The following is a 221130-nucleotide window of genomic DNA, read 5'->3' on the forward strand; positions in this document are numbered from 1 at the left end:
TCCTGGTCGGCCATGTGGCCGGCGAGCCCGTGCAGGTCCTTGCCCAGCCGCTCCTCGATCCAGCCGCGCCACAGGCTGACCGCGTGCTCGGCGGCGGGGGGCGGGGCGGCGCCGGTCATCGCCTCGCGGGCGATCAGGCGCAGCACCTCGGGGAGGGGAACCTGCTCGCGCTCCTCCAGCCGCTCGAAGCCCTGCTTGTGGTAGCGCTCGTCCAGCGCCGCCTCCAGGTTAGCGGCCACGCCGGGCATGTGGCTGGCGCCCAGCGCCTCGCATCGGGCCTGCTCCAGCGCGTCGTAGGCGGCGCGGGCGCTGTCGCCCAGCGGCATGCGCTGGAGATGGACGGCGTTGTCGTGGAAGCGCAGCCGCAGCGACACGGCGTCCGCCGCGCCGCGCAGCGTCGCGACGTCGTGGGGGTTGAGGTCGCGCGCCGGGGTGGGGATGCGCACGCGCAGGCCGGCGACGCCGGGCGGCTCGGTGGAGAAGCCCACCTGCACGTCGGCCCGGCGGGAGAGGGCCCGCACCGCGGCGGCGGTGGAGCGCTTGAAGGCCTCGACGGGGTTTTCACGGTCGGTCATGGCGGGCTGTCAGCTCAAAATCTGGAATTCCGGCAGCCGGGCTGCCTTGCGGTCGAACGTCAGCGTGGTGGCGCAGCCGGCGTTCCGGTTGCGGAGGCCGAGCAAAGCGTCGGAAAAGTCGAAGCCTTGCCGGTGCAGGGCCGAGGCGGCCCGCGCGGCGGTTTCGCTTTCCACCCGGATGTCCGCGTTGTCGAGGATGAGGTCCAGGATGCGCGCGATGGTCTCACGGTCCCGGCGCATGACGCCTTCCAGGACCCAGACGAACTCGCGCAGGACGATGTCGCCGACGAAGCAAACCTCACCATCGGCGACCAGGGCGCGAACGGCGGTCCGCGCCTTGGCGGCTTGGTCCGGATCGTCCTCCACCACCAGCCGAAGCAGGACGTTGGTGTCCAATCCGATCACGACGTCCGGTCCTGTGGTCCGGCGTGCCGTTCCGCCATGCGCCGGCGGATCGCGTCGTCCATTTCTTCCTGGGACAGGGCTCGCGTGAACGTGCCCCCGCTGCCGATGAGATCGTCCAGACTGTGGGGGCGGGGTCTGACCAGGACGGTGCGGTCGTCGCGCAGGATCAGCTCGACGTGGTCGCCGGGCTTCACGCCCAGCCGCTCGCGCAGATCCTGCGGCAATGCCAATTCCCTGTTCGGTCCGACCTCGATGTACCCCATTGCCGGCCTTTCCCTCGGCTCCGCCCCCCGTCACACCAGGTTGGCCTGGACCCCCGTCTCCGGCAGCTCGGTGCCGAAGCAGCGCTGGTAGTATTCGGCGACGGTCGGCCGCTCCACCTCGTCGCACTTGTTCAGGAAGGTGATCCGGAACGCGAAGGCGATGTCGTTGAAGATGTTGGCGTTCTGCGCCCAGGTGATGACCGTGCGCGGGCTCATCACGGTGGAGATGTCGCCGTTGATGAAGCCGGCGCGGGTCAGGTCGGCCAGACGCACCATCGACGCCACGGTCTTGCGGCCGGCCTCGCTGTCGTATTCCGGCACCTTGGAGGCGACGATCTTCACCTCGGCGTCCACCGGCAGGTAGTTCAGCGTCGCCACGATGTTCCAGCGGTCCATCTGGCCCTGGTTGATCTGCTGCGTGCCGTGGTAGAGACCGGTGGTGTCGCCCAGGCCGACGGTGTTCGCCGTGGCGAACAGGCGGAAGGCCGGGTGCGGGCGGATGACGCGGTTCTGGTCGAGCAGGGTCAGCTTGCCTTCCACCTCCAGCACGCGCTGGATCACGAACATCACGTCGGGACGGCCCGCGTCATACTCGTCGAAGACCAGCGCGCAGGCGTGCTGCAGCGCCCAGGGCAGGATGCCTTCGCGGTATTCCGTCACCTGGACGCCGTCGCGCAGGACGATGGCGTCCTTGCCCATCAGGTCGATGCGGCTGATGTGGCTGTCCAGGTTGATGCGGATGCAGGGCCAGTTCAGGCGCGCGGCCACCTGTTCGATGTGGGTGGACTTGCCGGTCCCGTGATAGCCCTGGACCATGACGCGGCGGTTGTAGGCGAAGCCAGCCAGGATCGCGAGCGTCGTGTCGCGGTCGAAGCGGTAGGCTTCGTCGATGTCCGGCACATGCTCCGTGCGCTGGCTGAAGGCCGGCACCTGCATGTCGCTGTCGATGCCGAACACTTGACGCACCGACAGGGTGATGTCGGGAACGTGATCGAACAGGGCCGAGCTGGCCTGGGTGGCTCCTTGAGAAGGCATGGGAGGTTCTTATCGTTCCAACGTGTCTGTTGTCGGGGCCGCCCGGCCAATCTGGTCCGGCCAACCGTCGGGGTTACGCACCATAGCAGGCTTTCAGCGTGTTGTAGGCCTGATTGATCTCCTTCAACTTTTCTTCGGCCGCCTTGTCTCCGCCGTTGGCGTCGGGATGGTGGATTTTCACCAGCTCGCGGTAGCGCGCCTTGATGCGCGGGAAATCCACCGGCGGGGCGAGGTCGAGGACGACCAGCGCCTCCTCCTCCGCGCTGCGGGCGGCCTGGCGGCGCTGCTTGCTCTCCTCGGACTGGTCCTTGCCGGCCTCGCGCCCGAACTCGAAGCTGAAGCCGTGCATCGCGCGGTCGCGCAGGAACTTCTCCTGCACCCCCCAGAAACCGAGCGGCCAGCTCGGCCTCTGCCAGGTGGTGTCGCGGCGGACCTCGGCCTCGATCTGCTCGGGCTTCATGCCGGCGTAATAGTCCCAGGCGCGGTTGTATTCGCGCACATGGTCCAGGCAGAACCAGTAATAGTCGTTGAGCTGCCGGCGGCTCTTCGGCGCCCGGTACGCGCCCTCGCCGGCACAGCCCGGATGATCGCAGGCGCGCACGGCGGTGCGCGGCTGGTCATAACGGCTGAAGTCGTAGCGGGTGCGTGGCTTGCTCATGTGCGAAGTATGGGAAGAGGCATCCTTTCTGGCAAGCGCACGCAAGGGGGCGGTGCCGAACTGCGGAAAATGGCCGGTCTGCGGCATTGGCGGCTTGACGGGAGCGGTGCCGCGCCGTCACCTCAATCCCAAACCCGACCCAGCCCAAACCGAGCGAGGACTCCCATGGAATACGCCACCCGCATGCGCCGGAAGCTGACCGACGCGCTGGCCCCCGAACGGCTCGACATCCAGGACGATTCCGGCCGCCATGCCGGCCATGGCGGCGCCCACCCGGAGGGCGAGACGCATTTCCACATCACCATCGTCTCCGCCGCCTTCGCCGGAAAGTCGCGCGTGGAGCGCCAGCGGCTGGTCTATGGCCTGCTGGCCCAAGAAATGGCGGAGCGTGTTCACGCCCTCGGCCTGACCACGCTGACCCCCGAAGAGGCTCGTTGACAGCAACGCCGACAAGAACGCCCAGCCGCCGCCCGTGCAGCAAGGGAAAAGCGCCACCTGCAAATGCATACATACGCATGCAACTACTAGAGGTTCTTTTCCATCTTCAAACATAATTGGAGTGCTGCCACGGTTGCAATTCTCGCTGTATTTAGTAGAGTGCAGCGCATGCAACCAATCAATGCGCCGTGGGCGATGCACTTTTCGCGCGTCGTCCGGCGGGTTCGTGGAGAGGGCGGCGTATGGCGAAGCGCGGGCCGAAGAAGCGGTTAACAGTCAATCCCAACGCGTGTGTGGAACCGCTGAAGAGCATGAACATCATGATTGCCGGGCGCCGCACGAGCATGCGTCTGGAGCCGACCATGTGGGACGCTCTGGAGGACATCGCCCGCCGCGAAGGCCTGACGGTCAACGGCCTCTGCACTCTGATCAAGGACCGGCTGGACGAGCAGATCCGGCGGCGAGGCCCGAGCGGGGACAATGCGGAGGTCACCCTGACCTCGGCGGTGCGCGTCTTCATCGCGGCCTATTTCCGCCGGGCCTGCACCGAGGACGGCCACGTCAAGGCGGGGCATGGCGGGGGCGATCCCTTCGTCGGCACGCCCTTCGACCTGCCGCCGCTGGACGAGATGGACCATCCGGAGAGCGGGGCCGTAACCACGGCGCCCGCCCTGCCGCTGGCGACGAAGCCGGTCGCGCCCAGCGAGAATTTGCGGTCCGCGTTGGACGCGTGACGGCTTGACCGTTCCGATTCGGGAAAAGAAAAGAGGCACGCCCATGGGGCGTGCCCTTTGCGATTGTCCTGAATGTTGCGTCCGGTGCGGGCGGAGACCGGTCGGCCCGGACCGATGCCCCCGCTGATTTCCCGGCCGAGTGGACCGCTGCCGTATCAGTCCGCGGCGTCGCGAGGACGGTCGCCGGTGTAGTGGTCCGGCCAGTTCTTCCGGACAACCTCGCCGTTGCTGTCGAAGATGTGACAGGTGTTGAGCAGCACCGGGCGCTTGGTGCGCAGCATGTCTTCCTTGCTGCCCGCCTCGCCGCCGCTGGACGCCCGGGCTTTCTCGGCCTGCTCGCGCGCCAGGATGGGGTAGATGGTCTGGAAGGCGGTGGTGGCCATCGGCCCCAGAAGCTCCACCAAATGCGTGCAGCCCTGGATGCCGCCCAGCCGCTCCTTCACCGAGCGGGTCCAGCCCGGCCCGATCTTCAGCCCGACCAGCCGCTGGAAATTGGGAGTGACGGAGCCGCAGGTGCGGTAGGGGCTCTTCTCCGTCACCGCCTCGACCGCGTGAACGGTCAGGTCGTTGTCCACCGTCAGGCGAATCCACATCCCGTGCACCGGGTCGCCGGGCAGGATCTGGCCGCGCTGCTCGGTGTGGAAGGCGTAGCTCTTCACATCGGTCAGATGGCCCTCGACGTCCCACAACCCGTCGGTCCGCCGATACCCCCGGCAAGTGACTTCCCGGGTGTGGATCGGTTCGCGTGCGGCGGGTTCGGACAGCGGCATGGGACTCTCTGACGTTCGGCCTAGTTCGGACGGCCTGATTGTTGGGGCGTACCCGGGAATATCGGTGGGGCCAGCGTTCAGGTCAAGCCGGCTTCGCCGCATTGCAGCATTACGCGCCCCGGTGTTACGGGGGAGCGCTGGCGGAGTAGTTCGACCCGAAGATGAAGGCTTCGCGATCGCGGATCTCGTCCTCCAGATGGGCGCGGACCACGGCGAACAGGTCGCGGATGGAAACGATTCCCATCACCGTGCCGTCCGACTCGCCGTCCGCGGTGACCGGCAGGTGGCGGTAGTGGTGGCGCTCCATCAGCTCCAGCGCTTCATAGGCGTGGGCGTCCGGCCCCAGCGTGTCGGGGGAGGCGGTCATGACCTCGGCGAGCCGGGTGGCCGCCGGGTCACGGCCCACCGCGACGACACGGGCCGCGAGGTCGCGCTCGGTGAAGATGCCCTTGAGGGACCGGCCCCCCTTCGGCCGGTCCTGCGTGACCAGAAGGGCGGCGACGCGGCGCTCCGCCATCAGAAGGGCGGCGTCCTGGACGCTGGCCTCCGGCGGCAGGCAAACCAACTGCTGGTCCTTGATGACATCGGGGATGAGCTTGCGGTTCGGCATGTCCATTCTCCCTTTTTGGGGCGGCTTTCCATCGCATCTTGGACGCGAATCGGAACTGTCGTGAACTCTGACAGTTTGCTGCCCCAACGGTCAAGGGATTATGGTGCACCGCATTAGCGTGCGACGGCATCCTCCAGTAGCGCCCGGACCACCGCCGGATCGACGTCGCGCTGGGTGAAGGCGTCGCCCAGCGCGCGCACCAGAACGAAGGTGATGCGCCCGTCCTTGACCTTCTTGTCCTTGGCCATGGACAGGATCAGCCCGTCGACGTCCCACTCCACGCCGGGCACGTCGGTGGGGCGGACCGGCAGGCCGACGCGGGTCAGATGGGCGCGCGCCTTCTCCGCGTCCGCCGCCGGGCACAGCCCCAGCCGCACCGACAGGTCGAAGGCCAGAACCATGCCGATCGACACCGCCTCGCCGTGCAGCAGGCGGGAGCCGAAGCCGGTCGCCGCCTCCAGCGCGTGGCCGAAGGTGTGACCGAGATTCAGCAGGGCGCGGTCGCCGCTCTCCCGCTCGTCCACCCCGACGATGGCGGCCTTGGCCCGGCAGCTTTCCGTGACGGCGTGGCGGCGGGCGTCGCTGTCGCCGGCGACCACCCGCTCGCCGTTCTCCTCCAGCCAGGCGAAGAATCCGGGCAGGCGGATCAGCCCGTACTTCACCACCTCGGCGTAGCCGGCCAGCACCTCGCGCCGCGGCAGGGTGTCCAGCGTGGCGGTGTCGGCGATGACCAGACGCGGCTGGTGGAAGGCGCCGATCAGGTTCTTGCCGTGCGGGCTGTTGATGCCGGTCTTGCCGCCGACGGAGCTGTCCACCTGGCTCAGCAGCGTGGTCGGCACCTGGATGAAGTCGATGCCGCGCAGCGCCGAGGCGGCGGCGAAGCCGGTGATGTCGCCGATCACCCCGCCGCCGAGCGCCAGCAGGACCGCCGACCGCTCGATGCCGCGCGCCAGGACGGCGTCCATCAGCCGTTCGAAATGGGCGATGTCCTTGGTCTTCTCTCCCGCCGGCAGGACGATGGCCTGGGTCGGCTCGATGCCGGCCTCGCGCAGCGTGCGCTCCAGCGTCGGGAGATGCCGCGGGGCGACGTTCTCGTCGGTGACGACGATGGGCGCCTTGCCCTTGGTGATCGCGGCGATGCGTGGCCCGGCGCCGCCGAGCACCCGGTCGCCGACCAGGATGTCGTAGCTGCGCGGGCCGAGGTCGAGGCGGACGGTGTCTGTGACGGTTTCGGTCATGGCGGGATCAGGGCTTGTCGTGGTGGTGCGCCGGATGGCGCTGATGATGGTGGTGGTGCGAGGCGTGGGGCAGGGTGATGCCGAAATGCGCCTCCAGCGCCTCGATCACCTGCTCGACGGTCGCCTCCGGCGGGCGCTCGTCGCTGATCACCGTCAGCTCGGCCTCGGCATAGACCGGGTAGCGGGCGGTCATCAGCCGGCTCAGGATCTCCTTGGGATCGCCGGCGTTCAGCAGCGGGCGGTGGGTGCGCCGTGCCGTGCGGGCGAGCAGCACGTCCAGCTCGGCGCGCAGCCAGATCGACACCCCGTGGGCGCGGATGGCCGCCCGCGTCTCCGGGTCCATGAAGGCGCCGCCGCCGGTCGCCAGGATGTGCACCGGCTGCTCGGTCAGCAGCCGGGTGATGATCCGCCGCTCCACCGAGCGGAACACCGCCTCGCCGTCGCGGGCGAAGATTTCCGCGATGGAGCAGCCCGCGGCCGTTTCGATCTCCGTGTCGGCGTCGACGAAGGGCAGGTGCAGCCTTGCGGCCAGCCGCCGTCCGATCGCGCTCTTCCCGGCGCCCATCAGGCCGACCAGCACCACCGTCCTCGGAAGGGTCTTGGACGGGTCCGGCGGCTGTCCCTGCGGTGATGGGCGGGCGGTCATGGTGCTGTGGACTTTCCTGATGCGGTTCCGGCCTGATGCGGTTCCGGAGGGCGGGTGTTCGATTCGGTCGCAGGGGCCTCCGCATGTTGCGCAGCGGCGCCCCCGTGGCTAAAGTGGTACGTCCTGCGTGCATCGGCCATCGGGCCAGCGGTGCGGACGGTGTGCGATGATTAGCATGAAAGCGCACCCTTGTCCCAAGCCGCACGGACGCAGACCGTGATACAGCGCCGCCGTTCCTTCCACAGAAACACGACTCCGATCGCCATGAGCCGGGTTATTTCCGTTCTTTTCGTCCTGTTCCTCTTCGTCATCGGGGGTGGCATGGCCTTCCTTGCCTCCTGGGACATGCCGGCACCGTCCAAGACGGTGGAAAAGGTCATTCCGGATGAGCGGTTCCCCCGCTGACGCCGGGGACGCCGCCGGGCGCCGCCGCCGGTTCGCCGCTCCGCCACGGGGCGGAAGAACCGGGGCCGGCGCCGTTTCCATGTTTGCCGCCGCTTCACTGGTGTTGGCTCTGTCCGGTGCCCTGATGGGAGCGGCGACGCCGGCGCTTGCCCAGGCCGTGCCCTCCGGGCCGCCGATCCGCCTGTTTCCGCCGCCGGAAACGATGGCCGTGCCCGATGTTGGGGCCGGTGCCGGACGGGTCCTGGACGATCCGCTGGCCTCGCCGGGACCGTCCGCCGCGCCGCTGCCCTTGATTCCATCCGACCGCGCGCCGTCCTTCGACGTGGTGCCCACCGTGGCGCCGCCCTCGGCCATCGCGGTGGAGACGCTGGGGCCGCTGGACCCGGACGGCGCCGGACCTCTGTCGGGAGCCGCCGGGCTGGGCGGCGACCCCTGGCGCGGCATTCCGCGCGCCGAGGTGCTGGCCCTGCTGCCGGAACTGCCCACCCTCACCCCGTCGCCCGCCGTGAAGGAGCTGCAGCGCCGCCTGCTGCTCAGCCGCGGCTCGCCCGCCGCTGCTCCGGGCGAGCCCGAGCCGGCGCGCCGCTTCGGCGCGCTGCGGGTGGAAAAGCTGGCGGCCATGGGCGACCCGCGCGGCGGCGCCGACCTCGCCGCGCTGCTGCCCGAGGCGATGGCGGCCGACGAGGCCGCCGCGCGCGCCCTGACCGATGCGGAACTGCTCGCCGGCCCGCTGGACTGCGCCGCCGCGACGGAGCGCGCCCGTCCCTTCTCCAGCCCCTATTGGCAGCGGGTGGAGCTGTTCTGCCGCCTGCGCGCCGGGCGGATCGGCGGGGGGATGCCGACGGAGACCGGGGCCGCCCCGGCGGGCGACGACCTCGCCTTCGACATGCTGCGCGAGCAGCCGGGCGGCGACCCCGATTTCCTGCGGGTGGCCGAGGCGATGGCCGGCGGCCCGGCGCCGCGGCTGCGCAGCCTGAAGGACCCCAGCCCGCTGACCCTGGCCGCCTTGCGGGCGCTCCAGGCCGGGCTGCCGCCGGACGTGCTGTCCCTGACCGACCCGGCCCGTCTGGCCGCGGTGGCGTCCAACAATGGCACCGATCCGGCGACCCGCGTGACCGCGGCGGAGCGCGCCGCCGTCGCCCTGTTTCTCGATTCCCGGCGGCTGGCGGAGGCGTACCGCGCCGCGCCGGCCAAGGGTGACGAGCTTCTGCGGCTGAAGGACGCCGCGGCGCGCGACCGCACGGCCCGCACCCGCGCGCTGGTGCAGCAGGCCATGCTCGCCGCCATGGGCGGCGGGCGGCGGGTGGAACTGGCCGGGCTGGCGCTGGAGCTTCTCGACCCGCCGATGCTGGCCGGGCCGGTGGGGGCGGTGGTGGCCGACATGCTCGACACCCTCTCGCCGACTCCGGACGCCGCCGCCCTGGCCCCCGCCGCGGCGCGGCTCTGCTTCGCGCTGGATCGGGCCGACACGGGCAAGCGCTGGTACGATCTCGCCCTGCGCAGCCGCCCCACGGCGGAGGTGGCGCGGCTGTGGCCGCTCGCCGTCATCGCGCTCGGTCCGCCGCCGGGCGGCGGGGCGCTGGGCCTCGCCGGCTGGCTGGACGAATCGCTGCGCGGCGCTGATCCGGAGGCCCGCGCCCGCGTCGCCGGGCAGTTGGCCCTGCTCCAGGCGATGGGCCTCGCCGTGCCGGAGGAGGCGTGGCGCCGGACCGCCGACCCCGAGGAGTCGGCGCCCACGCCTGCGGATGCCGCCCGTCCTCCCACCGCCGACCCCGCCCTGTGGCAACGCTTGGCCGAGGCCTCCGCCGACCGGCGCGTCGGCGAGACGGCGCTGGCCGCCCTGCTTTTGCTCGGCAACGCCGGGCCGGCGGGCGCGCCGCCCGCGGTGGTGGCGCGGGTGGTCGGGGCCTTGCGCGCCGTGGGTCTGGACAACGACGCCCGCGCCATCGCCCGTGAAGCCGCCGCGGCCCTGGCCGGATGAGTCCCATGCCCAAAACACCCCTGCCGAAAGCCCAACCGAAGCGGCGCGGGCGCCCCTGCAAGCCGCGCCCGATCGCGGCCTCGCCCCATGTCGACGCCTTTCTGGACATGCTGACGGCGGAGCGCGGCGCCGCGCTGAACACCCGCATGGCCTACGAGCGCGACCTCGCCGACCTCGCCCTCTGGCTGGCCCAGCGCGGGCAGCCGCTGGAGAAGGCGGTGACGGAGGATCTGCGCGCCTACCTCGCCTTCCAGTATGTCGAGGGCGGGCAGAAGCCGGCGCCGCGCACGCTGGCCCGCCGCCTGTCGGCGATGCGCCAGTTCTACCGCTTCCTGGTCTCGGAAGGCCGGCGGGCCGACGACCCGGCTTCGGCGCTCGACAGCCCCAAGCAGGGCCGCCCGCTGCCCAAGATCCTGACGGTGGAGGAGGTTACCCGCATGATCGACTCCGCCCAGACCCGCGGCGGGCCGGAGGGCCTGCGGCTGGTCGCGCTGCTGGAGGTGCTCTACGCCACCGGGCTGCGCGTGTCGGAGCTGGTCGGCCTGCCGATGGCGGCCATCCTGCGCGACGGGCGCGGGCTGATCGTGCGCGGCAAGGGCGGGAAGGAGCGCATGGTGCCGCTGTCCGAACCGGCCTCCGCTGCTCTGGGCGCCTATCTGCCCTGGCGGAGCCACTTCATCCTGGCCGGGCGGGAGAACGGGCCGATCGCCTTCCTTTTCCCGTCGCGCAGCTCCACCAACGGGCATCTGACGCGCCAGCGATTCGCCCAGCTTCTGAAGGAACTGGCCATCGAGTCGAACATCGACCCGGAGAAGGTGAGCCCCCACGTGCTGCGCCACGCCTTCGCCACCCACCTGCTCGACCGCGGGGCGGACCTGCGCTCGGTCCAGAAGATGCTGGGCCACGCCGACATCGCCACCACCCAGATCTACACCCACGTGGTGTCGGAGCGGCTGAAACAGGTCGTGCACGAGCATCACCCGCTGGCTCGGCGAAAAACCATTCGTACGCAATAGTGTTGCGTATGTGTGGGTTTTTCCTTTCGCATTATGCCGATGCGGCTTTGGCCGCTCCTCCCGCTGTGGTATAGCCCTTGTTCCAATAGGGTTGGCCGGCGAGTGCGCCGGACCGCCCTCGCGACGAACAGGGGGAACCGCATGGCCACGACCATCTCCGGGCTTGAGATCCTGGGTCCGATCACGCCGGGCTTCGAGACGATCCTGACGCCGGAGGCGCTGGCCTTCCTGGCGGAGCTGGAGGGGCGGTTCGGGTCGGAGCGGTTGCGCCTGCTCGACGTGCGGACCAAGCGGCGGGCGCTGATCGACCAGGGCCACAGGCCGGACTTCCTGCCGGAAACCCGCGCCATCCGCGAGGCCGACTGGACCATCGCGCCGCTGCCGCACGACCTGCTCGATCGCCGGGTGGAGATCACCGGGCCGGTGGACCGCAAGATGGTCATCAACGCGCTGAATTCCGGCGCGAAGGTCTTCATGGCGGATTTCGAGGATTCGAACTGCCCGTCCTGGGCCAACCTGATCGAGGGGCAGGTCAACCTGCGCGACGCCGTGCGCCGGACCATCGCCTTCGACGATCCGGTGTCGGGCAAGAAGTACCGGCTGAACGACAAGACCGCCGTCCTCAAGGTCCGCCCGCGCGGCTGGCATCTGGCGGAGAAGCACGTCCGATTCGACGGCGAACCGGTGTCCGGCGCGCTGTTCGACTTCGCCCTCTACGCCTTCCACAACGCGCGGGAGCTGCTGGCCCACGGCTCCGGCCCCTACTTCTACCTGCCGAAGCTGGAAAGCCATTTCGAGGCGCGGCTGTGGAACGAGGTGTTTTCGGTCGCCGAGGATTATCTCAAGATCCCGCACGGCTCGATCAAGGCCACGGTGCTGGTGGAAACCATCCTGGCCGCCTTCGAGATGGACGAGATCCTCTACGAGCTGCGCGACCATTCCGCCGGGCTGAACTGCGGGCGCTGGGACTACATCTTCAGCTTCATCAAGACCTTCCGCAACGACCCCGCCGCCGTCCTGCCCGACCGGGCGGAGGTGACGATGGCGACGCCCTTCCTGCAGTCCTACAGCCTGCTGGCCGTCAGGACCTGCCACCGCCGCGGCGCCCCGGCCATCGGCGGCATGGCCGCCTACATCCCGGTGAAGGACGACCCCGCGGCCAACGAGGTCGCCTTCTCCAAGGTCCGCGCCGACAAGGAACGGGAGGTGTCCAACGGCCATGACGGCACCTGGGTGGCCCACCCCGGCCTCGTCCCCGTCGCGCGGGAGGTCTTCGACGCCTACATGCGCAAGCCCAACCAGATCGACCGCAAGCGCGCCGACGTCAGCGTGACCGCCGCCGACCTGCTGGCCGTGCCGGAGGGGCCGAAGACGGAGCGCGGCCTGCGCAACAACGTGGCCGTCGCCATCGGCTATCTGGAGGCGTGGCTGCGCGGCATCGGTTGCGTGCCGCTGTTCAACCTGATGGAGGACGCCGCCACCGCCGAGATCAGCCGCACCCAGCTCTGGCAGTGGGTCCACCACGGCGCCGCGCTGGACGACGGACGCCCGGTGACCATGGAACTGGTGGACGACACCATCGCCGAGGAGCTGGCCGCCTGGAAGGCCTGCGTCGGCGACCGCGCCTTCGACCGGGGCTTGTACGAGGAGGCCGCGGTGATGCTCCGCGACCTCGTGGAGCGCGACGACTTCGTGGATTTCCTGACCCTGCCGGCCTACGACCGCATCGTCGCGCAGGGGGCGTGAGGCCCCCACCCTAACCCTCCCCCGCTGCGCAGGGGAGGGGACTGCCGCCGCTTCGCGATCATCTCCCTCCCCTGCGCAGCGGGGGAGGGCCGGGGTGGGGGCAACACTCAGGCGCGTTACCAGCCTGCCCGACCGGCTTGGCAAAAGGCGGGGGCTTCGCCATGTTCGCTGGCCCGTCCGCGTCCTGAGCCAGAGGTTCCGTTCTCGTGTCCACCCCCTCCACCGTCCCGCCGGCCTTGCGCGGGGCCGAATCGCTTGCGCTTCTGCTCCTGGTCGGCGGGTTGATCGGGGTGATCTTTCCGGTCACCAAGATCGCGCAGGCGGCCGGCGTGCCGCCGCTGCCCTGGGCCTTCTCCATGATGCTGGGCGCCGGCGTGATCCTGGCCGGGCTGGCGCGTTTCAAACGGCAACCGATGCCCCTGACCGGGCGGTATCTGCGCTACTTCGCGGTGTCGGGGCTGCTGTCCATGGCGCTGCCCAACGTGGTGCTGTTCTTCGTCATGCCCTGGCTGGGGGCCGGGCTGTCGGCGGTGGTCTACACGCTGCCGCCGATCCTGACGCTGCTGATGGCCGTGGCGGTGCGGATCGAAACGCCTGACCGCGGACGGGTGGCGGGCATCCTGCTGGGATTCGTCGGGGCGCTGATGATCGTCGGGCCGCGCGGCAGCCTGCCCTCGCCCGATCTGGCGGGCTGGATGGCGCTGGCCTTCGTCATGCCGGCCGCGGTCGCGGCGGGCAACGTCTACCGCACCGTGGCCTGGCCGCCGGGCGGGCAGCCGGTGGCGCTGGCGGCGGGGACCATGCTGGGCGGGGCGGGCTGGGTCCTGCTGGCGCTGCTCGCAACCGGGGCTGTGGCGGACCTGCCGGCGCTGGGTCTCGCACCGTGGCTTGCCCTGCTCCAGATCGCGGTGACGGCGCTGACCTATGTGCTGTATTTTCGGCTCCAGGTGGTCGCCGGGCCGGTCTATCTCAGCCAGATCGGCTACGTGGCGACCTCCGTCGGGCTGGGCACCGGGACGCTGCTGTTCGGCGAGCGCTATTCCCCCTGGGTGTGGGGCGGGGCGGCGGTGATCGGCCTGGGCGTGCTTCTGGTCAGTTTTGGCCGGCGATTCGCGCGATAAGCTGTGGCATCGCCGCCGCGCACCGTGGTACCAAGGCCGGTCCGCGACGTCCGCGTCCTATCCTATTCGGTCCGTGATCCTTCCGGCATGCAAACCTTCCTGGAATTCGAAAAGCCGATCGCCGAGCTTGAAGGCAAGATCGAGGAACTGCGCCACCTGACCAACGCCGGCGACATCAACATCGCCGACGAAGTGACGAAGCTGCAGACCAAGGTCGACAAGCTCCTCCGGCAGACCTACGCGAAGCTCACCCCGGCGCAGAAGGTGCAGGTGGCCCGCCACCCCAACCGTCCGCACTGTCTGGACTATGTGAAGGGGCTGATCGACGACTTCACGCCGCTGGCCGGCGATCGCGGCTTTGCTGAAGACCGCGCGGTCATCGGCGGGCTGGGCCGCTTCCGCGGCCGCTCGGTCGTGGTGATCGGGCAGGAGAAGGGCCACGACACCGAGACGCGCGTGCGCCACAACTTCGGCATGGCCAAGCCCGAGGGCTACCGCAAGGCCCAGCGCCTGATGGACCTCGCCGACCGCTTCAATCTGCCGGTCGTCTCGCTGGTCGACACCGCCGGCGCCTTCCCCGGCGTCCAGGCGGAGGAGCGCGGCCAGGCCGAGGCCATCGCCAAGAGCATCGAGCGCTGCCTGCGCCTGTCCGTGCCCATGGTGGCCGCGGTGATCGGCGAGGGCGGCTCCGGCGGCGCCATCGCCATCGCGACGGCCGACCGGGTTCTGATGCTGGAGCACGCCATCTACTCCGTCATCTCGCCGGAGGGCTGCGCGTCGATCCTGTGGCGCAACCCCGACATGGCCGGCGAGGCCGCCGTCGCGCTGCGCCTGATCAGCCACGACCTCAAGGAACTCGGCGTCATCGACCGCGTGGTGAGCGAGCCGATCGGCGGCGCCCACCGCGACCCGGCGGAGACCATCAAGGCGCTGGGCGACGCCATCGAGGAGTCGCTGGGCGATCTCGACGGGCTGGACGGCGCGGCGGTCCGCGCCCAGCGCCGCCAGAAGTTCCTCGACATGGGCCAGAAGGGCCTGGGGTAAGACGCCATGGCCGCCGCGCCGGAGACCCGTCCCTCCAAGACCCGTCTTCTGCGTCTGGCGGCCACCGTCAACCTCGCCGCGGTGGTCGTGGCGCTCTGGCCCTGTGGCTGCTGCTGCCGCTGTTCGCACCGCCGCCCGGCGTCGCCGATCCGGGGGCGCGCATGGCCTTCTGGGGGCGGCTCGCCCTGTGGCCGGCGCTGCTGCTGTTCCTGACGGTGGGCGGGGTGCTGGTCGCCCGCGCCCGCTCCGTCGCCCTGAACCCCATCGACGATGCCGAGTCGCGCTTCTACCGGGTCAGCCAGCGCGTGCTGAGCAACACGGTGGAGCAGACGCTGATCTTCGTGCCCGCCCTGGCGGCGCTGGTGGCGCAGATGCCGCTGCCCGACCTCGGCTTCGCCCAACTGGCGACCGCGCTGTTCGTGCTGGGCCGCCTGCTGTTCTGGACCGGCTACCTGATCCACCCCTATGTGCGGGCTCCGGGCATGGCGGTCACGCTGACCGTCAACCTCGTCGTGCTGGGCTGGGCGCTGGTGCTCGCTGTCGTTTAGAGCCTCCCTTTTTTCACACCTCGTCTCCTCGGCGCGTCGGGCTTATGGCATAGGTTGCCTTGTGCCTTTCGACCGTTGGAGATGCCATGAAACTCCTGTCACGCTGCTCGTCTCTGCTTCAGGTCGCGCTGTCCGCGGTGCTTCTGCTGAGCGCGGTGCTCGAACTGTTCGACACCATGCTGGAGGATCTCGTCGGTGTGGAGATCACCACCGCGCACGGCCTGTTCCTTTTCGCCGCCGGCAAGATGCTCAAGGAGTGGCTGGAGGTGCGGAAGGAATATTCCGAAGCACGGGAGAAACTGGGCGGCGCGCGGGGCCGCGACACCGTCTCGTCGCGAGTCGGCTGAGCGTTTCTTACAGCCAGCGCCGCCGCTTGAAGTAGATCATCGGCAGCGTCGCCGACAGGATCATCAGCATCACCGCCAGCGGATAGCCGAAGGTCCAGTCCTTCTCCGGCATGCTCACGAAGTTCATGCCGTAGATGCTGGCGACCAGGGTCGGCGGGAACAGGGTGACCGTCAGGATCGAGACGATCTTGATGATCTCGTTCTGCTCCACGTTGATGCGGCCCAGCGTGGTGTCCAGCAGCAGGCTGACCTTGCCCGACAGGAACTGGGCGTACTCGCCGAGCCCCGTCACGTCCTGCAGGGCGGCGCGCGCCCAGCGCCGGGTCCGCTTGGCCGGGGTCCAGCCTTCGCCGCGGGCCAGGAAGGTCAGCAGGCGGTTGAGCGTCGACAGGCTGACATGGGCCTTGCCGATCAGGTGCCCGGTGTGGCCGATGCGCTTCAGCGTGCGGGTGTCGTCCCGCCGCTCCCCCTTGACCGGCAGGGCGCGCCCGCGGAAGGCGCGGCTGCCCATGGTGTCCAGCTCCAGCCCGACGCGGCGCAGGACGGCGGCGGTGCGCTCCACCACGCCATCCAGCAGGGCGGCCAGGACCGCCTCGGCCGTCAACTCCGCGCCGCCGCTGCGGGTGACGCGGCGGCGGAAGGCCAGGAAGGGCTGCGGATCGACGGCGTGGATGGTGGCGAGCCGCCCGCCGGCCAGGACGAAGCTGACCGGGACGATGCGCGGCTGGTCGGTGTCGGCCCAGACCAGGACGAGCGCCGTCATGTGCACGGCGTCGGGGGTGATGCGCAGGCGGCTCGACTCCTCGATCTCCGCCATCTGCTCCCGAGTCGGCAGCTTGATGCCCATCAGCGCCTCGGCGCGGGCCAGCTCCTCCGGAGTCGGGTTCTGCAGGTCGAGCCAGACGGTCTCGGCGGGCAGCGGGGTGCGGACGCCCTCGCCCTCGCGGGCCCAGCGCAGCCGGTCACCGTCGCAGGCGAAGACGTGGAGCATGGCGGCGGCCCGCCTTAGAGGAGACGGCCGAAGCGGCGCGGCTTGCGCGGCTGGGGCGGCTCGGTGGGGCCGTCGGCTTCCGGAAGATCGAGCGGAGCGCCGTCCTGGCGCAGCGCGTCCTCCAGCTTGCGCCGGAAGGCCCCTCCGTCGTCTTTGGAGTCGAGGAAATGCCCGACGGCTTCCTTTGCCGAATCGCGGTCGTAGGGGACCTTGCCGAAGACCGACAGCTTGGCGCGCTCCAGCAGCTTCGGGTCCATCCGTTCGCGGATGGCCTTCATCTGGCGGAGCAGGTCCTTGCGCACGTCGGACATGGCTGGTCCCCTTCGCTTAACCCGGTCACTCGCGGCCGATCATCGTGCCGGCCCCGCCCTCGGTGAAGATCTCCAGCAGCAGGGCGTGCGGCACCCGGCCGTCCAGGATGACGGCGGCGTCCACGCCCTGTTCGACGGCGTCGATGCAGGTCTCGATCTTCGGGATCATCCCGCCGGTGGCGGTGCCGTCGGCGATGGCGGCGCGCGCCTGGTCCAGCGACATGCGCGGCACCAGCTCCTTGTTCTTGTCCAGAACGCCGGCCACGTCGGTCAGCAGGAAGAAGCGGGTGGCGCCCAGCGCCGAGGCGACGGCGCCCGCCGCGGTGTCGGCGTTGATGTTGTAGGTGTCGCCGTTGCGGTCGAAGCCGATGGGGGCGATGACCGGGATGATGTCCGACTGGGCCAGCGACGTGAGGATCTGCGGGTTCACCTGATAGGGCTCGCCGACGAAGCCGAGGTCCAGCACCTTCTCGATGTTGCTGTCCGGGTCGCGCTGGGTGCGGCGAAGCTTGCGCGCGGTGATCAGGCTGCCATCCTTGCCCGACAGGCCGACGGCGCGGCCGCCCGCGTTGTTGATGGCGGCGACGATCTGCTTGTTGATGGAGCCGGCCAGCACCATCTCGACCACCTCGACCGTCTCCTTGTCGGTGACGCGCAGGCCGTCGATGAAGCTGGACTTGATGGCCAGCCGCTGCAGCATCTGGCCGATCTGCGGGCCGCCGCCGTGCACGACCACGGGGTTGATGCCGACCTGCTTCAGCAGGACGATGTCGCGGGCGAACTTTTCCGCCAGGCTGTCGTCACCCATGGCGTGGCCGCCGTACTTGATGACGAAGGTGCGCCCGGCATAGCGGCGCATGTAGGGCAGGGCTTCGGACAGGGTGCGGGCCTTGGCGAGCCACTCGTCGCGGGTCGTGTTCTGCACGGGATGGAGCCGTTCGTCGGGGTGGGCCAATCGGGTGAGATTCCGCCGACTCTTTAACGGAAAGCGCCGGGGGTGCCTAGGGGGCTTTTTCAGGGGTGTGCCGCGTCCGGGAACCCTTGCCGCGCCCGGCGGTTCGCTCGGGGTGGGATGAACCGCAAAGGACGGTGCCATGAACGACCGCATCATGCCGACGCCGCGCAACCCCTTCGCCGAGGCCCACAAGGCCGAGATGGAGGAGACCGCCCGGCGGGCCGAGGAGATCTACGGCTCCCCCGACGCCCAGGAGGTGACGGAGACCAACAAGGCGCTGAAGGAGCAGGCCCGCGGGGGTGGAAAGACCGGGTCGGAGGGGCCGGGCGCCGATCCCGTGGTGACCGGGAACGTGCGCAAGCCCGGCTGAGGGAACTCGGTGGCGGGTCAGGACGCGCCGGCGTGGCCCGCCCGGCGGCCGGCGATCCGTCCGGCCAGCAGCGTCATCGGCTGGGTCAGCGCGGTGACCACCACCGCCATCAGCACCATGGCGGAGAAGCAGGCCTCCGACAGCACCCCGGCCTCCAGCAGGATGGTCAGGACGATGACCTCCATCAGCCCCTTGCAGGACATCAGCGTGCCGAGCCGCCAGGAATCGGCGGCGCTCTCGCCCGACAGCCGGGCGGGCAGGGCGGTGCCCAGGACCTTGCCGAGGATGGTCGCCACCGTCGCCAGCGCGAAGACCCACCATTGCGCCGAGGCGGCGAGGTCGAGATTGACCTTCAGACCGGTCAGGGTGAAGAAGAAGGGCAGCAGGATCAGCGTGGCGAAATGCTCCAGCCGGTCCAGGATGGCCGCCGCCAGCCGCCGCGGCATCACCGTGCCGGCGACGAAGGCGCCCAGGATGTAGTGCAGCCCGATCAGCTCCGTCACCGCGGCGGAACCGAGCAGGGCGGCGCAGGTGACCACCACCACCATGTCGCCGACCGCTCCGTCCGGGGCGATACGGTTCATCAGCCGGGTCAGCAGGGGGCGGGCGAACAGCTCCGTCGCGGCGAGATAGGCGAAGCCGAGGACGGCGATCTGCGCCACCCCGGCGAAGCCGCCGCTTCCCCCTGCCGCCAGGGCCAGCACGGCGGTGATGAGAAGCCACAGCAGCGCGTCGTTGACCGCCGCGTAGCCCAGCGCCAGCCGCCCGACCCGCTCGCCGATCAGCCCCATCTCGCGCAGGATGGCCCCCAGCACCGGCAGGGCGGTCACCCCGACGCAGATGCCGAACCCCGCGGCGAACAGCAGCGGGTCGGCCTTCGGCCCGGCTATTTCGGGAAAGGCGCCGACGATCCACCAGCCGAGCCCCCCGCCGAGCAGCGTCGGCACCAGCATGCTCGACAGGCTGACCCCGACGAAGGCGCGCCCGCGGCCCTTGAACTCCTCCAGATCGAGGTGCAGCCCGGTCAGGAAGGCGAAGAAGACCACGGCGAGCAGGGCCAGCCCGGAGAGCGGCGCCAGCGACTCCCTGGCGAACAGCGGTTGCCAGAGCTCCGCGGCGGCCTGCCCGAGAACCGACGGGCCGAGCGCGATCCCGAACAGGATCTGGATGACCACCATCGGGGCCACATGCTTCAGGCCGGACAACCGCCACAGCAGGAACGGACCGGCGATCAGCAGGATGGCCTGGAGGAGGAACAGCAGGGCCGGCGTCAGCTCGACGGGCATCGGGTCATCCCAGGCTGGCGAGCTGGGCGAGGCTGGCCCGCAGCTCGGCGATGCCCTGACCCTTCTCGGCGCTGGTGGCATGGATCTCCGGGAAGGCGGCCGGGTGTTTCTTGATGGCCGCCACGGTGCGCTTGCTCACCTCGGCCAGCTCCTGCGACCGCACCTTGTCCGACTTGGTCAGGACGACGACGTAGGGAACCGCCGCCTGATCGAGCATCGTCATGATCTCCTCGTCGTTGGGCTTCAGCCCGTGGCGCGAATCGACCAGCACCAGCGCCCGGCGCAGCGTGACGCGGCCGCGCAGGAAGCGGCGGACCATGTCGTTCCAGATCTCGATCTTCTCCTTCGACTCCTTGGCGTAGCCGTAGCCGGGCATGTCGACCAGCTTCAGCCGGTTGCCGAGGTTGAAGAAGTTGAGCTGCTGGGTGCGGCCCGGCGTGTTGGAGGTGCGGGCCAGCGTCTTGCGCCCGGTCAGCGCGTTGACGAGGCTGGACTTGCCGACGTTGGACCGCCCGGCGAAGGCGACCTCCGGCAGGTCGGCCTCCGGCAGCTGCTCCGCCGTCTGGGCGCCCCAGATGAAATCGCATTCCTTGGCGAACAGAAGCCGCCCCGCTTCCAGGGCCTCCTCGTCGAAACCGGAGATCGGGGAGTTGCTGGAAGAGGTCATGGACGGCGCTTTCGAAAGACACGGGGTACGGATGATCGTGACCGGCCCAAAACATAACCGCCGGCAAACGCCCGTCAAGAGAGGCGCTTGCCGGCGGTCGATGCCCTGAAAACAGACAGGGAAATCAGGGAAGCCGGGTATCAGATGGGAAGGACCCTCAGGTCACCTTCACACCGTCCTGCCGCATGATGATCCACTGCTGGGCGATGGACAGGGTGTTGTTCCAGGCCCAGTAGATCACCAGACCAGCCGGGAAGCTGGCGAGCATGAAGGTGAAGATGATCGGCAGGAACTGGAACACCTTCTGCTGCACCGGATCGGGTGGTGCCGGGTTCAGCTTCTGCTGGAAGTACATGGTGATGCCCATGATGATCGGCCACAGGCCCAGCATCAGGATGTGCGGCGGCTGCCACGGGATCAGACCGAACAGGTTGAAGATGGTGGTCGGATCGGGCGCGGACAGATCGTGGATCCAGCCGAAGAACGGCGCGTGCCGCATTTCGATGGTCACGAACAGCACCTTGTACAGCGCGAAGAAGACCGGGATCTGGATCAGGATCGGCAGGCAGCCCGACACCGGCGAGACCTTCTCGCGCTTGTAGAGCGCCATCATCTCCTGGTTCAGGCGGACCTTGTCGTCGCCGAAGCGGTCGCGCAGCTCCATCATCTTGGGCTGCAGCTTCTTCATCTTGGCCATCGCGTGATAGGACTTGTTGGCCAGCGGGAAGAAGGCCGCCTTGACGATCACGGTGAAGACCAGGATGGCGATGCCGAAGTTGCCGAACAGGCGGCCCAGCAGGTCCAGCCCGTAGAAGAACGGCTTGGTCAGGAAGTAGAACCAGCCGAAGTCGATCGCCAGATCGAAGTTGGCGATGCCCAGCTTGTCCGAATAGTCGTCGAGCAGGCGGACCTGCTTGGCGCCGGCGAACAGGCGGTCGGTCAGCTCAATGGTGGCGCCGGGGGCGACCTCCACGGCCTTGCCGAGCGTGTCGACCTGATAGCGGTCGGCGGCGCCGGGGGCGGAGTGGACGAAGCGGGCGGTGATCGGGGCCTTCTGGTCGGGGACCAGCGAGACCAGCCAGTACTTGTCGGTGATGCCGATCCAGCCGCCGGTCGACTGGGCGGAGATGGTGCCGGCCTTGCGCAGGTCGTCGTACTTGTGCTCGTTCAGCTTGCCGTCGAAGACGCCGAGCGGGCCCTCATGCAGGATGTAGTAGCCGTCGGTGTGCGGCGTGCCGGCGCGGCTGACCAGGCTGTAGGGCAGCAGGCTGACCGGGGCGGAGCCGGTGTTGCGCACCTTCTGGGTGATCGTGAACATGAAGTTCGGATCGACCGCGATGGTGCGCTCGAACACCAGCCCGTTGCCGTTGTCCCAGGTCAGGACCAGCGGCTGGTCCGGCGTCAGCGCGGTGCCGGCGGCGGTCCAGCGGGTGTCGGCGCCGGGAACCGGCTGCGACTTGTCCTCCGGAACCCAGCCGAACTCGGCGTAATAGGCCTCGGGCGTGCCGGCGGGGGCCAGCAGGACGATTTCCGGGCTCTTGGGATCGGGGGTGACGCGGTAGTCGGCCAGCGTCAGGTCGTCGATGCGGCCCCCAACCAGATTGACCGATCCGTGCAGCGACGGCGTGTTGATCTTGACGCGCGTTCCGGCGGCCATCTGCTCGGCGAGCAGGCCGGCGCGGTCGCGGACCGTGGCGGGAGCCGCCGTGCCGGGCACCGAACCGGGAGCGGCGCCCGGAGCGGGAGCGGCGCCGGGAGTGACCGACTGCTCCGTCTGGGCGGCCTGCTGCGCAGCCTGCTGCTGCTTCACCCGGGGTCCATCGTAGAAATACTGGAATCCCAGGAGGATGGCGATCGACAGAGCGATCGCGAGGATGAGGTTGCGTTGATCGGTCATGGCATCCCGGTTGCCGTGGGCCTTCTGTTAAGAAGGGGGCCGAACGCCGGTTTTCAGGCCGGCATGCGAATTGCTGCATCGATGCGCCGATTCGTCCGGCCCGTGCGAACAGCGGGTGGACCGCCCCGGTTCGGGCACGGGATCATATCCCCACCCGCCCCAGGGATGGCAGCGCAGAAGCCTCCGGACGGTCAGCCAACTGCCCCGGATCGCTCCGTGCTTAGATAGCGCATCCAGCGCATAGTTTGAACAGGTCGGCTGAAATCGGCAGTGCCACCCGATGAAGGGCGACAGGGTCCACTGATAACCGACCACGAGCGCGCGCAGAAAATAGGCGAGCGGGCTCACGCGCCGGCCTCCCCGCCGCCGGAACCGTTTCCGGTCCCGCCGTTGGAAGCGACGGCGTTTGGCCCGCCATTCACCTCGTTCCTGGACGCGTCACTCTTGGAGACTTCGCTCTTAGAGATGTCGCGCCACAGACCGAGGCGTTTCAGCGCCGCGATCAGATCGCCCACCAGCTCCGTCCACGGCCGTTCGGCCGTCGCGGCGCGGGCCACCAGCACGAAATCGTGACCGGGGGCCGCGTGGGCGATCAGAATTTGGCGGGCCGCTTCGCGAAGGCGGCGGCGTGCGCGATTGCGCACGACCGCGTTCCCCACTTTGCGGCTCGCCGTCAGGCCAAGACGAATCGGCGGCTCGCCAGGGGCGGGCCGCTGCCGTTCGTCGTGTCGGCGCACCTGCAGGATAAGGCCGGGAGCCACATGCTTGCGCCGTGTACCGGCCACGGCCAGAAACTCCGGCCGCCGCTTCAGGCGCCCGACCCTGGGGTCCGGCGCCGCCATGCGTATCAGGCGCTCAGGACACTGCGGCCCTTGGCGCGACGGCGGGCAATCACCTTGCGGCCACCGACGGTCGCCATGCGGGCGCGGAAGCCATGCCGGCGCTTGCGCACGATTTTGCTGGGCTGGAACGTGCGTTTCACGGCACCATACTCCTCGATCTCAGGGCAAAAAATGAGCCCCGCTGTATAGAGGTACCGACCCCCGGAGTCAATCACGCGCTGCCACCCAAGCGTGGGAAATATTCTCCGTTCGGATGGGCAGAGGCAAGAAGGGTGGCGCAAAGGAGGGTGAAAAGGGGTAGGGCCCTGCCTCCCTTGCCGTGCAGCGTGTTTACCCCCTGACATTCGCGAAAGGTCCGGGGGAAGTCGGCATGCTGCACCGGCGGCAATTCATCGTGTCCAAAAACACCCACGCGCTCCGTCCGGAGTGGGTGAGCCGTGACATCGGCGGGCTCGTCCTGTCCCATTGTCCCGACCTGCCGGTCCGCCGCGTACTGGGCGCCGACAAGACGGTCTGGCACCTGCTTGGGCTTCCCGTGCAGACCGATCCGGCGCGTCCCGACCCGGTGGAGGCGCTGGCCGCGTCGCGCGCCGGGGACATCGCGGAGCTGTGCCGCTCCTGGACGGGGCGCTGGCTGCTGCTCAACAACCGCGCGGTCCATCTCGACACCGGCGGGACGCTCGGCTGCTTCTACGGAATGGTGGACGGCGCGCTGACGCTCACCTCCAGCGCCGGGGTGATGGCGGAACTGCTGGGCGAGGAGGCGAGCTTCCGCCGCCCGCTGGCGCACGAGGCCGGGCTGGACTGGTACCCGCTGCCCGGCTCGGGGCTGGCGGGGGTGCGCCGGCTGCTGCCGACCCAGGTGCTCGACCCCGCCCGCCCGATGGACGATCCGGGCTTCCTGACCTTCCGCCGGCCCTTTCCGGCGGTTCCGCCGGGCTTTTCCGATTCGCTGGCCTATGAGCGGATGGAATCGATCCTGGTCACCGCCATCCGCAACCTGCACCGGACCCTGGCGGGGCCGGAGGGTGGCAACCGCCCGCTGATGCTCCAGCTCACCGCCGGCTACGACACACGGCTGCTGCTGGCCGCGGCGCAGAAGGCCGAGGTGCCCTTCGCCACCTTCACCTTCGACCACCGCGACCTGACGCCGGGCGACCGCAAGCTGCCGCCGAAGCTGGCCCGGCTGGCCGGGGTGGAGCATCACCTGATCCCTTGTCCGCCGCTGGACGCCCAGCGCGCGCGGGACTACGCCGCCCACACCGGCGGGCACACCGCGGCGATGGATGGCGAGTTCTACGCCAACGGCGCCTGGGACGGCGTGCCGGAGGGCGCGGTGGTGCTGCACGGCGGCGTCTTCGAGGTGGCGCGCTGCTTCTACTGGGCTCAGATCCCGCCGGGCCTCGCCGCGGACGGCGAGGACACCGCCGCCCGGATCTTCGACGCCTTCCGCGGCAAACTCTACAACCCGCCGTCCCATTGCGAGGCGCTGCGCGAGTGGCTGGCCTGGGTGGTCAAGACCCCGGACGTCCTGCCGGGTGGTACGATGGACCTGCGCGACCGCTTCTATCTGGAGCAGCGGGTGGCCGGCTGGCTGTCGGCCATCGATCAGGGGGTGGACCTGACCGGGCGGCAGCTCTTCCAGGTCGGCAACTGCGCCGACTTCCTGGCGATTGCCCTGGCCATGCCGGTGGATGTCCGCCGCTCCAGCCAGCATCAGGCGGAGCTGATCCGCCGCATGGCTCCCGATCTGCTGAGCGAGCCGATCAACCCGCCGCAGCCCGCCGTGCTGCGCCAACTGCGCAAGCTGCCGCGCCGCCTGAACAAGCTGCGCACGGCGATCGGGCACCATTTGGCGCGGACGTCGGCTTAGACGATGGATTTAAGGGGAAGTGCGGTGGATGCCGGCCTGCCCCCTCCCTAGCCCTCCCCCGCTTTGAAGGGGAGGGGAATTGGGTGCGGCCGTTTTGGACAGGTGCAGCCAGCGGCGGTAGGCGTCCTCGCTCACGGGGGCGCGGTGCTTCAGGCCGATGCGCAGGATCTCCGGCAGGGCCAGCAGAACCTTCAGGTCGGTCAGCCGCGGGCCGTGGCGCAGGTTCTTCCAGCTGTTGCCGATCCAGCTCCGCGCGAAGCGCCAGGGCAGCAGGCCGGCGGGGCAGCGGGCCACCTCGCGGATCAGGTCGTTGCGGTGGTTGTAGAAGCGCTCCAGCCCCGGCTTGCGGCCCTTCTCGCTCTTGTCGTGATAGACCATGATTTCGGGCAGGGCGACCACCCGGTGGCCGGCGCCGATCAGCCGCAGGCAGCGGTCCTTCTCCTCCCCCTGGCGGTACAGCTCCGGCATGTAGAGGCCGACGGCGGCGACCGCGCTGCGGCGCAGCAGATGGCCGCAGCCGACGTACCAGGGCGCGTCGAAAGGATCGGCCTGCGGCGGGAAATAGACCAGCCCGTCGCGTGTCTCGATGTTGCAGGCCACCGCCGCCACGTCCGCGTGCGTTTCCATGTAGGCCACCGCGCGGGCCAAGCCGTCCGGCTCGGCGAACCAGGAATCGTCGTCCACCGACAGCACATAGTCGCCCGCCGTGTTCACGAAGCCGAAGTTGCGGGCGTAGATCAGCCCGGCGTTGTGCGGCAGCCGGACGTAGCGGACGGTGGGGAACTCCCCCCGCACCATGGCGTCGGTGCCGTCCGTGGACCCGTCGTCCACCACCAGGATCTCCGCGACGGGGTGCGTCTGGGCAAGCAGGCGGGACAGCGCGGTGCGCAGCTCCGGCGCGCGGTTGAAGGTGGCGATGACGGCGCTGACGCTGGGCATCAGGCGACCTCGCTGGAGGAGGACGGGGCGGCGCGCGGCCGCTCGGGCAGGGGTAGCCGGACCGGCGGGCGCTTCAGCTCCTCCGGATACTCGTCGCGCAGACCGGAGAGGTAGCTGTCCAGGAAGACCCGCAGCCCCCGGAAATCCCGGTTCACCAGATAATGGGCGGTGTATTTGGCGATCATCCGCGGAATCACCCCGGCCTTCTCGTAGTTGGCGTGGATGTAGCCCATGTTGCGGAAGAAATGCGGCGCCCGGTCGGCCCGCATCGTCTCCACCGTGCCCAGCCGGCCGCCCAGCACCTTGTGCTCCGTCCGCGACATGCCGGGATGGATGTGGAGGGCCTTCACCGCCGTGCCGACCGTCAGCCCGGCGCGGCGGGCGCGCAGGGTGAACTCGTACTCGTCGCCCCAGATGAACATCTCGCGCTTCACGTTGCCGATCCGCTCGAACACCGCCCGCCCGATCAGCGTGCCGTTGAACAGGGCTATGGTGCCCGGCACCAGCCCGTCCACCGCCCGCGCCATCAGGCTGTCCGGGTCGCGGGTGCCCTGCATGGGAAAGGCCAGGGTGGAGCGGTCCTCCGCCGCCAGCACCAGCGGGCCGACCATGGACAGGCCGTGGTGCCGCGCCTGGGCCAGCAGCTCGGCCAGCGCGCCCGGCTGCGGGATGCCGTCGTCGTCGGTGCTCCAGATCCAGCGGGCGCCGAGGCCGAGCGCCGTTTCGAAGGCGGTGTGGTAGGCGCCGGCGGACCCGCAGTTGGCCTGCCGCACCACCACCAGCGCGTCGTCCCGCTCCTCCGCCTGCGCGGCCAGCCATTCCGGCGTGCCGTCGCTGGAGCCGCTGTCCACCACGACCAGCCGCTCCGGTCGCGGCTGCTGCCCGAGGATCGCCGCAACGCAGGTGGCCAGAAGCGGCAGGCGGTTGTGGGTGACGACGATCGCCACGACGCCGTGGGCGACGCTCGTCGGGACGGTGTCCGCCGTAAATTGGTCCTGTGCCATGGCTGGGCGGTTCCTCCTGGTCCTGTCCATCAGTCGGTTTGGGTGCGCGTGGGGGTGCAGTCGCCCTGGCCCGGCCGGCAAGGCAGGATGGCGACGTCGGGCGAGGGGTCGGTGGCGCCGGACAGCACGCCCAGCCGCCCCAGCGTGCGGGCGACCGTGCGCGCCGCGTAGAGCTGCCCCTCCAGCCCCCAGCGGCTGCCGTTGGGCGCGTAGAGGTCGCGCACCCCGCCGGCGGCCAGCGCCGTCAGGCCGGAGGCCAGCGGCACCGCCTGGAGCGTCGGATCGGCGGCCATGACCTCGTCCACCGCGGACCGCTGGGGCGGCGGATCGAGCAGGAAATCGGCGTAGACCGTGCCCTTGTCCGGGGCGATCAGCAGCAGGAAGCGCGTCACCCCGTTGGCCTCCACCGCGTCCTGGATCGCGCGCAGCCCGGCGCGGCGCTCCTCCAGCAGGCGGTGGTCGGTGCGCCAGGGCTGGAAATCCTCCGCGCGGAAGAGGGTGGTCGTCGCGGCGGCGGAGCTGAACAGGCCTGCGTAGGACAGGGCCCGCTCCTCCACCGGGCCACCGGTCACGTTCAGCAGCGCGCGCGGCAGCGCCTTGACCAGCAGGTCCAGCGCGTGGCCGATGGGCGGCGGGTTCCAGGCCTGCGCGCGGGCGCGCTCCATGGCGCGCGGCTGGCGGTTGAGGGGCTCGACGGCGAGGGGGCGCAACGTCGCCACCCCATGGGGGCGGGGGGCGGTGACGGTGGACAGCTTCAGCCCGCCGACGGACTCCCCCAGGCCGCGCTCCGATAACTGCAGGATGACCACGCGCGGCGGGCGCTCCCGGAAGTCGGGGGAGGCCAGATAGGCGGCCAGCGGCGCGGCGCCCGCGGGCCGCACGCCGACGGTCAGGCCGGTCAGGTTGCGCAGATGGTCGGTCCAGTAACGGCCATAGCGCCCGTGGCGCTCCTCCGCTTCGGGCTGGGAGAAGCCGTCGCCGAACACCAGCACGTCGTAGGAAGCGCCGGGCCGCGCCGCCTCGGCCAGCGGCGGCACGAAGATCGCCTGGGATGTTCTGGGGCCGAAGCGGTTCTCCGCATAGCCGCCCAAATCCGTCAGGTCGCCGTCGGGCGGATCCAGCGCGAAGGCCAGCGGCAGGACCAGGGCCAGGGCCAGGGCCAGCCCGCGCAGAAGGATCCTGTCCAGCCCGCCCCTCACCGGTCGCCTCACGCCCGGTCCGCGGGGAACCGGAAGCCCGGCATACGGAAGCCCGACATACGGAAGACGGACATGCGGCTCTGTGCGAGCCGCGACCCGGCGGAGTCGCCGATCCACAGGCGCAGCGCCTTGGTCGCGCCGATCCACAGCAGGATGGGCAGCAGCGAGAAGAAGCCGAACTTGACGATGGTGATGTTGCCGTCGCGGTACCATTGCAGCGACAGCGGGATGAAGGCGCAATAGAACAGCACCGCGTAGCGGTTGGTGAAGCCCGACTCCCAGAACCAGCGGTGCAGCCGGCCGAGGATCAGCCCGACCACCACCATGGTGACGATCACCCCGATCCACCCCGCGCTCATCCAGCCGTCGCCGGCCAGCGAGGTGGTCAGGTTGGAGAAATTGCCGAAATCGTGCAGCGACACCCATTTGACCGGCGCGCCGATGGGCTTGTCCGGCCACAGCATGCGCGGGATCGGCTCGGTGAAGAGCTGGAGATACTGGGTGAACCAGGTGTAGGTGCCCGACTGCTGCGGCACCGCCCACAGGATGAAGGCCAGGAAGTCGAAGTTGGCGATGTCCTGGTTCGACACGCTCTCGACGAAGGAACCCTCGCCGCCCTGGAAGATGCTGAACAGCTTGCCCGGATTCTCGGTGCCGGCCAGCACGCCGCGCAGGAAGTCGCGGTTGTTGCCCAGCGTGTGGAACAGCAGCAGCACCGGCAGGCCGCAGGCGAGCTGCCACCAGCGGAACCACTTGGTGCGCGTGTGGTAGAGGATCAGCAGCACCATGCCCAGCACGCCCATGATGATCGCCCAGCGCCCCCAGCCCAGATAGGCGCGGTAGCTGACGAAGGCGATGAAGGGGATAAAGGACAGCGGGTGGAAGCGGCTGACCCAGATGATGCCCAGCGTCAGCGGCAGGCCCATCGAATGAGCCTCGGCGATGTAGCCGGTTGTGTTGACGTAGACCGGCTGGCCGGTCAGCGGGTCGCGCTCCATCTGCACGTCGCCGGTACCGGTGAAGTCGGCGCCGTCCTGGCGCAGGATCGCCGAATAGATGGCCAGCGGCCCCAGCGCCACCACAGTCAAAGCGAAGGCGGTGATGTCCAGCCGGTCGAAGGTGAAGGTGGGCGCCCGGCTGAAGTCCGGCTTCACCCGCCCCGCCCAGCCGCAGGCGATGGAGAAGACGATCAGGGCGACCGAACTGACCGTCAGCGACTTCACGAACTCCGCGGCACTCGGCCAGTAGCCCATGAACAGCCAGGCGTTGTCGATGCCGAAGCCGTGGACCAGCAGCGGGCGGATCACGAAGACCAGCGTGTGGAAGATCAGATAGTAGGTCAGCGGGTGGAACATCGACGCGGTGCCGGTGCTCAGGAAGGCCACGATGACCAGGGCCACCACCAGCACCTGCGCGATCAACGCCGTTTCGATCATACCGGACTCCGCTTGGCCTCGTGAACGCGTGGCACCGCCGGCCACGGCCCGTGGTGACGGCCGGTGGGGCGGTGTCGTCGTGCCGGCCCCCAAGGGCGAGGGCGGCGCATCCGGAAGCAACGCTGCCGGCCCCGGTCGGGTCCCCCCGTCCGGGAGCGCAGACGGTGAGGGCCTCCCGGTCAGGGCTATCCGCGCCGCGCCTTCGAGGCACCCCGTCCGCGCTTTTGCTTCATCCGCCCCCCGCCGCCAGTTTCGCTGGGTTGCGGAACGGAGGTGATATGACGCGCCGGATTCCTGGACTCTTCGCGGGCGGGCTGTTGTGGCTGGTCCTGCTGCTGGCTGCTCCCACCCCGTCCTTCGCGGCGGAGCCGGCGATCCACGTCTCCCCCCAGGGCGACGACCGCTGGTCCGGGCGGGTCGCCGCCTCCACCCCGGACGGGCGGGACGGCCCGGTTGCCACGCTGGCCCGCGCGGTGGAGGAGGCGCGCAAGCGCGGCCTGCACCTGATCCTGCTGCGTGGCGGTACCCACCGGCTGACCGACACGGTGACGCTGGGTCCGGAGGATTCCGGACTGCGCATCGCCGCCTTTCCCGGCGAGACCCCGGTCCTGTCGGGCGGCGAGGTGGTGACGGGCTTCAAGGCGGAGCGGGACGGCGTCGTCTCCGCCCCGCTGGCGCGGGAGCCGGGGCTGGACGTGACCGCCGCCGGCGTGCGGCTGCGCGCGGCGCAGAGCGGCGCCTTCGATCCGCAGGACCCGATCCGCAGCGGCTGGTTCGTCGCCCAGCAGACCAAGGGCGGCGGCGACAAGCGGCAGTTCCGCTTTCCGCCCGCCACCGTCCAGGCGGCCTGGGCGGTGCCGGGCGTCCGTGTCCAGGCGCTCGACCGCGAGCGGCAGGCCGACGACATCCGCGGCATCGAGCGCATTGACCGCAACGGCACGCTGGTGCTCGACCGCGACGGCTGGTACCCGTTCCGCGACGGCAGCACCTTCCGCCTGCTCGGCCATCCCGATTTCCTGAAGTTCCCCGGCCAGTTCGCCTGGAGCGCCAAGGACCGGCGCCTGCTGCTGCGTCCCCACGACCCGGCGGCCTTCGCCCGCGACGGCGAGGCGGTGGTCGCCCGCACCGCCCCGCTGATCCAGGCGGAGAAGGCGGACTCGATCACCCTCGACGGGCTGTCCTTCGCCGACGTGCCCTACAACGGGGCGGCGGTGCGGCTGGCCGGCGGCTCGGGGCACCGCGTCCTCGACAACCGCTTCTCCGCCGTCGGAACCGGCGTGCTGCTGGTCGGCGTCGCGGACAGCGACGTGCGCGGCAACCGGCTGGAGCATCTGGGGCGCAGCGGGATCGAACTCACCCCCGGCAGCGCCGGCAACCGGATCGTCGCCAACACCATCCGCCATGTCGGCGAGGTGAACTTCTACGGCGGCGGCATCATGAGCGCCGGGGTGACCCGCACGCGGATCGCCCACAACGACATCCGGCACGCCGCGCGCTACGGCATCTCCATGAAGAACTGGAACCCGGAGACGAAGAACACCGACAACGTGATCGAATACAACCGCATCCGCGACGTCGGGCGGGAGACCGCCGACCTCGGCGCCATCGAGACGCTGGGGCGCAGCGACGTCGACACCAAGCTGGTCATCCGCTTCAACGACATCCGGGGGACCGGCGGGATCGCCACCGACGCCGCGGGGCGCTGGATGACCCGCTACAAGGGCTTCGGCGTCTATCTGGACGACCTGACCAACGGCGTGCGGGTGGAGGGCAACTTCCTGGAGGACACCGGCTGGGCGTCGGTCTTCATCCATGGCGGCGACGGCAACCGGGTGGAGAACAACATCGCCGTGCTGACCGACGAGCGCGACCGCTTCCTGCGCTTCGAATGGGTGCCGAAGGCGGGGACGGCGGGATTCCTGCGCGACAACGAGGCCAGCCGCAACCTGATCCACGCCCGCGTCCCGGTGGAGCAGCTGGTGACCGCGCTGACCGGCGGCGAGTACCGGCTGGAGAACAACATCTTCGACCGTCCGGGCCGCGGGCTGCGCGCGCCGGGGGCGGCCATGGAACGCACGCAGGCGCGCTCCGTCCAGGGCGGCAACCTGCCGGACCCGTATTTCATGAACCCGGCGAAGGACGACTACCGCCTGCGCCCGAACTCCCCCGCCCTGAAGATCGGCTTCCAGGAGCTTCCCTGGTCGCGCATCGGCCCGGAAGGGGCGCGCTGAACCCGTGGACACGCATAGTCCCTCGCCAGAGGCTCCGCCGTCCGCCACCATCGGTCTGGCGCCGCCCCGCCTCGACCTGTCCGCCCTGCCGCCGCGCATGCAGCGCGAGCTGCGCGCCAGCCATGTCGGCGAGACCGTGGCGGTCGCCCTTTACGACGGCGTCGCCGGCGCCACGACCGACCCCGAGGTCCTGCGCTTCGCCGCCTCCCACCGGCGGGTTGAGAAGCGTCACCTGCGGCTGTTCGAGGCGGTCCTGCCACCGGACAAGCGCAGCGCGCCGATGGCCTTCTGGCGCTGGTCGGGCCGGATGATGGGCGGGTTGCCAGCCTGGCTCGGCCCGTCCTATTTCTACGCGGTGGTCGCCGGGGTGGAGGCGTGGGTGGACGGGCATTACGCCCGGCAGATCGCCCTGGCGCGGAAACTCGCCCCCGATCCGGCCCTGTTGAATTTGCTGGAGGCCTGCCGCCTCGACGAGCGCCTCCACGCCCGCGACGCCGCCCGGCTGGACCCGGCGCCGCTCTGGGCTGCCCGTGCGCTGGCCGGGCTGGCGGTGTTCCTGTCCCGCGTGGGGGTGAGGGCGGCGCGCTGGGTGTGATGGTTATTTGCTGCGGATTTCCTGGAGCAGGACGCCGAGCATCTGCTTCAGTTCCAGGTGATTGTCGTTGTGGACCTTGTTCGACACGGCCAGCGACCCTTCGAGATTTTCGAAACGCTGGTCAATCGCCTCGAATCTCTGATCCATGGCGTCGAAGCGTTGGTCGATCGCCTCAAACCGCTGGTCAATCGCCTCAAACCGCTGGTCGATGGCCTCGAAACGCTGATCGACCTTTTCGAAGCCCTGCACCATGTCGGTGCGCAGAGACTTCACCTCGGTTTCGAGCGCGGTGAGCCGGCGGTCGATGTGGTGACCGAGATGGTCGATGGCTTCGTTGAACTTGTCCTGGGTCACGTAAGCCATGCGTGCCGTCCGTTCCTGCGCGGAAGCCGGCGTGGTGGAGCGTCCGGCTGTCTCAAGGTGAACCGCTTTCGTGTCCCTGTCGATGGATTCTTCCGGCTGGACGGCCCTGGCTTGGGGCAAGCGGATGGGTGGGGCTTTGCCGGCGGGAGTCATCGAGTCGGTCGGATTGCGGATGTATGCACCGATGATGGCGCATTCCGGCCCGCGGGTCCAGCCGCCTCATCCGAAAACGCGATCGAAACTGGGGAAATTCGACCGATAATAGGTCAGCCCATGGCGCGCTTCGGCCGGACGGCCGGCCCGGCGGCTTCGGACAGCGGACCGGCGATGCGGTCGAGCAGGGCGTCGAGACCGCTGTGCCCGGCCTCGTGGGCGGCGCGGGCGCGGGCGTGGGCCTGCTCGGAAGCGAGCGCCAGAGCGTCGCGGTCCTTGGCCCACAGGCGCAGCGCCGGCAGCACCGCCTGGATGAAATCCCGGTCCTGCGGGACGAGGCCGGGGCGGGGGATGTCGCTGCCGATGCAGCCGCGGTCGTAAGCCAGCACCGGCACGCCCGCCGCCATCGCCTCGAACAGGACCAGCGGCTGGGCCTCGTTGCGGTAGCGGGTCGGGAAGACGAAGACGTCGATGTCGCGGTAGAAGGCCGCCTTGGCGTCGTCGTCCACCGGCCCGCGATACTCCACGTCGCCGTCGAAGGCCGCCACACCCGCCGCGACCAGCGCGTTGTCCATGCGCCCCAGGCCCGGCCCGGCCAGCACCAGCTTGACGTCCACCCCCTCCGACCGCAGGGCGCGCAGCAGGGAGAACAGCGTGTCCAGCCCCTTGTCGGCGCACAGGTTGGACAGGTGGCCGATGCGCAACGGGCCGGTCTTCCCATGACGCGGGCGCGGCACCGGCGGGGAGAAGATGGCGTTGGAGACGCTCATCGCCGTGCGCGCCGCCGGGTAGAGCGCCTGGAAGCGCATTTGCATGGCGGGGCAGAGCAGCACATGCATGCAGTCCGCCCCGGCCACGCGGGTCAGCAGGCTCATCCGCCAGGTCGGCTTGGAGATGGTGGCGAAGGAATGGTGGTGCAGCGTGCGCTCATAGCCGAACAGCCGCGCCGTTCCGGCCAGCGCTGCCGTGTAGAAGATCCCCAGTCCCGAATCGACGGGCATGTAGAAACGCCGGCCGGGGATCGTCGCCCCGGCCGCCAGCCGCAAGCCCGCCAGCAGGACGCGCATGGCCTTGGCCGCGTGGTAGCGCAGGCCGCCGCCGTTCCAGCCCGGCGACAGGTCCGCGACCTCCACCGTGGCCTCCACCGGACCGCGGTTGCGCAGGCGGTCCAGCACCAGGGCGGTGACCCGGCTCATCCCGTCCATGGGCGGGGGAAGGCGGCCCGAGACGACGATGTGAGGGGTGTTGCGGCGGTCGGTCATCAGGCTTCGCTTTCACGGGTGCCCTTGCGGGCGCTTTCGTTGGCGGTTTGCAGGGCGGCGGTTTGCAGGGCGGCGGTTTCCGGTACGGACGGCGCCGGGCGGACGCCCAGGCTGTGCAGGGCCTTCTCCACGGCCTCCGCGAAATAGCCGGCGTCGGCCAGCGCCTGGAAGGGGCGTCCGTTGAGGCTGAGGCGGCGCCATTCCGCCTCGTCCGACGCGACGGACAGCATGTGGCGGGCCAAGCCCTCCGGGTTGTCGGGCTCGACGATGTGGCCGTTGAGCCCGCTGCGGATCAGCACGTCGCGGGCGCCGCACTGGTCGGACAGGATCGTCGGCACGCCCATGGCCAGCGCCTCGTTCACCACCAGCCCGAACTGCTCCTCCAGCGAGGGCAGCAGCAGGCACAGGGTGGAGCCCAGCGTCTCCGCGATCCCCTTCTCCTGAAGGAAGCCGCGGAAAAGGATGTGCCCCTCCAGCCCGCGCCGGGCGACCTCCGCCCGCAGGTCGGCCTCCAGCGGGCCGGAGCCGCAGAGGTGCAGGGGCCGCGCCGCGTTTCCGGCCAGCCGGCGGTAGAGGTCGTAGGCCTCGACCGCGCGGAACAGGTTCTTCTTCGGCACGAAGCGGGCAATGATCGTGAAGTGCCGCTCGGCGAAGGGCACGCCGTCCGGGGCCGGGGTCATGCCGGACAGCCGGCGCACCCGCTCCAGCGACAGGGTGTCGTAGCCGATGAACAGCCGGTCCTTGGGCAGGCCGAGGAAACGGTAGTAGTCGACGGTGCGGTGGCTGCCCCCGATCGCCGCCTGATAGGGCTTGTAGAGCAGGGACTTCAGCGCCTCGCGCCAGAGGACGCGCGGCTTGTCGTCGAATTTGGAGGCGTTCATGTTGACGACGCGCCGGCCCATCAGCCGCATCGTCACCGCCAGGGCGAAGACGTCCGGCTCCTCGTAATGGCACAGGAAGACGTGGCTGGCCCCCGCCTTGCGGCATTCGCGCAGCAGGGCGCGGTAGACCTGGAAGGACGGGATGTCGGCCTTGGAACGCCCGGGGAACAGCGTGACCTTGCGGAAATGCTGCCCCTCCCCGGTGGAGTCCCAGGCGTAGGTGTGGGACTTCGACCCGACCTCCAGGCCGACCACGTCGTAGAGATGGCCGAGCCGCCGCCCGACCGCCTCCAGCCGGTCCATGTGGTAGGGGCCGAACATCTCCCAGGAAAAGACCAGGGCGGGCTTCGTCATGCGGCGTCGTCTCCCAGCAGCAGCGCGGCGTAGCGCGCCAGGACGGCGCTGCGGCTGGCGTTGCCCTCCACCCAGGCGCGGCCCCGGCGGCCCATGGCGGCGCTCCGGGCCGGATCGTTCAGAAGTTCGGCCACGGCCTGCGCCATGGCTTCCGGCGCGTCGGGCGGGGCGCGCCGGAAGGCGTCGATCTCCGTCCCCAGCCGGTCGAGCGCCGAGCCCGGCAGGCAGGTGCAGACGAAGGGCCGCCCGGCGGCCAGGATGGTCACCGCCTTGCCCGGCATGGCGAAGGCCGCCCCCTCCGGTCGCTGCGGCACCAGATGCACGTCGCCCTCCGCCAGCCCCTCGGCGAGCCGGTCGGAGGCGATCAGCGGCGCGAATTCCACGTTGGGCAGCGCCATCGCCTTGGCCTGGGCCTTCAGCTCCTCCTCCAGCCCGCCCTGGCCGCGCAGCAGCACGCGGGCGTCGGGGCGCAGCGCGTGGAGGTGGCGGGCCATCTCCAACACCTGGTCCAGCCCCTGCTTGCGGGCGAAGGCGCCGCTGTAGAGGACGGTCGGCGGCTGGCCCTCGGGCCGGGGCAGGGGGCGGACGGCGTCGGCGTCGACATGGGGCGGGATCACGGTGATCGGCCGCCGCACGCCGAGGTCGCGCAGCACGTCGGCCATCGCCTCCGACAGCACGACGATGCCGTCCGCGCGGTTCAGCGCGGTGCGCTCCACCGCCTGGATGGCCTTCAGCGCGGCCCCGCCGCCCATGCCCAGCGCACCGGCGAGGCCCGACTGGATGTCGTGGACGATGGCGATGTGCCGCCCGCCCGGCGCGCGGAAGCGGTCGGCGACGGCGACGCTGAAGATGGAGGGGCAGAGCGACAGCACCGCCTTGTGCCGCGCGACGCGCCCGCGGGCGCGCGCCGCCAGGAAGCCGGCGTGCAGCACCCCTTCATGGATCAGCCGAGCCTTCATGCCGCCGCCCTTGGGCGGGATGGTGAGCAGCCGCTCGATGCGGACGCCGTTCACGGTGCGGCGGTCCTCGGCCCCGTCGGCGTAGCCGTCGTAGATGGCCTGGCCCGGATAGTTGGGACGCGCGGTCAGCACGGTCATGTCCGTCCCCGCCGCGGCGAAGGCGGTGGCGAGGTCGGTCATCATCGGCGCGCTGCCGGCGGGCTCCGGCCAGTAGCTCATCGCCACCAGCAGGACCGACGGCGGGAGGGTGGCCGGATCCACGGTCCGGGCGCGCAGGGGTGTGGAGTCATCGGGCATGGGCGGTCACTCCGCGGCTTCGCCGGTCGTGGTGGCGGCGGGCCGGGGAGCCGGCGGGGCGGCGTTCTCCAGGAACCAGCCGTAGGTGCGGCTCAAGCCCTCCTCCAGTCCGACCTTGGGCCGCCAGCCGGTGGCGAACAGGCGCGAGACGTCCATCAGCTTGCGCGGGTGGCCGTCCGGCTTGCTCAGATCCTGGGTCAGCGTTCCCTCGTAGCCCACCACCCCGCGGATCAGCCGGGCCAGATCGCCGATGGCGATGTCCTCGCCGGGGCCGACGTTGATGATGTCCTCGCCGTCGTAGCGCTCCATCAGGTGCAGGCAGGCGTCGGCCATGTCGTCCACATAAAGGAACTCGCGCCGCGGCGTGCCGGTGCCCCACAGGGTGACGCTGGGCGCCCGCTCCGTCTTCGCGTCGTGGAAGCGCCGGATCATCCCGGGGATGGCGTGGGAGCCCTCCGGGTCGAAATGGTCGCCGGGGCCGTAGAGGTTCGACGGCATGGCGCAGATGGCGTTGAAGCCGTACTGCTTGCGGTAGGCCTGGCACTGGGTGATGCCGGCGATCTTGGCGATGGCGTAGGGCTTGTTGGTCGGCTCCGGCGGGCCGGTCAGCAGAGCCTCCTCCTTCAGCGGCTGCTCCGCGAATTTCGGGTAGAGGCAGGAGGAGCCGAGGAACAGCAGCTTCCTCACCCCCGCCCGCCACGCCGCGTCGATGACGTTGGTCTGGATCAGCAGGTTGTCGCGGATGAAGTCGCCGCCGAAGCGCTCGTTCGCCAGGATGCCGCCGACTTTGGCCGCGGCCAGGATCACGTAGTCAATCTTCTCCCGGTCGAAGAAGGCGCGCACCGCGGCCTGGTCGGTCAGGTCCAGCTCGTCGCGGCCACGCAGCACGAGATCGTCGTAGCCGTCCTCCACCAGACGGCGGACGATGGCCGAGCCGACGAGGCCGCGGTGGCCCGCGACGAAGATGCGGCTGTTTCGCTCCATGGGTCTCGGTTCCCTTATTCGGCGGCGCTGGCGATCGGGGCGTCGCCGTCGCGGCTGCGGGCGGCGTACCAGTCCACCACGCCGGGCAGACCGTCCTTCAGCGGGATGCGCGGCGTGTAGCCGAGCGCGGACAGGCGGGCGATGTCGGGGCTGCGCCGTTGGGTGCCGCCGGGGGCGGGCGGTCCGATCCGGATGTCCGCCACCCGCCCCAGCGCGGCGACGATCTGCCGGGCGAGTTCGGCGATGGAGATCTCCTCCGGGTTGCCGACATGGTAGATCCCGAGATGCTCGCCGCGCTCGATCACCGTCATGATGCCGTCCACCGCGTCGTCGATGTGGACGAAGGCGCGGGTCTGGGTCCCGTCGCCCTGGATGGGGAAGGGCACGAGCACCTCCGGGCTGCGGTCGATGGCGGCCACGGCGCGGCGCACGAACTCCGGCACCACATGCTCCCACCCCATGTCGGGGCCGTAGACATTGTGCGGGCGGAAGATGGCGACGCGGTCGAAGCCGCTGCGGCCCCAGTTGACCGCCAGCAGCTCCGAAATCAGCTTGGACCCGCCGTAGCTGTAGCGCGGGTTCAGCACGTCCGGGACGACCAGCGGGATGTCCTCCGGGGTCGGCACCATCGGCGGGGTCTGGTAGGCCTCGGAGGAGGAGGCGACCACCAGATCGCCCACCCCGTTCGACCGGCAGGCGTCCAGCACGTTCAGCATGCCGCGCACGCCGACGTCCAGCACCACCTCCGGCTTCTCGTAGAAGTGCTTGGTGCCGTTGACGGCGGCCAGATGCAGCACGCCGTCGACGCCGCGCACCGCCTTGCCCACCGCCGCGGGGTCACGGATGTCGCCGGACACGAATTCGACCGCCTCGGCGGCATCGCCCAGCCGGCGCGGGTGGCCGCGTGAGTTGTCGTCGAGCACGCGGACACGGTGCCCGTCGCGCACCAGCCGGCGGACCAGGGCGGCGCCGATGAAGCCGCTGCCCCCGGTCACCAGATAATGTTTCGGCATTGGATTTTCCTCAGGCAACAGCGTCTCGCGACGCTTTCTCAAGCGAGGCTTCTTCAAGCGACATGGGCGAAGCGGGCGGCGCCGTGGCTGCCCAGCGCCACGTAGGCCGTGCCCTCGGGCAGGTCCACCTCGCGGCTGTTGAAGTTGTTCCAGAAGTCGTAGATGACCCCCGGCCGGTCCATGCGGCGCGCCAGATCCGGCAGCGGCATGGAGGTGAAGACCGGGTGGTTGTTCAGGATCACGGCGAGGTTGGCGCCATTCACCGCCTCGGCCATGCTGTTGGCCGGTTCGAGCCCGAAGCTGCGGATGTCGTCCGCCGCCACCACCGCGTCGAAGCCGCGCCAGCGCGCCTTGGGGAAGCGGGTGCGCAGCTCCTCGAACAACGGCTTGGCCATGGTGCCGCGCAGGTCGTCGGTTGCCGGCCGGCCCTTGAAGGCGAGGCCCATCAGGCTGATGGTCGGTTCCTGCGGGAAGCCCTGCATCGAGCCGGTCAGCCGCTCCAGGAACTGCGACACCTCGTGGGGCTGGCTTTCGTTGATGCGCCGCCCGGCGGCGGTGATGTCCATCTCCACCCCGAACCCACGGGCGGATTCGATCAGGATGTGCGGGTCCTTCTCCAGGCAGGGGCCGCCGACCGGGCCGGGTAGCGGCAGCTGCGTGCGCGGGTAGCCCAGCTTGCCCGCCCGCGACACCTCCAGCGCCGACACCTCCATGGCGTTGCACAGCCGGGCGATCTCGTTGGCGAAGGCGAAGGTGACGTCGCGGTAGGTGTTGTCCACCAGCTTGATCATCTCCGCCGTTTCCAGCGTCGAGACCTTGACCGTCGTCGGCGTCAGCATGCCGAAGATCTGCGAGGCGCGGGCCGCCACCTCGACGCTTTCCGCACCGATGATCTGGGGAAGCTGCTTCAGCTCGATCAGCGCCTGCCCCTCCAGCGTGCGTTCCGGGCAGAAGGCGATGTCGAAGCGCTTGCCGGTGCGGCGCAGGATCGGCGCCACCACCTCGCGCGTGGTTCCCAGCTTCACGGTGGAGCGCAGGATCACGAGATCGCCGTCGTGGATGCGGTCGGCCACCTGACGGGTCGCCGCCTCGATCATGTCGGTGCGCACGCGGCCGTCGCGGTCCAGCGGGGTGCCGACGGTGATGATGAAGACGGTGCAGTCCCGGCACCCGTCCGTCGTGTGGCCGAAGGTGAAGCGCCCGCGCTCCATCACGTGCCGAAGCTTCTCGGCGAGGCCCGGCTCATGGAAATGGGGGATGCCGTGGGCCAGCTTGTCCAGCACCTCGTCCCGGACCTCCACGCCGTGCACCTGGAATCCCGCGTCCGCCATGGCGACGGCCAGCGTCAGCCCGACATAGCCGAGACCGAGCACGCAGACGTTCCGGTCGGGAAAGGACTTTGGGAGCATAGTCTTTCGATCCTGCTAGTGATTGGAGCATGCATCCAAAGGCGCCGCCGCCATCCGCCACCTGCGCCATGCGCAATCCGAACGTCTTGCAACGCGGCATTGTTCCGGCCGTTCGTGGTGGCGTGAAATGGCTATGCCGTTGATCGGACGTTGTTTTGTTCGTGGTACCTCGGACCGGCGGCAAGGGCGCGTCCGGTCGGCGTCCTTCAGGATGGCGGGCAGGATTCGGATGAGGCGGGCGAATCATGCCGCCGCCACGATCAGCCGGCGCAGCCGCGAGGGACGCACGAGCCCGGTCAACAGCGCCGCCAGCGCGTAGACCGCGACCAGCACGCTGCCGCCGATCATCAGCGCGGGCAGGGGATGCACGGGGGCCATCAACTCCGGCAGCGCGTGGGTCAGTCCCATGGTCGCCCCCATGGCGAGCGCGGCGCAGAGCGCCGCCCGCGCGACGATTCCGAGGTAGAGCTGGCCGACCGCCCGCCGGTGCAGCCAGGCGAGGCCGGTCATGGCGGTCAGTTCGGCGACGATGGTGGCGGCGGCGGACCCCTCGATCCCGTAGCGCGGGATCAGGATGAGATTCAGCGCCGCGTTGGTCAGCCCGCCGATCAGGATGGCGGTCATGTAGCCGGTCTGCCGGTGCCAGACGAGCAGCGGGTTGCCCATGGTCAGGTTGATGTGGACGATGGCGACCGCGATCATCAGCAGCCGCAGCGTGTCGGCGGCCGGCGCGTAGGCCGGGCCGAAGACGGTGCCCAGGATGGCCGGCGCCAGGGTGAAGCCGCCCGCCGCGATCAGCGCGCCGATGGACAGGACGGTGGCAGCGTAGTCGCGCATCCGCGCCCGCATCGCCTCGCGGTCGCCATAGGCGGCGGCGAGCTGCGGCATGAAGGCGCTGAGGATGATGTTTCCGGCGGTCAGCGACAGCACCAGCAGCTTGGTCACCGCGGCGTACCAGCCGACCTCCGTCTGCGGCGCCATGAAGCCGAGCATCACCAGGTCGAGATGGGAGAACAGCGCCCAGGCGAAGACGCTGACCGCCATCGGGGCTGAGGCCTTCAGGATCTCCCGCCATTTGGCGAGGTCCACCCGCGGCCGCGGCATCCGGAAATCGCGGCTGAAGCGGGCCAGCATCAGGGCGGCGTTGATGACGAAGGAAACGGCGGTGATCCCGGCGGCGACGGCCAGATCGTCCGGTCCGTGCACCAGCGCCAGGACGGCGACCATGTTGCCGAGCGACGTGCCGATCTCGCGCACCGCGATGACGCTCATCCGCTCCGTCGCCTGGTAGACGAAGTCGAGCAGCAGCGCGTTGCCCAGCAACTGCACCGCCTGGACCAGCAGCACCGCCTTGACCAGAGCCGTCCTGTCGAGCTGGAGCACGAACAGGGCGTAGAGCCCGCCGACCAGCACGGCCAGCAGCATCCGCAACGTCAGCACATGGTCGGCGAGATCGGTGGCCTTCTCCCGGTCGCGGGCGATCTCGCGCACCGCGTAGGTGGACAGGCCGAGATTCACGAACAGCGCGGCATAGGCCAGCATGGAGGTGCCGAAGCCGAGCACGCCGAACCCGTCCGGTCCCAGAGCGCGCGCGGTCCAGGCCGTGGTGATCAGCCCGCTCAGCAGCGTGGCGACGCGGGCCAGCCCCAGCGCGCGGATGTTCAGGAAAATGCGTCGTCCGGCAGTCATTTGGCGGCAGTCATTTGGCGGCAGTCATCGGGTCTTTTCGGGTGTGATGGCAATTGCGGGCACTGGGCCCCCACTCAACCCTCCCCCGCTGCGCAGGGGAGGGCTTTATCTCCTCCCCCTGCGAAAGCGGGGGGAGGTCGGGAGGGGGGCCAGCGCCCGCTTCTTTCAAGCGCCGCCGTCAGTTCGCGTAGTAGCGGCGGTAGCCGTGATAGCGCCCGCTGTCCGGGAACTCGTATTGGGCGTGGCGGCGGATATCGACCTGGGAGAACAGGACGCCGACGACCTCGCCGCCCGCCTCGACGATCTCCTTCAGCCCGGCCATGGCGGTCTCCCGCTTGGTCTTGCCCCAATGCACGATGAAGACCGTCTGGTCGGCCAGCGCCGCCAGCAGCTTGCCCTCCGACACCGCCAGCACCGGCGGGCTGTCCAGGATCACCCGATCGTATTCCAGCGCCAGCCGCGAGATGAGCTGGTGCATGCGGCTGGAGCCCAGCATGTCCTGCGGCAGGGCGGAGCCGCGGCCGGACGCGATGAAGTGCAGACCGGTGCGCGGGTCGGTCTGGATCACCTCGTTCGGCGCGCATTCGCCGGACAGCACCTCGTACAGGCCGTGCCGGTTCTCCAGCCCCAGCATCGGGTGCAGCCCCTTGCGGCGCATGTCGCAGTCCAGGATGATCGTCTTCTGGCCGGCGTTGGCGCAGATGCGGGCGAAGGCCGCGGCGATCGAACTCTTGCCCTCGCCGGGGACGGAGGAGCTGAACAGGATCACCCGCTGGTGACCGTCCGGGTTGGCGAGCAGCAGCGTGGTCCGCAGGTTCTGCATCGCCTCGGCGAAGGCCGACATCGGCTTGTCGATGGCGTAGGCGGCGGGCGAGGTGCCGCGCCGCCGCCGCCCGATGGCCGGGACGATGCCCAGCGAGCGCACGCCGGTCGCCGATTCGAACTGGTGCGGGCTGCGGAAGCCGCGCTCCGACTGCTCGCGCAGCATCGCCAGCAGCACACCCAGCGTGGCCGAGGCGATCAGGGCCAGCAGAACGATCATCTTCTTGTTGGGCTGCGACGGGTTCAGGGGGATCGCCGCCTCCGACACGATGCGGGCGTCGGGCTGCTGGATCTCGGTCTGGCCGGCGATCTCCTGGAAGCGGGTCAGCATCGCCTCGTACATGGTCTGCGAGGTCTCGGCGTCGCGCTCCAGCGTGCGCAGGGTCACGTTGGATTCCTGCTGCTGGTTGCGCTGGGCCTGGAGCTGGTCGAGGTTGGTCTTCAGGGCGGCCTCGCGCCCGCGCTCCAGCTCCACCTCGTTGCTCAGGTTCTGGACGATGCGGCCCACGTCGGCCCGGATCTGGCCCTGCAGGTCGCGCAGCTCGCTCTGCAGCGCGGTCAGCGTCGGGTGGCGGGCGCCGTACTTGTTGGCGGCGTCGGCGATCTTGCGCTGAAGCTCGACCTCCTGCTGGCGCAACGCCTGGATCAGGGGGGACCCCAGCACGTCGCCGATGGCCGACACGCCGCGCGGGCTCTGCGCCAGTGTGGACACCTCGCGCAGCTTGGCCTCCGCCTCCTGCCGCTTGGTGCGGGCCAGCACGTAGCTGGTGTTCAGCTCGGCCAGCTGCTGGGCGATCAGGGTGGTTTCGCCGTTGGCGTTGGTCAGCCCGCTTTCGGCGCGGTACTTCTCCGCTGCCTCGCCGGTCGTCTTGGCCTCGCGGCGCAGCTCGGTGATGCGCTCCTCCAGCCAGGCGGTGGCGCGCTTGGCCGCCTTGAACTTTTCATCAAGCTGGTCGACGAGGTACATCTCGCCGATGGTGTTGGCGATGAGCGAGGCCTTGCGCGGGTCCTCGCTGTCGAAATCCACGGCGATGACGTAGGACCGGCCCTGCGGGCGCACCGCCAGATTCTCGATGAAGCTGTTGACGACCGAGGTCCTCTCGTTGGCCGTCTTCTCCTCCGGGCTCAGCGCGATCTCGGGGCGGTCGCCGCGGGCGCTGTTCCACCAGGAATCGGGCACCCAGTTCTTCGGGTTCAGGTAGTAGAACCAGTTGGTCTGCTCGGGCCGCAGCGCCGCGTTGAACTCCGGATCGTTCATCAGGCCGAGCTTGTCGACCACCTTTTCCGCGAAGGCGGGGGATTTCAGGATCGCCACCTCGCTCTGCAGGGCGCCCAACTCCGTCGAGAGGCCGGAGACGACCTCCTGGTAGTTCATCACCTGGTTCTTGCGGTGCTCCACCATGATCAGGGTCTGGGCGGTGTAGAGCGGCGTCATGCGCAGCGCGACGAGACCCGCGATGCCTGTCCCCAGCACGATCACCGTCCCGATCAGCAGCTTGTGGCGCAGCAGCATGCCGGTGGTGCGGCGCACCGCGCTGGCCGCCGCGGTCGACAGGTCGAACGAAACCGGTCCCGGGACCGGTGCCGACTGCCGCCGCTGGGGTTGATCCTGAATGTCCTGGGTCGCCAAAGCGGGTCCTCCTCGCATGCCGAACGGCACCCCGTTCGGGGCGTTACGGTGCCTAGAACGTCATCGACCGTCCGGCCGTTTCATGCTGCCCGCAGTGCATATGGTGGGGAAGACACGCTCATTGGGTACCCTCCCCGGAGTCGCCATTGGGTGGATGGGTCCTTTGGGTGGACCGGAGAAGCCCCTTCGCGGATAATGGTCATCGTCGATCGAGGAGGGCGGGGCATGCTGCCGCAACATGCTGAAAAGATTGACGGTGTATGGGCGGGTGCGTTTCCGGCGCTGGCTGCGCTGGAGCCCGACGCGCGGGCCCTTCTGCGCGCGCAGGGGGTGCGGATGGCGGTGCCGCGCGGCACGGTGCTGTTCCGCATCGGCAGCCTGTGCCACAATTTTCTCATGCTGCTGGACGGCACCGTGCGGGTGCAGATGACCGCCGAGACCGGGCGGGAGATCGTCCTCTACCGCGTCGGGGCGGGCGAGACCTGCATCCTGACCACCGCCTGCCTGATGACGCGCGCCGACTACAGCGCCGAAGGGGTGGCCGAAACCGACCTCGACGCCATCGCGCTCGGGGCCGGGGCCTTCCACGAGCTGCTGGCGCGGTCCGCGGTGTTCCGCGACTTCGTCTTCGCCTCCTTCGGCACGCGGCTGCTCGGCATGATGATGCTGGTGGAGGAGGTGGCCTTCGGGCGCATCGACCTGCGGCTGGCCCGTTTCCTGGTCGACCACCGCGACGCGCGCGGCGGGCTGGACACCACCCACCAGACGCTGGCCGTCGAGCTGGGCACGGCGCGCGAGGTGGTCAGCCGCCAGTTGAAGGAGTTCGAGCGCCGCGGCTTGGTGGACCTGTCGCGCGGCCGCGTCGGGGTGCGCGATCCCGATGCGCTGATGGCGCTGGAGCGCACGGACAGGGTGTGACGGAGTCACAGACCGGCGGGCGGAAAGGGGCTTGGATGGGCGCACCAACCGCCCACACCGCTCCATAAGGTGCAACCATGCCCGTCAACGTCGGCACCATCGACCGCGCGCTGCGCGCCATCGTCGGCCTCGTCCTGATCGCCCTCGTCTTCGTCGGCCCGCAGACTCCCTGGGGCTGGATCGGCCTCGTCCCGCTGCTGACCGCGGTGGTCGGCTTCTGCCCGGCCTACACCCTGTTCGGTTTCCGGAGCTGCTCCGTCAGAAAATGAGCCGCCGCAAAGGAAAAGGCCCCTCTCCGCAAGGACAGGGGCCTTTTCCTTTGCGGTCCTGCGCTCGGCATCACCCCCGCGGGGCGTGCTTGTTCAGGATGCGCTGCAGGGTGCGGCGGTGCATCTTCAGCCGGCGGGCGGTCTCGGAGACGTTGCGGTCGCACTGCTCGAACACGCGCTGGATGTGCTCCCACCGCACGCGGTCGGCGGACATCGGGTTCTCCGGCGGGGAGGGCAGCGGGCGGCCGTCGGCCAGCAGAGCGGATTCCACGGCGTCGGCGTCCGCCGGCTTCGGCAGATAGTCCACCGCGCCGGCCTTCACCGCGGCGACCGCCGTGGCGATGTTGCCGTAGCCGGTCAGCATGACGATGCGGGCGTCGGGGCGGGCGTCGCGCAGGGTCTTGACCACGTCCAGGCCGCTGCCGTCGGCCAGCCGCAGGTCGACCACCGCGAAGGCCGGCGCCGATTCCTGGGCGACGTCGATCCCGAGCTGCACGCTGTCCACGGCGACCACGTTGAAACCGCGCTTTTCCATGGCGCGCGCAAGGCGGGTTCGGAAAGGCGCGTCGTCGTCGACGATGAGGAGGCTGCGGGTAACGTCACCCGTGAACGTCAGCTTGGCGGTTTCGCCCGTTGGACTCTCGTCCGTGGTCATCGCGCTATCCACCACTAGTCCTCTGGTTCTAAGACACCACGGTCCCAACGTACGACAACTCGCGCGCCGCCGCTACGGTTATTGCTAAAGGCTACAAGGGCACCCGTTTTCTCTAGCAGCGTTTGTGCAATAAAGATTCCCAGCCCCATATGGCCCGACCGCTCGCTTCTTGCCGACAGGTAGGGCTCGCCGATGCGGCTCAGCAGATGGGCGGGATAGCCCGGCCCGTCGTCCATCACCACGACGGTCGCGGACTTGGCGTCCCAGGAGGCGGCGACCGTCACCCGCCCGTCGGCGAACTGGTGGGCGTTCTGGATGAAGTTGCCCAGGCCATGGATGATCTCGGGGCTGCGGCGGACGATCGGCTCCTCCCCCACGGAGCCGTCGCTGCGCTCGACCGTGAACTGGATGTGGCCCAGCCGGTGCGGCGCGCCCGCCGCCTCCACCAGCGCGGTCAGGGGCAGCCGCTCGAAGGGGTCGCCGCCGTCGGCCTCCGGCTTGCGGGCCAGCTCCGCCAGGATCTCGCGGCAGCGCATCACCTGGCTTTGCAGCAGGGAGACGTCCTCGGTGTATGGGCTGTCCGGCGGCATATCGTGCAGCAGCTCCTTCGCCACCACCGCGATGGTGCCGAGCGGCGACCCCAACTCGTGCGCGGCGGCGGCGGCCAGGGCGCCCAGCGAGGACAGCCGCTGCTCCCGCGCCAGGGCCACCTGCGAGGCCGACAGGGCGTTGGCGAAGCGCCGCGCCTCCTCGGCCACGCGGAAGACGTAGCCGCTGATGAAGCCGGCCGACACCGACAGCGACAGCCAGATGCCGAAGGCGTAGAGCGGGGCGACCGAGGGCATCGGCTCCGGCCAGGGCAACGGGAAGTGCCACATCGCCAGCACGGTCAGGCAGACGAGGTTCAGGCCGGTCAGCAGCACCACGCTGTAGCGCGACAGGATCGCCGCGGCCACGGTCATCGGGGCCAGCAGCAGGATGGCGAAGGGATTGGCGAGGCCGCCGGTCAGATAGAGCAGCAGCGTGAGCTGCAGCATGTCGTAGCCGAGATAGAGCGCCGCGTCCCGGTCGGCCAGCCGCAGCCGCCCGCCGCGCTGGGCCATCGCCACGAGGTTCAGCAGGACCGAGGCGCCGATGGCCGCCAGCACCGGCCCCAGCGGCAGCGGGAAGCCCATGACGAGCTGCACCGTCGCCACGGTGGCGAGCTGCCCGATCACGGCGATCCAGCGGATCAGGATCAGGGTGCGCAGCGTGACGCGCCCGTCCAGGTTGGTCCACTGCGCCGGACCCGGTCGGCCGGCCTGGGCCATGGCGTGGCGAAGGGATGAAGCGGCGGTGGCGGAACCGGTCACGGTCATGGGCGGGCTTTCCGGCAGGGCCGCTCTTCCCGCGGCGTCACATCGAATGGCTCGGGTGCTGTTTTGCCACTCTGGCGTTTGCGCGCCAAGCGGCCATATTCTCCGCCTATGGATCAATGCGCAAAACAGCACGCCATCCGGGCCGAGAACCTGACCAAACGCTACGGCACCGCCCGGTCCGGCGAGGTCACCGCCGTGGACGGCGTCTCCTTCACCGTCGCGGCGGGGTCGGTCACCGGGCTTCTCGGCGGCAACGGGGCCGGCAAGACGACGACCATCTCGATGCTGCTTGGGCTGCTGCTGCCGACCTCCGGCACGGTGGAGGTGCTGGGGGTGGACATGGTGCGCCACCGCCACGCGGCGCTGCCCCGCATGAACTTCTCCTCCCCCTATGTGGAGCTGCCGCACCGGCTGACCGTGCGGGAGAACCTGACCGTCTACGGCCACCTCTACGGTCTGAAGGGGGTGAAGCGGCGGGTCGAGGAGCTGGCCGAGCATCTGGAGCTGACCCGTTTCCTGGAGCGTCCCTCCGGCGGGCTGTCGGCGGGGCAGAAGACGCGGGTGGCGCTGGCCAAGGCGCTGCTCAACCGGCCGGAGCTTCTGCTGCTGGACGAGCCGACCGCCTCGCTCGACCCCGACACGGCGGACTGGATCCGCACCTATCTGGAGCGCTACCGCCTGGAGTCCGGGGCCACCATCCTGCTCGCCTCCCACAACATGCTGGAGGTGGAGCGGATGTGCGACGACGTGCTGATGATGCGCCAGGGTCGGATCGTCGACCGCGGGTCGCCGGCGGGGCTGCTGGCGCGCTATGGCCGGACCTCGCTGGAGGACGTGTTCCTCGACATCGCCCGCGACCGCGCCAACGGGGAAGACGCCAGTCGGGACGCCCGGCGGGAGGCCGCCGATGCTGCCGAGTGACGCCGCTGCGATGGTTCACGCCAACCCCGCCTTCTCGCTGCGCCGGGTCGGGGCGATGGTGCTGCGCTACTGGTATCTGCTGCGCGGCTCCTGGCCGCGCTTTCTGGAGCTGGCCTACTGGCCGACCATGCAGATGATCCTGTGGGGCTACATCAACCAGTTCATGGCCTCCTCCAGCGCCTGGGTGGCGCAGGGGGCGGGGGTGCTGGTCAGCGCGGTGCTGCTGTGGGACGTGCTGTTCCGCGGCCAGCTCGGCGTGTCGGTGTCCTTCCTGGAGGAGATGTGGTCGCGCAACCTCGGCCACCTCTTCGTCAGCCCGCTGCGCCCCGGCGAATGGGTGGCGGCGCTGTTCGGGATGAGCCTGATCCGCACGGTCATCGGCGTGGTGCCGGCGGCGCTGCTGGCGATCCCGCTGTTCGGCTATTCGCTGTTCGACCTCGGGCTGCCGCTGGCCGGCTTCTTCGCCAACCTGATCGTCTTCGGCTGGTCGCTGGGGCTGGTCATCGTGGCGCTGATCCTGCGCTACGGCATGGGGGCGGAAGGGCTGGCCTGGATCGTCGTCTTCATGCTGGCCCCGGTCAGCGCCGTCTACTACCCGGTCAGCGTCCTGCCGGGCTGGCTGCAATGGGTGGCCCTGTCGCTGCCCTCCGCCCATGTCTTCGAGGGGATGCGCGCCATCCTGTTCGACGGCACCATGCGCTGGGACCACCTGGCCTGGGCGGTGGGGCTGAACGTGCTGTTCATGGGGCTGTGCACGGCGGCATTCCTCTATTCCTTCCATCAGGCGCGGGTGCGCGGGGCGCTGCTGCAGACCGGGGAATGACAAAAAGCGCTGGCCCTCGCCAGCACCGGCCCGCCGTGCTAGCGTCCCGGCCACTTCGGACCGACAGCCAGAGCGCCGCCATGACTCCCGTTTCCCCCGCCGCCCCGGTCACCCTCGCCGAGATCGCCGCCGCCCTGGGCGCGGCGCTGGAGGGCGACGGCACCCTGCAAATCTCCCGCGCCGTCCATCCGTCGGAGGCCGAGGGGCCGGAGGATCTGGCGCTCGCCATGGAAAAGGGCCTGACGGAGCTGCTGGCCAACGGCAAGGCCGTCGCCGCCGTGATCGCGGAGGGGGCGGAGGTGCCGGCCAACCTGAAGGGCTGGATCGTCGTGAAGCGCCCGCGCTTCGCCATGGCCGGCCTGACCAGCGTCTTCGAGAAGCCGGTCCACGCCGAGCCGGGGGTGCATCCCGCCGCCTTCGTGGCGCCGGAGGCCATCCTGGGCGCGGGCGTCTCGGTCGGTCCCTTCGCCTATGTCGGGCCGAGGGCGGTGCTGGGCGAGGGCGTGATCGTCATGCCCCACGCTACGGTCGGGGCGGAGGCGGTGATCGGCAAGGACTGCCTGCTGCACCCCGGCGCCCGCATCGGCGAGCGGGTGGTGATGGGCGAGCGCTGCATCATCCATCCCAACGCCGCGGTCGGCAACGACGGCTTCAGCTTCGTGACGCCCGAGCCGGGCAGTGTGGAATCGGCCAAGGCGACGGGCAAGGTGGTCGGCACCAACGTGCTGATCCACCGCGTGAACTCCATCGGCACGGTGATCCTCGGCGACGACGTGGAGGTCGGGGCGAACGCGACCATCGACCGCGGCACCATCACGGCGACCCGCATCGGCTCCGGCACCAAGATCGACAACCTCGTGCAGATCGGCCACAACGTGCAGATCGGCACCAACTGCATGCTGTGCGGCCATGTCGGCATCGCCGGCAGCACGACCATCGGCGACCGCGTGGTGCTGGCCGGCAAGGTCGGCGTGGCCGATCACGTGAAGATCGGCAACGACGCGGTGGTGGCTGCAAATTCCGGCGTGGGGACGGACATTCCGGCGAAGGCCGTCTACATGGGCTACCCGGCGGTGCCGCGCGACCGCGCTTTCGACCAGTACAAGGGGCTGGCCCGGCTGAAGCGGATGCACGCGGACGTGACCGACCTGAAGAAGCGGGTCGGGGCGCTGGATGGCGGCGGGAAGTCCGAATAAGGAAACACTGCCCCCACCCTGACCCTCCCCCGCTTCGCAGGGGAGGGGATTAAGCTCCCTCTCCTGCGAAGCGGGGGAGGGAAGGGGCCCATGCGAAGCATGGGAAGGGTGGGGGCAAACGCTGCCCCAACCGCACCCCTACTGAAACGCGATCTTCGCGTGATCGCCCGGCTTCGGCGGCTCGCCGGTGATCTTCGCCTTCACGTAGCCGTAGGCGTAGACCATCGCGCTCGACGGGCTGTCCCAATATTCCGCCTGATCGACGCTGACCTTCAGCAGCGCGAGGTCGGGGTCGTCCACCCCCTGCGGGAACCAGGTGGACAGGATGTCCCGCCACAGGAAGCGGATCTTGTCGCGGTCGCGCACCGTCTCCGCCACGCCGGACACCGACACGTAATCCTGCTTGTCGGGATCGGCGTAGGACAGGTTGAGGCGCCAGTGCGTCTTCAGTTCATGGACCTTCGGCGAATCGGCCCGCGTAAAGAACCACAAGGTTCCATCGTCGAATCCCGCGTGCGGCAGGGTCGCCATCGGGCGGGAATGCAAAATGCCGTTCTCGTCCAGCGTCGTCATCATGCAGATGCGGACGCCCTTGATCATGCCCCAAAGCTTCTCGGCGGCCTCGCGATCGTCAGCGCTTCTTGCCATGGTCTGACCCTCTATTGGTAGCCCAACGGAGTCCGGTCAACGCACGTTGCCCGGAAAGGTTCCGAGCGCGTTCAGGGCCGTGACCGACCAGGAACCGCCCTCCTCGCCGCTGCCGTAATGGTCGATCCGCGACAGCGACAGAGGCGCCACCGCCAGCCGCAGCGCCGCCTGAGGCGTCAGGTCCAGGGCGAGCGCCAGCGCCGCGCGGATCGACCCGCCATGGATCACCGCAACAATGTCGCGCCCGGCGTAGAGGTCGGTCAGCCGGGCGACGGCGCCGGCGACCCGCTCCATCACCGCCGCGAAGCTCTCGCCGTCCGGTGCGGCCTCCGTTGCCGGGTCGCTCCAGAATCGGCGGGTCTCCTCGGGATGCAACGCCGCCACCTCGTCATGGGACAGCCCTTCCCATGCCCCGAAATCCTGTTCGGCCAGCGCCCGCTCGACCAGCGCCATGTCGCTGCCGGGCAGGCGCAGCGCCGCGGCCGTCTGCCGGGTGCGGCGCAGATGCGAGGTCACCCAGACCGCCTGCGCGGGCAGCCGCGCCGCCAGCGCCGCCAGCGCGTCGGAATCGCCGGTGTCGGCGGCGGGATCGCTCCGTCCGTAGATCATGTTTCCCGGATTCGGGACGGGAGCGTGGCGGATGAGCCACCAGCGAGTGTTTTTCATGCAACAGTCGCGGCCAGGGTGAGCAGAACGGCGGTCTCCGCCACCTGCTGGGCGGCGCCGAACACGTCGCCGGTGTGGCCGCCGATCTGCCGCCGCGCCTGCCGCGCCACCGCCAGGACGGCCAGCGCGGCTGAGAGGACTGCGGCAGCGGCCAGCCCATGCAGCGCCGCCACGGCCACACCCAGCGCCAGCGCGAGCGACAGGGCCACCGTGCCGGGCGACGGGCGTCCCTGCCGGGCGGCGAGGCCGTCGGCGCGGGCCGGGTTCATGAATCGGGCGATCACCGCCATGCCGCCCCGCGACAGGGCGCCCGAGGCGAGCAGGGCGGGGATGACGAGGTGCGGTTCGGCCAGCGCCGCCAGCGCCGAGGCGCGGACCGCGACCGAGAAGACGATGGCCAGCACGCCGTAGCTGCCGACCCGGCTGTCCCGCATGATCTCCAGCTTGCGGGCCTTGTCGCGCCCGCCGCCGAAGCCGTCCGCGACGTCGGCCGCCCCGTCCTCGTGCAGGGCGCCGGTCAGCCAGACCATGGCGCCCAGCGCCAGCAGCGCCGCCGGCAGCGGCGGCAGATGGGCCAGTGCCGCCAAGCCGTGGACGGCGCCGCCGCACAGCCCGACCCCGGCGCCGACCAGGGGGAACCAGCCCATGGCGCGGGCGTGGGCGTCCTCGGCCAGCGGGTCGGACAGGCGCAGCGGCAGCCGCGTCAGGAAGACGACGGCCAGCGCCAGATCGGAGGTCCAGCGGGCGGCGGACGGGGCGGGGGAATCTGCGGACATGGCGCTTCGGAGTACGGCAACCCCAGGCCCGCCGCAACGGATAACAGCCCGGCAACGGATGACAGACCGGACGAGAGGCGCTTTGACAGCGGGTCGGGAATGGTCCAAGGTCGCGCCGCTTTTTTCATCGCTTCCCGATCACATCCTCTGCCGTCAGCGCCAGGACCCTTCGCCATGAGCAACACGCAGCCCGCCATCACCTTCGAGGAAATCCGTGCGCTGGTGCGCAACCTGCCGGGGCCGGACCTCGACGCCGGCACGGCGGCCCTCCAGCGCGAACGGCAGCTCACCAAGCCGGCGGGCGCGCTCGGCCGGCTGGAGGAGATCGCCCAGTGGATGGCGACGTGGCAGGGCCAGCACCCGGCGGAGGTGCGCCGGCCGCGCGTCGCCGTCTTCGCCGGCAACCACGGCGTCGCCGCGCGCGGCGTCTCGGCCTACCCGGCGGCGGTGACCGCCCAGATGGTCCAGAACTTCCAAAACGGCGGTGCCGCCGTGAACCAGCTCTGCGAGGTGGCCGACGCCGACCTGCGCGTCTACGAGCTGGACCTGGACACCCCCACCGCCGACTTCACCGAAGGCCCGGCGATGGGTGAGGAGGACTGCTGCCAGGCGATGGCCTACGGCATGATGGCCGTGGAGACGGGCGTCCAGCTCCTGGCGCTCGGCGAGATGGGCATCGGCAACTCCACCGCGGCGGCGGCGCTCTGCCACGCGCTGTTCGGCGGCGAGGCCAAGGACTGGACGGGCCGCGGCACCGGCGTGGACGACGAGGGGCTTGCCCGAAAGGTCGCCGCCGTCGAGGCCGGGCTGGCCGCCAACCCGCAGGCCAAGGACGACCCGTTCGAGGCGCTGCGCTGCTTCGGCGGCTATGAGCTGGCGGCCATCGCCGGCGCCATCCTGGCCGCCCGCATGGCGCGGGTGCCGGTGCTGCTCGACGGCTACGCCTGCACGGCGGCGGCGGCGGTGCTGTTCAAAGCCGACCGCCGGGCGCTCGACCATTGCATGGTCGCCCACCGCTCGGTAGAGCCGGGCCACGACCATCTGCTGGCGGCCATCGGCAAGGAGCCGCTGCTCGATCTGGGGATGCGTCTGGGCGAGGGCTCGGGCGCGGCGCTGGCCATCAACATCGTGAAGTCGGCCTGCGCCTGCCACGCCGGCATGGCGACCTTCGCCGACGCGGGCGTCAGCACCCGCGGGGTGTGAGGGGTAGGCGTTCTTTGCCCCCACCCACCCGCTTAGCGGGTTCCTCCCTCCCCCGCTGTGCAGGGGAGGGCGATTTTGCGAAGCGGCGGCAGTCCCCTCCCCTGCGCAGCGGGGGAGGGTCAGGGTGGGGGCAAGTGCGACCCGCCGCTACAGCAGCCCGTCGGCGAAATCGGTGATGAGCGCCGACAGGAACAGGTCCAGCAGCACCAGGACCGCCGCCGCGACGCCGGAGATGTCCAGCGCCGTGCGCATGACGAACCACTGGTAGGTCAGCATCGCCAGCATGATGCCGAACACCAGCCCTTCGGAGATCGGGCCGGGCAAAATCCCCGTGGCGGCCAGGATCACCACCGGCAGATAGATGCTCATCTGCACGACCGACGACCAGTTGTAGGCGCACAGGAAATCGATGTAGCGGCTCTGCCGGTCCAGCAGCCCGCTCACCCCGTGCATGACCACGGGGAAGGCCGTCCAGCTGATGACGTAGGCGATGGCCTCCACCACCACGAGCTGGAACAGCGGCGTGTCCGGCACTTGGCCCCACAGCCGGATCGCCAGCAGCAGCGTCCAGGCCGGGGCGACGATCACCGCGGCGTAGAAGGACTTCCACGCCCCTTCGGGGGTGCGGTCCAGATGCTGCAATCCGGTGGGGTCGAACCGGGCCAGGCGATAGGCGCCGAAGACGGAGGAGGCGACGTCCCGGGCGGTCAGCGGCATGTTGCGGTCACCGGAGGGTGGTGGGAACGGGCGGAGGAAGCCTTACGTCAACCGATCCGGTCGAAGACGTTCCGCAAAACCTCGCCGTAAATGTCGGTCAGGCGGGTCAGGTCGTCCAGCGCGGTGTGCTCGTCCACCTTGTGCATCGTCTGCCCGACGAGGCCGAACTCGACCACCGGGCAGAAATTCTTGATGAAGCGGGCGTCCGACGTGCCGCCGGTCGTCGAGTATTCGGGACGGCGCCCGGTGACTCGCTCCGCCGCCTCCGCCACCAGTTCGGTCAGCGGGCCGGGCGGGGTCAGGAAGCTGTCGCCCGAGACGAAATGGTCCAGCTCGTAGGAGCCGCCCACCCGGTCGAGCCGCTCGCGCAGCCACGCCAGCAGCGTGTCGGCGGTGTGCAGGTCGTTGAAGCGGATGTTCAGCGTCGCCTTGCCCTGCGCCGGGATGACGTTGTGCGCCGGGTTGCCCACGTCGATGGTGGTCAGCTCCAGGTTCGACGGCTGGAAATGCGGGGTGCCGGCGTCCAGCGGCTCCGCCGTGATGGCGGCCAGCATGCGGGCCAGCCGGGGCAGCGGGTTGTCGGCCAGATGCGGGTAGGCGACGTGCCCCTGCGCGCCGTGGACGGTCAGGAAGGCGGTCATGCTGCCGCGCCGCCCGATCTTGATCATGTCGCCCAGTGCCTTGGGGTTGGTCGGCTCCCCGACCACGCAGGCGTCGAGCTTTTCACCCTTGGCCTGCATCCAGTCCAGCACCTTGCGGGTGCCGTTGATGGCGACCCCCTCCTCGTCCCCGGTGATGAGCAGGCTGATCGAGCCCTTCGGCGCCGTGCCCGTGTCCTTGGCCGCCTTCACATGGCGGGCCGCGGCGGCGACGAAGGCGGCGATGGCCCCCTTCATGTCCACCGCACCCCGGCCGTAGAGGCGGCCGTTGTGGATCTCCGCGGCGAAGGGGTCGATGGACCAGCCCTTCAGCTCGCCGGGGGGCACCACGTCGGTGTGCCCGGCGAAGCAGAAGTTCGGCCCCTCCGTGCCCAGGCGGGCGTAGAGGTTGTCCACCGGCGCCGTGCCCTCCTCCTCGAACCGCAGGCGGTGGCAGACGAAGCCCAGCGGCGCCAGCGCCGCCTCCAGGACGCCCAGAGCGCCGCCGTCCTCGGGCGTCACGCTGGGGCAGCGGATCAGGGCCTGCGCCACCGCGACGGGATCGCAGGGGTCGAAGGAGGGAGCGGCGGCGGCGGTGCTCATCGTGTCGTCTTCCCCGGCGTCAGTCGCGCAGCAGGTCGTTGATGGAGGTCTTGGCGCGGGTCTGCTCGTCCACGCGCTTCACGATCACCGCGCAATAGAGGCCCGGACCCGGCGTGCCGTCGGGCAGCGGCTTGCCCGGCAGGGTGCCCGGCACCACGACGGAGTAGGCCGGGACGCGGCCGACGAAGACCTCGCCGGTGTTGCGGTCGATGATCTTGGTCGAGGCGCTGATGAAGACGCCCATGGACAGCACGGCGCCGCGCTCCACGATCACGCCCTCGACCACCTCGGAGCGGGCGCCGACGAAGCAATCGTCCTCGATGATGACCGGGTTGGCCTGGAGCGGCTCGAGCACGCCGCCGATGCCGACGCCGCCCGACAGGTGGACGTTCCGGCCGATCTGCGCGCAGGAGCCGACGGTGACCCAGGTGTCCACCATGGTGCCGCTGTCGACATAGGCGCCGACGTTGACGAAGCTGGGCATCAGGATGACGTTCGGCGCGACGTAGGCGGAGCGGCGGACCACCGCGCCCGGAACGGCGCGGAAGCCGGCGGCCTGGAACTGCGCCTCGGACCAGCCTTCGAACTTCGGCGGCACCTTGTCGTACCAGGAGGCACCGCCCGGCGCGCCGGGGATCGTCTCGTTGGCGTTCAGGCGGAAGGACAGCAGGACCGCCTTCTTCAGCCACTGGTTCACGACCCAGCCGGCGTCCGTCTTCTGCGCGACGCGCAGGTCGCCGGAGTCGAGGCCGGACAGGGCCTCCTCCACGGCGTCGCGGACGGCGCCCTTGGTCGAAACATTCAGGGTGTCGCGGGTTTCCCACGCGGCGTTGACGGCGGATTCGAGGCTGGCGTGGCTCATGGCGGCATTCGCTGGGCTGTCTGTTCGAGGGTTCGGAACATGGGCCGGGCCGCGCCGCCTTGTCAACGTTGCCTTGTTCTTAAAGGGTTTCTACGGAGGAAGGAGGAGCCTCGCGGTCGCCGCTCAGCCCGCGACCTCCTCCAGCCAGCCCGGCAGGTCGTCCACGGTGTGGTCGATGTGGCTGCCGGTGCCGACTCCGCCCTGGTCGGGGCGGGCCCAGTCGGCCTCGCTGCGCACCCACACCGTCGTCATGCCCAGGGCGTGGGCGGGGACGAGGTTGCGGGCGATGTCCTCCACCATGCAGGCGCGGGCGGGGTCGATGCCGTAATGGTCCACCAGGATGGCGTAGGGCCGCGGGTCGGGCTTGGGCACATAGCCGGCCTCGACGATGCCGAAGGTCGCCTCGAAGCAGCCGTCGATGCCCAGCTGCCGCGTCACGTTCTCGGCGTGGCGGACGGAGCCGTTGGTGTAGATGATCTTGCGCCCCGGCAGCCGGTTCAGCGCGTCCGCCATGCTGGGGCAGGGGGCCACCGGGCTGACGTCGATGTCGTGGACGTAATCCAGGAAGGGCACCGGATCGACGTCATGCTCCACCATCAGGCCGCGCAGCGTCGTTCCATGCTCCCGGAAGAAGCGCTTCTGCATGACGCGCGCCTCGTCGTAGGTGATGCCGAAATGCCCGGCGATGAAATCGCCGATGCGTCGGTCCACCTGGGCGAACAGGTTGCAGGAGGCGGGATAGAGGGTGTTGTCGAGGTCGAAGATCCAGACCCCGGTGTCGCGAAGGGAAGCCATCATGGCCTGAACAATGGGGCTTCGCCGGCCCGCCCGCAAGCCGCTTCGCCGCATGGCCCGTTTCCGATCCGGGACAGGCGCGGGCTCAATGGGAGGTTGCGTATGGCAGGCACCCGGACCGCCTGAAGAAAGATTCAGGATGGTTGCGCATTTTTCCGGTATACTCCGCGCCGCGCAGTCTCAGGTTCGCACCGTGTCCGCAGACCCAACATCCGACGTTCCGCCGGTCAGTCCGTCCGGCCCCCTTCCGACCTCCACGCTCCTGGCCGCATTCCCCGGTCCGGCGATCTGGCTTGATTCCGCCCACGCGGTTGCCGCCGCGAACGCCGCCGCGGAGGAGCTGCTGTCTGCCGGCGGGCGCTGGCTGACGGACATCCAGGGGTGGCTGGCGACGTGCAGCGTGGCGCCGGGCCTGCGCTCCCTACCGGTGGAGTTGCCGCGTGGCGTGATGATCGTCGAATGGGCGGCCACGCCGCTGCCCGACGGGGACATCCTGCTGCTCGGACGCGACGCCACGCTGGAGCGGCAGCTCCGCCAGACGCTGATCGAGTCGCGCCGCCGCTACAAGGATCTCGTCGAGGTTTCGAGCGATTTTGCCTGGGAAACGGGCAGCGACGGGCGATTCGTCTTCGTCACACCCAAGGGCGCGCTGGGTTACACCCCCGATGCGTTGATTGGTCGCAACCCCAAGGATCTGGCGGTGACCGAGTGGGGCGACCTGCCGTTGCCGTTCGACAGCCGCCGCCCCGTCGACCAGGCGGAACTGTGGCTTAAGCGGGTGGACGATCTGCCCGCCTGCTTCGTCGTGTCGGCGGTGCCGCTGTTCGGCCCGCAGGGCGAATGGATGGGCGCGCGCGGCGTCTGCCGCGAAACGACGGAGCAGGTGCTGCGCTCCGCCGAGCTGGCGCGGGTGCGCAACCGCGAGAAGATGCTCGCCCACATCGTCCACACGTTGCGCGACCAGCTCGACGCTCAGAAGGCGCTGCACGTCGCCGCGGCGGAGACCGCCCGTGCGCTGGGCGCCGACGGCTGCCGCATCTACCGTGCGACGGAAACGGGCGCCCTGCGTCCCGCCGCCGATTTCGCCGCTGAGATCCCGGAGGAGCTGCGCTCCGACCTGTCGCGCCCCGTCCTGGAGGAGATCGCCGGCAGCGAGGACCAGCATGAGCTGACCCTGGGGGGGAACCGGCTGCTGGCCGCCCGGACGGAGCACCGGCAGGCCGTCAACGGCGCCGTGGTGATCTGGCGCGGCGACGATTCCGATCCCTGGGACGAGGAGGACCGGATGCTGCTGTCCGGCGTGGCCGACCACATCGGCATCGCCCACGCGCATCTGGCCTATCAGGAGCGGCTGCGCCGCCTGTCGGAGCGCGACGGGCTGACCGGCCTGTTCAACCGCCGCACCTTCTTCGAGCGGCTGGACGAGGCGCTCAGCCGCCCGGACACCGGGCCGTCCGCGCTTCTCTATGTGGACCTCGACAATTTCAAGGCGGTGAACGATCTGCACGGCCACCAGCAGGGCGACGCCGTGCTGGTGGCCATCGGCGGGTTGCTGACCAACGGCGTCCGGCCGGGCGACCTGCCGGGGCGGCTGGGTGGCGACGAGTTCGTCCTGTGGCTGGGCCGCACCGACGAGGCGCAGGCGGTGACGGTGGCCGAGCGGCTGCTGGCCGGCATGGTCGCGCTGCGCCATCTCTCCGCCGGGCCGGACAAGCCGCTGGGCCTGTCCATCGGCATCGCCGTCCACCGGGTGGGAAGCGAAACCCTGCAGGAGTTGACCGACCGCGCCGACTCGGCGATGTACGACGCCAAGAAGCGCGGGAAGGGCCATTACGCCGTCGCTCCGGCTCCCAGGGGAGAAAGCTCTCCCGTGGCGGAGGCCTCCCTATGACCACCCGCGGCGACCGCGCCGACCCCCAGCTCCTCGACCCCGCCGATTACGAGGCGGCCAAGCGGATGGCGCGCAGTGCCGACCCGGCGGTCCGCCGACGCGTCGCCGCGTCGCCCGAGACCCGGCCGGAGCTGCTCTATTTCCTGGCCGCCGACGCGGTGACGGAGGTCCGTCAGGCCATCGCCACCAACGCCGGCACGCCGCGGCAGGCCGACCTGATGCTGGCCAAGGACCGGGAGGTCGCGGTGCGCGGCGCCCTGGCCCAGAAGGTCGCCCGGCTGCTGCCCGACCTGTCCGCCGACCAGGCGTCGCAGATCGAGCGGCTGACGCTGGAATGCCTGGAGGCGCTGGCCCGCGACCAGGCGACGGAGGTGCGCGGCATCCTGTCGGAGGCGCTGAAGGAGCTGCCCGGCGCGCCGCACGGCGTCATCAACACGCTGGCCCGCGACGTGGAGCTGTCGGTCTGCGCCCCGGTCCTGCAATTCTCGCCGATCCTGACCGACGAGGACTTGTCGGACATCATCATGCGCGGGCCGGTGGCCGGCGCTCTGTCGGCGATCGCCGGACGCAAGCAGATCTCGGCCTCCGTCGCCGACGCCATCGCGCGGGCCGACGACGAGGCGGCGATGACCGCGCTGCTCGCCAACCCCTCGGCCCAGATCCGCGAGGAGACGCTGGACCGCATCCTCGATCAGGCGCCGCAGCACGAGCCCTGGCACGCCCCGCTGGTGCGCCGGCCGCGCCTGCCGGCCCGCGCCGTGGCGCGTCTGGCGAGCTTCGTCGCCGACAACCTGCTGAAGGTCCTGCGGGAGCGCACCGACCTCGACCCCGCCGCCGCCCGCGCCCTGGCCGAGGGCGTGCGGGCGCGCGTCAACCGTGGGGCCGGGGGCAATGGCGCCGGAGCCGGTGTCGCCCGCGGCCTCGTCGATTTCGGGGAGGAGGAGCTTGGCCATCTGCCGGGCGACAAGGACAAGGCGGCCGAACGCCCGTCCGACAAGGCGGCGAGGCTGAACAAGGAAGGCAAGCTGACGGAGAAGCTGCTGGAAGGCGCGCTGGCGGAGGGCGACCGGGCCTTCGTCCTGGCCGGGCTGGGCGAGCTGGCGCAGCTTCCCATGCCGATCATCGACCGCATCATCGGCACCCACGCCCCGCGCGCCGTCACCTCCCTGGTCTGGCGCTGCGGCCTGTCGATGCGCTTCGCCCGGCAGGTGCAATTGCGCATCGCCCAGATTCCGCCAAAAACCGCGCTTATGGCAAAGGAAGGCGTCCTTTACCCGATGTCCGACGACGAGATGCGCTGGCAGCTCGCCTTCTTCGGAGTCGAGGAGAAAGTCTGACGCCGCGCCACCACACGGACCTGTTCATGCGCGCCCTGGCCCTGCTGCTGTTGTTCCTCGGTCTTTCCCTTCCCGTCTTCTCCCTTCCCGCCGGCGCCGCCCCGCCGCCCGCCTCCCCGGAGGAGCGGGAAGTCGCGGCGGTCTTCGAGAGCGCCCGCTCCGCCCTGGCGCAGAAGCGCGGCGCGGTGGTCGTTCCGCTGCTGTCCCGCGCATCGCTGGACAAGCTGGAGCAGGTGCGCGGTGTCGCCCGCAGCGGCAACGACGCCGGACTCGCCAAGCTGGAGCCGGCGGAGAAGTTCGCCGCCATGGGCTTGCGCCGCTACGTCAGCCCGGCCGACCTGCGCCGCATGTCGCTCGGCGAACTGGCCGATCACGGCATGAAGAACGGCTGGCTCGGCCCCAACGTCATCGGCAGCAGCGGGCTCGGCCCGGTGCGGGTGCGCGGCGACCGCGCCTCGGCCATCCTGATGGTCGACAACCGCCCGGCCCTGGTGCCCGCCGACTTCGTGCGCGAGGGCGGGGCGTGGAAGATCGACCTGACCGGCGTCTTCAGCTTCGGCAGCCAGATGCTGAAGGGCTTCGCCGCCATGTCGGGCAAGAGCGACGAGGCCTACATCGAGGACATGCTGCAGAAGCTGCCCGCCAAACCGGCTCTGATGCACCGCTGACCAGCCGGATGAACCGCCGACGGACGGGGAGTGCCGGCTTCGCGTTACACCTCCTGCGACGGGGTGGGCCGTTGCGCGGAATCCGGAGATTGCGTTAGAGTCGCGCCACACGCACGACGCGTTGGTGCCCTTCATGACCGCTCCGGATGGCTATCCCTTCGCCGCGCTGACCGAAGCGGACGCCGGGTTCTTCCCGTCGGCCAGGAGCGTCGGCGTTCCGCCCGCGATCCCCTACCGGGTTTCCTGTGCCCCCGCTTTCGCAGCGGCGGCGGTCCGTCTGGCCGCCAAGCGCGGAACCGACCTGTCGGCGCTCGCCGCCGCCGCGCTGCTGCTGGCGCCCGACCGCAGGCTGGACCCAGGGGCACCGGACGATGGTGCGGAGCGGGTGGTGCTGGAGTTGCGGCTGCCGTCCGGTCACAGCGACGCGGCGATCCGCCGGGCTCTGGCGGCGGCGCTGGCGCTGGCCGAACCCGGCTGCCGGCTGATGCCCGCCGAGGAGGCGGGGCGGCTGGAGGGGGCGGTGGAAACGCTGACCTACCGCAACAAGGCGCTGGCCCACGCGCTGGAGCGGGTGTCTTTCCGCCCGCTGGACGGCAAGCTGACCCAGGTGCGCGACGCCGCGCAGATGTTCGGCTTCGTCAATGAATGGTGCTTCGACGAGGACCGGGTGGTGAAGCGCTTCCGCGAGCTGGCCCCGGTCTATCACCCCGACACCGGGGTGGTCGCCTGCCGCGACCGCATGGCCCAGCTGATCGACGCCCGCAACCTGCTGATCAACCACGTCCGCACCGCCTACCGCTCCGGCCCGTGGACGCGGCGTCCCTGAAGACGAAAACGGACTGGGGCAGGGTACTAGGCTGAGGCCGGGGTCAGGTCCCGGTCATCTCCTCGATCCCGATGGCGTCGGTCAGGCTGGTGCCGTCCAGAACCGTCCCGTCGAGGTCCGCGCCGGTCAGGTCGGTGCCGGTCAGGTCGGCCTCGCTCAGATTGGCGCCGCGCAGGTCCGCCCCGGCGAGGTTGGCCCCGGACAGGTTCACCTTGCGCAGGTCGGCGTCCTTCAGCACGGCCATGCCCATGCGGGCGCGCTGGAGGTTGGCCCGCCAGACGTGGCTGCTCGACCCCTGGATGTGCACGGGGCCGAGCTGCGCCTCGGTCAGGTTGGCGCCGGTCAGGGTCGCCCGCTCGAAATTGACGCCGCGCAGGTCGGCCTTGGTGAAGTTCACCTTGCGCAGGTCCGACAGCGACAGGTCGGCGATGGCGAGCGAGGTGCCCATCATCGAGGCGCCGCGCAGCGTGATGCATTGCAGGATGCCGGCCGACAGGTTGATGCCGTCCAGCTTGCGCCCCGACAGGTCGAGCGAGGAGAGGTCGGCGCGCTTGCCGTCCTTGCCGCCGCTGTCGATCCAGGAGAGGTGCAGGGTCAGGATGTTGCGCAGGTCGTCGTCCGGATTCTCCAGAACCTTCGCCATCACCGCGGCGGACAGGTTGGGCGAGCGGAGTTGGGCCGCGTCCAGGATGGCGCCGATCAGGTTGGCGTTGGTGAAGTTGGCGCGCCCGATGGCGCAGTTGGTCATCACCGCGCCGGACAGCCGGGCGCCGGACAGGTTGGCCTCCGACAGGTCGGCGTCGGTCAGGTCGCAGCCCGTCAGGTTGGAGTTGGTCAGGTTCGCGCGCATGAACTTGGTGCCGCGCAGGATCGCGTCGGTCAGGTCGGTCTGCATGACGAAGGCGTTCGCCACCTTGGCCCGCGACAGGTCGGCGCCGCGGATGACCGCCGCCGTCAGCTCCGAGGTCAGGACCGAATCCTCGAAGTTGTGCGGCATCATCTCGCCCGACGGGGTGTAATGCAGCAGCGTGCCGTCGCGCAGGTCCACCTCCACCAGCATGGCTTCGGACAGCACGGCGCCGCGCAGGCAGGCGCCGCGCAGGTCGGCGCGGCGCAGGTCGGCCTTCTCCAGGTTGGCCAGCCGCAGGTCGGCGGCGTAGAGGTTCGCGTTGGTCAGATTGGCCCGGGTCAGCCGGGCGCTGAACAGCTTCGCCCCGGACAGGTCGGCGTCGGACAGGTCGATGCCAGACAGGTCCAGATGCGACAGGTCGCGCATCTTCAGGTTCGCGCGCACACCGCCCGGCTGGCTTTTCCGGAAAGCCTGATGGCGGAGCAGGATCGTGTTCAGCTGACTCTGCGTCAGCTTCGTGCGCGGTGTGTTCGTTCCGAAGCCTTGCGCGGGGGGCATCAGGGAAATCCCGGGTTGGAGTCGCGGCCCACTCTAAAGGGGAGCCGCGAAGAAAAAGTTAACAATCGGTAACGCTTTATTCAAGTACGCCTCGAATGCGTTCCATCGCGGGCGCTGTTCCCGGGCCGCAAAGCCCTTGGTTGTGTATGGAAATAGTGACCCTTCGCGCGTCTTTGCGCAAGAGGCTCCCGCACGGCACGCCGTCGCTGCGTGGTTGACTCCGCCTCCCGCGATGCGTATGGTCCGCCGACCTGCATCCGTCGAGCCATCGACCGGGTACCATCGGCCTGCGTGCCGGGGACCTCCGCCAGTCCGCGAGTTTCGCGCACTGGCTCGTTTGTGCTTGAGCCGATCGCGTTCGAGCGGATGGAGACCGAAACTGAGGACCGCTGACCCATGTTCGATGGCCTGACCGGACGCCTGGGCGACATCTTCGACAAGCTGCGCCGCCGCGGCGCGCTGAGCGAGGAGGACGTCAACGCCGCGCTGCGCGAGGTGCGCGTGGCGCTGCTGGAGGCCGACGTCGCCCTGCCGGTGGTCAAGCAGTTCGTCAACCAGGTCAAGGAACGCGCGATCGGCCAGGAGGTCCTGCGCTCGATCACCCCCGGCCAGCAGGTCATCAAGATCGTCCACGACAACCTCGTGGAGATGCTGGGGCAGGGCGAGGAGATCAACCTCAACGCCGCCGCCCCCGTGCCGATCCTGATGGTCGGCCTGCAGGGCTCGGGCAAGACCACCAGCACCGCCAAGATCGCGCTGCGCCTGAAGAACCGGGATCGCAAGAAGGTCCTGATGGCCTCGCTGGACGTGCGCCGTCCGGCGGCCCAGGAGCAGCTGAAGGTGCTGGGCGAGCAGACCGGCGTCGCCACCCTGCCGATCGTTCCGGGCCAGGACCCCGTCGCCATCGCCCGCCGCGCCATCGAGACCGGCCGGCGCGAAGGCTACGACGTGGTCATGCTCGACACCGCCGGCCGCCTGTCCATCGACGAGGAGTTGATGGCCGAGGTCGCGGCCGTGCGCGACGCGACCAAGCCGGCGGAGACGCTGCTGGTCGCCGACGCCATGACCGGCCAGGACGCGGTGACGGTCGCCACCAACTTCAACGACAAGGTCGGCATCACCGGCATCCTGCTGACCCGCGTGGACGGCGACGCCCGCGGCGGTGCCGCCCTGTCGATGCGCCAGATCACCGGCAAGCCGATCAAGCTGCTGGGCATGGGCGAGAAGATCGACGCCCTGGAGGCCTTCCACCCCGACCGCATCGCCGGCCGCATCCTCGGCATGGGCGACGTCGTGTCGCTGGTCGAGAAGGCCGCCGAGAGCATCGACAAGGAAGAGGCCGAGAAGCTCGCCCGCAAGATGGAGAAGGGCCAGGGCTTCGACCTCGACGACATGGCCTCCCAGCTCAAGCAGCTGCGCAAGATGGGCGGCATGTCCGGCCTGATGGGCATGCTGCCGGGCATCGGCAAGATCAAGAACCAGCTCAAGGACGCGAACATCGACGACGGGGTGATCAAGCGCCAGGAGGCGATCATCTCCTCGATGACGAAGAAGGAGCGCAAGCACCCCGAACTCATCAAGGCGTCGCGCCGCAAGCGCATCGCCGCCGGCTCCGGCACCAGCGTGCAGGAGGTGAACAAGCTGCTCAAGCAGTACGACACCATGCGCGGCATGATGAAGCAGGTGCAGAAGCTAGGGCAGAAGGGGCTGATGCGCCACGGGCTGCAGAGCCTCCTGCCGAAGAATTTCCGGGGACCGAACTGATCCCCGGCGAAAGCAACCGCGCGATGAGCGCGATCACGTTCAACCGCACACCAAGCGACTACACCAAGGAAGTGACTGTCCCATGTCCCTGAAGATCCGTCTGGCCCGTGGCGGCGCCAAGAAGCGCCCGTTCTACTCGATCGTCGTCGCCGACGCCCGCAGCCCGCGCGACGGCCGCTTCATCGAGAAGATCGGCACCTACAACCCGATGCTGCCGCGCGAGCACGAGCAGCGCATCGTCCTGGACGCCGAGCGCGCCAAGCATTGGCTGTCGGTCGGCGGCCAGCCGACGGACCGCGTCGCCCTGTTCCTGGCGAACGCCGGCCTGATCGCCAAGCCGGAAATCCGCGAGACCCCGAAGAAGTCCGCCCCGAAGGCCAAGGCGCAGGAGCGTCTGAAGGCCGAGGCCGCCGCCAAGGCCGCCGCCGAGGGCTGATAGGGATCGGCGTGTTTGCCCCCACCCTCCCGCGCTTGCGCGCGGGTCCCTCCCTCCCCCGCTTCGCAGGAGAGGGCAGAGATTCCCTCCCCTGCGAAGCGGGGGAGGGGTAGGGAGGGGCAAGCGACGCCCCGCAACGCACACGCTCAAGCCATGTCCACAAAAGTCTGCGTCGGCCAATTCGCCGGGGCGCACGGTGTCCGCGGCCTCGTGAAGGTGAAAAGCTTCACCGAGGATGCGGCGGCCGTGGCGTCCTACGGCCCCCTCTCGGACGAGCGGGGCGCCCGGCGCTTCGCGCTGACGCTTCAGGGCACCATGAAGGACCTGTTCCTGGTCCGCGTCGATGGCATCGCCACGCGCGAACAGGCGCAGGAGCTGACCGGCGTCCGGCTCTATGTGGACCGTTCCGCCCTGCCCGAGACGGAGGACGAGGACGAGTTCTACCACGCCGACCTGATCGGCCTGCGTGCGGAACTCGCCGACGGCACCGTCTGGGGCACGGTGAAGGCGCTGTACGACTTCGGAGCCGGTGACGTGCTGGAGATCCGCACGGAATCGGGGCCGCTGGAGATGCTGCCCTTCACCCGCGCCTGCGTTCCGGTGGTCGATGTGAAGGGAGGCCGCGTCGTGGTCGATCTTCCCGCGGTCATCGAAGCGCGCGAAGGCGAGGCGGAAAAGGACGGAGAAGACGCGCCGGAGGGCGCGGATGTCGCTGAAGACGACGTTGAAAACAAGGGAACCCGCCCGTGAATCACGGCGCTTCCGGTTCCCTTGCCTGGACGGCCAAGGTTCTGACGCTGTTCCCGGAGATGTTTCCGGGTCCGCTGGGGCTCAGCCTCGCGGGAAAGGCGCTGGAAAATGGAGTCTGGGCGTTGGAATCAGTGGACATTCGCTCGTTCGCGCGCGATAAACACCGCTCCGTCGACGACACCCCCTTCGGCGGAGGGGCCGGCATGGTCATGCGGCCCGACGTGCTGGACGCGGCTCTGACCGCGACGGCGGGTCCTCCGGGCACTCCTGGACGCGGACGGGCGATCTACCTGTCGCCTCGCGGACGGGTGCTCGACCAGGAGCTGGTCAAGGAGCTGGCGGCCACCCCGGTGGTCACCCTGCTCTGCGGCCGGTACGAAGGGGTGGATGAGCGGGTGCTGGACGCGCACGGCCTTGAGGAGGTCAGCCTCGGGGATTTTGTGCTGTCCGGCGGCGAGACCGCCGCCCTGTGCCTGATCGACGCCGTGGTGCGCTTGCTCCCCGGTGTCATGGGCAATGTGGAGACGGCGGGCGAGGAAAGTTTCGAACGGGGGTTGCTCGAATACCCCCACTACACCCGGCCCGCGGTCTGGACCGACGGGCAGGGAGTGGAACGGTCGGTTCCGGACATCCTGTTGTCCGGCCACCACGAGAAGGTTCGCGCCTGGCGGCTCGCCGAGGCGGAGCGGATCACCCAGGCCCGGCGACCGGACCTGTGGGACCGCTACGAGGCGGGCAAGAAGGCCGAGGGTCAGATTGGGAAACGGGGTCGCCGGCGCGGCCCGAAACCAGAGTGACGGTCCGCCGCGAGGCGCACCGATGGAAAGGGGTAGTGTCATGAACCTGTTGCAGCAACTCGAGCAGGAGCAGATCGAGAAGGCCCTCGGCGGCAAGACCATTCCCGTGTTCTCGCCGGGCGACACCGTCCGCGTGAACGTGAAGGTGGTCGAGGGCACGCGCGAGCGTGTCCAGGCTTACGAGGGCGTCGTGATCGCCCGCCGGAACGCCGGCGTGAACTCGTCCTTCACCGTCCGCAAGATCAGCTACGGCGAGGGTGTGGAGCGCGTGTTCCCGCTCTACTCCCCGCGTCTGGAGTCGATCGAGCTGGTCCGCAAGGGCGCCGTCCGCCGCGCCAAGCTGTACTATCTGCGCGACCGTCGCGGCAAGTCGGCCCGTATCGCCGAGCGCACGACCGGCCGCGGCATGAACAACACGAAGGCCGCCGCGGAGTAATCCGGCGCCCTTTCGTTCGGTACGCCTGAACCAGCACCCGCCCGGAGCGATCCGGGCGGGTGTTTGGCGTTGGGGAGTGGTTGCATTGGTGCCCCCACCCAACCCTCCCCCGCTGGCGCAGGGGAGGGCTTTTCTCCTCCCCCTACCGCGCCCGCATCGTCGTCAGGATCCCCGCGCCGATCAGCGCCACCGCGATCAGCACGCCGGCCGTCAGCGGCTCGCCCATGAAGACCGCGCTCAGCAGCAGGGCGGTGACGGGGACGAGGCAGATGATCTGCCCGGCCTGGGCCGCCGGCATGGCGGTCAGCGACTTCGCCCACCACCAGAAGCACAGCCCCGTCGCGATCACCCAGTTGAAGGCGAGGACGGTGCCCAGCGCGGGCGTCCAGTGGATCGGCCGGGCGTGCTCCGCCGCCAGGGCCAGCGGCGCGGTCGCCACGGCGCTGACGGCGATCTGCCAGAAGGTCTGGGTCCAGAAGGGCGTGCGCCAGCCGCCGCGCCGGCGGCGGTAGAGCGTGGCGCCGAGCGCCCAGCTCAGCGCGCAGGCGAGCAGCAGCCCGTTGCCGAGCAGCACCGCCGGGTCGCTCCAGTCCATCAGCGCCGGGTTGAAGAAGACGAGGACGCCGGCGAAGGTCAGCAACGCGCCGATCACCCGCCCACGCGTGAAGCGCTCCCCGGCCAGCAGGACGCCCAGCGGCAGCGCCCACATCTGCATGGTGTAGGCGAGCACCGCGGCCCGCCCCGGCGGCACCACCCGCAGCGCGATGGAGCTGAGGTCCAGCATGCCGGCGATCTGCAGCAGCCCGACCAGGGCCAGCGGCCAGCGCTCTCCCGGCGGCGGCAGAAGGGGAAAGCGCAGCACCCGCGACAGCAGGGCCAGCACCGCCGCCGCCCCGGCGAAACGGAGAAAGCAGAAGGTCAGCGGCCCGATGTCGGACAGGGCCAGCTTCATCAGGGGCCAGTTGGCCCCCCAGAACAGCACGATTCCCGCAAGCTGCGCGTAGACCACAGTGCCCGGACCGCCCACGGGTCCCTGGCCGGCCGCGGCGCCTGGCATGGCCTGATCCGCCATGAGTCCTCCCAACCCTGAATTTTGCCGCATCCTACGGCGCGGGTGGGGTCGGGAGGTCTGCGTTCCCGGTGCGGCAGCCCCGCGAGGGGCCGGCGTTACGGCGTGCCGCCGGTGGAGAAGCCGGTGAGGACCTGGATGCCGAACCAGCCGCCGATGGCGAACAGCACCAGAAGGACCATGGTGGTGGCGATGGCGATGTTGGTCTGGCGGATGCGCCGGCAGTTCGGGCAGCCGGGAAGCTCGGCGGGATAAGGCCGTTCGCAGCGTTCACAGCGGACAGTGGGGTCCGTCACGGGATGACCCTTCATCGAATGGGGCAAAGGAGATCGGTGAGCGGACGCTACCATAAGGAGCGCCTTCCCCGCCAGCCGATGGGCGGCGTGGGGAGCGGCGATTTTTCGGTGCGGGATGCCGGGTGTTTTCCACAGGCTCGGCCTTGTCCTGGTTGAAAGAGACGGCTATTGTGCGGCCCTCTTACCGCACGCTTCGTTCGTCCGGTCTGTGGTTTGCGAGAGAGAATTGCCGCGAGAGAGAGTTGCTATGTCCAAGCCGCGCACCCTGTTCGACAAGATTTGGGACAGCCACGTCGTCCACCGTCAGGACGACGGCACCTGCATCCTCTACATCGACCGCCATCTGGTCCATGAGGTGACCAGCCCGCAGGCGTTCGAGGGGCTGCGGCTTGCCGGCCGTCCGGTGCGCCGTCCGGAAGCGACCCTCGCCGTTCCCGACCACAATGTCCCGACCACCGACCGCTCCAAGGGCATCACCGAGGAGGAGAGCCGCATCCAGGTCGAGACGCTGGACAAGAACGCGCGCGACTTCGGCGTCCGCTACTTCCCGATGGACGACGTCCGCCAGGGCATCGTGCACATCGTCGGTCCGGAGCAGGGCTTCACGCTGCCCGGCGCCACCATCGTCTGCGGCGACAGCCACACGGCGACTCATGGTGCCTTTGGCGCCTTGGCCTTCGGCATCGGCACGTCGGAGGTGGAGCATGTGCTGGCCACCCAGACCCTGCTGCAGAAGCCGGCCAAGAACATGCTGGTCCGCGTCGACGGCGAGCTGCCGGCCGGCGTGACCGCCAAGGACATCGTGCTGGCCATCATCGGCAAGATCGGCACCGCCGGCGGCACCGGCCACGTCATCGAGTTCGCCGGCGACGCCATCCGCGGCCTGTCGATGGAAGGCCGCATGACCGTCTGCAACATGGCCATCGAGGGCGGCGCCCGCGCCGGCCTGATCGCCCCGGACGAGAAGACCTTCGCGTATGTGATGGGCCGCGCCCTGGCTCCGAAGGCCGGTGCCTGGGAGCAGGCGGTGGAGTACTGGAAGACCCTGCCGTCGGACGAGGGCGCGGTCTACGACACCACCGTCGTGCTGAACGCCGCCGACATCGTCCCGCAGGTCACCTGGGGCACCAGCCCGGAGGACGTGCTGCCGATCACCGCGACCGTGCCGAACCCGGCCGACGTGGCCGACGCCGGCAAGCGCGCCGCCGTCGAGCGCTCGCTGGCCTACATGGGCCTGGAGCCCGGCCAGAAGCTGACCGACGTGAAGGTGGACACCGTCTTCATCGGCTCCTGCACCAACGGCCGCATCGAGGACCTGCGCGCCGCCGCGGTGATCGCCCAGGGCCGCAAGGTCGCCGAGGGCGTGCGTGCCCTGGTCGTTCCGGGTTCCGGTCTGGTGAAGGAGCAGGCGGAGGAAGAGGGTCTGGACAAGATCTTCACCGAGGCCGGTTTCGAGTGGCGTGAGCCGGGCTGTTCCATGTGCCTCGCCATGAACGCCGACCGCCTGTCGCCGGGCGAGCGCAGCGCCTCGACCTCCAACCGCAACTTCGAGGGTCGCCAGGGCCGCGGCGGGCGCACCCACTTGCTCAGCCCGGCCATGGCCGCCGCGGCGGCGGTGACCGGGCACCTGACCGACGTGCGCAGCCTGTAAGCTCTCTCACGGTCCGCTGTGACGCCCGGAGCGGGGATGGCCTTCCAGCCGTCCCCGCTTCGTCGTTTTTAGGGGCATCCTCCGCTGTCGCGCGCCGAACGCCTCATCGACCTGATCCAGTGCCTCCGGCGCCACCGCCGGCCGGTCAGCGGGCACGTCCTCGCCGACGAACTCGGCGTCAGCCTGCGCACGATCTACCGCGACATCGCCACCCTCCAGGCCCAGGGCGCCCGCATCGACGGCGAACCAGGCGTCGGCTATCTCCTCCAGCCCGGCTTCCTGCTGCCGCCGCTGATGTTCGCGGAGGAGGAGATCGAGGCGCTCGCCCTCGGCATCCGCTGGGTGGCTGACCGGGCGGACGGCGCGCTGGGCGCGGCGGCGCAGAACGCGCTCGCCAAGATCGCTGCGGTGTTGCCGCCGGACCTCCGCGACCGCATGGACGCCTCCGCGCTGCTCGTCGGGCCGGGGGAGCCGATTGTCGGGGACGGCGTCGACCTCGCCGTCGTCCGACGGGCCATCCGCGGCGAGCGCAAGCTGTCCATCGCCTACCGCGACCGCGACGGGGCGGCCAGCGAGCGCGTCGTCTGGCCCTTCGCGCTCGGCTTCTTCGACCGGCTGCGCGTCATGGTCGCGTGGTGCGAGCTGCGCGGGGCGATCCGCCATTTCCGCGCCGACCGCATCGTCTCCGTGACGGCGCTGGAGGCCCGCTACCCGCGGCGGCGGCAGGCGCTGCTCAAGGAGTGGCGCGAGGCCGAGGGCATCCCGGCGCGGTGAGCGTCGCCGCGCACGACTGCTGACAGAAACTGTCAGTGTGTTGCCCTAGCTTGGTCTTCACCGGACGGGATCGCCCGAGCCGGAGACCAGCGAGGACACCAGCCCATGTTCAGCGCCAACATCATCCTCCTCTATGTGGACAGCCCGACCGCCAGCGCCGCCTTCTACGCCGATCTGACCGGCAAGGCGCCGGTCGAGGCGTCGCCGACCTTCGCCATGTTCGCCCTGGACTCCGGCGTCATGCTGGGGCTGTGGTCGCGCCACACGGTGCAGCCGCCGGCCTCCGCGGGACCGCTCGGCGGCAGCGGCGAGATCGGTTTCCGGGTGGCCGGCGCCGAGGCGGTGCAGGCCCTTCACGACGACTGGGTGCGGCGTGGCCTGACCATCGCCCAGCCGCCGACCGCCATGGATTTCGGCCACACCTTCGTCGCGCTGGACCCGGACGGGCACCGCCTGCGCGTCTTCGCCCCGACGGAAGCGTGAGGTCCGCCATGGATCGGACCACCGCCAGCCGCAGCTGGATCGCCGTCGCCTCCGCCGAGCATGTCCGGCGGGGGCGGGCGGAGGGCTTCATGCAGGTCTGCCACGGCAAGGCGGCGCCGCTGCGCCGCATCCGCCCCGGGGACCGCGTCGCCTACTATTCGCCGACCGAGCGCTTCCAGGGGAAGGACCGCCTGCAGTCCTTCACCGCCGTTGGGATCGTGCGGGACGGCACGCCTTACCCGTTCGACATGGGCGGCGGCTTCGTGCCCTTCCGCCGCGACGTGCGGTGGCTGGACGGACGGGAGACGCCGATCCTGCCTCTGCTCGACCGGCTGGACTTTTCCGCCGGGGTGCGGAACTGGGGCTATCCGTTCCGCTTCGGGTTGTTCACGGTGACCGACCGCGACCTGGACACCATCGCCGCGGCCATGGGGGCGGTTCTGTGCTAACCGGCTTCCGGCGCGGGGGGCCTCAATCCCCCCGCCCGCGGCTTCGGCCCATCAGCCCGTCCGGGCGGTAGATCAGGAAGAGGGTGAGCAGGCCGAAAGCCACGATGTCCTTGTAGGCGATGGCGAAATAGGCCGACCAGAAGGTCTCGACCAGCCCCAGCAGGACGCCCCCCAGCATGGCGCCGGGGACCGACCCGATGCCGCCGACCACCGCGGCGGCCAGCGCCTTGAAGCCGATCAGATAGCCCGTGTAGAAATTGACCCCGCCGTAATAGAGCGCGATCACCGCCCCCGCCGCGGCGGCCAATGCCCCGCCCACCGCGAAGGTGGTGGCGACGGTGCGGTCGACATCCACCCCGACCAGCTCCGCCGCCCCGACATCGTCGGCGCAGGCGCGATGGGCGCGGCCGTAGGCGGTGCGCTGCATGATCGCCCACAGCAGGGCGTAGAGCCCGCCAGTCATCAGCAGGATGACGACCTGCGAGGTCAGCGCGGTGACGGTGAAGGCGCCATCGCCGAGCAGCTCGTGCCGGTCGGCCAGGAAGGGGGCGGGCCACCAGTCTCGGGCGCCGTGCAGAAGCCGCATCCCCTCCTGGTAGGCGATGGACAGGCCGACGGCGGCGATCAGCGGCGTGTGGTTGTGGGTGCGGCGCAGGCGGCGGAACACCAGCCGGTCCATGGTCCAGCCCTGGACGGCGGTGAAGGTCATCACGGTGGCGAAGACGCCCAGCACCGCCAGCGGCATCCCGCCCAGCCCGGCCATGCCCAGCGCCGCCGCCCCCATGGCGGTCAGCATGGCGCCGATCATGGTCAGCTCGCCCATGGCGAGGTTGATCTGCCCGAGGATGCCGTAGACCAGCGTGTAGCCGAGCGCCAGCAGCCCGTAGACGCAGGCCACCGTGGCGGCGTTGATGACCTGCTGCAGGAAGAACAGCAGCGGCGCCCAGTCCGTTTGCGGCCCCCGCTCCGGTCCGCCCGACTCCGGCGGCAGGCCGAGGCGGGCGGCGGGCAGGCCGGCCCAGATGCGCAGCATGGTGAATTGCATGGGCCTCAGCCGCCCCATGCGGTCGGTCGCCACCATCACCAGCTCATGCCGGCGCGAATCGAAGAAGCGGCCGCCGAAGCGGCAGGCGATCCAGTGGGTCCCGGTCTCGGTGCGGTAGGTCAGGCGCAGCGCCGGCTCGTCGCCGCCCAGCGCTTCCGTGCCCAGGATGGTGACGGGGCCGGAGTCGAAGGCAGGGATCAGTTTGCCGCACAGCGCGGCCTGATCGCCGTCCACGCCGCAGCCGGTCAGCAGCAGCGCGACGACCAGCAGGAGAAAGGGCGGGAACAGGCGCGGCGGACGGCGGTGCACGGCGGAGGAACCCCGGCCGGTTGTTCGTTCGCCGGAGAATCTATCGGTTCCCGATGTGAAACGCCAGACGCCGCCTTATGGACGTCAGTAGCGGGCGCCGACGAAATACAGTCCGTCCGGCGGGGCGGTCGGCCCGGCGGCGGAGCGGTTGCGCGCCTCCAGCGCGCGGCGCAGGTCGTCGGCGCTCCATTTGCCGGCCCCGACCAATTCCAGCGTGCCCACCATGTTGCGCACCTGATGGTGCAGGAAGGAGCGGGCGGCGGCGTGCACCCGGACCTCCTCGCCGACCCGCTCGACGGCCAGCCGCTCCAGCGTCTTGACCGGGGAGTTGGCTTGGCAGAGCGCGGCGCGGAAGCTGGTGAAGTCGTGCTGGCCGACCAGGACCTGAGCGGCCGCGTGCATCGCCTCGGCGTCCAGTGGGCGCTTGACGTGCCAGGCGCGGCCCGTCTCCAGGGCGAGCGGGGCGCGGCGGTTGACGATGCGGAAGACGTAGCTGCGCCCCAGGCAGGTCATGCGCGCGTGGAAGTCCTCCGGCACCGCCTCGGCCAGCAGGACGGCCACCGGGTCGGGCCTCAGGTGGAAGTTCAGCGCGTCGCGCAGCTTCAGCCCGGTGAAGGGCTTCTCCAAGTCGAAATGGCAGACCTGCCCCAGCGCGTGCACCCCGGCGTCCGTCCGCCCGGAGGTGTGGACGCGCACGGTCTCGCCGGACAGGCGCTCGATCGCCTCCTCCAGCGTCTGCTGGACGGAGGGGCCGTTGTCCTGCCGCTGCCAGCCGACGAAGGGCCGGCCGTCATATTCGAGGGTCAGTTTCCAGCGCTGCATGCGGCGTCGCCGAGACGGGTGCCGACGGGCAGGGCGAAGCCGCGCAGCAGGGCGGCGCCGTCCACCGGGGCCTTGCCGGGCCGCTGCACCAGGGTGAGACGCACGGCGCCGTCGGCGCAGGCGATGGTCAGACGGTCGTCCAGCAGCGTGCCGGGCGCCGCCTGACGGGCGTCGTTTGTTGAGGCGGGAACCGGTTCGGCCTTCAGCACCTTGATGCGCTCCACCCCGCCGGTCGGCGTCGGGGCGTCGAACCAGCAGCCGGGCCAGGGGGTGAGGGCGCGGACCTGCCGCTCCACGAAGGCGGCGTCGCGCGTCCAGTCGAGCCGGCCGTCCTCGCGCGTCAGCTTGGCGGCGTAGGTCACGCCCGCCTCCGGCTGCGGCTCGGCGGTCAGGCGGCCGGCGGCGAGACCGTCGAGCGCCTCCACGATCAGGCGGGCGCCCATGTCGGCCAGCGCGTCGTGCAGGCTGCTGGCGGTGGTCTCGGCGGTGATCGGCACCGCGTCCTTCAGCAGCATGGCCCCGGTGTCCAGCCCGATGTCCATCTGCATGATGGTGATGCCGGTCTCGGCGTCGCCGGCCAGGATCGCGCGCTGGATCGGCGCCGCGCCGCGCCAGCGCGGCAGCAGCGAGCCGTGGACGTTCAGGCAGCCCAGCCGCGGCGCGTCGAGGATCGGCTGCGGCAGGATCAGCCCGTAGGCGGCGACCACCGCGGCGTCGGCCTTCAGCTCGGCGAACTCGGCCTGGGCCTCTGCGTTGCGCAGCGACTTGGGCGTGCGCACGGGGATGCCGCGTTCCTCGGCGAAGCGGTGGACCGGGGATTTCTGGACCTGCTGCCCGCGCCCGGCCGGGCGGGGCGGCTGGCTGTAGACGCAGACCACCTCGTGCCCGGCATCGGCCAGGGCGCGCAGGCTGGGCACGGCGAAGTCCGGCGTGCCCATGAAAACGAGGCGGAGCGGCGTCATGAAGAGTCGTCCAACGTCAGAAGGTTAGGCGCGCTGCATCTTCTGGACTTTGCGCAGGATCATGTTGCGCTTCAGCATCGACAGGTAGTCGACGAACAGCACGCCGTTCAGATGGTCGATCTCGTGCTGGATGCAGGTGGCCAGCATGCCGTCGGCCTCGATCTCGCGCGTCTCGTTGGTCTCGTCCAGATAGCGGACGCGGACCGAGGACGGGCGGGTGACCTCGGCATACTGGTCGGGCACCGACAGGCATCCCTCCTCGCACACCGACGTCTCGTCCGACTTCCAGACGATTTCCGGGTTGGCGAGGCGGATGGGGTTCGGCTTCTCGTCCTTGTCGTGCACGTCCACGACGATCACCCGCTCCAGGATGCCGATCTGCGGCGCGGCGAGGCCGATGCCCTTCGCGGCGTACATGGTCTCGACCATGTCGTCCATCAGCTTGGCGATGCGGGCGTCGACCTTGTCGACGGGCTTCGCCTTCTGCTTCAGGACGGGGTGCGGGGCGACGAGGATATCGAGAACGGCCATGGGAACTCAGCAACGGTGCGTGGAGGTGCGACAATCCGTCAAAATATGGGGGGCGGGCCACGAGGTCAAGGAAGGCGCAAGGCACAACCCGCGGCGACCCGCCAATCCCATCGGGACGGCCGCACCTCAGAGGGGCGAGCGGGTGATCGACTTGATGGGGCCGCGCGGATTGCCGGACATCTCGGCGATCTTGCGGTCCTGCTCCTCGATGAAGCCGCGGGCCGGCTCGTCGCCGTCCAGGCCGCCGACCAGCGTGCCGGGGACCTTGCGGTTGGAGGTGCGGGCGCCGTCTTCGTACAGCACGTCGAACAGCACGAAGGCGCTGTCCACCGGCTGCTTCTTCTTGGTCTTGGCCATGGGGGGAAACTCCGAACGTCAGGGGGGTGCTTGTAGAGGAAAAGCGCGCAACGGAAAAGGGCACCGGTTTCCCGGTGCCCCCTCCGATGCCGTGCCGTGAGACGTGGCTCAGACGGCCTTCAGGTTCTCCGCCGAGGTCTTGCCGCGCTTCGGATCGCGCTGCTCCTCGTAGGACACCTTCTGGCCTTCATTCAGGCTGCGCAGGCCCGCACGCTCGACCGCGGAGATGTGGACGAAGACGTCCGCGCCACCGTTGTCCGGCTGAATGAAGCCATAACCCTTGGTGCTGTTGAACCACTTGACGGTACCGACGGGCATGATTGCTCTCCGTTTCGTATGAAAGGCGCCGCATCGGCCGGTGCGGCGCATCAGACTGTGTCCAGGCATAGCGACGATCTGGGCACCCGAAGGCGTAGCAGGCCGGCAGTCCGAAGCAGAATGACAGGAGGGAAATTGGGACCGCTCCCCTCCTTTGCAAGGCGAAACAAGACGGGCAAATCTGGGTTGCAGACTTCGGCCCTACGCCCTGGCCGCCGCGCGCAGTTCCGCCGCCCTCAATTCTGTTGCTCTTAATTCCGCTGCCCGGGGCTCGGCCGCGCGAAGCTCCGGCGCCTGGAGCGGGCGCGGGGCGTGGTCCAGCGGTTCCAGCAGGGGAATATCCTCGGCGCTGTCCGGGGTGGCGTGCAGGTCGCGGAAGCGGCGGGCGGTGACCAGCACGCGGGACTCCAGGCTGCCGACCGCCCCGTTGTAGCAGCCCACGGCCTTGTCGAGCTGCCCGCCCAGCCGCTCCATATGGCCGCCCAAGTCGTGCAGGCGCTTGTAGAGTTCGGCGCCCAAGGCGCTGATCTCGCGGGCGCTGTCGGTCAGCCGCTCCTGCCGCCAGCCATAGGCGACGGCGCGCAGCAGCGCGATCAGCGTCGTCGGGGTGGCCAGGATCACCCGGTGGTCGATGCCCGCCTCGATCAGCGCCGGGTCATGCTCCAGCGCCGCGGAGAAGAAATTCTCGCCGGGCAGGAACAGCACGACGAATTCCGGCGAATCCGCGAACTGGTCCCAATAGGCCTTGGTGCCGAGCTGCTTCATATGCTCCCGCACATGGCGGGCGTGGCGCGACAACCCGTCGCGGCGGGCGCCGTCGTCGGCCGCCTGCACCCCGTCGAGATAGCCCTCCAGCGGCGTCTTGGCGTCGACCACGATGGTCTTGCCGCCGGGCAGCTTGACCACGAGGTCGGGGCGCAGCCGGCCGCCGGCGGCCTCCACGCTCATCTGCTCCACGAAGTCGCAATGGTCGAGCATGCCGGCCATCTCGCAGACCCGGCGGAGCTGGATCTCGCCCCAGCGGCCGCGGGCCACCGGGCTGCGCAAGGCGCGGACGAGGTTGCCGGTCTCGGCGCGGAGCTGGGCCTGGGTCTCCACCAGCGACAGCACCTGCTGCTTCAGCCCCTCATAGGCGCCGGCGCGGCTGCGCTCCATCTCCTGGATCTGGCCGTCCATGCGCTCCAGCGACTGGCGCACCGGGGCGACGATGTCGGCGATGGCGGTCTGCCGCTTCTCCAGGTCGCCGCGCGCCTGCTCCTGGAAGGTCATCAGGGTTTCCTTGGCGAGGTCGAGGAAGCTCTGGTTGTTGGAGCGCAGGGCCTCCGCCGACAGGGCCTTGAAGCTGTCGGACAGGGTGGCCTGCGCGCGCTCCAGAAGGGCCAGCTTCTCCGCCGCCGACGCGCGCTCGCGGGCCAGCGTGGTGGACAGCTCCGCCTGCCGTTCGCGGGCGGCGGACAGCTCGCCGTTCAGCCGGGTGATCTGGTGGTCGCGGGCCTCGACCTCCTCCCGCAGGTCGCCCTCGATTCGCTCGGCGACGTCGAGCCGGGTGACCAGTTCGGCGTGGATGGCGGCGGCCTCCGCCTCGGCGCGTGCGGCGTAGAGGCGCACGATCATGCCGGCGAGGATCGCCCCGAGAAGGGCGCCGGCAAGGCCGCCGAGAAGCACCGACTGTGCGTCGAACGCGAACTGCATGAAATTCCCCAAAGAACGCTGCAATTGCCGAGATTACAGGAACGAATCAGGAAAGAGAACGGGCAATGAACAAAGACGAACCCCTGCGCAGCTCCCTTCCGCCTGCGCTGCGGGTCGGTGAAGCGGGCTTGCCCGCCGTCCCCGTCTGCGCCATATCCGACGGATGCCCGACGATCCGTCCTCCTCCAGTCTTCCTGCCGGCCCCCTCAAGGGCCCCCGCGTCCGCACCATTCCGCCCGGCGAGGACCGCGAGCGGCTGACCTGTCCGGATTGCGGCTACATCGCCTACCAGAACCCGCTGATCGTCGTCGGGTCGGTGGCGACGTGGGAGGACCGCATCCTGCTGTGCCGCCGCGCCATCGAACCGCGCAAGGGCTACTGGACGCTGCCCGCCGGCTTCATGGAGGAGCGGGAGAGCACCATGGAGGGCGCCGCCCGCGAGGCGTGGGAGGAGGCGCGGGCCAAAATCGCCATCGACTCGCTGCTGGCCGTCTACGACATCCCGCGCATCAGCCAGGTGCAGATGATCTTCCGCGCCCGCCTGCTGTCGCCGGACGTGTCCGCCGGACCGGAGAGCCAGGAGGTCGGGCTGTTCCGCTGGGAGGAGATTCCCTGGGACGATCTGGCCTTCCCGACCGTCCAGTGGGCCTTGCGCGAGCACCGGTCGCGGCTGGGTCGCCAGGACTTCGCCCCGGCGGTGAACCCCACACCGGACGTGCTGGCGCAGTGGGAGCGGATGCTCTAGCCGGGCCTCACTCCACCCCGTTATTCCACGGTTGGCGAGACGGGGAACTTCGCCACCAGCTCCGCCGTGCCCTGCTCGCGCTTCACGGTCAGCGGCAGCCATGTGCCGGGGGCCTGGCGCTGCACCACCGTCGTCAGGTCGGAGGCCTCGCGCACCGGGGCCCCCGCCGCCGCGACCACGAGGTCACCCGCCGTCAGGCCGGCGGCGGCGGCGACGCTGCCCTCGGTGACGGAGCGCACGCGCACTCCGTCCGGTCCCGGCTCCAGCATCACCCCCAGCCGGGGGCGCGGCGTCTCGGCCGGCGCTTCGCTCTCGCCCAGCCCATAGACCGCGTCGGCGATCCGCCCGTCCAGCTCGGCGCAGGGGCGGTCCTCGTCCCAGGGCAGCAGGACGACGCTGTTCCGGACGCCGAGATCGGCCAGCTGGTGGGGGACGCCATCGCGCCCTTCGATGTGCCCTTGGCCCAGGATGGCGACGACGGTGCGGTTGGTCTGGCGGTGGGTCTCGGCGATCCGCTCCGCCATGGCGCGGTCCCAGACCGATTGCGCCTCGACGAATCGCTCGAAGCTGCCGGAGCGGCGCTCACCCGGACCGTGGGCGGCCATCACCTGGCGCAGCCGCTCGGTGTAGGAGGCCGGGGGAGGGGCCGGGTCGCCCACGCCTTCCCGTTCGTTGGCGGGAACGGCGGCCCAGCCATCGCGCGCGGTGCGGCTGACCAGCCCGCGGTCGACGTTCAGCGCGACAACCGGCAGCCGGTTCATCCGGGCGAAATGCAGGATCGGCAGGTAGAAGCGCGCGTCGTAGCCCCAGACCTTCGGCCAGTTGGTCTCGCGCAGCAACTCCGCCTCGGTCAGTTGCCCGGTGCTCCAGCGGTCAAGGACCGGCTGGACGCTGCGCGGGAACATCTCCATGCCGACCGCCAGATCGGGATTCAGCGCGTGCAGCGCCGCCAGGCTGTGAAGCTGCCAGCGGTGGTGGTCGGCGTTGTCGTGCCGCTCCCCCAGCAGCACGGCGGGCGACGCCGCGGCGCGGCGCAGCAGGCCGGCGGCGTTCAGCGGGCGGGCGGCGGCGTCGGACCAGCCGCCGGGCGGCACGCAGGCACCGGTCTGGGCGGCGGCCTTCGCCGCGGTGGCGTCGCCCAGGCCGGCCAAGAGGCTGCCGGAGAGCAGAAGGACGGCCATCAAACGGGGGAGCACGTCGGCGGTCCTCCTGGACTCGGTGAAACGGTTGGACTCAGGCTGAAGGTTGGGCGGTGGAGGGCGCCCGTCAACGGTGCATGGTCTGACCGGCAACGGCCGCGCTGGCGCGGTGCGGCGAAGCGGGGTATCCTCGGACATCATGCCGCACCGTAAAACCGTCATTCTGACCGGCGCGAGCCGGGGCATCGGCCACGCCACCGTGCAGCGCTTCAGCGCCGAGGGCTGGCGGGTCATTTCCTGTTCCCGCGAGGAGGTGCCGGACCATTGCCGGCGCGATCCGAACTGGACCCACCACATCCCGACGGACCTGTCCGATCCGGACAGTCGCGCCCGCTTCCTGGAGGAAGCCAACCGTGCGCTGGACGGGGCGCCGCTGCATGCGTTGATCAACAACGCCGGCATCTCGCCCAAGACGCCGATCAAGGAGCGTCTCGGCTGCCTGAACGGAGCCATCGAAGGCTGGCACCGGGTGTTCGAGCTGAATTTCTTTGCCCCGCTGGTGCTGGCCCGCGGCTTCGCGGCGCCGCTGTCGCGGGCGAAGGGGGCGATCGTCAACGTGACCTCGATCGCCGGCCATTCGGTGCACCCCTTCGCCGGGTCGGCCTATTCGACCTCCAAGGCGGCGCTGTCCGGCCTGACCCGCGAGATGGCCGTGGAGTTCGCCGAGATCGGCGTGCGAGTCAACGCCGTGGCGCCGGGCGAGATCGAGACCGCCATGACCGGCCCCGAATACGACGTGCTGATCCCGCGCATCCCGCTGAAGCGCATGGGCACGCCGGAGGATGTGGCGGCGGTGATCTTCTATCTGTGCGGCCCCGACTCGGGCTACGTCACTGGAACGGAGATGTTCATCACCGGCGGGCAGCACCTGTATTGATGCGGGTGGTTGCGCGTTGGGAAAGGTGCGTTGGGGACACAAGATTCACACGGATTTCGCGGATCTTGTCACGGATTACACGGATTTTTTCTAATCCTTGCTCAGCAAGGGCTTTTCGAGAAGCTTCTGCTGAGCAAGATCAAAGAAAAATCCGCGAAATCCGTGCTTCAAATCCGCGAAATCCGTGACGTCATTTTGCCCGCAAGACTCTTGGACCTCAGCCGAGGTTGTGCTTTGCCACCACCGCCGCGAAGTCGTCCCCGAAATGCTCGCCGACGCGTATGACCGAGACGCCGTGCGGGATTTCCTTCAGGGCCGGATTGTCCAGGCTCATCGAGGTCAGCAGCGCCATCGGCACGTTGTGCGTGACGCTCATCGCGCGCAGGCCGCGGATCAGGTCCAGGCCGGACAGGCCGTCCATCACCATCGACGCGATCAGCATGTCCGGCGGGACGCGCACGGCGAGGCTGATCGACTCGATGGGATCGCTGACCGTCACGGTGCGGAAGCCGCAGGCCGCCAGTTCACTGCCCAGCTTCTTGGCGACGACCTTGGACGGGGTGACCAGCATGATCTCGACGTTGCTGATCTGGATGTCGGTGATCTCGAACTGGTAACGCACCGGCAGCGCGCGGATGATCCGGTTCGTTTCCGCAACCTGCGGCTGCTCGGCGCGGTCCACCAGCTCGGCGATCCGGTCCACGAAGGTCTGCGCGTCGTTCAGCTCCCGGGCCTCCAGCCGCTTCAGGCCGGACAGATACTCTTCCAGGCGGTGCGCGACGAGGCTGACGGTGGGGTAGCCGAAGCTGGTGCCCATGCCCTTGAAATTGTGGGCTTCCAGGCGGAGCACGCCAATGACCGCGGTTTCCTCCCGCGTGCCCTTGGCCACGCCTTCCAGGGCGGCGTTCATCACCTCCAGCCGGTCGCGGGCGTCGTCCATGAATTCGACGCGCAGGCGGTCTTCAAGATCGTCGGGCGACAGGTTGGAGGCCATGGCGGGGGTCCTGACTATGCTTTCGGGTTAGGCATTATGGCCTCGAAAGTTACACCAGAACCCTAACGCGAAACAAACTCCCGCATGGAAGGCGGCTAAAACGCCGCGCCAATCACAACCGGGACAGGAGATTGTTGAACCAGTTCAGCCGTTCCTCGGCCTGGGCAATGTCGTGCTCCAGCCAATCGGCGAAATGGCCGTCGGTTCCCGCACTCGCCCGCTTCAGATCGCCCAGACGCGCCAGCTCCGTCTCGCACAGGGAGGCGAGGTGGTCGATCTGGTCGCGCTGCGACTCGACGTCCAGCAAGTGCAGGAAGCGCAGCTTCAGCGCGATGACCAGCTTGTTCAGCCCGTCCGCCGAGGGGGCCCGCACGTTGGCGCGCATCAGCGTGTCGAACTCCGCCCGTCCGGCCTCGGTCGGGCCGAGCAGGGCGTTGTCCTCCATCCCGGTGCCGTCCAGCGCCTCGATCAGCCCCTCGTAGCGCAGCATCTCCAGCGACGTGCCCATGAGGTCGAGCGACGGGCCGACGATGCGGTCGAGGAAATGGCGGAGCGCGCCGGCCAGTTCGGCGTAACGCTGCGGCCCATTCTGGATCAGCGTGCCCAGGACGGCGAGGCGCACGGCCTCCTTCGGCATCAGCGAGTTGTCACGGTACATGGCGAACCCCTGGGCGGTGGCGTTGACGGTTGCGGGCCGAACGTTGCGAAACGTTCTCAGCAACGTCTCAAGGTAAGGCGCTCCGGCCCACAAGTCCAGAGCGCCGATGCCGTTATCGCTGGGAGATCACCGAATCCCCTCCCCCGCGCGGGCGGGGCTCAGAGGAGGGGGGAGGGGTTACGCCGCCAGGCGCAGATCCAGGCGGCTCCACACGTCGAGCAGGGCGTCGACGAGGCGCGCCATCTCGGCGTCGCTGTGCAGCGGGGTGGGGGTGAAGCGCAGGCGCTCGCCGCCGCGCGGCACGGTCGGGTAGTTGATCGGCTGGACGTAGATGTCGTGGCGTTCCATCAGCTCGTCCGAGGCGCGCTTGCAGCGGTGGGCGTCGCCGACCATCACCGGAACGATGTGGCTGGCCGACGGCATCACCGGCAGACCGGCCTCGGCCATCAGGCGCTTCAGGGTCGCCGCACGCTCCTGGTGCCGGTCGCGCTCCGTCTGGCTGGTCTTCAGGTAGCGGATGCTGGCCAGCGCCCCGGCGGCCAGGACCGGCGACAGGGAGGTGGAGAAGATGAAGCCGGCGGCGAAGCTGCGGATGCAGTCGACCAGCGCGGTGGAGCCGGTGATGTAGCCGCCCTGGACGCCGAACGCCTTGCCCAGCGTGCCCTCGATGATGGTCAGCCGGTCCATGGCGCCGTCGCGCTCCGCCACGCCGCCGCCGCGCGGGCCGTACATGCCGACCGCGTGCACCTCGTCCAGATAGGTCATGGCGCCGTGCTTGTCGGCGACGTCGCACAGGTCATGGATCGGGGCGACGTCGCCGTCCATGGAATAGACGCTCTCGAAGGCCACGACCTTCGGGCGGTCCGGGGCGATCTGCGACAGCAGCTCGTCCAGGTGCTTGGGGTCGTTGTGGCGGAAGATGTGCTTCTCGGCGCCGCTGTTGCGGATGCCGGTGATCATCGAATTGTGGTTCAGCGCGTCCGACAGGATCACGCAGTTGGGCAGCAGCTTGCCCAGCGTCCCCAGCGTCGCGTCGTTGGACACGTAGCCGGAGGTGAAGAGCAGCGCCGCCTCCTTCTGGTGAAGGTCGGCCAGCTCGCGCTCCAGCAGCACGTGGTAGATGTTGGTGCCGGAGATGTTGCGCGTGCCGCCGGCGCCCGCACCCACGCCGTCGACGGCGTCGTGCATCGCCTTCAGGACGACCGGGTTCTGGCCCATGCCCAGATAGTCGTTGGAGCACCAGACGGTGACCTCCCGCTCCTTCCCGGCAGCGTCGCGGAAGGTGGCTTTCGGAAAGTTCCCCGCGTGCCGTTCGAGGTTGGCGAAGACCCGGTAGCGGCCATCCTGTTTCAGGCTGGCGATCTGGGTGCGGAAAAAGCTCTCGTAATCCATCGCGCGTTCCGTTCGCATTCATCCGAAGGGGCGGGTGCCGTCCGGGCGGTCCAGCCACCGGGCCTAGCACGTTAGGAAGATGGCATGATCGTTGCCGTGTTGCCACCCGGCATTGACCGAGGTCAAAAGGTCTGTCCTGTGAAGTGCCAATTCTCGCCGATCCGGCGCCGCGGGACCATTCGACCTATGGATGATCGCTGTGGCGAAGCGTCTCATGTCCGGGACCCGTCATGCCGTTGCCGAGGCCGGGAAACACCCTTTCGCTTCGCTGTTCCGTTGGTGATCCCAAGTCTTTTTGAATGTTCGCAATGTATAACGGACAGCAATAAGCCGGCCGTTTGCTGTCCGATTGCGCCGAATACCTTTGTCGTGTTCTTTTACGAACAAGGTCGTATGGACGCTAACAGGGGAGAAGTGAGAGGGTTCACTCAAGCCGTTGATGGGGAGTGTTGTGCAATGAATGCCGTTCTGACGTTCGACAGCGCGCGTGGCCGGCGAATGTCCGGCACGGAGCCGAGCCGTGGTGCGATCGGTCCCGGCGGGAGCAAGGTCATTCCCTTCCGTCCGGCCCCCGCTGCGATGGTTTCTCCGGCGGTCCTCCCAACGGCACCCCTGCCGCGGCGTCCCGCGGTGCCGTCCCCGGCCCGCGCCGATGAAGCGGCTCAGCCGGCGGAGCCCGCGCCGCGGCCGGAGCGTCTGGCGCGGCTGATCTACATGGCGAGCGTGGGCGGTTACATGGCGGTGCGCGAGAACACGCTGGTGCAGTTGGACGGGCGCATGGTCTGGCCGACCGCCGACGCGCTGATCCGCGACGCGGCGGCGGCGGGCGTTCCGGTCTCGTCGCACGTCATCAACACGGCCCGGTCCTGACGCCTCTCATCGAATGAAAAGGGCCGCCCGCGCCGTATGGCGGGGCGGCCCTTCGTCGTCGCGGACTCGGCCGTTAGCCGCGCAGGATGGGGATCGCGGCGTCCAGCGCCGTGGTCAGGCGGTCGAACATCAGGTTGATGTCCTCCTCGCCGATGACCAGCGGCGGGCAGACCGCCACGCTGTCGCCCATGGCGCGGATGATCAGGCCGTTCTCCTGGCTCAGCCCGTTCACGACGGCGCCGGCCCGTCCCACCGGATCGAACGGGGTCTTGGTCTCCTTGTCGGCAACCAGTTCGAGGGCGCCGATCAACCCGACGCCGCGCGCCTCGCCGACCAGCGGGTGGTCGGCCAGGGCCTTCAGTCGGCGCTGGAACAGCGGGGCGACGGCGCGGACATGGCCGACCAGATCCCGCTCCTCGTAGATCTTCAGCGTCTCGATCGCGACCGCCGCCGCCACCGGATGGGCGGAGTAGGTGTAGCCGTGGCCGAAGGTGCCGATCTTCTTGCTCTCCTCGACGCAGGCCCGGTAGACCGCGTCCGACACCATCACCGCGGAGATCGGCAGATAGCCGGAGGACAGCTGCTTGGCGCAGGTCAGGATGTCCGGCTGCATGCCCATGGTCTGGCTGCCCCAGAAATTCCCCGTGCGCCCGAAGCCGCAGATCACCTCGTCGGCGACCAGAAGGATGTCGTACTTCTTCAGGATCGGCTGGATCTTCGCGAAGTAGGTCGCGGGCGGCACGATGACGCCGCCGGCGCCCATCACCGGTTCCGCGAATATGGCGGCGATGGTGTCCGGCCCCTCGGCCAGGATCAGCGCCTCCAGGCTTTCCGCCAGACGGGTCGCGAAGGCCTCCTCGCTCTCGCCCGGCTCGGCGAAGCGGTAGTGGTGCGGGCAGTCGGTGTGCTGGATGCGGGCGATGGGCAGGTCGAAATCGCGGTGGTTGTTCACCAGGCCGGTCAGGCTGGCCGTTGCCACGGTGACGCCGTGATAGGCCTTCACGCGCGACAGGATCTTCTTCTTCTCCGGGCGGCCCAGCGCGTTGTTGTAGTACCAGACCAGCTTGACGGCGGTGTCGTTCGCCTCCGACCCGGAGTTGGCGAAGAACACCTTGGACATCGGCACCGGGGCCAGCTTGATCAGCCGCTCGGCCAGATCGATGCCCGGCTCGTGGCTCTTGTGGCCGAACACATGGTAGGTCGGCAGCTTGCGCATCTGGCGGGTGGCAGCCTCGACAAGGCGCTCCTCGCCCCAGCCCAGCGACACGCACCACAGGCTGGCAAGACCCTCGATGTATTCCTTGCCGCTGTCGTCGAAGACGCGCACGCCCTCGCCCCGCTCGATGATCAGCGGTCCCTGGGTCTCGTGCGCGTGCAGGTTCGTGTAGGGGTGGAGGAAATACGCCTTGTCGCGGCTGGCGGCGGAGTTCCCAGCGCCAAAATTATCAGTCGCCGCGACGCCCTGTTCGGTCATGATCTCTATCCCTGTGTTCGCTGCCGGAGTCGGTCGTTGCCGATGCTGGTTCGCCGCTGTTGAAAATGTTAAACGGCGCTCCCGATCATAGGCATGGTTGGCCCTCCTGACAAAGCCGGAGAATCGGGGGGTGGGGCGGGCATTCCCATCCTGCATGGCGCCCAGGCCTGTTGCACAGGCTCCGGGTTTCGGAAGGAAAGGGGAACGATGATCACCTTGTATGGAATGCCGAGCAGCGCGTCGATGGCGCCGCACATCCTGCTGCGCGAGATCGGGCTGCCCTTTGACATGGTCCTGCTGGACCGCGCCACCGCCGCGCACAAGGCGCCGGATTATCTGCGTCTGAACCCCAACGGGCGGGTGCCGACGCTGGTCGACGGCGATCTGGTGCTGTTCGAGGCGGCGGGGATCTGCCTGCACCTTGCCGACTCGCACCCGGCCGCCGGATTGGCCCCTGCGCCCGGCACGATGGAACGCGCGCATTTCTACCAGTGGCTGGTCTTCCTGACCAACACCGTCCAGGCCGACATGCTGGTCTATTTCTACCCGGAGCGCCACGCCGAGGGGGCGGAAGCGCAGGCTTCGGTCAAGGCCATGGCCGAGGCGCGTCTGCTGGAACGCTTCACGCTTCTGGACCATCAACTGGGCGACAAGGCGTGGTTCCTCGGCGACCGCTACAGCGCCGTCGACCCCTACCTGTTCATGCTGGCCCGCTGGACCCGCTTCATGGGCACGCCGGCACGCCGCCTGCCCAACCTCGGCCCCTACCTCGCCCGCGTGCTGGACCGTCCCGCGGTCAAGGCGGCGTTCGCGGCCGAAGGGCTTGGCGACCCTTATTATTGAGTGGATATTATTGAGTGGACGTGGGGTGTGCGCTCAGCGCGGCACCTGCCAGGGCAGATGCTCCGCGCCGACCAGCCGGTCGGCGTCGGCGGCGGGCATCGGGCGGGCGAAATGGTAGCCCTGCCCATAGTCGCAGGCGAGCGCGCGCAGCAGGTTGGCGTCGGCGCTCGTCTCGATGCCCTCGGCGATGACGTCGAAGCCGAGAAGCCGCGCCAGATCCATGATGATGCGGACGATGGCGCGGTTCTCCTCCGACTGGTGCATGGCCATGACGAAGGAGCGGTCCACCTTCAGGCTGTCGATGGGCAGCTTGTGCAGGTAGGACAGCGACGAATAGCCGGTGCCGAAGTCGTCGATGGACATCTTGATGCCCAGCCCGCGCAGGGTCTGCAGCAGGCGGATCGACTGCTCGGCCTTTTCCATGACCGCGCTTTCCGTGATCTCCAGCTTGATCCAGGACGGCTCGGCCCCCGTCTCGCGCAGCACGTCGCGCACCAGCGAGACCATGTCGGGGTCGTTCAGCTGGCGGGTGGACAGGTTGATGCTCATGAACAGGTTGGCGGAGCCGGGCAGGCGCTTGTCCTGCCATTCGGCGATCTGCCGGCACGCCTCGCGCAGCACCCAGGCGCCCAGCGTGACGATCAGGCCGGTGCTCTCGGCGATCGGAATGAAGACGCCGGGTGGGATGTTGCCGCGCTCCGGATGGTTCCAGCGCACCAGCGCCTCGAACCCGGCCAGCCCGCCGGTGACCATCTCGACGATCGGCTGGTAGGCGACCCACAACTCCTCGCCGCGCTCCAGCGCGCGGCGCAGGTCGTGCTCCAGCCGCACCTGCTCGACAACGCGGGCGTGCATGGCCGGGTCGAACCAGGCGTGGCGCCCGCCGCCCTGCTCGCGGGCGCGGCCGGTGGCGATTTCCGCATCGCGCAGCACGTCCTCTGGCCGGGTGTGGGTGTCGCAGGAGGCGGCGACGCCGATGCTGGCCGACAGGAAGACCGAAGCGCCCGACGCCGTCTTGGCGGAGCGGACCAGCGACGCGATGGTGGACAGACGTTCCTCCACCGCCAGCGGGTCCTGGGTGCCGCCGATCAGCAGCGCGAAGGCGTGGTCGCTGATGCGGGCGATCAGGTCGACCGACCCGGCCCGCACGCTCAGCCGCGTGGCGACGTCGGTCAGGATCTCGTTGGCGAAGCCCTGGCCCAGGCTGGTGCGCACGTCGACGAACCGGTCGAAATCCACGATCACGACCGTGAAGGGTTCCCCCATCGCGTGGAAATCGGCCATGTGCTTGACCAGCAGGAGCCGGTTCGCCAGCCCGGTCACGGGGTCGTAATAGGCCAGCCGGAAGAGGTCGTCCTGGGTGCGCCGCCGCTCCGTCATGTTCTGCATGATGACGAAATAGCCGGCGATGGAGCCGTCCGGGTCGCGGTAGGGCGCGTGCACCCGCATCACATAATCGTTGCCGCCGTTGGACCGGGGAAGCCAGCCCTCCACCTGCACCGTCTCGCCGTCGAGCGCGCGTTCAACCGCGGCGCTGTTGTTGCGCTGGGTCTCCGGCCCGAGGATGTCGCCCACCGTGGTCCCGATGAGGGCGTCCAGCGTGCGGCCCATATAGTCCAGATACGCCTGGTTGGCGTAGAGGTGCCGCCGCTGCGTGTCGAGCAGGCCGACCATCGCCGGCATGACGTCGAGAAGTTGCCGCAGGGTGTCGAGCGCCGGAGCCCCGGAAGCGGTGCCGGACAGGGCTGCGGCAAGCGAGGCGAGATGAGGGTCCGGCTTCATGGGCGGGAATGGTCGAGACACCGTTGGGAAAACCACGATCAACACTTACGCGAAAGAATGCCTGCCCGTCAAAACCAAAGCCGCCGAAGATGGTGGAAAGCATCGCCGCACTATAATTGCCGAACGATCGGGCCAACCATCATACTCGGGTATTCGTGCAAATCACGGTTGATGTTTTGATGGAAGTTGATTGGATTTGTAGCATCGGCGGTGTGCCGGGGCGGCGGGTCGTGTGCCAATCCACGGCGAACCACGACAGGTTGCCGACGTCGCCGTGGGCCATTGGCGGCTGAATCGTAGGCCGGCAACCGGACCGGACGGGCGCGCAGATGCGGCATGCCAGCGTTCTCCATTCTGACCGTCGTCAGAACCGCTCGCACCGGGCTATAATTTCGACCAATGCGCGAGAAGAGGTGGTGCACCACGATCGCCCACCCGCGCGAGCGAGGGAGAATCGCCATGGCACTCAAGGATCTGCTGGTGGTCGTCGACGACACCGCCGCCGCAGCGGCGCGAATCGATGCCGCCGCCCAACTGGCCGCGCGCGCCGACGGCCACATCACCGGCCTCTACCCGGTCGTTCCACTGACCCTGCCGGGCTATGTCGAGGCCGAGCTGCCGGACGAGGTGCGCGCCATGCAGCGTGGCTTCACCGAAGGCATGACCGCCAAGGCGGAGGCCCTGTTCGCCGACGCGGTGCGCCGCAACGGCCTGACCGACCGCTCGGAGTGGCGGGTGCTCTATGGGCATCCGACGGACAGCGCGGCCCTGCATGGACGCTACGCCGACGTGGTGGTGGTCGGGCAGGCGGATCCGCGCCGCGACCGTGACCGTCCGGTCGCGCTGCCGCAGGATCTGGTGTTCGAATGCGGACGCCCGCTGCTGGTCGTGCCCTACGCCGGCAGCTTCCCCCACATCGGGGAGCGCGTGCTGGTCGCCTGGAACGGCAGCCGCGAGGCGGCCCGCGCGGTGGCCGACGCCATGCCCATCCTGACCGCCGCCAAGCGCGTGGTGGTGATGGCCGTCAACCCCAAGCCCGGCCCCGCCGGCATCGGCGACGAGCCGGGTGCGGACATCGCCAAACACCTGTCGCGCCACGGCTGCCGGGTGGAGGCCACCCATATCGTGACCGACCAGATCGATCCGGGCGACACGCTGCTGAACACGGTTGCCGACGAGTCCTGCGATCTGCTGATCATGGGCGCCTATGGGCGGTCGCGGCTGCGCGAGCAGGTGCTGGGCGGCATGACCCGCTACATGCTGGAGCACATGACGGTTCCGGTCCTGATGAGCCATTGAGGCCATTCGGTCGTCCGGGAATAGTCCGGCGGGACCGCCTGTTCATCCCAGTGTGGCGGCGCCGGACTTCGGTCGACGGGCGCCGCCGGACCCGCGAAGGATGGCCGGCATGAGCGCGCTGATTTCCACGTTCCTCCACCGCATTTTTCCTTCGGGCGTCGCCGCGGTGTTTCGTCCGGCGGCTCGCATGGCGGTGCTGGGCATCGCCGGGGCGTTGGCGTTGGCCGTTCTGCCAACGGCGGCGGACGCGCACGGCCCGCGCAACCGCGGATCCTGGTATGGCGGTCCTCCCTATGGCGGGCCCTCTGTGATCGTGCCGCCGCCGGGAAGCCGGGTGATCGTCGTGCCCGGTTACCGCCCGCCGCCGCCGATCGTGGTCGCCCCGCCCCCCTATTGGGGGCCGCCGCCCCGTCATCATCACCATCGCGGATGGCGGAACGATTGGGGGCCGCGCCCCTATCCGGGGCCGAGCGTGCAATTCTACGGCGGCTGGTCCGCGGGCCGGGGCTGGTGACGGCCCGGTCCGGTTGACGCCGGTCTGTCAGGAAGGGGCGGGTTTCCCGTCATCGGCACCGAAGCGACGCATTCTCGCATGGACATCATCCCGTTGCCCGGCCATGCTCGCCGTGGTGGCGCTTGGCTTCGAGCGCCGCGCAGTGCGTGCATGAGGGTATGATGTCCTTTTCCAATCAAGACACGAACGTTCGACGGACTACGAAGCGCGGCCTGGCCGCGGCGGTGCTGGGGGTGGTGGCCCTGTCGCTCGGCGCCTGCGCCAGCCAGAGCCAGAACCGCTACAGCTACCGGGATGTCGGCCACGCGACCTCGGTCGATTTCGGCACCGTGATGGCGAGCCGTCCGGTGGACATCCAGGGTCAGAACACGGGGGCAGGCGGGCTGGTCGGCGCGACCGCGGGCGGGTTGGCGATGTCCAACGTCGGCCAGGGCTCCGGCAACGTGGCGGCGATCCTGGGCGGCGCGCTGGTGGGCGCCGTGGCCGGTGCCGTGGCGGAGCAGGCGATTTCGGATCGCATGGGGATCGAGTATGTGGTGACGCTGGCCACTGGCCGCACGATCACCATCGTGCAGGAGCAGGCGGCCAACGAGCCGGTCTTCGCCCCCGGACAGCGCGTGATGGTGCAGACGAACGGTACCTACCAGCGCGTCCTGTCCGCCGACCATCTGCCGACCGAAACGAGCCGCCCGAAGGGCATCAAAGTGGTGGATTGAGGCCGAGCGGTCGTCGGCCGACGCCCCGGCACAGGACCTCCTCCCGCCTGTTGACCCGAGGGAACGAGGGAGCGGTGTGTGGGAGGATGGTCCGATGCCGGGCGGAACATTGAAAAAGGCGGCGTGTCTCCGAACGGTCCTGCGGAGTGGGGCCATGGCGTCGGCGGTCCTCGTGGCCGCCTGCACCGGGCTGAGCCCGCCGCCGCAGGCCGCTCCCGAGCCCGGCGCGGTGGACGCCCTGGACCGGCTGAGCCCGAGCCCCTGCAACGAGGCCGTCGCCTCGTCCCTGGCCGGGGTGCGGATACCGGTGTCCGATGTCCGCTATCTCGCCTATGGCCTGTATCGCAACATACCGGGAGACATCGTCGGCTACGATGCATGGGTGGGCTTGAACAGCCAGCCCGGAGCCGTGGTGGTGCAACTCGACGAATTTTGCGCACCGCGCCAGATCTATGCGCGCGAGGGCGCCCGGTTGCCCAGCGCCCGATGACGCGCCGACCGCTCCCGGATGGATCACGACTGCCCCTGGACAAAAAAAACTGCCGCTAACCCATTGGGCTAGCGGCGAGTTGAACAGGGAGGCTTCACGTCTGGGAGACGCTGGGTCCGAGGACCCAACCCCGGAAGCGGGCTTCCGGGACGAAACGCCGGATGCTGCGGCGCAACATCCAACGCCCAAGATTTGACCATTCTGCCCAAAGGATTCCATCCCCAAATATCCAATTCGGCCATGCGAGAACCGCATAGCTTGTAAGGGATTGAAGGAGCGTGAGAAATTGGCGTGCGGATGCGTATGGTGCTGAAGGGCAGGTGGCCTCGCCCGGAAAACGGCAACCGTATTGCAAAGATGCGGGGCGAGTTTCGGTACAATCCGTACAAAAAGAGAGGCGCCCGGCATGGCTGGACGGGCGCCTTTGCATCAAAAACAGGCAAACACCTTGCCTGCACAACGACTGGGCTGGGTCAGAAGGCCGACTCCGCCACCTTCTTGACCAGGAAATCACGGAACACCGCGATGCGCTTGGAGTGGCGCAGTTCCTCGGCATAGACGAAGTAGGCGTCGACCTTCGGGCCGTCCACGTCCGGCAGGACGCGTGTCAACTCCTTGCTGCCGTCCACCAGGAAATCGGGCAGGGCGGCTATGCCCAAGCCGCTCTCCACGGCGCGGTACATGGCGTAGATGCTGTTGACCTGCAGGATCGGCTTGCGCGCGCCCGGCGCCGGGTCGCCCACCTCGTTGATCCAGTTGACGTTGGCGATCGGCGCGCGGACGTCCGGCGGATAGGCGACGATGTCGTGCCCGTCCAGGTCGGCGCCGATCTTCGGCACGCCGCGCTTCTTCAGATACTCCTGATGGGCGTAGAGGTGGAAATGCACCGACATCAGGTGGCGCTGGATCAGGTCGGGCTGGCGCGGCGTGTTCATGCGGATGGCGATGTCCGCCTCGCGCATCGCCAGGTCCAACTCGTTGTCGTCGATCAGCAGGGTGAGCTGGATGTCCGGGTAGATCGACAGGAACTCGTTGACGCGCGGGGTCAGCCATGTCGAGCCGAAGGCCACCGTGGTGGTCACGCGCAGCGGACCCTTCGGATGCTCCCGGCTTTCGGTCAGCATCGCCTCGGTCATCGACAGCTTGGCGAAGACGTCGCGGGCGGTGCGGTGCAGAAGCTCGCCCTGCTCGGTCAGGATCAGGCCGCGCGCGTGCCGGTGAAACAGCGGCACGCCGAGGCTCTCCTCCAGCGCGCTGATCTGGCGGCTGACCGCCGACTGGCTGAGGTTCAGCGTCTCGCCGGCGTGCGTGAAACTTCCAGCCTCGGCCACGGCGTGGAAGACCCGAAGCTTGTCCCAGTCCATCATGCCTGTCTTGCTGCCCGCGCCCTGGCGGGGAGCCTCCCGTTCATTCTTGAAGACGGCGCATAGCCGCCATGCTCATTTATACCGGGAACGCGCGGCGAACGCACCCCCAACCAAAGGCTCACCGCACGAAAAAGAGCCAAGCTTGGTAAGAATTTTCCGTTGTGCTGCGAAGAGCGCACATTTGTTTATCCCGCATTGTGGGATTTTTGCCGTTCCCGCAACCGAAGGACGACGTCGCTGCTCTGGATTTGCTCGGACGACAATCGAGACCCGGCGCAGGATTGGGAGACTCGGGCCAGCGAACCCTGGGAAGGCGCCTCCTCCTTGTTGTGGCGGGGCTTCCACCCTTGCGCGGTTGCGGCGGATCGCAGACAGGCGGCTAATCGGGGGTGACGCGGATTTGGGAAGGAGGGGTTCCGAATGCCCGATCAGCATCAGCCGGCGCTCACCCGCGATCAGGTGGTCGACATCTGCGGGCGCCTGGACGACATGCGCATCGCCACCATCATCGGCACGGGCGCAACGCCCGCCGAATTGATGGAGGCCACCAGCTGGACCGGCGCCGACGACTACATGGGGGAGGCGACGCAGCATCCCCCCTCGGGCCGGGTCGCCCGGCTCGTGGAGCTTCTCAAGGCCGATGAACCGGACTGGGAAGACCGCTGATCCGGCCGGCCGCAGTTGATCCGGTTGGGGCTCAGTCGGCCGCTTCCAGCGCGCGCGGCGGCTCCTTGGCCCGCGCGCGGGCGCGGTGGCCGCTGATCTCGGCGCCGGCGTCGGGCGGCAGCCGCAGGAAGAACAGGGCCGAGACGCAGGCCATCCCGCCGACCGTCAGGAAGGCCGGCACGAAGTCGGTGGGCGTCAGCGCGGCGCCGGGGCCGCCGGTGACGCTCTGCGTCAGGTGCAGCACCGTCGCCCCGACCGCGACGCCCAGGCTGAGCGAGACCTGCTGCATCACGCTGGCCAGCGTGTTGGCGCGGCTCAGGCACTCCTTGGGCACCTCGGCGTAGGCCAGGCTGTTCAGCCCGGTGAACTGCAGCGAGCGGAAGAAGCCGCCCATCAGCAGCGCGCCCAGGATGACCCAGTGCGCCGTCTCGGGCCGGAAGGCGGCGTAGCTCGCCAGGATCAGGCCGCTGAGCAGAGCGTTGGCGGTCAGCACCCGGCGGAAGCCCAGCCGGCGCAGGATCGGCCCGGCCAACGCCTTCATGGTCAGCGCCCCGGCGGCCCCGGCGAAGGTCAGCGCCCCGGACTCGAAGGGCGTGCGCCCGAAGCCGACCTGGAGCATCAGCGGCATCAGGAAGGGCACGGCGCCGATGCCGATGCGGAACAGCGTGCCGCCCATGACCGAGGCGAAGTAGGTCGGCAGGCGCAGCAGCGAGGGGTCGAGCACCGGCCGCTCCATCCCGCGGGCGTGGCGCAGATAGAGCCAGGCGGCGGCGAAGCCCAGCCCCAGCACCCCGGCCACCGCGGCGGGCGGCAGCACCCCGCGCCCCACATTCTCCAGCCCGAACATCAGCGCGGCCAGGGCAAGCGCGCTCAGCGTGAAGCCGCGGCTGTCGAAGGGGTCGCGCTCGGTCTCCCGCACGTTGGGGATCAGGGTCAGCACCAGCGCGATCCCGATCAGCCCGATCGGCACGTTGATGTAGAAGATCCAGCGCCAGGAGGCGTAGGTGGCGATGAAGCCGCCGACCAGCGGCCCCAGCGCCGGGCCGATCAGCGCCGGCAGGGTCATCTGGGCCATGGCGGCGACCAGCTTCTCCTTGGGCACCGTTTTCAGCAGGATCAGCCGCCCGACCGGCACCATCATCGCCCCGCCCAGCCCCTGGACGATGCGCGCGCCCACCAGCTCGTACAGCCCGTCCGACTGGCCGCAGAGGATCGAGCCGACGGTGAACACCCCGATGGCCGCCGCGAAGACCGTCCGCGTGCCGTAGCGGTCGGCCATCCAGCCGCTGACCGGCAGGAACACCGCCAGCGCCAGCATGTAGGAGGTCATGGCGAGGCTGAGGCGCAGCGGATCCTCGCCCATCGACCGCGCGATCTCCGGCAGCGCGGTGGCGATCACCGTCGCGTCCAGATTCTCCATGAAGAGGGCGCAGGCGATGATGAAGGGAATGAAGCGGGTGGCGCGGGGCATGGCGGAAGGCATGGCGGGGATGGGGCGGTGGGGCGGGGGTACAACCTTCCCAATCTGGACTTCCCCCGTCCGGAAACCATCGCTATGGGGTGAACCCTGGCATGCGCGGGCGCTCACCGCCCCTTGAAGACCGGCTTGCGTTTCTCCAGGAACGCCCGGTAGCCCTCGCGGAAATCCTCCGTGCCGAAGCAGTGGTAGCATTCGGCGATCTCCGCTTCCGACAGCGGGGCGGGGTCGGACAGGCGGCGGACGAACTGCTTGTGCAGGCGGGCGGCCAGCGGGGCGCCCCCGGCGATTCGTTCGCAGGTCCCGGCGATTTCCTCCTCGAAAGCGTCGTCGGCGACGAGGCGGTGAACCAGCCGCTTGTCCTTGGCCTCCTCCGCGCCGAAGACGCGGCCCTCCAGCAGGATCTCCAGCGCCGCCGGGCCGCCCGCGATGTCGTGGAGCAGCTTCAGCTCGGGCAGCGCCATGGAGATGCCGAGCCGGCTGACCGGCACGCCGAAGCGGCTGCCCGCCGTGCACACCCGCAGGTCGCAGGCCAGCGCCACGGCCAGACCGATGCCGCAGCAGGCGCCCTGGATGGCCGCCAGCGTCGGGTGCGGCAGGTCGCGCAGCAGGGTCAGCCCCTCGTCCATCAGCACGCCGTAGTCGGCGCCCTGCTCGGGGCTGTTGCGCTCCGTCTCGAATTCGGAGATGTCGGCGCCGGGGCTGAAGGCCCGCCCGCCGGCGCCGCGCAGCACCACCGCGCGCACCGTCCCGTCGGCGCCGAGCCGGCGCAGCAGCGGGATCAGCGCCTGCCACATCGGCTTGTCGAAGGCGTTCAGCTTGTCGGGGTTGCTGAGGGTCAGCGTGGCGACGCCGCCGTCGCGGCTCAGGGTCACGGTGCCGGCCATGGCCTGTCGGGCTCCCCATCCATTCGGTTGCGTATGGGGCAGACCACAAACACCGGCGGCCCCGTTCCGTCAAGGGCTTCGCAAAGGCTGCTTCCACTCTGGACCGCAGGGCCGCGGGTCCCCATAGTTCGTAGCCGGGACTTCACCGGACGGAGACGACGCCGCGATGCAAACGGGATTGGCGCGAACGGGATTGGCCGCTTTCACCCTAGCCGCCGCTCTGGCCGCCGCTCCGATGGGCTCGCCCGCCTTCGCGGCGAAGGACGAGCTGGTGATCGGCATGACCCAGTTCCCGTCCAACTGGCACCCCTCCATGGAAGCGATGATGGCCAAGAGCTACGTCCTGTCCATGGCGCGCCGGCCCTTCACCGCCTACGATCCCGACTGGCGGCTGACCTGCATGCTCTGCACCGAGCTGCCGGCTCTGGACAAGGGCACCGCGGAGTACGAGACGCGGGCCGACGGCAAGAAGGGCATCAAGGTCACCTACACCATCAACCCCAAGGCGACCTGGGGCGACGGCACGCCGGTGACGACCGAGGACGTGCTGTTCACCTGGACGGTCGGCAAGCACCCGCAGAGCGGCTACAGCAACTTCGACCTGTTCGCGCGCGACATCGTGGCGATCGACGCCAAGGACGAGCGCACCTTCACCATCCACCGCGACAAGGCGGTGTGCAGCTACGCCGAGATCAACGACTTCGAGATCCTGCCCGCCCATCTGGAGCGCGCGGTGTTCGAGGCCGACCCGGCGACCTACCGCAACCGCTCCAAGTACGAGACCGACACGACAAACCCCGGCCTGTGGTTCGGCCCCTACCGCATCGCCCAGGTCGAGCCGGGCAGCCATGTGGTGCTGGAGCCCAACCCGACCTGGTGGGGGGCGAAGCCGGCCTTCAAGCGGGTGATCGTGAAGTCCATCGAGAACACCGCCGCGCTGGAGGCCAACCTGTTGGCCGGGCAGGTCGACATGGTGCCGGGGGAGACCGGCCTGCCGCTCGACCAGGTGCTCGCCTTCGAGAAGCGGCACGGCAGCCGCTACAACGTCTTCTACAAGCCGGGCCTGTTCTTCGAGCATGTCGAGCTGAACCTCGACAACCCGGCGCTGGCCGATGTGCGGGTGCGCCGGGCGCTGCTCCACGCCATCGACCGCGAGGCGATCTCCAAGCAGCTCTACGACGGGCGCCAGCCGGTCGCCCACAACGAGATCAGCCCCCTCGACCGCGTGCACGCGCCGGGCTACCCGACCTACGCCTTCGACCCGGCGCTGGCCGGCAAGCTGCTGGACGAGGCGGGGTGGAGCGAGCGGCGCGCCGGGGTGCGCCACAACGCCAAGGGGGAGCGGCTGTCGCTGGAGATCATGACGACCGCCGGCAACCGCTCCCGCGAGGTGCTGCAGCAGGTGCTCCAGGCGCAATGGCGGCAGGCCGGGGTGGAGGTGCGCATCGTCAACGAGCCGGCCCGCGTCCTGTTCGGCGACACGCTGGAGAAGCGCCGCTTCAAATCGATGGCGCTGTTCGCCTGGATCAGCGCGCCGGAGAACATCCCGCGCACCATCCTGCATTCCAGCATGATCCCGACGGAGGCCAACAACTGGGCGGGCCAGAACTACACCGGCTACAAGAACCCGGAGATGGACAAGGTCCTGGAGGACCTGGAGCATGTCTGCGAGCCCGACGCCAACCGCGCGCTGTGGGCGAAGCTGCAGGCGCTCTACGCCCAGGACCTGCCGAACCTGCCGCTGTTCTTCCGCGCCGATCCGTTCATCCTGCCGTCCTGGCTGGACGGCGTGGTGCCGACCGGGCATCTGGATTCCAGCACGCTGTGGATCGAGACGTGGAAGGCGAAGGAGTGAGAGAGGTGATGCAGACCCTTGCCCCCACCCCGCCCCTCCCCCGCTTCGCAGGGGAGGGAGCCTTCTGCGAAGCGGCGGCAGTCCCCTCCCCTGCGTCAGCGGGGGAGGGTTAGGGTGGGGGCAAAACGTTTCGTCGTGGGATTGTTTTCCCCATGACCCGCTTCCTCGCCTCCCGCCTGCTGCAGGCGCTGGTCGTCCTGCTGCTGATGAGCTTCGTCATCACCGTCCTGATGACGCTGATGCCGGGCGATCCGGTGGACATGATGCTGGCCGGCAACCCGCGCGCCACCCCCGCCGACGCGGCGCGGCTGAAGGCGCTCTACGGCCTCGACAAGCCGTTGCTGGAACGCTACTGGCATTGGCTCCAGGCGGCGCTGATGGGGGATTTCGGCTTCTCGCGGCTCTACGCGCAGCCGGTGCTGACGATCCTGTTGCCGCGGCTGGGCAACACGCTGCTGCTGCTCGGCGCGGCGATGGCGCTGACCCTGGCGGTGGCGCTGCCGCTCGGCGTCTACGCGGCGCGGCGGCCCTACGGCTGGGCGGACAACGCCATCAACCTGTTCTGCTTCGCCGGCATCTCCGTCCCGGCCTTCTGGCTGGCGCTGCTGCTGATCCTGCTCTTCGCTGTGGAGCTGCAATGGCTGCCCGCCTCCGGCCTCGGCCCGGTCGGCGGGGAGGGCTGGTGGGAGCGGCTGCCCTACCTCGTGCTGCCGGTGGCCTCGCTGACCCTGGCGAGCATCGGCGGCTACACGCGCTACGTCCGCGCCGCGATGATGGGGGAGCTTCGCCAGGATTACGTCCGCACCGCCCGCGCCAAGGGGCTGGGGGAGGGGCGGGTGGTCTGGCGCCACGCGTTGCGCAACGCGACCATCCCCATCGTGACCATCGTGGCGCTGGAGTTCGGCGCCCTGTTCTCCGGCGCGCTGGTGACCGAGACGATGTTCGCCTGGCCGGGCATGGGCAAGCTGATCTACGACAGCATCATGGGCAACGACCTGAACGTGGCGCTGGTGGCGCTGCTGTTCGCCACGCTGACGACGCTGGCCGGCAACCTGCTGGCCGATGCCGCCTACGCCGGGCTGGACCCGCGCATCTCCTTCAAGGGGGACGGGGCGTGAGGGCCGGGCGCCTGAAGGCCGGGCGCTTCCTGCGGCGCTTCGCCCGCCACCGGCTGGCGGTGGCCAGCGCCCTGCTGCTGCTCGTCCTGGCCATCGCGGCGGCGGCGGCGCCCTGGGTGGAACACTGGCTGGGGGTGGAGGCGACGGGCATCAGCCTGCTCGACCGCTTCGGCCCACCCTCGGCCCTGCACCCGCTGGGCACGGACGAGCTGGGGCGCGACGTGCTGGTGCGGCTGCTCTACGGCGGGCGGGTGTCGCTGTTCGTGGGCGTGGCAGCGGCGCTGGCCTCCGCCGTCATCGGCACGGGGATCGGGCTGCTGGCCGGTTACTTCGGCGGGCGGCTCGACGATCTGCTGATGCGGGTCACCGACGGGCTGATCGCCCTACCGCTGCTGCCGCTGCTGATCGTGCTGGGCGCCATCGACCTGACGCGGCTGGGCATCCCGCCGGAAGTGGCGGGATCGGAGGACGCCAGCCTGCTGCGCATCGTCGTTCTGGTGGCGCTGTTCGGCTGGACGACGGTGGCGCGGCTGGTGCGCGGGGCCACCCTGTCGGCGCGGCGGCGCGACTATGTGCGGGCGGCGGTGGCGATGGGGGCGGGCAGCCGCCGGATCATGCTGGCCCACATCCTGCCGAACGTCGCCGCCCCCGCCGTTGTGGCGACGACACTGACGGTCGGCAACGTGATCCTGCTGGAATCGGTGCTGAGCTTCCTCGGGCTGGGCATCCAGCCGCCTCTGCCCTCCTGGGGCAACATGCTGACCAACGCGCAGGAGCTGGTGGGAACGGCGCCGCTGCTGGCGGTGTGGCCGGGGCTGTTGATCTTCCTGACGGTGATCGCCGTCAACCTGCTGGGCGACGGGCTGCAGGACGCGCTGGACCCGCGGGTGGTGGGGAAGCGGTAGGGGAGCGAGGTCTTGCCCCCACCCTGACCCTCCCCCGCTTCGCAGGGGAGGGGAAAAACCTCCCTCTCCTGCGTCAGCGGGGGAGGGAAGGGGCCCGCGGCGCAAGCCGTGGGAAGGGTGGGGGCAACCCTCCCTTCACTTCTCCCTTTGAAACTTCGCCGCCCCCGCCGCCATCGGGATCAGCCGCACCGCATAAGGCGACGTCTGCATCTGCGCCACCGCCTGGGCCGGACCCGGAACGCGCTCGCGGTAGCCGACGACCACATCGCCGCCGGACGCCCGCGCGCTGACGATGGACACGCCGTAGCCGCCGGTGTCGCGCGGGCCGAGGAAGACCGCCGCGGCCATGCGGTCGCCGGGCAGGGGACCCGGCGCGGCCTCGCCGACGCGGGCCCAGAGGTCGTTCCATTCCTGCGGGTTGCGCGCGACCACATAGGCGCGCTCGTAGGCTTGGCTGCGGTCGCCCTGCCAATAGGTGCCGGGATCGGCGTCGGCGGGGAGCAGGGCCTGCGGCTCCGCCCCGTCCGGGGCGGTCTGGCAGGCGCCGAGAAGGGGAAGCGTGACGGCGAGGGCAAGCAAGGCGACGGCTGGGCGGGTCATGCGGCGGCTCACTCCGGCACCGCCATGCCGCGCTTGACCGCCGGGCGCTCAGCGACCGCGTCGTGCCAGCGCTTCAGGTTGGGGTAGCGGTCCAGCACGTTGCCCTCCGCCTTGGCCGCCACGGCGACGAAGGGGAAGCAGGCGATGTCGGCGATGGAGTAGGCGCCGCCGGCCAGATACTCCGACCCGCCCAGACGCTCCTCCATCGCGGCGTGGATGCGCTGCAGCTCGCCTTTGAAATAGTCGATGGCGTAGGGGATCTTCTCCGGCGCCATGACCGCGAAGCGGAACTTGCTCAAGCCCGAGGGGCCGAGGTCGCTGACGCCCAGCATCAGCCAGCTCATCGCCTCCGCCCGCTCGTCCTCGTCCTCGGGCAGCAGGCGGCCGGTGCGCTCCGCGTAGTGCAGCAGGATGGCCCCCGACCCGAACAGGCGGCGCTTCCGGCCGCCGGGCAGATCCTCGACGACGGCCGGGATCTTGCCGATCGGGCTGACCGCCAGATAGTCGGGCTGACGGCCTTCGCCGGCCACGAGGTCAACCTTGTGGACCTTGTAGGTGAGACCCAGCTCTTCCAGCAGGATCGAAGCCTTTTGCCCGTTCGGCGAGGCGAAGGTGTAGAGCGTGATCATCGGTGCCCGTCCCTGGAGCCTGTCCCTTTGCCGTGTCCGCAAAGGCGTTCAACAGGCGCCAGTTTCGCCGATTTGCGCGCGGAAGGCCAGAGGCAGGCAAAAAGCGCCTTTTGCCTGCCGTTCCGAGGGGCTCCGTCGTCACACCGCGCGGCTGTGCTTCCCGGCGCCGGTGGACAGGTAGGTGTCGAAGCGCGCGGCGACGATGCGCATCAGCGGGCGGGCGGGTTCCGGCACATGGACGCGGCGGCCCTCCACCACGGCGACCCCGTCGGCCACCAGATCGGCCATCGCCTCCAGGTCGTCGTCGAAGGTCCCGGCGGCCAGCCCGTGGGCCTCGGCCACCGCGCCGACGTCCACCGACAGGTCGCACATCAGCCGCACGATCAGGTCGCGGCGCAGCCGGTCGTCGGCGGTCAGCGTCAGCCCCTTGCCGGTCGGGAATTGTCCGGCCTCGACGGCCTGGGCGTACTGGTCGAAGGGAACGGCGTTCTGCACATAGCCCTGCGGCAGCGCCCCGATGGAGGAGGCGCCGAAGCCCAGAAGCACCTCCGCGTCGTCGGTCGTGTAGCCCTGGAAGTTGCGGCTGAGCCGTCCCTCGCTCTGCTGCACGGCCAGCTCGTCGTCGGGCCGGGCGAAATGGTCGAGGCCGATGGGCTGGAAGCCGGCGTCGGTCAGCACCCCGGCGATGGCCGCGAACTGCTCCCACCGGCCGAGCGTGCCGGCGAGCGCCGACTCGTCGATCTTCTTCTGGTGCGTCTTCATCCACGGCACATGGGCGTAGCCGAAGACCGACAGCCGGTCCGGCGTCATGGTCAGGGCGATCTCCGCGGACCGCGCGACGCTCTCCACCGACTGGCCGGGCAGGCCGTACATCAGGTCGAGGTTGATGTGGCGGATGCCGTTGGCGCGCAGCCACTCCAGCGCCTGCTCGGTCTGCTCCTGCGGCTGGATGCGGTTGATGGCGGCCTGCACCGCGGCGTCGAAGTCCTGCACGCCGAGCGAGGCGCGGTTGACCCCGGCGCGGCCCAGCGCCTCGGCCATCTCGCGGGTCAGGGTGCGCGGGTCGATCTCCACCGCGATCTCCGCGTCCGGCGTCACGTCGTAGCGCTCGCGCAGCAGGGCGATCAGCGATTCGAAGTCGTCCGGCGCCATCATGGTCGGGGTGCCGCCGCCGAAATGGATGTGACGCACCCGCAGCCGTCCGGAAATGCGATCGGCGACCATGCCGATCTCGCGACGCAGATGGCCGAGATACTCGGCGATGGGGGCGTAGCGGGCGACGATCTTGGTGTGGCAGCCGCAGTACCAGCACATCTTCGCGCAGAAGGGCACGTGCAGGTACAGCGACCCCGTGTGGGCCGCCGTGTCCAGCTCCGCCAGCCAGCCCGCGTAGCGCTCCGCCCCCACGGCGGCGGTGAAGTGCGGCGCCGTCGGGTAGCTGGTGTAGCGGGGCACCCGCAACCCGTCGTACTTGGCCAGCAGGGCGGCGTTCAGCGGGGCGGTCGGGGCGGCGGTGGCGCAGGCCACGGGGGAGATCGCGTTCATGGCGGGGAGGATCGTGCAGACCGCCTCCCGCCGCTTTGACACAAGTCAAGCGTTCGAACGCCCGCCCGTCAGCTTCGCCCGTCAGGCGGCTGCGGCCAGACGGTTCTCCAGATGCTCCAGCAGCAGGTTCAGATTGCGGCGGTTCGCCTTGAAGCCGATGTCGAAGAGGGCGCCGACCACCGGGACCGAGCCGCCGGCCCAATCCACGGCCATGTTGGCGACCATCCGGGCGATCAGGCTTTTCGGAAGATCGAAGCGGGCGGCTTCCATGATGATGTAGGCGGCCACCACGGTGGTCGCCGTGCTGCCGGCGACCGGGACCAGTGCGGCGATGCCGTCCAGCCCGACGGGGATGCGCGTGCCGGGAACGCGCCAGCGCGTGTCCATCAGCCGGGTCAGCCGGCGCAGCCGCTCCAGCCGTTCCAGGTCGATGTGGATGACCGGCGGCGCCGTGGCGACGCCCGAGAGGGTGGAGGCGGGCGCGGGGCGCGTGCGGATGTCGCTCATGGGGCTTCACCGGAGCAGGAGAGCCGCCGTGGGGAGCCGCCGGCGGAGGAAGCCGTGGGCGGAGCCGGTCGGGCGTGTCGGGTTGAGCAACCCGCGGCTGTCCCCCGCGGTTCCCGGCCTATCTCCATCGGGTGCCCGGCACCACGGACGCGCTCACGGCCCGGACGGGGCCGTCGTCATACGGATGATCGCGCGGACGCAGGGTCATCGTCCGAACGGAGAGGGGGGTTGACGACCGGATGCGGCGAATGGACGCGCAGTCCGGATTTGCGGAAGCCAAGCGATTGTTGTTTCGACGATTTTTCCGGAATCGCTGGGTTTTCAAACGGCCATATGCCGAAGGCATCTCTGGTCTGGGGCGTCCCAAAGCACAACAATGGTGCGCGCAGGTCGAGACTTTAGACCGAAAAGAACCGAACGGGCACCCGCTCCACAGGGTGATGGGCGGGGCACCAGTCATCGGAAAAAGCAGGGAGGATCGTCATGACCACACTCTATTGCGCCTGCTGCGGACAGCCGTTCCGCCGCAGTTCGCCGCGCGGCCCGGCGCCGCTCTACTGCTCGCGCGATTGCCGCCGCCAGATCGAGGTCCGCCGCCGCGTCTGGGCGTCGCTGCGGGCAGCGGAACGGACGGCCGCCGCGCCGCTGCCGCCGGTGGTTCCGGCCGGGGCGGGGGCTTTCCATAGGGTGGAAACAGTGTGGGAGCGCGCCTCCGCCTGATCAGGCGCCACATGGGGTCTGCGCGTTTTTTGGTCGGTTTGGTTGTGGCCCCCTCTAAAACAGCAGGGCTGCCATACCATATAGGAGGACGCTACATGATGAGCGTTCCCCCTGAACCGAGGGCTTTTCCGAACACGGCCATGACCCAGAACACGCGATCCCCCCGCACCGTTTCCCGCACTCCGGCCCGCGCCTTCGGCGCCGTCGCTCTGGCGCTGGCCGTGGCGCTGACCGCCGGTACCGCCGACGCCCGCGCCGGCAAGAGCAGTTCCGCGGGCAGCCGCGGCTCGCGCACTTACGAGGCGCCGGCCCAGACCAACACCGCGCCGCGCGCCGCCCCGATGGAGCGCTCGGCGGCCCCGGCCCAGACCCCGGGCGCCCAGCAGCCGGGCATGCAGCAGCCGGGCATGGCGTCCCCGGCGGCAGCGCAGCGCGGCGGCTTCTTCTCGCGCGGCGGCTTCATGCCGGCCCTGATGGGCGGCCTGATCGGCGCCGGCATCGCCGGCATGCTGTTCGGCGGCGGCTTCCTCGACGGGCTGGGCAGCTTCGCGGGCATCCTGGGCTTCATCCTCCAGATCCTGCTGGTCGTCTTCCTGGTCCGGCTGGCGATGCGCTTCTTCCGCAACCGTTCGGCGGGCGCGGCGCGGCCGGCGGGCATGGGCGCTTCCAACGCCGCCTATGCCGGCCCGAACCCGGGCGCCATGAACCGCGAGGCGGTGGACGCGCGCTCGAACCCGCTGGGTGGTGGCGCTCGCGGCAGCGCCGCGGCGGGGCCGGCTTCGTCCGGCCGTCCGGGCGTGCGCCGTGACGACCTGGGCATCGGCCCGGCCGACTACCAGGCGTTCGAGCAGACTCTGGTCGCGGTCCAGACCGCCTACGGCAACGAGGACCTGACGGCCCTGCGCAGCGCCGTGACGCCGGAGATGGCCTCCTACTTCACCGAGGAACTGGCGGCCAACCACAACCGCGGCGTGGTCAACCGTCTGTCCGACGTCCGCCTGCTCCAGGGCGACCTGGCCGAGGCGTGGCGCGAGGGCAACGTGGAATACGCCACCGTGGCGATGCGCTTCTCGCTGACCGACGTGACGGTGGACCGTGCGAGCAACCGCGTGGTCGAGGGCGACCCGAACCGTCCGGTCGAAGCCACGGAAATCTGGACCTTCACCCGTCCGCGCGGCGGCCGCTGGGTCCTGTCGGCGATCCAACAGGCCGGCTGATCCACTCTCCACTCCTCAACCGGTCTTGCGGGGGGGGCGTCCGAAAGGGCGCCCCCTTTCGCATTTCCGGACTCCCCTGGGCAGATGGGACATGATAGAACATATCAGGAACAAATACCTGCTCAGCGGAAGCGAGTCATGCCCGAACGTCCTGTGCCTGGGTCTTGGATCGAAGCGCCCCCGCCGGATCGGGCGGCCATTCTGGCCGATCTGCGCGCCCGCATCCGGGGCCTGGAAGGGCTGGGCGGAGAAGGGGCGCGGGTGCTGCCCTTCGGACTGCCGGATCTCGACGGGGCCTTTCCGGCGGGCGGGCTGCCGCTCGGCTGCCTGCACGAGCTGGCGGGGGAGGAGCCGGGGGCCGGGACGGCCTTCGCCGCGCATCTGCTGGCCCGCCTCGCCAGCGCGGCAGCGCCCGCGCTGTGGGTCGTGCGCGGGCGCGACCTGCACGCCGCCGGGCTGGCCGCCTATGGGCTGACGCCCGACCGGCTGATCGCCGTGCGCGCGACCCGCGACACTGACGCCCTGTGGGCGATGGAGGAGGCGCTGCGCTGCAAGCGGCTGTCCGCCGTGCTGGGGGAGGTCGGGGGGCTGGACCTGACGGCGAGCCGCCGGCTGCAGCTGGCTGCCGAGTCATCGGGTGTGACGGGATTCCTGTTGCAGAGCGCCGCCCGCCGCTCGGCGGCAAGCGCGGCGGTCACCCGTTGGCGGATCGCGCCGGCACCCAGTTGGACGGCGGAGCCGGGCGTCGGCGATCCGCGCTGGCGCGCCGAACTGGAGCGCTGCCGGGGCGGTCGTCCGGGGTCGTGGCTTCTGGACTGGCGTGACGGTGCCCTGGTCCCGGCGCAAGCATCGGAGCAGGCCGTTCCCGCGCCGGCATCCACGTCCACCCCGGTTCGGCGTCCGGCTCCGGCGGGCGGACACGGGCCGTCCTGGGCCGAGGTGGCGTGATGAGGACGGAAGGACGGGCGGTGATGTCGCTTACGCGACAGCCGTTCGAGATGTCGCTTACGCGACAGCCGCCCGTCGTCTTCCGATCAGTAGTTGGTGGTCCAGTCGGGCAGGGGATGCCCGGTTTCGTCATCCGGATCGGTGTGAAGCGGAAAGGGCGCGTCGTCCGCGTAGAGCGGCAGTTGCCGGGCGAATTCCGCCGATTCCTGAGCCCGGCGTTGTTCCAACAAGCGGGCGGCCAAATGAGCGGGCAGCATGGCAAGCCTCCTTCTGAGCGTCGGGAGAGCCTGGGGAGCGGTCCTGTCGACCGCCCTCGGCCCAACCCGTCCTGTGTGTCTGGACGCTATCATGCAAGGTCCAGGCCTCTAAGTGATGCAGATCACGCGTTATGCAAACTTTAATGCGCCCGGTTTCTTTTTCAGCCCCCGTTTCTTTTTTGAGGCCCGTTCCTTTTTTCGGATGGGAAGCTCATAGTCCCCGCCTCCCGCTTTTTCCGCCGATGTTCCTTCTTCCGAGACCGACCATGCACGCCGAACCCTGCCCCACCTGCCTAAAACCTATGCATTTGTGCGTTTGCGAGGCGGTGGAGCCGATCGACAACGCCGTCTTCCTGCTCATCCTCCAGCACCCGCAGGAAAAGCGCGAGACGCTGGGCACCGCGCAGATCGCCCATCTCCAGTTCAAGAACTCCGCGCTGAAGGTCGGGCTGAGCTGGTCGAACCTGAAGCGCATCCTGGGGCGCGAGGTCGACTACAAGCGCTGGGGCGTGCTCTATCTCGGCCCGGTCAAGCAGGGTGCGGCTCCTCTGCCGGAAGTGTCCGTGGTGGACAAGGGCGGCGTCCCGCAGAAGGACAGCGAACTGGTGCTGGGCGACCTGGAGGGCGTCATCGTCCTGGACGGCACCTGGAGCCAGGCCAAGACACTGTGGTGGCGCAACCCGTGGCTCCTGAAATGCCGCCGCATCGTGCTGAACCCGCAGTTCCGCTCCCTCTACGGGCAGGCCCGCAAGGAGCCGCGGCGCGACAGCGTCTCAACCCTGGAGGCGGCCGCCTTCCTGCTGTCGCGGCTGGAGGCCGAGCCGGCGCTCCTCGACCGCGCGCTGAAGCCCTTCGCGCTGCTGCTGAAGAAGCTGCGCGCGCCGCGCCCGCGCCCCGTTCTGCCGCCCCGCGCGGAGGCGGCGGAACCGGCGGCGGATCAGGCTCCGGATCAGGCCCCGAATCAAAACGAGGCGGAATAATCCGCGCCTCTTCCGGGATCGCCCTTTCCAGGTAAGCCCCCCTCGACCAGGGCGGCCGAGGCAACCAATGCGCTGTTGCGCTGTTGGGGATTGCATCGGCCGCTCGGGCCTCAACCAAGGGAGCGATCCATGAAGGGCGTTTTGCTGTGGCTTGTCGGTATTCCCATTCCGATCATTCTTCTGCTGTACCTGTTCAACGTCCTCTGATCGGGCCTCTGACCGGCTTGACGGCACGGACCGGCGGCGCCACATGCGAACCGCGCCGCCCTCCGCGCGCACGGCAAGAGACGAGGACCATGGCCCGCGATTTCGTTCCCTTCGGACTGACCGTCTGCGGCATCGAGGAGCTGAACGGCTTCTGCGAGGCCGGCGTGACTCACGTCCTGTCGATCCTCGACCCCGGCCATCCGGAGCCGACCGCCTTCGGCTCCTACGGCGAGCACAAGCGGCTTGAACTGCGCTTCCACGACATCATCGACCCCTACATGGGCCAGTCCCTGCCGCAGCGCGCGGACGTCGAGCGCATCCTGGCCTTCGGGCGCGACCTGATGACCGAGCCGACCGGGGTGGGTGGGCTGCTGGTCCATTGCCACGCCGGCATCTCGCGCTCGACCGCCGCCCTGACCATGATCCTGGCCCAGGCCAGTCCCGACCGCCCCGCCGCCGAGGCGATGGCCGCCGTGGTCGGCATCCGCCACAAGGCGTGGCCCAACCTGCGCATGATCGAGTTCGCCGACGAGATCCTGGAGCGCCGGGGCGAGCTGGTCGCCGCCGTCCGCGCCCGTCACCGGAGCTACGGCCGGGAGCGTCCCGATCTGGTCCAGTTCATGATCGACAACGGCCGGGTGCGCGAGGTCGCGGACCTGATCGACTGACCGTTCCTTTCCAACCGCTTCTCAGCGGAAGTTCCGCCCCTCCGGGAAGACCGCGGCGGCGGAGCGGTTGGGCAGCGCGTCGGGGTCGGTCAGGTCGCGCAGCCGGTGCGTCAGGTCGGTCAGCCGCTCGACGCGCAGGTGGATGACCTCGCCGCCTTCCAGGTTGGGCTTGCCGCTGCGCTCCACCCGGCCGGTGGCGGCGATCAGGCGGGCGCCGATGATCGTCTTCCGGAAGCGCTCGAACACGTCCGGCATGATGACGAGGTTGGCGATGCCGGTCTCGTCCTCCAGCGTGATGAAGACCACGCCCTCGGCGCTGCCCGGCCGCTGCCGGACCAGCGCCAGCCCCGCCACGGTCAGCCGCGTGCCGGCCCGCACCTTGCCCAGCCGTTCGGTCGGGACCACCCCGGCGAAGCCATCGCGCAGCAGCGCCATGGGATGCGCCTTCAGCGACAGGCACAGGCTGCCGTAGTCCATCACCACATGCTCGCCCAGCGCCATGGCGGGCAGGAGCGCCTGCGGCTCCTCCTGGGCGGAGTCGGCGAGGCCGGCGAACAGCGGCAGCGGCTGCGCCCCCAGCGCCTTCACCGCCCACAGCGCGGCGCGCCGGTCCAGCCCGACGGAGCGGAAGGCGTCGGCCTTGGCCAGCCGCTCCAGCCCGGCGACCGGCATGCGCGCGCGGCGCCACAGGTCGTAGGGATCGCGGTAGCCCGCCCCGCGGCACAGCACGAGTTGATGCGCGTCCTCCTCGTCCATCCCCCGGACCAGCCGCAGGCCGAGCCGCAGGGCATGCCTTATTCCCTCTCCCGCCCCGGGAGAGGGTGGCCGCGCAGCGGCCGGGTGAGGGTGCATCCAAGGATTGGCGCGCTGATTCTCGGCGTTACCCTCACCCTCCCGCCTTTGGCGGGTCCCTCCCTCTCCCGGGGCGGGAGAGGGTGACAGGGATTCCAGCGTGCAGTCCCAGCCGGAGGCGTTCACGTCCGGGGGCAGCACGGTCACCCCGTGCTCGCGGGCGTCGCGGACGATCTGGGCGGGGGCGTAGAAGCCCATGGGCTGGCTGTTCAGCAGGGCCGCGGCGAAGACGTCCGGGTGATGGCACTTCATCCAGGCCGACACATAGGCCAGCAGGGCGAAGCTCGCCGCGTGGCTCTCGGGGAAGCCGTACTCGCCGAACCCCTCGATCTGCTGGAAGCAGCGCTCGGCGAAGGCGCGGTCGTAGCCTTTGCCGACCATGCCCTCGATGAACCGGTCGCGGAAAAGCTGGACCTCTCCGGTCTTGCGGAAGGTCGCCATGGCGCGGCGCAGCCGGTCGGCGTCCTCCGCGCTGAAGCCGGCGCCGACGATGGCGATCTGCATCGCCTGTTCCTGAAACAGCGGCACGCCCAGCGTCCTGTCCAGCACCGCCTTCAGGTCGGGGGATGGGTAGGTCACGACCTCCTCGCCGCTGCGGCGGCGCAGGTAGGGATGGACCATGTCGCCCTGGATCGGACCGGGCCGCACGATGGCGACCTGGATCACCAGATCGTAAAACCTCTTGGGCCGCAGGCGGGGCAGCATGGACATCTGCGCCCGGCTTTCCACCTGGAAGACGCCCAGGCTGTCGGCCCGGCACAGCATGTCGTAGGTCGCCGGGTCCCCCTGCGGCACCGTCGCCAGCGTCAGGTCGCTGTCATAATGCTGCTTCAATAGATTGAAGCCGCGGTGCAGGCAGGTCAGCATCCCCAGCGCCAGCACGTCCACCTTCAGGATGCCCAGCGCGTCGATGTCGTCCTTGTCCCACTCGATGGTCGTGCGGTCCTTCATGGCGGCGTTGGCGATGGGGCACAGGTCGCTCAATGGGCCGCGGGTGATGACGAAGCCGCCGACATGCTGCGACAGGTGGCGGGGGAAGCCGATCAGCTCCTGCGCCAGTTCCAGCGTCTGGCGCAGCCGCGGGTCGTCGGGGTCGAAGCCGTATTGCCGGGCGCGCTCCCCGTCCACGCCGTGGCGGCTCCAGCCCCATACGGAGGAGGACAGCCGCGCCACCAGATCGGCGGACAGTCCCATGGCCTTGCCGACCTCGCGGATGGCGCCGCGGGCGCGGTAGCGGATGACGGTGGCGGTCAACCCGGCCCGCTCGCGCCCGTATTTCCGATAGATGTACTGGATGACCTCTTCGCGCCGCTCATGCTCGAAATCCACGTCGATGTCCGGCGGCTCGTTGCGGGCCGAGGAGATGAAGCGTTCGAACAGCAATCTGGTGGTGGCGGGATCGACCGAGGTGATGCCCAGGCAATAGCAGACCGCCGAATTGGCCGCCGAGCCGCGCCCTTGGCAGAGGATGCCCTCCGAGCGGGCGTAGCGCACGATGTCGTGCACCGTCAGGAAATAGGGCGCGTAGCCCAGTTGCCCGATCAGCGCCAATTCGCGGTGCAGGGTCTGCGCCACCGTCTCCGGCACGCCGTCCGGGTAGCGGCGGGCGGCGCCGGCCCAGGTCAGATCGGTCAGCGTCTCCTGCGGGCTGCGCCCGTCCCCCGCCACCTCGTCCGGGTATTCGTAGCGCAGCTCCTCCAGCGAGAAGCGGCAGGCGGCGGCGATCTCCACCGTGCGGGCGACCGCGTCGGGGTGGCGGTGGAACAGGCGGGCCATCTCCACCCCGGCCTTCAGGTGCCGCTCGGCGTTGGCGGACAGGCGCCAGCCCGCCTCGTCGATGGTCGTGCCGTTGCGGATGCAGGTCATCACGTCGGCCAGCGGGCGGCGGGCGGGGGTGTGGTAGAGCACGTCGTTGGTCGCCACCAGCGGCACCCGCTCCGCCTCCGCCAGCCCGGCCAGCCAGGACAGCCGCCGCTGGTCGTCGCCGCGGTAGCGGTGGCTGGCGGCGAGGTGCAGGCGGTCCCCCAGATCGTTGCGCCAGCCGCGCAGCGCGTGGACGAAGGCGGGGTCGCGCTGGTCCGGCGGCACCAGCAGGAACAGCATCCCCTCCGCATGGTCCAGCACGTCGGCGCGGCCGATGAAGCAGGCCCCCTTGGGCGCCCGCCGCTTGCCCAGCGTCAGCAGCCGCGACAGCCGCGCGTAGGCCGCCCGGTCGGTGGGGTAGGCGAGCAGGCTGTCCGCGTCGGTCAGGTCCAGCCGGCAACCGACGATCAGACGGAGGCCGTGCTTGCTGGCGGCGGCGTGCGCCTGCACCACCCCGGCCAGCGAGTTGCGGTCGGTCACCGCGACGGCGGCGTGGCCGAGGCCGGCGGCGGTCAGCGCCAGCTCGTCCGGGTGGGATGCGCCCTCCAGGAAGGTGAAGCTGGTGGAGACCTGGAGTTCGGCGTAGGGGGTCATGGCGGCCTCATCACCCGAAGAAGCCGTGCAGGAACCACAGCGCCGCCACGCCGGGCCGGTACAGCCCCTGCCGATAGACCCAGAAGCGGCGGCCGGCCTCGTCCTCGACGCGGTAATAGTCGCGGGGCTCGCCGTCGCGCCGCCACCATTCGGCCTCGATCCGCTCCGGCCCGTCGGCACGGCGGATGCGGTGCCGGGCGCCGCGCCAGAGGAACATCACCGGCGGGTCGTCGGGAACCAGGGCCATGGCCTCGATGGGCTCCGGCGGGGCGAGCAGCCGCACCGGGCGCGGGCGGTCGGCGGGCCACATCGCACCGCCGGGGGCGTCCGCGAAGGCCGAGGCGGGGGCCACGCTGCGCTCCGGCAGCCAGCTTTGCCGCGGGACCAGCCGCAGCACCGCCCGCTCCCCCAGCCGGTTGCCCAGCCGGTCCATCAGCTCTCCCAGCTCCGGCTGCCCGTCCGCACGGCCGTCCGTTGTGCCATCCAGCGCGGCCTGTGCGGCGGCGAGCGGGCCGGCCTCGGTGGCCGACAGCACCATCAGCTCCAGGCCGGGGCCGGGCTCCACGCGGTCGAGCTTCTGGGCGAACAGCCGCATCAGCGCGTCCGGGCGGCGCACCGGGTGGCCGGTGCCGATGGCCAGCGTCTGGGGCGTGTCCTCCAGCCGGCGGTCCACCCGGTGCAGTTCCAGCCGCAGCCGGCGGGCGCCCTCGCCGGTGTTCTCCAGCCCGGCGCAGAGGGCGGCCAGCAGGCGGCGCAGCGCCTCGGCGATGGGCTCGGCGGTGGTGATCGGCTCGGGCAGGGCGAGGCGGACGCTGTGCGGCGGCACCGGCAGGCGGGGGGAGAGCGGCTCGTCCAGCCGTCCGTAGGCCTGGTCGAGCCGTTGCAGCAGTTCCGGCCCGAAGCGGGCGGCCAGGGTGGCGCGGGGGAGGGCGTGCAGGTCCCCGATCCGCCGCAGACCCACCGCGGCCAATCCCTGCACCGTGACGGCGGGCAGGCGCAGCGCGGCGACGGGGAGGGGGGAGAGGAGGGAGGCGGCGAAACCCTTGCCCCCACCCCGACCCTCCCCCGCTGCGCAGGGGAGGGAGCTATCTGTCCCTCCCCTGCGCAGCGGGGGAGGGAGGGACCCGCGAAGCGGGAGGGTGGGGGCACCCCCGCCGAACCGCGCCAGCGCCCAGGCCGCCGCGGGCGTGTCCGCCACCGCCAGCCGCGACTCGAAGCCCGCCGCATTCAGCCGGGCGGACAGGTCGGCGGTCATGGCTTCTTCCCCGCCGAACAGGTGGGCGCAGCCGGTGATGTCCAGCGCCACGCCGTCCGGACCGTCCGGGGTGGTCCAGGGAGTGTAGCGCGTGCACCAGCCGGCGATCCGCTCCAGCAGGCGGGCGTCCGACTCGGGATCGGCGTCGAAGACGGCCAGGGCGGGTTCGATGGCGCGGGCGTCGGCCAGACTCATGCCGGGATGCACCCCGGCCTCCGCCGCGGCGCGGTTGACGGCGGCCACGCCCAGCCGCCCGCGCTCGGCCAGGATGGCGGCCAGGGGATGGTCGCGCCGCTCCGGATGGCGGCGGCTGTGGGCGTCGGTGGCCAGCCGCGGCAGCCACAGGGACAGGATGCGCCGCGCCGTCTGTTCCGCCCGCCCTTTCCCCATGCCACCCTCCCTGCTCCGCTCGCTTCGTCAATCGTTTCGGATCGAACAAAACAAGAACATTCTAGCGGCAAAAGCCGGCGGTTGGGAGTCCCCTTACGGCCTCACCAAGAAGGGGGAGGTCGCCGGGAGGGTCTTGTCCCGTCTCCACGGGACACGACATGGTTGGTATGACACCGATCCGTCCCACCGCCGTGTTCCTGCCCGTCGCCGTCGCGCTCGCCGCCCTTGCCCTGGGGGCCTGTGCTACGGAGGTGCACGACGAGATGCCGGGACGGGCCCAGGCGGCACCGCCGGTGCCCGCGCAGAGCGGCGGGCTGAAGACGCTGCGCCAGATCCAGGCGGAGGAAAACGCCCGCCCAACTCCCGCACCGCGGCCAGAGCCTGCACCCGCTCCGCCGCAGAAGCTCTCCGACGCCTCGCAGGCGCCCGGCCAGCCTTCCAACCAGCCGTCGGTGCGCCGCCGCGGCAGCTCGTCCCCGCCGCCGCCGCCCATCGACCAGCCGGCCACGCCCGCCCTGCCGGCGCCGGGCTCCACCCAGGGGCTGACCGACCGCGCCAAGCGCGACCTGATGAGCCCGGAGGTCGACCGGCTGCGCACCGACGACGCCATGGGCCGGCTCGACCCGCTGCAGCAGCGCGACCTGCTCCGCAAGCAGCAGGACCTCCGCCAGTACGGCCCCGGCCCCCTGGGCTATTGATCTCCCGGTTCTCGAAGCCCGCCACCCTGGTCACTTGACCCCACCCCGCGCAGCGGCCATACCGGCCCGGTGCTGCGCAGAGACGTTGGGGAAAAGGGGTAGGGGATGGTGGCGATCCGGTCGGTTCTTCTGGCGCTCGCATTGATCGGCGCCGGTGCCGCGCCCGCGCTGGCGCGGATGACGGTGACCGGGCCGTTCGGCACCGGCCTGACCGAACCGGTGTGGGTGCTGCAGCATCTGCTCGGCTTCCTCGCCATCGGGCTGTGGAGCGGGCAGAACGGCGGCCCTTCCGTCTGGCAGCTTCCGGTGGCGGCGCTGACCGCGGTGCTGGCCGCCGGGCTGGCCGCGCAGATCGGCATCCGCCTGCCCTACGCCGCGGAGGGGCTGTCGGCGTCGCTGATCCTGATGGGCGGGCTGGTCGCCGCCGGGCTGAAGGTGCCGCTGGCGCTGGGGGTGCTGACGGTCGCCGCGGCGGGGGCCTTCCACGGCTATGTGCACATGGGCGGGCCGCTGTTCTGGGCGGGGCTGTCGTCCGGCGTGCTGCTGGTCATCGGCGCCGGGCTGGGCCTGTCGGTGGCGGTGGGGCAGGCGGCGTCGGGCCGGGTCGTGCAAATGTGTGGCGGCGCGGTAGCACTCGCCGGGGTTCTTGATCTGGCGGGCGTCTTTTAAGCCCCCGACGCCTTGAAAAAGCCGGGCTGCGGGTATTCTTGTAAGAGCGTGTCCAACACACGCCGCCGATGGCCCATGCCGCCGGGACGGCTGGCCAGCAGGAAAGGTGGACCCGCCGGTGCCGCGCGCAGGAGCCAACCCCCGCCTTTCCGCCGCCCGCCTTTCCCCCCAGGGCCTTCCCAGCCGCCGCCATGTGCTGGCCGGTATCGCGGGGGGCGCTCTCCTGGGCCTGCTGCCGCGGGGTGCCGTGGCGCAGGACATCCGCTATTTCCGGATCGGCACGGGCACCACGTCGGGCACCTATTTCCCGATCGGCGGGCTGATCGCCAACGCCATCTCCAACCCGCCCGGCTCGCGCCCCTGCGACCGCGGGGGGAGCTGCGGCGTGCCGGGGCTGATCGCGGTGGCGCAGGCCACGCTCGGCTCCGTGGAGAACATCGAGCTGCTGCGCTCCGGCGCGGTCGAGGCCGGGATGTCCCAGGCCGACATCGCCTATTGGGCCTACACCGGCTCCGGCATCTTCCACGGCAAGGCGCCCTTCGAGGGGCTGCGCTCCATCGGGATGCTCTACGCGGAGGCGATCCAGCTCGTCGTGCGCGCCGACAGCGACCTGCACGGCGTGGCCGACCTGAAGGGCAAGGCCGTCTCGCTGGGGGAGGAGGGCTCCGGCGTGCTGGTGGAGGCGCGGGCGATCCTCGACGCCTTCGGCGTGAAGGAGGCGGAACTGCGGCCCCCGGCCTACCTGAAGCCCGGCACCGCGGCGGACCGGCTGGCCAAGAAGGAGCTGGACGCCTTCTTCATGGTCGGCGGCTTTCCGGTGGCGGCGGTCACCGACGTGGCGAACCGCGAGCCGATCCGCCTGATCCCGCTCGACGGCGAGATGGCCGACCGGCTGCGCATCCGCCAGCGCTTCTATATGGACCAGACCATCCCCGCCGACACCTACCCCGGCGTGCCGGAGATCCACACGCTGGGGGTGGGGGCGGAACTGCTGGTCCGCGCCGACCGCGACCCCGCCCTGATCCACGGCGTCACCAAGGCGCTGTGGCACGAGAACACCCGACGTTTGCTGATCGAGGGCCACCCCAAGGGGCGCAGCTTCGACGCCACCAAGGCGGTCGCCAACGTCTCCGTTCCGCTGCATCCGGGCGCCGAGCGCTACTACCGCGAGGTCGGGCTGATCGGCAACGCCGCCAACGAGCCGACGGGCGGAGCGACGCCCTGATGTCGTCCTATTGCTGCGGGTCGCGTTCGTCCGCGTAGAGGTCCCAGGGCTCCGCCTTGGCGGCGGCCACCCATTCCGCCATGGCCGGCAGCTCCATCACCGCCCGCGCATAATCGCCGCAAGTCCCGTCCATCTCGACTCCGTAGGTGAGGAGGCGCGTCACCACCGGCGCGTACATGGCGTCGGCGATCGAGAAATCGCCGAACAGGAAGGGGCCGCCCGCCCCGAAGCGGGACCGCGCGTCGCGCCACAGGGTGAAGACGCGGACGATGTCGGCCTCGCTCTCGGCGTTGCGGCCCACGCCGGGGCGGAAGGCCTTGAGGTCCATGGACATGTGGGTGCGCAGGGCGACGAAGCCGGAATGCATCTCCGCCGAGACCGACCGCGCCACCGCGCGGGCGTGGGCGTCCGCCGGCCAGAGGGCAGCCTCGGGGAAGGACTCCGCCAGATACTCGCAGATCGCCAGCGAATCCCAGATCACCCGGTCGCCGTGCCGCAGGCAGGGCACCCGGCCGGAGGGCGAATGCTCCGCGATGCGGGCCGCGGTGTCGGGCTGGCGCAGCGGGATGACGATCTCCCGGAAGGGCCGGCCGGTCCGCTTCAACGCCAGCCAGGGCCGCAGGGACCAGGAGGAGAAGGCCTTGTTGCCGATGACCAGCGTCAGGTCGTCCATGGGTGCGCCTCGGTTGCGAAGGGAGGGGGGCGGAGCATGCCTGCCCCGCGCCGATCCGGCAAGCCGGCCCGCAATCCCCCTTTTCAGGGGCGCCCCGGCGCGCCATGCTTTCCTTCATTGTTTCCGTTTCCTGACGAAGGACGCCCGCCTTGCTCGCCACTCTGCTCGCCACGGCCGGTCCCGGCACCGTGACCATCACCCCGCTGAACAAGGCCGGCCTCACCACGTGGCTGGAAGGCCAGCCGCCCGCCACCGCGGCCTGGGTGAAGGCCGTGAACTTCACGGCGGAGGCCGGTTCCATTGCCTTTTTGCCGGGGGCGTTCCTGCCGGGGGAGGGCGGAGCGGTCGCCCGCGTGCTGGCCGGCGTGTCGGCGCTGGACGACCTGTGGGGCCTCGCCGGTCTTCCCAGCGGCTTGCCGCCGGGGAACTATCAGCTGGACGAGGCGGTGGACGCCGCGCTCGACCGCCGCGCCGCCACCCGTCTGGCGCTGGGCTGGGCGCTTGGCAGCTACCGCTTCGGGCGCTACAAGGCGTCGGAGAAGACCTTCGCCAACCTCGTTTGGCCCAAGCACGCCGACCAGGGCGAGGTGCAGCGCACCGCCACCGCGACCTATTTGCTGCGCGACCTCGTCAACACGCCGGCCAACGACCTCGGCCCGGCGGAGCTGGCCGCCGCCGCCGCCGCGCTGGCGTCGGAGTTCGAGGCGGGGCTGGACGTCATCGTCGGCGACGGTCTGCTCGACCGCGACTATCCGGCGATCCACGCGGTGGGCCGGGCCAGCCCGCGCGCGCCGCGGCTGATCGACCTGCGCTGGGGCAACCCGACGCACCCGAAGGTGACCATCGTCGGCAAGGGTGTCTGCTTCGACAGCGGCGGCCTGGACATCAAGCCGTCGTCGGGCATGCTGCTGATGAAGAAGGACATGGGCGGCGCCGCGCACGCGCTGGCGCTGGGCCGCATGGTGATGATGGCGGGGCTGCCGGTGCGGCTGCGGGTTCTGATCCCGGCGGTGGAGAACGTGATCTCCGGCAACGCCTTCAAGCCGATGGACGTGCTGAAGACGCGCAAGGGCCTGAGCGTGGAGGTCGGCAACACCGACGCCGAGGGCCGGCTGATCCTGTGCGACGCGCTGGCCGAGGCGGATTCCGAGAAGCCCGCCCTGCTGATCGACTTCGCCACCCTGACCGGGGCCGCCCGCGTCGCGTTGGGGCCGGACCTGCCGGCGCTGTTCGCCAACGACGACGGCCTCGCCGACGACCTGCTGGCCGCCGGCGAGGAGCAGAGCGACCCGCTGTGGCGCCTGCCGCTGTGGGCACCCTACCGCAAGGGGCTGGACAGCAAGGTGGCCGACCTCAACAACGTGACCAGCAACGGCATGGCGGGGGCGATCACCGCCGGGCTGTTCCTCCAGGAGTTCGTGTCGAAGGACACGCCCTGGGCGCATCTCGACACCTTCGCCTGGAACAGCGGTGCTCGCCCCGGACGCCCGGAAGGCGGCGAGGCGCTGGGCCTGCGCGCGGCCTATGCCGTCATTGCCAAGCGGTTCGGGTGACAGACCGCTCCAACAACCGGCATATGGTTAAAATTGTCACCCCCGCGGGCGTCGCGGGGGTGGCGTGCCGATTCGGAAAGGACTAAAACCTTTGGGTAGGACCGGTGGACTCGGGTGCCGGCCGGGTTTTTGGAGGCGGATACATGGCGCTGAAGGTTCGTGAGGATTATCGCACCCTCACCGGTCCGGAGAAGGCGGCCATCCTGATGCTGGCGCTGGGCGAGGAGCATTCGTCCAAGCTGTTCGCGATGATGGACGACGAGGAGATCAAGGAGCTGTCGCAGGTGATGGCGAACCTGGGCACCGTCTCCGCCAACCTGATCGAGCGCCTGTTCGTCGAATTCGCAGAGCAGATGTCGGCCACCGGCTCGCTGGTCGGCTCCTTCGACTCCACCGAACGCCTGCTGCTGAAGACGCTGCCCAAGGACAAGGTCGACTCCATCATGGAGGAGATCCGCGGTCCCGCCGGCCGCACCATGTGGGACAAGCTGGCCAACGTCAACGAATCGGTCCTGTCCAACTACCTGAAGAACGAATACCCGCAGACCGTGGCGGTGGTGCTGTCGAAGATCCGCCCGGAACACGCCGGCCGGGTGCTGACCCAGTTGCCGGAGAGCTTCGCGATGGAGGTCATCATGCGCATGCTGCGCATGGAGGCCGTGCAGAAGGAGGTTCTGGACGACGTGGAGCGTACGCTGCGCACCGAGTTCATGACCAACCTCGCCCGCACCAGCCGCCGCGACAGCCACGAGATGCTGGCGGAAATCTTCAACGGCCTGGACCGCACGACCGAGCACCGCTTCATGGCCGCCCTGGAGGAACGCAACCGCGACAGCGCCGAGCGCATCAAGTCGCTGATGTTCACCTTCGAGGACCTGTCCAAGCTCGACCCCTCCGGCGTCCAGGCCCTGCTGCGCAGCGTCGACAAGCAGAAGCTCGCCACCGCCCTGAAGGGCGCGTCGGAGACGCTGAAGGACCTGTTCTTCTCCAACATGTCCGAACGCGCGGCGAAGATCCTGCGCGAGGACATGGCCGCCATGGGCCCTGTCCGCGTCCGCGAGGTGGACGAATCCCAGATGTACATGGTCCAGCTCGCCAAGGACTTGGCGGCCCGCGGCGAAATCGTCATCTCCGAAGGCAGCGGCGAGAACGAGCTGATTTACTGAGCGGGCTCCCGACGAGGAGCCCCCGCGATACACTCCTCCACCTGCGACACCCTGACCGATCGACAGGAATCTCCATGGCCCTTGAAAGCCATACTGGAGCCGCATACCCTTTCTCCAGCATTCACCCCAGCGGGGCGCACCGATGTCCGAACCGGTATCCGTGACCATTCGCGTGGATGGAAAGACAGCCGAAGCGCTCGACCGACTTGCGCGGGCGACGGCGCACGATCCGGCTTGGCATGTCGAGCGCGCGGTCGAGAGTTACCTTGCCGACCAGTGTGAGGCGTTCGAGGACATCCGCCGGGCTGTCGCCGATGCCGATGAGGGTGACTTCGCCAGTGACGACGAGGTCGAAAACGCGTTTGCCTCTTTCGGCCAGCCTTTGAGGGCGCAGTGAAGGTCCGCTATCTGCGCGGTGCCCTTCGAAACATCGACGACATTTCCCGTTACGTCCGCGAGCACAATCCCGCCGCCGCAGTGCGCATCGCGCAGCGTATCCGTCAGTCTGTGGCGCTGATCGCCGAGCGGCCCAACATTGGCAAGCCGGGCATTTTTCCAGGCACGCGGGAACTGAAGCTGTCCGATCTTCCTTATCGGATCGTCTATCGGGTGACGGTGTCCAATGACATGGATGCCCAACTGGAGATCCTGCGGGTGCATCACATCCGCCGCCAGCCGCCTCCGCCCGACTGGGCGTGAGCCTCCCGCGACACCCTGACCGATCGATCCGGTTGCGAAACGCTTGCCTGTCCGGGCCGGGTTGGGGGACACTCCTTCGCCGCGCGTTCCAAATGCGGGGGCCTTTGGGGCAAGGGACGTGGCACGGGGGGAAAACATGGCACGGAACCTGAAAGCGCTCGGCCTGTGGCGGACGGCGTTGATCGCCAGCGTCCGGCAGGATGGGCCGGACCTGTCGGCGCGGCAGATGGCCATCATGCTCCAGGTCTATCTGACCGATCCGCCGCACACCGTGCGCGGTCTGGCGGCGGCGCTGAACATCTCCAAGCCCGCGGTGACCCGCGCGCTCGACCGGCTGTCGCTGCTCGGCTTCATCAAGCGCAAGCGCGACGTCGAGGACAAGCGCAGCGTGCTCGTCCAGCGCACCGTGAAGGGCAGCGTCTTCCTGTCCGACTTCGCCGAGCTGGTCGTCGCGGCGGGCGCCGTGGCGCCGGAGGACATGGCGGTCATCCGCGCCGAGGAGGAGGTGGCCGCCTCCGCCAAGGCGCGGCTGGAAGCGCAGTTGAGCACCTCCGGCCCTGTGGCGGTGCCCGCCTGACCGCCGCTGCCGCTCAATAGCCCTGGCTGCGGTCCACGAGGTTCGGCAGCGGACGGCCTTCCCGGAAGGCGGTGATCGCCTCGGCCACCACCGCGGCGGAGCGCGACGGGTGAGTGACGGCGGCGACGTGCGGCGTCACATGCACCTTCGGGTGGGTCCAGAAGGGATGGCCGGCGGGCAGCGGCTCCTCCGCGAACACGTCCAGGCTGGCCCCGGCGATGTGCCCACTCTCCAGCGCCTCCAGCAGATCCTCCTCCACCAGATGGCCGCCGCGCGCGGCGTTGACGACCACCGCCCCCTTGGGCAGGGCGGCAAACAGCTTGCGGTTCAGCAGGCCGCGCGTCTCCGCCGTCAGCGGCAGCAGGCAGACCAGCATGTTGCACTGCCCGAGCATCGCCGCCAGCCCGTCGGGGCCGGAGAAGCTCTCCACCCCCGGCAGCGTCTTCGGCGTGCGGCTCCAGCCCAGCACACGGTAGTCCATGCTCAGCAGAGTCTTCGCCGAGGCCATGCCCAGCTCGCCCATGCCCAAAATGCCGACCTTCACCTCCGACGCCGGGCAGGGGTCCAGCGGCTCCCACCGCCCGGCCTGCTGGAGCGCCTTGTACTCGTCGAGGAGCCGGTGCCAGCGCAGCACCTGCAGCGCCACATAACCGGCCATGTCCACCGTCAGCCCCTCCGACACCATGCGGACCAGCGGCACCTCGGGCAGGGTCGGGTCGAGCAGCAGCGATTCCACCCCGGCGCCCAGCGACACGATCAGCTTCAGGTTCGGCAGGGTGGCGAGCAGCCCGTGCGGCGGCTTCCACACCAGCGCCATCTCGATGTCTGCCGGGTCCCCCATCTCGGGCCACACCCGCACCTCCAGCCCCGGCAGGCGGGCGTCCAGCTCGCTCAGCCAGCGGTCGGAGCGGTCGGTGGTGGAGCAGAAAAGCAGCGTCACGGTGCAAACCCCTGTAGTGTTGTCGTTGTTCGTCTCAAACCCGTTCGAGCCAACCGTGCCCCGTCTGATCCTGCTGAACAAGCCCTATGGCGTGCTGCCCCAGTTTACCGATGAGCAGGGGCGCCCGACGCTGGCCGACCATGTGCCGGTGAAGGGGGTCTACGCCGCCGGGCGGCTGGACCGCGACAGCGAGGGGCTGCTGGCGCTGAGCGACGACGGCGCGCTGATCGCCCGCATCGCGTCGCCGAAGCACAAGCTGCCCAAGACCTACTGGGTGCAGGTGGAGGGCGTCCCGAGCGAGGAGGCGTTGCAGCGCCTGCGCGACGGGGTGACGCTCAACGACGGGCCGACCCTGCCCGCCGAGGCCCGCCGGATGGAGGAGCCGGACGGCCTGTGGCCGCGCGACCCGCCCGTGCGCTTCCGCGCCGCCATCCCGACGGGCTGGATCGCCCTGACCCTGCGGGAAGGGCGGAACCGGCAGGTGCGCCGCATGACCGCCGCGGTCGGCTTCCCGACCCTGCGGCTGATCCGCTGGTCCATCGGCGATTGGACGCTGGACGGTCTGGCGCCCGGCCAATGGCGCGAGGTGGTGGTGCCGGGACGGGAATCCCCGAAGGCGCCCTTGGTCCGGGCCAAGGCCCCGCCCGGCACCAAGGAGAAGCGTCCTCGCGGCCAAGGCAATCGCATTTGACCCTTATAACCCTCTCCCCTCTGGGGAGAGGGTGGCCCGTAGGGCCGGTGAGGGGGATGGGCATGGCGGTGCGTCCGGCACAAGCGCAACCCCCTCACCCTAACCCTCTCCCCAGAGGGGAGAGGGGACATTGAATGCGATTGCGCTACATCCGCACGGCGTCGGACTTGACGGCTTCCAGGTTCAGCGCGGCGGCGAGCAGGGCGCGGGTGTACTCCTCCCGCGGCTCCTCGAAAATGCGGCGGGTGGGTCCCTGCTCCACCACCTTGCCGTCCTTCATGACGATGACGTGGCTGCTGAGCGCCCGCACCACCCGCAGGTCGTGGCTGATGAACAGGTAGGCGAGGTTGTTGCGCGCCTGGATGTCGCGCAGCAGATCGACGATCTGCGCCTGCACCGACATGTCGAGCGCGCTGGTCGGCTCATCCAGAACGACGAACTTCGGTTTCAGCACAAGGGCGCGGGCGATGGCGATGCGCTGGCGCTGGCCGCCGGAGAACTCGTGCGGGTAGCGGTGGCGGCTGGACGGGTCGAGCCCCACCTCCTCCAGCGCCTTTGCCACCATGGCGTCGCGTTCAGCGCCGGAGCCGATGCCGTGGATGGTCAGCCCCTCGCCGATGATCTGGCCGACCGACAGGCGGGGCGACAGGCTGCCGTAGGGGTCCTGGAAGACCACCTGCATTTCCCGCCGCAACCCGCGCAGCTTCTTCGCCTGCCAGCCCTGGATGTCCTTGCCGTCGAAGCGGATCGCCCCCTCGCTGGCGTGCAGGCGCAGCAGGGCGAGGCCCAACGTCGTCTTGCCGGAGCCGGACTCGCCGACCACCCCGACCGTGTGCCCCTGCCGCACATTGACCGACACGCCGTCCACGGCGCGGACGTGGTCGACGGTGCGGCGCAGCAGGCCTTTCTTGATGGGGAACCAGACCTTCAGGTTGTCGGCGGCCATGACCTCCGGCGCGTCGGCGGGCGGGGTCAGCGGGTCGCCCTTCGGCTCCGCGGCCAGGAGCTTGCGGGTGTAGGCGTGCTGCGGGCGGGCGAAGATGTCGGCGACGTCGGCCTGCTCGACGATCTCACCCTGGTTCATCACGCAGACCCGGTCGGCCATCTTGCGCACCACGCCCAGGTCGTGGGTGATGAGCAGCAGCGCCATGCCGAAGCGGCGCTGGAGGTCCTTCAGCAGCTCCAGGATCTGCGCCTGGATGGTCACGTCCAGCGCGGTGGTCGGTTCGTCGGCGATCAGCAGGTCGGGCTCGTTGGCGAGCGCCATGGCGATCATCACGCGCTGGCGCTGGCCGCCCGACAGCTCGTGCGGGTAGGCGTTCAGCCGCTTTTCCGGGTTGGGCAGCCCGACCAGCCGCAGCAGCTCCAGCGTGCGCTTGCGCGCGGCGGCGCGCGACAGGCCCTTGTGCAGGAACAGCGTCTCGTTGATCTGCCGCTCGATGCTGTGGAGCGGGTTCAGCGAGGTCATCGGCTCCTGGAAGATCATGGCGATGCGGTCGCCGCGCACGTCGCGCAGCACCTTCTCCTCCGCCCCCACCAGCTCGGTCCCGCGGAAGCGGATGGAGCCCTGCGGGTGGCGCGCCATGGGGTAGGGCAGCAATTGCAGGATCGACAGGGCGGTGACCGACTTGCCCGAACCGGACTCGCCGACCAGCGCCAGGGTCTCCCCCTTGGCGATGTCGAAGGACACGCCCTTCACCGCGTGCATCGCCCCGCCGCCCGAGCGGAACTCGACATGGAGGTTGCGGACCTGGAGAAGTTCGTCGGTCCCATTGGTCGTCATGTCGGTCATGGGCGGTTCCGCCTTCTTGGGCTGGTGGTCGTGGGGCGCATCATTCCGCGGCCTTCTGCGCCACCGCGCCCGCCTCGTTGGCGGTTCCGGTGGCGGTGGAGAGCTGGCCGATGGTCTTGCGCGGGTCGAAGGCGTCGCGCACCGCCTCGCCGATGAAGATCAGCAGGCTCAGCATGATCGCCAGCACGAAGAAGGCGGTCAGGCCCAGCCAGGGCGCCTGGAGGTTCGCCTTGCCCTGGGCCAGCAGCTCGCCCAGCGAGGGGGAGCCGGGGGGCAGGCCGAAGCCCAGGAAGTCGAGCGCCGTCAGGGTGGTGATGGAGCCGTTCAGGATGAAGGGCAGGAAGGTCAGCGTCGCCACCATGGCGTTGGGCAGCACATGGCGCACCATGATCGTCGCGTCGGTGGCGCCCAGCGCGCGGGCCGCGCGCACATAGTCGAAGTTGCGCGCCCGCAGGAACTCCGCCCGCACCACATGGACCAGCGAGGTCCAGGAGAACAGCAGCAGCAGCCCGAGCAGCCACCAGAAGTTCGGCGTCACCACGCTGGACAGGATGATGAGCAGGAACAGCGTGGGCAGTCCCTGCCAGATCTCGATGAAGCGCTGGAACAGCAGGTCGGTGATGCCGCCGAAGTAGCCCTGGACCGCCCCGGCCATGATGCCGACGACCGAGGAGAAGGCGGTCAACACCAGCCCGAACAGCACCGAGATGCGGAAGCCGTAGATCAGCCGCGCCACCACGTCGCGCCCCTGGTCGTCGGTGCCCAGCCAGTTGTCGGCGGACGGCGGGGCCGGGGCGGGGACCGGCAGGTTGTAGTTGATGGTGCGGTAGCCGTAGGGGATCGGCGGCCAGACGATCCAGCCCTTATCCTCGATCAACTGGCGCACGTAGGGGTCGCGGTAATCGGTCTCTGTCTCGAACTCGCCGCCGAAGGTGGTTTCCGGATAGGCGGTGAAGACAGGCCAATAGAGCGCGTTATCGTATTTGATCAGCAGCGGGCGGTCGTTGGCGATGAACTCCGCGCCCAGCGACAGGGTGAACAGCACGAGGAAGATCCAGAAGGACCAGAAGCCCCGCCGGTTCGCCCGGAAATTCGCCAGCCGCCGCCGGGTGAGCGGCGTGACGCGCAGGCCGAGGAAGCGGGGCTGGTTTGCGGCGCTCGCCATCACACCCTCCGCGCTTCGAAGTCGATGCGGGGATCGACGGCCACGTAGGTCACGTCGCCGACCAGGTTCATGATGAGCCCCAGCAGCGTGAAGAAGTAGAGCGTGCCGAACATCACCGGATAGTCGCGGTTGATCGCCGCCTCGAAGCCCAGCAGCCCCAGCCCGTCCAGCGAGAAGATCACCTCGATCAGCAACGCACCGGTGAACAGGATGCCGATGAAGGCGCCGGGGAAGCCGGCGATGACGATCAGCATGGCGTTGCGGAAGATGTGGCCGTAGAGCACCCGCCGCTCCGCCAGCCCCTTGGCGCGGGCGGTGACGACATACTGCTTGTTGATCTCCTCCAGGAAGGAGTTCTTGGTCAGCATGGTCAGCCCGGCGAAGCCGCCGATCACCATGGACAGCACCGGCAGCACCATATGCCACATGTAGTCCAGGATCTGCTGCCACCAGGGCAGGCTCGCCCAATTGTCGGAGACCAAGCCTCTCAGCGGGAACAGGTCGAAATACCGCCCGCCGGCGAAGACGACGATCAGCAGCACGGCGAACAGGAAGCTGGGGATGGCGTAGCCGACGATGACCACGCCGGAGGTCCAAACGTCGAAGGGCTGGCCGTCGCGCACCGCCTTGGCGATGCCCAGCGGGATCGACACCAGATAGACGATCAGCGTCGTCCAGATGCCCAGCGAGATCGACACCGGCATCTTCTCGATCACCAGATCGACGACGCTGCGGTCGCGGAAGTAGCTCTTGCCGAAGTCGAACATCAGGTAGTTCGACATCATGTGGATGAAGCGCTCGTGCAGCGGCTTGTCGAAGCCGAACTCCTTCTCAAGCTGCTTGATGAACTCCGGGTCCAGCCCCTGGGCGCCGCGGTAGCGGCTGCCGGTGTCGCCGCCCTGGGCCTGCTGCGCCGCCGGACCGCCGGTCTCGCCGCCGCCGGTGCCGCCGATGCGGGCGGTCGCCTCCACCGCGGTGCCCTGGACGCGGGCGATCATCTGCTCGATGGGACCGCCGGGGGCGATCTGCACGATCAGGAAGTTGATGACCATGATCCCGAACAGCGTCGGGATGATCAGCAGCAGACGGCGGATGATGTAGGCCAGCATCGCGCGGGTTCGCCTTTCTGTTTGCCGTCTCAGGGCGCCGCGCGGCGGGCCGTGTTGGCGAGCTTCGCGTTCTTGTCGGGATCGACCCACCAGGTGTCGGTGAAGGCCAAGCCGTATTTGGGCGCAACCGCCGGATGGGAGAAACGGTTCCAATAGGCGACGCGCCGCACGTCGTCGTGCCATTGCGGGATGACGTACCAGCCCCACAGCAGCACGCGGTCGAGCGCGCGGGTCGCCGTGATCAGGCTCTCGCGGTCGGGGGCCTGAATGACCTTGTCGATCAGCGCGTCGACCACCGGATCCTTGATGCCGGCCAGATTGCGGCTGCCCGGCTGGTCGGCGCGGGCGGACTGCCAATAGTCGCGCTGCTCGTTGCCGGGCGAGGTCGATTGCAGGATGCGCTGGATGACCATGTCGAAGTCGTAGCGGTCGATCCGGTTCTGGTACTGGGCGGTGTCCACCACGCGGATGGCCGCCTCGATCCCGGCGCGCTCCAGGTTGCGGACGAAGGGCTGGACGATGCGGTCCATGTCCGGCTGCACCAGCAGGATCTCGAAACGCATCGGCTCGCCGGTCTTCGCGTCGAGCAGCTTGTTGCCCTTCAGCTCCCACCCGGCCTCCTTGAGCAAGGACAGCGCCGTGCGCAGGTTCGGGCGGATGTTGCCGGACCCGTCGGTCTGTGGCGGCGCGAAGGGCTTGGTGAAGACCTCCTCCGGCACCTTGCCGCGGAACGGCTCCAGCAGTTTCAGCTCCTCCGGCGAGGGCAGGCCGGCGGAGGCCAGTTCGGAGTTGGAGAAGAAGCTCTTGGTGCGCTGGAACAGCCCGTAGGACAGGTTGGCCCGCGTCCATTCGTAATCGAACAGATAATTCAGCGCCTCGCGCACCTTGCGGTCGGCGAAGGCCGGGCGGCGGCTGTTGAAGACGAAGGCCTGCATGCCCTGCGGGTCCTGGTGCTTGATCTCCTCGCGGACGATGTGGCCGTCGCGCACCGCGGGCACGTCGTAGCCGGTCACCCAGTTCTTCGACGAATGCTCCACCCGGAAATCGATGGCCCCGGCCTTGAAGGCTTCGAACACCACGTCGAGGTCGCGGTAATAGTCGAAGCGGATGCGGTCGAAATTGTAGCGCCCGCGGTTGACCGGCAGGTCCTTGGCCCACCAGTCCGTCACCCGTTCGAAGACGAGGGAGCGGCCGGGCTGCACCTCGACGATCCGGTAGGGGCCGCTGCCGACGATGGGGTCCAGCGTGGTGCTGGCGAAGTCGCGCACCCCGGAGCCGTTTCCTTCGAACACATGCTTCGGCAGCACCGGCAGCTGGCCCATGATGACCGGAAGCTCGGGGTTGCCGCCATCGCGGAAGGTGAAGGTGACCGCGCGCTCGCCGGTCTTCTCCGCCTTCACCACGTCGGCGTAATAGGTGCGGTAGAGCGGGTGGCCCTTGTCGCGCAGCGTCTCGAAGCTCCACACCACGTCCTCGGCGGTGACCGGAGCGCCGTCGTGGAAGCGCGCCTGTGGGCGCAGCGTGAAGCGGACCCAGCTCCGGTCCTCGGCGACGGTGATGGTCTCGGCGAGCAGCCCGTAGCGGGTCAGCACCTCGTCCCCGCTCTCCACCGTCAGCGTGTCGAAGGGCAGGCTGGCCCCGGCGGCGGTCGACCCGCGCAGGATGAAGGGGTTCAGGCTGTCGAAGCTGCCGTAGGTCGCCAGCTTGATCTCGCCGCCCTTGGGGGCGTCGGGGTTGACGTAGTCGAAATGCTGGAAGTCCGGCCCGTATTTGGGCGTCCCATGGGCCGTGACGGCGTGCCCCGCGGTGTTCGAGGCGGTTTCCGGGTTGGTCTGCGCGCGGGCCGTGGCGAAGGGTTCCGCCAGATACAGGCACATGACCGCGGCCAGGATCGCTTTACCGGTCTTCCTCATGCCCCTCTCGGTCCTTATTGTTTCCGGTAAGGTAGGGTCTCCCTTGTGGCACAATCAAGGCGGAGCCTCGGCTTTAAGGGGCTAAGCAGGCGATCAGGGCTTCACCCACCACGCCTCCGGGAAGCCGCTGTTGCGGAAGCCCAGATCGTATTTCGGTGTCTTCTCCGGGAAGCCGAGCGTCGTCCGGTGGGCGATCCAGTTGTCCGGGTTGTACCAGTGCGGCACCATGTAGAAGCCCCACAGCAGCACGCGGTCGAGCGCGCGGGTCGCCGCCTGGACCGAGGCCAGATCCTTCGCCGCCAGCGCCTTCTCGATCATCGCGTCGGCCGCCGGCTCCTTGATGCCGGCGTAGTTGGCCGATCCCCGGACGTCCGCGGCGGCGGAGCCGAAATAGCTGCGCAGCTCGGTTCCCGGCGGGGTGAAGAAGTTGAAGTTCGCCACCACCACGTCGAAGTCGAACTCGTCGGTGCGCGCCTGGAACTGGGCGGTGTCGACCACCCGCAGCACCGCGTCGATGCCCGCCTTGCGCAGCGCCTCCACGTAGGGCTGGATCACGCGGGTCAGCGCGCCGGTGCCGTCGAGGAATTCGATGCTCAGCACCTCGCCGGTCCTGGCGCTGGTCATCCGGCCATTCTTCAGCTCCCACCCGGCCTCGCGGAACAGGCGCATGGCCTCGCGCAGGTTGTTGCGGGTGTTGCCGCTGCCGTCGGTCTTCGGCGGCTCGAAGGGGGTGGTGAAGACGCGCTCCGGCAACTGGGCGCGGAAGGGCTCCAGCAGGGCCAGCTCCTCCGGCGTCGGCGGCCCCTTGGCGCCGAAGTCGGAGTTGGGGAAGTTGGAGGTGGTGCGGAGATACTGGCCATACAGGATGTTCTTCTGAATCCATTCGAAGTCGAACAGATAGCCCAGCGCCTCGCGCACCCGCGGGTCGGCGAACTTGGCGCGGCGTGTGTTCAGGCGGAAGCCCTGGGCGCCCAGCGGCAGATCGCTCTTCACCTCCACGCGATTCACCCGACCGTCCTTTGCGGCGGGGAAGTCGTAGCCGGTGGTCCAGCGCTGCGCCCGGTGCTCGGTGCGGAAGTCGTAGGCGCCGGCCTTGAAGGCCTCGAACATCACGTCGTCGTCGCGATAGTAATCGACCTTCACGCTGTCGAAGTTGTAGAAGCCGCGCGCCGTCGGCAGGTCGCGGCCCCACCAGTCGGCCACCCGCTCGTAGGTGATCGAGCGGCCGGGATCGACGGTTTTGATGCGGTAGGGGCCGCTGCCCAGCACCGGCTCCAGCGTCGTCTTGGAGATGTCGCGTCCGTTGGCGGTCCACCAATGCTCGGGCTGGGGGGCGATGCTGGTGGCGAAGTCGATGATCGGCTTCATCTCCCCCGTGGTCTTCAGGGTGATCTTCAGCCGGTGCTCGTCCACCGCCTCCACCGCGGCGACGCGGTCGAGGAAGGATTTCAGGAAGGGGTTGCCATGCGCCTGGATGGAATCCCAGGCGAAGACCACGTCGCCGGCGGTCACCGGCACGCCGTCGTGCCAGCGCGCGTCCTTGCGCAGGTGGAAGACGGCCCAGCTCCTGTCGTCGGGCAGTTCCACCGACTCCGCCAGCGACCCGTAGGCGGCGTCCATCTCCCAGCCGGAACCGACCATCAGCGAGTCGGCGATCAGCCCCAGCGTGCGCGGGGTGACGCCGCGCAGGATGATCGGGTTCAGGCTGTCGAAGCTGCCCTGGGCGGCCAGGGTGATCTGTCCGCCCTTGGGGGCCTCCGGGTTGGCGTGCGGGAAATGGGTGAAGCCCGGCTTGAACTCCGGCTCGCCGAACTGCTTCAGGGCGGGGACGGTGACCGTTTCCGCTTGGACCGGCGCCGTCAGCGCGAGGAGAGCCAAAACGGCGGTGGTCCGGGCGGCAGCGAGAACTCGGCGCATCGTCGGTCCTGATGTGGTTGGCCTGAGATGAAGGCGGATCAGCCTTAGCATGTACGCGCCTTGCGGCGCGTCAAGTCCGCGTACGCAACGGTATCTTACGCCCGTCCGCTGGCGCCGGCCCGTCCGGGGGCGCAAAAAAGGCGGAAATGCGGCAAGCCCGACGAGGTGGTGACATGTCGATGTTCCGGCGCACGAGCGCGGAGTTTCTCGGCACCTTCTGGCTGGTCTTTGGCGGCTGCGGCAGCGCCGTGCTGTCCGCCGCCTTCCCGGAGGTCGGGATCGGGCTGACCGGCGTCTCCCTGGCCTTCGGCCTGACCGTGCTGACCATGGCCTATTCGGTCGGCCACATCTCCGGCTGCCACCTGAACCCGGCGGTCACGGTGGGGCTGTGGGCCGGCGGACGCTTCCCGGCCAAGGACATCCTGCCCTACGTCATCGCGCAGGTGGTCGGCGCCTTCCTGGCGGCGGTGGTGCTGTACGTCATCGCCACCGGCAAGGCCGACTGGTCGCTGGCCGCCAAGGGGCTTGCCGCCAACGGGTACGGGGAGCATTCGCCGGGCGCGTACAACCTCACCTCCGGCCTCCTGATCGAGGTGGTGCTGACCTTCATGTTCCTGATCGTCATCCTGGGCTCCACCGACCGGCGGGCGCCCGCGGGCTTCGCGCCGCTGGCCATCGGTCTGGCGCTGACGCTGATCCACCTCATCAGCATCCCGGTCACCAACACCTCGGTGAATCCGGCGCGCAGCACCGGGCCGGCGCTGGTCGTCGGCGGCTGGGCGCTGCAGCAGCTCTGGGCCTTCTGGGTGGCGCCGCTGGTCGGCGGGCTGCTCGGCGGGCTGGCGTACCGCGCGCTGGCCGAGGAGATGCCGCCGAAGCCCGCCATCACCGGCGAGGCCCGGCCTTCCACCTGAGCCTTTGCCACCTGAGTCCTTCCGTCTGACCCTTTCCCTTCGGGTCCCTCCCGACTCAGCGGACCGTGCCCCTCCGGCGCGGTCCGTTTTTTATGGGGATGTCCACCTCTACCCGGTGGAAGTCACGGCCTTGTCGCGGGAACTTCGCGGGCGTCAACGGTTATTCTGAACACCCGTTGACGCACAGGGAGTATATCATGCGGCAGTTCGACCCCGATTCCAACCCGATGACCGACGAGGATTACGGCATTGTCCTCGGCCTGTTCATCGGCATTTACCTGGGGCTGCTGGCCGTCTCGCTGCTGCCCTGACCGGCTCGGGTCTTCCGCCAATGGTCGGCCATGCGCTCCATGAGCTGGCGGTAGCGGCGGTCGGACCGCATCATCCGGCGCACCGCCTTGCCGTTGCGCGGATCGGCGAGCATCCATTCCTCCGCGGCCATCTGGTGCTCCGGGTGGATGGACAGCATGTAGATCGCCGCCTGCTCCGGCCCCGTCACGGCCTCTTCCTTCAGCCCCTCCAGGATCGCCCCGACATAGAGCGGCAGAACGTTGCGGAAGTCCTCCGGTCCGGTGCCGTCCTGGCTGGAGACGTCCTCCCCGGCGCCCATCAGGGCGCGGCGCTCCTCCGCCGGCAGGGCGAAGAAGGCGTCCAGCCCCAGCAGCAGGTCGCAGACCGTCTTCTTGCGGACCATCCAGTTCGCCCCGCCCGACACCCGGCCGGCCAGCGAGTGCAGGAAGGGGCGCAGCTTCTCCGGCGATGTCTCGAAGACGGAGCGGGCGGGCGTGGCGATGGTTGCCATGGGCGTGGTCCTCCTGTCTCAGCCGGCCAGGGCGGCCAGCGTCTCGCGGTGGGTGCGGGCGTCGCCCGCGGCGACCACGCGCCCATTGGACTTGGCGTCGAGCGGCCGGCCGTCCCAATCGGTCATCAGCCCGCCGGCCCCGGTCACCACCGGCACCAGCGCCGCGAAGTCGTAGAGCTTCAGCCCCGATTCGACGACGAGGTCGTAATAGCCCGCCGCCAGCAGGCCGTAGCTGTAGCAGTCGCCGCCATAGACCGACACCTTGGCCGCCCCCGCCACCCGGCGGAAGGCGTCCTGGTCTGCTCCGGGGAAGAGGTCGGGCGAGGTGGTGCCCAGAGTCGCCGCGGCCAGCCCCCCGGCGCAGGCGCGCACGCGGGCCGGCTGGCCGTTGAACATGGTGGTGCGGCCCTCGACGCCCAGCCAGCGATCCCGGACGATGGGCTGGTCGATGACGCCGAGCACCGGGCGCCCGCGGTGCAGCAGGGCGATCAGCGTGCCGAAGATCGGGCGGCCGGTGATGAAGGATTTGGTGCCGTCGATGGGGTCGATCACCCAGACCCATTCGGCGTCCAGGTTCTTCGTTCCGAACTCCTCGCCATAGATGCCGTCGTCGGGGCGTTCGGCCTCGATGATGGCGCGGATGGTCCGCTCCGCCTCGCGGTCGGCGATGGTGACGGGAGAGGCGTCGGCCTTGTCGTCCACCGCCACCGGCGTGCGGAAATACTGGCGGATGACCGGGCCGGAGGCGTCGGCCAGACGCTCCGCCAGGGTCACCAGGGGGGTGGGGCAGGGTTCGGTCATGGTCGCTCCGCCGGATCGCGCGTGGTTGGGAAGAGGGCGGCATCCTAGTCGGCTGCTCTCCCGGCGCAAACCATCAATGCGGGGGGAGGGTTGCGCGGGACGCCGCTTCCCCGTTCCGCGGGCTTGTGGCAGCCTCTTCGCCATGCACGACCGCTCCTCCCCACCCGACCGCCCGAACGCCGGCCCGAACGCCTATGCCGGCATCCCGCTCGACCGCGCCGCCGTGCGCCGCAAGGACAAGGACTGGCTGAAAGACGCCTGGGCCTCGCCGAACGCGCGCCTGCTGCCGGTGGCGAAATCCCGCAACTTCGTGACCGGCGCCGCCGACTCGGCCCACGCGGTCGCCGTCGCCTGTGGTGGCGATTGGGGAGTTGAGCCGGTCTTCCTCGGCCTGCTGGACGGCGTGCCGCACTTCACCGTGGACCTGACCGGTCTGGAAGCGCAGGAGGAGCATCCCTCCCTGGCCGGGCTCGGCCGTTTCGAGGATCTGCGCGCCGTCGGCCCGGTGATGGAGGCGACGGAGGCCGGGCTGTGCGCCTACGCCCGCGGCATCACCTGGTGGAACGCCCGGCACCGCTTCTGCGGCGTCTGCGGCTCCGTTGCGGCGGGTGCCGAGGGCGGGCATGTGCGCGTCTGCACCAACCCGGACTGCGCCACCCACCATTTCCCGCGCACCGACCCGGCGGTCATCATGCTGGTCCATGACGGGGCCGGGCGCATGGTGCTGGGCCGCAACTCCCGTTTCCCGCCGGGCATGCATTCGGTGCTGGCCGGCTTCGTCGAGCCGGGCGAAAGCCTGGAGGACAGCGTAAGGCGCGAGGTGCTGGAGGAGGTGGGGCTGGAGGTCACCGACATCCGCTACCACTCGTCCCAGCCCTGGCCCTTCCCGTCCTCGCTGATGCTGGGCTTCAGCGCGCGGGCGGTGACGCTGGACATCCAGACGGACATGGAGGAGCTGGAGACGGCCCACTGGTTCGACCGCGAGTTTCTGCGGACCTTCACACCCAGCGAGGAGTTCCGCCTCGCCCGCCCCGACAGCATCGCCCGCCGCCTGATCGACGAGTGGATCGCCGAGGGGGAGTGAGGGAGACGGCGGGGCGCTTGCCCCCTCCCTGACCCTCCCCCGCTATCGCAGGGGAGGGGATCAAGCTTCCTCTCCTGCGATAGCGGGGGAGGGAAGGGGCCCGCGGCGAAGCCGTGGGAAGGGTGGGGGCAAGTGGGCGGCGGCTCAGGCTCCGGTCAGCATGTCCAAAGCCGCCACGATGGCGGTGTCCTCCGACAGAAGGCTGCCGACGCAGGGGCCAAGATCCGCGATGCGGACGGCGCCGGCGAACTGGGTCACCATGACATGGGGTTGCCCCTCGACGGAGAAGACCGGGTTGAGCCGCTTCGCGGCGAGCGGCGCCTCTCCAGGCGGCAGCAGAGGAACGACAAAGCGGGTGTTCAGATCGCGCAGGATGTTGGCTTGAAGGTCCAGCAGGAAGCCGGAACCGTCAAGGCGGCGATGGACATCGAAACGCGCCATCAATAAGGCCGGTTCTTCGCCAAAGGCAGGCCGTGCGCCTCGACATAGGCGTTGGACGATTCGATGGCCGAACGGTTCTCCTCCCGCCATGCCTGATCCCGGACCTCGGCGATCTGGTCCGCCAGACCGCGCTCGCAAGCCCGCGCGACGTCGATGCCCAGCGTCTTCGCCTGCGCAAGCAGATCGCTGTTCAGGCTGACGTTGGTCGCCTGCTTCGGGGCGGAGTCATCGAAGGGAAGGCGCGTATCGGGCATCTGCTGCTCCACGACCATGCGCCATCAACATGCCCAGGGCCGCCGCCAAGTTCAAGAGCGCCCCTCAATCCTCGCCGATGCGCTGGCTTTCCTGATAGCGGAAGGGGTTGGCCGGGTAGACGCCCAGGATCTTCACCTCGCCGGCGCGGGCGAAGAAGGCCAGCTCCTCCAGCGCCAGACGCAGGGAGCGCTCCTCCGGATGGCCCTCCACGTCGGCGTAGAACTGGGTCTGGGTGAAGTGCCCGCCGACCATGTAGCTTTCCAGCTTCGTCATGTTGATGCCGTTGGTGGCGAAGCCGCCCAGCGCCTTGTAGAGGGCCGCCGGCACGCTGCGCACGCGGAAGACGAAGGTGGTGATGATCTTGGTCCCGGTCCCGGTCCCGGACCCCTCGGTGGGCAGCGGCGGGGTCTTCGGCTCGCGGGACAGGATCAGGAAGCGGGTGGTGTTGTGCTCCGCGTCCTCGATGCCGCCCTTCAGGATGTCCAGACCGTAGATGTCCGCGGCCAGCGAGGAGGCGATGGCGGCGTGCTGCGGGTCGCCCAGCTTGGCGATCTCCGCGGCGGCGCCCGCGGTGTCGGCGTGGGAGATCGCCGTCAGCCCCAGCTCCCGCGTCATGTTGCGGCACTGGGACAGCGCCTGGATGTGGCTGCGCACCGTCTTCAGCCCGGCCAGCGTCGCGCCCTTGGGGGCGAGGAGCTGGTGGTTCACCCGCTGGAAATGCTCGCCGATGATGTGCAGGCCGCCTTCGGGCAGCAGATGGTGGTTGTCGGCCACGCGCCCGGCGATGGAGTTCTCCACCGGGATCATGGCGAGCGCCGCGCGCCCCTCGCGCACGGCGGCGAAGGCGTCCTCGAACGTGGCGCAGGGCAGCGTCGTCATTTCCGGAAAGACCGTCCGGCAGGACAGGTCCGAATAGGCGCCGGGCAGGCCCTGGAAGGCGATCACGTTCGAGGTCGTCATCGGGAGGTCTTCTTTTAAAGGGGGGTGCGCTTGGCGAGGATCGCGCGGGCGCGCTCCAGGTCGGCGGGAGTATCGACGCCGAGCGGAACCGCGTCAACGACGGCGGCGTCGATGCGCATCCCGAAGGCCAGGGCGCGGAGTTGCTCCAGCCGCTCCCGCTGCTCCAGCGCCGAAGGCGGCAGCCGGACGTAGCGCTCCAGCGCGGCGCGGCGGTAGGCGTACAGCCCGATGTGGTGGAACAGCGGCCCGTCGCCCCAGGGGGCGGTGGCGCGGCTGAAATAGAGGGCGCGGCCCCGCCGGGCGCCGGGCGGCAGCTCCAGGACGGCCTTCACCACGTTGGGGTCGGTGCGCTCCTCCTCCCGCGTGATCTCCACCACCAGCGTGGCGATGTCCACCTGCGGGTCGGACAGCGGAGCGAAGGCGGCGCGCACCACGGCGGGCTCGATGGTCGGCAGGTCACCCTGCACGTTCACCACCGCGTCGTATTTTCCCTCCGGGTCGAGCAGGCTGACCGCCTCGAAGATGCGGTCGGAGCCCGAGGGATGGTCGGGCCGGGTCAGCACGGCGGTGCCGCCCGCCGCCTCCACCGCCGCGGCGATCTCAGGCTCGGCGCAGGCGACCACCACCGGGCCGATCTCCGCCTCCATGGCGCGGCGCCACACCTGCACGATCATCGGCGCCCCGCCGATGTCGGCCAACGGCTTCCCCGGCAGGCGGGTGGAGGCCATGCGGGCGGGAATGACCACGATGGGATTCGAGGGCGGCGGGTTCGCCGTGCCCTGGGTGTTTGCGCTGGCGTTCATGTCGGCGTTCATGATGGAACGGCCCCCTGTCACGTCGGAAAGGTGGCGCGGGTGAACCATGGATCGCCCTTTGCGTCAAGCGGCGTCACTCCAATATTCAACTGGCCAACAGTCGGGGAACCGATATTCCTGTGGCAAGGGAGGGGGCCGAAGCGGTGACAAGCCGCCGCGGCCACGCTATCGTGCGGCGGAGAACCAGCCAGCCCTGGCGACGGGCCCGCGGCACGACAAAAAAGGGGAACAAGACGTTATGAGCATGGAGTGGAACAAGATTTTCGGCGCCGTGCTGCTGGCGGGTCTGATCGCCATGCTGGCCGGCTTCGCCGCGGAAGTTCTGGTGCACCCGAAGACGCCTGAGAAACCCGGCTATGTGGTGGCCATGCCGGAGGGTGCCGCTCCGGCCCCCAGCGGTGGCGCCGCCCCGTCCGGCCCCGCCGAGATCGCCCCGCTGCTCGCCAAGGCCGACGCCGCCGCCGGCCAGTCCGCGGCCAAGGCCTGCGCAGCCTGCCACAGCTTCGACAAGGGCGGCCCGAACAAGGTCGGCCCGAACCTCTACGGCATCGTCGGTGCCCCGCACGGCCATCTGGACGGCTTCGCCTATTCCGATGCCATCAAGGGCAAGGCCGGTCCCTGGAACTACGACGAGCTGAACCACTTCCTCTACGACCCGAAGGCCTACGCGCCGGGCACCAAGATGACCTTCGCCGGCGTCAAGAAGGACCAGGAGCGGGCGAACATCATCGCCTATCTGCGCTCCCTGTCCGACAGCCCGGCGCCGCTGCCGCAGTAACGCGCAGCGGTCCCATCCGGGAAACAGGCAAAAGCCCCGCGGTCCGCCGGACGCGGGGCTTTTTCGTTCCGCCTCAAACTGAAAGCCGGCAGATTAACCTTGCATATGACCGCCCTATCGCCGATATAAGGCGCGGGAGGCTGGCGGCGGACGAGTCCCTCGCCAACCCGGTCAGGTCCGGAAGGAAGCAGCCGTAACGAGTTTCGGCTCGGGTCGTTCGTCCAGCCTCCCACCCTTCCCCATAAAGTCCTGCAGCGAATTGAAACGGCGACAGCCCCGTGCCGTGACGCTATTCTGCGCTCCGTCGTGAAGCCGATTACCGGGCCAGCCGCGTGACCGATACCACCGTTGCCGATATGTCCTCTTCCGTTTCCGGGACGTCCGGGGGCCTCGCCTACCGGGTGCTGGCGCGGAAATACCGTCCGAAGAGCTTTGCCGAGCTGATCGGGCAGGACGCGCTCGTCCGCACCCTGACCAACGCCATCCATTCGGGCCGCATCGCCCAAGCCTTCATGCTGACCGGCGTGCGCGGCGTGGGCAAGACGACCACCGCCCGCATCATCGCCCGCGCGCTGAACTGCACCGGGCCGGACGGCACCGGCGGGCCGACGGTGACGCCCTGCGGCGTCTGCGACAATTGCCGGGCCATCGCCGAGGACCGCCACGTCGACGTGATGGAGATGGACGCCGCCAGCCACACCGGCGTGGACGACATCCGCGAGATCATCGACGGCGTGCGCTACGCCCCCGTCTCGGCGCGCTACAAGCTCTACATCATCGACGAGGTCCACATGCTCTCCAAGAGCGCGTTCAACGCGCTCCTGAAGACGCTGGAGGAACCGCCGGCCCATGTGAAGTTCGTCTTCGCCACCACCGAAATCCGCAAGGTGCCGGTGACGGTGCTCTCGCGCTGCCAGCGCTTCGACCTGCGGCGCGTCGACGCCCAGGTGCTGAAGGAGCACTTCACCCGCGTCACCGGGCTGGAGGGGGCGGGGATCGAGCCGGACGCCGCCGCGCTGATCGCGCGGGCCGCCGACGGGTCGGTGCGCGACGGCCTGTCGCTGCTCGATCAGGCCATCGCGCTGGCCGCCGGCACGGTGACCGCGCAACAGGTGCGCGACATGCTGGGTCTGGCCGACCGCAGCAAGGTGATCGACCTGTTCGAGACCGCCGTCTCCGCCAAGCCGGCGGAGGCGATGGACCTGCTGTCCGACCTGCACCGCGTCGGCGCCGATCCGGTGGTGATCCTCCAGGACCTTCTCGACCTCGTGCACAACCTGACGCGGCTGAAGGTGGTGCCGGACAGCGCCAACGACCCCGGCCTGCCCGAGGCGGAGCGCACCCGCGGCGCCGCCCTGTCGGCGAAGCTCGGCATGCCGGCGCTGACCCGCGCGTGGCAGCTCCTGCTGAAGGGGCTGGGCGAGGTGCAGGCGGCCCCGGTGCCGCAGCAGGCGCTGGAGATGGTCATCGTGCGGCTGTCCTACGCCGCCGATCTGCCGACTCCCGGCGACCTGATCCGCCAGTTCCAGAATTTGCAGAACGGCGGCGGGCAAGGTGGCCAGGGTGGCGGTGGCGCCCCGCGCGGTCCCGGCGGCGGGCCGGTGGCGGTGGGCGGCTCCGCCGTGCGCGCCGTCGCCCAGGCCCAGCCGAGCCCGCAGCCGTCTCCCCAGCCCGTGCCGGCCGTTGCCGTCGCCGTGGCCGACGAGGAGCGCGTGGCGATGCCGCGCGACTTCCGCACGCTGGTCCAGGTCTTCGCGGAGAAGCGGGAGGGCGCTCTCTACGGCCATCTGACCGGCAGCGTCCATCTGGTGCGCCTGGAGCCGGGACGGCTGGAACTGCGCCTGACGACTCTGGCCCCGTCGACCCTGCCGAATCGCGTCGGCCAGCTGTTGACGGAATGGACCGGCCAGCGCTGGGTCGTCATCGTCTCGGACGCGCCGGGCGAGCCGACGCTGATCCAGCAGGAGCAGGCCGCCCAGAGGCGCGCACTGGAGGAGGCGGAGGCGCATCCGGTGGTGCGCGCCGTTCTGGACGCCTTTCCCGGCGCGAAGATCACCGATGTCCGCGACCTCAAGGCGGCGGTCGAGGCCGAGCCCCAGGTTGCGGATGACGGGGAGAATCCCGACCTTATGGTCATGCAGCAGGACGACGGGGTTTATTACCCGCTCGACGACGAAGGAGATTTCTGACCCATGAAGAACCTCGGCCAGATGATGAAGCAGGCCCAGCAGATGCAGGCCAAGATGCAGGAGATGCAGGCCCGCCTGGGCGAGGTCGAGATGACCGGCCAGTCGGGCGCCGGCATGGTCAACGTCACGGTCAACGGCAAGGGCGAGATGAAGAAGATCAAGCTCGACAAGTCGATCGTCGACCCGGAGGACATTGAGGTCCTGGAGGACCTGATCATCGCCGCCTTCAACGACGCCAAGGCCAAGGTGGAGCAGCACGTCGCCAACGAGACCCAGAACCTGATGGGCGGGATGAAGCTGCCGCCGGGCATGAAGCTGCCGTTCTGAGTTGTCATGGCCGGGTCGAACGCGGCCCGGCCGCCCTTTGAAACCAACGAAGCCGTGCCAGCGAAGCCGTGAATGATCGGACCTGAAATCGAGCGCCTGATCCAACTCCTGTCCAAGCTGCCGGGGCTGGGGCCGCGGTCGGCGCGGCGGGCGGCGCTGCACCTGATGAAGCGCCGCGACAGCCTGTTGGTGCCACTGTCCGAATCCATGGCGCTCGCCGCAGAGGCCATCCGCAACTGCTCGGTCTGCGGCAACCTCGACAGCCGCGATCCCTGCTCCGTCTGTTCCGACCACAGCCGCGACCGCTCGACCATCTGCGTGGTGGAGGATGCCGGCGACCTCTGGGCGCTGGAGCGCACGCGCGCCTTCCACGGCACCTACCATGTGCTGGGCGGCACGCTATCGGCCTTGCAGGGGGTGGGGCCGGACGATCTGAACATCCCGTCCCTGGTGGAGCGCGCGAAGGACCCGGCGGTGACCGAAGTGATCCTGGCGCTGAACGCCACGGTGGACGGCCAGACCACCGCCCATGTGGTGACCGACCGCCTGTCCGGCAGCGGGGTTTCCGTGTCCCGTCTGGCTCATGGCGTGCCGGTGGGCGGGGAACTGGATTACTTGGACGACGGGACGCTGACCGCGGCGTTGAAGGCGCGGCGGCCTTTGTGAGATAAGTATTTTTGTGAGGGAAGTATTGCCCCCTCCCTAACCCTCCCCCGCTTCGCAGGGGAGGGGATAAAGCTCCCTCCCCTGCGAAGCGGGGGAGGGAAGGGGCCCGCGCAGCGGGAAGGGTGGGGGCCGCCTCGACCACCCACCCAATTCCCCCAAACTCTTACTTCTTCTTCAGCGCGGCCACGCCCGGCAGGTCCTTGCCTTCCAGCCACTCCAGGAAGGCGCCGCCGGCGGCGGAGATGTAGGTGAACTTCTCCTCCACGCCGGCATGGGCCAGCGCCGACACGGTGTCGCCGCCGCCGGCCACCGACAGCAGGCCGCCTTCCGACGTGCGCTCGGCGACGAGGCCGGCGACGGCGTTGGTGCCGGCGTCGAAGGGCTGGATCTCGAAGGCGCCCAGCGGGCCGTTCCACACCACCGTCTTGGCACCCTGGAGCTTCAGGCCCAGGAATTCGACGGTCGCCGGGCCGACGTCCAGCGCCATCTCGTCGGCGCCGATGCCGTCCGCCGGAACGGCGCGGTGGGCCGCACCGGCCTTGAACTCCTTGGCGACGATGAAGTCCTTCGGCAGCAGCAGCTCGCAATTGGCGGCCTTGGCGGTCTCCATGATGGCGCGGGCCTGATCGGCCATGTCCTTCTCGCAGAGCGAGGCGCCGACATCCACGCCCTGAGCGTAGAGGAAGGTGTTGGCCATGCCGCCGCCCAGCGCCAGCATGTCCACCTTCTTCACGAGGTTGCCGAGCAGGTCCAGCTTGGTGGAGATCTTGGCGCCGCCGACGACGGCGGCCACCGGACGCTCCGGCTTCTCCAGCGCCTTGGTCAGCGCCTCAAGCTCGGCCTGCATCAGGCGGCCCGCGGCGGCGGGCAGATGCTGGGCGACGCCCTCGGTCGAGGCGTGGGCGCGGTGCGCGGCGGAGAAGGCGTCGTTGACGTAGAGGTCCCCCAACTCGGCGATCCGCTTGGCGAAGGCCGGATCGTTCTTTTCCTCTTCCGCGTGGAAGCGGGTGTTCTCCAGCAGCACGATGGCGCCCGGCTGCACGCCGTCGATGGCGGCCTTGGCCTTGTCGCCGACGCAATCCTCGCCGAAGGCGACGGTCTGGCCGACGGCGGCGCTCAGCGCGTCCAGCACGTTGCGCAGCGAGTTCTTGGCGTCCGGGCCGTTCTTCGGGCGGCCGAAGTGCGACAGAACCACGACCTTCGCACCCTTCTTCGCCAACTCGGTCAGAGTCGGCGCCAGACGGTCGATGCGGGTCGTGTCGGAGACCTTGCCGTCCTGCATAGGGACGTTGAGGTCGGCACGCACCAGCACCGTCTTGCCGTTCACGTCGAGGTCGTCGATGGTGTTGAACTCGGTCATGGCTGCTGTCCCTACGGGTTGAACTTTTGCCGGGCAATCCAGCACAGGGACGCCCGCTTTGCAACGGCCCGCGTGGGCGACCGGATGCCCCATGCGGCGAAAAGACGGGGCTCTGGGCGGGCGGGACCGCCGATCCCATCTCTATCTCCATGAACAGAATCACCCCGCCATCCTCCGCCCAACTGGCTCCCCGGCTGGCCCCACGGCTGGCTTACGCGGCCAGCCAGTCCGCCCGCGTCGCCTGGTTCCTCGGCCAGTACATGATGGCTGCGCGGATCGGCCGACGGATCACCGGACCGCCGCGGACCACCCCGCCCGGGGGGCGGCCGGTGCCCGGCACCCGCGTGATCCTGGAGGAGCTGCGGGCCCTGCTGGCCCGCGACCTCGCCAACATCGAGGCGGGCTACTACCGCCTGCCGCACGACCTGATGCCCGACCCGCGCCGGCTGCTGACCGACGCCGCGGCCTTCTTCCGCGACGTGCCGGAGGTGTCGCGCCGCCGCCGCGACCACGCGGCGGTGGAGGTGCGCGCCAACCCGCCGCCGGGCAGCGGGGGGCTGCCCGCCTACTACCGCCAGAACTTCCATTACCAGACCGGCGGCTACCTGACGGAGGAGAGCGCCCGCCTCTACGACCATCAGGTGGAGGTGCTGTTCGGCGGCGGCGCCGACGCCATGCGCCGGCAAACCCTGGTGCCGATCTTCGAGCATCTGAAAACGCGCCGCAGCGCGGATTGCCGCCTGCTCGACGTGGCCGCCGGGACAGGGCGCTTCCTGACTTTCGTGAAGGACAACCACCCGCGCCTGCCGGTCATCGCGCTCGACCTCTCCCCGGCCTATCTGCGCGAGGCGCGGCGCAACCTCGCCCCGTGGGCGCGCAGCAGCGCGCTGCTCCAGGCGGCGGCGGAGGCGATCCCGCTGGCCACCGGGTCGCAGGACATAGTGACCTGCATCTACCTGTTCCACGAGCTGCCGCCGAAGATCCGCGCCCAGGCCGCCGCCGAGATGGCCCGCGTGCTGAAGCCCGGCGGCATCCTGGTCTTCATGGACAGCGTGCAGTACGGCGACAACCCGATGATGGACGGGCTGATCGACCGCTTCCCGCAGTCCTTCCACGAGCCCTTCTACGCCCATTACGCCCGCGACGACCTGCCCGCGCTGTTCGCCGCCGGCGGGTTGCGCCTGCGCGAGACGTCGCTGGCCTACATGTCCAAGCTCCTGGTGCTGGAAAAGACGGCCCCCTGATTGCGGGGACTGCAACAAAAGCGTCATGGTTCTGTAACTTGACCGTGGCTGGGGCCTGTGCAAAACGGGGATCCACCGGAAACGACGGGGCACGAATGGTGGTCGAAGCGGAGTCCAACCGGGAAACCGAGCTGAAGCTGGCCGTCAGGGCCGAAGACATGGCGAAGCTCCGGTCCTGCCCGGCGGTCGCATCCCGCGCCAAGGGAAAAGCCGCCACCAAGACCCTGGAAAGCACCTATTACGACACCGCCGACCGGCGTCTGGCCGGGCGGCTGGTGACGTTGCGCGTGCGCAAGGTCGGCAACCAGTATCTCCAGACCGTCAAGGGCGCGCCGGAGCGCGGCGAGCTTGGCCGGGCGGAGTGGGAGCATCCGGTCGCCGGACCGGCCCCCGACCTGTCGGCCATCGAGTCGCCGGAGGCGCTGGACCTGTTGGGCTCGATCAGCGCGGCGGAGCTGCAGCCGCTCTTCACCACGCTCATCCAGCGCACCGTGCGCGTGGTGACGTTGGGCGAGGGCGAGAGTGCCAGCCGCATCGAGGTCGCCTTCGACAGCGGCGAGATCCGCGCCCCCGACGGCGCTTCCATCCCGGTGTCGGAGGTGGAGCTGGAGCTTCTCGAAGGCTCCGCCGCCGCCCTCTACGATCTGGCGCTGGAGCTGGCCCAGGCCGCCCCGCTGCGGCTCGACCCGCGCACCAAGGCGGAGCGCGGCTATGCGCTCGCCGACGGGTCGGTGGACAAGGTGGTCAAGGCGGGCAAGTTGGAGCTCGACCGCGACACCACGGTGGAAGGCGCGCTGGCCCGCATCCTGCGCTCCTGCATCGGCCACATGCTGGCGAACGAGGCGGTCACCCTGATCGGCGAGGACACGGAGGGCGTCCACCAGATGCGCGTGGCGCTGCGCCGCCTGCGCTCGGCGCTCGCCCTGTTCAAGGACTTCATCCCCGCCGACTCCTACGCTTGGCTGGTCGGCGAGGTGAAGTGGCTGGGCGGCAGCCTCGGCCCGGCGCGCGACTGGGACGTCTTCCTGGCCGAGCTGCTGGAGCCGGTGAAGGACTCCTTCCACCGCGCCGACGGGCACGGCAAACCGCTCCAGGAGGACATCGACGCGCTCGCCGCAGCGGCGCGGGCCCGCCGCGACCGCGCCTACGAAGGGGTGCGCGAGGCCATCCGGTCGGAGCGCTACACCAGCTTCCTGCTGAAGTTCGGCACCTGGGTCGAGTCGCGGGGCTGGCGCGACCAGCCGGTCAGCGAGCATTCCGCCCGGCTGTTCGATCCGGTGGAGGATCTGGCCGACCATCTGCTGTCGCGCCGCGCCAAGAAGGCCCGCCGCGCCGGCCACGGATTCGCGAGCCTGTCGGTGACCGAGCGGCACGAGCTGCGCATCGCCCTGAAGAAGCTGCGCTACGCGGCGGAGTTCTTCCGCAGCCTCTACGACGACAAGCCGGCCCGCCGCTACATCCAGGACCTGTCGGCCTTCCAGGACGCGCTGGGCCATCTGAACGACGTGGCGACGGCGACCCGCCTGCTGCACGAGCTGCACGACGACGGCAGCCGCCCCGAGCCGGGCGAGCCGCGCGCCGCCGGCATCGTCATCGGCTGGCACGCCCGCGGCGTCGCGGAGTCCGAACCGGCGCTGCGCGACTTGTGGAAGGAGTTCGCCGACGCGAAAGCCTTCTGGTCAAAGCCCGACCGGGAGGGGTAATCTTCCCGCCCATGCGGACCATCCTCGTCGCCAACATCAAGGGCGGTTGCGGCAAGACCACGATCGCCACCCACCTCGCCGCGGCCTGCGCCGCCGCCGGTCACAGCACGGCGCTGGCCGACGTGGACCGCCAGCGCTCCTCGCTCGGCTGGCTGGCCCGCCGCCCGGCCACGGCTTCCGCCCTGGTCGGTCTGGACTGGGCAAAGGACCTATCCGACGCGCCGAAGGGCATCCAGCGCCTCGTCATCGACGCGCCGGCGGCCCTGAAGACCAAGCAGATCGAGGATCTGGTGCGGATGGCCGACGTCGTCGTGCTGCCGGTGCTGCCCAGCGCCTTCGACGAGCAGGCGACTCAGCGCTTCCTCGGCAAGCTGGAGGAGCTGAAGTCGATCGCCAGGAACCGCAAGTCGGTGGCGGTGGTCGGCAACCGCCTGCGCCCCCGCACCAAGGCGGCGGACCGGCTGGACCAGTTCCTCGGCGGGGTCGGGCACAGCGTGGTGACCCGTCTGCGCGACAGCCAGATCTACGCCGACGCCGCGGCCTCCGGCCTCAGCCTGTTCGACCTGACCGGCAAGCGCGCCGCCGAGCACCGCGCCGACTGGGAACCGCTGCTGGCCTACATCGAGAAGGCGTGAGCTGGGAAGGCGCCGTTACAGTCTGTTACGTTCGAGGGTGGTGCGGGACATCAAGCGGTTACAATCCGGCCCCACTTTGGCCGCATTCCGTTCAACCCGCGAGCCATCCTCCCCCATGCCATCAATCACCTCCACCATCACCCGGCAGATCGTCACGCCGGTGACCATCGTCCTGTTCGTCGTCTCCACGGTGACGGGAATCATGCTGCTGCTGCACTGGAACGGCAATCTGGTGCGCTTCTCCCACGAATGGCTCAGCGTCGGCTTCTCGGCCATCGGTGTGTGGCATCTGGCGCGCAACTGGGCCGCTTTCCTCCAATACTTCAAGCGCAACGTGGCCCTGTCGGCCTTCGTGGTCAGCGTCGCCGGCTCGCTGGTCTTCACGGCGATGACCGGAACACCGGCCTCCACCGGCGGGCCCGGCGCGATGATGCGGGCGGTGGCGAACGCCCCGCTGGCGACGGTGGCGCCGGTCTTCGGTTTGGACCCCGACAAGGCCATCCAGGCGCTCAAGGCCGCCAACATCGAGGCGCAGCCCGGCGAGTCGCTGTCGGTCATCGGCACCCGTGCCGGGATGAACGCGGTGGGCGTGGCGAACATCCTCACCGCCGCCAAGCCGCCCAGGCCGGCGTCGTAACGTTTTGGATGCGACCGCCTACACTCGCGCCACGAGGAACAGCCGCTTGAAGGGAAACAGCGTGCGGCCATCGGGGCGCCGGGGATAGGCGGTGTTCAGCCGGGCGCGGTAGGCCGCCAGAAAGGCGTCCAGCTCCGCGCCCGTCAGCGTGTCCAGGACGGGCAGCAGCGTCGTGCCGCGCGTCCATTGCAGGACCGGATCGTCGCCCTCCAGAACCTGGAGATACTCCGTCTCCCAGAGGTCCAGGCGCCGGGTGAGCGGGGCGAGCCAGCCGTAATAGGTCTCGGGCGCGTGCACCGGGGCGGTGCGCAGGACTGGCGCCAGCCGTTCGGCCCAGGGGCCGTCCGCCGCCGTCTCGTACAACAGGCGGTGCGAGGGCGCGTCGAAGTTGCGGGGCATCTGCACGGCCAGCACCCCGTCGGGGGCCAGCGTCCGCAGCAGGTCCGGGAACAGCCGCTCGTGCCCGTCCAGCCATTGCAGGGCGGCGTTGGAGATCAGCAGATCGACCGACCGGTCGGGGCGCCAGACGCGCAGGTCGGCCTGGAGCCAGCGCACGCGGGACGGTGTCGTCTGCGCGCGCTCCAGCATGGCGGGGGAGTTGTCCACCCCCAGCACCTCGGCCTCCGGCCAGCGCTCGGCCAGCCGACGGGCGAGCTGCCCGGCCCCGCAGCCGAGATCGACCACCGTCCGCGGGGTCAGGGAGGGCAGGGCCGCCACGAGGTCGTGGGCCGGGCGGCGGCGCCAGGACTCGAACCGTGCGTATTGTTCGGGGTCCCACGGCATGCCCGGCCTCCACCGGTTGAAGGGGGTTGGGGTTATTCCTGCTCGCGCTGGCGGGCGATCTGCTCGTCCATGTGGTTGTAGTGCTTCGTGACCATCATGAAGATCGTTCCGATGCAGCCGATGGCCAGCAGCCAGCCGCCGTAATAGAACGCATCGTCCGACGCGCGCGACGCCGCCAGCAGGCCGATGAACGCCATGAAGCCCAGGATCCCCCCGGTGATCCACTTGCCCGTGCCTTCCAAAGTCCCGTTCCCTTCCTTCGCTGCCGGTCCCGCGCGGGGCGTGCGCCCGGCGGGATGCCGACGGGTTGACCGTGCCGCGAATTCTGGTGGAGCGGGCGTCGGAAATCAATCCGGGATGGGCGAATCCGATGTGGGCATTTCGCCCAACCGGGCGGTCTCCTCCACGACGAATCCGGGAGGAAGCTCCAGCGCGAAGACGGTGCCCGCCGCGGTGCTCTCCACCAACCGCAGGTCGCCGCCATGGGCGCGCAGCACCTCCCGCGCGATGGCGAGGCCCAGCCCGACGCCGCCCGCCCGCGCGGAGCCGGCGAAGGGTTGGAACAGGTTGTCCCGCGCCCGCGGCGGCAGGCCCGGCCCGTCGTCGGCGACCAGCAGGAGCAGCCCGCCGCCGGGCCGCGTCTCTGCCATCACCGTCACCGCTCCTGCCCCCGCCTGCGCCGCGTTGCGCCCCAGATTGACCAGCGCGCGGGAGAGCTGGGCGGCGTCGGCGCGGACGGTCAGCCCCTCCGGCACCCGGTTGTTCCAGCGCAGCTCCACCCGTTCCCCGTCCGGGCGCACGACGTCCGGGCGCAGGGCGGCCAGCGCCGTGGCCCCGGCCTCCTCGACCAGCGGGCGCAGCGGCACCACAGCCCGCACCAGGGGCAGCAGGCCGTCGCGGGTGTAGGTCATGGTCTGGCCGCACAGCTCCACCGCCCGGTCGATGGAGGCCATCAGCCGCGGCGTGACCCGCCGCACCTCCGGGTCGGCGCTCTCGGCCAGCCGCTCCGACAGCAGGGCGGCGGTGGACAGGATGGCGCGCAGGTCGTGGTTGATCTTGGCGACCGCGGTGCCCAGCGCGGCCAGCCGCTCGCGCTGGCGCAACGCGCTGCGGATGGTGGCCTGCATGTCGGCCAGCTCTCGCTCCGCCACGCCGATCTCGTCGGTGCGGACGCTGGGCTGGAAGGGCGGCGTGCCGTCGGGGTCGCGGCGGATGGCGACCAGCCCCTCGGTCAGGCGGCGCATCGGCCGCACCAGCAGGCGGGTCAGCGAGACGAAGACCAGAACCGCCGCGATCAGCGAGATCGCCACCGACAGCGCCAGGATGCGGCCCGAGAAGTCGATCATCGCCTGGATCATCGGCCGCTCGTCCATCACCATGTCGACTTGGAAGGCGGGGTCCTTGGGCGACGGCCCGATCACCCGGATCACCCGGTCCCGCCGCTGGGCCAGCGCCATGAAGGCGTCGGCGGTCAGCCGCGGCGCCATGGCGCCGCGCAGGTCGAAGACGGCGTCCACCGTCGGCGGCATGGAGCGGGACAGCATGTAGACGCGACTGTCCGGCCGGATCAGCTCCACCGCGTGGGCGCCGACATGGGCGAGCAGTTCGTTCTGAAGCCCCATCGCCACCATCATGTCCGGCGTCGCCTCCACCGACAGGGCGGCGAGGTGGGCGGCGGCCAGCCGCTCCTCCAGATAGGTCAGGCGGTAGCGCGCGATGGACGGCGTGTAGATCAGCACCTCGGCCAGCAGGACGAACAGCACGGTCAGCACCAGCAGCTTGGCCGACAGGCTGCGCGTCACGGAGGGCAGGGGCATGGGCGGCGTCCGGGGGCAGGGTCTGGGGGCAGGGTCAGGGGGAGGGAATGCCGGAAGATAGGTCAGGCGGCGGCTGCTGCCTAGCCGACGCGGGGTGGCTGCGGGGTTTTGTCCGGTTGAGAGGGCGGTGCCGCCGGCCCATACTGGACCCTCCGAGCAGCCCGAAAAGGAGGGCAGGCCATGTCCATCCTGAGATTCGAAGCGGTTTTGCAGACCGACCGGACCGCCGCGCTGATGGCGGCGGCCGACGGCATCACCGGCAGCGGCGGCTGGATCGTCGACCACACGCTGTTCTCCGACGTGATGGCGGTCATCGCCTTCTGCGTTCCCGCCAACCGGACGACGGCACTGGGCGACGCTCTGGCCGCCGCCGGCATCCTGGTCAGCCCGCCGCTGCCGCCCTCCCTTCCGGGAACCGGCGAGGCGGCGGAGCGGGAGTTGCAGGGGCAGTTGACCCTGACCTTCGCCAAGGGCACCGGCGACCTGCGCCACGCGGTTCCGGCCTTCGAATGACGCCTTCCAATGACCGCGGCGCTCCGTCCGGGGCCGCGCTCTCCTCTGGCGCCCCGCGCGCAAGGTTGGTAGTAGAACCGGCATGAGCGACCTTGCCCGTCACATCGACTCCCTGTCCCGCGCCAGCGTGCTGTGCGTCGGCGACGTCATGCTCGACCGATTCATCTACGGGTCGGTCGACCGCGTGTCCCCAGAAGCGCCGATCCCCGTGCTGAGGATCGAGCGCGAGACGGCCATGCTCGGCGGCGCCGGCAACGTGGCCGCCAACGTCATGGCGCTGGGCGCCGGCTGCCGCTTCGTGTCGGTGGTGGGCGAGGACGCGGCGGGGCTGGAGCTGGTCCGCCTCGTGGCGAAGGAGACGGGCGACGGCGGCGGCTTGGTCGCCGAGCCGGGGCGCCAGACCACCGTCAAGACGCGCTTCATCGGCGGTCGCCAGCAGCTTCTGCGCGCCGACGCCGAGACCATCGCCGCCATCGGATCGGAGGAGGAGGTGATGGTCGCCGCCCGCACCGGCCTGCTGACGGTGGGCGCGGTGATCCTGTCCGACTACGGCAAGGGCGTGCTGACCGACTCTCTGGTGGCGCAGCTCATCCAGGCGGCGCGCGAGGCCGGGGTGCCGGTGGTGGTCGATCCCAAGGGCGACGATTTCGGGCGCTACCGCGGAGCCAGCGTCATCACGCCCAACCGCAAGGAGCTGATCCAGGCGACCGGGATGCCCGCCGACAGCGACGCCGAGGTCGTGGCCGCCTGCCGCTTCCTGCTGGACAGCTGCGGCATCGACGCGGTGGTCGCGACGCGCAGCGAGCGCGGCATGTCCGTGGTGACCCGCGATGGCGCCACCCATCTGCCGGCCAACGCGCGCGAGGTCTTCGACGTGTCGGGCGCCGGCGACACGGTGGTGGCGACGCTGACTTCCGCCCTGTCGGTGGGGGTCGATCTGACCGACGCGGCGCGGCTGGCCAATCTGGCCGCTGGGATCGTGGTGGGGAAGGTCGGCACCGCGGTGGTCCGCGCGCCGGAGCTGCTGTCCGCCTTGCACGAGCAGGAATGGCGCAGCGGCGAGGAGAAGGTCGACACGCTGGAGCAGGCCGTGGAGCGGGCGGCGCGCTGGCGCGCCCGCGGCAAGCGGGTGGGCTTCACCAACGGCTGCTTCGACCTGCTGCACCCCGGCCACATTTCGCTGCTGAACCAGGCGAAGGCCGCCTGCGACGTGCTGGTGGTCGGGCTGAACAGCGACGCCTCGGTGAAGCGGCTGAAGGGCGAGACGCGCCCGGTGCAGACCGAGACGGCGCGGGCGACGGTGCTCGCTTCGCTGGCCTGCGTCGATCTGGTGGTGGTCTTCGGCGAGGACACGCCGGAGGAGCTGATCCGCGCCCTGCGTCCCGACGTGCTGGTGAAGGGGGCGGACTACACGGTCGCCACGGTGGTCGGCGCCGGATTCGTGCAGAGCTACGGCGGCAAGGTCGTGCTGGCCGACCTCGTGGACGGCCAGAGCACGACCAACACCATCAAGCGCATGCAGCGCTGAACGCTGGGATGCGGAAATCGGGGCGCTGACCGCCCCGGCTTGCGGCCGGGGCGTCCACGCCACGCGATCACATCTTCTTCTGGACGCTGTCCGACGAGCGCTCCACGGCGCGGCCGCCCGCCTGCACGTCCTGGCCCATGCCTTCGACGGTGTTGCAGGCGGCGAGGCTGGTGGTCAGGGCGGCACCCAGGGCGGCGAAAAGGACGAGCTTCTTCAGGCTACGCATGGCATTTTCCTCTTGAGGTCGAAAACAATCGGCTGAAAAACGCGAGAAACCCGCCAAAGGTTTCCGAAGCCTCGCCGTGCGGAAGGACAGTTCTCCACACTCAAACGGATAGGGGGAGGGCGCGCATGTTCGAAGGGTTCACCCGTCACCGCATCGCCACCGACGGTGCCGAGATCCACACGCTGGTCGGGGGCGAGGGGCCGCCGCTCCTTCTGCTTCATGGGTTTCCGCAGTGCCACGCCCTGTGGAACCGGGTCGCGCCGCGGCTGGCCGAGCGCTTCACCGTGGTGCTGACCGACCTGCGGGGGTACGGCCAATCGTCGAAGCCGCCGGGCGATTCCGCGCACGAGACCTACTGCAAACGCGCCAACGCGCGCGATCAGGTGGCGGTGATGGCCGCGCTGGGCTTCGACCGCTTCCGGCTGGCCGGGCATGACCGCGGCGCGCGGGTGGCCCACCGGCTCGCCCTCGACCATCCCGACCGGGTCGAGCGCGTGGCCTTCCTCGACGTGGTGCCGACGCTGGAGGTCTTCGCCCGTATCGACCAGCGCATGGCGACCGCCTATTACCACTGGTTCTTCCTGATCCAGCCGAACAACCTTGCGGAACGGCTGATCGGGTCGGACCCCGACTTCTATCTGGGGCAGGTGCTCGGCTCCATCGGCAGCAGCGCCGACATTTTCGAGCCGGAGGCGATGGAGGCCTACCGCACCGCCTTCCGCGACCCCGCCACCGTCCACGCCATGTGCGAGGACTACCGCGCCGCCGCCAGCATCGACCTGGAGCACGACCGCGAAGACCGCGCGGCGGGGCGCAAGGTGGAATGCCCGGCCCTGTTCCTGTGGGGCCGCAACAGCGCGGTCGGGCGCCTCTACGACGACCCGCTGGGCATCTGGCGCGGCTACGCCCCGGCCATCGAAGGCCATGTGATGCCCGCCGGCCATTTCATCCCCGAGGAGGCGCCGGAGGAGACGGCGCGGGCGCTGCTGGACTTCTTCTCCGGCTGATCCTCACGCCGCGCATCGCGGAACCGTCCCTGTGCCGAGGCCCGGACCTTCGTCCGGCCCGGCATCGAGGAAGGAGACACCACCATGCGCTGCCAGCAGTTTCTGACAACCATCCAGGGTTGCGTCGGCAACGGCACCATCAATGGCCCGCGGGCCACGGTGCTGGCCCAGAACGCCAACATCCGCGGCGGCTGGGAGGGCTGGCTCCAGGCCGAGATCGCACACGGTTTCCTGAACGTTGCGGGCAACTGGACCTGCGACCGGGAATGGGCCTACCCATCCACCAACGCCGCGAATCCCTACCTGACCTACACGACGGTCGGCGGCCCGGCCTGGGGAGTCTCCAACAACGCCAACGCCGCCGCCCGCGCCGACTTCTACCTGCGCCGCAACACCGGGGTGGCCGACGACGTCTACATCGAACTGAAGTGCATCCTGCCCGCCCATGCCACGCCCATCCAGGACGCCTGGAACCGCTTCAACGCCGACGTCGTGAAGCAGCAGACCCTGCGCGGCGGCAACGCCGGCCTGAACTACGTCTCGCTCCTGGCGACCTTCGGCACCTTCCAGGCCGCGGACGTGGCGGGACCCAACCCGAATCTCGGCTGGTACTGGGCGGGCGGGCGTACCGCCTATGTGTACGATGTGGCGAACAATCAGGTCACCACCCTGGCGAACGTGGCCCAGGGCGGCGCTCCGCGCCTGTTCCTGATCGCCGTTTCGGTGTGACGCGGGCCGGGGCGCGAGCCCCGGCTCCTCCCGTTCCGACACGGGTTCCGGCAGTTCCCATGCCGGTCCTTCAACCCGGCATCCCTCCCCCGGACGAACTGTCCCGTTGCCAGTTGGCGTGAGCGGCGGCATAAATCGGCGCGCGGCCCTCCCCGCTGGACGGGAAGGCTTTTGGCAAACACAAAAATGGCGGAAGGAAAGCCCCCAATGGCTGAAAGCACTTTCGACGTCGTCGTGGTCGGCGGCGGTCCCGGCGGGTATGTCTGCGCGATCCGTGCGGCGCAACTCGGTTTCAAGGTCGCCTGCGTCGAGAAGCGCAGCGCGCTGGGCGGCACCTGCCTGAATGTGGGCTGCATCCCCTCCAAGGCGCTGCTCGCCGCGTCGGAGAAGTACGAGGAGGCCAAGCACGGCCTCGCCAAGTTCGGCATCAAGGTCGGCGGCGTCGAGCTGGACCTGCCGGGCATGCTGTCCCACAAGGACAAGGTCGTCAAAGAGAACACCGGCGGCATCGAGTTCCTGTTCAAGAAGAACAAGATCGCCTGGCTGAAGGGTGCGGGCCGCATCACCGCCCCGAACACCGTCGAGGTCGAGGGCGTCGGCACCATCACGGCGTCCAAGGCCATCGTCATCGCCACCGGCTCGGAAGTCACCCCGCTGCCGGGCATCGAGATCGACGAGCAGAAGATCGTCTCCTCCACCGGCGCCCTGGAGCTGCCGGAGGTGCCGAAGCGCCTCGTCGTCATCGGCGGCGGCGTGATCGGTCTGGAGCTGGGCTCGGTCTGGGGCCGCCTCGGCGCGCAGGTCACCGTGGTCGAGTTCCTGGACCGCATCCTGCCGACCATGGACGGCGAGGTGTCCAAGCAGATGCAGCGCATCCTCGGCAAGCAGGGCATGACCTTCAAGCTCGGCTCCAAGGTCACCGGGGCCAAGATCACCAACACCGGCGTCACCCTGTCGGTCGAGCCCGCCGCCGGCGGCACCGCCGAGGAGGTCGAGGCCGACGTCGTGCTGGTCGCCATCGGGCGCCGCGCCTACACCAACGGCCTGGGCCTCGACGCCGTCGGCGTGGAGATGGACAACCGCGGCCGCGTGAAGATCGGCACGCATTTCGAGACCAACGTGCCGGGCATCTACGCCATCGGCGACGTGGTCGAAGGCCCGATGCTGGCCCACAAGGCCGAGGAGGAGGGCGTCGCGCTCGCCGAGCTGCTGGCCGGCCAGGCGGGCCACGTCAACCACGACCTCGTCCCCGGTGTCGTCTACACCTGGCCGGAAGTGGCCGCGGTCGGCAAGACCGAGGAGGAGCTGAAGGCCGCCGGCGTCGCCTTCAAGGCGGGCAAGTTCCCCTTCACCGCCAACGGCCGCGCCCGCGCCAGCGGCACGACCGACGGTTTCGTGAAGATCCTGGCCGACGCGCGCACCGACAAGGTGCTGGGCGTCCACATGGTCGGCCCGAACGTGTCGGAGATGGTGGCCGAGCTGGCCGTGGCGATGGAGTTCAGCGCGTCCGCCGAGGACATCGCCCGCACCTGCCACGCCCACCCAACCCTGTCGGAAGTGACCAAGGAAGCCGCCCTCGCCGTGGACGGCCGCGCCCTGCACATCTAAGGCGCGCCTCTTCCCCCTCCCCCGCGAGAGCGGGGGAAGGCCCTTTCTTCTCCCTCCCCTGCGAAGCGGGGGAGGGCCGGGGAGGGGGCAATGCACCTCCCACCCTCCAAACTTTACGGCGTCTTCTTCGCCCGCGGGTGCGCCGAGCGGTACACCTGCATCAGCTGCTCGCTCTCCACGTCCGTGTAGCGCTGCGTCGTCGACAGCGAGGCGTGGCCCAGCAGATCCTGAATCGCCCGCAGATCCCCGCCGTCCGCCAGCAGATGCGTGGCGAAGCTGTGCCGCAGCGCGTGCGGCGTCGCGGTCTCCGGCAGCCCCATCAGGCGGCGCAGGTCGCGCATCCGCCGCTGCGCGATGGCCGGGGCGAGCTGTCCGCCGCGCACCCCGACGAACAGCGGCGCGTCCGGCCCCTGGCGGTAAGGACAGGCGTCCATGTAGGCCCGCACCGCCTCCGTCACCGCCGGCAGCACCGGGACGATCCGCTCCTTGTTGCCCTTGCCGGTGACGCGCAGAGTCTCGCCCAGCGGCGCCTCGCGGCGCGTCAGGTTCAGCGCTTCCGAGATGCGCAGGCCGCAGCCGTAGAGCAGGGTGAACAGCGCCCGGTCGCGCTTGCCGACCCACGGCTCGTCCGGCTCCTTCTCCGATTCCTCCAGCAGGCGGTCGGCGTCCAGCACGGTCAGCGGCTTCGGCGCCGGGCGCTTGATGCGCGGGCCGGAGAAGGTGTTGATCGCCGGATTGTGCAGCCGCCCGTCGCGGTCCAGCCAGCGGAACAGGTTGCGCACCGACGACAGGGCGCGTGACCGGCTGTTGGAGCCGATTCCCTTCATGGCGAGGTGGGACAGCCAGGAGCGGAAGTCCGTGACGGTGAGCGCGGCGAGGTCGTTCATCGACGGCGGCTTCGCCTGATAGCCGGTGATGAACTCCAGGAAGGTCGCGACGTCGCCGATGTAGGCGGTCAGCGTGTGGGGCGAGACGTTGCGCTCGCTCTCCATCCAGCGGCGCCAGTGCACGAGCACGTCCTGCACGTCGGGCTGGGCGGCGAAACCGAGGACGGGGTTCTGTTTTCCGGTCATGCGCTCTTGTGGTTCAGGCCGGCAGTTCGAGCCAGCCGCGGATCACCCGCTCGACCACGCGGGCGAGGAAGCCGACCAGCTCGGTGCCCTGGCCGCTGTGGAAGCTGTCCGGCTCGCGGCTGCCGAAGGCCAGCATGCCGTCCGGCGTCTCGCTGGACACCTGGAGGCGGATCAGAACCTCCGACCGGACCAGCCCGGCGCCGGGGCCGTACAGCTCCGGATCGCCCTGGATGTCGGCGTTCAGCGCCACGTCGGCCTTGCCCAACCAGCGGTCGACGGTCCCCGGCTCGACCACCCGCACGCCGGAGGTCTGGACATGCGGGGTGTCGTGGCCGTTCGATTCGACGATCAGGCAGGCGACATCCAGGTCGAGCAGCACCGCCAGATCGGTGGTGATGGTCTGGATGAGCTGCTCGAAGCTCTGTGCGTCGAGGAGGAACAGCACCGCCGCGTGGATGCGGTTCTGGCTGTTCATGTTGGCGCGTGAGGTGCCGATCAGCTCGCGCTGCTGGTCCTTCAGCAGGCGGACCTCGCCGCGCAGCCGCTCGACCATGTAGGCCTGCAAATCCACCACCCCGCGACCGCGGTCCTGCGACGGCGGGGTCAGGTGGTGGACCAGATCGCCGTGATGGACCAGGAAGTCGGGATGGTCCCGCAGGTAGGCGTGCACCTCCTCGGCGGTCGGCGCGTCCTTCCTGTGGGGTGTGTGTCCCGGCTCCCGGCCCATGCTGCCGTCCTCAGAGGATGGACTGGCCGGTCTTCTGCCAATCGGCGACGAACTGGGCGAGGCCCTTGTCGGTCAGCGGATGGTTGAAGAGCTGCTTCAGCACCGACGGCGGGGCGGTGACGACGTGGGCGCCCAGGCGGGCGGAGTCGACGATGTGGATCGGGTTGCGGATCGAGGCGACCAGCACCTCGGTCTTGAAGTAATCGTAATTGCTGTAAATCTCCACGATGTCGGCGATCAGGCCCATGCCGTCCTGTCCGATGTCGTCCAGACGGCCGACGAAGGGCGACACGAAGCTGGCGCCGGCCTTGGCGGCCAGGATCGCCTGGGCCGGGGAGAAGCACAGCGTGACGTTGACCATCGTCCCCTCGGAGGAGAGCGCCTTGCACGTCTTCAGGCCGGCCTGCGTCAGCGGAACCTTCACCGTGACGTTGTCGGCGATCTTGGCAAGCTTCTTTCCTTCCGCCAGCATGGTCTCGAAGTCGGTGGACGCCACCTCGGCGCTGACCGGGCCGCTCACCACGTCACAAATTTCGGCCACGAGGTCGAGGAAGCTGCGACCGGACTTGGCGACGAGGGAGGGGTTGGTGGTAACACCGTCCAGCAGGCCGGTGTCGGCCAGATCGCGGATCTCGGCGATGTCGGCGGTGTCAACGAAGAACTTCATGACCTGGAATCCATACTTGCTGAGGAAGACCGTGCCCTGTTTCCCGGGATTCGCTGCCCGGCGTCGCGGCCAGGGGGCACTCTAGCCGATGCGTGAAAATTCCGCCAGATCCGGGGCCGCTTCCGGACATTCTGCGCAGGCCCTTCTGCCGGGCACGGTGCCGGCGGACGCGGACCCGCGCGTCCGCGTGCTGCTGCCTCTGCCGCTGCGCGAGGCCTACGATTACCGCGTGCCCGCCGGGATGACCCTCGTCCCAGGCGATTACGTGGAGGTTCCGCTGGGGCCGCGCCGCGTGCTGGGGGTGGTGTGGGGCGACGGCGCCGGAGTGGTGGCGGCCGCCCGGCTGAAGCCGGTGGTCCGCCGCTTCGACGTGCCGCCGATGCCGGAGGTCGAGCGCAAGTTCGTGGAGTGGGTCGCCGCCTACACCATGACGCCGCCGGGGCATGTGCTGCGCATGGCGATCAGCGTCCCCTCGGCGCTGGAGCCGGCGAAGGCCATGCTCGCCTACCTGCGCAAGCCGGACGCCGAGCCGCCCCCCGGCTTCAAGATGACCGAGCCGCGGCGGCGCGTGCTGGCCCTGCTGGACGACGGCCCGCCGCGCACCCCGGCGGAGCTGGCCGAGGAGGCCGGCTGCGGCGTCACCGTGGTGCGCGGGCTGGCCGAGGCCGGGTTGCTGGAGCCGCTGCTGCTCCAGCCGACCAAGCTCGGGCGGCCCGACTGCCACCGTCCCGGCCCCACCCTGTCCGCCGACCAGGAGGCCGCGGCGGCGGACCTGCGCGCCCGCGTCGAGTCCGGCGTCTACTCCACCGTGCTGCTCGACGGGGTGACCGGCTCCGGCAAGACGGAGGTCTATTACGAGGCGATCGCCGCGGCCCTGAAGGCGGGCAAGCAGGCGCTGGTTCTGCTTCCGGAAATCGCCCTGTCGGCGCAGTGGCTGGAGCGTTTCGCCCGCCGTTTCGGCGCTCCGCCGGCGGAGTGGCATTCCGAACTGACCGGGGCGCAGCGCCGCGACACCTGGAGGGCCGTGGCCAACGGCGAGGTGCCGGTGGTGGTCGGCGCCCGCTCCGCCCTGTTCCTGCCCTACAAGAACCTCGGCGTCATCATCATCGACGAGGAGCACGACTCCGCCTACAAGCAGGAGGAGGGGTCGATCTACCACGCCCGCGACATGGCCGTCGCGCGGGCGCATCTCGGCGGCATCCCCACCGTGCTGGTCTCCGCCACGCCGTCGCTGGAGACCAAGGTCAACGCCGACAGCAACCGCTACGCTCGCATCGAGCTGCCGGGCCGCCACGGCGGCGCGGTGCTGCCCGACGTCGAACTGGTGGACCTGCGCAAGGACCGGCCGCCGGCCCGCCACTGGCTGGCCCCGTCGCTGAAGACGGCCATCGAGCAGACGCTGGCGGAGAAGGAGCAGGTGATGCTGTTCCTCAACCGCCGCGGCTACGCCCCGCTGACTTTGTGCCGGGCCTGCGGGCACCGCCTGCAATGCCCCAACTGCACGGCGTGGCTGGTCGAGCACCGGCTGGCCCGCAAGCTCCAGTGCCATCACTGCGGCCTGTCGCAGCCGCTCTCCCCGACCTGCCCGGAATGCGGCGAGGAGGGGACGCTGGCGGCCTGCGGTCCGGGCGTGGAGCGCATCGCCGAGGAGGTGGCGGAGCTGTTCCCCGACGCCCGCGCCGCCATCATGGCGTCCGACACGCTGTTCGGCCCCCGCGCCATCCAGGAGATGGTCCGGCGGATCGCCGACCATGAGCTGGACATTCTGATCGGCACCCAGGTGATGGCGAAGGGCCACCATTTCCCCATGCTGACCCTGGTCGGGGTGGTCGACGCCGATCTCGGGCTGGCCGGCGGCGACCTGCGGGCGGGGGAGCGGACCTACCAGCTCCTCCATCAGGTGGCCGGGCGCGCCGGGCGCGGCGAGCGGCCGGGGCGGGTGATGCTGCAGACCTACATGCCGGAGCATCCGGTGATGCAGGCGCTGGCCGCCGGGGACCGCGACGGCTTCTACCAGCTGGAGGCGGAGATGCGGCTGGAGGCCGGGATGCCGCCCTTCGGACGGCTGGCCGCCCTGATCGTGTCGGGGGAGGATGCGGCGGCGGTGGAGAAGCTGTCCATCGCGCTGGGCCGCGCCGCGCCGCGCAGCGACACCGTCGCCGTGCTGGGGCCGGCTCCGGCGCCGCTGGCCCTGCTGCGGGGGCGGCACCGGCGGCGCCTGCTGCTGAAGGCGCCGCGCACCGTCCAGGTGCAACCCTTGATCGCCCGCTGGCTGGAGCAGGTGGACATTCCGCCCAACGTGCGCGTGCAGGTGGATGTCGATCCCTACAGCTTCCTGTAGAGATGCGGTGCCCGTTAAGAAACGTCGGACTCCTGTAAAGGGGGCTGCGACCGATTGTCTCTGCGCGCTCCGCAAGGCACCTGTGACGTTTGGTCCGTTGCGGCCGGCGGGTCATGGTATTACCAGAGTATGGAAGTCATCTTTCGCCGAGCGATCTCATGTCCAGGCTGCGCGGTCGTTTCCACCTCCCTACCTTGCTGACGGTTCTCCCGGTTCTCGCGCTGCTGGCGATCATCGCCCTGGCGGCGGGCGTGCCCGCCCAGACCCGGGGGACGGAATCGGACGCCAAGGCGCTCCTCGACAAGACCAGCGGCTATCTGCGCCAGCACGGCGCGGAGGGCGCGGCGGACGCCTTCGCCCAGCGGGACGGCGCGCTGATCGACCGCGACCTCTACCCGATGCTGATCGACCGCGACGGCGTGATGGTGGCCCACGGCTGGACGCCGTCGCTGAACGGCGTGAACCTCAAGGACCTGAAGGACGTCGACGGCAAGCCCTTCATCCAGGAGGCGCTGGACATCGTGGCGGAGCGGGATTCGGGCGCCGTCAGCTACAAATGGACGGACCCGCTGTCCGGCCAGATCGCGCCGAAGACGATGATCGTGCGTCGCATCGTCCTGGGCGGTGAGCCCTATCTGCTGTCGGTCGGCGTCTACCGCTGACCGGGTTCGTCGGCGGGCGATCCGGCAGGCCGGCGGACGGTCGACTCGGACTTTTCCGAAGGGTGAAAAAGAGGCTCAGAGCACCGAGACGGAGCGGTCGGTCCGCGGGCGGGGGCGCCAGATCGACAGGCATTCGGCGGCGCTGCCGCCGGACCCGATGCCGTACCAGCCGGAGCGGTCGTTGAAGGACAGGCTGTAGCGCCCGCGCCCGTCGCGCTCGAAGCGGAAGACGGGACGGTCCACGCCGGGCAGGAGGACGAGGAGCCGGTCATGCTCCCGGCCGGTTTCGCGGATGACTCCGGCCCAATGGCCAAGGCGCAGCTTCGGCTCGGCCACCGTCTCGAATTCGTTGAGGTCGGCGGGGGTGAAGCGGGCGCAGGAAAAGGCGACGACGGTCATGATTGGCCTGGGTTTGTCCTGTCAGACGGCTGTGTGGCGACCGTGCGCGTGAATGGTTAAACGGGTGTTAAACAGGGCGTTAGGTCACAGTCTGGTCCCTGGACCGCCGCGCGACGGGCTTTGGAAATCCGGCCTCGGGAAGGGCCTCGGGAAGGGCAGGTCCTTCAACTGCCGAGGTGATCCGTTGCGGTTGTGAAGTGGTATGCCCATTTCCAGCGCCCGCTGCCAAGAACGGACCCCACGCCGCAGGGGCGCAAAACGCCGCACGCAAGCCGCGTGCAAATTGTCCAGACCCCGTTGCGCAGGGCCTAATCCTGTGATATTGGACCGCTCGCTTTCGCGGGCTGGGCCGCCGCGATGTGGGTTTTGCCCTATTTAAGGCCCTGAAAATTCACCGTCTACCGAACTCAATTCGAGGGATCAGGTGGCAATCGAAGGTACAGGCGTTTCCGAACTCGCTACGCGCTACTCCATCGCGCTGTTCGAGCTTGCGGACGAGAACAAAGCGTTGGATCAGGTCGCGAGCGATCTGGTTGCGCTGAAGCAAATCCTGGCTGAGAGCGCCGACCTTCGCCGCCTCGTCCGCAGTCCCGTGATCAGCCGCGCCGACCAAGGCCGGGCGATGGCCGCGGTTCTGGACCGCGCCGAAGTGTCCGATCTGACCAAGCGCTTCATCGGGCTGGTGGCCAAGAACCGCCGCCTGTTCGCGCTGGAAGGCATGATCGAAGGCTATCTCGCCGAACTGGCCCGCCGTCGTGGCGAAGTGACCGCCCAGGTCACCTCGGCCCAGCCGCTGAGCGACGCTCAGCTGGCCGCGGTCACCGACGCGCTGAAGGCGTCGATCGGCTCCAAGGTGTTGATCAACACCACGGTCGATCCCGCGCTGATCGGGGGCATGATCGTTAAGTTCGGCTCGCGCATGGTCGACACCTCGGTGCGCACGAAGCTGAACAAATTGCAACTCGCCATGAAGGCCTCAGGGGGATCAGTCTGATGGATATCCGCGCCGCAGAAATCTCTGCGATCCTCAAGCAGCAGATCGCGAATTTCGGGACCGAGGCGGACGTCGCCGAGGTCGGTCAGGTCCTCTCCGTGGGTGACGGCGTCGCCCGCGTGCACGGCCTGGACAACGTGCGCGCCGGCGAGATGGTCGAGTTCCCCGGTGGCATCAAGGGCATGGCGCTGAACCTCGAGACCGACAACGTTGGCGTCGTGATCTTCGGCACCGACAGCGAGATCAAGGAAGGCGACACCGTCAAGCGCACGGGCACCATCGTGGACGTGCCGGTCGGCAAGGGTCTGCTGGGCCGCGTCGTGGACGGCCTGGGCAACCCGATCGACGGCAAGGGCCCGCTGGTGGACGTCACCCGCACCCGCGTCGAGGTCAAGGCCCCCGGCATCATCCCGCGCAAGTCGGTGCACGAGCCGATGCAGACCGGCCTGAAGGCCGTCGACAGCCTGGTTCCGATCGGCCGCGGCCAGCGCGAGCTGATCATCGGTGACCGCCAGACCGGCAAGACCGCCGTCGTCATCGACACCTTCCTGAACCAGAAGCCGATCAACCAGGGCGACGACGAGAGCAAGAAGCTCTACTGCATCTACGTCGCCGTCGGTCAGAAGCGCTCCACCGTCGCCCAGATCGTCAAGACCCTGGAAGACGCCGGCGCCCTGGAATACTCCATCGTCGTCGCGGCCACCGCGTCGGAGCCGGCTCCGCTGCAGTTCCTGGCGCCGTACACCGGCTGCACGATGGGCGAGTACTTCCGCGACAACGGCATGCACGCCCTGATCGTGTACGATGACCTGTCCAAGCAGGCCGTCGCCTACCGTCAGATGTCGCTGCTGCTCCGCCGTCCGCCGGGCCGCGAAGCCTACCCGGGCGACGTGTTCTACCTTCACAGCCGCCTTCTCGAGCGCGCCGCCAAGATGGGCGACGCCCACGGCAACGGCTCGCTGACCGCCCTGCCGGTCATCGAGACTCAGGCCGGCGACGTGTCGGCCTACATCCCGACGAACGTGATCTCGATCACCGACGGCCAGATCTTCCTCGAGACGGGCCTGTTCTATAAGGGCATCCGTCCGGCCATCAACGTCGGCCTGTCGGTGTCGCGCGTCGGCTCCGCCGCCCAGATCAAGGCGATGAAGCAGGTCGCGGGCACCATCAAGATGGAGCTGGCCCAGTACCGCGAGATGGCCGCCTTCGCGCAGTTCGCCTCGGACCTCGACGCTGCCACCCAGCGCCTGCTGGCCCGCGGCGCCCGTCTGACCGAGTTGCTGAAGCAGCCGCAGTTCCAGCCGCTGCCGGTCGAAGAGCAGGTCGTGTCGATCTTCTCGGGCGTGAAGGGCTACCTCGACAAGATCAAGGTCGAGGACGTCAACCGCTTCGAGCAGAAGTTCCTCGCCGAGGTCCGCTCCAAGGGGGCCGACATCCTGGCGACGATCCGCAACGAGAAGCAGATCACCTCTGCGACCGAGGAGCGCCTGAAGGCCTTCCTCGACAACTTCTCCAAGGTGTTCGTCTGATCGACGGCGGGGGCGCAGTCCCTGCGCCCCGTCCGTCAACCCGAACGACCCCGAGCGGAATGAAGGGCCGGCATGCCTAACCTCAAGGACCTAAAGAACCGGATCGCCAGCGTCCAATCGACGCGGAAGATCACCTCGGCGATGAAGATGGTCGCCGCCTCCAAGCTCCGCCGTGCGCAGGAGCAGGCGGAAGCCGGTCGTCCCTACGCCGAGCGCATGGGCCGCATGCTGGCCTCTCTCGCGGCCAACGTGCAGGACTCGGGCAACGGCCCGAAGCTGATGACCGGCACCGGTTCCGATCAGGTGCATCTCCTCGTCATCATCAGCTCCGACCGTGGCCTGTGCGGCGCCTTCAACGGCGCCATCGTCCGTGAGTCCCGCCGCCAGATCCAGCGCCTCCAGTCGGAAGGCAAGACGGTCAAGCTGCTCACCGTCGGCCGCAAGGCCCGCGACCAGCTGCGCCGCGAGTTCGGCTCGCTGATCGTCGAGACCTACGAGGATGTGGGCCGCCGCAAGCTGTCCTTCGCCGACGCCGATGTCGTCGCGCAGAAGGTTCTGGCGATGTACGACGCGGGCGAGTTCGACGTCTGCTCGGTGATCTTCAACAAGTTCAAGTCGGCGATCTCCCAGATCGTGACCGTCCAGCAGCTCGTTCCCTTCGCCGTCGAGGCGCAGGCGGACGAGGAGGCCGCGGGCGCCGAGGTCAAGGCGATCTACGAGTTCGAGCCCGACGAGGAGCAGATCCTCGCCGAACTGCTGCCGCGCAACCTGTCGATCCAGGTCTACCGCGCCCTCCTGGAAAGCGCCGCGTCCGAACAGGGCGCCCGCATGACCGCGATGGACAACGCGACGCGCAACGCCGGCGACATGATCAACAAGCTGACGATCACCTACAACCGCACGCGCCAGGCCTACATCACCAAGGAGCTGATCGAGATCATCTCCGGCGCCGAGGCGGTTTAACGGCGCAGCGTTCGCGGTCGATACGACGGCACATCCGACAATTATCGAGTTCCGAGGGAGCTTTACTCCATGGCCACCACCACCCAGGCGACGAACGCCGTCGGCAAGATCACGCAGGTCACGGGCGCCGTTGTCGACGTCCAGTTCGACGGCGAGCTGCCGGCCATTCTGAACGCTCTGCACACCCAGAACGACGGCAAGACCCTCGTGCTCGAGGTTGCCCAGCACCTCGGCGAGAGCACCGTCCGCGCCATCGCCATGGACAGCACCGACGGCCTGGTCCGCGGCGCCGAAGTGACGGACACCGGCGCCCCGATCGCCGTGCCGGTCGGCCCGGCCACCCTCGGCCGCATCATCAACGTGATCGGCGAGCCGATCGACGAGCGCGGCGACGTCGGCGCCGAGCGCACCCTGCCGATCCACCGTTCGGCCCCGGACTTCGTCGAGCAGTCGACGGACGCCGAAGTGCTGATCACCGGCATCAAGGTCATCGACCTGCTGGCCCCCTACGCCAAGGGCGGCAAGATCGGCCTGTTCGGCGGCGCCGGCGTGGGCAAGACCGTGACCATCATGGAGCTGATCAACAACGTCGCGAAGGCGCACGGCGGCGTGTCGGTGTTCGCGGGCGTGGGCGAGCGCACCCGTGAGGGCAACGACCTCTACCACGAGATGATCGAGTCGGGCGTCATCAAGCTCGACGGCCCGGGTTCCAAGGTGGCCCTGGTGTACGGCCAGATGAACGAGCCGCCGGGCGCCCGCGCTCGCGTCGCCCTGTCCGGTCTGACCCTCGCGGAATACTTCCGCGACGAGGAAGGCCAGGACGTGCTGTTCTTCGTGGACAACATCTTCCGCTTCACGCAGGCCGGTTCGGAAGTGTCGGCTCTGCTGGGCCGCATCCCGTCGGCGGTGGGTTACCAGCCGACGCTGGCCACCGACATGGGCGCCCTGCAGGAGCGCATCACCTCCACGAAGAAGGGGTCGATCACCTCGGTGCAGGCCATTTACGTGCCCGCCGACGATCTGACCGACCCGGCCCCGGCCACCTCCTTCGCCCACCTGGACGCCACCACGGTGCTGTCGCGTTCGATCGCCGAAATGGCGATCTTCCCGGCGGTGGACCCGCTGGACTCGACCAGCCGCATCCTGGACCCGCGCGTCGTCGGTGAGGAGCACTACACCGTCGCCCGCTCGGTGCAGCGCGTCCTCCAGACCTACAAGTCGCTGCAGGACATCATCGCGATCCTGGGCATGGACGAGCTGTCGGAAGAGGACAAGCTGGTCGTGGCCCGCGCCCGCAAGATCCAGCGCTTCCTGTCGCAGCCGTTCCACGTCGCCGAGGTGTTCACCGGCACCCCGGGCGTGCTCGTCAGCCTGGAAGACACCATCAAGGGCTTCAAGGGCATCGTGAACGGCGACTACGATCACCTGCCGGAAGCGGCCTTCTACATGGTCGGCACCATCGACGAAGCCATCGCCAAGGCGAAGAAGCTGGCCGCCGAAGCCGCCTGATCAAGGTCGGCTGAGGTTCGGTAACGAGGCTAACCCTCTCCTCCGCCCGCGCGGGGGAGGGGGTTCTTATGAAGAGGCACCAGGAAACCCATGGCCGATAAAGTCGAATTCGAGCTGGTCTCTCCGGAGAAGCTGCTGACCTCGCAGCCCGTCGACATGGTCGTGGTGCCGGGTTCGGAAGGTGACTTCGGCGTCCTCGCCGGCCACTCGCCGATGATTTCGACCGTCCGTCCGGGCGTGATCGACGTCTACGAGGCCGACCGCGTGGTCGACCGGGTGTTCGTCGCCGGCGGCTTCGCCGAGGTGACCGAGACCCGCTGCACCGTCCTCGCCGAGGAGGCCATCGCGGTCTCCGAGATCGACCGGGCCAAGGTCGAGCAGCAGATCCGCGACCTGGGCGAGGATCTGGAAGACGCCAAGTCCGACGACGAGAAGGCCCGCGTGGAGGCGAAGATCGCCATCGCCCGCGCCAAGCTCGACGCGACCGGCGCGACCACGCACTGACACCGGGGCCGGCCCGGCGGCGAACGCCGGCTGGGCCGTTTCCGTTGCATTGCGCCTTCGCAGCCATACATAGTGTCCCGCAAGGGATCGAACGCCTCCCGGCTCGTCCGTCGAGGCGTTTTTGTTTTTATGGTCCTGTTCTCCGTCAGAGCGTGGAACAACCGGCCCGGAACGGCGGCCAGCAGCGGGAGTGGAGTGTGGCGTTGCACTGGAACTACGAAGAGCTTCCCTGGAATCAATTGGACCATGGCAAGGTCGATCCCGATCTCGTCCCGCTCATCAAGGCGGCGGCCCTGGTGGAGTTCAACGCCGACGACTACACGGCCTATCTCTGCAACGTCTTCCACGACGACCCCGAGTTCCAGGAGGTCGCGCACGGCTGGGCGGTCGAGGAGGTCCAGCATGGCCGCGCGCTCGGCAGATGGGCGGAGCTCGTCGATCCGAGCTTCGACTTCGACCGAGCCGTGGAGCGCTTCCGCGCCGGCTACAAGGTGCCGATCGACCTCGACGCCTCGGTCCGCGGCTCGCGCACCGGCGAGATGATCGCCCGCTGCATGGTCGAGACCGGCACCAGCAGCTACTACGCGGCCATCGGCGATTCGACGGACGAACCGGTCCTCAAGCTGATCTGCAAGAACATCGCCGCCGACGAGCTGCGCCACTTCAAGCTCTTCTACACCTACACGAAGAAGTATCTGGAGCTGGAGCAGCTCAACAAGTTCCAGCGGCTCAAGGTGGCGCTGTCGCGCATCGGCGAGTCGGAGGACGACGAGCTGGCCTACGCCTACTACGCGGCCAACGCGCCGGAGGGCGAGCCCTACGCGCACAAGACCTACAATCAGGCCTACATGCGTCGCGCCTACGGCCGTTACCGGCCCAAGCACGTCGACCGCGCGGTGGCGATGGTCTTCAAGGCCTGTGGGCTGAAGCCGCACACCCGCTTCTACAGCGTCGCCGCCCGCGGCGCCTGGTGGCTGATCGAAAGCCGCGCCAAGCGGCTGGCCAAGGTCGCCTGAACAGCACCGGACGCGGCGGGGTCAGCCCCGCCGCAGCGCCGCGATCACCGGGGCGAATTCCGCCAGCACCGACTCGTAGACCGGGCGCTTGAAGGGCACGATCAGGCCGGGCAGATCGTCGGCATCGACCCATTTCCAGGCGTCGAACTCCGGATGTTCGGTGGCGAGGTCGATGTCGCTGTCCACACCGGTGAAGCGGGCGGCCAGCCAGACCTGCTCCTGACCGCGCCAGCGGCCCTTCCAGACCTTGCCCAGCAGATGATCGGGCAGGTCGTAGCGCAGCGTCTCCGCCGTCTCCCCGAGGATCTCGGCCTTGTCGGTGCCGATCTCCTCCTTCAGCTCGCGCAGGGCGGCCTCGTGGACGCCCTCACCCTCGTCGATGCCGCCCTGGGGCATCTGCCAAGCGTCCTTGCTGTCGCAGCGCCGGGCCACGAACACCTGCCCGCGGTCGTTCAACAGCATCACCCCCACGCAGGGGCGGTAGGGGAGGGACTCGCGGTCGATGGGCTTCTTGCTCATGCGCCTTATTGCTTCTGCATGTTGGCCACGGCGGAGACCGGCACGATGGCGATGCCACGGTCGGCCAGCCCGGTGAGCCACAGGTTGATCCGTTCGATGGTGCTGGGGTAGGGCGCGCCGATGCCCACCGCGGCGCCGTTGGCCTTGGCGATGGCCTCCAGTTCGGCGAGCTGGTCGTCGATGGCGCCGCGCGACAGGTCGCGGTCGATCACCCGGTCGGCGAAGGCCCGCGGCACGCCCGCCTGACCCGCCAGGGTTCCGGCGACGCTGCGCGGGTTGGCGCGGGCGTCCAGCACCATCAGGCCGCGCGCCTTCATCGCCGCGACGACTGGGTTCACCGCGTCGGGGTTGGCGGTGAATTTGCTGCCCGTGGTGCTGGTGATGCCGACATAGCCGACCGCCTTGCCCAGCGACCATTCCAGCCGCTCCATGTTGCGCTCGGGCGGCAGCATGGTGAGAAGGGCGTTGGGGCCGGGGTCGTTGCGCGGGTAGTCCTGCGGCTCCATGGGAACGGAGAGCATCACCTCGTGCCCCTTGCCGCGGGCGCGCTCGACCCAGTTGTCCAGCCGCTCGGCGTAGGGGACGAAGGCCAGCGTGATCGTCGGCGGCAGCTTCTGCAGGGCGTTGCCGGTGGTCACGCCGGAGATGCCCATCTCGGCCAGCACGATGGCGATGCGCGGACGGCGGTCGGCGGCGGGGAAAGGCCGGGCATAGACCTGCCAGGGCTTGCGCCCGTCCTCGGCGATGCGCGGCAGCGGCCCGTTGCGCGAATCCTCGACCAGGCCGGGAACCGGTGCCGGCGTCAGGATGACCGGCTCGTTCACGGCCACGGCGAGCGGCGGCGGGGGAGCCGCGACGACGGGTAGCGAAGGCGCCGCCGGGGGGGAGGCCGCGGGCGGAGCCGGTTGGACGGGAACCGTCGCCGCGGCGGGCGGTGCTGCCGGCGGCGTTGGCGCCTGCGCGCCCTTCACCGCCACCTCGACACGGGGGATGGCGGCCTGCCACGCCTCGGTGGTGTGCTCTCCGTTCATCGCCAGCCAGCCGCCCAGCCCGCCCAGACCGAGGGCCACAACGGCGTAGGCGCCGAGCAGCCTCCTGGCGAGGGGCGACAGCGGGCGGCGCTCCTTGCCTGCGCGCGGCGCGTCGTCCGAATCGCCGCCGGCCTTCCGGCGCCGGAGGCGGGCCAGCAGGCCGGGTCCGGAACGTTCCCGTTTCGCGGGCTTCAGGCGGCCCAGCAGGGCGGCAGCGTTCACGGACCCGGTCCCTCCCCTCAGTGCGCGCGGGCCTGGAACAGGGCGACGCCCCGCAGCAGGTCGAGCGCACGGGCCAACTGGTAGTCGAAGGGCGGCTGGTTGGGCGCGCCTTCACCGTTCTCCGCGGACGGCGCCGCCGGGGCGTTGCCGTTGGCGGGGGCCGGCGTCGCGCCCGGCGCTGCGCCCGGAGCCGCACCGGGAGCCGGAGTGTTGCTGGCGCCCGGCGCCGGGGCCGGCTGGGTGGTGGCCGGGCGGGGGGCGTCCGGGTTGCGCAGCGCGCCGCGCAGGTCGCTCTCGCGGCGGCGGATCAGACCCTGGTCGGTCTCCTCGACGCGGGCCGGATGCACCTCGATGTCCGGGGTGATGCCCAGCGCCTGGATCGACTTGCCCGACGGCGTGTAGTAGCGCGCCGTGGTCAGGCGCATGGCGCCGTGGCCGGGCAGCGGGATGATCGTCTGGACCGAGCCCTTGCCGAAGGACTGGGTGCCGAGGACGAGCGCCCGCTTGTGGTCCTGCAGCGCGCCGGCGACGATCTCCGAGGCCGAGGCCGAGCCGCCGTTGATCAGCACCACGACCGGCAGGCCCTTGGCGAGGTCGCCGGGCTTGGCGTTGTAGCGCGTGCCCTCCTCGGCCTTGCGGCCGCGGGTGGAGACGATCTCCCCCTTTTCCAGGAAAGTGTCGGAGACCGAGACCGCCTGGTCGAGCAGGCCGCCGGGGTTGTTGCGCAGGTCGAGGACGTAGCCCTTCAGCTTGTCGCCCAGTTGCTGCTGGATCGAGGCGATGGCCTTCTCCAGACCCTGCTGCGTCTGCTCGTTGAAGCTGGTGACGCGGACGTAGCCGATGTCGCCCTCGGTGCGGTAACGGACCGACTGCACCTTGATGACGGCGCGGGTCAGCGTCACCTCGAACGGCTCGCCGGCCTCGCCGCGGCGCACGGTGACCTTGATGTCGCTGCCCACCGGGCCGCGCATCTTCTCCACCGCCTCGTTCAGCGACAGGCCCATCACGGCCTCGCCGTTGAGCTGGATGATCAGGTCGCCCGGCTGCAGCCCGGCGCGGAAGGCCGGAGTCTCGTCGATGGGTGACACGACCTTGATCAGGCCGTTCTCCATCGTCACCTCGATGCCCAGCCCGCCGAACTCGCCGCGGGTCTGAACCTGCATGTCCTGGAAGCTCTTGCGGTTCAGATAGCTGGAATGCGGGTCGAGCGAGGTGAGCATTCCGTTGATGGCGGATTCGATCAGCTGCTCGTCCGTCGTCGACTCGACATACTCGGCGCGCACGCGCTCGAACACGTCGCCGAACAGGTTGAGCTGGCGGTAGGTCTCGGAACTGTTGCCGGTGCTGTTCACCTGCGCGGTGACGGTGGCGACGCCGGCCCCCAGAAACACCAGGGCCGCGGCGGTGGCGGCACGCTTGACTATCCTCATCTACCCTTGTCCTTTCCCCTCCGGGGCGCCGAAACCGCGCTGTGGATTGATCGGCTGTCCGTGACGTCGAAGCTCGAAGTAAAGATCGGGTGACCCGTCGGCGGGCATCAGGCCGATGGGCTCCCCCGTGGCCACGCGCCGTCCGACGGCCGTGTCGATGCGGCCAAATCCAGCGATGAGACTATGATATCCGTGGCTGTGTTCCACGATCAAGATTTGGCCATAGCCGCGGAACGGACCGGCGAAGACGATCGTTCCGGCTTGCGGTGACACCACCGTCGAGCCGGCGCGGGCCTGGATGGTGACGCCCCGGCTGGTCGCGCCGTAGCGGTCGGCCTCGCCGTAGCGGACGGTCACCCGGCCGCCCACCGGCAGGCGCTCCCCGGCGGGCGCGCTGGGCGCGGCGCGGGCGGTTTCCGCCTCGGCCCTGGCCCGCTGTTCGCTGGCCCGCTGGTCTGCGGCCCGCTGTTCGGCGAGTTTCTGTTCAGCCTGCCGTTGCTCCGCCGCTTTCTGTTCCGCCAGCTTCTGCTCGGCTTGTCTCTGCTCCGCGGCTCGCTGCTCGGCGAGGCGGCGTTCGGCTTCGCGGCGCTCCGCCTCCAGCCGCTCGGCCTCGCGCTTGGCCGCCATGGCGGCGGCGGCGCGGCGTTCGGCCTCGATGCGGTCCATCAGCTGGCGAAGGTCGGTGGCCTGACCGGTCAGCCGGGCGGTGCGCTGGGCGACTTGCTGCCGCTCCTCCTCGGTCTGGCGCGACAGCTCCTCGCGCCGGGCGACGAGCTGGCCGATTTCCTTCTGGCGGTCGATCAGGGTGAGGCGGGCGGCGTAGGTGCGGGTGCGCTGGGCCTGCAGCGTCTCGCGCGTCTCGGCCAACCGGGTCAGCGCCTGGGCCAGCGCGTCGGCGCGGGCGCGCAGGGCCGGAACCGTGTCGCGCAGCAGCAGGGCGGAGCGCAGCGTGTCCACCGGCCCGTCCGGGCGGGCAAGCGCCGCTTCCGGGGGGATGCGGGCGACGCGCTGCAGGGCGGCGAGCAGGGCGGCGATCTGCTGCCGCTCGCCCTCCAGCTTTTCGGCCTGGTTGCGCTCCTGCGTCTCCAGCGCCGTCAGGGACTCTTCCAGATGGGCGAGTTCGTCCTCCTGCGCCCGTTCCTGGTCGGCCAGACCGACCAGCCGGTCGCGCAACTCGTCCAGTTCCTTCTGGAGCGTCTGCGACTGGCGGTCGAGCTGCTTTTGCAGGGCCTTGTCGGTCTGGAGATCCTGCTCCACCCGCTTCAGCGTCTGGCCGGGGGACTCGGTCTGCGCGGCGGCGGCGGTGGAGAGGACGAGAAGGGTGGCGGTCAGCAGGGCCGGCCGCCAGGAAAACGCCCGTCTCCGCCCCGCACCTTGCGGACGGGAGACGGGGAGGGGGAGCAGAGCAACACCCGCCGGATGATCGCGCCCTGCGCCCATGCCCGGTTTCGCCTTATTCCGCGGCGGCCCGCGCGCTGGCGCGGTCGATCAGGCTCTTGCCGGTCATCTCCGCCGGCTGCGGCAGCTTCATCAGGTCGAGCAGCGTCGGAGCGATGTCGGCCAGACGCCCGCTGCGGATCGCCGACACCCCGGCGGGGCCGTTCACCAGCACCAGCGGCACCTTGTCCAGCGTGTGGGCGGTGTGCGGGCCGTTGGTTTGCGGGTCCTTCATCAGCTCGCAGTTGCCGTGGTCGGCGGTGACCAGCATCACGCCGCCCTGGGCGCGCACGGCGGCCTCCAGCCGGCCCAGGCTGGCGTCCACCGCCTCCACCGCCTTGATGGCGGCGGACAGGATGCCGCTGTGGCCGACCATGTCGGGGTTGGCGTAGTTGATGACCACCAGATCGTATTTCCCGCTGTCCACGGCGGCGACGACCTTGTCGGTCACCTCGGCGGCGGACATTTCCGGCTGGAGATCGTAGGTCGCGACCTTCGGCGACGGCACCAGGATGCGGTCCTCGCCCGGATACACGCGCTCCTCGCCACCGTTGAAGAAGAAGGTGACGTGCGGGTACTTTTCCGTCTCGGCGATGCGCAACTGGGTCAATCCGGCCTCGCTGACCACTTCGCCCAGCACCTTGGTCAAGGATTTCGGCGGAAAGATGGTCGTCATCAGCTTGGCGAGCGTGGACGAGTACTCGACCATGCCGACGGCGGCGGCCAGCTTCGGCACCGAGGCGCGCTCGAACCCGTCGAAGGCCGGGTCGACGAAGGCGGCCAGGATCTCGCGGGCGCGGTCGGCGCGGAAGTTCGCCATCAGGATGGCGTCGCCGTCCTTCATGCCGGTGTAGCCGTCGATGACGGTCGGCAGGATGAACTCGTCGTGGGTGCCGGCGGCGTAGCTCTGCTCGATGGCCTGGATCGGGTCGGCGGCCGTCAAGCCCTCGGCGCTCACCAGTGCGGCGTAGGCCTTGGCGACGCGGTCCCAGCGCTTGTCGCGGTCCATGGCGTAGTAGCGACCGCTGACCGTGGCGACGGTGACGCCGGGCAGGGCGTGGACGTCGGCCATGAACTCGGCCATCTGGTCCTTGGCGCTTTGCGGCGGCACGTCGCGGCCGTCGGTGAAGGCGTGGATCTCGACCGGGACGCCCTCATGGGCCAGCACGCCGGCCAGCGCCGCGATGTGGTCCTGGTGCGAATGGACGCCGCCCGGCGACAGCAGGCCCAGGATGTGGCAGCGCCCGCCCGAGGCCAGCAGCGTCTTGGCGAGGTCGTTCAGCGCGGCGTTGCGCTCCAGCTCGCCCTCGACGATGGCGTGGTCGATCATCACCAGATCCTGGCGGACGACGCGGCCGGCGCCCAGGTTCATGTGACCGACCTCGGAGTTGCCCATCTGGCCCTTGGGCAGCCCGACCTCCTCCTCGCTGGCCTCCAGGAAGGCGCGCGGCTCCGACGACCACAGCCGATCCCAGTTGGGCGTGTTGCCCTGCGCGATGGCGTTGTCCTCGCGCTCCTCGCGGTAGCCCCAGCCATCCAGGATGCACAGCACTACGGGTCGGGGACGATTGGTCTCGGTCATCACGGTCCTCATACGCCTGTCACGGTCGGGTTGCGGGTCTCGGTCGAACGGTCTGACGCCGGTCTTCTTATGGCCGGGTTCTTATTGCCTTGGGCCGGATCAGAAAATGGCATGCCTGCGCACGCGCACAATGGGAGTCATGCACGGTGATAGGGGTGTCCGGCCAGAATTTGCTGGGCACGGTAGATTTGCTCCGCCAACATGCCTCGCACCAGCATATGCGGCCATGTCATGGCGCCCAAGGCCAAAAGAAAATCGGCGCGCGCCCGCACGGCGTCGCCGTGGCCGTCCGCCCCGCCGATGAGAAAGGCGATGTCCCCCGCCCCCTGGTCCCGCCAGCCGCCGATCTTGGCGGCGAAGGCTTCGCTGGTGATGGTCTTGCCGCGCTCGTCCAAGGCCACGATGATGGCCCCGGCGGGGATGGCGGCCAAAAGCAGCTCCGCCTCCTGCCGCTTCAGCTCGTCGGAGGCGAGGCGCTTCTTCACCTCGACCTCACGCAACGTCAGCGGCCAAGACAGGCGGCCGGCATACTCGTCATAGAGGTCGCGCGCCGGACCGGTCCGTGACCGCCCAACCGCGGCAAGCCACAGACGCATCGGTCCGACTCCCGTTCGTCACCCGTCCTGAATGGTGTCCGTCAGGCGCTCATGCGCTCGGCGGAGGGCCGCGGCGTCTCCAGACCCCACATCTTCTCGATGTTGTAGAAGGTCCGGACTTCCGGGCGGAACAGGTGGATGATGACGTCCCCGGCGTCGACCAGAACCCAGTCGCACTGGTTCAGGCCCTCGACCTCGACGCCGCGCAGACCGGCCTGCTTCATGCGGTCGGCCAGCTTCATGGCCATGGCGGCGATGTGCCGGGTGTTGCGGCCCGACGCCACGATCATGTAGTCGGCGATGGTGGTCTTGCCGGCAAGGTCGATGACGACGACGTCCTCGGCCTGATCGTCGTCCAGGGACGTCTCGACGAGCGCCTTCAGTTCGTCCGGCTGGGGAACGGGAACGGGCGCGGGCCGCACAACGGGCGCGGCCGGTTCGATGAACGTGTTGATGGTACCTACCTCGCGATACAGGGTCACGACCCGCTGGCGCGTGCCCGGCGGATCGCCGTCGCCGAAGCCGGATGCAGCGGGTTGCGGAGGAAAATCCAGGCCGGTGTTTTCGAACCGGCCAACCCCTTGGCCTTGTGCATGCTCACCCGGCGACGGGCATAGCGCTGAGCGGCTATGCCACCAAGCGCTCCTATAGAATAAGTTGGTCGGGCGAGAACTGCAACCGGCACCAGCCGGAAGATGCGCGTCCACTGCCGCCAGCGGGGGATTTGCCGAAGATTGTCCGCCCCCATCAGCCAGACGAAGCGCGTTTTGGGGAAGCGGAGCGTCAGCTTGGCCAGCGTGTCGGCGGTGTAGCGGGTGCCAAGCTCTTCCTCGATGGGGGTGACCCGGATGGCCGGATGGCGGGCGGTGCGCCGGGCCTCCTCCAACCGCTCGGCAAGCGGCGCCATGCCCCGCACCGGCTTCAGCGGGTTCTGCGGGCTGACCAGCCACCACACCTGATCGAGCCCCAGCGCCTTCAGCGCGTACAGGCTGATGTGCCGGTGCCCGGCGTGGGCCGGGTTGAAGGAGCCGCCGAGCAGCCCAACGCGCAGGCCGGCGTGGAGCGGGCCGGCGTAGCGGTGGGGGGGTGGTTTCACGGTGATGACAGCACTTTCAACGGTGCCCCCACCCTAACCCTCCCCCGCTGACGCGGGGGAGGGAACAAGCTCCTCCCCCTGCAAAGCGGGGGAGGTTGGGAGGGGGGCTCGTGGATGGACGTGTTACGGCCGCGTCTGGCCATCGCCGCGCACGACATACTTGTAGCTGGTCAGCTGCTCCGCCCCCACCGGGCCGCGGGCGTGGAACTTGTCGGTGGAGATGCCGATCTCCGCACCCATGCCGAACTCGCCGCCGTCGGCGAACTGGGTGCTGGCGTTCCACAGCACGATGCCGCTGTCGATGCGCTGCAGGAAGCGCTCCGCCGCCGCCGGGTCCTCGGTCACGATGGCGTCGGTGTGGTGGGAGCCGTGGCGGTTGATATGGTCGATCGCCCCGTCCACCCCGTCCACCACGCCGCAGGCGATGATGGCGTCGAGATACTCGGTGTCCCAGTCCTCCGCCGTCACCGCCGTCACGCGCGGATCGACGGCCTGGGCGGCGGCGTCGCCGCGGACGGCGCAGCCGGCGCCCAGCAGATCCTTCACCAGCACCGGCAGGACGGCGTCGGCGATCCTGCGGTCGACCAGCAGCGTCTCGGCGGCGCCGCAGATCGAGGTGCGGCGCATCTTGGCGTTCATCACCACCTTGCGCGCCTTCTCCGGGTCGGCACCGGCGTCGACATAGACGGTGTTGTTGCCATCCAGATGCTTGATGACCGGGATGCGGCTCTCCTCGGCGATGCGCTGGATCAGCGACTTTCCGCCGCGCGGGACAATCACGTCGATGTAGTCGCGCATGGTCAGCATGTGGCCGACCGCCGCCCGGTCCGTGGTCGGGACGAGCTGGATCGCCGCTTCCGGCAGCCCGGCGGCGCGCAGCCCGTCGGCCAGACAGGCGGCGATGGCGCCGGACGAGCGGATGCTCTCCGACCCGCCGCGCAGGATCGCCGCATTGCCCGATTTCAGGCAGAGGCCGCCGGCGTCGGCGGTGACGTTGGGGCGGCTCTCGTAGATGATGCCGATCACCCCCAGCGGCACGCGCACGCGCTGGATGGCCAGCCCGTTGGGGCGGGTCCATTCGGCGATGACGCCGCCGATGGGATCGGGGAAGTCGGCAATGTCCTCCAGCCCCTTGGCCATCGCCTCGATGCGGGCGTCGTTGAGGGCGAGGCGCTCGATCATGGGACCGGCAAGGCCGCGCTCCCTGGCGGCGGCGACGTCCGCGTCGTTGGCCGCCTGGATCTCCGCCTTGCGGGCGCGGATCGCGGCGGCCGCGGCTCGCAATGCCTGATCCTTCGACGGGCTTGGCACGGTCGCCAGCTCCGCCGCGGCGGCGCGGGCGGCGCGGCCGAGGGCGAGCATCTGATCGTGCAAGGCGTCGGTGGTCTCAAGCAGGGCGGACATCGGTCTCACTCCAGTGGCGTTCGCCAATTGAAAAGGGCCGGAACCATAGCCGATCCTGCGTTTCCGCGAAAGCCATGCCGGTTAAGCCGAAAAGCTGAGTGGAATACTCAACATTCAGTCTGGGCCGCGGATTGTTGCGTGGTTAGCGTGCCGTCATGCAACATTGGCGAGGGAGCCATTCATGAACCGGCTGGTCCGCCGCGGCGCCGCCGTGGCCGTTGGGGTGGTGTGCCTGGGGGGATCGGCCTGGGCGGAAACACCGCCGGAATCGCCCGTGGAGCGGGGGCGCGCCCTGGTCAACGGCATCGTCGCCTGCGGCAACTGCCACACGCCGCAGGGGCCGAATGGTCCGGTCGCGGGGCGGGAACTGGCCGGCGGGACGCCCTTCGTCGAGGAGCCCTTCACCGCCTACGCCTCCAACATCACGCCGGACCCGGAAACGGGGGTCGGGCGCTGGACCGACGAGCAGCTGATCGCCGCGATCCGCGAAGGCAAGCGGCCCGATGGCGGCCTGATCGGCCCGCCGATGCCCTTCGGCTTCTACCGCGGCTTGTCGGACGGTGACCTGCGCGCCATCGTCGCCTATCTGCGCAGCGTGCCGCCGGTGCGGCATTCCGTCCCGAAGTCCGAGTACCGCATGGCGCTGCCCGCCGCCTACGGACCGCCGGTCGGGTCGGTGGCGGAGGTGCCGCGTACGGACCCGGTGACGTACGGCGCGTACATGGCCGGGCCGCTCGGCCACTGTATGGAATGCCACACGCCGATGCTTCCGGACGGGCGGCTCGACATGACCCGCATGGGGGCCGGCGGGCGCAACTTCACCGGGCCGTGGGGCAACGCGGTGTCCCGCAACATCACGCAGGACAAGGAGCATGGGCTGGGCGGCTGGACCGACGCGGAGATCCGCAAGGCCATCACGGATGGTGTACGTCCCGATGGCAACCGGCTGAGCCCGCCCATGGGCTATCACTATTACAAGTCCATGAGCGACGGCGAGTTGGGCGCCCTGGTCGCCTACCTGCGTACGCTTCCTCCGACCCGCTAGACCCCACCGGCCGTGCGTGAAATACCGCACCGCCGAAAACGCAGTACCGTAAGCCTTGCCGAGAGGGCATAGTCCGCGGGCTTTTTCCACCCGCCGGACCGTGGCCCCATGCTGACCCTGCTGCTGATCGTCTCCGCCTTCTTCGCGGGCGTGCTCAACGCCGTGGCTGGTGGCGGCAGCTTCCTGACCTTCCCGGCGCTGATCATGGCGGGCGTGCCGCCGCTGAACGCCAACGCGACCAGCACGGTTGCGGTGTCGCCGGGCGCGCTGGCCAGTGCCTATGGCTACCGGCGGGAACTGGGGCGGATCAAGGAGGTCAGCCTGCCCGCCTTCCTCGGCGTCAGCCTGATCGGTGGGCTGCTGGGCGCTCTGCTCCTGCTGTGGACGCCGCAGCGCGTGTTCGAGGCGGTCATCCCCTGGTTGCTGCTGTTCGCGACGGTGCTGTTCGCCTTCGGCCCGAAGGTTTCGGCCTACATCCGTCGCAACTTCAAGGTCGGCCACAACACCGTGCTGATCGTGCAGTTCTTCATCGCCATCTACGGCGGCTATTTCGGCGGCGGGATCGGCATCCTGATCCTGGCGACGCTGGGCGTCTTCGGCCTGACCGACCTGCACGCGATGAACGGGCTGAAGGCCCTGGTCTCCGGCTGCCTCAATGCGGTTGCGGTGGTGGCCTTCGCCTTCGGCGGTGCGGTCTATTGGAACGAGGCGCTCATCATGATGGCGGCTGCCGTGGCCGGCGGCTACGCCGGAGCCGCGGTCGCCCGCCACATCCCGCCGCCGATCCTGCGCAAGTTCGTGATCGTCGTGGGCGTGGCGATGACGGTCTATTTCTTCGTCACGAAGGGGTGAGGCGCCTTTCGTCGCGCGGTTTATTGGGGAATAAATTCCTTGTATGCTCGGTGACGGACACGGAACACGTGCGACCGAATGGGGCTGGCCAGCGGGCCGGCCCTTTTTCTTTGGCGGATCGCACCGTCCCGCTTGCATGGCATTCGACAAGGATGGGGGGCTTTGGCAATGGGCGCGATCAACCCGATGAAGATTGAGGAAATGATCGGACTTGGCGATGAGGCCGATTTCCCGCCGCGGGATGCCGGAGCCGACGGGGTTGGCGATGCCGGCGGCGGTGATCCGCCGAAGGCGGCGGCGCCTCCTGCGGACGACCGGGGGCCGGTTTCGCAGCCGACCGGCAGCCCGGAGCGTGGAGGAATTTCAACGAGGCCCTCGCGCGGGTGCCGAACCTGTCGCCGAACCAACGGCTGATCTACGCGGAAATCTTCGCCATGGAAGGCGGAGTGACGGCGCATCCGGGGTCGGGAGCGGCAAGCGGGATCACGCAGGATATTCTGGATCGGGCGAAGGAGGATCTGCCGGGTCTCGAAAAGGTCCGGAAACCCGATCAACTGACGGTGGGGCAGCGCGGGGCGATTTACCCTTACTATTTCGACGATGTGCTGCGGACCGTCGGTGGCCGGAAAGCGCTGGACGAGATCGGAAACGACGAAGCGGCGGCGGCCTTCGCCGACACCCTGTTCCGGTTCGGCCGGAGCCGAGGAACGGAAATCATCCAGGATGCGATGAACCGGGTGTTTCGAGAGAACGGCTATCCTGAAATGCCGAAGGATGGGCAAATGGGACCGGGGACCCTTGCCGCCTATTCTTATCTTGCAACGGATGAAAAATTGGCTAAACAGCTCTCCTATTCGCTTTTAGGGAGAAGAGCGAAACAGCTAGATGGCCAGAAGAATAAAGAAGAAGACAGATCGGGTTATTTCTCCTTTCCAGGAAAATAGCGCCGAGAGTTTAAATTTTAGTAAGGCGGTGAATACCACTCGTAGACGATCCATCGACCATCGCCTTCCTTAAGCAAGTTATAGGTCGTGCCCATCTTGACGGGGTCCTTGTCGGGTGGCGGGCAGCCGTAGCTCCAGCACGAGCGTTCGCTCAGGGTGATCTGGACATCGCCGGCCTTGCACGTCGGTTCCAGATCATCGTTGAGGCAGCGTCGCGGGATGTCCCGTGGCGTGAGCCGGCGCACTGCGACCACCCGGTAGAGCGTGGTCCCTTTGAACCGCCCTTCCATGTGTATGAAACGCCGTTCTCTTCCGGTCGCGAGCGTGCAGAGGGCGTTGATGCCGTGGTCGAAGCACGCGAGCAGGGTTTCCAACGTGCAGATGGGGCTGATCAACTGGCCGATGCAGCGGCTGCTCGACTCGGCGTCGGTGGGTCCCATCCGGTGCCAGCGGCTGGGCGGGTCCACAGGCGGCAGGTCCGGGTCCTTTCCCGCCGCCGGAAACGCCCATAAGGCGATGAGGGCGGTGAGAAGCGCGCGCGTCGCGGGGTGCGGCATGGTTCGGCAATCGAATGCAAGGGTGTGCATCCGGATCATGTCATGCCATGGTTGCGGCGTCGCGCGCCGACCGGCAGCGCGTCAATCCGCCGCCATGCGCTCCGCGACGCCGCAGAGGCCGTCCCAGTCCAGCGCCGCCGGGTCCTCCACCACATGGTCGGCGGCCTCGAACAGCAGGTCGGTGTGCTGGGGCCAGGCGATGGTCAGCATGCCGGCGGCCCTGGCGGCGCGGGCGCCGGTCGGGCTGTCTTCGATCACCGCGCAGGCCGCGGGCGAGACGCCGAGGCGGGCGGCGGCGGTCAGGTAGGGCTCGGGGTCCGGCTTGCCCTTGCTCACGTCGTCGCGGCTGAGGCCGAACAGGAAATGCGGGCTTCCCATGTGGCGCAGGTTGGCCTCCACCACGCGGCGTCCGCTGTTCGACACGCAGGCCTGCAGCAATCCCCGCTCCGCGAAGGCGTCGACCAGCGCCAGGGCGCCGGCCCGCGCCTCGACCTCGGCGATGCGTTCCAGATAGAGGTCGGTGATGGCGTCCGCCCATTCCCGGAAGGTCAGGGCCATGGGCCGGGCGGCGTGCAGCCGGGCGTACAGCTCCGGGAAGGCGACGCCCAGCGTGGCCGCGTAGTCCGTGTCGGACAGGGCATGGCCGTGCAGCCGGCAGACCGCGATGGTGGCGCGCTGGTGCCAGGGTTCGCTGTCCAGCAGCGTGCCGTCGATGTCCCACAGGATCGCCTGGAGGGGCGGGCGGGCCACGATCGGAACGCTCACCGCACCACCAGATCGTCGCGGTGGATCATCTCGTCGCGGCCCCGGTAGCCCAGGATCTCCTCGATCTCGTGGCTCTTGCGGCCGGCGATGCGGCGGGCGTCCTCGGCAGTGTAGGCGGTCAGGCCGCGCGCCACCTCGCGCCCGTCCGGCGCCTTCACCACCACCACGTCGCCGCGCTCGAAGTCGCCCTCGACGGCGCGCACCCCGGCGGGCAGCAGGCTGGCCCCGCGGGCGAGCGCCGACAGCGCGCCGGCGTCCACGGTCAGCGCGCCGTGGGCGTTCAGGTTGCCGCCGATCCACGCCTTGCGGGCGGAGGAGGGGGAGGCGGCGGGCAGGAACCACGTGCACAGGGCGCCGCCCTGCTCGGGCCGCTGCTCCAGCGCGGCCAGCGGGTTCATGCGCTTGCCCTTGGCGATGACCATGCGGCAGCCGGCGGCCAGCGCGACGCGCGCCGCGACGATCTTGGTCACCATGCCGCCGGAGCTGTAGCCGGGCGGCGGCTCGCCCGCCATATTCTCGATGTCGGAGGTCAGTTCCTGGACGACCGGAATGTGCCGGGCCTCGGGGTCCTTGCGCGGGTCGGCGGTGTAGAGGCCGTCGATGTCCGACAGCAGGACCAGCGTGTCGGCGCTGATCATCTGGGCGACGCGGGCGGCCAGACGGTCGTTGTCGCCGAAGCGGATCTCCGCTGTGGCGACCGTGTCGTTCTCGTTGATGACGGGGACGGCGCCCAGCCTCAGCAGCGTGTCGATGGTGGCGCGGCCGTTGAGGTGGCGGCGGCGCTCCTCGGTGTCCTCCAGCGTCACCAGCACCTGGGCGACGGTCAGCCCGTGGCGGGCCAGCGTCTCCTGATAGGCGGCGGCGAGCCGGATCTGGCCGGTGGCGGCGGCGGCCTGCTTCTCCTCCAGCCGCAGGGCGCGCCCGACGAGGCCGAGATGCTCGCGCCCGCAGGCGACGGCGCCGGAGGTGACGATCACCACCTCCTGGCCGCGCTTGCGGCAGGCGGCCATGTCGTCGGCCAGCGCGTCCAGCCACTCGCGGCGCATCCGGCCGGTGGCGCTGTCGACGAGCAGGGCGGAGCCGATCTTGACGACCAGCCGCCGCGCATCGAGCAACGTGGGGAGCAGGGAGGAGGTATCAGCCTTTGGCGTTGTCGTCGCCGTTGCCGCTGTGCTCGGTGTCGTCACCGTCATCGTCGCCTTCATCGTCCCAGTCATCCCCGTCCGAGTCGGAGCCGTCGTCCGCCTCCTCGGGGAGATCGTCGTACTCGCCCGTCTCCTCGTTCCAGCCCGCATACTCGTCGTCCATCTTCTGGCCGACCGGGGGCCGGGGGATGGAGCGCGTGACCGGAGCCTGGATGACGTCGGGCTCCTCTTCCTTGGACTGTTTGATGAGCGTGAGCAAGCGGTAAAGCACCGCCTGGACACCCTGGCCGGTGGCGCCGGACAGAACCATCACCTCCGCACCCGACGCCGCTTCCAGCGCCGCCTTCTTCTCCGCGACCTCTTCGTCGAGCAGGGCGTCGGCCTTGTTCAGGCCGATGATCTCCAGCTTGTCGGCGAGGTTGCCGCCATAGGCGACCAGCTCGTTGCGGATGGTGGTGTAGGACTGGACCACGTCCTCCGCCGTGCCGTCGATCAGGTGGAGCAGCACGCGGGTGCGCTCCACATGGCCGAGGAAGCGGTCGCCCAGCCCGTGACCCTCGTGCGCGCCCTCGATCAGGCCGGGAATGTCGGCGATGACGAACTCCTCGTCACCCGCGCGGACGACGCCCAGGTTGGGGGCCAGCGTGGTGAAGGGGTAGTCGGCGATCTTCGGGCGCGCCGCGGTGGTCGCGGCCAGGAAGGTGGATTTGCCGGCGTTGGGCAGGCCGAGCAGGCCGGTGTCGGCGATCAGCTTCAGCCGCAGCCAGACCCAGCGCTCCTCGCCCGGCCAGCCGGGGTGCGACTTGCGCGGGGCGCGGTTGGTCGGGGTCTTGTAATGGGCGTTGCCGAAGCCGCCGTCGCCGCCCTTCAGGAAGACGACGCGCTGGCCGGGCTCCGTCAGGTCGAGCAGCACGGTCTCCTGATCCTCGTCCAGGATCTGGGTGCCGACCGGCACGCGCAGGACCACGTCCTCGCCCCTGGCGCCGTTGCGGTTGGCGCCCATGCCGTGGTTGCCGCGCTGCGCCTTGAAATGCTGCTTGTAGCGGTAGTCGATCAGCGTGTTGAGGCCGTTCACGACCTCGATCACGACATCGCCGCCACGGCCGCCGTTGCCGCCGTCCGGTCCGCCATACTCGATGAACTTCTCGCGGCGGAAAGCGATGGCGCCGGGGCCGCCGTCGCCGCTTTTCAGATACACCTTGGCTTGATCGAGGAACTTCATCGGGGACCGTGCCGGCCAATCTACCGTTTGCGCACCGTCCTCCAACCGAGGGAAGGGGGCGGTGACCACACCATCAACAAAAGAAAATCGGGGGCCGGTTGCCCGAACCCCCGATCATCCCAACACACCGTACGGGCCGGACGAGATTACTCGGCCGCGACCGCCTGGACCTCGACCGCCTCGATGGCGACGTAGGTGCGCCCCTGGGCGCTGTGCTTGAAGGCCACCACGCCGTCCGCCTTGGCGAACAGGGTGTGGTCCTTGCCGATGCCGACGTTCTCACCGGGGTGGAACTTCGTGCCGCGCTGGCGGACGATGATGTTGCCGGCGACGACGTTCTCGCCACCGAAACGCTTCACGCCGAGGCGGCGGCCAGCGGAATCGCGGCCGTTGCGCGAAGAGCCGCCTGCTTTTTTATGGGCCATGGGGAGTTACTCCTGTGACTGGTCGGCGGCCGTTCAGGCGGCGCCGTTGATCCCGGTGATGCGCAGGACGGTCAGGTCCTGGCGGTGGCCGTTCTTACGGCGGTAGTTCTGGCGGCGCTTCTTCTTGAAGACGATGATCTTCGGACCGCGATCCTGGGCGACGATCTCGGCGGTCACAGCAGCGCCGGCAACCGTCGGGGTGCCAAGGGTGGTGCTGCCGCCGTCGCTGACCATCAGCACGTCGTTGAGCGTGATGGAAGCGCCGGCCTCGGCCTCGAGCTTCTCAACGCGGATCACGTCGCCATTGGCGACCTTGTACTGCTTGCCGCCGGTGCGGATCACTGCAAACATCGTCGTCACTGCCTATCTCAAAACAAACGGAAGGGCCGCTCGCCCACCGTTTGAGGTGCAAGCCCGTTCGTGAGAGCGGGGATTTAACCGATGGGCCACCGGGAGTCAACAGGCTTGGTGGCATTTTCCCGTTCATTTTCCTGCAAACAAGGGCTTGCATCCCCCCAGGCTTTTGGGTAGGTTCCGCGCCACCCCGGAAACGGGGCAGCGGATGGGTGGCAGAGCGGTTGAATGCACCGCACTCGAAATGCGGCATACCCGCAAGGGTATCGGGAGTTCGAATCTCCCCCCATCCGCCACTCTCATTCGAGCGAACGCTCAAGCGGAGAAGCCTTCCCGACCGGGAAGGCTTTTTTCGTTTCCGGCCTCAGCTGTCCGTGAGCATCGCCAGCGCCGCCTCGAACAGCAGGCTGCCCGGTTCGGCGAAGCGATCGACCACGCTGAAATGATCGGCGCCCGGCTCCACGATCTCCCGCACCGCGTTGCCCTGCGCGGCCCAGGCCAGGGCGTAGTCGGCCTGCTGGCGGTGCATCGCGTCGGTCTCAAGGCCGCCCAGCGCCGGCATCAGCAGCGGGGCGGGGGCGGGAACGGCGTGGATCGGGCTCAGCCGCCGCGCCGAGTCGGGATCGAGCCGCAACTGCTCGTTCACCTCGAAGCCGAGCATCGGTTCCAGGTCGTAGAGGCCGCTGATCGGGATGCCGCCGGCCACCCGGTCGCGATTCTCCGAGACCAGCTTCGCCGTCAGGTGGCCGCCCGCCGAATGGCCGGACACCACCACCCGCCGCGGATCGCCGCCGAAGCTGGCCGCGTTGGCGAACACCCAGTCCAGACCGGCTTGGGCGTGGCCGCACAGTTCGTCCATCGTCACGTCCGGGCACAGGCCGTAGCCGAGCAGGACGACCGCCACCCCGCGCTCCACATAGGGTGCTGCGATGAAGGAATGCAGGTCCTTCGACAGGGCGCGCCAGTAGCCGCCATGGATGAAGACCAGCACCGGCGCGCTCTCTCCGGCCGAGAAGACGCCGGCCGGGAAGACGTCGGCGCGCTGGCGAGGGTGCGGGCCGGTGGGAATGTCATAGCGGCCGCTGAGCCGGGCGCGCGCCGCTTCGCTCTCCGCCTGCCAGCGGGCGAAATAGGCCGGGTGCTCCGGCACCAGCTTACGGAAATTGTACTGGCGGTCGATCTCGGCGGCGGTCAACTTTTGTGACTGGGGGCCGCCAAACAGGGCTTCAGACGCCAAGATAGCGCTCCTTCAGGGTGGGATCGGCGAGCAGGGCGGCGGAGCTGCCGGACCACACCAGCCGCCCCTTCTCGATGACGTGATGGCGGTCGGCAAGGGCGGCGAGGGCGTGCACGTTCTTGTCCACCACCAGGATCGCCTGCCCCTCGTCCTTCAGGCGGGCGAGGCAGTCCCAGATCTCCTGGCGGACCAGCGGGGCCAGCCCCTCCGTCGCCTCGTCGAGGATCAGCAGCTTGGGGTTGGTCATCAGGGCGCGCCCGACGGCGAGCATCTGCTGCTCCCCGCCCGACAGGTTGCGGGCGAGGTTGCCGGCGCGCTCGGCCAGCCGGGGGAACAGGGCGTGGACCCGCTCCACCGTCCAGGGATCGCGCCGCGCGAAGCGGTTGGCGGCGGTGGCGATCAGGTTCTCGCGCACGGTCAGGGTGGGGAAGACCTGCCGCCCCTCCGGCACCAGGGCGATGCCGGCCCGCGCGATGCGGTGCGGCGGGCGCCCAGCGATCTCCGTGCCCTCGAAGGCGATGGAGCCGCCGGTCGGCGCCACGAGGCCCATGATGGCCTTGATGGTCGTGGTCTTGCCCATGCCGTTGCGGCCCATCAGGGTCACCGCCTCCCCGGCGTCGACGGACAGCTCCATGCCGAACAGCGCCTGGCTGGAGCCGTAGGCGGCGGTCAGGTTGGCGACACGCAGCATCAGGCCACCTCCAGCTCGTCGCCGAGATAGGCTTCGCGCACCGCCGGGTCGTTGCGGATCTGCTCCGGTGTGCCGCTGGCGAGGTCCTTGCCGCGCACCAGAACGGTGATGCGGTCGGCCAGTGCGAAGACGGCGTCCATGTCGTGCTCGACCAGCAGGATCGTCACGCTGCCCTTCAGCTCCCGCAGCAGTTCGACCATGCGGGCGGAGTCCTCCGGCCCCATGCCGGCCATCGGCTCGTCGAGCAGCAGCAGCCGCGGCCCGGTCGCCAGGGCCATCGCCAGTTCGAGCTGCCGCTTCTCGCCATGGGCCAGAGCGTCCGCGCGAGTGTCGGCCCGTGCGCCCAGCCCCACCCGCTCCAGCACCGCGCGGGCAGGATCGGCCAGCCGCCGGTCGCGCCCGGCGTCGCGCCAGAAGCGGAAGCTGTGCCCGGCGTGGGCCTGCACCGCCAGCGCCACGTTGTCGAGCGCCGTGAAGCTGGGGAAGATCGAGGTGATCTGGAAGCTGCGGGCCAGCCCGCGCTGCGCCCGCTTGTGCACGGGCAGGCGGGTCACGTCGCGCCCGTCGAACATGATGGTCCCGGAATCGGGGGCCAGCTCGCCCGACAGCTGGCCGATCAGGGTGGTCTTGCCGGCCCCGTTCGGGCCGATCAGGGCGTGCAGTTCCCCCTCCGCGACGGACAGCGTGAGGCCGTCGGTGGCGGCCAGCCCGCCGAAGCGTTTGACCAGTCCGTTTGTGCTCAGCAGGGGGCTGCTCATGGGCGCTTCCCCGCGACGACACCCCACAGTCCTTTGCGGGCATACAGCACCAGAAGGATCAGCACCGGCCCCAGCACGATCTTCCAATGCTCGCCCAACCCGGCGTGGGCAAGGTCCATCAGCTCCGGCACGAACTCCTCCAGCAGCAGGAGGGCGGCGGCGCCCAGCACCGGGCCGATCAGCGTGCCGATGCCACCCAGCACGACCATCACGATCAGGTCGCCGGAGCGGCTCCAATGCAGATATTGCGGCCCGACGAACATGGTGGCGTTGGCGAGCAGCGCCCCGGCCAGCCCGGCCAGCGCCCCGGCGATGACGAAGGCGACGAGCTTGTAGCGGGTGACCGGGTAGCCGAGCGCGGCCATCCGCCGCTCGTTGTCCTTGGCGCCGCGGATCACCCGCCCGAAGCGGGAGTTGACCAGCCGCCAGCCCAGCGCCAGCGCCGCCACCAGAAGCCCCAGCACCACGTAGTAGAAGGTGGTGTGGTCGGCGATGTTCAGCGGGCCGGGCAGGGTGGAGCGGCTCCACAGCGCGATGCCGTCGTCCCCGCCATAGGCCTTCAGCCCGGTCATCAGGTAGAAGAGCATCTGGGCGAAGGCCAGCGTGATCATGATGAAGGGCACGCCGGTGGTGCGCAGCGAGATCGCCCCCACCGGCAGCGCCGCCAGCGCCCCGGCCAGCATGGCCAGCGGCCAGACGATCAGCCCGTTCACCGTGCCGGGAAAGCCGAGCAGCGTCGATCCGTCCGATTGGTGGGCGAACAGGATGCCGACGGCGTAGCCGCCGATCCCGACGAAGGCGGCGTGGCCGAAGCTGACCATCCCCCCGAAGCCGAGGATCAGGTCGAGGCTGACCGCCGCCAGGGCGAAGACCAGGATGCGCGTCGCCAGCCGCACGTAGAAAGGTTCCCCCATCCACTCGGCGACGGTGGGCAGGGCCAGCGCGACGGCCAGCAGGATCAGCAGGGCGATGCGGGGGCGGGAGAGCAGGGCGGTTCGGGGCGCGGTCGGGGGCATGGAGGGCCGGAAAAGAGGGGCGGTCAACCAGTCGGTAGGCCCGTCTTTTCGCACAGATGGGCGGGCTTGAACACAAAAGGTCGTGCCGACAGCGGGTGTTCGCCCGCTTGGCCCCGCCCGCTTAGCCCCAGGGCGTGTCGTGGTGACGGCGCCGCCGCGACCGCTGGAGGAGCTGGCGTTCGGTGCAGCGCTTCATGTGCTCCGGCACCTCCGAATCCTCGCCGACGATGGGACCGCTCAGATAGGCGGCGCCCGCGGCCTCCGCCGCCTCCAGCTCCACCGGGTTTCGGACGCCGTCCACGTAGGCGAACATGCCGAACTTGCGCGGTCCGGGGCAGAAGGTCTGGACCCGCTCCAGGATGTGCGGCTCGTCCTCCCGCCCGTCCAGCCGCAGCCCGACCCCCTTGACGCCGGCGGTGGCGTAGACCGAGAGGTCGCCCGCGTCGTCGTTCAGGATGACCATGGCGGCGCGGGCGAAGGGGCGCAGCATCGCCACGATCTCCGCCAGACGGCCATAGGGCACGCCGGCCGGCAGCCCGTCCAGCTCGAAGGCCAGGAAGGGCATCAGCACGCGCGGGATCATCCGGCAGGCCTGGATGTATTCCCGCCGCCGCCGGCTGGAGGCGAGCGTGCCGAAATGGACGGGGATGGTCTGGGCGTAGCGGAATTTGTTGGCGTACAGCTCGTTGTAGGTGCTGACCGCGAGGCTCAGCGTCTCCATGTCGAGGTCGAAGACCGCCTCCTCGCGCTCCGGGTCGAAGGAGTCCATCAGGTTCAGATAGCGGGCCGTGTCCGCGTCGGTGCGGCAGCAATAGGTCGACACCACCTTGTGCTTCACGTCGAACACCGGACGGAACAGCACCTTGGGCCGATGCTGCGGCGTGATGGTGTCCGCCGGCATCTCGGTCCAATGCGGGCGCCGCGCCTCCGCCGCCGGAATGGCGCCGTAGGCTGGCGGGAGAGAGGCCGCTGCGGCGCCTTCCGGCTTGTGGACGGCGTCCTTGAGCAGGTCGGCCAGCCGCGCGGTGTCCAGGGCGACCCCGCCGCCGACATCGACCACCGCGGTCTTGACGGTGATGCGCCGCGTATCGGCGTGGCCCAGCAACGCCTGGTGAAGGCTTTCCATCACCTTGCTGCAGGTCAGCTGCGCCGATTTCCGGTCGGCCTGGGCAAAGACGATGATGTAGTGGTTCTCGCCGTAGCGGAACCAGACGTCGCGCGGCGACAGCACCTTCTTGAGCATGCGCTCGGTGTAGACGTGCACCCGCTCGTTCACGCTCCCCCAGCGGTCGCCCAGCTCCTGCCGGATCTCGTCGAGGCCGATCAGGTGGACCGACCCCGCGGTGACCGTCTGGTTGTGCGTCAGGATCTGCCGGGCCCGCTCCTTGAAGGACTCGTCGATCGATTGGCCGGGGGTGGGGGCCGGGGACGGCATGGCACCGTCATCCCGTTCCGGGATGGTGCCGTCCGGACCGGAGGGGTGATGCATGACCATGGCCGAGCCTCCCTTTCCGGTTGTGGGGGAGCACGGGCCCAACGGCAGGACCGCCGCCTGGACCGGGTGCGGACATCAATGGAATGACCGTGGGAACAGGATGGTCCTTTCGCACTTGCTAATGCGTTAACGAAGCCGTCCAGGCGGTGCTTCCTGACGTCCTATGCGGAAATGGGCGTGTCTTCGCCGGACCTGTCTATGCGGATTCGCGCCGTGCCTTGACTCTGGCTCTCATGAGCATCTGCCGCTCGGTGCAGCGCCGCATGTGTTCGGGAACGTCGGAGTCCTTGCCGACCACGGCCCCGCCGACGTAGGCCGCGCCGGCCTCGATCGCGGCCTGGAACTGCTCGACATTCCGGATGCCGTCGAGATAGGCGAACAGGCCGTGTTTGCGCGGGACGGGGCAAAAGGCGTTGATCTTGTCGATGCAGCGCTGATCGCCGTCCCGGAAATCCATGGCCAGTCCAACGCCCTTGACGCCGGCGTTGGCGTAGGTGGCGATATCGGCGTTTTCCTCCCGCAGGATGACGATGGTGGCGCGGCCGAAAGGGCGCAGCATGGTGACCATCTCGGCCAGCCGGCCGTTGGGAATGCCCTGCGGCAATCCTTCCAGCTCGAAGGCCAGGAAGGGGATCAGGCAATTGGGGATCATCCGGCAGGACTGGAGATATTCCCGCCGCCGCCGCACCGAGGCGAGGGTCTCGAAATGGACGGGGATGGTCTGGGCGTAACGGAATTTGTTCTTGTACAGTTCATTGTAGGTGCGGACGGCATGGCACAGGGTCTCCATGTCGTAATCGAAGATGGCCTCCTCCTGCAGGACATCATCCACGGTGATCTGGTTGATGTGCCGGCAGGTGTGGAGATCCGGACGGCAGGTGTAGGTGGAGATCACCTTGTTGCGCACGTCGTAGACCGGGCGGAAGAGCACCTTGGGCCGCGGCGGCGGCTCGCCGTTGCCGAACGCAAAATCCGTCGGCGACAGGCGCTGCCGCTCCTCGGCCTCCGGCTGGGCGACCGATTGGGCCGTTGGCTGGGCGGTCGTAGGTTGGGCGGTCGGGTCGGTGCGATCCGCCGGGCGCTCCGGCTGGCTGGCGGCCCGGTGGAGCAGATCGTCCAGGCGGGCGCTGCCGATGGCGATGCTGCCGTCGATTTCCACCAGCGCGGTCTTGACGATGATCTGGCTGGTGTCGCTGTGGCCGAGCAGCGTCTGATGCAGGGTTTCGACGATCTTGCCGCAAATCAGCTGGGCGGCCTTTACGTCGGCATGGGCGAACACGATGATGAACTGGGCTTCCCCATGCCGGAACCACACGTCCTGCGGGGACAGCATCTTTTCGAGCAGGCGGCCCGTGTAGTCCTGCACCCGGTCCTTCACGGTCTCCCACCGTTTGCCCAGATGGTCCCGAATGTCCTCCAGACCGATCAGATGAACGGCGCCGGCGGTGACGGTCCGCCCGCTGGAAAGGATATTCCGGGCCTTGTCACGGAAGGCCGCATCGTTCAGATGGCAGGCCGACCGGCAGTCCGCCGCCTTCGTGGCGCCGGTGCAGTGGGACGTGGGGCCGGAGCAGGCGGGCTCGGCGGACCCTTCCTGGACGGAGGGGGGCGAATGGATTGCACTCACGGCAATAGCTCCCTTGCGACCGGCATAAGCCTGTGTGCTGGTGTATTCCCGCCTTCTGAATGTTTGTCCTCTTAACAACAATGTTACAGGGAAATTGCCGAAGAGTTAACGTCTGCGGGTTTTTTTTGTGCGGTGCGGTGTGTCTTCGGCGGCTGGCTGCCATGGGTGATGCTCTACCGAAGCAGCCATGCACGAGCGGCCATGGCCGTTGACCCGCTGGCAGGACGGGATTATGCCGGGCTTGCCTGTGGTTATGGGAAAGGGTAGGGACATGAACGCGAAGAATGCGGTGGTGCTGGTCAGCGGCGGGCTGGACTCCACGACGGTGCTGGCGATCGCCCGGGACCAGGGCTACCGGTTGAACGCGCTCAGCTTCCGCTACGGGCAGCGCCATGCGGTGGAGTTGGAGGCGGCCAAGCGCGTCGCCGCGGCCATGGCGGTGGACCGCCACGTCATCGCCGACATCGACCTGCGGGCCTTCGGCGGCTCAGCCCTGACCGACGCCATCGACGTCCCCAAGCACGCCAGCGCCGCGGATCTGGGAACGGGCATCCCGGTAACCTACGTCCCGGCGCGCAACACGGTGTTCCTGTCCTTCGCTTTGGCCTGGGCGGAGACGCTGGAGGCGTCGGACATCTTCATCGGCGTGAACGCGCTGGACTATTCCGGCTATCCGGACTGCCGGCCCGAATACATCGCCGCCTTCGAGACCATGGCGAACCTCGCCACCAAGGCGGGGGTGGAGGGCGCCAGCCGCTTCAAGATCCACGCGCCGCTGATGACGCTCGACAAGGCCGGCATCATCCGCCGCGGGCTCGAGCTCGGGGTCGACTACGGCCTGACCCATTCCTGCTACGACCCGGCGCCGGATGGCACGGCCTGCGGCTCCTGCGACAGCTGCCTGCTGCGGCTGAAGGGCTTCGCCGAGGCCGGGCTGGCCGATCCGGTGGCCTACGGGGGCGGGGTCTGATGCGCGGCGCCAACCCGGTCCGCCCGCAGGAGGGGGGCGACGGCCAAAGCCTGTGGATACAGGAGGTCTTCTACACCCTTCAGGGCGAAGGCCCCTTCGTCGGGGAGCCCAGTGTCTTCGTGCGGACCGGCGGGTGCAACCTGCGCTGCCACTGGTGCGACACCGACTTCGAAAGCTCGCCCTGGCGCCCCTCCCTGGACGAGCTGCTGGCCCGCATCGGGGAACTGCGCCCCGCGGTCTGCGACCTGATCGTACTGACCGGCGGGGAGCCGCTGCGCCAGAACGTCGTCCCGCTGATCCGCGCCCTGTTGGAGCGGGGCCTGCGCGTGCAGATCGAGACGAACGGCACGCTGTGGCTGGACGGCATGCCGGACGACCCGCGGCTGACCATCGTGTGCAGCCCGAAGACGCCCGGCCTGCACCCGGACCTCGTGCCGCGGGTGTCGGTCTACAAATACGTTCTGGCGGCGGGGGAGAGTGATCCCGGCGACGGGCTGCCCACCCTGTCCACCCAGTTGCCGGGGCAGGGCGCCCGGCTGTTCCGCCCGCCGCCCGGCGCCGCCGTCACGGTGATGCCGCGCGACGACGGCGATGCGGAGCGGAACCTCGCCAACCGGCAGGCCTGCACCGCCGTGGCGCTGGCCCACGGCTACCGGATGAGCGTCCAGCTTCACAAGCTGCTGGGGATCGCCTGAAGCCTGAAGACGGGGCCCGTTACAGGTCGTTGATGCTCATGTCCCCGCGCAGCCACCACGGCGCGCCCGGCAGGCCGAGGTAGCCGGCGTCCAGGTGATGCTCCGGCACGCCGCGGAAGATCACCGTGTTGGTCGGCGTCTCCTCGATCTCCACCTCGACGCAGCGCAAGGGCGAGGTCTCCGCGGCGAACAGCGCGTTGGCCTTGGCCATCATGCAGGCGGCCAGCGCCTCCGTCGTCGGGTCGCCGGGGGTGATCAGCAGCATGGGCAGCTTTTCCGGCTCGTGCTCCCGGAAATAGCCGATCAGCGGGTCGCGGTGGGACAGCTGGAGCGCGTGGTCGACATGCCCGTCGATCCAGCGGTGCCAGGTCGCCTTGGCACGCGCGAAGGACTCCACCATGTTCGCCGCCCCGTCGAGCGGTGCGGGGTCCGCGGCCTCCAGCTTCACCGAAACGGTCTCGTTGTGGCCGTGCGGCACGGCGCATTTGACGGAATCGCCGGCGATCAGGCGATGGGCCATGCTGAAGCGCCGCCGGAACAGCAGCGTGAACTCGTTCGTGGTCATAAAGTGAACCTAGCCGTTCCTCAATGCGCTGGGAACAGGCCCTTGGGCCTGATCGCCAGCACCACCGCCATCAGCACGTAGATCGCCATGGAGGCCAGGGCCGCCCCGGCGGCGCTGGCGTTGGCGGCATCCATCACCAGACGGAAGGCGGCGGGCAGCAGGGCGCGGCCCAGCGTGTCCACCATGCCGACCAGCAGGGCGCCCGCCAGCGCCCCGCGGATCGAGCCGATGCCGCCGATCACGATGACCACGAAGGTCAGGATCAGGATCTGCTCGCCCATGCCGACCTGAACGGCCAGCACCGGCCCGGCCATGGCGCCGGCCAGCCCAGCCAGCCCGCAGCCCAGCGCGAAGACCAGACCGAACAGCAGCCGGACATCCACCCCCAGCGCCATCACCATCTCGCGGTTGGTGGCGCCGGCGCGGATCAGCATGCCGACCCGCGTGCGGGCGATCAGCAGCCACAGGAACACCGCCACCGCGAGGCCCACGGCGAGGATCGCCAGCCGGAAGGCCGGGTATTTCAGCCCGAACAGGTCCACCGTCCCGGCCAGCGCCGCCGGCGGGTTGAGGAAGATGGGGACCGGGCCGAAGACGATCTTCACCAGCTCGTTGAAGAACAGGATCAGCCCGAAGGTCGCCAGCACCTGATCCAGGTGGTCGCGGCGGTAGAGCGTGCGCAGCGCCACCGCCTCCACCACCAGCCCGAGCAGCGCCGTCAGCAGAACCGCCGCCGCCAGAGCCAGCGGGAAGCTGTCCAGCACCGGGACCAGCGCCGCCGTCAGGTAGGCGCCGACCATGTAGAAGGTGCCGTGGGCGAGGTTGATGAGGTCCATGATGCCGAAGACGAGCGTCAGCCCGGCCGCCATCAGGAACAGCATCACCCCGAGCTGAAGCCCGTTCAGCCCCTGTTCGACGAGGAGGAGCGCGTCCATTCTCCGGCGTCCTGCCTGCGCCTCACTTCATCGGGCAGTCTTTGACGTAGGCGTCGGCGTGGTTGGTGAAGACCGTGGCGATGGTCTTGTTGGTCACCGCACCGTCGGCACCCTTGACCACCTCGCGCAGGTAGATGTTGTGGATCGGGTAGTGGTTGGTGTTGAAGGCCACCTCGCCGCGCAGGCTCTGCAGCTTGGCCGAGGCGAGGGCGGCGCGCAGTTTGTCCTTGTCCTTCAGGTTGCCGCCGACCGCCTTCACCGCGGTGTCGATCAGCAGCGCCGTGTCGTAGCCCTGGGCGGCGTACATGGACGGGATGCGCCCGTACTTGGCCTTGAAGTCGGCGACGAACTTCTTGTTGGCGGCGTTGTCGAGGTCCGGGCTCCACTGCGCGGAGTTCTTGACGCCGAGTGCGGACTCGCCGACCGCCGCCAGGATGTCCTGGTCGAAGGAGAAGCCGGGGCCGAACAGCGGAACGGCGCCCTTCAGCCCGGCCTGCTCGTACTGCTTGATGAAGTTGATGCCCATGCCGCCGGGGTAGAAGACGTAGACGGCGTCCGGCGCCGCGGCCTTGAGCTGCGCCAGCTCCGCCGCATAGTCGAGCTGCCCGACCTGGGTGTAGACCTCGCCGGCGACCGCGCCCTTGTAGTAGCGCTTGAAACCGGCCAGACCGTCCTTGCCCGCCGGGTAGTTGGGGGCCATCAGATAGACCTTCTTGAAGCCCTCGTCCTGGACATGCTTGCCCACGGCCTCGTGGATCTGGTCATTCTGGTAGGCGGCGTTGAAGAAGTACGGGTTGCATTGCGCGCCCGCCAGCTGCGACGGGCCGGCGTTCGGGCTGATGAAGAAGGTCTGCCCGCCGGCCAGCGTCGGCAGCATCGCCAGCGCGAGGTTCGACCAGACGACGCCGGTCACCACCTGCACGCGGTCGCGCTCGACCATGCGGTTGGCGAGGCCGACGGCGACGTCCGGCTTCTGCTGGTCGTCCGCCTCGATGACCTGGGTGTCCTGCCCGCCCAGCTTGCCGCCCGCATGCTCAACCGCCAGCGCGAAGCCGTCGCGGATGTCGATGCCCAGGCCCGCGCCGGGGCCGGACAGGGTGGTGATCATGCCGATCTTCAGCGTGTCCGCCGCCGCCGGGGTGGCGAGCAGGGCCAGCGCGGAGGCCAGCGTAAGCAGGTTGCGGGTCATGACGGTCCAGCCTCCAGGGGAATTATGATTGATTTATGGGCAGCGCGAATGTCAGGCGGCCTGTTGCCGTCCGTCGGCCCAGGCGCGCGCCGTGGACGGGCGGCCCTCGGCGTCGATCAGGCCGCGGGTGAAGAGTTCCTCGACATGGCGGATGAAGAAGGCGGCGGTGCTCTCCCGCTCCCAGCACTCCATCCAGTTCTGCTCCAGGAAGGCGAGGATCGCCGGCTGGCCCAGCTCGGCCTCCCACAGCACGCCGAGCAGGGAGGTCTGCTGCTCCTCGTGCATGCATTCCTCGAAGGTCAGCTTCTGCTGGCTGCGCGCCTCCTTGCGCAGCGTCGTCTCCGGCCCCGGCCCCAGGCCGAAGTCGTAGAGCGGACGGCGCTCGGGCGCTGCGACCAGCCAGTGGGCGACCTCATGAACGATGACCGTCGATTCCACGTCGGTGCGGATGACGTCGCCGTCCCACATGAAGGAGGCGTTCGGCGGCTCGTCCAGCGTGCCGATGCCGTGGGCGTGGGCCAGCCGCACCGCTTCGGCGCGCTGCTCCGGCGTGTCGACGCCGCCGGGCACCGGCCAAGTGGCGGCGATGCGCCGGAAGGCGGCGAGGGGCAGGGGCTTGCCGGCCAGCAGGCGCTCGAAGGTCACCAGGGCCTCCGGCATTGTCTCGGCCGGGATCGGGGTCAGGATCATGATGGGAAAAGCAGTCCGGGGTGCGCAATGACCCCTATTTGCCCAACAGGGCCGGGGCGGCGCAAGAAAAACCCCTCCTCCATCGCCATCGGATGGAGGAGGGGTGAAGACGAAACCGTCAGGCGGCCCGCATGTCGGTCAGGAAGCGCGAGACGAAGCCGCGCAGCCCCTCCGCCTCGCCGCTCAGCCCGTCGGCGGCGTCGAGCACCTGACGGGAGGCGTCGCCGGTGGCTTCCGCCGCCTGGGTCACCCCGGCGATGTTGCCCGACACCTCCTGCGTGCCGCGGGCGGCCTGCTGGACGTTGCGGCTGATCTCCTGGGTGGCCGCACCCTGCTCCTCGACGGCCGCGGCGATGGTGGTGGAGATGTGGCTGATCTCGCCGATCACGCGGCCGATCTCGGCGATGGCCCCGGCGGCCTCGCGGCTGACCTGCTGGATGCCGGCGATCTGGCCGGAGATGTCCTCGGTCGCCTTGGCCGTCTGGTTGGCGAGGCTCTTGACCTCCGACGCCACGACGGCGAAGCCCTTGCCGGCCTCGCCCGCTCGAGCCGCCTCGATCGTCGCGTTCAGCGCCAGCAGGTTGGTCTGGCTGGCGATGTCGTTGATGAGCTGCACCACCTCGCCGATGCGCTGGGCGGCGTCGACCAGCCCGCGCACGGTGGCGTCGGTCCGCTCGGCGGTGCTGACCGCCTGCCCTGCGATGCTGTTGCTCTGGGCGACCTGCCGGCTGATCTCCTGGATCGAGCTGGTCAGCTCCTCCGCGGCGGCGGCGACGGTCTCCACGTTGGCGGTGGCCTGGGTGGAGGCGGCGGCGACGGCGCTGGCCTGCCGGGTGGTCTGCTCGGCGGTGGCCGACATGCCCTGGGCCGTGCTGTTGAGCTGGGCGGCGGAGGAGGACACGCGGGACAGCACCTCCATCACCATGCGGTCGAACTCGCGGGTCAGGGAGTCGATGCGCTCCGACCGCTCCCGGCGGGTCGCATGCTCGGCGGCCTGTTCCGCGGCCATGCGGTCGGCGTCGATCAGGCTGTGCTTGAACACCTCGACGGCCTTGGCCATGCCGCCGATCTCGTCGCCGCGGTCCAGGCCGGGCACGTCCACCCGGCGGTCACCGCCGGCCAGCCGGGTCATGGTGTCGGTCATCGAGACGATGGGCCGCGACAGGCCGCGACCGATCAGCAGGGCGGAGATCAGCCCGAGCAGGACGGCGACCGCGGCGGCGGCGGTGGTCACGGTGCGGGCCCGGTCGATGTTCTCCGTGGCGGTGGTGCCGAGCGCCGCCTGCTGGCGGGCGCTGGCGTCGCGCAGCTGCTCGACCCGCGCGTTGACGGTCGGGCCGAGCGTCTCCAGCACCTGCGAAACCAGCTCGTCCCGCTTGGTGGTGGCGACGACCGCCTTTTCGAACTGGGTGGCGAAGACGCGCTGGTAGGCCAGGAAGGACGAGGCGCCGCGGCGGCGCTCCAGCTCGGTCAGCTTGGCGAGCATCGCGTTGCCGCGCTCGCGGGCGTTCTGCAGCTCCTTGCGGAAGCTGTCGGCGCTGTCCGCCGACCCGTCGGTCAGAAAGCGGTTGACGGCGTTGCGGGCGGCCAGGAAATGGCGGGACGCCATGCCCGCCTGGTAGGCGGCCTCGGTGTCGCCGTCCGCGTAGGCGCTGTCCATGACGCCGCTGAGCGCCTTCTCCATCTTGGCCCCGAGGTCCACAAGCTCCGCCGCCGCCTCGTTGCGGGTCGCCTGGAACTCCATGATGCGGGTGAAGGCCTCTCGGTATTGGCCCAGCTCGTTGTCCATCTGGGTCACCGTGCGGTTCAGCGCCGGCTCGGTGAACAGGGTCTTGGCCTCGTCGATCCGCCCGTCCAGGTCGGCGGCCAGCGAGTCCACGGTGTGGGCGGCCTCCTCGCTGCCGGTCAGCAGGAAGGTCTTGGCCTGGAGCTGGACCTCCAGCATCGTCGCCTGGATGCGCCCGACCTCGGTGGTCTGGCGGGCCAGGGTCTGATAGGTCGCGAAGCCGCGCTTGGCGTCCATCAGGGCGTAGGCCCCGATGCCGCCGATGGCGACCAGGAAGAGGAGAACCCCGGCGTTCGCCGCCGTGATCTTGGTGCCGACCCGAAGATGGTTGAACAGGCTCATGATCGGGAAAACTCCGGATGAGGCTGAATGGTTTAGATACAGAACATGGCAGTGTCCGCTTACCAATTCATTAAGTGTGCCAACTGGTTTCCGGTCCCCGAAAACGGGCATGGCCCCCTTCGCGCACGCTTGGGGATGCCCTTATCCTTCCGGGTTCTGGCGGTTTCGCGGGGCCTTGGAATATTTGTCGGGACCGTGGCGTTAGCCCACCAGCGACGGACCGTTCCGGCGCCGGTTCCAGCGGTGTGCTGGTCACGGCTTAGGCCGTGGATGGTCACAATAGAGGCGTTTTGCTCATCCACATGTATCGTGCTATATGCCAAAGGGCGAAGCGCCCCGCCGGGGACGCCGGCCTGGACCCTTCCGACCCGGCTCGTGATCATCTGACCCAACGGCCGGCCATGTCCCTGACCGACGCGCCAACGACCGACGCGCCCACTCTGGCGGCTTCCGCCAACACCGCTCCCACCCCTATCACCGGTGACGCCGCTTCCGCCCCGAAGCCGTCGCGCTCCGCCCGCACGAAGCGGGGGCGCCTGTCGGTGGTGATCCCCTTCTACAACGAAGGCCCCAACATCGCGGCGCTGTTCGAGCGGCTGGTGCCCGTGCTCGACCGGCTGGACGCGGAGTGGGAGGTGGTCTGCGTCAACGACGGCAGCCGCGACGACACGCTCGACCGCCTGCTGGACGTCCACGACGCCGACCCGCGGGTCAAGGTGGTCGACCTGTCGCGCAATTTCGGCAAGGAGTTGGCCCTGTCGGCGGGGCTGCGCCACACCACCGGCGACGCCGTGGTGCCGATGGACGCCGACCTCCAGCACCCGCCGGAATTGCTGCCGCAATTCCTCGCCAAATGGCGCGAGGGCTACGACGTGGTCGTCGCCGTGCGCCACGCGCGGGTGGGGCAGAGCCTGAAGCACCGGGTGTTCGCCCGCGCCTTCTACTGGATCTTCGACAACCTGTCGGAGGTCAAGCTGCCGCGCGAGGTCGGCGACTTCCGGCTGATGGACCGCCGGGTGGTCGACGTCATCAACCGCATGCCCGAACGCACGCGCTTCATGAAGGGCATCTTCGCCTGGGTCGGCTTCCGTCAGGCCAGCATCCCCTACCAGCAGGGGGAGCGCGCCGGCGGCGACACCAAATGGGGCTTCCTGAAGCTGCTCAGCCTGTCCTTCGACGGGCTGACCGCCTTCTCCACCTTCCCGCTGCGGGTGTGGAGCCTGGTGGGCATGGCGATCTCCGGCTTCGCCTTCGTCTACATCCTGCTGCGCCTGCTGCGCACCCTGATCTACGGCATCGACGTGCCCGGCTATGAATCGCTGCTGGCCGCGGTGCTGTTCATGGGCGGCATCCAGCTCGTCACGCTGGGGGTCCTCGGCGACTATCTGGGCCGCGTGTTCAACGAGGTGAAGGGGCGCCCCCTCTACATCGTCCGTTCCGCGCACGGCTTCGCGGACGAGGCTGCCGCTCCGGCATCCAGTCCAGCGGCCAATCCGGGGGCCAATGCAGGCGCTTGGCGCCGGCCCGGAAGCGAGGACCGCCTTTCATGAGCCTGATGCCGCCGCTCGGCCTTAATCCCCTCGGGGCCACGCCCCCGGCGGGCGCCCTGTCGCAACGCCGCGCCGGCGCCCTGTGGGACGACATGGCGCGCGCGCTTCTGCTGTGCCTGATCATCCTCGCCGCGCTGACCTTCCGGAACTACGGGATCAGCACCGACGAGGAGGTGCAGCACATCTACGGCAAGAAGCTGCTGTCCTTCTACCTGTCCGGCTTCACCGACCGGTCGGCCTTCCATTTCAAGGACCTGTACCTGTATGGCGGGCTGTTCGACCTGGTGACCGCCCTGGTGGTCCCGATCTCGCCGTTCGAGGAGTACGAGACGCGCCACCTGCTCTGCGCGTTGGTCGGGGTGCTGGGCATCGCCGGCTGCTGGCGCTACGCCCGGCTGCTGGCCGGGCCGCGGGCGGGCTTCCTGGCGGCGGCGCTGCTGGCGCTGTCCGGCGTCTATTACGGCGCCATGTTCAACAACACAAAGGACGTGCCCTTCGCCGCGGGTATGGTGTGGACGCTCTATTTCGCCACCCGCATCATCGGCCAGATGCCGGCCCCGCGCCGCAGCGCCGTGCTGAAGTTCGGGCTGGCGCTGGGCCTGACCCTGTCGATCCGGGTGGGTGGGGTGCTGGCCGGCTTCTACCTCGCGGTGGCGCTGGCGCTCTATGTGGTGCTGGTGGCGTGGCGGGGCGGGCTGCGGCCGGCGTTCGGCGTCGTTCGGCGCTCCGTGCCGCCCCTGCTGCCGGCCATTCCGCTGGCCTATGCGGTGATGGCGCTGTTCTGGCCCTGGGCGGTGCAGAAGCCGTTGAATCCGCTGGAGGCGCTGCGCGTCGTCTCGCACTTCCCCATCGACATCCAGACGCTGTTCATGGGGCGGATGGTCAGTTCCGCCGCCCCGCCGGCGCTCTACCTGCCGGTCTATCTGGGGGTGAAGCTGCCGGAGGCGGTGCTGCTGGGCACCCTGGCCGCGGTGGTGCTGGCTGCCCTGTGGGTGGTGCGCGGCGGCTGGCGGAGCGTCGACGGCGCCTTTGGCGCGGTGCGCTGGGTGCCGCTGGCGCTGGCGGCCTTCCTGCCGGTGATCCTGTTCATGCTGATGCGCCCGTCCGTCTACAACGGCATCCGCCATTTCCTGTTCGTGGCGCCGCCGATGGCGGTGCTGGCCGGCATCGCCTTCGACCGGCTGTGGTGCGGGGCCGAGGCGCTGGGCCGGCGTACGGGGCAGGCGTACGGGGCGGCGGCCATCGCGGTGGCCGTGCTGTACGCGTGGCAGCTCGGCGCCATGCACCCGAACCAGTACGTCTACTACAACCAGTTCACCGGCGGGCTGAAGGGCGCCGAAGGCCGGTTCGAGCTGGATTACTGGGGAAACTCCCAGCACGAGGCGCTGGCCGAACTGGTCGCCCTGGTGGAGCGCGAGAATGGCGGCAAGGCGCCGCCGCGCCAGTACACCTTGTCGGTCTGCGGCAACACGCTGGCCGTGCGCTTCGAGCTGCCGCCCTGGCTGAAGCTGGTCAACGGCACCGGGCTGGACTGGCGCAAGGCCGATTTCTTCATGGCCTTCACCCAGGTCAAGCAGTGCCCAAGCCTGCTGGGCGGCCAGCCGATCATCGAGGTCGCCGCCGACGATGTGCCGCTGACCATCGTCAAGGACCGCCGCCCGCCGCTGGCGGAAGTTCCCACCGAGTAAATTTCCACCGGGCAAATTTCGGCCGGGTGGGTCGGGCCTCACCGGTCTAACCCGCCCGGCGCGGTCTGCTCCGTTGGCGTGATGTCCGTCCGCGGGCGTACCGCCGGGCGGGACCGCTTCCCACTCTTCCCTCAGCGCGTCCATTCCGCGCGCCGATGACGGAGGGTGGGGATGCGGGGGCCGGTGCTCGGTGTCGTGTCGTTTCTTGCGCTCACCGTCTGGGCGACGGCCCCGGCCCCGGCGGACGCGGTGCCCCCGGACCGTCTGCGGGAGGCGGTGACGGCGTTGGCTGATCGCCGTCTCGAGGAGGCGGGGGCGGGCAGCATCGTGGTCGGGGTGATCCGCGACGGGCGCAGCCTCGTCGTCGGGCGCGGCGACAGCGGGCGGCCCGATGGTGGCCCGCCGGACGGGCGGACCCTGTTCCAGATCGCCTCGCTGACCAAGCCCTTCACCGGCACCATTCTGGCGGAACTGATCCGCGCCGGGCGCGTCGCCCCGACCGACCCGCTGGCCCGCCATCTGCCCAAGCCGGTCCACGCCCCCGACTTCGACGGCACGCCGATCCGCCTGCTCGACCTCGCCACCCACACGGCGGGGCTGCCCAACGTGCCGGAGACGCCGCGCTTCTCCTGGAGCCGGCTGGAGGACCCGCGCAACCCCTACAAGCCGCTGACGCGGGAGGAGGTGGGGGCATGGCTGTCCGGCTTCAGCCTGACAGTGCCGCCGGGCACGCGCTTCCGCTACTCCAACGTCGGCATGGCGGTGCTGGGGGAGGCGCTGTCCACCGCGTCGGGCATTCCCTACGAGACGCTGCTGAAGCGGGTGGTCACCGACCGTTTCGGCATGACCGACACCACCCTGACGCCCACGGCCGGGCAGCGCGCCCGCAAGGCGGTGGGCCACGCCCGCGGGCAGGTGGTGCCCGATTGGGAGGCGCCGGCCATGCAGCCCTCCTTCGGCCTCTATTCCACCGCCGACGACCTGCTGCGCTGGCTGCGCGCCAACATGGGCGACTGCACCGGCCTGGGCAAGGCCGCCTGCGACGGCGAAACCGCCGCGACCCTGGCGCTCGCCCAGTCGGTCCAGGTGGACGGGCGGGCGCTGCGCGATCCGGGGGCGCTGGGGCAGGGGGCGATGGCGCTGGGCTGGTTCGTCGCCTGGGCGGCGGACGGCACGCCGATCCTCTGGCATTCCGGTTCCACCGGCGGCTTCAACGCCTACATCGCCTTCTCACGCGCCCACCGCTGGGCCGCGGTGGCTCTGACCAACAGCGACCCCGAGCGGATCACCGCCGACCGGGTGGTGGGCGATCTGATCTGGCAGCTGGAGAGGGCGGCGGAGCGCCGCTGAACGCGCGGGGAGGAAGAGGGGCCGCGGTCAGTGCAGCAGGCCGCCGGGCGGCAGGCGGTCGGGCGGCGTCAGGATCTGCGAAGCGGGTTCGGCGACCGGTCCGGCCTGGTGGTGGGCCAGCCGCCACTCGCCGTCCTCGCGCGCGAAGAGGTTGGTCGCGACCAGAACGGCGTCTCCCACGATCTCCTCGCAGAGGACGACGGCGGTGTCGCCGTACAGGCTGACGCGTTCATTGCGCGCCTGCACCGCCGGGCCGCGGGGGGAACGCAGCACGTCCTGCCAGCTCGACACAACCGCCTCCCGGCCGAACAGGATGGTCCAGCCGGGATGGATGCAGGACACGGGCAGGCGGGAGGCCCACAGCCGGTCCATGGCGGAAAAGTCACGCCCGGTGAAGGCTTGGTAGAAAGCCCGGTTCGCGGCCAGAACGGCGTTGCGGTCGGTCGTGGGGCGGTCGGTCATGGGGAAGCGAATCTCCGAAACAGCGAAAGCCGCTTCTATACAGGGAGCCGGCTCGACGGCAAGCGCCGGCCCCCGTTATCACAGATCGCACCCCTTTTGCGGGCGCCCCTTCCGGGAAAACGGCCCGCTCCTCCTCACGCCGTGATGTCGACCTTCTGGGACGTGTCCGCCGCGGCGGCCCCCTTGGCGCTGCTGCCGTCGGTCAGGCCGGCGATGGGCTGCGACAGGTCCAGGTTCAGGTGCATCACGCCATCGGCGCTCTTGGTCGGGGTCAGCGCGCCGAGGCCGCTCATCCCGCCCTTCGCGGCCATGCCGTTCAGCTTCTCCAGAACGCCCTTGATCTCGTCGTCGCTGAAGCCCTCAGAGCGGACGATCATCCCGGTGGCCTTTCCGGACACCTTGGTCGATGTGGCGGAGAACATGGCGCTGCCCGAACCGTCCGCGTTCAGCGTGGCCGACAGGCCGCGGTCCTCGCGGGTGAAGTCCAGGGTGGACTTGGCGAAGGAGATGCGGACCGACTTGTCGCCGTCCTGGATGGTCAGCTCCATGCCCCGGGACTCGATGGACCACTGGGACCGGGCTTCCTCCATGCTCATGCCCATCTGGCTGAAGTCCATGGACTTCAGCTTGTCCTTCATGGCGCTGCCGAAATCGCCGACGGCGCCCTTCACGTCGTCGTCCGACATGCCCAGCCCGCCGAGCAGGCTGCCGAGGTCGCCGGCCATGTTGTCGATGGCCTTCTCGAACAGGCCGGCGAGCCCCTTGGACTGCTCCAGGGCGTTGCTCATGATCCGCTCGGCTTCCTTGGCCCGGTCGGCCATGGCCTGGGCGCCGGTCTTGCTACCGCCGGCCGCATCGCCCGCAGCACCGGCGTTCGCGCCGTCGGCACCCGCCGCCGGCTTCTTGCCGGACAGGCTGTCGAGCAGGTTTTCCATCGACTGGCTGATCGTGTAGGCCGGGCTGGCGCTTTTCGCGGGAGTCGCGGCGTCGGCGGTGGTGGCGGCGGCCTTGGCGCCGTCCGCGGCCTTGCTCTCGGTTGCCTTCTTGGCGTTGTTCGCCTGTTGCAGGACCGTGCTGGTCGTCCCTGTCGGTCCGGACATTTCCGAGTAATACATCGCCGCCTCCCGCGCGTGATCGTTTCGCCGTAAGGGTATGATCGTACCGGAGTCCTTTACCACAGGTTAATTCGTCGCGGGGCTCCTGCAACGCCCGGTCGAAACTCTTCGATTTCGAAGGATTTTATCAGTTTTTGCTTGCGGAGTCCTCCATGGGCGCGAGGGGCTGGGTGGCCGGGCCGTTCAGAACCGTCCCGTCCACGGCGAAGCGGGAGCCGTGGCAGGGACAGTCCCAGCTCCGCTCGCCGGGATTCCAGCGCACCACGCATTTCAGATGGGGGCAGATGGCCGAGCGGCGGTGCAGCGCCCCCGACTCGTCGCGGAAGACGGCGACGGGCCAGACGCCCGATTTCAGGACCGCGCCCTGTCCGGGCTCGATGCGGTCCTCCCCCTCCAGTTCCGGCCCCTGGACGTAGGGCAGGAAGTGGCGGGCCACGTCCAGATTCTCCCGCAGATAGGTGCCGAGCTTGTTGGTCATCTTGCGGCCGGGGTCGTACAGCGCGGCCCACGGGCTGCCGCTGCCGTGGATCAGTTCGCACAGGACCAGCCCGGCGATGGTGCCGTGGGTCATGCCCATGCCGCTGTCGCCGGTCGCGACGAAGACCCGCCCGCCATAGGCCGGGTCGGGGCCGATGAAGGCCAGCCCGTCGAAGGGCTCCATCACCTGCCCGGACCAGCGGTGCTCGACCGCCCCGGCCTGGGGAAAATGCGCGCGCGTCCAGGCTTCCAGAGCGGCCCAGCGCTCGGCCATGTCGCGGGCCTCGCCGGTCTTGTGATCCTCGCCGCCGACGATCAGCCGGTCGTGGTCGGCCTCCGGCTGGAGCCGCACATAGTGATAGGTGTCGAGTGTGTCCCAATAGAGGGCGTCGGGCACGCTGGCCTTCGGCATGCGGACGGAAATGGCGTAGGTGCGGTGGGGCGCCTGCTTGGAATGGATGGCGAAGCGGTCGCTGATCGGGGAGTTGGTGGCGACGACCACCGCGTCGGCCTCGACCAGCGCGTGGTCCGGCCCGGCCTCGACGCGCACGCGCTCCCCGTCCTGCCGGATCGTGGAGACGTGCGCCCCGGTGGACAGCGCGCCGCCGCGCGCCAGGAAGGCGCGGGTCAGCCCGGCCAGATAGTCCAGCGCGTGGACGCGCGCCTGCCGGGGGAAGCGCAGGCAGGGGCCGGGATGCCGGATGGGCGGGGCGTCCAGCCGCTCCACATCGTCCAGCCCGGCGCGGCGGGCGGCGTCGCGCTCGCGGTCCAGCCCGGCGGGGTCCTGCCCCGGCGCCAGCATCAGATAGCCGTCGAGCCGGGCGAAGCCGCAATTGATGCCTTCCTCGCGGGCGATCCGTTCGATGGTGTCGATGGCGGCGCCGTGGCTGTCCGCCGCCATGCGGGCGCCGGACTCGCTGTGCAGCCGCTCCATCTCGGTGAAGCGGTCGTCGATGACGTTGGAGAGATGCGCCGTGGTGCGCCCGGTCTCGCCGCCGCCCGGCGGCCCGTCGTCCAGCAGCAGCACCGACTTGCCGGAGCGCTGGAGCAGATAGGCCGTGGTCACCCCGGCGATGCCCGCTCCGACGATGATCACGTCGGGTCGCAGGGCGCCCAGCCCCGCGGCGGTCGGGGCGACCGTCCCGGCGGGCATCGCCGCCCCGCCGCGGTCCATCCAGACGGAGGTCGTGGCACCGGAACCCTGCCCGGACTTCTGCATGACCGCTCATCCTTCTGTTGGAATCCTGTCCTTCCGGCAACACAGCGTGCGGTGGTGCGGTTCCGCTGTGGCCGTGCGCCGCTTCCGCCTCCGGCCTCCGGCTGTTACGGTGTCGCCGATCCGCCGCTTCACCGGACGACGCCGCCATGACCGACCGCCTTTCCATCGCGCTGGCCCAGATCAACCCGACCGTCGGCGCCATCACCGCCAACATCGACCGCATCCGCAACGCGCGGGCGGAGGCCGCCGCGCGCGGCGCCGACCTGATGGTCTGCCCGGAGCTGGCGGTGACCGGCTACCCGCCGGAGGATCTGGTGCTGAAACCCTTCTTCCTGGACGTGGTGGAGCAGGCGGTGCGTGAACTCGCCGCCGAGACGGCGGACGGCGGCCCGGCGCTGCTGGTCGGCGCGCCCTGGCGCGACGGCGACAAGCGCCACAACGCCGCCCTGCTGCTCGACGGCGGGCGGATCGCGGCGATCCGCTTCAAGGTGGACCTGCCGAACTACGGCGTCTTCGACGAGAAGCGCGTCTTCGTCCCCGGTCCGCTGCCCGGCCCGATCAACGTCCGCGGCGTGCGGCTGGGCGTTCCGATCTGCGAGGACATGTGGTCCACCGACGTGATCGAGACGCTGGCGGAAAGCGGGGCGGAGATCCTGGTGGTCCCCAACGGCAGCCCGTTCGAGCTGGGCAAGCACGACCAGCGCGTGCAGCTCGCCGTCCGGCGGGTCACCGAGTCCGGCCTGCCGCTGCTCTACGTCAACCAGGTGGGCGGGCAGGACGAGCTGGTCTTCGACGGCGCCAGCTTCGCGCTGGGCGCCGATTGCCGGCTGGTCGCGCAGGCCCCCGCCTTCGCCGAGCATCTGCTGATCACCCGCTGGGAGCGCGGCGAGGACGATGTGTGGAACTGCGCCGACACGGAGTGCGTCGCCCCGCCCGACGAGCTGGAGTCGGTCTACGCCGCGCTGGTGCTGGGCTTGCGCGACTATGTGGCCAAGAACCGCTTCCCCGGTGTGATCCTCGGTCTGTCGGGCGGCATCGACTCGGCGCTGGCGGCGGCCATCGCGGTGGACGCGCTGGGCGCCGGGCGGGTGCATGGCGTGATGATGCCGTCGCCCCACACCGCGCCGGAGAGCCAGGAGGACGCCGCGGAGTCGGCGGAGCTGCTGGGCTGCCGGCTCGACACCGTTTCCATCCTGCCGGCGATGGAGGCGTTCGAGCGCATGCTGCGGCCGGCCTTCGCCGGGCGCGACCCGGACGTGACCGAGGAGAACATCCAGGCGCGGGCCCGCGGCGTCACGCTGATGGCGCTGTCGAACAAGTTCGGCCCGATGGTGCTGTCCACCGGCAACAAGTCGGAGATGTCGGTCGGCTACGCCACGCTCTACGGCGACCTGTGCGGCGGCTTCGCCGTTCTGAAGGACGTCTACAAGACGACGGTCTACGCGCTGGCGCGCTGGCGCAACGCGCAGGTGCCGGAGGGCGCGCTCGGCCCGGCCGGCCGCGTCGTGCCGGAGCGGGTGCTCGTCAAGGCCCCGACCGCGGAGCTGAGGCCGGGCCAGACCGACCAGGACACGCTGCCGCCCTACGAGGCGCTGGACGACATCCTGCGCTGCCTGATCGAGGAGGACCTGGGCGTCGCGGAGATCGTCGCCCGCGGCCACGCGCCGGAGGTGGTGAACGCGGTCTGGGGCATGCTGCATTCGGCCGAATACAAGCGCCGGCAGGCGCCTCCCGGCCCGAAGATCACCCGGCGGCAGTTCGGCCGCGAGCGGCGCTATCCGATCACCAACGGCTTCGGCAGCCTCCTGTGAGGGGGGCCTCCTACTCCCCGCCCGTCTTCCGCGCCAGGAAGCCCTGCGCCGGGTTGTAGCCGTAGACCGCGCCGCCCAGGAACAGGGCCAGCGCCAGAACCGTCCAGCCCAGCGCCGGCAGGTTCACGTCCAGATACAGCGCGAAGCGGATCAGCTCGACCGCCTGGCTGAACGGGTTGACGGTGCACAGAAAATACAGAAGCTCCCCCGCCTCCTGCATCTTCCACAGCGGATAGAGCGCGGTGGACAGGAAGAAGGTCGGGAAGATGACGAAGTTCATCACGCCGGCGAAATTCTCCAGCTGCCGGATGGCCGAGGACAGCAGCATCCCCAGCGCGCCCAGCATCAGCCCGCTGACCACCAGCGCCGGCAGGACCGTGAGGTAGCCGAGCGGCGGCGCCTGCACCCCGTAGACCCAGGCGACGGCGAGGAAGGCGTAGACCTGGAGGATCGACACCGCCGTCCCGGCCAGCAGCTTCGCCGTCAGCAGGAACCAGCGGGGCAGGGGGCTGACCAGCAGCATCCGCATGCTGCCCATCTCGCGGTCGTAGACCATCGACAGCGAGCTTTGCATCCCGTTGAACAGCTGCACCATTCCGGCGAGGCCGGGGACGATGTAGACCTCGTAAGGGATGTAAGTCTCGTAGGGCGGGGTGATGGCGATGCCCAGCGCCGCGCGGAAGCCCGCCGCGAAGACGAACAGCCAGAGCAGCGGGCGGACCAGCGCCGACAGGAAGCGCTCCCGCTGGTGGACGAAGCGCAGCACCTCGCGCCCGACGATCCCGCCGAGTGCAAGGACGTAGTGAGCAGGGGCCGTCACGCCGCCTCCTTCGCGGTCAGCCGGGTGAAGCTCTCGGTCAGCGTGTCCGCTCCGGTCGCGCGGTTCACCTCCGTCACCGGCCCGGCGGCGCGAACCCGACCGCGGTGGATCACCACCACGCGGTCGCCCTCGCCGATCTCGTCGATCAGGTGGGTGGCCCAGAGCACAGCGATGCCGCGTTCCCGACACAGCCCATGGACATGCTCGACGATGGCGCGCCGCGCCGGGACGTCCAGCCCGACGGTCGGCTCGTCCAGCACCAGAAGGGCCGGCTCGTGCAGCAGGGCGCGGGCCAACTCCACCCGGCGCCGGTGGCCGCCGTTCAGCGCCCGCACCGTCTCGCCGATGCGCTCCGCCATGCCCAGCCGCTCCAGCGACTCCCGCGCCCGCGCCTCGGCGGTGCGGCGGGGGATGCCGTGCAGGGCGGCGAAGTAGAGCAGGTTCTGCCGCACCGTCAGGTCGAGGTCGAGGGTCGGCTGCTGGAACACCACCCCCATGCGGCCCAACGCCCTGGCCGGCTCCCGCCGCAGGTCGATGCCGCCGATGCGGATGGTGCCGCCCGGCGATTCGAACAGTCGGGTGATCAGCGCGAACAGCGTCGTCTTGCCCGCCCCGTTGGGGCCGAGCAAGGCGGTGAAGGACCCCGCCCCGACCGCCAGCGACACGTCCTTCAGCGCGAAGGTCCCGCGCCCGTAGGCGTAGCTCAGCCCCTCGACCGACAGCGCCGGTTCCGCCATGCCCTTACCCTTTCACCCGCTCAGCCCTTCACCGCGACGCCCCAGGGGTAGCGGCCGACCTTGATCGACTTGACGACCTTCAGGCTGTCCACGTCGATCACCGACACGTCGCCCGACACGCCGTTGGTGGCGTAGAGCCGCTTCTGGTCGGGCGACAGGTCGAGCTGCCAGACGCGGCGGCCGACCAGCAGATAGTCCTTCACCGCGAAGGTCTGGGCGTCCACCACCGCGACATGGTTGGCCGGGCCGAGCGCCACGAAGGCGTAGCGCCCGTCGTCGGTCAGCTTGATGCCCACCGGCTGGATGCGGTCCTGGGGCACGCCCTTGATCTTGAAGCGGATGGTCTGCGCCACCTTGCGGCTGGCCGTGTCGATCACCGACAGGGTGCCGCCGATCTCCGCCGACACCCACAGGCGGCCGCCGTCCTTGCTGAATTGGGCGTAGCGCGGGCGGGCGTCGACCAGCGTGTTGTCGACGACGGCACGCTTCTCGGTGTCGATCCAATGGACCATGTTCGTCGTCTCCGACGTGTTCACCGCCCATTTGCCGTCGGGGCTGACCGCCATGCCCTCCGGCTCCACGCCGACATCCACCTGATAGGCGACTTTGCGGCTGGGCACGTCCACGATGGTGACGACGTTGCTCTCCTCGTTGGCGATGAACAGGTGCTTGCCGTCGGGATGCAGGGCGAACAGCTCCGGGTCCTCGCCCGAGGGCAGGTTGTGCAGGATCTTCTTCGTCGCAAGGTCCATCACCTGCACCGTGTCGTCGTCGCTGGCGCAGATGTACAGGTGCTTGCCGTCCGCGCTCAGCGTGATGCCGCGGGGGCGCCGCCCGACCTTCACCGTCTCCGTCACCGTCAGGGTCGCGCCGTCGATGATGGACAGGGTGTTGTCCTTCTCGTTCGAGACATAGACGGTCTCCGCCAAAGCAGGAACGGCGCAGCCGGCCAGCAGCGCGGCGAGGAGAAGGGAGCGGGCGGTGGTCATCGGGGCGGCGTCCTCTTGGCGGAAATGATTGGGAAATATCAGCGACGGCAGCCTGTTTCGGGCTGGTCGTGGCCCAGCGTGTCGAGTTCGGTCCTGGGGTGCAGGAAGCCGTCCTGCGGCGAGACGGACACCAGCGAGCGGTCGGCGGCGAGAAGCACCGGCTGGCGCAACTGCCCGTCCCAGCTGCGGAAGGACAGCGGCACGCCCTTGAAGGCGGCCAGCGTGAAATCCGGCCCGCGGATGTGGGTGGCCAGCGCCGCCGGATCGGTGGAGCGGGTGCGGGTCGCCGCCTCGCCCACCGCGCGGATGGCCGCCCAGACGGCGTGGTCGCGGGGCGACATGACGCGCTGGGCGGCGGCCTTGAAGCGGGACTGGAGCTGCGCCGCCCCCCAGGCCTCGTGGGCGCGGTGCCAGTTGGTGGGGACGAGGCCCTGCGTGCCGGCGACCGGGCGCGGCTCCCAGGTGCGGTACAGCACGTAGTCGCCGAAATCGCCGATCTCGTCGGCGACGATTACCACGTCGTGGCGCTTGCCCTGGGTGAAGACCGGCATTTCGGCTTGGGCGGTGCGGCGGGCGTCGTGGTCCTCGCTCCAGGTCTTCTCCTCGACCACCTCGGCGCCGAAGCGCTTGGCCGCCCGCTTCACCGCGGCGGCGTAGAGCCGGTCCTCCGGTCGGGTGCCGACGATCAGCAGCCACTTCGTCCAGCGCTTGACCGCCAGATACTGGGCCAGCGCGTCGGCCAGCATGGCGCGGTCGGGGGCCGTGTGCAGCAGGTTGGGCGCGCACAGCGCGTTGCGCAGGCTGTCGTCGGTCGAGCCGGCATTGAACAGCAGCAGGTTCGCCGCCTCTGGCAGGCGGGCCAGCGCTCCGGGCGTCTCGCCGGGCAGGTCCAGCACGACGATGCGGTGTCCGGCGGCGGCGAGGTCGCGCAACGCCTGCGCCGGGTCGCCGTCGATGGGGACGGTCACCGCCTCCAGCGCGAAGCGCTGCTTCAGGAAGCGGCCCGTGGAATTGTTGTCGGCCACGGCGAGGGTGGCGCCGGCCAATCCTTCGTCGGCGGGCGGTTCGTCGAGGTTGGACAGGGCGGGGGGATGCTCGACCTCCTGCGTCAGGTAGGCGATGCGGACGGTGGAAATGTCCGCGGGCGCCGCCTCCTGCGAAAAGGCGGCCGGCGAGGCGCAAAGCCCGCCGGCCAGCAAGGCGATCTGCATCAAGGAGGGTAACCAAAGGCTGAAACGCATCGCGGGTTTGCACTCGCCTGGTTTCGGGAGACCAGGGTATCCCCGCCGGGCGGCGTCCCGGAATGCAACTTTGGTACGATTGCGCGGTCGGAAAATTGCGGTTCGGTCCGATCACGGCGGGCTCGACGCACGGTTGCTACCAAAGTCCAATTATTGGCGGCACGGACCGCCCGCTATGCTCCGGGGCAACGGACAACGCTCCCTTCGCATTTTTCTGAATGAGGACGCCCCTTATGAACGCACGGCTTCTCCGGCTTGCGATGGCCGGTTTCCTGACCGGCGCGGCCGCCGTCGCCTCCACGGTTGTCCCCACGGCGGCCTTCGCCCATGGTGACGTGACCCCCCAGGCGGTGGACACCACCGGCCTCGACAAGCTGGGCGAGGACTGGCGCGACGCGAACCCCTACCGCGGCAACCCGCGGGCAATCGAGATCGGGTCCTCCGCCTTCAACCAGAACTGCGCGCGTTGCCATGGGCTGGGCGCGGTGTCGGGCGGCATCGCCCCGGACCTGCGCTTTCTGGACAAGGGCGACACCGGCGACGAGTGGTTCAAGGAGCGGGTGATCAACGGTTCCATCCGCAACGGCGTCACCTACATGCCGCGCTTCGGCGAGGCGCTGGGTCAGGAGGCGCTGTGGGCCATCCGGTCGTGGCTGGAGACGGTGCACGAGGAATGAATGCGTTTGGAATGACGGGGCTTCCGACGCGGCGCCAGCTGCTGTCCTTCGCCGCCGCCGCGCTGGCCGCCGGGGTCCTCCCCCGGCGCGCCGGCGCGCGCCCGTTGGACGACGTGGTGGCCGCCGGGCGGCTGATGGTCGCGGTCTACCGCGACAACCCGCCCTTCTCCCACCGCAAGGGCGGCGCCCTGGTCGGCGTGGACGTGGACATTGCCCGCGCCATCGCCGGGCGGCTGGGCGTCGGCGTCGAGTTCATGGAGCTGACCGCCGGGGAGGCCGTGTCGGACGACCTGCGCAACGCGGTGTGGCGCGGCCCGGTCGTCGGGGGCGGCGTGGCCGACGTGATGATGCATGTGCCCTATCAGAAGGAGTTCGGGCTGCGCAACCCGGAGGCCGTGCTGTTCGGCCCCTACCAGCGCGAGGGCTTCGCGCTGGCGCGCAACCCGATGCGCATGACCCAGCCGATGCTGGCCTCTCTGCCCGACGAGCCGGTGGGGGTGGAGATCGACAGCATCCCCGACTTCTACCTGCTGGGAGCCTTCGGCGGGCGGCTGCGCGACCGGTTGGTCCATTACATGACGATCCCCGAGGCGGTCGAGGCCCTGGTCAAGGGCGACGTCGCCGCCGTCGTCGCGACGCAGAGCCAGGTGGAAGCCGCGCTGGGCGAGCGCGCCACCGGCTTCCCGATCACACCGGTGACCTTCCCCGGCATGATGGCGTCGAACTGGGACATCGGCATGGCGGTGAAGGAGAACTCCCGCGACCTCGCCTACGCGGTGGGCGACGCGGTGACCGCGATGCTGGAGGACGGGACGCTGCCGGAGATCTTCCGGAAGCATGGGGTGACGCACAACGCGATTCCGGTGGAGTGACGACGCTTGCCCCCCTCCCAACCTCCCCCCGCTTCGCAGGGGGAGGAGCTTGATTCCCTCCCCTGCGAAGCGGGGGAGGGTCAGGGTGGGGGCAGAAGGGTGCGCAAGAACAACGACGCAAGGGAGGGGGAAAACCGCCATGAACCGCCATCTCGCCGCCGCGGCGCTCCTGGCCGCGCTCTCCGGCCCCGCCCTGGCCGGCCCGCCGGACCCCGCCGACCCGCTGGCCTCCGTCATGTGGGACGTGCTGCGGCCGGAGCTGTTCGGAACGGCCCCCGTGCAGTTCGACGACCGTGTGACCGTCACCGCCCCCGACAACGCCGAGAACGCCGCCGCCGTGCCGGTGATGGCCGATGCCACGGCGCTGGGCGCGGTGGAGGAGATGGTGCTGTTCGCCGACCTCAACCCTTTCCCGGTCATCCTGCGCTTCCAGCCGCTGGCGGCGAAGCCGGTGATCGCCACGCGCTTCAAGGTGCAGCAGGCCACACCGCTGCGCGCCGCCGCCCGCACGCCGGACGGCGTCTGGCACATCGGCGGCAAGCTGCTCGACGCGGCGGGCGGCGGCTGCACCGCGCCGCCCGCGACCTACGCCGCCGCCGACTGGGCCGACCATGTGGGGGAGGTGCAGGGCCGCGCCTGGGCGCCGGCCGGAGAGGACAAGGCGACGCGCGTGCGCTTCCTCGTCCGCCATCCCATGGACACCGGGCTGGTCGCCGGCATCCCGGCCTATTTCATCGAGGCGCTGACCCTGCGCGACGCCGACGGGCGGGCGCTGGCCCGGCTCCAGACGGCGGAGCCATTGTCGGAGAACCCCGTCTTCACGCTGGAGGTGCAGCCTGGAGCGGGTGCGCGCAGCCTGACGCTCGACGGGCGCGACAACCAGGGCGGCGAGGTCAAGGCGGCCATTCCACTCCCCTGGGTCCAGGGAGCGCTGCCATGAGAGCGCTCGTCGCCCTTCTCCTGCTGGTCGTCTCCGCCGCGCCCGGCTGGGCCGCCGGCCCGCTGAGCTATCACCTGAAGCCCGTCACCATCGCCCCGGACACTTGGGTCTTCGAGGGCACGCGGGAGCATTTCACCCGCACCAACGGCGGCAACATCCTCAATCCCGGCTTCATCGTGACCGACGGCGGGGTGATCGTGATCCAGACCGGCCCGTCGCGCCGCTTCGGCGAGGAGATGCGCGCCGCCATCGCCACGGTCACCGACAAGCCGATCCGCAAGGTCTTCGTCAGCAACCTGCACCCCGACTATTGGCTGGGCAACCGCGCCTTCGCCGACGTGCCCATCGCCGCACTCCCCGGCACCATCGAGGGCATCAAGACCGAAGGGCAGGGGATGACCGAGAACATGTACCGCCTCGTCGGCGACTGGATGCGCGGCACCGAGCCGCTGGTCCCGACCGAGACGGTCTACGGTTCCACCGTCGTCTTCGGCGCGCACCGGCTGCGGCTGATCCCGCTGGAGGGGCACACCGCCGCCGACCTCGCCATCCTGGACGAGACGACGGGCGTTCTGTTCGCCGGCGGAGTCGTCTTCTCAGACCGCACGCCGACGACGCCGCACGCCGACATCGGCCAATGGCTGGCGGCGCTGAATGCCCTGGACGCGCTGGACGTGACGGTTCTGGTGCCGAACCACGGGCGCATCCGAACCGACACGGCGGCCAGCAGGGCGGCCATCGCCCAGACCCGCGACTGGCTGACGTGGCTCGACCGGAGTCTGCGCGAGCGGGCGGAGGCCGGGGCCGACATGGCCGAGCTGCTCGACGCGCCGATCCCCGAGCGCTTCGCCGGGATGGGCGTGCTGCGCGAGGAGTACCGGCGCTCCGTCTCGCATCTCTGGCCGCGGATCGAAAAGGCTGTGCTGCCGCGGGTGAATTGAAGCCGTTCGCAATGAATCGGTTCCCGTCGTCCAGCAGAACGCTCCGCCCATTCGACTATTTGCCAATGGACCCCAGTTGGGGCGCCGGTAAACTGCTTTATTGTCAGAAGGATAGGGGCTTCGCGATGCCGCGTCGCCCCTGCGTCGAACCCCTGATTGTTCCGAAAAGAAGCCGAGGCGGGCGGACGAGGCAGACGGATTCCGCCAATTCGTCTGCGAATGATCTCTGCCCGCGCCTCCGGCTGTCCATTCCCCTGGGAGGTATCCGCACCATGAAGCGTCTCTTCCGCACCTGCCTTCTTGCAAGCGCCATGGCCGCCGGCCTTGGCCTGAGCGGCCCAGCGCTGGCCGCCGCGCCGGTCGCTGGAGGGCCGGGCAACGACGACCTGCTGAACGACGCCACGTCGACGGGCGACGTCCTGACCTACGGCATGGGTCCCCAGGCGCAGCGCTTCAGCCCGCTCGACAAGCTGAACCCGGACACCGTCAAGGGACTGGTGCCGGTGTGGTCCTTCTCCTTCGGTGGCGAGAAGCAGCGCGGGCAGGAGTCGCAGCCGATCATCCATGACGGCACGATCTACGTCACCGGCTCCTACTCGCGCCTCTACGCCGTGGACGTGAAGACCGGGCAGAAGAAGTGGCAGTACGACCACCGCCTGCCCGAAGGCATCATGCCCTGCTGCGACGTGGTGAACCGCGGCGCCGCGCTCTACAAGGACAAGATCTACTTCGCGACGCTGGACGCCCGTCTGGTCGCGCTGAACAAGGACACCGGCAAGGTCGTCTGGTCGAAGAAGATCGAGGACTACAAGGCCGGCTACTCGGCCACCGCCGCCCCGTTGATCGTCGACGGCAAGGTCATCACCGGCAATTCCGGCGGCGAGTTCGGCATCATCGGCATGGTCGAGGCGCGCGATGCCGAGACGGGCGAGCTGGTCTGGCAGCGCCCGACCATCGAGGGCAACATGGGCACCCTCAATGGCAAGGAATCGACCATGACCGGCGTGATGAACGCCAGCTGGTCGGGCGATCTCTATAAGACCGGCGGCGGCGCCACCTGGCTGGGCGGCACCTACGACCCGGAAACCAAGACGCTGTTCTTCGGCACCGGCAACCCGGCGCCCTGGAACTCGCACCTGCGTCCGGGCGACAATCTCTACACCTCCTCGACGCTGGCCATCGACCCGGCCAACGGCGACATCAAGTGGCACTATCAGACCACGCCGCACGACGGCTGGGACTTCGACGGCGTGAACGAGTTGGTCTCCTTCGACCTCAAGAAGGACGGCCAGACCATCAAGGCCGGCGCCAAGGCCGACCGCAACGGCTTCTTCTACGTGCTCGACCGCACCAACGGGAAGCTGCTGAGCGCCTCGCCCTTCGTCACCAAGATCACCTGGGCCAAGGAGATCGACGTGAAGACCGGGCGGCCGGTCTACAACGACGACAACCGTCCGGGCACCCCGGTCGGCGCGGAGAAGGGCAAGTCGGTCTTCGCCGCCCCGGCCTTCCTCGGCGCCAAGAACTGGATGCCCATGGCCTACAGCCCGGCGACCGAGCTGTTCTACGTCCCGGCCAACGAGTGGGGCATGGACATCTGGAACGAGCCGATCACCTACAAGAAGGGTGCCGCCTATCTGGGCGCCGGCTTCACCATCAAGCCGCTCTATGACGACTACATCGGCGCGCTGCGCGCCATCGACCCGAAGACCGGCAAAATCGTCTGGGAATACAAGAACCCGGCGCCGCTGTGGGGCGGCGTGCTGACCACCGGCGGCAACCTCGTCTTCACCGGCACGCCGGAAGGCTACCTGAAGGCGTTCGACGCGAAGTCCGGCAAGGAGGTCTGGAAGTTCAACACCGGCTCCGGCGTCGTCGGCTCCCCGGTCACCTGGGAACAGGACGGCGAGCAGTATGTGGCCGTGGTCTCCGGCTGGGGCGGTGCGGTGCCGCTGTGGGGCGGCGACGTCGCCAAGCTGGTCAAGGACATCAACCAGGGCGGCTCGCTCTGGGTCTTCAAGCTGCCGAAGGCCTGACGGGGAAGCCCCGTGCCATGACCGGACCAGGAAAGGGCGGCCCGAAAACTTCGGGCCGTCTTTTCTTGCGAACCGCTTGCAAGAGGATTTGGGCATGGATTTAAAACGGAATTGCCTACGATCGTCTGTTTTGGGGAATACCCGTTCCCGTCCTTGCGCATTCTTGAACAGTCCGGCATGATCGGACCCGGAAACGCCCCGAAACGATGAGCGTGGGAACCACGCCATGAGCCGAATTCTGATTGCGGACGATCATCCGCTGGTGCGCGACGCCCTGCGCAGCGCCGTCCTCTATTCCTGCCAGGCGCAGGAGATCCACGAGGCCGGTTGCCTGGACGAGACCATCTCCATCCTCGACTCCATGCACGGCGGCAAGGGGGAGCCGGACCTCGTCCTGCTCGACCTCAACATGCCGGGCATGAACGGGCTGACCGGGCTGATCGCCCTGCGCCGCCGCTTCCCGGCCATCCCCGTCGCCGTCGTCTCGGCGCACGAGGACCGCAAGGTGATGCTGGAGGCGGTGCGCTGCGGCGCCGCCGGCTTCATCCCCAAATCGACGCCGCGGGACGCCATCGCCGGCGCGCTGCGCCAGATCCTGGCCGGGGAGGTCTATCTGCCGGCCTCCGTCGAGGAGGGGGCTGCGGCGGAGGACGAGGAAACAGCGGAGATCGCCCGCCGCCTGTCCACCCTGACGGCGCAGCAGCTCCGCGTGCTGGAGATGCTGGGCACCGGCAAGCTGAACAAGGAAATCGCCTATGAGCTGAGCATCACGGAAACCACCGTGAAGGCCCACGTCTCGGCGATCCTGCAAAAACTGAAGGTCTACAGCCGCACCCAGGCCGTGGTCTTCGCCAACCGCCTGCAACTGGAAAAGGCCCGCTTCGGCATATGAGGTTCCCTCTCCCGCCCCGGGAGAGGGAAGGGGCCCGCGCGAAGCGCGGGAAGGGTGAGGGTGCCGCCAAGGATTGATGGCTTGATCCTCGCACGACCCTCACCCGCCCACTGCGTGGGCACCCTCTCCCGGGGCTCTCGGCGGCCAAGGGCCGCCTGACGCCGGCAGCGCCCGTATCCGGGCGCGAGAGGCGGGAGAGGGATGGAGCGTCGATGGCGATAGCCTTGCGGGGCTTTGCCTAACGGTTCCGCATCCGCCGCGCATCCGCGGCGGCGCGCGCCGCCTCCTGTCCCGGGTCGCCCCGCCCGAAGCCGAGCGGCACCGGGCCGTCGAGCCAGCCGAAGCCGTCCAGGCTGTGGCCGTCGAACTCCGCCCAATCCGCCCAGTCCTTGTCCTTGCTGCGCCGCTTCGCCTCCGCCTTGCGCACGGCGCGCCGGGCCTCCAGGCCGGGGTCGCGCCGCCCGAGCTGCTCGTCGCGCGTCGTCCGCTCGATGATGACGATGGAGGACCCGGTGGCGGAATCGCCGATGATCGCCAGATCGCGCGACCGGTCCGCGTGGTTGGGGCCGGGACCGTGCTGGTCGAGGATCACGATCTCCCCGGCGCGCGCCGCGCCGGACAGAAGCACCAAGCCGGCGCCCAGCAGAATCAGGGGAAGAAACAGGGTGCGCATCGTCGTCTCCGCCGGTTTCGTCGCAACGGGACAGACTGCGCCCGGCGGACGGCGGCGGGTGTGAGCCGCTTCACAGTTTCGGCGAAAGAGTCAGGCGAGCAGCCGGAAGGCCGGATCGGGCCGGGCCAGCAGCTCCGCCCGCACGCGCTCGACCAGCGCGTCGTCGCGCAAGGCGCGCGGCGTTTTTAGCGGCACCTCCGCCGCAACCCGCGTCGGGCCGGGGGCCATCACCAGGATGCGGTCGGCCAGTTGGATCGCCTCGCGCAGATTGTGGGTGACGAACAGCACGGTGGCCGGGGACCGCTCCAGCATCGTCGTGAGGAGGGCGCGCATCCGCTGCGCCGTCGGCTCGTCCAGCGAGACGAAGGGCTCGTCCATCAGCAGCAGGCCCGGCTCCACCGCGAAGGCGCGGGCCAGGGCCACCCGCCGCGCCATGCCGCCGGACAGGCGGCCCGGAAACTCGTCGGCCACCGCCTCCAGACCCATGGCGGCCAGCCAGCGCTCCGCCGTCCCGTCGCTCCGCCGGGCCTTGGGCAGCACCAGCGCCACGTTCTGCCGCACCGTGCGCCAGGGCAGCAGGCGGGGCGTCTGGAAGACGCAGCCCAGCACCGGCTCCGGCCCGCCGAAGTCCAACGTTCCGTCGAAATCACGGTCCAGCCCGGCGGCGATGGTCAGCGCGGTCGTCTTGCCGCAGCCGGACGGGCCGACCAGCGCCAGGAATTCGCCCGGCGCGGCCGCCAGAGACAGGCCACGGATGACCTCCCGCCCGGCGAAGCGCTTGGAGCGGATCTCAAGCCTCAGCGCGCACCGGCCGCCAGCGGGTGAGCCGCTGCTCGACGGGTTGCAGGACGCACAGCTCGAGAAGTTGGACGACGGCCACGAAGGCGACGGTGTACGCAAGAATGCCGGCCACATCGAACATCTGGAAGTAGAGGTGAATCTGGAATCCCACCCCGTCGCTGCGGCCCAGAAGCTCGACCACCAGCACGATCTTCCAGATCAGCGCAAGGCCGGACCGCGCCGCCGCGGCGAAGTAGGGGGTGAGCTGGGGCAGCAGCACATGGCGCAGCACGTCCGACCGCGCCATGCGGAAGGTCCGCGCCATCTCGACATACTGCTCGTCGATGGCGCGCGTCCCTTCGCGCAGGACGACCACGACGTTGGGGATCTTGTTGACGGCGACCGCGCCGACCGCCGCCGCCTCGGTCAGGCCGAACCAGACATAGGCGAGCACGATGACGACCAGCGCCGGGATGTTCAGGAACACAGTCAGCCACAGCCCGAACAGCCGGTCGGCGGTGGCCGAGCGGCCGAGCAGGATGCCCAGCGCCGACCCGATGGACATGGCAATGACGAAGGCCGCGGCCATGCGCGCCAGCGTGATCCCCAGGTGATGGAACAGCGCGCCGTCTGCCGCCTCGCGGATCAGGACGGACAGCACGGCGGCGGGGCCGGGCAGGCTGCGGCTGGCGGCCAGCTCCGCGGCGACGGCCCACAGCCCGACCAGCAGAGCCAGCGACAGGACCGGGGCCAGCCGCCGCCACCGCATCAGAAGCGGACCCCCGGCCAGAAGGTGCCGTCCGGCAGGGCCATGGCGTTGCCGACCAGCTCCCGCCCGCCGAGCTTGGCCATCAGCCCGTAGAGCCTGGCCGCGGCCTCCCGCTCCTCTTCCGTCCAGCGCTGCGGGATGCCGGCGCGGAACTGGTCGCGCAGCGCCGCCCAGGTGGCCTCGTCCTCCGCCTTCATCAGCGGGCGCAGCCGGTCCCATTCCGCGTCCGATTGCGCCATGATCGCCTTGGCCTTGCGCGAGGCGGCGACGAAGGCGTCGAGCGCCGCCGGGTTGGCCCTGGCCCATCCCTCGTGGAAGACGAAGCCGACCGCCGGCACCTGGGCCGACAGGCCGAGATCCCGCATCATCCCGTCCACCCCGATGACCGTCCGCATCCCCGCCGCCTGGAGACGGGCGGCGTAGGGCCAGAAATTCAGAACCGCGTCCAGCTCCCCCGTCGCGGCCTTCTGGTTCAGCAGGGGAGGGGCGGCGAAGACTGGAGTCGCCGCGGCGTCGAGGTCGAGCGCGTATTGGTCGCGGGCCAGCGCCTTCAGCAGCAGCCAGCTCTTGTCGATGGGGGTTCCGGCGACGCCGATGCGCCGGCCCTTCAGGTCGGCGACGGAGGCGATGGGCGAGGTCGCCGGCACCATCAGCGCGCCGACCGCCGCGGAATGGGGAATGAAGGTCAGGTCGGCCCCCGCCGCGCGTTGGCGGGCCACCCACAGCCAGTCGCTGGCGATCATGTCCACCGCCCCGCCCTGCAGGGCGATCTGCGCCGCTTGGCCGCTCGCCAGTTCCATCAGCTTCAGCTCGAAGCCGGCGGCCTCGTCCAGCCGGTGGTGGCGGATGACGTCCAGCTCCCAGCTGACCGTGCCGAACTTCAGCACCCCGATGGTCACCGCAGGCCGGTCCGCCGCACGCGCCAGCGTGGCGATGCCGACCAAAGCCAGGACCAGCAGGAGCCGGACGAGGGGCATCAGGCGCATGGCACTGCCCCTGCGTCAAAAATTGCATTTGTATGAGAGTTGGGCCGCGTCATGGTTGCGTGGTGGACCGGGCGGCGGATCGGCCACCGCCCGTGTCCCATCACAAGGAGGCGTCGAGGATGGAAAAGATCCTCACTCTCCTGATCCTGCTGCTTCGGGTGATCAAAGGCATCCTTGATCTCCTGAACCGCTAAGGATCGGGCCGGGAGGCAGGGGTCTAGCCACCCCTGTCCCCCTAGCCTGATGATGATGCGTCCTGCGGTCGTTTGCAAGGCAGGCCTCTGCGGTGCGGTGGCGCAGCGGAACGCGGGAATCCCACGATGGCGAACGCTGAGCTTAGGCCCCGTCCGCCGGTCCCCGGTATTCGACTATCGGGCAACTTGACCCTGTCGGGCACGGGGGGATTTCGTGGATGCCGCAGAACAATCGGGGAGGGAACGTGGTGCGCGCAGGATGGCTGGGCGCCGCCGGGCTGGCGCTCTTGCTGGCCGGGCCGGGGGGAGTCGCCGCGGCGGACGTGGTTCCGGTGCCGGACGGCTACCGGATGACCGAATACCGGTCGCCGACCCCGGCCTCGCTGCCCGGGGCCGAGACGGTGGACACGGCGCGGGCCCGCGCGCTGGTGGAGACGGGTGCGGCTCTTCCCATCAACGTGATGAAGCTGGACCGCAGCACGCTGCCCGGCGGTCCTTGGCTGGTGCCGAAGCCCTTTGCGCAAATCCCCGGCAGCGTCTGGCTGCCCAACGTCGGGCTCGGGGCGCTGACACCGGAACTGGACGGCTATTTTCGGGTCAATCTGGAGCGGCTGACCGGCGGCGACCGCGGACGCGGCCTGCTGTTCTACTGTCTGGCGGATTGCTGGATGTCGTGGAACGCGGGCAAGCGCGCCCTGGAGATGGGCTACCGCCGCGTCCTCTGGTACCGCGACGGGGCGGACGGCTGGGCCGAGGCCGGCCTGCCGACCGAGGATGGGAAGCCGGTTCCGGTCGCCGCACCGTAACCGGCTTTTCGATGCTTAC

The 221130-nt window shown here is 69.6% G+C and carries 224 protein-coding genes, 1 tRNA gene, 1 other RNA gene and 1 pseudogene (2 of these 227 only partly in view); 101 read left to right on the plus strand and 126 right to left on the minus strand.

Annotated features, from left to right (window positions below):
- The 5 genes from cobT (ACFPMG_RS12910) to ACFPMG_RS12930 form a co-directional block, all read right to left on the minus strand.
- Positions 1-575 carry the 5' portion of a cobaltochelatase subunit CobT gene (gene cobT, locus ACFPMG_RS12910; protein WP_376995522.1) on the minus strand. The gene continues 1291 nt to the left of window position 1, outside the view, so 575 of the gene's 1866 nt are visible here — the first part of the coding sequence; its start codon is at positions 573-575; its stop codon lies off the left edge, out of view.
- A 9-nt stretch (positions 576-584) separates the two neighbouring features.
- Positions 585-980: a type II toxin-antitoxin system VapC family toxin gene (locus ACFPMG_RS12915; protein WP_376995523.1), complete on the minus strand. Its 396-nt coding sequence runs from the start codon at positions 978-980 to the stop codon at positions 585-587.
- The gene (locus ACFPMG_RS12920; protein ID WP_376995524.1) at positions 977-1243 is read right to left on the minus strand and encodes an AbrB/MazE/SpoVT family DNA-binding domain-containing protein; all 267 of its coding nucleotides are present in this window, start codon (positions 1241-1243) and stop codon (positions 977-979) included. The genes ACFPMG_RS12915 and ACFPMG_RS12920 overlap by 4 nt, the downstream gene beginning before the upstream one ends.
- A gap of 30 nt (positions 1244-1273) precedes the next feature.
- Positions 1274-2278, minus strand: a complete 1005-nt coding sequence (gene cobS, locus ACFPMG_RS12925) for a cobaltochelatase subunit CobS (RefSeq protein ID WP_014239256.1) — start codon at positions 2276-2278, stop codon at positions 1274-1276.
- A gap of 73 nt (positions 2279-2351) precedes the next feature.
- Positions 2352-2936, minus strand: coding sequence for a J domain-containing protein (locus ACFPMG_RS12930; protein WP_237904357.1), 585 nt, complete (start codon positions 2934-2936; stop codon positions 2352-2354).
- A gap of 165 nt (positions 2937-3101) precedes the next feature.
- Here ACFPMG_RS12930 and ACFPMG_RS12935 point away from each other — a divergent pair, with 165 nt between their 5' ends.
- Both ACFPMG_RS12935 and ACFPMG_RS12940 read left to right on the plus strand, forming a co-directional pair.
- Entirely contained in the window at positions 3102-3374 is a 273-nt protein-coding gene (locus tag ACFPMG_RS12935) for a BolA family protein (protein WP_094301716.1), read from the plus strand.
- A gap of 311 nt (positions 3375-3685) precedes the next feature.
- A complete protein-coding gene (locus tag ACFPMG_RS12940) occupies positions 3686-4108 on the plus strand; it encodes a ribbon-helix-helix domain-containing protein (protein ID WP_376995525.1) in 423 nt (140 codons plus the stop codon).
- Between the two features lie 155 nt (positions 4109-4263).
- Here the strand turns inward: ACFPMG_RS12940 and ACFPMG_RS12945 are convergent, their stop codons facing one another.
- From ACFPMG_RS12945 to ACFPMG_RS12960, 4 genes are all read right to left on the minus strand, one after another.
- Entirely contained in the window at positions 4264-4878 is a 615-nt protein-coding gene (locus ACFPMG_RS12945) for a DUF2889 domain-containing protein (protein ID WP_376995526.1), read from the minus strand.
- Positions 4879-5002: 124 nt separating this feature from the next.
- A complete protein-coding gene (locus tag ACFPMG_RS12950; RefSeq protein WP_376995527.1) occupies positions 5003-5488 on the minus strand; it encodes a CBS domain-containing protein in 486 nt (161 codons plus the stop codon).
- A gap of 113 nt (positions 5489-5601) precedes the next feature.
- Entirely contained in the window at positions 5602-6726 is a 1125-nt protein-coding gene (gene aroB / locus ACFPMG_RS12955; RefSeq protein ID WP_376995528.1) for a 3-dehydroquinate synthase, read from the minus strand.
- A gap of 7 nt (positions 6727-6733) precedes the next feature.
- Positions 6734-7372 (minus strand): shikimate kinase, encoded by a 639-nt coding sequence (locus ACFPMG_RS12960; protein ID WP_376995529.1) that lies wholly within the window; start codon positions 7370-7372, stop codon positions 6734-6736.
- 264 nt (positions 7373-7636) lie between these two features.
- On the opposite strand from ACFPMG_RS12960, the gene ACFPMG_RS12965 reads away from it, so the two are divergent.
- The 8 genes from ACFPMG_RS12965 (at position 7637) to ACFPMG_RS13000 (ending at position 15580) form a co-directional block, all read left to right on the plus strand.
- The gene (locus ACFPMG_RS12965) at positions 7637-7777 is read left to right on the plus strand and encodes a hypothetical protein (RefSeq protein WP_174452031.1); all 141 of its coding nucleotides are present in this window, start codon (positions 7637-7639) and stop codon (positions 7775-7777) included.
- Between the two features lie 79 nt (positions 7778-7856).
- Positions 7857-9758 carry a hypothetical protein gene (locus ACFPMG_RS12970; RefSeq protein WP_376995530.1) on the plus strand — a complete coding sequence of 634 codons (1902 nt, stop codon included), beginning with the start codon at positions 7857-7859 and terminating at the stop codon, positions 9756-9758.
- Positions 9755-10774, plus strand: a complete 1020-nt coding sequence (gene xerD, locus ACFPMG_RS12975) for a site-specific tyrosine recombinase XerD (protein WP_376995532.1) — start codon at positions 9755-9757, stop codon at positions 10772-10774. Before ACFPMG_RS12970 ends, xerD begins: the two co-directional genes overlap by 4 nt.
- A gap of 141 nt (positions 10775-10915) precedes the next feature.
- Complete coding sequence (gene aceB / locus ACFPMG_RS12980; protein ID WP_376995533.1) at positions 10916-12520, plus strand: malate synthase A; 1605 nt, start codon at positions 10916-10918, stop codon at positions 12518-12520.
- Between the two features lie 206 nt (positions 12521-12726).
- The gene (locus ACFPMG_RS12985; RefSeq protein WP_376995534.1) at positions 12727-13641 is read left to right on the plus strand and encodes a DMT family transporter; all 915 of its coding nucleotides are present in this window, start codon (positions 12727-12729) and stop codon (positions 13639-13641) included.
- A gap of 87 nt (positions 13642-13728) precedes the next feature.
- Positions 13729-14685 (plus strand): acetyl-CoA carboxylase carboxyltransferase subunit alpha, encoded by a 957-nt coding sequence (locus ACFPMG_RS12990; protein WP_376995535.1) that lies wholly within the window; start codon positions 13729-13731, stop codon positions 14683-14685.
- Between the two features lie 161 nt (positions 14686-14846).
- A complete protein-coding gene (locus ACFPMG_RS12995) occupies positions 14847-15233 on the plus strand; it encodes an MAPEG family protein (protein ID WP_376995536.1) in 387 nt (128 codons plus the stop codon).
- 86 nt (positions 15234-15319) lie between these two features.
- Positions 15320-15580 carry a hypothetical protein gene (locus ACFPMG_RS13000; RefSeq protein ID WP_376995537.1) on the plus strand — a complete coding sequence of 87 codons (261 nt, stop codon included), beginning with the start codon at positions 15320-15322 and terminating at the stop codon, positions 15578-15580.
- Positions 15581-15587: 7 nt separating this feature from the next.
- Here ACFPMG_RS13000 and ACFPMG_RS13005 read toward each other — a convergent pair whose 3' ends face one another.
- Genes ACFPMG_RS13005 through argB form a run of 3 tightly spaced genes read right to left on the minus strand, consistent with a single transcriptional unit; the run spans position 15588 to position 17807 of the window.
- Positions 15588-16571: a magnesium transporter CorA family protein gene (locus ACFPMG_RS13005; protein WP_376995538.1), complete on the minus strand. Its 984-nt coding sequence runs from the start codon at positions 16569-16571 to the stop codon at positions 15588-15590.
- Positions 16572-16585: 14 nt separating this feature from the next.
- Positions 16586-16882 carry a hypothetical protein gene (locus tag ACFPMG_RS13010; protein ID WP_376995539.1) on the minus strand — a complete coding sequence of 99 codons (297 nt, stop codon included), beginning with the start codon at positions 16880-16882 and terminating at the stop codon, positions 16586-16588.
- A gap of 25 nt (positions 16883-16907) precedes the next feature.
- Positions 16908-17807 (minus strand): acetylglutamate kinase, encoded by a 900-nt coding sequence (gene argB, locus ACFPMG_RS13015; RefSeq protein ID WP_145625606.1) that lies wholly within the window; start codon positions 17805-17807, stop codon positions 16908-16910.
- Positions 17808-17976: 169 nt separating this feature from the next.
- On the opposite strand from argB, the gene ACFPMG_RS13020 reads away from it, so the two are divergent.
- Complete coding sequence (locus tag ACFPMG_RS13020) at positions 17977-18207, plus strand: hypothetical protein (RefSeq protein WP_376995540.1); 231 nt, start codon at positions 17977-17979, stop codon at positions 18205-18207.
- A 17-nt stretch (positions 18208-18224) separates the two neighbouring features.
- Here ACFPMG_RS13020 and ACFPMG_RS13025 read toward each other — a convergent pair whose 3' ends face one another.
- The 6 genes from ACFPMG_RS13025 to rpmH all read right to left on the minus strand — a co-directional run bounded on the left by ACFPMG_RS13025 (position 18225) and on the right by rpmH (position 23039).
- The gene (locus ACFPMG_RS13025; protein ID WP_376995541.1) at positions 18225-19493 is read right to left on the minus strand and encodes a cation:proton antiporter; all 1269 of its coding nucleotides are present in this window, start codon (positions 19491-19493) and stop codon (positions 18225-18227) included.
- A 4-nt stretch (positions 19494-19497) separates the two neighbouring features.
- On the minus strand, positions 19498-20160 hold the full coding sequence (yihA, locus tag ACFPMG_RS13030; protein WP_145674882.1) for a ribosome biogenesis GTP-binding protein YihA/YsxC: 663 nt from the start codon (positions 20158-20160) through the stop codon (positions 19498-19500).
- A gap of 157 nt (positions 20161-20317) precedes the next feature.
- Positions 20318-22057 carry a membrane protein insertase YidC gene (gene yidC, locus ACFPMG_RS13035; RefSeq protein WP_376995542.1) on the minus strand — a complete coding sequence of 580 codons (1740 nt, stop codon included), beginning with the start codon at positions 22055-22057 and terminating at the stop codon, positions 20318-20320.
- A 27-nt stretch (positions 22058-22084) separates the two neighbouring features.
- Entirely contained in the window at positions 22085-22405 is a 321-nt protein-coding gene (gene yidD / locus ACFPMG_RS13040) for a membrane protein insertion efficiency factor YidD (RefSeq protein ID WP_014239278.1), read from the minus strand.
- On the minus strand, positions 22402-22899 hold the full coding sequence (gene rnpA, locus ACFPMG_RS13045) for a ribonuclease P protein component (protein WP_376995543.1): 498 nt from the start codon (positions 22897-22899) through the stop codon (positions 22402-22404). Before rnpA ends, yidD begins: the two co-directional genes overlap by 4 nt.
- Before the next feature lie 5 nt (positions 22900-22904).
- Positions 22905-23039: a 50S ribosomal protein L34 gene (gene rpmH, locus ACFPMG_RS13050; RefSeq protein WP_014239280.1), complete on the minus strand. Its 135-nt coding sequence runs from the start codon at positions 23037-23039 to the stop codon at positions 22905-22907.
- Between the two features lie 230 nt (positions 23040-23269).
- On the opposite strand from rpmH, the gene ACFPMG_RS13055 reads away from it, so the two are divergent.
- On the plus strand, positions 23270-24772 hold the full coding sequence (locus ACFPMG_RS13055; protein WP_376995544.1) for an asparagine synthetase B family protein: 1503 nt from the start codon (positions 23270-23272) through the stop codon (positions 24770-24772).
- Positions 24773-24781: 9 nt separating this feature from the next.
- Here ACFPMG_RS13055 and ACFPMG_RS13060 read toward each other — a convergent pair whose 3' ends face one another.
- From ACFPMG_RS13060 to ACFPMG_RS13075, 4 genes are read right to left on the minus strand one after another with little or no spacing between them, the layout of a single operon-like run.
- The gene (locus ACFPMG_RS13060) at positions 24782-25711 is read right to left on the minus strand and encodes a glycosyltransferase family 2 protein (protein WP_376995545.1); all 930 of its coding nucleotides are present in this window, start codon (positions 25709-25711) and stop codon (positions 24782-24784) included.
- Positions 25711-26715, minus strand: a complete 1005-nt coding sequence (locus tag ACFPMG_RS13065; protein WP_376995546.1) for a glycosyltransferase — start codon at positions 26713-26715, stop codon at positions 25711-25713. Before ACFPMG_RS13065 ends, ACFPMG_RS13060 begins: the two co-directional genes overlap by 1 nt.
- A 29-nt stretch (positions 26716-26744) precedes the next feature.
- Positions 26745-27914 carry an alginate O-acetyltransferase AlgX-related protein gene (locus tag ACFPMG_RS13070; RefSeq protein WP_376995547.1) on the minus strand — a complete coding sequence of 390 codons (1170 nt, stop codon included), beginning with the start codon at positions 27912-27914 and terminating at the stop codon, positions 26745-26747.
- 8 nt (positions 27915-27922) lie between these two features.
- Positions 27923-29350, minus strand: coding sequence for a hypothetical protein (locus ACFPMG_RS13075; RefSeq protein ID WP_376995548.1), 1428 nt, complete (start codon positions 29348-29350; stop codon positions 27923-27925).
- A gap of 278 nt (positions 29351-29628) precedes the next feature.
- On the opposite strand from ACFPMG_RS13075, the gene ACFPMG_RS13080 reads away from it, so the two are divergent.
- Both ACFPMG_RS13080 and ACFPMG_RS13085 read left to right on the plus strand, forming a co-directional pair.
- Positions 29629-31581, plus strand: a complete 1953-nt coding sequence (locus ACFPMG_RS13080; protein WP_376995549.1) for a right-handed parallel beta-helix repeat-containing protein — start codon at positions 29629-29631, stop codon at positions 31579-31581.
- Positions 31582-31585: 4 nt separating this feature from the next.
- Complete coding sequence (locus ACFPMG_RS13085) at positions 31586-32176, plus strand: demethoxyubiquinone hydroxylase family protein (RefSeq protein WP_376995550.1); 591 nt, start codon at positions 31586-31588, stop codon at positions 32174-32176.
- Positions 32177-32179: 3 nt separating this feature from the next.
- Here the strand turns inward: ACFPMG_RS13085 and ACFPMG_RS13090 are convergent, their stop codons facing one another.
- The 9 genes from ACFPMG_RS13090 to ACFPMG_RS13130 form a co-directional block, all read right to left on the minus strand.
- Complete coding sequence (locus ACFPMG_RS13090; protein WP_376995551.1) at positions 32180-32539, minus strand: hypothetical protein; 360 nt, start codon at positions 32537-32539, stop codon at positions 32180-32182.
- 266 nt (positions 32540-32805) lie between these two features.
- On the minus strand, positions 32806-33954 hold the full coding sequence (locus tag ACFPMG_RS13095; RefSeq protein ID WP_376995552.1) for a glycosyltransferase family 4 protein: 1149 nt from the start codon (positions 33952-33954) through the stop codon (positions 32806-32808).
- A complete protein-coding gene (locus ACFPMG_RS13100; protein WP_376995553.1) occupies positions 33954-35189 on the minus strand; it encodes a glycosyltransferase in 1236 nt (411 codons plus the stop codon). Before ACFPMG_RS13100 ends, ACFPMG_RS13095 begins: the two co-directional genes overlap by 1 nt.
- Positions 35186-36445, minus strand: coding sequence for a glycosyltransferase family 4 protein (locus ACFPMG_RS13105; RefSeq protein WP_376995554.1), 1260 nt, complete (start codon positions 36443-36445; stop codon positions 35186-35188). Before ACFPMG_RS13105 ends, ACFPMG_RS13100 begins: the two co-directional genes overlap by 4 nt.
- 6 nt (positions 36446-36451) lie before the next feature.
- Positions 36452-37429 (minus strand): GDP-L-fucose synthase family protein, encoded by a 978-nt coding sequence (locus tag ACFPMG_RS13110; protein ID WP_376995555.1) that lies wholly within the window; start codon positions 37427-37429, stop codon positions 36452-36454.
- Between the two features lie 14 nt (positions 37430-37443).
- On the minus strand, positions 37444-38442 hold the full coding sequence (locus tag ACFPMG_RS13115) for an NAD-dependent epimerase/dehydratase family protein (RefSeq protein ID WP_376995556.1): 999 nt from the start codon (positions 38440-38442) through the stop codon (positions 37444-37446).
- Between the two features lie 53 nt (positions 38443-38495).
- A complete protein-coding gene (locus ACFPMG_RS13120; protein WP_376995557.1) occupies positions 38496-39851 on the minus strand; it encodes a nucleotide sugar dehydrogenase in 1356 nt (451 codons plus the stop codon).
- A gap of 243 nt (positions 39852-40094) precedes the next feature.
- A complete protein-coding gene (locus ACFPMG_RS13125) occupies positions 40095-41540 on the minus strand; it encodes a flippase (protein WP_376995558.1) in 1446 nt (481 codons plus the stop codon).
- A 178-nt stretch (positions 41541-41718) separates the two neighbouring features.
- A complete protein-coding gene (locus ACFPMG_RS13130; protein ID WP_376995559.1) occupies positions 41719-43992 on the minus strand; it encodes a GumC family protein in 2274 nt (757 codons plus the stop codon).
- A 225-nt stretch (positions 43993-44217) separates the two neighbouring features.
- Here ACFPMG_RS13130 and ACFPMG_RS13135 point away from each other — a divergent pair, with 225 nt between their 5' ends.
- Both ACFPMG_RS13135 and ACFPMG_RS13140 read left to right on the plus strand, forming a co-directional pair.
- Entirely contained in the window at positions 44218-44910 is a 693-nt protein-coding gene (locus ACFPMG_RS13135) for a Crp/Fnr family transcriptional regulator (protein ID WP_376995560.1), read from the plus strand.
- 77 nt (positions 44911-44987) lie between these two features.
- Entirely contained in the window at positions 44988-45179 is a 192-nt protein-coding gene (locus ACFPMG_RS13140; protein WP_376995561.1) for a YgaP family membrane protein, read from the plus strand.
- Positions 45180-45249: 70 nt separating this feature from the next.
- Here ACFPMG_RS13140 and ACFPMG_RS13145 read toward each other — a convergent pair whose 3' ends face one another.
- Positions 45250-45834 carry an ActR/PrrA/RegA family redox response regulator transcription factor gene (locus tag ACFPMG_RS13145; protein ID WP_014239303.1) on the minus strand — a complete coding sequence of 195 codons (585 nt, stop codon included), beginning with the start codon at positions 45832-45834 and terminating at the stop codon, positions 45250-45252.
- Positions 45835-45848: 14 nt separating this feature from the next.
- Positions 45849-47192, minus strand: coding sequence for an ActS/PrrB/RegB family redox-sensitive histidine kinase (locus ACFPMG_RS13150; RefSeq protein WP_376995562.1), 1344 nt, complete (start codon positions 47190-47192; stop codon positions 45849-45851).
- A 108-nt stretch (positions 47193-47300) separates the two neighbouring features.
- Between ACFPMG_RS13150 and ACFPMG_RS13155 the strand changes: the two genes are divergently transcribed.
- From ACFPMG_RS13155 to ACFPMG_RS13165, 3 genes are all read left to right on the plus strand, one after another.
- Positions 47301-48113, plus strand: a complete 813-nt coding sequence (locus ACFPMG_RS13155) for an ABC transporter ATP-binding protein (protein ID WP_376995563.1) — start codon at positions 47301-47303, stop codon at positions 48111-48113.
- On the plus strand, positions 48100-48936 hold the full coding sequence (locus tag ACFPMG_RS13160; RefSeq protein WP_376995565.1) for an ABC transporter permease: 837 nt from the start codon (positions 48100-48102) through the stop codon (positions 48934-48936). Before ACFPMG_RS13155 ends, ACFPMG_RS13160 begins: the two co-directional genes overlap by 14 nt.
- Before the next feature lie 80 nt (positions 48937-49016).
- Positions 49017-50132 (plus strand): UDP-3-O-(3-hydroxymyristoyl)glucosamine N-acyltransferase, encoded by a 1116-nt coding sequence (locus ACFPMG_RS13165; RefSeq protein ID WP_376995566.1) that lies wholly within the window; start codon positions 49017-49019, stop codon positions 50130-50132.
- Between the two features lie 138 nt (positions 50133-50270).
- Here the strand turns inward: ACFPMG_RS13165 and ACFPMG_RS13170 are convergent, their stop codons facing one another.
- Genes ACFPMG_RS13170 through cobS (ACFPMG_RS13180) form a run of 3 tightly spaced genes read right to left on the minus strand, consistent with a single transcriptional unit; the run spans position 50271 to position 52222 of the window.
- Positions 50271-50780 carry a pyridoxamine 5'-phosphate oxidase family protein gene (locus ACFPMG_RS13170; protein WP_376995567.1) on the minus strand — a complete coding sequence of 170 codons (510 nt, stop codon included), beginning with the start codon at positions 50778-50780 and terminating at the stop codon, positions 50271-50273.
- Between the two features lie 36 nt (positions 50781-50816).
- Positions 50817-51446, minus strand: coding sequence for a histidine phosphatase family protein (locus ACFPMG_RS13175; RefSeq protein ID WP_376995568.1), 630 nt, complete (start codon positions 51444-51446; stop codon positions 50817-50819).
- A complete protein-coding gene (gene cobS, locus ACFPMG_RS13180; RefSeq protein WP_376995569.1) occupies positions 51443-52222 on the minus strand; it encodes an adenosylcobinamide-GDP ribazoletransferase in 780 nt (259 codons plus the stop codon). Before cobS (ACFPMG_RS13180) ends, ACFPMG_RS13175 begins: the two co-directional genes overlap by 4 nt.
- A gap of 174 nt (positions 52223-52396) precedes the next feature.
- On the opposite strand from cobS (ACFPMG_RS13180), the gene cobT (ACFPMG_RS13185) reads away from it, so the two are divergent.
- Positions 52397-53425: a nicotinate-nucleotide--dimethylbenzimidazole phosphoribosyltransferase gene (gene cobT, locus ACFPMG_RS13185; RefSeq protein ID WP_109070746.1), complete on the plus strand. Its 1029-nt coding sequence runs from the start codon at positions 52397-52399 to the stop codon at positions 53423-53425.
- Positions 53426-53572: 147 nt separating this feature from the next.
- Here cobT (ACFPMG_RS13185) and ACFPMG_RS13190 read toward each other — a convergent pair whose 3' ends face one another.
- The 4 genes from ACFPMG_RS13190 to ACFPMG_RS13205 form a co-directional block, all read right to left on the minus strand.
- On the minus strand, positions 53573-54142 hold the full coding sequence (locus tag ACFPMG_RS13190) for a hypothetical protein (protein WP_014239314.1): 570 nt from the start codon (positions 54140-54142) through the stop codon (positions 53573-53575).
- A 47-nt stretch (positions 54143-54189) separates the two neighbouring features.
- A complete protein-coding gene (gene dapE, locus ACFPMG_RS13195) occupies positions 54190-55383 on the minus strand; it encodes a succinyl-diaminopimelate desuccinylase (protein WP_376995570.1) in 1194 nt (397 codons plus the stop codon).
- 19 nt (positions 55384-55402) lie between these two features.
- Positions 55403-56245: a 2,3,4,5-tetrahydropyridine-2,6-dicarboxylate N-succinyltransferase gene (gene dapD / locus ACFPMG_RS13200; protein ID WP_109070749.1), complete on the minus strand. Its 843-nt coding sequence runs from the start codon at positions 56243-56245 to the stop codon at positions 55403-55405.
- Positions 56246-56368: 123 nt separating this feature from the next.
- Entirely contained in the window at positions 56369-57043 is a 675-nt protein-coding gene (locus tag ACFPMG_RS13205) for a pyrimidine 5'-nucleotidase (RefSeq protein ID WP_376995572.1), read from the minus strand.
- Between the two features lie 190 nt (positions 57044-57233).
- Here ACFPMG_RS13205 and ACFPMG_RS13210 point away from each other — a divergent pair, with 190 nt between their 5' ends.
- The 4 genes from ACFPMG_RS13210 (at position 57234) to ACFPMG_RS13225 (ending at position 61762) form a co-directional block, all read left to right on the plus strand.
- Positions 57234-58931 (plus strand): sensor domain-containing diguanylate cyclase, encoded by a 1698-nt coding sequence (locus ACFPMG_RS13210; protein WP_376995573.1) that lies wholly within the window; start codon positions 57234-57236, stop codon positions 58929-58931.
- Positions 58928-60268 (plus strand): DUF2336 domain-containing protein, encoded by a 1341-nt coding sequence (locus ACFPMG_RS13215; RefSeq protein ID WP_376995574.1) that lies wholly within the window; start codon positions 58928-58930, stop codon positions 60266-60268. The genes ACFPMG_RS13210 and ACFPMG_RS13215 overlap by 4 nt, the downstream gene beginning before the upstream one ends.
- A gap of 26 nt (positions 60269-60294) precedes the next feature.
- Positions 60295-60936, plus strand: a complete 642-nt coding sequence (locus ACFPMG_RS13220) for a hypothetical protein (RefSeq protein ID WP_376995575.1) — start codon at positions 60295-60297, stop codon at positions 60934-60936.
- A 133-nt stretch (positions 60937-61069) separates the two neighbouring features.
- Positions 61070-61762 (plus strand): hypothetical protein, encoded by a 693-nt coding sequence (locus ACFPMG_RS13225; protein WP_376995576.1) that lies wholly within the window; start codon positions 61070-61072, stop codon positions 61760-61762.
- Between the two features lie 43 nt (positions 61763-61805).
- On the opposite strand, the gene ACFPMG_RS13230 is transcribed toward ACFPMG_RS13225, so the two are convergent.
- Positions 61806-63170, minus strand: a complete 1365-nt coding sequence (locus tag ACFPMG_RS13230) for a pentapeptide repeat-containing protein (RefSeq protein ID WP_376995577.1) — start codon at positions 63168-63170, stop codon at positions 61806-61808.
- A gap of 396 nt (positions 63171-63566) precedes the next feature.
- On the opposite strand from ACFPMG_RS13230, the gene ffh reads away from it, so the two are divergent.
- The 5 genes from ffh (at position 63567) to rplS (ending at position 67353) form a co-directional block, all read left to right on the plus strand.
- On the plus strand, positions 63567-64934 hold the full coding sequence (gene ffh, locus ACFPMG_RS13235) for a signal recognition particle protein (protein ID WP_014239324.1): 1368 nt from the start codon (positions 63567-63569) through the stop codon (positions 64932-64934).
- 82 nt (positions 64935-65016) lie between these two features.
- Entirely contained in the window at positions 65017-65370 is a 354-nt protein-coding gene (gene rpsP, locus ACFPMG_RS13240) for a 30S ribosomal protein S16 (RefSeq protein WP_014239325.1), read from the plus strand.
- Between the two features lie 153 nt (positions 65371-65523).
- Positions 65524-66120, plus strand: coding sequence for a ribosome maturation factor RimM (rimM, locus tag ACFPMG_RS13245; protein ID WP_103039765.1), 597 nt, complete (start codon positions 65524-65526; stop codon positions 66118-66120).
- On the plus strand, positions 66117-66917 hold the full coding sequence (gene trmD / locus ACFPMG_RS13250) for a tRNA (guanosine(37)-N1)-methyltransferase TrmD (protein WP_114860801.1): 801 nt from the start codon (positions 66117-66119) through the stop codon (positions 66915-66917). Before rimM ends, trmD begins: the two co-directional genes overlap by 4 nt.
- Before the next feature lie 40 nt (positions 66918-66957).
- A complete protein-coding gene (gene rplS, locus ACFPMG_RS13255) occupies positions 66958-67353 on the plus strand; it encodes a 50S ribosomal protein L19 (protein WP_014239328.1) in 396 nt (131 codons plus the stop codon).
- A gap of 142 nt (positions 67354-67495) precedes the next feature.
- Here the strand turns inward: rplS and ACFPMG_RS13260 are convergent, their stop codons facing one another.
- The gene (locus ACFPMG_RS13260; protein WP_376995578.1) at positions 67496-68425 is read right to left on the minus strand and encodes a DMT family transporter; all 930 of its coding nucleotides are present in this window, start codon (positions 68423-68425) and stop codon (positions 67496-67498) included.
- A 95-nt stretch (positions 68426-68520) separates the two neighbouring features.
- Positions 68521-68718, minus strand: a complete 198-nt coding sequence (locus tag ACFPMG_RS13265; RefSeq protein ID WP_376995579.1) for a hypothetical protein — start codon at positions 68716-68718, stop codon at positions 68521-68523.
- Between the two features lie 247 nt (positions 68719-68965).
- Here ACFPMG_RS13265 and leuC point away from each other — a divergent pair, with 247 nt between their 5' ends.
- From leuC to ACFPMG_RS13290, 5 genes and pseudogenes are all read left to right on the plus strand, one after another.
- Positions 68966-70369, plus strand: a complete 1404-nt coding sequence (leuC, locus tag ACFPMG_RS13270) for a 3-isopropylmalate dehydratase large subunit (RefSeq protein ID WP_349592582.1) — start codon at positions 68966-68968, stop codon at positions 70367-70369.
- Positions 70370-70480: 111 nt separating this feature from the next.
- Positions 70481-70618: pseudogene (locus tag ACFPMG_RS13275) on the plus strand (helix-turn-helix domain-containing protein); the annotation flags it as partial.
- A gap of 45 nt (positions 70619-70663) precedes the next feature.
- Positions 70664-71143 (plus strand): helix-turn-helix transcriptional regulator, encoded by a 480-nt coding sequence (locus ACFPMG_RS13280; RefSeq protein WP_376995580.1) that lies wholly within the window; start codon positions 70664-70666, stop codon positions 71141-71143.
- Between the two features lie 105 nt (positions 71144-71248).
- Positions 71249-71626, plus strand: coding sequence for a VOC family protein (locus tag ACFPMG_RS13285; RefSeq protein WP_376995582.1), 378 nt, complete (start codon positions 71249-71251; stop codon positions 71624-71626).
- A gap of 8 nt (positions 71627-71634) precedes the next feature.
- Positions 71635-72075 (plus strand): EVE domain-containing protein, encoded by a 441-nt coding sequence (locus tag ACFPMG_RS13290; protein ID WP_376995583.1) that lies wholly within the window; start codon positions 71635-71637, stop codon positions 72073-72075.
- 22 nt (positions 72076-72097) lie between these two features.
- Here the strand turns inward: ACFPMG_RS13290 and ACFPMG_RS13295 are convergent, their stop codons facing one another.
- The 7 genes from ACFPMG_RS13295 to ACFPMG_RS13325 all read right to left on the minus strand — a co-directional run bounded on the left by ACFPMG_RS13295 (position 72098) and on the right by ACFPMG_RS13325 (position 78111).
- The gene (locus tag ACFPMG_RS13295; RefSeq protein WP_376995584.1) at positions 72098-73429 is read right to left on the minus strand and encodes a branched-chain amino acid ABC transporter permease; all 1332 of its coding nucleotides are present in this window, start codon (positions 73427-73429) and stop codon (positions 72098-72100) included.
- An 84-nt stretch (positions 73430-73513) separates the two neighbouring features.
- Positions 73514-74251 carry a tRNA pseudouridine(38-40) synthase TruA gene (truA, locus tag ACFPMG_RS13300; protein WP_376995585.1) on the minus strand — a complete coding sequence of 246 codons (738 nt, stop codon included), beginning with the start codon at positions 74249-74251 and terminating at the stop codon, positions 73514-73516.
- A complete protein-coding gene (gene fmt, locus ACFPMG_RS13305) occupies positions 74233-75213 on the minus strand; it encodes a methionyl-tRNA formyltransferase (RefSeq protein WP_376995586.1) in 981 nt (326 codons plus the stop codon). Before fmt ends, truA begins: the two co-directional genes overlap by 19 nt.
- A 24-nt stretch (positions 75214-75237) precedes the next feature.
- A complete protein-coding gene (def, locus tag ACFPMG_RS13310; RefSeq protein ID WP_014239338.1) occupies positions 75238-75744 on the minus strand; it encodes a peptide deformylase in 507 nt (168 codons plus the stop codon).
- 126 nt (positions 75745-75870) lie between these two features.
- Entirely contained in the window at positions 75871-76101 is a 231-nt protein-coding gene (locus ACFPMG_RS13315) for a hypothetical protein (RefSeq protein ID WP_014239339.1), read from the minus strand.
- A 108-nt stretch (positions 76102-76209) separates the two neighbouring features.
- Complete coding sequence (locus ACFPMG_RS13320) at positions 76210-76419, minus strand: cold-shock protein (RefSeq protein ID WP_014239340.1); 210 nt, start codon at positions 76417-76419, stop codon at positions 76210-76212.
- Between the two features lie 201 nt (positions 76420-76620).
- Complete coding sequence (locus tag ACFPMG_RS13325; RefSeq protein WP_376995587.1) at positions 76621-78111, minus strand: DNA recombination protein RmuC; 1491 nt, start codon at positions 78109-78111, stop codon at positions 76621-76623.
- Between the two features lie 163 nt (positions 78112-78274).
- Between ACFPMG_RS13325 and ACFPMG_RS13330 the strand changes: the two genes are divergently transcribed.
- Positions 78275-78856 carry an NUDIX hydrolase gene (locus ACFPMG_RS13330; protein ID WP_376995588.1) on the plus strand — a complete coding sequence of 194 codons (582 nt, stop codon included), beginning with the start codon at positions 78275-78277 and terminating at the stop codon, positions 78854-78856.
- A 20-nt stretch (positions 78857-78876) separates the two neighbouring features.
- Here ACFPMG_RS13330 and ACFPMG_RS13335 read toward each other — a convergent pair whose 3' ends face one another.
- Positions 78877-80052 carry a ChaN family lipoprotein gene (locus ACFPMG_RS13335; protein WP_376995589.1) on the minus strand — a complete coding sequence of 392 codons (1176 nt, stop codon included), beginning with the start codon at positions 80050-80052 and terminating at the stop codon, positions 78877-78879.
- Between the two features lie 142 nt (positions 80053-80194).
- Here ACFPMG_RS13335 and ACFPMG_RS13340 point away from each other — a divergent pair, with 142 nt between their 5' ends.
- Positions 80195-80932 carry an SDR family NAD(P)-dependent oxidoreductase gene (locus ACFPMG_RS13340; protein ID WP_014239345.1) on the plus strand — a complete coding sequence of 246 codons (738 nt, stop codon included), beginning with the start codon at positions 80195-80197 and terminating at the stop codon, positions 80930-80932.
- A gap of 217 nt (positions 80933-81149) precedes the next feature.
- On the opposite strand, the gene ACFPMG_RS13345 is transcribed toward ACFPMG_RS13340, so the two are convergent.
- From ACFPMG_RS13345 to hemA, 3 genes are all read right to left on the minus strand, one after another.
- Complete coding sequence (locus ACFPMG_RS13345; RefSeq protein ID WP_376995590.1) at positions 81150-81926, minus strand: Hpt domain-containing protein; 777 nt, start codon at positions 81924-81926, stop codon at positions 81150-81152.
- 112 nt (positions 81927-82038) lie between these two features.
- Positions 82039-82584, minus strand: coding sequence for a hypothetical protein (locus ACFPMG_RS13350; RefSeq protein ID WP_376995591.1), 546 nt, complete (start codon positions 82582-82584; stop codon positions 82039-82041).
- 177 nt (positions 82585-82761) lie between these two features.
- Positions 82762-83976, minus strand: coding sequence for a 5-aminolevulinate synthase (gene hemA / locus ACFPMG_RS13355; RefSeq protein ID WP_376995592.1), 1215 nt, complete (start codon positions 83974-83976; stop codon positions 82762-82764).
- 630 nt (positions 83977-84606) lie between these two features.
- On the opposite strand from hemA, the gene ACFPMG_RS13360 reads away from it, so the two are divergent.
- Positions 84607-84846 carry a hypothetical protein gene (locus ACFPMG_RS13360; RefSeq protein ID WP_376995593.1) on the plus strand — a complete coding sequence of 80 codons (240 nt, stop codon included), beginning with the start codon at positions 84607-84609 and terminating at the stop codon, positions 84844-84846.
- A 73-nt stretch (positions 84847-84919) separates the two neighbouring features.
- Here the strand turns inward: ACFPMG_RS13360 and ACFPMG_RS13365 are convergent, their stop codons facing one another.
- Complete coding sequence (locus ACFPMG_RS13365) at positions 84920-86320, minus strand: aspartate aminotransferase family protein (RefSeq protein WP_376995594.1); 1401 nt, start codon at positions 86318-86320, stop codon at positions 84920-84922.
- A gap of 207 nt (positions 86321-86527) precedes the next feature.
- On the opposite strand from ACFPMG_RS13365, the gene ACFPMG_RS13370 reads away from it, so the two are divergent.
- Complete coding sequence (locus ACFPMG_RS13370) at positions 86528-87163, plus strand: glutathione S-transferase family protein (RefSeq protein ID WP_376995595.1); 636 nt, start codon at positions 86528-86530, stop codon at positions 87161-87163.
- A gap of 33 nt (positions 87164-87196) precedes the next feature.
- Here ACFPMG_RS13370 and ACFPMG_RS13375 read toward each other — a convergent pair whose 3' ends face one another.
- Complete coding sequence (locus tag ACFPMG_RS13375; protein ID WP_376995596.1) at positions 87197-88945, minus strand: putative bifunctional diguanylate cyclase/phosphodiesterase; 1749 nt, start codon at positions 88943-88945, stop codon at positions 87197-87199.
- 459 nt (positions 88946-89404) lie between these two features.
- Between ACFPMG_RS13375 and ACFPMG_RS13380 the strand changes: the two genes are divergently transcribed.
- From ACFPMG_RS13380 to ACFPMG_RS13395, 4 genes are all read left to right on the plus strand, one after another.
- The gene (locus tag ACFPMG_RS13380; RefSeq protein WP_376995597.1) at positions 89405-90244 is read left to right on the plus strand and encodes a universal stress protein; all 840 of its coding nucleotides are present in this window, start codon (positions 89405-89407) and stop codon (positions 90242-90244) included.
- 109 nt (positions 90245-90353) lie between these two features.
- Positions 90354-90758: a hypothetical protein gene (locus ACFPMG_RS13385; protein ID WP_376995599.1), complete on the plus strand. Its 405-nt coding sequence runs from the start codon at positions 90354-90356 to the stop codon at positions 90756-90758.
- 158 nt (positions 90759-90916) lie between these two features.
- Positions 90917-91474, plus strand: coding sequence for an outer membrane lipoprotein (locus tag ACFPMG_RS13390; protein WP_376995600.1), 558 nt, complete (start codon positions 90917-90919; stop codon positions 91472-91474).
- Positions 91475-91628: 154 nt separating this feature from the next.
- Positions 91629-91964, plus strand: a complete 336-nt coding sequence (locus tag ACFPMG_RS13395) for a hypothetical protein (protein ID WP_376995601.1) — start codon at positions 91629-91631, stop codon at positions 91962-91964.
- Positions 91965-92437: 473 nt separating this feature from the next.
- On the opposite strand, the gene ACFPMG_RS13400 is transcribed toward ACFPMG_RS13395, so the two are convergent.
- Entirely contained in the window at positions 92438-93328 is an 891-nt protein-coding gene (locus ACFPMG_RS13400) for a LysR family transcriptional regulator (protein ID WP_376995718.1), read from the minus strand.
- Between the two features lie 423 nt (positions 93329-93751).
- Between ACFPMG_RS13400 and ACFPMG_RS13405 the strand changes: the two genes are divergently transcribed.
- Positions 93752-93997, plus strand: a complete 246-nt coding sequence (locus tag ACFPMG_RS13405; protein ID WP_376995602.1) for a hypothetical protein — start codon at positions 93752-93754, stop codon at positions 93995-93997.
- Between the two features lie 31 nt (positions 93998-94028).
- On the opposite strand, the gene ACFPMG_RS13410 is transcribed toward ACFPMG_RS13405, so the two are convergent.
- The gene (locus ACFPMG_RS13410) at positions 94029-95468 is read right to left on the minus strand and encodes a DHA2 family efflux MFS transporter permease subunit (RefSeq protein ID WP_376995603.1); all 1440 of its coding nucleotides are present in this window, start codon (positions 95466-95468) and stop codon (positions 94029-94031) included.
- A 113-nt stretch (positions 95469-95581) separates the two neighbouring features.
- Positions 95582-96361 (minus strand): enoyl-CoA hydratase-related protein, encoded by a 780-nt coding sequence (locus tag ACFPMG_RS13415; RefSeq protein WP_376995604.1) that lies wholly within the window; start codon positions 96359-96361, stop codon positions 95582-95584.
- A 193-nt stretch (positions 96362-96554) separates the two neighbouring features.
- On the opposite strand from ACFPMG_RS13415, the gene ACFPMG_RS13420 reads away from it, so the two are divergent.
- From ACFPMG_RS13420 to ACFPMG_RS13430, 3 genes are all read left to right on the plus strand, one after another.
- The gene (locus ACFPMG_RS13420; RefSeq protein ID WP_376995605.1) at positions 96555-98216 is read left to right on the plus strand and encodes a peptide ABC transporter substrate-binding protein; all 1662 of its coding nucleotides are present in this window, start codon (positions 96555-96557) and stop codon (positions 98214-98216) included.
- Between the two features lie 152 nt (positions 98217-98368).
- A complete protein-coding gene (locus tag ACFPMG_RS13425; protein WP_376995606.1) occupies positions 98369-99334 on the plus strand; it encodes an ABC transporter permease in 966 nt (321 codons plus the stop codon).
- Entirely contained in the window at positions 99331-100239 is a 909-nt protein-coding gene (locus ACFPMG_RS13430; RefSeq protein ID WP_376995607.1) for an ABC transporter permease, read from the plus strand. The genes ACFPMG_RS13425 and ACFPMG_RS13430 overlap by 4 nt, the downstream gene beginning before the upstream one ends.
- 135 nt (positions 100240-100374) lie before the next feature.
- On the opposite strand, the gene ACFPMG_RS13435 is transcribed toward ACFPMG_RS13430, so the two are convergent.
- The 4 genes from ACFPMG_RS13435 to ACFPMG_RS13450 form a co-directional block, all read right to left on the minus strand.
- Entirely contained in the window at positions 100375-100839 is a 465-nt protein-coding gene (locus ACFPMG_RS13435; protein WP_376995608.1) for a protease complex subunit PrcB family protein, read from the minus strand.
- A gap of 8 nt (positions 100840-100847) precedes the next feature.
- On the minus strand, positions 100848-101468 hold the full coding sequence (locus ACFPMG_RS13440; RefSeq protein WP_376995609.1) for a glutathione S-transferase family protein: 621 nt from the start codon (positions 101466-101468) through the stop codon (positions 100848-100850).
- Positions 101469-101606: 138 nt separating this feature from the next.
- A complete protein-coding gene (gene hemN / locus ACFPMG_RS13445) occupies positions 101607-103013 on the minus strand; it encodes an oxygen-independent coproporphyrinogen III oxidase (protein ID WP_376995610.1) in 1407 nt (468 codons plus the stop codon).
- 81 nt (positions 103014-103094) lie between these two features.
- On the minus strand, positions 103095-103520 hold the full coding sequence (locus ACFPMG_RS13450) for a DUF4112 domain-containing protein (protein ID WP_376995611.1): 426 nt from the start codon (positions 103518-103520) through the stop codon (positions 103095-103097).
- Positions 103521-104003: 483 nt separating this feature from the next.
- Between ACFPMG_RS13450 and ACFPMG_RS13455 the strand changes: the two genes are divergently transcribed.
- The 3 genes from ACFPMG_RS13455 (at position 104004) to ACFPMG_RS13465 (ending at position 106405) form a co-directional block, all read left to right on the plus strand.
- Complete coding sequence (locus tag ACFPMG_RS13455; protein WP_376995612.1) at positions 104004-104240, plus strand: hypothetical protein; 237 nt, start codon at positions 104004-104006, stop codon at positions 104238-104240.
- Positions 104241-104380: 140 nt separating this feature from the next.
- A complete protein-coding gene (locus ACFPMG_RS13460) occupies positions 104381-105457 on the plus strand; it encodes a TIM44-like domain-containing protein (protein ID WP_376995613.1) in 1077 nt (358 codons plus the stop codon).
- A gap of 138 nt (positions 105458-105595) precedes the next feature.
- Positions 105596-106405: an ImuA family protein gene (locus ACFPMG_RS13465; RefSeq protein WP_376995614.1), complete on the plus strand. Its 810-nt coding sequence runs from the start codon at positions 105596-105598 to the stop codon at positions 106403-106405.
- An 86-nt stretch (positions 106406-106491) separates the two neighbouring features.
- On the opposite strand, the gene ACFPMG_RS13470 is transcribed toward ACFPMG_RS13465, so the two are convergent.
- Complete coding sequence (locus tag ACFPMG_RS13470) at positions 106492-106662, minus strand: hypothetical protein (protein WP_376995615.1); 171 nt, start codon at positions 106660-106662, stop codon at positions 106492-106494.
- A gap of 266 nt (positions 106663-106928) precedes the next feature.
- On the opposite strand from ACFPMG_RS13470, the gene ACFPMG_RS13475 reads away from it, so the two are divergent.
- On the plus strand, positions 106929-107642 hold the full coding sequence (locus ACFPMG_RS13475) for a tRNA-uridine aminocarboxypropyltransferase (RefSeq protein ID WP_376995616.1): 714 nt from the start codon (positions 106929-106931) through the stop codon (positions 107640-107642).
- Between the two features lie 296 nt (positions 107643-107938).
- Positions 107939-108517: a tyrosine phosphatase family protein gene (locus ACFPMG_RS13480; RefSeq protein ID WP_014239380.1), complete on the plus strand. Its 579-nt coding sequence runs from the start codon at positions 107939-107941 to the stop codon at positions 108515-108517.
- A 21-nt stretch (positions 108518-108538) separates the two neighbouring features.
- On the opposite strand, the gene ACFPMG_RS13485 is transcribed toward ACFPMG_RS13480, so the two are convergent.
- Both ACFPMG_RS13485 and ACFPMG_RS13490 read right to left on the minus strand, forming a co-directional pair.
- Positions 108539-111826: an error-prone DNA polymerase gene (locus tag ACFPMG_RS13485; protein ID WP_376995617.1), complete on the minus strand. Its 3288-nt coding sequence runs from the start codon at positions 111824-111826 to the stop codon at positions 108539-108541.
- Between the two features lie 10 nt (positions 111827-111836).
- Complete coding sequence (locus tag ACFPMG_RS13490) at positions 111837-113471, minus strand: Y-family DNA polymerase (RefSeq protein WP_376995618.1); 1635 nt, start codon at positions 113469-113471, stop codon at positions 111837-111839.
- Positions 113472-113638: 167 nt separating this feature from the next.
- Here ACFPMG_RS13490 and ACFPMG_RS13495 point away from each other — a divergent pair, with 167 nt between their 5' ends.
- From ACFPMG_RS13495 to ACFPMG_RS13505, 3 genes are all read left to right on the plus strand, one after another.
- Complete coding sequence (locus ACFPMG_RS13495) at positions 113639-114169, plus strand: hypothetical protein (RefSeq protein WP_376995619.1); 531 nt, start codon at positions 113639-113641, stop codon at positions 114167-114169.
- 105 nt (positions 114170-114274) lie between these two features.
- Positions 114275-114838 (plus strand): HupE/UreJ family protein, encoded by a 564-nt coding sequence (locus ACFPMG_RS13500; RefSeq protein WP_376995620.1) that lies wholly within the window; start codon positions 114275-114277, stop codon positions 114836-114838.
- A 118-nt stretch (positions 114839-114956) separates the two neighbouring features.
- Positions 114957-116063, plus strand: a complete 1107-nt coding sequence (locus tag ACFPMG_RS13505; RefSeq protein WP_376995621.1) for a TAXI family TRAP transporter solute-binding subunit — start codon at positions 114957-114959, stop codon at positions 116061-116063.
- Between the two features lie 7 nt (positions 116064-116070).
- On the opposite strand, the gene ACFPMG_RS13510 is transcribed toward ACFPMG_RS13505, so the two are convergent.
- Entirely contained in the window at positions 116071-116736 is a 666-nt protein-coding gene (locus ACFPMG_RS13510; protein WP_376995622.1) for a glutathione S-transferase family protein, read from the minus strand.
- 149 nt (positions 116737-116885) lie between these two features.
- On the opposite strand from ACFPMG_RS13510, the gene ACFPMG_RS13515 reads away from it, so the two are divergent.
- From ACFPMG_RS13515 to ACFPMG_RS13535, 5 genes are all read left to right on the plus strand, one after another.
- Complete coding sequence (locus ACFPMG_RS13515; protein ID WP_376995624.1) at positions 116886-118289, plus strand: leucyl aminopeptidase family protein; 1404 nt, start codon at positions 116886-116888, stop codon at positions 118287-118289.
- Between the two features lie 143 nt (positions 118290-118432).
- Complete coding sequence (gene fliG / locus ACFPMG_RS13520) at positions 118433-119455, plus strand: flagellar motor switch protein FliG (RefSeq protein ID WP_014239388.1); 1023 nt, start codon at positions 118433-118435, stop codon at positions 119453-119455.
- Between the two features lie 142 nt (positions 119456-119597).
- Positions 119598-119852 (plus strand): CopG family ribbon-helix-helix protein, encoded by a 255-nt coding sequence (locus ACFPMG_RS13525; protein WP_038526152.1) that lies wholly within the window; start codon positions 119598-119600, stop codon positions 119850-119852.
- On the plus strand, positions 119849-120154 hold the full coding sequence (locus ACFPMG_RS13530; RefSeq protein ID WP_188259013.1) for a type II toxin-antitoxin system RelE/ParE family toxin: 306 nt from the start codon (positions 119849-119851) through the stop codon (positions 120152-120154). The genes ACFPMG_RS13525 and ACFPMG_RS13530 overlap by 4 nt, the downstream gene beginning before the upstream one ends.
- Positions 120155-120290: 136 nt before the next feature.
- Positions 120291-120731 (plus strand): MarR family transcriptional regulator, encoded by a 441-nt coding sequence (locus tag ACFPMG_RS13535; protein WP_035670909.1) that lies wholly within the window; start codon positions 120291-120293, stop codon positions 120729-120731.
- Positions 120732-120744: 13 nt separating this feature from the next.
- Here the strand turns inward: ACFPMG_RS13535 and ACFPMG_RS13540 are convergent, their stop codons facing one another.
- Entirely contained in the window at positions 120745-121671 is a 927-nt protein-coding gene (locus ACFPMG_RS13540) for a 2-hydroxyacid dehydrogenase (protein ID WP_376995626.1), read from the minus strand.
- Between the two features lie 55 nt (positions 121672-121726).
- Between ACFPMG_RS13540 and ACFPMG_RS13545 the strand changes: the two genes are divergently transcribed.
- A complete protein-coding gene (locus tag ACFPMG_RS13545; RefSeq protein ID WP_376995627.1) occupies positions 121727-122362 on the plus strand; it encodes a pseudouridine synthase in 636 nt (211 codons plus the stop codon).
- A 145-nt stretch (positions 122363-122507) separates the two neighbouring features.
- Here ACFPMG_RS13545 and ACFPMG_RS13550 read toward each other — a convergent pair whose 3' ends face one another.
- From ACFPMG_RS13550 to ACFPMG_RS13570, 5 genes are all read right to left on the minus strand, one after another.
- The gene (locus tag ACFPMG_RS13550) at positions 122508-124145 is read right to left on the minus strand and encodes an ABC transporter ATP-binding protein (protein ID WP_376995719.1); all 1638 of its coding nucleotides are present in this window, start codon (positions 124143-124145) and stop codon (positions 122508-122510) included.
- A 49-nt stretch (positions 124146-124194) separates the two neighbouring features.
- Complete coding sequence (locus ACFPMG_RS13555; RefSeq protein WP_376995629.1) at positions 124195-125319, minus strand: ABC transporter permease; 1125 nt, start codon at positions 125317-125319, stop codon at positions 124195-124197.
- A complete protein-coding gene (locus ACFPMG_RS13560) occupies positions 125319-126428 on the minus strand; it encodes a microcin C ABC transporter permease YejB (protein WP_038526163.1) in 1110 nt (369 codons plus the stop codon). The genes ACFPMG_RS13555 and ACFPMG_RS13560 overlap by 1 nt, the downstream gene beginning before the upstream one ends.
- A gap of 29 nt (positions 126429-126457) precedes the next feature.
- Positions 126458-128341: an extracellular solute-binding protein gene (locus ACFPMG_RS13565; RefSeq protein ID WP_376995630.1), complete on the minus strand. Its 1884-nt coding sequence runs from the start codon at positions 128339-128341 to the stop codon at positions 126458-126460.
- 93 nt (positions 128342-128434) lie between these two features.
- Positions 128435-130258, minus strand: a complete 1824-nt coding sequence (locus ACFPMG_RS13570) for an extracellular solute-binding protein (RefSeq protein ID WP_376995631.1) — start codon at positions 130256-130258, stop codon at positions 128435-128437.
- A gap of 173 nt (positions 130259-130431) precedes the next feature.
- On the opposite strand from ACFPMG_RS13570, the gene aqpZ reads away from it, so the two are divergent.
- Positions 130432-131172 carry an aquaporin Z gene (gene aqpZ / locus ACFPMG_RS13575; RefSeq protein WP_114861845.1) on the plus strand — a complete coding sequence of 247 codons (741 nt, stop codon included), beginning with the start codon at positions 130432-130434 and terminating at the stop codon, positions 131170-131172.
- A 274-nt stretch (positions 131173-131446) separates the two neighbouring features.
- Here aqpZ and ACFPMG_RS13580 read toward each other — a convergent pair whose 3' ends face one another.
- On the minus strand, positions 131447-131974 hold the full coding sequence (locus ACFPMG_RS13580; protein WP_376995632.1) for a hypothetical protein: 528 nt from the start codon (positions 131972-131974) through the stop codon (positions 131447-131449).
- An 18-nt stretch (positions 131975-131992) separates the two neighbouring features.
- Entirely contained in the window at positions 131993-132775 is a 783-nt protein-coding gene (gene hisN, locus ACFPMG_RS13585) for a histidinol-phosphatase (RefSeq protein ID WP_376995633.1), read from the minus strand.
- 142 nt (positions 132776-132917) lie between these two features.
- Here hisN and nudC point away from each other — a divergent pair, with 142 nt between their 5' ends.
- Complete coding sequence (gene nudC, locus ACFPMG_RS13590) at positions 132918-133859, plus strand: NAD(+) diphosphatase (protein ID WP_376995634.1); 942 nt, start codon at positions 132918-132920, stop codon at positions 133857-133859.
- 144 nt (positions 133860-134003) lie between these two features.
- On the opposite strand, the gene ACFPMG_RS13595 is transcribed toward nudC, so the two are convergent.
- The 4 genes from ACFPMG_RS13595 to ACFPMG_RS13610 all read right to left on the minus strand — a co-directional run bounded on the left by ACFPMG_RS13595 (position 134004) and on the right by ACFPMG_RS13610 (position 136318).
- Complete coding sequence (locus tag ACFPMG_RS13595; protein ID WP_376995635.1) at positions 134004-134300, minus strand: CcdB family protein; 297 nt, start codon at positions 134298-134300, stop codon at positions 134004-134006.
- Positions 134300-134554: a type II toxin-antitoxin system CcdA family antitoxin gene (locus ACFPMG_RS13600; RefSeq protein ID WP_376995636.1), complete on the minus strand. Its 255-nt coding sequence runs from the start codon at positions 134552-134554 to the stop codon at positions 134300-134302. Before ACFPMG_RS13600 ends, ACFPMG_RS13595 begins: the two co-directional genes overlap by 1 nt.
- A 64-nt stretch (positions 134555-134618) precedes the next feature.
- Positions 134619-135515, minus strand: coding sequence for a prephenate dehydratase (locus ACFPMG_RS13605; protein ID WP_376995637.1), 897 nt, complete (start codon positions 135513-135515; stop codon positions 134619-134621).
- A gap of 14 nt (positions 135516-135529) precedes the next feature.
- A complete protein-coding gene (locus ACFPMG_RS13610) occupies positions 135530-136318 on the minus strand; it encodes a 3-deoxy-manno-octulosonate cytidylyltransferase (RefSeq protein ID WP_376995720.1) in 789 nt (262 codons plus the stop codon).
- 250 nt (positions 136319-136568) lie between these two features.
- On the opposite strand from ACFPMG_RS13610, the gene ACFPMG_RS13615 reads away from it, so the two are divergent.
- The 5 genes from ACFPMG_RS13615 (at position 136569) to recR (ending at position 140290) form a co-directional block, all read left to right on the plus strand.
- Complete coding sequence (locus ACFPMG_RS13615; RefSeq protein WP_137103483.1) at positions 136569-137108, plus strand: c-type cytochrome; 540 nt, start codon at positions 136569-136571, stop codon at positions 137106-137108.
- A gap of 135 nt (positions 137109-137243) precedes the next feature.
- Positions 137244-137341, plus strand: an RNA gene (ffs, locus tag ACFPMG_RS13620) — signal recognition particle sRNA small type.
- Positions 137342-137440: 99 nt separating this feature from the next.
- Complete coding sequence (locus tag ACFPMG_RS13625; RefSeq protein ID WP_376995638.1) at positions 137441-139297, plus strand: DNA polymerase III subunit gamma/tau; 1857 nt, start codon at positions 137441-137443, stop codon at positions 139295-139297.
- 3 nt (positions 139298-139300) lie between these two features.
- Entirely contained in the window at positions 139301-139624 is a 324-nt protein-coding gene (locus tag ACFPMG_RS13630) for a YbaB/EbfC family nucleoid-associated protein (RefSeq protein ID WP_014239409.1), read from the plus strand.
- Positions 139625-139696: 72 nt separating this feature from the next.
- A complete protein-coding gene (gene recR, locus ACFPMG_RS13635; RefSeq protein WP_014239410.1) occupies positions 139697-140290 on the plus strand; it encodes a recombination mediator RecR in 594 nt (197 codons plus the stop codon).
- 163 nt (positions 140291-140453) lie between these two features.
- On the opposite strand, the gene ACFPMG_RS13640 is transcribed toward recR, so the two are convergent.
- Entirely contained in the window at positions 140454-141650 is a 1197-nt protein-coding gene (locus ACFPMG_RS13640) for a phosphoglycerate kinase (protein ID WP_376995639.1), read from the minus strand.
- A 149-nt stretch (positions 141651-141799) separates the two neighbouring features.
- Between ACFPMG_RS13640 and ACFPMG_RS13645 the strand changes: the two genes are divergently transcribed.
- The 4 genes from ACFPMG_RS13645 (at position 141800) to ACFPMG_RS13660 (ending at position 145869) form a co-directional block, all read left to right on the plus strand.
- Positions 141800-142894, plus strand: coding sequence for a class I SAM-dependent methyltransferase (locus ACFPMG_RS13645; protein ID WP_376995640.1), 1095 nt, complete (start codon positions 141800-141802; stop codon positions 142892-142894).
- Positions 142895-142989: 95 nt separating this feature from the next.
- On the plus strand, positions 142990-144597 hold the full coding sequence (locus ACFPMG_RS13650) for a CYTH and CHAD domain-containing protein (RefSeq protein ID WP_376995641.1): 1608 nt from the start codon (positions 142990-142992) through the stop codon (positions 144595-144597).
- Positions 144598-144608: 11 nt separating this feature from the next.
- The gene (locus tag ACFPMG_RS13655; protein ID WP_200527654.1) at positions 144609-145232 is read left to right on the plus strand and encodes a nucleotide-binding protein; all 624 of its coding nucleotides are present in this window, start codon (positions 144609-144611) and stop codon (positions 145230-145232) included.
- Between the two features lie 115 nt (positions 145233-145347).
- The gene (locus ACFPMG_RS13660) at positions 145348-145869 is read left to right on the plus strand and encodes a DUF4405 domain-containing protein (protein ID WP_376995642.1); all 522 of its coding nucleotides are present in this window, start codon (positions 145348-145350) and stop codon (positions 145867-145869) included.
- Between the two features lie 18 nt (positions 145870-145887).
- On the opposite strand, the gene ACFPMG_RS13665 is transcribed toward ACFPMG_RS13660, so the two are convergent.
- The 3 genes from ACFPMG_RS13665 to ACFPMG_RS13675 all read right to left on the minus strand — a co-directional run bounded on the left by ACFPMG_RS13665 (position 145888) and on the right by ACFPMG_RS13675 (position 148469).
- Positions 145888-146652 (minus strand): methyltransferase domain-containing protein, encoded by a 765-nt coding sequence (locus tag ACFPMG_RS13665; protein WP_376995643.1) that lies wholly within the window; start codon positions 146650-146652, stop codon positions 145888-145890.
- Positions 146653-146684: 32 nt separating this feature from the next.
- Complete coding sequence (locus ACFPMG_RS13670; RefSeq protein WP_376995644.1) at positions 146685-146849, minus strand: hypothetical protein; 165 nt, start codon at positions 146847-146849, stop codon at positions 146685-146687.
- A gap of 150 nt (positions 146850-146999) precedes the next feature.
- The gene (locus tag ACFPMG_RS13675) at positions 147000-148469 is read right to left on the minus strand and encodes a sensor histidine kinase (RefSeq protein ID WP_376995646.1); all 1470 of its coding nucleotides are present in this window, start codon (positions 148467-148469) and stop codon (positions 147000-147002) included.
- Positions 148470-148649: 180 nt separating this feature from the next.
- Here ACFPMG_RS13675 and ACFPMG_RS13680 point away from each other — a divergent pair, with 180 nt between their 5' ends.
- Both ACFPMG_RS13680 and rfaE1 read left to right on the plus strand, forming a co-directional pair.
- Positions 148650-148982: a hypothetical protein gene (locus ACFPMG_RS13680; protein ID WP_376995647.1), complete on the plus strand. Its 333-nt coding sequence runs from the start codon at positions 148650-148652 to the stop codon at positions 148980-148982.
- 82 nt (positions 148983-149064) lie between these two features.
- Positions 149065-150510 (plus strand): D-glycero-beta-D-manno-heptose-7-phosphate kinase, encoded by a 1446-nt coding sequence (gene rfaE1 / locus ACFPMG_RS13685; RefSeq protein ID WP_376995648.1) that lies wholly within the window; start codon positions 149065-149067, stop codon positions 150508-150510.
- A gap of 67 nt (positions 150511-150577) precedes the next feature.
- Here rfaE1 and ACFPMG_RS13690 read toward each other — a convergent pair whose 3' ends face one another.
- Positions 150578-150736: an entericidin A/B family lipoprotein gene (locus ACFPMG_RS13690; RefSeq protein ID WP_038526216.1), complete on the minus strand. Its 159-nt coding sequence runs from the start codon at positions 150734-150736 to the stop codon at positions 150578-150580.
- Between the two features lie 125 nt (positions 150737-150861).
- On the opposite strand from ACFPMG_RS13690, the gene ACFPMG_RS13695 reads away from it, so the two are divergent.
- The 3 genes from ACFPMG_RS13695 (at position 150862) to lpdA (ending at position 154080) form a co-directional block, all read left to right on the plus strand.
- Positions 150862-151743 (plus strand): alpha/beta fold hydrolase, encoded by an 882-nt coding sequence (locus ACFPMG_RS13695; RefSeq protein ID WP_376995649.1) that lies wholly within the window; start codon positions 150862-150864, stop codon positions 151741-151743.
- An 84-nt stretch (positions 151744-151827) separates the two neighbouring features.
- The gene (locus tag ACFPMG_RS13700; protein ID WP_376995650.1) at positions 151828-152472 is read left to right on the plus strand and encodes a hypothetical protein; all 645 of its coding nucleotides are present in this window, start codon (positions 151828-151830) and stop codon (positions 152470-152472) included.
- 207 nt (positions 152473-152679) lie between these two features.
- Positions 152680-154080: a dihydrolipoyl dehydrogenase gene (gene lpdA, locus ACFPMG_RS13705; RefSeq protein ID WP_376995652.1), complete on the plus strand. Its 1401-nt coding sequence runs from the start codon at positions 152680-152682 to the stop codon at positions 154078-154080.
- Between the two features lie 113 nt (positions 154081-154193).
- Here lpdA and ACFPMG_RS13710 read toward each other — a convergent pair whose 3' ends face one another.
- From ACFPMG_RS13710 to fsa, 3 genes are read right to left on the minus strand one after another with little or no spacing between them, the layout of a single operon-like run.
- Entirely contained in the window at positions 154194-155153 is a 960-nt protein-coding gene (locus tag ACFPMG_RS13710) for a tyrosine recombinase XerC (protein WP_059398918.1), read from the minus strand.
- Between the two features lie 13 nt (positions 155154-155166).
- Entirely contained in the window at positions 155167-155880 is a 714-nt protein-coding gene (locus ACFPMG_RS13715) for a DUF484 family protein (protein WP_137115022.1), read from the minus strand.
- Positions 155881-155890: 10 nt separating this feature from the next.
- Entirely contained in the window at positions 155891-156547 is a 657-nt protein-coding gene (gene fsa / locus ACFPMG_RS13720; protein ID WP_376995654.1) for a fructose-6-phosphate aldolase, read from the minus strand.
- A gap of 88 nt (positions 156548-156635) precedes the next feature.
- Between fsa and ACFPMG_RS13725 the strand changes: the two genes are divergently transcribed.
- Positions 156636-158888, plus strand: a complete 2253-nt coding sequence (locus ACFPMG_RS13725) for a primosomal protein N' (RefSeq protein WP_376995655.1) — start codon at positions 156636-156638, stop codon at positions 158886-158888.
- 158 nt (positions 158889-159046) lie between these two features.
- On the plus strand, positions 159047-159550 hold the full coding sequence (locus ACFPMG_RS13730) for a cache domain-containing protein (protein WP_038526233.1): 504 nt from the start codon (positions 159047-159049) through the stop codon (positions 159548-159550).
- A 75-nt stretch (positions 159551-159625) separates the two neighbouring features.
- Here ACFPMG_RS13730 and ACFPMG_RS13735 read toward each other — a convergent pair whose 3' ends face one another.
- Positions 159626-159949, minus strand: a complete 324-nt coding sequence (locus tag ACFPMG_RS13735) for a hypothetical protein (RefSeq protein ID WP_376995656.1) — start codon at positions 159947-159949, stop codon at positions 159626-159628.
- Between the two features lie 424 nt (positions 159950-160373).
- Here ACFPMG_RS13735 and ACFPMG_RS13740 point away from each other — a divergent pair, with 424 nt between their 5' ends.
- The 6 genes from ACFPMG_RS13740 to ACFPMG_RS13765 all read left to right on the plus strand — a co-directional run bounded on the left by ACFPMG_RS13740 (position 160374) and on the right by ACFPMG_RS13765 (position 166464).
- Positions 160374-160943 carry a F0F1 ATP synthase subunit delta gene (locus ACFPMG_RS13740; protein ID WP_038526237.1) on the plus strand — a complete coding sequence of 190 codons (570 nt, stop codon included), beginning with the start codon at positions 160374-160376 and terminating at the stop codon, positions 160941-160943.
- Positions 160943-162472 (plus strand): F0F1 ATP synthase subunit alpha, encoded by a 1530-nt coding sequence (atpA, locus tag ACFPMG_RS13745; protein ID WP_035671446.1) that lies wholly within the window; start codon positions 160943-160945, stop codon positions 162470-162472. Before ACFPMG_RS13740 ends, atpA begins: the two co-directional genes overlap by 1 nt.
- A 72-nt stretch (positions 162473-162544) precedes the next feature.
- A complete protein-coding gene (locus tag ACFPMG_RS13750) occupies positions 162545-163435 on the plus strand; it encodes a F0F1 ATP synthase subunit gamma (protein ID WP_014239440.1) in 891 nt (296 codons plus the stop codon).
- 69 nt (positions 163436-163504) lie between these two features.
- Positions 163505-164944 (plus strand): F0F1 ATP synthase subunit beta, encoded by a 1440-nt coding sequence (atpD, locus tag ACFPMG_RS13755; RefSeq protein ID WP_376995657.1) that lies wholly within the window; start codon positions 163505-163507, stop codon positions 164942-164944.
- Between the two features lie 90 nt (positions 164945-165034).
- Complete coding sequence (locus ACFPMG_RS13760) at positions 165035-165448, plus strand: F0F1 ATP synthase subunit epsilon (protein ID WP_103039260.1); 414 nt, start codon at positions 165035-165037, stop codon at positions 165446-165448.
- 197 nt (positions 165449-165645) lie between these two features.
- On the plus strand, positions 165646-166464 hold the full coding sequence (locus ACFPMG_RS13765) for an acyl-ACP desaturase (RefSeq protein WP_376995658.1): 819 nt from the start codon (positions 165646-165648) through the stop codon (positions 166462-166464).
- 21 nt (positions 166465-166485) lie between these two features.
- On the opposite strand, the gene ACFPMG_RS13770 is transcribed toward ACFPMG_RS13765, so the two are convergent.
- From ACFPMG_RS13770 to ACFPMG_RS13810, 9 genes are all read right to left on the minus strand, one after another.
- Complete coding sequence (locus ACFPMG_RS13770; protein ID WP_376995659.1) at positions 166486-166983, minus strand: RNA pyrophosphohydrolase; 498 nt, start codon at positions 166981-166983, stop codon at positions 166486-166488.
- A 5-nt stretch (positions 166984-166988) separates the two neighbouring features.
- Positions 166989-168236 carry a divergent polysaccharide deacetylase family protein gene (locus ACFPMG_RS13775; RefSeq protein WP_376995660.1) on the minus strand — a complete coding sequence of 416 codons (1248 nt, stop codon included), beginning with the start codon at positions 168234-168236 and terminating at the stop codon, positions 166989-166991.
- Between the two features lie 17 nt (positions 168237-168253).
- Entirely contained in the window at positions 168254-169666 is a 1413-nt protein-coding gene (locus ACFPMG_RS13780; RefSeq protein ID WP_376995662.1) for a S41 family peptidase, read from the minus strand.
- Positions 169667-171106, minus strand: a complete 1440-nt coding sequence (locus tag ACFPMG_RS13785) for a murein hydrolase activator EnvC family protein (RefSeq protein ID WP_376995663.1) — start codon at positions 171104-171106, stop codon at positions 169667-169669. It abuts the gene before it with no gap.
- 13 nt (positions 171107-171119) lie between these two features.
- On the minus strand, positions 171120-172685 hold the full coding sequence (gene gpmI, locus ACFPMG_RS13790; protein WP_376995664.1) for a 2,3-bisphosphoglycerate-independent phosphoglycerate mutase: 1566 nt from the start codon (positions 172683-172685) through the stop codon (positions 171120-171122).
- A 137-nt stretch (positions 172686-172822) separates the two neighbouring features.
- The gene (rlmH, locus tag ACFPMG_RS13795; protein WP_376995665.1) at positions 172823-173281 is read right to left on the minus strand and encodes a 23S rRNA (pseudouridine(1915)-N(3))-methyltransferase RlmH; all 459 of its coding nucleotides are present in this window, start codon (positions 173279-173281) and stop codon (positions 172823-172825) included.
- 41 nt (positions 173282-173322) lie between these two features.
- Positions 173323-173703 (minus strand): ribosome silencing factor, encoded by a 381-nt coding sequence (gene rsfS / locus ACFPMG_RS13800; protein ID WP_376995666.1) that lies wholly within the window; start codon positions 173701-173703, stop codon positions 173323-173325.
- 56 nt (positions 173704-173759) lie between these two features.
- Positions 173760-174377, minus strand: coding sequence for a nicotinate-nucleotide adenylyltransferase (locus tag ACFPMG_RS13805; protein ID WP_376995667.1), 618 nt, complete (start codon positions 174375-174377; stop codon positions 173760-173762).
- 123 nt (positions 174378-174500) lie between these two features.
- Entirely contained in the window at positions 174501-175781 is a 1281-nt protein-coding gene (locus ACFPMG_RS13810; RefSeq protein WP_376995668.1) for a glutamate-5-semialdehyde dehydrogenase, read from the minus strand.
- A 181-nt stretch (positions 175782-175962) separates the two neighbouring features.
- Here ACFPMG_RS13810 and ACFPMG_RS13815 point away from each other — a divergent pair, with 181 nt between their 5' ends.
- From ACFPMG_RS13815 to ACFPMG_RS13825, 3 genes are all read left to right on the plus strand, one after another.
- Positions 175963-176826 (plus strand): c-type cytochrome, encoded by an 864-nt coding sequence (locus ACFPMG_RS13815; protein WP_376995669.1) that lies wholly within the window; start codon positions 175963-175965, stop codon positions 176824-176826.
- Positions 176827-176934: 108 nt separating this feature from the next.
- A complete protein-coding gene (locus tag ACFPMG_RS13820) occupies positions 176935-177678 on the plus strand; it encodes a sulfite exporter TauE/SafE family protein (protein WP_376995670.1) in 744 nt (247 codons plus the stop codon).
- Positions 177679-178061: 383 nt separating this feature from the next.
- Positions 178062-178622 (plus strand): lysozyme family protein, encoded by a 561-nt coding sequence (locus tag ACFPMG_RS13825; protein WP_376995671.1) that lies wholly within the window; start codon positions 178062-178064, stop codon positions 178620-178622.
- Between the two features lie 17 nt (positions 178623-178639).
- Here the strand turns inward: ACFPMG_RS13825 and ACFPMG_RS13830 are convergent, their stop codons facing one another.
- The 6 genes from ACFPMG_RS13830 to rplU form a co-directional block, all read right to left on the minus strand.
- Entirely contained in the window at positions 178640-179179 is a 540-nt protein-coding gene (locus tag ACFPMG_RS13830) for a hypothetical protein (protein ID WP_376995672.1), read from the minus strand.
- 81 nt (positions 179180-179260) lie between these two features.
- Positions 179261-179944 (minus strand): HAD family hydrolase, encoded by a 684-nt coding sequence (locus ACFPMG_RS13835; protein ID WP_376995674.1) that lies wholly within the window; start codon positions 179942-179944, stop codon positions 179261-179263.
- Positions 179941-181149 (minus strand): glutamate 5-kinase, encoded by a 1209-nt coding sequence (proB, locus tag ACFPMG_RS13840; RefSeq protein ID WP_376995676.1) that lies wholly within the window; start codon positions 181147-181149, stop codon positions 179941-179943. The genes ACFPMG_RS13835 and proB overlap by 4 nt, the downstream gene beginning before the upstream one ends.
- Complete coding sequence (gene obgE, locus ACFPMG_RS13845) at positions 181082-182311, minus strand: GTPase ObgE (RefSeq protein WP_376995677.1); 1230 nt, start codon at positions 182309-182311, stop codon at positions 181082-181084. The genes proB and obgE overlap by 68 nt, the downstream gene beginning before the upstream one ends.
- Before the next feature lie 146 nt (positions 182312-182457).
- Positions 182458-182736 (minus strand): 50S ribosomal protein L27, encoded by a 279-nt coding sequence (gene rpmA / locus ACFPMG_RS13850; protein WP_014239458.1) that lies wholly within the window; start codon positions 182734-182736, stop codon positions 182458-182460.
- 33 nt (positions 182737-182769) lie between these two features.
- Complete coding sequence (rplU, locus tag ACFPMG_RS13855) at positions 182770-183087, minus strand: 50S ribosomal protein L21 (RefSeq protein WP_014239459.1); 318 nt, start codon at positions 183085-183087, stop codon at positions 182770-182772.
- Positions 183088-183296: 209 nt separating this feature from the next.
- Between rplU and ACFPMG_RS13860 the strand changes: the two genes are divergently transcribed.
- A tRNA-Ser gene (locus ACFPMG_RS13860) sits at positions 183297-183386 on the plus strand.
- Positions 183387-183454: 68 nt separating this feature from the next.
- On the opposite strand, the gene ACFPMG_RS13865 is transcribed toward ACFPMG_RS13860, so the two are convergent.
- From ACFPMG_RS13865 to ACFPMG_RS13890, 6 genes are all read right to left on the minus strand, one after another.
- On the minus strand, positions 183455-184327 hold the full coding sequence (locus ACFPMG_RS13865; RefSeq protein WP_376995678.1) for an alpha/beta hydrolase: 873 nt from the start codon (positions 184325-184327) through the stop codon (positions 183455-183457).
- Positions 184317-185018 carry an ABC transporter ATP-binding protein gene (locus tag ACFPMG_RS13870; RefSeq protein WP_149648362.1) on the minus strand — a complete coding sequence of 234 codons (702 nt, stop codon included), beginning with the start codon at positions 185016-185018 and terminating at the stop codon, positions 184317-184319. Before ACFPMG_RS13870 ends, ACFPMG_RS13865 begins: the two co-directional genes overlap by 11 nt.
- Entirely contained in the window at positions 185018-185776 is a 759-nt protein-coding gene (locus ACFPMG_RS13875) for an ABC transporter ATP-binding protein (RefSeq protein ID WP_376995679.1), read from the minus strand. The genes ACFPMG_RS13870 and ACFPMG_RS13875 overlap by 1 nt, the downstream gene beginning before the upstream one ends.
- The gene (locus ACFPMG_RS13880; protein ID WP_376995680.1) at positions 185773-186792 is read right to left on the minus strand and encodes a branched-chain amino acid ABC transporter permease; all 1020 of its coding nucleotides are present in this window, start codon (positions 186790-186792) and stop codon (positions 185773-185775) included. Before ACFPMG_RS13880 ends, ACFPMG_RS13875 begins: the two co-directional genes overlap by 4 nt.
- A gap of 121 nt (positions 186793-186913) precedes the next feature.
- Entirely contained in the window at positions 186914-188287 is a 1374-nt protein-coding gene (locus ACFPMG_RS13885) for a nucleotidyl cyclase domain-containing protein (protein WP_376995681.1), read from the minus strand.
- 196 nt (positions 188288-188483) lie between these two features.
- Positions 188484-189914 carry a nucleotidyl cyclase domain-containing protein gene (locus ACFPMG_RS13890; RefSeq protein WP_376995682.1) on the minus strand — a complete coding sequence of 477 codons (1431 nt, stop codon included), beginning with the start codon at positions 189912-189914 and terminating at the stop codon, positions 188484-188486.
- A gap of 271 nt (positions 189915-190185) precedes the next feature.
- Between ACFPMG_RS13890 and queC the strand changes: the two genes are divergently transcribed.
- On the plus strand, positions 190186-190884 hold the full coding sequence (gene queC / locus ACFPMG_RS13895; RefSeq protein ID WP_376995683.1) for a 7-cyano-7-deazaguanine synthase QueC: 699 nt from the start codon (positions 190186-190188) through the stop codon (positions 190882-190884).
- Complete coding sequence (locus ACFPMG_RS13900; RefSeq protein ID WP_200475948.1) at positions 190884-191579, plus strand: 7-carboxy-7-deazaguanine synthase QueE; 696 nt, start codon at positions 190884-190886, stop codon at positions 191577-191579. The genes queC and ACFPMG_RS13900 overlap by 1 nt, the downstream gene beginning before the upstream one ends.
- Positions 191580-191598: 19 nt before the next feature.
- Here the strand turns inward: ACFPMG_RS13900 and ACFPMG_RS13905 are convergent, their stop codons facing one another.
- The 5 genes from ACFPMG_RS13905 to ACFPMG_RS13925 all read right to left on the minus strand — a co-directional run bounded on the left by ACFPMG_RS13905 (position 191599) and on the right by ACFPMG_RS13925 (position 197086).
- Complete coding sequence (locus ACFPMG_RS13905) at positions 191599-192144, minus strand: 6-pyruvoyl trahydropterin synthase family protein (protein ID WP_376995684.1); 546 nt, start codon at positions 192142-192144, stop codon at positions 191599-191601.
- Between the two features lie 20 nt (positions 192145-192164).
- Entirely contained in the window at positions 192165-193079 is a 915-nt protein-coding gene (locus tag ACFPMG_RS13910) for a branched-chain amino acid ABC transporter permease (RefSeq protein ID WP_376995685.1), read from the minus strand.
- Positions 193080-193101: 22 nt separating this feature from the next.
- Positions 193102-194268: an ABC transporter substrate-binding protein gene (locus tag ACFPMG_RS13915; protein WP_376995686.1), complete on the minus strand. Its 1167-nt coding sequence runs from the start codon at positions 194266-194268 to the stop codon at positions 193102-193104.
- A gap of 51 nt (positions 194269-194319) precedes the next feature.
- Positions 194320-194958: a hypothetical protein gene (locus tag ACFPMG_RS13920; protein ID WP_376995687.1), complete on the minus strand. Its 639-nt coding sequence runs from the start codon at positions 194956-194958 to the stop codon at positions 194320-194322.
- A 118-nt stretch (positions 194959-195076) separates the two neighbouring features.
- Complete coding sequence (locus ACFPMG_RS13925; protein WP_376995688.1) at positions 195077-197086, minus strand: methyl-accepting chemotaxis protein; 2010 nt, start codon at positions 197084-197086, stop codon at positions 195077-195079.
- Between the two features lie 401 nt (positions 197087-197487).
- Here ACFPMG_RS13925 and ACFPMG_RS13930 point away from each other — a divergent pair, with 401 nt between their 5' ends.
- The 3 genes from ACFPMG_RS13930 to ACFPMG_RS13940 all read left to right on the plus strand — a co-directional run bounded on the left by ACFPMG_RS13930 (position 197488) and on the right by ACFPMG_RS13940 (position 201674).
- Complete coding sequence (locus ACFPMG_RS13930; RefSeq protein ID WP_376995689.1) at positions 197488-198636, plus strand: glycosyltransferase family 2 protein; 1149 nt, start codon at positions 197488-197490, stop codon at positions 198634-198636.
- Entirely contained in the window at positions 198633-200324 is a 1692-nt protein-coding gene (locus ACFPMG_RS13935) for a glycosyltransferase family 39 protein (protein WP_376995690.1), read from the plus strand. The genes ACFPMG_RS13930 and ACFPMG_RS13935 overlap by 4 nt, the downstream gene beginning before the upstream one ends.
- 171 nt (positions 200325-200495) lie before the next feature.
- Positions 200496-201674 carry a serine hydrolase domain-containing protein gene (locus tag ACFPMG_RS13940; protein WP_376995692.1) on the plus strand — a complete coding sequence of 393 codons (1179 nt, stop codon included), beginning with the start codon at positions 200496-200498 and terminating at the stop codon, positions 201672-201674.
- Positions 201675-201701: 27 nt separating this feature from the next.
- On the opposite strand, the gene ACFPMG_RS13945 is transcribed toward ACFPMG_RS13940, so the two are convergent.
- The 3 genes from ACFPMG_RS13945 to ACFPMG_RS13955 all read right to left on the minus strand — a co-directional run bounded on the left by ACFPMG_RS13945 (position 201702) and on the right by ACFPMG_RS13955 (position 204947).
- Positions 201702-202136, minus strand: coding sequence for a nuclear transport factor 2 family protein (locus ACFPMG_RS13945; protein ID WP_376995693.1), 435 nt, complete (start codon positions 202134-202136; stop codon positions 201702-201704).
- Positions 202137-202270: 134 nt separating this feature from the next.
- Positions 202271-203251, minus strand: coding sequence for a hypothetical protein (locus ACFPMG_RS13950; protein WP_376995695.1), 981 nt, complete (start codon positions 203249-203251; stop codon positions 202271-202273).
- 127 nt (positions 203252-203378) lie between these two features.
- Positions 203379-204947 (minus strand): FAD-dependent oxidoreductase, encoded by a 1569-nt coding sequence (locus tag ACFPMG_RS13955; RefSeq protein WP_376995696.1) that lies wholly within the window; start codon positions 204945-204947, stop codon positions 203379-203381.
- 146 nt (positions 204948-205093) lie between these two features.
- On the opposite strand from ACFPMG_RS13955, the gene ACFPMG_RS13960 reads away from it, so the two are divergent.
- Positions 205094-206758, plus strand: coding sequence for an NAD+ synthase (locus ACFPMG_RS13960; protein WP_376995697.1), 1665 nt, complete (start codon positions 205094-205096; stop codon positions 206756-206758).
- 10 nt (positions 206759-206768) lie between these two features.
- Here ACFPMG_RS13960 and ACFPMG_RS13965 read toward each other — a convergent pair whose 3' ends face one another.
- The 4 genes from ACFPMG_RS13965 to ACFPMG_RS13980 are packed head-to-tail and all read right to left on the minus strand — an operon-like array spanning position 206769 to position 210515.
- Positions 206769-207578 carry an ABC transporter permease gene (locus ACFPMG_RS13965; protein ID WP_376995698.1) on the minus strand — a complete coding sequence of 270 codons (810 nt, stop codon included), beginning with the start codon at positions 207576-207578 and terminating at the stop codon, positions 206769-206771.
- Complete coding sequence (locus ACFPMG_RS13970; RefSeq protein ID WP_376995699.1) at positions 207575-208315, minus strand: ABC transporter ATP-binding protein; 741 nt, start codon at positions 208313-208315, stop codon at positions 207575-207577. The genes ACFPMG_RS13965 and ACFPMG_RS13970 overlap by 4 nt, the downstream gene beginning before the upstream one ends.
- Positions 208316-208335: 20 nt before the next feature.
- Positions 208336-209304, minus strand: coding sequence for a YVTN family beta-propeller repeat protein (locus ACFPMG_RS13975; RefSeq protein ID WP_114857618.1), 969 nt, complete (start codon positions 209302-209304; stop codon positions 208336-208338).
- 38 nt (positions 209305-209342) lie between these two features.
- Positions 209343-210515: an ABC transporter substrate-binding protein gene (locus ACFPMG_RS13980; RefSeq protein WP_376995700.1), complete on the minus strand. Its 1173-nt coding sequence runs from the start codon at positions 210513-210515 to the stop codon at positions 209343-209345.
- Positions 210516-210778: 263 nt separating this feature from the next.
- On the opposite strand from ACFPMG_RS13980, the gene pedF reads away from it, so the two are divergent.
- From pedF to ACFPMG_RS14010, 6 genes are all read left to right on the plus strand, one after another.
- On the plus strand, positions 210779-211222 hold the full coding sequence (pedF, locus tag ACFPMG_RS13985) for a cytochrome c-550 PedF (protein WP_237902988.1): 444 nt from the start codon (positions 210779-210781) through the stop codon (positions 211220-211222).
- Positions 211223-211233: 11 nt separating this feature from the next.
- Entirely contained in the window at positions 211234-212094 is an 861-nt protein-coding gene (locus ACFPMG_RS13990; protein ID WP_376995701.1) for a substrate-binding periplasmic protein, read from the plus strand.
- A gap of 139 nt (positions 212095-212233) precedes the next feature.
- Positions 212234-213034 (plus strand): quinoprotein dehydrogenase-associated SoxYZ-like carrier, encoded by an 801-nt coding sequence (locus tag ACFPMG_RS13995; protein WP_376995702.1) that lies wholly within the window; start codon positions 212234-212236, stop codon positions 213032-213034.
- Positions 213031-213975, plus strand: coding sequence for a quinoprotein relay system zinc metallohydrolase 1 (locus ACFPMG_RS14000; RefSeq protein ID WP_376995703.1), 945 nt, complete (start codon positions 213031-213033; stop codon positions 213973-213975). The genes ACFPMG_RS13995 and ACFPMG_RS14000 overlap by 4 nt, the downstream gene beginning before the upstream one ends.
- Before the next feature lie 272 nt (positions 213976-214247).
- Positions 214248-216011, plus strand: a complete 1764-nt coding sequence (locus ACFPMG_RS14005) for a methanol/ethanol family PQQ-dependent dehydrogenase (RefSeq protein WP_376995704.1) — start codon at positions 214248-214250, stop codon at positions 216009-216011.
- Between the two features lie 226 nt (positions 216012-216237).
- Positions 216238-216903 carry a response regulator gene (locus ACFPMG_RS14010; protein ID WP_014241328.1) on the plus strand — a complete coding sequence of 222 codons (666 nt, stop codon included), beginning with the start codon at positions 216238-216240 and terminating at the stop codon, positions 216901-216903.
- Between the two features lie 238 nt (positions 216904-217141).
- On the opposite strand, the gene ACFPMG_RS14015 is transcribed toward ACFPMG_RS14010, so the two are convergent.
- From ACFPMG_RS14015 to ACFPMG_RS14030, 4 genes are all read right to left on the minus strand, one after another.
- Complete coding sequence (locus tag ACFPMG_RS14015; protein ID WP_376995706.1) at positions 217142-217576, minus strand: hypothetical protein; 435 nt, start codon at positions 217574-217576, stop codon at positions 217142-217144.
- Between the two features lie 90 nt (positions 217577-217666).
- A complete protein-coding gene (locus ACFPMG_RS14020; RefSeq protein ID WP_376995707.1) occupies positions 217667-218476 on the minus strand; it encodes an ABC transporter ATP-binding protein in 810 nt (269 codons plus the stop codon).
- Positions 218367-219125: an ABC transporter permease gene (locus tag ACFPMG_RS14025; RefSeq protein WP_137114981.1), complete on the minus strand. Its 759-nt coding sequence runs from the start codon at positions 219123-219125 to the stop codon at positions 218367-218369. Before ACFPMG_RS14025 ends, ACFPMG_RS14020 begins: the two co-directional genes overlap by 110 nt.
- Entirely contained in the window at positions 219125-220111 is a 987-nt protein-coding gene (locus tag ACFPMG_RS14030; protein ID WP_376995708.1) for an ABC transporter substrate-binding protein, read from the minus strand. The genes ACFPMG_RS14025 and ACFPMG_RS14030 overlap by 1 nt, the downstream gene beginning before the upstream one ends.
- 412 nt (positions 220112-220523) lie before the next feature.
- Between ACFPMG_RS14030 and ACFPMG_RS14035 the strand changes: the two genes are divergently transcribed.
- On the plus strand, positions 220524-221111 hold the full coding sequence (locus ACFPMG_RS14035; protein ID WP_376995709.1) for a PQQ-dependent catabolism-associated CXXCW motif protein: 588 nt from the start codon (positions 220524-220526) through the stop codon (positions 221109-221111).
- A gap of 15 nt (positions 221112-221126) precedes the next feature.
- Here the strand turns inward: ACFPMG_RS14035 and ACFPMG_RS14040 are convergent, their stop codons facing one another.
- Positions 221127-221130: the end of a c-type cytochrome gene (locus ACFPMG_RS14040; protein ID WP_376995710.1), read on the minus strand. 389 nt of this gene lie beyond the right edge of the window; only the last 4 of its 393 coding nucleotides appear in the window; its start codon lies beyond the right edge, outside the window; its stop codon occupies positions 221127-221129.

Origin of the sequence: Azospirillum himalayense (genome assembly GCF_042657465.1) — a bacterium.
GTDB classification, from domain to species: Bacteria; Pseudomonadota; Alphaproteobacteria; order Azospirillales; family Azospirillaceae; genus Azospirillum; species Azospirillum himalayense.

Coding starts and splice junctions, on each gene's coding strand:
- ACFPMG_RS12920 (WP_376995524.1), bottom strand. CDS start 1,243: ATGGGGTACATCGAGGTCGGACCGAACAGGGAATTGGCATTGCCGCAG.
- cobS (WP_014239256.1), bottom strand. CDS start 2,278: ATGCCTTCTCAAGGAGCCACCCAGGCCAGCTCGGCCCTGTTCGATCAC.
- ACFPMG_RS12930 (WP_237904357.1), bottom strand. CDS start 2,936: ATGAGCAAGCCACGCACCCGCTACGACTTCAGCCGTTATGACCAGCCG.
- ACFPMG_RS12935 (WP_094301716.1), top strand. CDS start 3,102: ATGGAATACGCCACCCGCATGCGCCGGAAGCTGACCGACGCGCTGGCC.
- ACFPMG_RS12940 (WP_376995525.1), top strand. CDS start 3,686: ATGAACATCATGATTGCCGGGCGCCGCACGAGCATGCGTCTGGAGCCG.
- ACFPMG_RS12945 (WP_376995526.1), bottom strand. CDS start 4,878: ATGCCGCTGTCCGAACCCGCCGCACGCGAACCGATCCACACCCGGGAA.
- ACFPMG_RS12950 (WP_376995527.1), bottom strand. CDS start 5,488: ATGCCGAACCGCAAGCTCATCCCCGATGTCATCAAGGACCAGCAGTTG.
- aroB (WP_376995528.1), bottom strand. CDS start 6,726: ATGACCGAAACCGTCACAGACACCGTCCGCCTCGACCTCGGCCCGCGC.
- ACFPMG_RS12960 (WP_376995529.1), bottom strand. CDS start 7,372: ATGACCGCCCGCCCATCACCGCAGGGACAGCCGCCGGACCCGTCCAAG.
- ACFPMG_RS12965 (WP_174452031.1), top strand. CDS start 7,637: ATGAGCCGGGTTATTTCCGTTCTTTTCGTCCTGTTCCTCTTCGTCATC.
- ACFPMG_RS12970 (WP_376995530.1), top strand. CDS start 7,857: ATGTTTGCCGCCGCTTCACTGGTGTTGGCTCTGTCCGGTGCCCTGATG.
- xerD (WP_376995532.1), top strand. CDS start 9,755: ATGAGTCCCATGCCCAAAACACCCCTGCCGAAAGCCCAACCGAAGCGG.
- aceB (WP_376995533.1), top strand. CDS start 10,916: ATGGCCACGACCATCTCCGGGCTTGAGATCCTGGGTCCGATCACGCCG.
- ACFPMG_RS12990 (WP_376995535.1), top strand. CDS start 13,729: ATGCAAACCTTCCTGGAATTCGAAAAGCCGATCGCCGAGCTTGAAGGC.
- ACFPMG_RS12995 (WP_376995536.1), top strand. CDS start 14,847: ATGGCCTTCTGGGGGCGGCTCGCCCTGTGGCCGGCGCTGCTGCTGTTC.
- ACFPMG_RS13000 (WP_376995537.1), top strand. CDS start 15,320: ATGAAACTCCTGTCACGCTGCTCGTCTCTGCTTCAGGTCGCGCTGTCC.
- ACFPMG_RS13005 (WP_376995538.1), bottom strand. CDS start 16,571: ATGCTCCACGTCTTCGCCTGCGACGGTGACCGGCTGCGCTGGGCCCGC.
- ACFPMG_RS13010 (WP_376995539.1), bottom strand. CDS start 16,882: ATGTCCGACGTGCGCAAGGACCTGCTCCGCCAGATGAAGGCCATCCGC.
- ACFPMG_RS13020 (WP_376995540.1), top strand. CDS start 17,977: ATGAACGACCGCATCATGCCGACGCCGCGCAACCCCTTCGCCGAGGCC.
- ACFPMG_RS13025 (WP_376995541.1), bottom strand. CDS start 19,493: ATGCCCGTCGAGCTGACGCCGGCCCTGCTGTTCCTCCTCCAGGCCATC.
- yihA (WP_145674882.1), bottom strand. CDS start 20,160: ATGACCTCTTCCAGCAACTCCCCGATCTCCGGTTTCGACGAGGAGGCC.
- yidC (WP_376995542.1), bottom strand. CDS start 22,057: ATGACCGATCAACGCAACCTCATCCTCGCGATCGCTCTGTCGATCGCC.
- rnpA (WP_376995543.1), bottom strand. CDS start 22,899: ATGGCGGCGCCGGACCCCAGGGTCGGGCGCCTGAAGCGGCGGCCGGAG.
- ACFPMG_RS13055 (WP_376995544.1), top strand. CDS start 23,270: ATGCTGCACCGGCGGCAATTCATCGTGTCCAAAAACACCCACGCGCTC.
- ACFPMG_RS13060 (WP_376995545.1), bottom strand. CDS start 25,711: ATGCCCAGCGTCAGCGCCGTCATCGCCACCTTCAACCGCGCGCCGGAG.
- ACFPMG_RS13065 (WP_376995546.1), bottom strand. CDS start 26,715: ATGGCACAGGACCAATTTACGGCGGACACCGTCCCGACGAGCGTCGCC.
- ACFPMG_RS13075 (WP_376995548.1), bottom strand. CDS start 29,350: ATGATCGAAACGGCGTTGATCGCGCAGGTGCTGGTGGTGGCCCTGGTC.
- ACFPMG_RS13080 (WP_376995549.1), top strand. CDS start 29,629: ATGACGCGCCGGATTCCTGGACTCTTCGCGGGCGGGCTGTTGTGGCTG.
- ACFPMG_RS13090 (WP_376995551.1), bottom strand. CDS start 32,539: ATGGCTTACGTGACCCAGGACAAGTTCAACGAAGCCATCGACCATCTC.
- ACFPMG_RS13095 (WP_376995552.1), bottom strand. CDS start 33,954: ATGACCGACCGCCGCAACACCCCTCACATCGTCGTCTCGGGCCGCCTT.
- ACFPMG_RS13100 (WP_376995553.1), bottom strand. CDS start 35,189: ATGACGAAGCCCGCCCTGGTCTTTTCCTGGGAGATGTTCGGCCCCTAC.
- ACFPMG_RS13105 (WP_376995554.1), bottom strand. CDS start 36,445: ATGCCCGATGACTCCACACCCCTGCGCGCCCGGACCGTGGATCCGGCC.
- ACFPMG_RS13110 (WP_376995555.1), bottom strand. CDS start 37,429: ATGGAGCGAAACAGCCGCATCTTCGTCGCGGGCCACCGCGGCCTCGTC.
- ACFPMG_RS13115 (WP_376995556.1), bottom strand. CDS start 38,442: ATGCCGAAACATTATCTGGTGACCGGGGGCAGCGGCTTCATCGGCGCC.
- ACFPMG_RS13120 (WP_376995557.1), bottom strand. CDS start 39,851: ATGCTCCCAAAGTCCTTTCCCGACCGGAACGTCTGCGTGCTCGGTCTC.
- ACFPMG_RS13125 (WP_376995558.1), bottom strand. CDS start 41,540: ATGACTGCCGGACGACGCATTTTCCTGAACATCCGCGCGCTGGGGCTG.
- ACFPMG_RS13135 (WP_376995560.1), top strand. CDS start 44,218: ATGCTGCCGCAACATGCTGAAAAGATTGACGGTGTATGGGCGGGTGCG.
- ACFPMG_RS13140 (WP_376995561.1), top strand. CDS start 44,988: ATGCCCGTCAACGTCGGCACCATCGACCGCGCGCTGCGCGCCATCGTC.
- ACFPMG_RS13145 (WP_014239303.1), bottom strand. CDS start 45,834: ATGACCACGGACGAGAGTCCAACGGGCGAAACCGCCAAGCTGACGTTC.
- ACFPMG_RS13150 (WP_376995562.1), bottom strand. CDS start 47,192: ATGACCGTGACCGGTTCCGCCACCGCCGCTTCATCCCTTCGCCACGCC.
- ACFPMG_RS13155 (WP_376995563.1), top strand. CDS start 47,301: ATGGATCAATGCGCAAAACAGCACGCCATCCGGGCCGAGAACCTGACC.
- ACFPMG_RS13160 (WP_376995565.1), top strand. CDS start 48,100: ATGCTGCCGAGTGACGCCGCTGCGATGGTTCACGCCAACCCCGCCTTC.
- ACFPMG_RS13165 (WP_376995566.1), top strand. CDS start 49,017: ATGACTCCCGTTTCCCCCGCCGCCCCGGTCACCCTCGCCGAGATCGCC.
- ACFPMG_RS13170 (WP_376995567.1), bottom strand. CDS start 50,780: ATGGCAAGAAGCGCTGACGATCGCGAGGCCGCCGAGAAGCTTTGGGGC.
- ACFPMG_RS13175 (WP_376995568.1), bottom strand. CDS start 51,446: ATGAAAAACACTCGCTGGTGGCTCATCCGCCACGCTCCCGTCCCGAAT.
- cobS (WP_376995569.1), bottom strand. CDS start 52,222: ATGTCCGCAGATTCCCCCGCCCCGTCCGCCGCCCGCTGGACCTCCGAT.
- cobT (WP_109070746.1), top strand. CDS start 52,397: ATGAGCAACACGCAGCCCGCCATCACCTTCGAGGAAATCCGTGCGCTG.
- ACFPMG_RS13190 (WP_014239314.1), bottom strand. CDS start 54,142: ATGCCGCTGACCGCCCGGGACGTCGCCTCCTCCGTCTTCGGCGCCTAT.
- dapE (WP_376995570.1), bottom strand. CDS start 55,383: ATGAGCACCGCCGCCGCCGCTCCCTCCTTCGACCCCTGCGATCCCGTC.
- dapD (WP_109070749.1), bottom strand. CDS start 56,245: ATGAGCCACGCCAGCCTCGAATCCGCCGTCAACGCCGCGTGGGAAACC.
- ACFPMG_RS13205 (WP_376995572.1), bottom strand. CDS start 57,043: ATGATGGCTTCCCTTCGCGACACCGGGGTCTGGATCTTCGACCTCGAC.
- ACFPMG_RS13215 (WP_376995574.1), top strand. CDS start 58,928: ATGACCACCCGCGGCGACCGCGCCGACCCCCAGCTCCTCGACCCCGCC.
- ACFPMG_RS13220 (WP_376995575.1), top strand. CDS start 60,295: ATGCGCGCCCTGGCCCTGCTGCTGTTGTTCCTCGGTCTTTCCCTTCCC.
- ACFPMG_RS13225 (WP_376995576.1), top strand. CDS start 61,070: ATGACCGCTCCGGATGGCTATCCCTTCGCCGCGCTGACCGAAGCGGAC.
- ACFPMG_RS13230 (WP_376995577.1), bottom strand. CDS start 63,170: ATGCCCCCCGCGCAAGGCTTCGGAACGAACACACCGCGCACGAAGCTG.
- ffh (WP_014239324.1), top strand. CDS start 63,567: ATGTTCGATGGCCTGACCGGACGCCTGGGCGACATCTTCGACAAGCTG.
- rpsP (WP_014239325.1), top strand. CDS start 65,017: ATGTCCCTGAAGATCCGTCTGGCCCGTGGCGGCGCCAAGAAGCGCCCG.
- rimM (WP_103039765.1), top strand. CDS start 65,524: ATGTCCACAAAAGTCTGCGTCGGCCAATTCGCCGGGGCGCACGGTGTC.
- rplS (WP_014239328.1), top strand. CDS start 66,958: ATGAACCTGTTGCAGCAACTCGAGCAGGAGCAGATCGAGAAGGCCCTC.
- ACFPMG_RS13260 (WP_376995578.1), bottom strand. CDS start 68,425: ATGGCGGATCAGGCCATGCCAGGCGCCGCGGCCGGCCAGGGACCCGTG.
- leuC (WP_349592582.1), top strand. CDS start 68,966: ATGTCCAAGCCGCGCACCCTGTTCGACAAGATTTGGGACAGCCACGTC.
- ACFPMG_RS13280 (WP_376995580.1), top strand. CDS start 70,664: ATGTTCGCGGAGGAGGAGATCGAGGCGCTCGCCCTCGGCATCCGCTGG.
- ACFPMG_RS13285 (WP_376995582.1), top strand. CDS start 71,249: ATGTTCAGCGCCAACATCATCCTCCTCTATGTGGACAGCCCGACCGCC.
- ACFPMG_RS13290 (WP_376995583.1), top strand. CDS start 71,635: ATGGATCGGACCACCGCCAGCCGCAGCTGGATCGCCGTCGCCTCCGCC.
- truA (WP_376995585.1), bottom strand. CDS start 74,251: ATGCAGCGCTGGAAACTGACCCTCGAATATGACGGCCGGCCCTTCGTC.
- fmt (WP_376995586.1), bottom strand. CDS start 75,213: ATGACGCCGCTCCGCCTCGTTTTCATGGGCACGCCGGACTTCGCCGTG.
- def (WP_014239338.1), bottom strand. CDS start 75,744: ATGGCCGTTCTCGATATCCTCGTCGCCCCGCACCCCGTCCTGAAGCAG.
- ACFPMG_RS13315 (WP_014239339.1), bottom strand. CDS start 76,101: ATGGCCAAGACCAAGAAGAAGCAGCCGGTGGACAGCGCCTTCGTGCTG.
- ACFPMG_RS13320 (WP_014239340.1), bottom strand. CDS start 76,419: ATGCCCGTCGGTACCGTCAAGTGGTTCAACAGCACCAAGGGTTATGGC.
- ACFPMG_RS13325 (WP_376995587.1), bottom strand. CDS start 78,111: ATGCAGTTCGCGTTCGACGCACAGTCGGTGCTTCTCGGCGGCCTTGCC.
- ACFPMG_RS13330 (WP_376995588.1), top strand. CDS start 78,275: ATGCCCGACGATCCGTCCTCCTCCAGTCTTCCTGCCGGCCCCCTCAAG.
- ACFPMG_RS13340 (WP_014239345.1), top strand. CDS start 80,195: ATGCCGCACCGTAAAACCGTCATTCTGACCGGCGCGAGCCGGGGCATC.
- ACFPMG_RS13345 (WP_376995590.1), bottom strand. CDS start 81,926: ATGGCCTCCAACCTGTCGCCCGACGATCTTGAAGACCGCCTGCGCGTC.
- ACFPMG_RS13350 (WP_376995591.1), bottom strand. CDS start 82,584: ATGTACCGTGACAACTCGCTGATGCCGAAGGAGGCCGTGCGCCTCGCC.
- hemA (WP_376995592.1), bottom strand. CDS start 83,976: ATGGATTACGAGAGCTTTTTCCGCACCCAGATCGCCAGCCTGAAACAG.
- ACFPMG_RS13365 (WP_376995594.1), bottom strand. CDS start 86,320: ATGACCGAACAGGGCGTCGCGGCGACTGATAATTTTGGCGCTGGGAAC.
- ACFPMG_RS13370 (WP_376995595.1), top strand. CDS start 86,528: ATGATCACCTTGTATGGAATGCCGAGCAGCGCGTCGATGGCGCCGCAC.
- ACFPMG_RS13375 (WP_376995596.1), bottom strand. CDS start 88,945: ATGAAGCCGGACCCTCATCTCGCCTCGCTTGCCGCAGCCCTGTCCGGC.
- ACFPMG_RS13380 (WP_376995597.1), top strand. CDS start 89,405: ATGGCACTCAAGGATCTGCTGGTGGTCGTCGACGACACCGCCGCCGCA.
- ACFPMG_RS13385 (WP_376995599.1), top strand. CDS start 90,354: ATGAGCGCGCTGATTTCCACGTTCCTCCACCGCATTTTTCCTTCGGGC.
- ACFPMG_RS13390 (WP_376995600.1), top strand. CDS start 90,917: ATGATGTCCTTTTCCAATCAAGACACGAACGTTCGACGGACTACGAAG.
- ACFPMG_RS13395 (WP_376995601.1), top strand. CDS start 91,629: ATGGCGTCGGCGGTCCTCGTGGCCGCCTGCACCGGGCTGAGCCCGCCG.
- ACFPMG_RS13400 (WP_376995718.1), bottom strand. CDS start 93,328: ATGGACTGGGACAAGCTTCGGGTCTTCCACGCCGTGGCCGAGGCTGGA.
- ACFPMG_RS13405 (WP_376995602.1), top strand. CDS start 93,752: ATGCCCGATCAGCATCAGCCGGCGCTCACCCGCGATCAGGTGGTCGAC.
- ACFPMG_RS13410 (WP_376995603.1), bottom strand. CDS start 95,468: ATGCCCCGCGCCACCCGCTTCATTCCCTTCATCATCGCCTGCGCCCTC.
- ACFPMG_RS13415 (WP_376995604.1), bottom strand. CDS start 96,361: ATGGCCGGCACCGTGACCCTGAGCCGCGACGGCGGCGTCGCCACGCTG.
- ACFPMG_RS13425 (WP_376995606.1), top strand. CDS start 98,369: ATGACCCGCTTCCTCGCCTCCCGCCTGCTGCAGGCGCTGGTCGTCCTG.
- ACFPMG_RS13435 (WP_376995608.1), bottom strand. CDS start 100,839: ATGACCCGCCCAGCCGTCGCCTTGCTTGCCCTCGCCGTCACGCTTCCC.
- ACFPMG_RS13440 (WP_376995609.1), bottom strand. CDS start 101,468: ATGATCACGCTCTACACCTTCGCCTCGCCGAACGGGCAAAAGGCTTCG.
- hemN (WP_376995610.1), bottom strand. CDS start 103,013: ATGAACGCGATCTCCCCCGTGGCCTGCGCCACCGCCGCCCCGACCGCC.
- ACFPMG_RS13450 (WP_376995611.1), bottom strand. CDS start 103,520: ATGAGCGACATCCGCACGCGCCCCGCGCCCGCCTCCACCCTCTCGGGC.
- ACFPMG_RS13455 (WP_376995612.1), top strand. CDS start 104,004: ATGACCACACTCTATTGCGCCTGCTGCGGACAGCCGTTCCGCCGCAGT.
- ACFPMG_RS13460 (WP_376995613.1), top strand. CDS start 104,381: ATGACCCAGAACACGCGATCCCCCCGCACCGTTTCCCGCACTCCGGCC.
- ACFPMG_RS13465 (WP_376995614.1), top strand. CDS start 105,596: ATGCCCGAACGTCCTGTGCCTGGGTCTTGGATCGAAGCGCCCCCGCCG.
- ACFPMG_RS13470 (WP_376995615.1), bottom strand. CDS start 106,662: ATGCTGCCCGCTCATTTGGCCGCCCGCTTGTTGGAACAACGCCGGGCT.
- ACFPMG_RS13475 (WP_376995616.1), top strand. CDS start 106,929: ATGCACGCCGAACCCTGCCCCACCTGCCTAAAACCTATGCATTTGTGC.
- ACFPMG_RS13480 (WP_014239380.1), top strand. CDS start 107,939: ATGGCCCGCGATTTCGTTCCCTTCGGACTGACCGTCTGCGGCATCGAG.
- ACFPMG_RS13485 (WP_376995617.1), bottom strand. CDS start 111,826: ATGACCCCCTACGCCGAACTCCAGGTCTCCACCAGCTTCACCTTCCTG.
- ACFPMG_RS13490 (WP_376995618.1), bottom strand. CDS start 113,471: ATGGGGAAAGGGCGGGCGGAACAGACGGCGCGGCGCATCCTGTCCCTG.
- ACFPMG_RS13495 (WP_376995619.1), top strand. CDS start 113,639: ATGACACCGATCCGTCCCACCGCCGTGTTCCTGCCCGTCGCCGTCGCG.
- ACFPMG_RS13500 (WP_376995620.1), top strand. CDS start 114,275: ATGGTGGCGATCCGGTCGGTTCTTCTGGCGCTCGCATTGATCGGCGCC.
- ACFPMG_RS13510 (WP_376995622.1), bottom strand. CDS start 116,736: ATGGACGACCTGACGCTGGTCATCGGCAACAAGGCCTTCTCCTCCTGG.
- fliG (WP_014239388.1), top strand. CDS start 118,433: ATGGCGCTGAAGGTTCGTGAGGATTATCGCACCCTCACCGGTCCGGAG.
- ACFPMG_RS13525 (WP_038526152.1), top strand. CDS start 119,598: ATGTCCGAACCGGTATCCGTGACCATTCGCGTGGATGGAAAGACAGCC.
- ACFPMG_RS13535 (WP_035670909.1), top strand. CDS start 120,291: ATGGCACGGAACCTGAAAGCGCTCGGCCTGTGGCGGACGGCGTTGATC.
- ACFPMG_RS13550 (WP_376995719.1), bottom strand. CDS start 124,145: ATGACGACCAATGGGACCGACGAACTTCTCCAGGTCCGCAACCTCCAT.
- ACFPMG_RS13555 (WP_376995629.1), bottom strand. CDS start 125,319: ATGGCGAGCGCCGCAAACCAGCCCCGCTTCCTCGGCCTGCGCGTCACG.
- ACFPMG_RS13560 (WP_038526163.1), bottom strand. CDS start 126,428: ATGCTGGCCTACATCATCCGCCGTCTGCTGCTGATCATCCCGACGCTG.
- ACFPMG_RS13565 (WP_376995630.1), bottom strand. CDS start 128,341: ATGAGGAAGACCGGTAAAGCGATCCTGGCCGCGGTCATGTGCCTGTAT.
- ACFPMG_RS13570 (WP_376995631.1), bottom strand. CDS start 130,258: ATGCGCCGAGTTCTCGCTGCCGCCCGGACCACCGCCGTTTTGGCTCTC.
- aqpZ (WP_114861845.1), top strand. CDS start 130,432: ATGTCGATGTTCCGGCGCACGAGCGCGGAGTTTCTCGGCACCTTCTGG.
- ACFPMG_RS13580 (WP_376995632.1), bottom strand. CDS start 131,974: ATGGCAACCATCGCCACGCCCGCCCGCTCCGTCTTCGAGACATCGCCG.
- hisN (WP_376995633.1), bottom strand. CDS start 132,775: ATGACCGAACCCTGCCCCACCCCCCTGGTGACCCTGGCGGAGCGTCTG.
- nudC (WP_376995634.1), top strand. CDS start 132,918: ATGCACGACCGCTCCTCCCCACCCGACCGCCCGAACGCCGGCCCGAAC.
- ACFPMG_RS13595 (WP_376995635.1), bottom strand. CDS start 134,300: ATGGCGCGTTTCGATGTCCATCGCCGCCTTGACGGTTCCGGCTTCCTG.
- ACFPMG_RS13600 (WP_376995636.1), bottom strand. CDS start 134,554: ATGCCCGATACGCGCCTTCCCTTCGATGACTCCGCCCCGAAGCAGGCG.
- ACFPMG_RS13605 (WP_376995637.1), bottom strand. CDS start 135,515: ATGACGACCTCGAACGTGATCGCCTTCCAGGGCCTGCCCGGCGCCTAT.
- ACFPMG_RS13610 (WP_376995720.1), bottom strand. CDS start 136,318: ATGAACGCCAGCGCAAACACCCAGGGCACGGCGAACCCGCCGCCCTCG.
- ACFPMG_RS13615 (WP_137103483.1), top strand. CDS start 136,569: ATGAGCATGGAGTGGAACAAGATTTTCGGCGCCGTGCTGCTGGCGGGT.
- ACFPMG_RS13630 (WP_014239409.1), top strand. CDS start 139,301: ATGAAGAACCTCGGCCAGATGATGAAGCAGGCCCAGCAGATGCAGGCC.
- recR (WP_014239410.1), top strand. CDS start 139,697: ATGATCGGACCTGAAATCGAGCGCCTGATCCAACTCCTGTCCAAGCTG.
- ACFPMG_RS13640 (WP_376995639.1), bottom strand. CDS start 141,650: ATGACCGAGTTCAACACCATCGACGACCTCGACGTGAACGGCAAGACG.
- ACFPMG_RS13645 (WP_376995640.1), top strand. CDS start 141,800: ATGAACAGAATCACCCCGCCATCCTCCGCCCAACTGGCTCCCCGGCTG.
- ACFPMG_RS13650 (WP_376995641.1), top strand. CDS start 142,990: ATGGTGGTCGAAGCGGAGTCCAACCGGGAAACCGAGCTGAAGCTGGCC.
- ACFPMG_RS13655 (WP_200527654.1), top strand. CDS start 144,609: ATGCGGACCATCCTCGTCGCCAACATCAAGGGCGGTTGCGGCAAGACC.
- ACFPMG_RS13660 (WP_376995642.1), top strand. CDS start 145,348: ATGCCATCAATCACCTCCACCATCACCCGGCAGATCGTCACGCCGGTG.
- ACFPMG_RS13665 (WP_376995643.1), bottom strand. CDS start 146,652: ATGCCGTGGGACCCCGAACAATACGCACGGTTCGAGTCCTGGCGCCGC.
- ACFPMG_RS13670 (WP_376995644.1), bottom strand. CDS start 146,849: ATGGCGTTCATCGGCCTGCTGGCGGCGTCGCGCGCGTCGGACGATGCG.
- ACFPMG_RS13675 (WP_376995646.1), bottom strand. CDS start 148,469: ATGCCCCTGCCCTCCGTGACGCGCAGCCTGTCGGCCAAGCTGCTGGTG.
- ACFPMG_RS13680 (WP_376995647.1), top strand. CDS start 148,650: ATGTCCATCCTGAGATTCGAAGCGGTTTTGCAGACCGACCGGACCGCC.
- rfaE1 (WP_376995648.1), top strand. CDS start 149,065: ATGAGCGACCTTGCCCGTCACATCGACTCCCTGTCCCGCGCCAGCGTG.
- ACFPMG_RS13690 (WP_038526216.1), bottom strand. CDS start 150,736: ATGCGTAGCCTGAAGAAGCTCGTCCTTTTCGCCGCCCTGGGTGCCGCC.
- ACFPMG_RS13695 (WP_376995649.1), top strand. CDS start 150,862: ATGTTCGAAGGGTTCACCCGTCACCGCATCGCCACCGACGGTGCCGAG.
- ACFPMG_RS13700 (WP_376995650.1), top strand. CDS start 151,828: ATGCGCTGCCAGCAGTTTCTGACAACCATCCAGGGTTGCGTCGGCAAC.
- lpdA (WP_376995652.1), top strand. CDS start 152,680: ATGGCTGAAAGCACTTTCGACGTCGTCGTGGTCGGCGGCGGTCCCGGC.
- ACFPMG_RS13710 (WP_059398918.1), bottom strand. CDS start 155,153: ATGACCGGAAAACAGAACCCCGTCCTCGGTTTCGCCGCCCAGCCCGAC.
- ACFPMG_RS13715 (WP_137115022.1), bottom strand. CDS start 155,880: ATGGGCCGGGAGCCGGGACACACACCCCACAGGAAGGACGCGCCGACC.
- fsa (WP_376995654.1), bottom strand. CDS start 156,547: ATGAAGTTCTTCGTTGACACCGCCGACATCGCCGAGATCCGCGATCTG.
- ACFPMG_RS13725 (WP_376995655.1), top strand. CDS start 156,636: ATGCGTGAAAATTCCGCCAGATCCGGGGCCGCTTCCGGACATTCTGCG.
- ACFPMG_RS13730 (WP_038526233.1), top strand. CDS start 159,047: ATGTCCAGGCTGCGCGGTCGTTTCCACCTCCCTACCTTGCTGACGGTT.
- ACFPMG_RS13735 (WP_376995656.1), bottom strand. CDS start 159,949: ATGACCGTCGTCGCCTTTTCCTGCGCCCGCTTCACCCCCGCCGACCTC.
- atpA (WP_035671446.1), top strand. CDS start 160,943: ATGGATATCCGCGCCGCAGAAATCTCTGCGATCCTCAAGCAGCAGATC.
- ACFPMG_RS13750 (WP_014239440.1), top strand. CDS start 162,545: ATGCCTAACCTCAAGGACCTAAAGAACCGGATCGCCAGCGTCCAATCG.
- atpD (WP_376995657.1), top strand. CDS start 163,505: ATGGCCACCACCACCCAGGCGACGAACGCCGTCGGCAAGATCACGCAG.
- ACFPMG_RS13760 (WP_103039260.1), top strand. CDS start 165,035: ATGGCCGATAAAGTCGAATTCGAGCTGGTCTCTCCGGAGAAGCTGCTG.
- ACFPMG_RS13770 (WP_376995659.1), bottom strand. CDS start 166,983: ATGAGCAAGAAGCCCATCGACCGCGAGTCCCTCCCCTACCGCCCCTGC.
- ACFPMG_RS13780 (WP_376995662.1), bottom strand. CDS start 169,666: ATGAGGATAGTCAAGCGTGCCGCCACCGCCGCGGCCCTGGTGTTTCTG.
- ACFPMG_RS13785 (WP_376995663.1), bottom strand. CDS start 171,106: ATGGGCGCAGGGCGCGATCATCCGGCGGGTGTTGCTCTGCTCCCCCTC.
- gpmI (WP_376995664.1), bottom strand. CDS start 172,685: ATGACCGAGACCAATCGTCCCCGACCCGTAGTGCTGTGCATCCTGGAT.
- rlmH (WP_376995665.1), bottom strand. CDS start 173,281: ATGCGTCTGTGGCTTGCCGCGGTTGGGCGGTCACGGACCGGTCCGGCG.
- ACFPMG_RS13810 (WP_376995668.1), bottom strand. CDS start 175,781: ATGTCCGCCCTGCTTGAGACCACCGACGCCTTGCACGATCAGATGCTC.
- ACFPMG_RS13815 (WP_376995669.1), top strand. CDS start 175,963: ATGAACCGGCTGGTCCGCCGCGGCGCCGCCGTGGCCGTTGGGGTGGTG.
- ACFPMG_RS13820 (WP_376995670.1), top strand. CDS start 176,935: ATGCTGACCCTGCTGCTGATCGTCTCCGCCTTCTTCGCGGGCGTGCTC.
- ACFPMG_RS13830 (WP_376995672.1), bottom strand. CDS start 179,179: ATGCCGCACCCCGCGACGCGCGCGCTTCTCACCGCCCTCATCGCCTTA.
- proB (WP_376995676.1), bottom strand. CDS start 181,149: ATGAAGGCGACGATGACGGTGACGACACCGAGCACAGCGGCAACGGCG.
- obgE (WP_376995677.1), bottom strand. CDS start 182,311: ATGAAGTTCCTCGATCAAGCCAAGGTGTATCTGAAAAGCGGCGACGGC.
- rpmA (WP_014239458.1), bottom strand. CDS start 182,736: ATGGCCCATAAAAAAGCAGGCGGCTCTTCGCGCAACGGCCGCGATTCC.
- rplU (WP_014239459.1), bottom strand. CDS start 183,087: ATGTTTGCAGTGATCCGCACCGGCGGCAAGCAGTACAAGGTCGCCAAT.
- ACFPMG_RS13870 (WP_149648362.1), bottom strand. CDS start 185,018: ATGCTGCGTGTCGCCAACCTGACCGCCGCCTACGGCTCCAGCCAGGCG.
- ACFPMG_RS13875 (WP_376995679.1), bottom strand. CDS start 185,776: ATGAGCAGCCCCCTGCTGAGCACAAACGGACTGGTCAAACGCTTCGGC.
- ACFPMG_RS13880 (WP_376995680.1), bottom strand. CDS start 186,792: ATGCCCCCGACCGCGCCCCGAACCGCCCTGCTCTCCCGCCCCCGCATC.
- ACFPMG_RS13885 (WP_376995681.1), bottom strand. CDS start 188,287: ATGGTCATGCATCACCCCTCCGGTCCGGACGGCACCATCCCGGAACGG.
- queC (WP_376995683.1), top strand. CDS start 190,186: ATGAACGCGAAGAATGCGGTGGTGCTGGTCAGCGGCGGGCTGGACTCC.
- ACFPMG_RS13900 (WP_200475948.1), top strand. CDS start 190,884: ATGCGCGGCGCCAACCCGGTCCGCCCGCAGGAGGGGGGCGACGGCCAA.
- ACFPMG_RS13905 (WP_376995684.1), bottom strand. CDS start 192,144: ATGACCACGAACGAGTTCACGCTGCTGTTCCGGCGGCGCTTCAGCATG.
- ACFPMG_RS13910 (WP_376995685.1), bottom strand. CDS start 193,079: ATGGACGCGCTCCTCCTCGTCGAACAGGGGCTGAACGGGCTTCAGCTC.
- ACFPMG_RS13915 (WP_376995686.1), bottom strand. CDS start 194,268: ATGACCCGCAACCTGCTTACGCTGGCCTCCGCGCTGGCCCTGCTCGCC.
- ACFPMG_RS13920 (WP_376995687.1), bottom strand. CDS start 194,958: ATGATCCTGACCCCGATCCCGGCCGAGACAATGCCGGAGGCCCTGGTG.
- ACFPMG_RS13925 (WP_376995688.1), bottom strand. CDS start 197,086: ATGAGCCTGTTCAACCATCTTCGGGTCGGCACCAAGATCACGGCGGCG.
- ACFPMG_RS13930 (WP_376995689.1), top strand. CDS start 197,488: ATGTCCCTGACCGACGCGCCAACGACCGACGCGCCCACTCTGGCGGCT.
- ACFPMG_RS13935 (WP_376995690.1), top strand. CDS start 198,633: ATGAGCCTGATGCCGCCGCTCGGCCTTAATCCCCTCGGGGCCACGCCC.
- ACFPMG_RS13940 (WP_376995692.1), top strand. CDS start 200,496: ATGCGGGGGCCGGTGCTCGGTGTCGTGTCGTTTCTTGCGCTCACCGTC.
- ACFPMG_RS13945 (WP_376995693.1), bottom strand. CDS start 202,136: ATGACCGACCGCCCCACGACCGACCGCAACGCCGTTCTGGCCGCGAAC.
- ACFPMG_RS13950 (WP_376995695.1), bottom strand. CDS start 203,251: ATGTATTACTCGGAAATGTCCGGACCGACAGGGACGACCAGCACGGTC.
- ACFPMG_RS13955 (WP_376995696.1), bottom strand. CDS start 204,947: ATGCAGAAGTCCGGGCAGGGTTCCGGTGCCACGACCTCCGTCTGGATG.
- ACFPMG_RS13960 (WP_376995697.1), top strand. CDS start 205,094: ATGACCGACCGCCTTTCCATCGCGCTGGCCCAGATCAACCCGACCGTC.
- ACFPMG_RS13970 (WP_376995699.1), bottom strand. CDS start 208,315: ATGGCGGAACCGGCGCTGTCGGTCGAGGGGCTGAGCTACGCCTACGGG.
- ACFPMG_RS13975 (WP_114857618.1), bottom strand. CDS start 209,304: ATGACCACCGCCCGCTCCCTTCTCCTCGCCGCGCTGCTGGCCGGCTGC.
- ACFPMG_RS13980 (WP_376995700.1), bottom strand. CDS start 210,515: ATGCAGATCGCCTTGCTGGCCGGCGGGCTTTGCGCCTCGCCGGCCGCC.
- pedF (WP_237902988.1), top strand. CDS start 210,779: ATGAACGCACGGCTTCTCCGGCTTGCGATGGCCGGTTTCCTGACCGGC.
- ACFPMG_RS13990 (WP_376995701.1), top strand. CDS start 211,234: ATGACGGGGCTTCCGACGCGGCGCCAGCTGCTGTCCTTCGCCGCCGCC.
- ACFPMG_RS13995 (WP_376995702.1), top strand. CDS start 212,234: ATGAACCGCCATCTCGCCGCCGCGGCGCTCCTGGCCGCGCTCTCCGGC.
- ACFPMG_RS14000 (WP_376995703.1), top strand. CDS start 213,031: ATGAGAGCGCTCGTCGCCCTTCTCCTGCTGGTCGTCTCCGCCGCGCCC.
- ACFPMG_RS14005 (WP_376995704.1), top strand. CDS start 214,248: ATGAAGCGTCTCTTCCGCACCTGCCTTCTTGCAAGCGCCATGGCCGCC.
- ACFPMG_RS14010 (WP_014241328.1), top strand. CDS start 216,238: ATGAGCCGAATTCTGATTGCGGACGATCATCCGCTGGTGCGCGACGCC.
- ACFPMG_RS14015 (WP_376995706.1), bottom strand. CDS start 217,576: ATGCGCACCCTGTTTCTTCCCCTGATTCTGCTGGGCGCCGGCTTGGTG.
- ACFPMG_RS14025 (WP_137114981.1), bottom strand. CDS start 219,125: ATGCGGTGGCGGCGGCTGGCCCCGGTCCTGTCGCTGGCTCTGCTGGTC.
- ACFPMG_RS14030 (WP_376995708.1), bottom strand. CDS start 220,111: ATGCGCCTGATGCCCCTCGTCCGGCTCCTGCTGGTCCTGGCTTTGGTC.
- ACFPMG_RS14035 (WP_376995709.1), top strand. CDS start 220,524: ATGCCGCAGAACAATCGGGGAGGGAACGTGGTGCGCGCAGGATGGCTG.